General features: G+C 51.3%; 196 protein-coding genes, 1 tRNA gene and 1 pseudogene (1 of these 198 cut by a window edge). 118 read left to right on the top strand and 80 right to left on the bottom strand.

Annotated features, from left to right (window positions below):
* Together DZC79_RS00990 and DZC79_RS00985 are read left to right on the top strand one after the other, a co-directional pair.
* A protein-coding gene (locus tag DZC79_RS00990; protein ID WP_118949679.1) for a hypothetical protein crosses the window boundary here: on the top strand, positions 1-450 show its end. It extends 1,593 nt beyond the left edge of the window; 450 of the gene's 2,043 nt are visible here — the last part of the coding sequence; its start codon lies beyond the left edge, outside the window; it ends in the stop codon at positions 448-450.
* A 3-nt stretch (positions 451-453) separates the two neighbouring features.
* A complete protein-coding gene (locus tag DZC79_RS00985; protein ID WP_118949678.1) occupies positions 454-1,761 on the top strand; it encodes a hypothetical protein in 1,308 nt (435 codons plus the stop codon).
* Here the strand turns inward: DZC79_RS00985 and DZC79_RS00980 are convergent.
* On the bottom strand, positions 1,753-2,778 hold the full coding sequence (locus DZC79_RS00980) for a helix-turn-helix transcriptional regulator (RefSeq protein ID WP_118949677.1): 1,026 nt from the start codon (positions 2,776-2,778) through the stop codon (positions 1,753-1,755). The genes DZC79_RS00985 and DZC79_RS00980 overlap by 9 nt on opposite strands.
* 817 nt (positions 2,779-3,595) lie before the next feature.
* Here DZC79_RS00980 and DZC79_RS00975 point away from each other — a divergent pair.
* From DZC79_RS00975 to DZC79_RS00925, 12 genes are all read left to right on the top strand, one after another.
* On the top strand, positions 3,596-4,693 hold the full coding sequence (locus tag DZC79_RS00975; protein ID WP_118949676.1) for a slipin family protein: 1,098 nt from the start codon (positions 3,596-3,598) through the stop codon (positions 4,691-4,693).
* A gap of 56 nt (positions 4,694-4,749) precedes the next feature.
* Positions 4,750-5,079: a S24 family peptidase gene (locus DZC79_RS00970; RefSeq protein WP_118949675.1), complete on the top strand. Its 330-nt coding sequence runs from the start codon at positions 4,750-4,752 to the stop codon at positions 5,077-5,079.
* Positions 5,080-5,122: 43 nt separating this feature from the next.
* On the top strand, positions 5,123-5,272 hold the full coding sequence (locus DZC79_RS21035) for a hypothetical protein (RefSeq protein ID WP_157976841.1): 150 nt from the start codon (positions 5,123-5,125) through the stop codon (positions 5,270-5,272).
* A complete protein-coding gene (locus tag DZC79_RS00965; RefSeq protein WP_118949674.1) occupies positions 5,263-5,472 on the top strand; it encodes a hypothetical protein in 210 nt (69 codons plus the stop codon). The genes DZC79_RS21035 and DZC79_RS00965 overlap by 10 nt, the downstream gene beginning before the upstream one ends.
* Positions 5,453-6,229 (top strand): nucleotidyltransferase domain-containing protein, encoded by a 777-nt coding sequence (locus DZC79_RS00960; protein WP_118949673.1) that lies wholly within the window; start codon positions 5,453-5,455, stop codon positions 6,227-6,229. The genes DZC79_RS00965 and DZC79_RS00960 overlap by 20 nt, the downstream gene beginning before the upstream one ends.
* Positions 6,204-7,256: a DNA polymerase beta superfamily protein gene (locus tag DZC79_RS00955; RefSeq protein ID WP_118949672.1), complete on the top strand. Its 1,053-nt coding sequence runs from the start codon at positions 6,204-6,206 to the stop codon at positions 7,254-7,256. The genes DZC79_RS00960 and DZC79_RS00955 overlap by 26 nt, the downstream gene beginning before the upstream one ends.
* Positions 7,257-7,280: 24 nt before the next feature.
* Positions 7,281-7,457: a phosphatase domain-containing protein gene (locus tag DZC79_RS00950; RefSeq protein WP_157976840.1), complete on the top strand. Its 177-nt coding sequence runs from the start codon at positions 7,281-7,283 to the stop codon at positions 7,455-7,457.
* 555 nt (positions 7,458-8,012) lie between these two features.
* Positions 8,013-9,323 carry a methyltransferase domain-containing protein gene (locus tag DZC79_RS00945; RefSeq protein ID WP_118949670.1) on the top strand — a complete coding sequence of 437 codons (1,311 nt, stop codon included), beginning with the start codon at positions 8,013-8,015 and terminating at the stop codon, positions 9,321-9,323.
* A gap of 2 nt (positions 9,324-9,325) precedes the next feature.
* Entirely contained in the window at positions 9,326-10,531 is a 1,206-nt protein-coding gene (locus DZC79_RS00940; protein WP_118949669.1) for a hypothetical protein, read from the top strand.
* Between the two features lie 11 nt (positions 10,532-10,542).
* On the top strand, positions 10,543-11,457 hold the full coding sequence (locus DZC79_RS00935; protein WP_118949668.1) for a phosphatase domain-containing protein: 915 nt from the start codon (positions 10,543-10,545) through the stop codon (positions 11,455-11,457).
* Between the two features lie 249 nt (positions 11,458-11,706).
* Entirely contained in the window at positions 11,707-12,009 is a 303-nt protein-coding gene (locus tag DZC79_RS00930; RefSeq protein ID WP_157976839.1) for a hypothetical protein, read from the top strand.
* 44 nt (positions 12,010-12,053) lie between these two features.
* Positions 12,054-12,362: a hypothetical protein gene (locus tag DZC79_RS00925; protein WP_118949666.1), complete on the top strand. Its 309-nt coding sequence runs from the start codon at positions 12,054-12,056 to the stop codon at positions 12,360-12,362.
* Between the two features lie 3 nt (positions 12,363-12,365).
* On the opposite strand, the gene prs is transcribed toward DZC79_RS00925, so the two are convergent.
* Genes prs through DZC79_RS00895 form a run of 7 tightly spaced genes read right to left on the bottom strand, consistent with a single transcriptional unit; the run spans position 12,366 to position 16,880 of the window.
* The gene (prs, locus tag DZC79_RS00920; protein WP_157976838.1) at positions 12,366-13,211 is read right to left on the bottom strand and encodes a ribose-phosphate diphosphokinase; all 846 of its coding nucleotides are present in this window, start codon (positions 13,209-13,211) and stop codon (positions 12,366-12,368) included.
* A gap of 40 nt (positions 13,212-13,251) precedes the next feature.
* Positions 13,252-13,983: a metallophosphoesterase family protein gene (locus tag DZC79_RS00915; protein WP_118949664.1), complete on the bottom strand. Its 732-nt coding sequence runs from the start codon at positions 13,981-13,983 to the stop codon at positions 13,252-13,254.
* 7 nt (positions 13,984-13,990) lie between these two features.
* On the bottom strand, positions 13,991-14,272 hold the full coding sequence (locus DZC79_RS00910) for a 2OG-Fe(II) oxygenase (protein WP_118949663.1): 282 nt from the start codon (positions 14,270-14,272) through the stop codon (positions 13,991-13,993).
* An 11-nt stretch (positions 14,273-14,283) separates the two neighbouring features.
* Positions 14,284-14,436, bottom strand: a complete 153-nt coding sequence (locus DZC79_RS00905; RefSeq protein WP_198666717.1) for a macro domain-containing protein — start codon at positions 14,434-14,436, stop codon at positions 14,284-14,286.
* Between the two features lie 36 nt (positions 14,437-14,472).
* On the bottom strand, positions 14,473-14,646 hold the full coding sequence (locus DZC79_RS21030) for a hypothetical protein (RefSeq protein WP_157976837.1): 174 nt from the start codon (positions 14,644-14,646) through the stop codon (positions 14,473-14,475).
* Positions 14,647-14,688: 42 nt separating this feature from the next.
* A complete protein-coding gene (locus tag DZC79_RS00900) occupies positions 14,689-16,194 on the bottom strand; it encodes a nicotinate phosphoribosyltransferase (RefSeq protein ID WP_198666716.1) in 1,506 nt (501 codons plus the stop codon).
* The gene (locus DZC79_RS00895) at positions 16,194-16,880 is read right to left on the bottom strand and encodes an NUDIX hydrolase (RefSeq protein WP_118949662.1); all 687 of its coding nucleotides are present in this window, start codon (positions 16,878-16,880) and stop codon (positions 16,194-16,196) included. The genes DZC79_RS00900 and DZC79_RS00895 overlap by 1 nt, the downstream gene beginning before the upstream one ends.
* 306 nt (positions 16,881-17,186) lie before the next feature.
* On the opposite strand from DZC79_RS00895, the gene DZC79_RS00890 reads away from it, so the two are divergent.
* Entirely contained in the window at positions 17,187-17,885 is a 699-nt protein-coding gene (locus DZC79_RS00890) for an outer membrane beta-barrel protein (RefSeq protein ID WP_118949661.1), read from the top strand.
* Between the two features lie 88 nt (positions 17,886-17,973).
* On the opposite strand, the gene DZC79_RS00885 is transcribed toward DZC79_RS00890, so the two are convergent.
* The 4 genes from DZC79_RS00885 to DZC79_RS00870 form a co-directional block, all read right to left on the bottom strand.
* Complete coding sequence (locus tag DZC79_RS00885) at positions 17,974-19,347, bottom strand: di-heme oxidoreductase family protein (RefSeq protein WP_118949660.1); 1,374 nt, start codon at positions 19,345-19,347, stop codon at positions 17,974-17,976.
* A gap of 82 nt (positions 19,348-19,429) precedes the next feature.
* On the bottom strand, positions 19,430-20,545 hold the full coding sequence (locus DZC79_RS00880; RefSeq protein ID WP_118949659.1) for an imelysin family protein: 1,116 nt from the start codon (positions 20,543-20,545) through the stop codon (positions 19,430-19,432).
* Positions 20,546-20,591: 46 nt separating this feature from the next.
* Positions 20,592-21,023, bottom strand: a complete 432-nt coding sequence (locus tag DZC79_RS00875) for a QcrA and Rieske domain-containing protein (protein ID WP_198666715.1) — start codon at positions 21,021-21,023, stop codon at positions 20,592-20,594.
* An 11-nt stretch (positions 21,024-21,034) separates the two neighbouring features.
* On the bottom strand, positions 21,035-22,315 hold the full coding sequence (locus tag DZC79_RS00870; RefSeq protein WP_118949658.1) for a hypothetical protein: 1,281 nt from the start codon (positions 22,313-22,315) through the stop codon (positions 21,035-21,037).
* A gap of 222 nt (positions 22,316-22,537) precedes the next feature.
* Here DZC79_RS00870 and DZC79_RS00865 point away from each other — a divergent pair, with 222 nt between their 5' ends.
* The 9 genes from DZC79_RS00865 (at position 22,538) to prmA (ending at position 34,973) form a co-directional block, all read left to right on the top strand.
* Positions 22,538-23,200: a hypothetical protein gene (locus DZC79_RS00865; RefSeq protein ID WP_118949657.1), complete on the top strand. Its 663-nt coding sequence runs from the start codon at positions 22,538-22,540 to the stop codon at positions 23,198-23,200.
* Between the two features lie 156 nt (positions 23,201-23,356).
* Positions 23,357-23,785 carry a GPW/gp25 family protein gene (locus DZC79_RS00860; protein ID WP_118949656.1) on the top strand — a complete coding sequence of 143 codons (429 nt, stop codon included), beginning with the start codon at positions 23,357-23,359 and terminating at the stop codon, positions 23,783-23,785.
* A 67-nt stretch (positions 23,786-23,852) separates the two neighbouring features.
* Positions 23,853-25,676 (top strand): type VI secretion system baseplate subunit TssF, encoded by a 1,824-nt coding sequence (locus tag DZC79_RS00855; protein ID WP_118949655.1) that lies wholly within the window; start codon positions 23,853-23,855, stop codon positions 25,674-25,676.
* Positions 25,677-25,707: 31 nt separating this feature from the next.
* The gene (locus tag DZC79_RS00850) at positions 25,708-26,370 is read left to right on the top strand and encodes a peptidylprolyl isomerase (protein WP_118949654.1); all 663 of its coding nucleotides are present in this window, start codon (positions 25,708-25,710) and stop codon (positions 26,368-26,370) included.
* A gap of 52 nt (positions 26,371-26,422) precedes the next feature.
* On the top strand, positions 26,423-27,196 hold the full coding sequence (locus tag DZC79_RS00845) for a TIGR02757 family protein (RefSeq protein WP_232831725.1): 774 nt from the start codon (positions 26,423-26,425) through the stop codon (positions 27,194-27,196).
* 233 nt (positions 27,197-27,429) lie between these two features.
* Positions 27,430-30,354 (top strand): choice-of-anchor L domain-containing protein, encoded by a 2,925-nt coding sequence (locus DZC79_RS00840; protein WP_118949653.1) that lies wholly within the window; start codon positions 27,430-27,432, stop codon positions 30,352-30,354.
* 247 nt (positions 30,355-30,601) lie between these two features.
* Positions 30,602-31,657, top strand: a complete 1,056-nt coding sequence (locus DZC79_RS00835) for a PorP/SprF family type IX secretion system membrane protein (protein WP_118949652.1) — start codon at positions 30,602-30,604, stop codon at positions 31,655-31,657.
* Positions 31,658-31,854: 197 nt separating this feature from the next.
* Entirely contained in the window at positions 31,855-34,035 is a 2,181-nt protein-coding gene (locus DZC79_RS00830) for an OmpA family protein (protein ID WP_118949651.1), read from the top strand.
* Between the two features lie 122 nt (positions 34,036-34,157).
* Positions 34,158-34,973 (top strand): 50S ribosomal protein L11 methyltransferase, encoded by an 816-nt coding sequence (gene prmA, locus DZC79_RS00825; protein ID WP_118949650.1) that lies wholly within the window; start codon positions 34,158-34,160, stop codon positions 34,971-34,973.
* 109 nt (positions 34,974-35,082) lie between these two features.
* Here the strand turns inward: prmA and rnc are convergent, their stop codons facing one another.
* The 5 genes from rnc to DZC79_RS00800 form a co-directional block, all read right to left on the bottom strand.
* Positions 35,083-35,817, bottom strand: a complete 735-nt coding sequence (gene rnc / locus DZC79_RS00820; protein WP_232831724.1) for a ribonuclease III — start codon at positions 35,815-35,817, stop codon at positions 35,083-35,085.
* Between the two features lie 5 nt (positions 35,818-35,822).
* The gene (gene fabF, locus DZC79_RS00815) at positions 35,823-37,082 is read right to left on the bottom strand and encodes a beta-ketoacyl-ACP synthase II (protein ID WP_118949649.1); all 1,260 of its coding nucleotides are present in this window, start codon (positions 37,080-37,082) and stop codon (positions 35,823-35,825) included.
* A gap of 42 nt (positions 37,083-37,124) precedes the next feature.
* Entirely contained in the window at positions 37,125-37,361 is a 237-nt protein-coding gene (locus tag DZC79_RS00810) for an acyl carrier protein (RefSeq protein ID WP_106520856.1), read from the bottom strand.
* Positions 37,362-37,535: 174 nt separating this feature from the next.
* A complete protein-coding gene (gene fumC / locus DZC79_RS00805) occupies positions 37,536-38,930 on the bottom strand; it encodes a class II fumarate hydratase (protein WP_118949648.1) in 1,395 nt (464 codons plus the stop codon).
* An 87-nt stretch (positions 38,931-39,017) separates the two neighbouring features.
* A complete protein-coding gene (locus DZC79_RS00800) occupies positions 39,018-39,734 on the bottom strand; it encodes a DUF3575 domain-containing protein (RefSeq protein WP_118949647.1) in 717 nt (238 codons plus the stop codon).
* 152 nt (positions 39,735-39,886) lie between these two features.
* Here DZC79_RS00800 and dusB point away from each other — a divergent pair, with 152 nt between their 5' ends.
* The gene (gene dusB / locus DZC79_RS00795; protein ID WP_118949646.1) at positions 39,887-40,882 is read left to right on the top strand and encodes a tRNA dihydrouridine synthase DusB; all 996 of its coding nucleotides are present in this window, start codon (positions 39,887-39,889) and stop codon (positions 40,880-40,882) included.
* Positions 40,883-40,931: 49 nt separating this feature from the next.
* Here dusB and trpS read toward each other — a convergent pair whose 3' ends face one another.
* The 3 genes from trpS to DZC79_RS00780 all read right to left on the bottom strand — a co-directional run bounded on the left by trpS (position 40,932) and on the right by DZC79_RS00780 (position 44,635).
* The gene (gene trpS, locus DZC79_RS00790) at positions 40,932-41,933 is read right to left on the bottom strand and encodes a tryptophan--tRNA ligase (protein ID WP_118949645.1); all 1,002 of its coding nucleotides are present in this window, start codon (positions 41,931-41,933) and stop codon (positions 40,932-40,934) included.
* An 88-nt stretch (positions 41,934-42,021) separates the two neighbouring features.
* A complete protein-coding gene (locus DZC79_RS00785; RefSeq protein WP_118949644.1) occupies positions 42,022-44,052 on the bottom strand; it encodes a hypothetical protein in 2,031 nt (676 codons plus the stop codon).
* Between the two features lie 295 nt (positions 44,053-44,347).
* Complete coding sequence (locus DZC79_RS00780) at positions 44,348-44,635, bottom strand: hypothetical protein (protein WP_157976836.1); 288 nt, start codon at positions 44,633-44,635, stop codon at positions 44,348-44,350.
* A gap of 387 nt (positions 44,636-45,022) precedes the next feature.
* On the opposite strand from DZC79_RS00780, the gene DZC79_RS00775 reads away from it, so the two are divergent.
* The 3 genes from DZC79_RS00775 (at position 45,023) to DZC79_RS00765 (ending at position 50,458) form a co-directional block, all read left to right on the top strand.
* Complete coding sequence (locus DZC79_RS00775) at positions 45,023-45,325, top strand: hypothetical protein (protein ID WP_118949642.1); 303 nt, start codon at positions 45,023-45,025, stop codon at positions 45,323-45,325.
* Between the two features lie 120 nt (positions 45,326-45,445).
* Positions 45,446-48,271, top strand: a complete 2,826-nt coding sequence (gene uvrA, locus DZC79_RS00770) for an excinuclease ABC subunit UvrA (protein WP_118949641.1) — start codon at positions 45,446-45,448, stop codon at positions 48,269-48,271.
* A gap of 246 nt (positions 48,272-48,517) precedes the next feature.
* Entirely contained in the window at positions 48,518-50,458 is a 1,941-nt protein-coding gene (locus tag DZC79_RS00765; protein WP_118949640.1) for a tetratricopeptide repeat-containing sensor histidine kinase, read from the top strand.
* Positions 50,459-50,465: 7 nt separating this feature from the next.
* Here the strand turns inward: DZC79_RS00765 and pafA are convergent, their stop codons facing one another.
* Complete coding sequence (gene pafA / locus DZC79_RS00760; RefSeq protein WP_118949639.1) at positions 50,466-52,103, bottom strand: alkaline phosphatase PafA; 1,638 nt, start codon at positions 52,101-52,103, stop codon at positions 50,466-50,468.
* Positions 52,104-52,388: 285 nt separating this feature from the next.
* On the opposite strand from pafA, the gene DZC79_RS00755 reads away from it, so the two are divergent.
* Entirely contained in the window at positions 52,389-54,791 is a 2,403-nt protein-coding gene (locus DZC79_RS00755; protein ID WP_118949638.1) for an alpha-ketoacid dehydrogenase subunit alpha/beta, read from the top strand.
* A 70-nt stretch (positions 54,792-54,861) separates the two neighbouring features.
* Here DZC79_RS00755 and DZC79_RS00750 read toward each other — a convergent pair whose 3' ends face one another.
* From DZC79_RS00750 to DZC79_RS00740, 3 genes are all read right to left on the bottom strand, one after another.
* Entirely contained in the window at positions 54,862-55,158 is a 297-nt protein-coding gene (locus DZC79_RS00750) for a DUF2752 domain-containing protein (RefSeq protein WP_118949637.1), read from the bottom strand.
* A gap of 78 nt (positions 55,159-55,236) precedes the next feature.
* On the bottom strand, positions 55,237-55,593 hold the full coding sequence (locus DZC79_RS00745; RefSeq protein WP_118949636.1) for a CCC motif membrane protein: 357 nt from the start codon (positions 55,591-55,593) through the stop codon (positions 55,237-55,239).
* Positions 55,594-55,712: 119 nt separating this feature from the next.
* Positions 55,713-56,624 carry a T9SS type A sorting domain-containing protein gene (locus DZC79_RS00740; protein ID WP_157976835.1) on the bottom strand — a complete coding sequence of 304 codons (912 nt, stop codon included), beginning with the start codon at positions 56,622-56,624 and terminating at the stop codon, positions 55,713-55,715.
* Positions 56,625-56,741: 117 nt separating this feature from the next.
* Between DZC79_RS00740 and DZC79_RS00735 the strand changes: the two genes are divergently transcribed.
* Positions 56,742-57,536 carry a thymidylate synthase gene (locus DZC79_RS00735; RefSeq protein ID WP_118949634.1) on the top strand — a complete coding sequence of 265 codons (795 nt, stop codon included), beginning with the start codon at positions 56,742-56,744 and terminating at the stop codon, positions 57,534-57,536.
* A 141-nt stretch (positions 57,537-57,677) separates the two neighbouring features.
* Entirely contained in the window at positions 57,678-59,459 is a 1,782-nt protein-coding gene (gene argS / locus DZC79_RS00730; RefSeq protein ID WP_118949633.1) for an arginine--tRNA ligase, read from the top strand.
* Positions 59,460-59,530: 71 nt separating this feature from the next.
* Here the strand turns inward: argS and DZC79_RS00725 are convergent, their stop codons facing one another.
* Positions 59,531-61,726 (bottom strand): T9SS type B sorting domain-containing protein, encoded by a 2,196-nt coding sequence (locus DZC79_RS00725; protein ID WP_118949632.1) that lies wholly within the window; start codon positions 61,724-61,726, stop codon positions 59,531-59,533.
* A 393-nt stretch (positions 61,727-62,119) separates the two neighbouring features.
* Here DZC79_RS00725 and DZC79_RS00720 point away from each other — a divergent pair, with 393 nt between their 5' ends.
* The 5 genes from DZC79_RS00720 to DZC79_RS00700 all read left to right on the top strand — a co-directional run bounded on the left by DZC79_RS00720 (position 62,120) and on the right by DZC79_RS00700 (position 67,774).
* Positions 62,120-63,742 carry a DUF349 domain-containing protein gene (locus DZC79_RS00720; protein WP_118949631.1) on the top strand — a complete coding sequence of 541 codons (1,623 nt, stop codon included), beginning with the start codon at positions 62,120-62,122 and terminating at the stop codon, positions 63,740-63,742.
* A 151-nt stretch (positions 63,743-63,893) separates the two neighbouring features.
* Positions 63,894-64,478: a MarC family protein gene (locus tag DZC79_RS00715; RefSeq protein WP_118949630.1), complete on the top strand. Its 585-nt coding sequence runs from the start codon at positions 63,894-63,896 to the stop codon at positions 64,476-64,478.
* Positions 64,479-64,597: 119 nt separating this feature from the next.
* Positions 64,598-65,068 carry an FKBP-type peptidyl-prolyl cis-trans isomerase gene (locus tag DZC79_RS00710; protein ID WP_157976834.1) on the top strand — a complete coding sequence of 157 codons (471 nt, stop codon included), beginning with the start codon at positions 64,598-64,600 and terminating at the stop codon, positions 65,066-65,068.
* Between the two features lie 216 nt (positions 65,069-65,284).
* The gene (locus DZC79_RS00705; protein ID WP_118949628.1) at positions 65,285-66,835 is read left to right on the top strand and encodes a PSP1 domain-containing protein; all 1,551 of its coding nucleotides are present in this window, start codon (positions 65,285-65,287) and stop codon (positions 66,833-66,835) included.
* Between the two features lie 6 nt (positions 66,836-66,841).
* The gene (locus DZC79_RS00700) at positions 66,842-67,774 is read left to right on the top strand and encodes a class I SAM-dependent methyltransferase (RefSeq protein WP_118949627.1); all 933 of its coding nucleotides are present in this window, start codon (positions 66,842-66,844) and stop codon (positions 67,772-67,774) included.
* A 100-nt stretch (positions 67,775-67,874) separates the two neighbouring features.
* On the opposite strand, the gene DZC79_RS00695 is transcribed toward DZC79_RS00700, so the two are convergent.
* On the bottom strand, positions 67,875-68,210 hold the full coding sequence (locus tag DZC79_RS00695) for a tRNA-binding protein (protein WP_118949626.1): 336 nt from the start codon (positions 68,208-68,210) through the stop codon (positions 67,875-67,877).
* A gap of 81 nt (positions 68,211-68,291) precedes the next feature.
* On the opposite strand from DZC79_RS00695, the gene DZC79_RS00690 reads away from it, so the two are divergent.
* The 3 genes from DZC79_RS00690 to DZC79_RS00680 all read left to right on the top strand — a co-directional run bounded on the left by DZC79_RS00690 (position 68,292) and on the right by DZC79_RS00680 (position 72,447).
* Entirely contained in the window at positions 68,292-69,455 is a 1,164-nt protein-coding gene (locus DZC79_RS00690; protein ID WP_118949625.1) for an amidohydrolase family protein, read from the top strand.
* Between the two features lie 171 nt (positions 69,456-69,626).
* A complete protein-coding gene (locus tag DZC79_RS00685; protein WP_118949624.1) occupies positions 69,627-71,189 on the top strand; it encodes an HAL/PAL/TAL family ammonia-lyase in 1,563 nt (520 codons plus the stop codon).
* Between the two features lie 97 nt (positions 71,190-71,286).
* Positions 71,287-72,447, top strand: coding sequence for a DUF3298 and DUF4163 domain-containing protein (locus tag DZC79_RS00680; RefSeq protein ID WP_118949623.1), 1,161 nt, complete (start codon positions 71,287-71,289; stop codon positions 72,445-72,447).
* A gap of 1 nt (position 72,448) precedes the next feature.
* On the opposite strand, the gene DZC79_RS00675 is transcribed toward DZC79_RS00680, so the two are convergent.
* The 4 genes from DZC79_RS00675 to DZC79_RS00660 form a co-directional block, all read right to left on the bottom strand.
* Positions 72,449-73,321, bottom strand: coding sequence for an OmpA family protein (locus DZC79_RS00675; protein WP_118949622.1), 873 nt, complete (start codon positions 73,319-73,321; stop codon positions 72,449-72,451).
* Positions 73,322-73,414: 93 nt separating this feature from the next.
* A complete protein-coding gene (locus DZC79_RS00670; RefSeq protein ID WP_118949621.1) occupies positions 73,415-73,732 on the bottom strand; it encodes an HTH domain-containing protein in 318 nt (105 codons plus the stop codon).
* A gap of 153 nt (positions 73,733-73,885) precedes the next feature.
* Positions 73,886-74,710 carry a glutamate racemase gene (murI, locus tag DZC79_RS00665; protein WP_118949620.1) on the bottom strand — a complete coding sequence of 275 codons (825 nt, stop codon included), beginning with the start codon at positions 74,708-74,710 and terminating at the stop codon, positions 73,886-73,888.
* A gap of 70 nt (positions 74,711-74,780) precedes the next feature.
* Positions 74,781-78,512, bottom strand: coding sequence for a DEAD/DEAH box helicase (locus tag DZC79_RS00660; protein ID WP_232831723.1), 3,732 nt, complete (start codon positions 78,510-78,512; stop codon positions 74,781-74,783).
* Between the two features lie 195 nt (positions 78,513-78,707).
* Here DZC79_RS00660 and DZC79_RS00655 point away from each other — a divergent pair, with 195 nt between their 5' ends.
* The 5 genes from DZC79_RS00655 to DZC79_RS00635 all read left to right on the top strand — a co-directional run bounded on the left by DZC79_RS00655 (position 78,708) and on the right by DZC79_RS00635 (position 90,047).
* On the top strand, positions 78,708-80,369 hold the full coding sequence (locus tag DZC79_RS00655) for a DNA polymerase/3'-5' exonuclease PolX (protein ID WP_118949618.1): 1,662 nt from the start codon (positions 78,708-78,710) through the stop codon (positions 80,367-80,369).
* Positions 80,370-80,674: 305 nt separating this feature from the next.
* Complete coding sequence (locus tag DZC79_RS00650) at positions 80,675-83,833, top strand: TonB-dependent receptor (RefSeq protein WP_118949617.1); 3,159 nt, start codon at positions 80,675-80,677, stop codon at positions 83,831-83,833.
* Between the two features lie 27 nt (positions 83,834-83,860).
* A complete protein-coding gene (locus tag DZC79_RS00645) occupies positions 83,861-85,222 on the top strand; it encodes an alkaline phosphatase family protein (protein ID WP_118949616.1) in 1,362 nt (453 codons plus the stop codon).
* Between the two features lie 183 nt (positions 85,223-85,405).
* Positions 85,406-88,792: a transcription-repair coupling factor gene (gene mfd / locus DZC79_RS00640; protein ID WP_118949615.1), complete on the top strand. Its 3,387-nt coding sequence runs from the start codon at positions 85,406-85,408 to the stop codon at positions 88,790-88,792.
* Between the two features lie 178 nt (positions 88,793-88,970).
* Positions 88,971-90,047: a hypothetical protein gene (locus tag DZC79_RS00635; protein WP_118949614.1), complete on the top strand. Its 1,077-nt coding sequence runs from the start codon at positions 88,971-88,973 to the stop codon at positions 90,045-90,047.
* A gap of 669 nt (positions 90,048-90,716) precedes the next feature.
* Here DZC79_RS00635 and gltX read toward each other — a convergent pair.
* The 7 genes from gltX to DZC79_RS00595 all read right to left on the bottom strand — a co-directional run bounded on the left by gltX (position 90,717) and on the right by DZC79_RS00595 (position 104,945).
* Complete coding sequence (gene gltX, locus DZC79_RS00625) at positions 90,717-92,249, bottom strand: glutamate--tRNA ligase (protein WP_118949612.1); 1,533 nt, start codon at positions 92,247-92,249, stop codon at positions 90,717-90,719.
* Between the two features lie 77 nt (positions 92,250-92,326).
* Positions 92,327-92,926, bottom strand: coding sequence for a fasciclin domain-containing protein (locus tag DZC79_RS00620; RefSeq protein ID WP_118949611.1), 600 nt, complete (start codon positions 92,924-92,926; stop codon positions 92,327-92,329).
* A gap of 162 nt (positions 92,927-93,088) precedes the next feature.
* Positions 93,089-100,513, bottom strand: a complete 7,425-nt coding sequence (gene sov, locus DZC79_RS00615; protein ID WP_157976833.1) for a T9SS outer membrane translocon Sov/SprA — start codon at positions 100,511-100,513, stop codon at positions 93,089-93,091.
* A 181-nt stretch (positions 100,514-100,694) separates the two neighbouring features.
* Positions 100,695-101,279 (bottom strand): Holliday junction branch migration protein RuvA, encoded by a 585-nt coding sequence (gene ruvA, locus DZC79_RS00610; protein WP_118949609.1) that lies wholly within the window; start codon positions 101,277-101,279, stop codon positions 100,695-100,697.
* Positions 101,280-101,429: 150 nt separating this feature from the next.
* Positions 101,430-102,461, bottom strand: coding sequence for a hypothetical protein (locus tag DZC79_RS00605; protein ID WP_157976832.1), 1,032 nt, complete (start codon positions 102,459-102,461; stop codon positions 101,430-101,432).
* 197 nt (positions 102,462-102,658) lie between these two features.
* Positions 102,659-104,116 (bottom strand): TlpA family protein disulfide reductase, encoded by a 1,458-nt coding sequence (locus DZC79_RS00600; RefSeq protein ID WP_118949607.1) that lies wholly within the window; start codon positions 104,114-104,116, stop codon positions 102,659-102,661.
* 34 nt (positions 104,117-104,150) lie between these two features.
* Complete coding sequence (locus DZC79_RS00595; protein WP_118949606.1) at positions 104,151-104,945, bottom strand: OmpA/MotB family protein; 795 nt, start codon at positions 104,943-104,945, stop codon at positions 104,151-104,153.
* Between the two features lie 254 nt (positions 104,946-105,199).
* On the opposite strand from DZC79_RS00595, the gene DZC79_RS00590 reads away from it, so the two are divergent.
* The 5 genes from DZC79_RS00590 to DZC79_RS00570 all read left to right on the top strand — a co-directional run bounded on the left by DZC79_RS00590 (position 105,200) and on the right by DZC79_RS00570 (position 113,088).
* Positions 105,200-106,615 carry a hypothetical protein gene (locus DZC79_RS00590; protein WP_157976831.1) on the top strand — a complete coding sequence of 472 codons (1,416 nt, stop codon included), beginning with the start codon at positions 105,200-105,202 and terminating at the stop codon, positions 106,613-106,615.
* A gap of 79 nt (positions 106,616-106,694) precedes the next feature.
* Positions 106,695-107,864 (top strand): glycosyltransferase family 9 protein, encoded by a 1,170-nt coding sequence (locus DZC79_RS00585; protein WP_118949604.1) that lies wholly within the window; start codon positions 106,695-106,697, stop codon positions 107,862-107,864.
* Positions 107,839-109,164 carry a hypothetical protein gene (locus DZC79_RS00580; protein ID WP_118949603.1) on the top strand — a complete coding sequence of 442 codons (1,326 nt, stop codon included), beginning with the start codon at positions 107,839-107,841 and terminating at the stop codon, positions 109,162-109,164. Before DZC79_RS00585 ends, DZC79_RS00580 begins: the two co-directional genes overlap by 26 nt.
* Before the next feature lie 66 nt (positions 109,165-109,230).
* Positions 109,231-110,619 (top strand): hypothetical protein, encoded by a 1,389-nt coding sequence (locus DZC79_RS00575; RefSeq protein WP_157976830.1) that lies wholly within the window; start codon positions 109,231-109,233, stop codon positions 110,617-110,619.
* Positions 110,620-110,769: 150 nt separating this feature from the next.
* Positions 110,770-113,088: a glycosyltransferase family protein gene (locus DZC79_RS00570; RefSeq protein WP_118949601.1), complete on the top strand. Its 2,319-nt coding sequence runs from the start codon at positions 110,770-110,772 to the stop codon at positions 113,086-113,088.
* A 14-nt stretch (positions 113,089-113,102) separates the two neighbouring features.
* On the opposite strand, the gene DZC79_RS00565 is transcribed toward DZC79_RS00570, so the two are convergent.
* From DZC79_RS00565 to DZC79_RS00530, 7 genes are all read right to left on the bottom strand, one after another.
* Positions 113,103-114,134, bottom strand: coding sequence for an NAD(P)/FAD-dependent oxidoreductase (locus DZC79_RS00565; protein WP_118949600.1), 1,032 nt, complete (start codon positions 114,132-114,134; stop codon positions 113,103-113,105).
* 774 nt (positions 114,135-114,908) lie between these two features.
* Positions 114,909-114,985: transfer RNA gene (locus DZC79_RS00555), tRNA-Met, on the bottom strand.
* Positions 114,986-115,018: 33 nt separating this feature from the next.
* Positions 115,019-115,522 carry a hypothetical protein gene (locus DZC79_RS00550; protein WP_118949598.1) on the bottom strand — a complete coding sequence of 168 codons (504 nt, stop codon included), beginning with the start codon at positions 115,520-115,522 and terminating at the stop codon, positions 115,019-115,021.
* A gap of 12 nt (positions 115,523-115,534) precedes the next feature.
* Entirely contained in the window at positions 115,535-117,166 is a 1,632-nt protein-coding gene (locus tag DZC79_RS00545) for an ABC transporter substrate-binding protein (RefSeq protein WP_118949597.1), read from the bottom strand.
* 66 nt (positions 117,167-117,232) lie between these two features.
* Positions 117,233-117,970: a T9SS type A sorting domain-containing protein gene (locus DZC79_RS00540; protein ID WP_157976829.1), complete on the bottom strand. Its 738-nt coding sequence runs from the start codon at positions 117,968-117,970 to the stop codon at positions 117,233-117,235.
* Between the two features lie 96 nt (positions 117,971-118,066).
* On the bottom strand, positions 118,067-118,834 hold the full coding sequence (locus DZC79_RS00535; RefSeq protein ID WP_118949595.1) for a T9SS type A sorting domain-containing protein: 768 nt from the start codon (positions 118,832-118,834) through the stop codon (positions 118,067-118,069).
* A gap of 245 nt (positions 118,835-119,079) precedes the next feature.
* The gene (locus tag DZC79_RS00530; RefSeq protein WP_118949594.1) at positions 119,080-119,847 is read right to left on the bottom strand and encodes a T9SS type A sorting domain-containing protein; all 768 of its coding nucleotides are present in this window, start codon (positions 119,845-119,847) and stop codon (positions 119,080-119,082) included.
* Positions 119,848-120,179: 332 nt separating this feature from the next.
* Here DZC79_RS00530 and DZC79_RS00525 point away from each other — a divergent pair, with 332 nt between their 5' ends.
* The 3 genes from DZC79_RS00525 to DZC79_RS00515 all read left to right on the top strand — a co-directional run bounded on the left by DZC79_RS00525 (position 120,180) and on the right by DZC79_RS00515 (position 124,633).
* Positions 120,180-122,297, top strand: a complete 2,118-nt coding sequence (locus DZC79_RS00525; protein ID WP_198666714.1) for a peptidylprolyl isomerase — start codon at positions 120,180-120,182, stop codon at positions 122,295-122,297.
* 129 nt (positions 122,298-122,426) lie between these two features.
* The gene (locus DZC79_RS00520; RefSeq protein WP_232831722.1) at positions 122,427-123,512 is read left to right on the top strand and encodes a glycosyltransferase family 4 protein; all 1,086 of its coding nucleotides are present in this window, start codon (positions 122,427-122,429) and stop codon (positions 123,510-123,512) included.
* Positions 123,512-124,633: a glycosyltransferase family 4 protein gene (locus DZC79_RS00515; protein ID WP_118949592.1), complete on the top strand. Its 1,122-nt coding sequence runs from the start codon at positions 123,512-123,514 to the stop codon at positions 124,631-124,633. Before DZC79_RS00520 ends, DZC79_RS00515 begins: the two co-directional genes overlap by 1 nt.
* On the opposite strand, the gene DZC79_RS00510 is transcribed toward DZC79_RS00515, so the two are convergent.
* From DZC79_RS00510 to DZC79_RS00480, 7 genes are all read right to left on the bottom strand, one after another.
* Positions 124,611-125,303, bottom strand: coding sequence for a cell division ATP-binding protein FtsE (locus DZC79_RS00510; RefSeq protein ID WP_118949591.1), 693 nt, complete (start codon positions 125,301-125,303; stop codon positions 124,611-124,613). The two genes, DZC79_RS00515 and DZC79_RS00510, sit on opposite strands and share 23 nt — an antisense overlap.
* Before the next feature lie 164 nt (positions 125,304-125,467).
* Positions 125,468-126,391, bottom strand: coding sequence for a DUF6263 family protein (locus tag DZC79_RS00505; RefSeq protein WP_118949590.1), 924 nt, complete (start codon positions 126,389-126,391; stop codon positions 125,468-125,470).
* 178 nt (positions 126,392-126,569) lie between these two features.
* Positions 126,570-127,643, bottom strand: coding sequence for a PKD domain-containing protein (locus DZC79_RS00500; RefSeq protein WP_118949589.1), 1,074 nt, complete (start codon positions 127,641-127,643; stop codon positions 126,570-126,572).
* Positions 127,644-127,670: 27 nt separating this feature from the next.
* Positions 127,671-128,192 carry a type VI secretion system TssO gene (gene tssO / locus DZC79_RS00495; RefSeq protein WP_118949588.1) on the bottom strand — a complete coding sequence of 174 codons (522 nt, stop codon included), beginning with the start codon at positions 128,190-128,192 and terminating at the stop codon, positions 127,671-127,673.
* Positions 128,193-128,235: 43 nt separating this feature from the next.
* Positions 128,236-129,402 (bottom strand): type VI secretion system baseplate subunit TssK, encoded by a 1,167-nt coding sequence (tssK, locus tag DZC79_RS00490; protein ID WP_118949587.1) that lies wholly within the window; start codon positions 129,400-129,402, stop codon positions 128,236-128,238.
* A gap of 31 nt (positions 129,403-129,433) precedes the next feature.
* Positions 129,434-130,321: a TssN family type VI secretion system protein gene (locus DZC79_RS00485; RefSeq protein ID WP_118949586.1), complete on the bottom strand. Its 888-nt coding sequence runs from the start codon at positions 130,319-130,321 to the stop codon at positions 129,434-129,436.
* Positions 130,322-130,342: 21 nt separating this feature from the next.
* Positions 130,343-131,248 (bottom strand): hypothetical protein, encoded by a 906-nt coding sequence (locus DZC79_RS00480; RefSeq protein ID WP_157976828.1) that lies wholly within the window; start codon positions 131,246-131,248, stop codon positions 130,343-130,345.
* Between the two features lie 153 nt (positions 131,249-131,401).
* On the opposite strand from DZC79_RS00480, the gene tssD (DZC79_RS00475) reads away from it, so the two are divergent.
* From tssD (DZC79_RS00475) to DZC79_RS00430, 10 genes are all read left to right on the top strand, one after another.
* Positions 131,402-131,788 carry a type VI secretion system tube protein TssD gene (gene tssD, locus DZC79_RS00475; RefSeq protein ID WP_118949584.1) on the top strand — a complete coding sequence of 129 codons (387 nt, stop codon included), beginning with the start codon at positions 131,402-131,404 and terminating at the stop codon, positions 131,786-131,788.
* Positions 131,789-131,893: 105 nt separating this feature from the next.
* Complete coding sequence (locus DZC79_RS00470) at positions 131,894-133,765, top strand: phage baseplate assembly protein V (RefSeq protein WP_118949583.1); 1,872 nt, start codon at positions 131,894-131,896, stop codon at positions 133,763-133,765.
* Positions 133,766-133,833: 68 nt separating this feature from the next.
* Positions 133,834-134,547, top strand: a complete 714-nt coding sequence (locus DZC79_RS00465) for a PAAR domain-containing protein (RefSeq protein WP_232831721.1) — start codon at positions 133,834-133,836, stop codon at positions 134,545-134,547.
* A gap of 9 nt (positions 134,548-134,556) precedes the next feature.
* On the top strand, positions 134,557-134,952 hold the full coding sequence (locus DZC79_RS00460; RefSeq protein WP_118949581.1) for a YrhB domain-containing protein: 396 nt from the start codon (positions 134,557-134,559) through the stop codon (positions 134,950-134,952).
* Positions 134,953-134,961: 9 nt separating this feature from the next.
* On the top strand, positions 134,962-135,786 hold the full coding sequence (locus DZC79_RS00455) for a peptidoglycan-binding domain-containing protein (protein ID WP_118949580.1): 825 nt from the start codon (positions 134,962-134,964) through the stop codon (positions 135,784-135,786).
* A 31-nt stretch (positions 135,787-135,817) separates the two neighbouring features.
* On the top strand, positions 135,818-138,301 hold the full coding sequence (locus DZC79_RS00450) for an ATP-dependent Clp protease ATP-binding subunit (RefSeq protein WP_118949579.1): 2,484 nt from the start codon (positions 135,818-135,820) through the stop codon (positions 138,299-138,301).
* 154 nt (positions 138,302-138,455) lie between these two features.
* Positions 138,456-138,908: a hypothetical protein gene (locus DZC79_RS00445; RefSeq protein ID WP_118949578.1), complete on the top strand. Its 453-nt coding sequence runs from the start codon at positions 138,456-138,458 to the stop codon at positions 138,906-138,908.
* Between the two features lie 54 nt (positions 138,909-138,962).
* Positions 138,963-139,547, top strand: coding sequence for a type VI secretion system tube protein TssD (gene tssD, locus DZC79_RS00440; protein WP_118949577.1), 585 nt, complete (start codon positions 138,963-138,965; stop codon positions 139,545-139,547).
* Between the two features lie 86 nt (positions 139,548-139,633).
* The gene (locus tag DZC79_RS00435) at positions 139,634-140,254 is read left to right on the top strand and encodes a polysaccharide deacetylase family protein (RefSeq protein WP_232831720.1); all 621 of its coding nucleotides are present in this window, start codon (positions 139,634-139,636) and stop codon (positions 140,252-140,254) included.
* A 75-nt stretch (positions 140,255-140,329) separates the two neighbouring features.
* On the top strand, positions 140,330-140,968 hold the full coding sequence (locus DZC79_RS00430; RefSeq protein ID WP_118949576.1) for a SanA/YdcF family protein: 639 nt from the start codon (positions 140,330-140,332) through the stop codon (positions 140,966-140,968).
* Between the two features lie 3 nt (positions 140,969-140,971).
* On the opposite strand, the gene dgt is transcribed toward DZC79_RS00430, so the two are convergent.
* From dgt to DZC79_RS00415, 3 genes are all read right to left on the bottom strand, one after another.
* On the bottom strand, positions 140,972-142,372 hold the full coding sequence (dgt, locus tag DZC79_RS00425) for a dGTP triphosphohydrolase (RefSeq protein ID WP_232831719.1): 1,401 nt from the start codon (positions 142,370-142,372) through the stop codon (positions 140,972-140,974).
* 82 nt (positions 142,373-142,454) lie between these two features.
* On the bottom strand, positions 142,455-143,012 hold the full coding sequence (locus DZC79_RS00420; RefSeq protein WP_118949575.1) for a GNAT family N-acetyltransferase: 558 nt from the start codon (positions 143,010-143,012) through the stop codon (positions 142,455-142,457).
* A 50-nt stretch (positions 143,013-143,062) separates the two neighbouring features.
* Positions 143,063-143,830: a phosphosulfolactate synthase gene (locus tag DZC79_RS00415; RefSeq protein ID WP_118949991.1), complete on the bottom strand. Its 768-nt coding sequence runs from the start codon at positions 143,828-143,830 to the stop codon at positions 143,063-143,065.
* 106 nt (positions 143,831-143,936) lie between these two features.
* Here DZC79_RS00415 and DZC79_RS00410 point away from each other — a divergent pair, with 106 nt between their 5' ends.
* From DZC79_RS00410 to DZC79_RS00395, 4 genes are read left to right on the top strand one after another with little or no spacing between them, the layout of a single operon-like run.
* Positions 143,937-145,220, top strand: coding sequence for a M16 family metallopeptidase (locus DZC79_RS00410; RefSeq protein WP_118949574.1), 1,284 nt, complete (start codon positions 143,937-143,939; stop codon positions 145,218-145,220).
* A 52-nt stretch (positions 145,221-145,272) separates the two neighbouring features.
* Entirely contained in the window at positions 145,273-146,226 is a 954-nt protein-coding gene (locus tag DZC79_RS00405) for an acetyl-CoA carboxylase carboxyltransferase subunit alpha (protein ID WP_118949573.1), read from the top strand.
* Positions 146,227-146,256: 30 nt separating this feature from the next.
* Positions 146,257-147,114 (top strand): 4-hydroxy-tetrahydrodipicolinate synthase, encoded by an 858-nt coding sequence (gene dapA / locus DZC79_RS00400; RefSeq protein ID WP_118949572.1) that lies wholly within the window; start codon positions 146,257-146,259, stop codon positions 147,112-147,114.
* Complete coding sequence (locus tag DZC79_RS00395; RefSeq protein ID WP_157976827.1) at positions 147,042-147,641, top strand: HAD domain-containing protein; 600 nt, start codon at positions 147,042-147,044, stop codon at positions 147,639-147,641. The genes dapA and DZC79_RS00395 overlap by 73 nt, the downstream gene beginning before the upstream one ends.
* A gap of 164 nt (positions 147,642-147,805) precedes the next feature.
* Here the strand turns inward: DZC79_RS00395 and DZC79_RS00390 are convergent, their stop codons facing one another.
* Entirely contained in the window at positions 147,806-148,510 is a 705-nt protein-coding gene (locus tag DZC79_RS00390) for an SDR family oxidoreductase (RefSeq protein WP_118949570.1), read from the bottom strand.
* Positions 148,511-148,727: 217 nt separating this feature from the next.
* On the opposite strand from DZC79_RS00390, the gene DZC79_RS00385 reads away from it, so the two are divergent.
* Positions 148,728-150,527: a BamA/TamA family outer membrane protein gene (locus DZC79_RS00385; RefSeq protein ID WP_118949569.1), complete on the top strand. Its 1,800-nt coding sequence runs from the start codon at positions 148,728-148,730 to the stop codon at positions 150,525-150,527.
* Positions 150,528-150,583: 56 nt separating this feature from the next.
* Positions 150,584-151,279 carry a Dph6-related ATP pyrophosphatase gene (locus tag DZC79_RS00380; RefSeq protein ID WP_118949568.1) on the top strand — a complete coding sequence of 232 codons (696 nt, stop codon included), beginning with the start codon at positions 150,584-150,586 and terminating at the stop codon, positions 151,277-151,279.
* A gap of 177 nt (positions 151,280-151,456) precedes the next feature.
* Here the strand turns inward: DZC79_RS00380 and DZC79_RS00375 are convergent, their stop codons facing one another.
* From DZC79_RS00375 to DZC79_RS00355, 5 genes are all read right to left on the bottom strand, one after another.
* On the bottom strand, positions 151,457-154,975 hold the full coding sequence (locus DZC79_RS00375) for a DUF7948 domain-containing protein (RefSeq protein WP_118949567.1): 3,519 nt from the start codon (positions 154,973-154,975) through the stop codon (positions 151,457-151,459).
* 878 nt (positions 154,976-155,853) lie between these two features.
* Complete coding sequence (locus tag DZC79_RS00370; RefSeq protein WP_118949566.1) at positions 155,854-156,168, bottom strand: hypothetical protein; 315 nt, start codon at positions 156,166-156,168, stop codon at positions 155,854-155,856.
* The gene (locus DZC79_RS00365; RefSeq protein ID WP_118949565.1) at positions 156,161-156,553 is read right to left on the bottom strand and encodes a hypothetical protein; all 393 of its coding nucleotides are present in this window, start codon (positions 156,551-156,553) and stop codon (positions 156,161-156,163) included. Before DZC79_RS00365 ends, DZC79_RS00370 begins: the two co-directional genes overlap by 8 nt.
* A 22-nt stretch (positions 156,554-156,575) precedes the next feature.
* Complete coding sequence (locus DZC79_RS00360; protein ID WP_157976826.1) at positions 156,576-156,947, bottom strand: hypothetical protein; 372 nt, start codon at positions 156,945-156,947, stop codon at positions 156,576-156,578.
* A complete protein-coding gene (locus tag DZC79_RS00355; protein WP_118949563.1) occupies positions 156,919-157,866 on the bottom strand; it encodes an IS1595 family transposase in 948 nt (315 codons plus the stop codon). Before DZC79_RS00355 ends, DZC79_RS00360 begins: the two co-directional genes overlap by 29 nt.
* Positions 157,867-158,156: 290 nt before the next feature.
* Here DZC79_RS00355 and DZC79_RS00350 point away from each other — a divergent pair, with 290 nt between their 5' ends.
* Both DZC79_RS00350 and DZC79_RS21025 read left to right on the top strand, forming a co-directional pair.
* Positions 158,157-158,915 carry a J domain-containing protein gene (locus tag DZC79_RS00350; RefSeq protein ID WP_118949562.1) on the top strand — a complete coding sequence of 253 codons (759 nt, stop codon included), beginning with the start codon at positions 158,157-158,159 and terminating at the stop codon, positions 158,913-158,915.
* Between the two features lie 33 nt (positions 158,916-158,948).
* A complete protein-coding gene (locus DZC79_RS21025) occupies positions 158,949-159,245 on the top strand; it encodes a hypothetical protein (protein WP_157976825.1) in 297 nt (98 codons plus the stop codon).
* Here DZC79_RS21025 and DZC79_RS21020 read toward each other — a convergent pair.
* Positions 159,208-159,381, bottom strand: a complete 174-nt coding sequence (locus tag DZC79_RS21020) for a hypothetical protein (protein ID WP_157976824.1) — start codon at positions 159,379-159,381, stop codon at positions 159,208-159,210. The two genes, DZC79_RS21025 and DZC79_RS21020, sit on opposite strands and share 38 nt — an antisense overlap.
* A gap of 568 nt (positions 159,382-159,949) precedes the next feature.
* Complete coding sequence (mnmG, locus tag DZC79_RS00340; RefSeq protein WP_118949560.1) at positions 159,950-161,818, bottom strand: tRNA uridine-5-carboxymethylaminomethyl(34) synthesis enzyme MnmG; 1,869 nt, start codon at positions 161,816-161,818, stop codon at positions 159,950-159,952.
* A gap of 313 nt (positions 161,819-162,131) precedes the next feature.
* Here mnmG and DZC79_RS00335 point away from each other — a divergent pair, with 313 nt between their 5' ends.
* The 16 genes from DZC79_RS00335 to DZC79_RS00255 all read left to right on the top strand — a co-directional run bounded on the left by DZC79_RS00335 (position 162,132) and on the right by DZC79_RS00255 (position 175,326).
* On the top strand, positions 162,132-162,518 hold the full coding sequence (locus DZC79_RS00335) for a porin family protein (RefSeq protein WP_118949559.1): 387 nt from the start codon (positions 162,132-162,134) through the stop codon (positions 162,516-162,518).
* Between the two features lie 810 nt (positions 162,519-163,328).
* Complete coding sequence (locus DZC79_RS00325; RefSeq protein ID WP_118949557.1) at positions 163,329-164,384, top strand: agmatinase family protein; 1,056 nt, start codon at positions 163,329-163,331, stop codon at positions 164,382-164,384.
* A 29-nt stretch (positions 164,385-164,413) separates the two neighbouring features.
* Positions 164,414-165,049, top strand: a complete 636-nt coding sequence (locus DZC79_RS00320; RefSeq protein WP_118949556.1) for a hypothetical protein — start codon at positions 164,414-164,416, stop codon at positions 165,047-165,049.
* 77 nt (positions 165,050-165,126) lie between these two features.
* Complete coding sequence (locus DZC79_RS00315; protein WP_118949555.1) at positions 165,127-165,516, top strand: hypothetical protein; 390 nt, start codon at positions 165,127-165,129, stop codon at positions 165,514-165,516.
* 125 nt (positions 165,517-165,641) lie between these two features.
* Entirely contained in the window at positions 165,642-166,697 is a 1,056-nt protein-coding gene (gene phaC / locus DZC79_RS00310; RefSeq protein ID WP_118949554.1) for a class III poly(R)-hydroxyalkanoic acid synthase subunit PhaC, read from the top strand.
* A 673-nt stretch (positions 166,698-167,370) separates the two neighbouring features.
* Positions 167,371-168,924, top strand: a complete 1,554-nt coding sequence (locus DZC79_RS00305) for an ABC transporter ATP-binding protein (RefSeq protein ID WP_118949553.1) — start codon at positions 167,371-167,373, stop codon at positions 168,922-168,924.
* A gap of 28 nt (positions 168,925-168,952) precedes the next feature.
* Positions 168,953-169,537, top strand: a complete 585-nt coding sequence (locus DZC79_RS00300; protein ID WP_157976823.1) for a hypothetical protein — start codon at positions 168,953-168,955, stop codon at positions 169,535-169,537.
* Positions 169,538-169,547: 10 nt separating this feature from the next.
* Positions 169,548-169,925: a VOC family protein gene (locus DZC79_RS00295; protein ID WP_118949551.1), complete on the top strand. Its 378-nt coding sequence runs from the start codon at positions 169,548-169,550 to the stop codon at positions 169,923-169,925.
* Between the two features lie 215 nt (positions 169,926-170,140).
* Complete coding sequence (locus DZC79_RS00290; RefSeq protein WP_118949550.1) at positions 170,141-170,638, top strand: DinB family protein; 498 nt, start codon at positions 170,141-170,143, stop codon at positions 170,636-170,638.
* A 149-nt stretch (positions 170,639-170,787) separates the two neighbouring features.
* A complete protein-coding gene (locus DZC79_RS00285) occupies positions 170,788-171,522 on the top strand; it encodes a hypothetical protein (protein WP_157976822.1) in 735 nt (244 codons plus the stop codon).
* Between the two features lie 37 nt (positions 171,523-171,559).
* Entirely contained in the window at positions 171,560-172,612 is a 1,053-nt protein-coding gene (locus DZC79_RS00280; RefSeq protein ID WP_118949548.1) for a winged helix DNA-binding domain-containing protein, read from the top strand.
* A gap of 59 nt (positions 172,613-172,671) precedes the next feature.
* Positions 172,672-173,259: a TetR/AcrR family transcriptional regulator gene (locus DZC79_RS00275; protein ID WP_118949547.1), complete on the top strand. Its 588-nt coding sequence runs from the start codon at positions 172,672-172,674 to the stop codon at positions 173,257-173,259.
* 125 nt (positions 173,260-173,384) lie between these two features.
* Positions 173,385-173,744, top strand: a complete 360-nt coding sequence (locus DZC79_RS00270; protein WP_118949546.1) for a VOC family protein — start codon at positions 173,385-173,387, stop codon at positions 173,742-173,744.
* A 5-nt stretch (positions 173,745-173,749) separates the two neighbouring features.
* On the top strand, positions 173,750-174,229 hold the full coding sequence (locus DZC79_RS00265) for a CYTH domain-containing protein (protein WP_118949545.1): 480 nt from the start codon (positions 173,750-173,752) through the stop codon (positions 174,227-174,229).
* Positions 174,226-174,798, top strand: coding sequence for a Crp/Fnr family transcriptional regulator (locus DZC79_RS00260; protein WP_118949544.1), 573 nt, complete (start codon positions 174,226-174,228; stop codon positions 174,796-174,798). Before DZC79_RS00265 ends, DZC79_RS00260 begins: the two co-directional genes overlap by 4 nt.
* A 75-nt stretch (positions 174,799-174,873) precedes the next feature.
* Complete coding sequence (locus tag DZC79_RS00255) at positions 174,874-175,326, top strand: carboxymuconolactone decarboxylase family protein (RefSeq protein ID WP_118949543.1); 453 nt, start codon at positions 174,874-174,876, stop codon at positions 175,324-175,326.
* Positions 175,327-175,483: 157 nt separating this feature from the next.
* Here DZC79_RS00255 and DZC79_RS00250 read toward each other — a convergent pair whose 3' ends face one another.
* Together DZC79_RS00250 and DZC79_RS00245 are read right to left on the bottom strand one after the other, a co-directional pair.
* Positions 175,484-176,128, bottom strand: a complete 645-nt coding sequence (locus DZC79_RS00250; protein ID WP_118949542.1) for a response regulator transcription factor — start codon at positions 176,126-176,128, stop codon at positions 175,484-175,486.
* Positions 176,121-176,888 carry a sensor histidine kinase gene (locus DZC79_RS00245; RefSeq protein WP_198666713.1) on the bottom strand — a complete coding sequence of 256 codons (768 nt, stop codon included), beginning with the start codon at positions 176,886-176,888 and terminating at the stop codon, positions 176,121-176,123. The genes DZC79_RS00250 and DZC79_RS00245 overlap by 8 nt, the downstream gene beginning before the upstream one ends.
* A 478-nt stretch (positions 176,889-177,366) precedes the next feature.
* On the opposite strand from DZC79_RS00245, the gene DZC79_RS00240 reads away from it, so the two are divergent.
* Complete coding sequence (locus tag DZC79_RS00240; RefSeq protein ID WP_118949540.1) at positions 177,367-178,155, top strand: HEAT repeat domain-containing protein; 789 nt, start codon at positions 177,367-177,369, stop codon at positions 178,153-178,155.
* On the opposite strand, the gene DZC79_RS00235 is transcribed toward DZC79_RS00240, so the two are convergent.
* The gene (locus tag DZC79_RS00235) at positions 178,131-178,769 is read right to left on the bottom strand and encodes a LuxR C-terminal-related transcriptional regulator (protein WP_118949539.1); all 639 of its coding nucleotides are present in this window, start codon (positions 178,767-178,769) and stop codon (positions 178,131-178,133) included. The two genes, DZC79_RS00240 and DZC79_RS00235, sit on opposite strands and share 25 nt — an antisense overlap.
* A 286-nt stretch (positions 178,770-179,055) precedes the next feature.
* Complete coding sequence (locus DZC79_RS00230; protein WP_118949538.1) at positions 179,056-179,724, bottom strand: response regulator transcription factor; 669 nt, start codon at positions 179,722-179,724, stop codon at positions 179,056-179,058.
* A gap of 445 nt (positions 179,725-180,169) precedes the next feature.
* On the opposite strand from DZC79_RS00230, the pseudogene DZC79_RS21785 reads away from it, so the two are divergent.
* A pseudogene (locus DZC79_RS21785) lies at positions 180,170-181,579 on the top strand (immunoglobulin domain-containing protein); the annotation flags it as partial.
* Positions 181,580-182,516: 937 nt separating this feature from the next.
* Positions 182,517-183,641, top strand: a complete 1,125-nt coding sequence (locus DZC79_RS00220) for a T9SS type A sorting domain-containing protein (protein ID WP_118949536.1) — start codon at positions 182,517-182,519, stop codon at positions 183,639-183,641.
* A gap of 70 nt (positions 183,642-183,711) precedes the next feature.
* On the opposite strand, the gene DZC79_RS00215 is transcribed toward DZC79_RS00220, so the two are convergent.
* Positions 183,712-185,043 carry a DEAD/DEAH box helicase gene (locus DZC79_RS00215; protein ID WP_118949535.1) on the bottom strand — a complete coding sequence of 444 codons (1,332 nt, stop codon included), beginning with the start codon at positions 185,041-185,043 and terminating at the stop codon, positions 183,712-183,714.
* 99 nt (positions 185,044-185,142) lie between these two features.
* Between DZC79_RS00215 and DZC79_RS00210 the strand changes: the two genes are divergently transcribed.
* The 10 genes from DZC79_RS00210 to DZC79_RS00165 all read left to right on the top strand — a co-directional run bounded on the left by DZC79_RS00210 (position 185,143) and on the right by DZC79_RS00165 (position 195,338).
* Complete coding sequence (locus DZC79_RS00210; protein WP_118949534.1) at positions 185,143-185,889, top strand: NYN domain-containing protein; 747 nt, start codon at positions 185,143-185,145, stop codon at positions 185,887-185,889.
* 76 nt (positions 185,890-185,965) lie between these two features.
* Positions 185,966-186,226, top strand: coding sequence for a DUF1801 domain-containing protein (locus DZC79_RS00205; RefSeq protein ID WP_198666712.1), 261 nt, complete (start codon positions 185,966-185,968; stop codon positions 186,224-186,226).
* Between the two features lie 230 nt (positions 186,227-186,456).
* Positions 186,457-186,780, top strand: a complete 324-nt coding sequence (locus DZC79_RS00200) for a hypothetical protein (RefSeq protein ID WP_118949533.1) — start codon at positions 186,457-186,459, stop codon at positions 186,778-186,780.
* 66 nt (positions 186,781-186,846) lie between these two features.
* Positions 186,847-187,875, top strand: coding sequence for a phenylalanine--tRNA ligase subunit alpha (gene pheS / locus DZC79_RS00195; RefSeq protein ID WP_198666711.1), 1,029 nt, complete (start codon positions 186,847-186,849; stop codon positions 187,873-187,875).
* Positions 187,876-187,970: 95 nt separating this feature from the next.
* The gene (locus DZC79_RS00190) at positions 187,971-188,948 is read left to right on the top strand and encodes an NAD-dependent epimerase/dehydratase family protein (protein WP_118949532.1); all 978 of its coding nucleotides are present in this window, start codon (positions 187,971-187,973) and stop codon (positions 188,946-188,948) included.
* A gap of 209 nt (positions 188,949-189,157) precedes the next feature.
* A complete protein-coding gene (locus DZC79_RS00185) occupies positions 189,158-192,025 on the top strand; it encodes a M16 family metallopeptidase (protein WP_118949531.1) in 2,868 nt (955 codons plus the stop codon).
* A gap of 117 nt (positions 192,026-192,142) precedes the next feature.
* Positions 192,143-193,309: a proline dehydrogenase family protein gene (locus DZC79_RS00180; protein WP_118949530.1), complete on the top strand. Its 1,167-nt coding sequence runs from the start codon at positions 192,143-192,145 to the stop codon at positions 193,307-193,309.
* Between the two features lie 225 nt (positions 193,310-193,534).
* Positions 193,535-194,050 (top strand): hypothetical protein, encoded by a 516-nt coding sequence (locus DZC79_RS00175; RefSeq protein ID WP_157976821.1) that lies wholly within the window; start codon positions 193,535-193,537, stop codon positions 194,048-194,050.
* Between the two features lie 20 nt (positions 194,051-194,070).
* Positions 194,071-194,898, top strand: coding sequence for a hypothetical protein (locus tag DZC79_RS00170; protein WP_118949528.1), 828 nt, complete (start codon positions 194,071-194,073; stop codon positions 194,896-194,898).
* A 146-nt stretch (positions 194,899-195,044) separates the two neighbouring features.
* A complete protein-coding gene (locus DZC79_RS00165) occupies positions 195,045-195,338 on the top strand; it encodes an HU family DNA-binding protein (protein WP_118949527.1) in 294 nt (97 codons plus the stop codon).
* 50 nt (positions 195,339-195,388) lie between these two features.
* On the opposite strand, the gene DZC79_RS00160 is transcribed toward DZC79_RS00165, so the two are convergent.
* The 4 genes from DZC79_RS00160 to DZC79_RS00140 form a co-directional block, all read right to left on the bottom strand.
* On the bottom strand, positions 195,389-195,883 hold the full coding sequence (locus DZC79_RS00160; protein WP_198666710.1) for a hypothetical protein: 495 nt from the start codon (positions 195,881-195,883) through the stop codon (positions 195,389-195,391).
* A 335-nt stretch (positions 195,884-196,218) separates the two neighbouring features.
* Positions 196,219-197,553 carry a dihydroorotase gene (locus tag DZC79_RS00150; protein ID WP_118949525.1) on the bottom strand — a complete coding sequence of 445 codons (1,335 nt, stop codon included), beginning with the start codon at positions 197,551-197,553 and terminating at the stop codon, positions 196,219-196,221.
* An 84-nt stretch (positions 197,554-197,637) separates the two neighbouring features.
* Entirely contained in the window at positions 197,638-198,564 is a 927-nt protein-coding gene (locus DZC79_RS00145; RefSeq protein WP_118949524.1) for a M48 family metallopeptidase, read from the bottom strand.
* Positions 198,565-198,617: 53 nt separating this feature from the next.
* Positions 198,618-199,181: a LemA family protein gene (locus DZC79_RS00140; protein ID WP_118949523.1), complete on the bottom strand. Its 564-nt coding sequence runs from the start codon at positions 199,179-199,181 to the stop codon at positions 198,618-198,620.
* 255 nt (positions 199,182-199,436) lie between these two features.
* Here DZC79_RS00140 and DZC79_RS00135 point away from each other — a divergent pair, with 255 nt between their 5' ends.
* The 5 genes from DZC79_RS00135 to DZC79_RS21015 all read left to right on the top strand — a co-directional run bounded on the left by DZC79_RS00135 (position 199,437) and on the right by DZC79_RS21015 (position 205,987).
* Entirely contained in the window at positions 199,437-200,390 is a 954-nt protein-coding gene (locus DZC79_RS00135) for a hypothetical protein (RefSeq protein WP_157976820.1), read from the top strand.
* A 256-nt stretch (positions 200,391-200,646) separates the two neighbouring features.
* Complete coding sequence (locus DZC79_RS00130) at positions 200,647-201,036, top strand: BlaI/MecI/CopY family transcriptional regulator (protein ID WP_118949521.1); 390 nt, start codon at positions 200,647-200,649, stop codon at positions 201,034-201,036.
* A gap of 25 nt (positions 201,037-201,061) precedes the next feature.
* On the top strand, positions 201,062-202,984 hold the full coding sequence (locus DZC79_RS00125) for a M56 family metallopeptidase (protein WP_118949520.1): 1,923 nt from the start codon (positions 201,062-201,064) through the stop codon (positions 202,982-202,984).
* An 88-nt stretch (positions 202,985-203,072) separates the two neighbouring features.
* Positions 203,073-205,520 (top strand): TonB-dependent receptor, encoded by a 2,448-nt coding sequence (locus DZC79_RS00120; protein WP_118949519.1) that lies wholly within the window; start codon positions 203,073-203,075, stop codon positions 205,518-205,520.
* A 326-nt stretch (positions 205,521-205,846) separates the two neighbouring features.
* A complete protein-coding gene (locus DZC79_RS21015; RefSeq protein ID WP_157976819.1) occupies positions 205,847-205,987 on the top strand; it encodes a hypothetical protein in 141 nt (46 codons plus the stop codon).
* Between the two features lie 160 nt (positions 205,988-206,147).
* Here the strand turns inward: DZC79_RS21015 and DZC79_RS00115 are convergent, their stop codons facing one another.
* The 3 genes from DZC79_RS00115 to DZC79_RS00105 all read right to left on the bottom strand — a co-directional run bounded on the left by DZC79_RS00115 (position 206,148) and on the right by DZC79_RS00105 (position 209,539).
* On the bottom strand, positions 206,148-207,527 hold the full coding sequence (locus DZC79_RS00115; RefSeq protein ID WP_118949518.1) for a DUF5458 family protein: 1,380 nt from the start codon (positions 207,525-207,527) through the stop codon (positions 206,148-206,150).
* Between the two features lie 213 nt (positions 207,528-207,740).
* Positions 207,741-208,448: a response regulator transcription factor gene (locus tag DZC79_RS00110; protein ID WP_118949517.1), complete on the bottom strand. Its 708-nt coding sequence runs from the start codon at positions 208,446-208,448 to the stop codon at positions 207,741-207,743.
* A 71-nt stretch (positions 208,449-208,519) separates the two neighbouring features.
* A complete protein-coding gene (locus DZC79_RS00105; RefSeq protein WP_157976818.1) occupies positions 208,520-209,539 on the bottom strand; it encodes a PorP/SprF family type IX secretion system membrane protein in 1,020 nt (339 codons plus the stop codon).
* A 200-nt stretch (positions 209,540-209,739) separates the two neighbouring features.
* On the opposite strand from DZC79_RS00105, the gene DZC79_RS00100 reads away from it, so the two are divergent.
* The 6 genes from DZC79_RS00100 to DZC79_RS00075 all read left to right on the top strand — a co-directional run bounded on the left by DZC79_RS00100 (position 209,740) and on the right by DZC79_RS00075 (position 213,841).
* On the top strand, positions 209,740-210,747 hold the full coding sequence (locus DZC79_RS00100) for an HmuY family protein (RefSeq protein ID WP_118949515.1): 1,008 nt from the start codon (positions 209,740-209,742) through the stop codon (positions 210,745-210,747).
* A 67-nt stretch (positions 210,748-210,814) separates the two neighbouring features.
* Positions 210,815-211,294: an SRPBCC family protein gene (locus DZC79_RS00095; RefSeq protein WP_118949514.1), complete on the top strand. Its 480-nt coding sequence runs from the start codon at positions 210,815-210,817 to the stop codon at positions 211,292-211,294.
* Positions 211,295-211,462: 168 nt separating this feature from the next.
* Positions 211,463-212,299 carry a translation elongation factor Ts gene (tsf, locus tag DZC79_RS00090; RefSeq protein ID WP_118949513.1) on the top strand — a complete coding sequence of 279 codons (837 nt, stop codon included), beginning with the start codon at positions 211,463-211,465 and terminating at the stop codon, positions 212,297-212,299.
* 143 nt (positions 212,300-212,442) lie between these two features.
* On the top strand, positions 212,443-212,685 hold the full coding sequence (locus DZC79_RS00085; protein WP_118949512.1) for a hypothetical protein: 243 nt from the start codon (positions 212,443-212,445) through the stop codon (positions 212,683-212,685).
* 5 nt (positions 212,686-212,690) lie between these two features.
* On the top strand, positions 212,691-213,119 hold the full coding sequence (ybeY, locus tag DZC79_RS00080; RefSeq protein ID WP_118949511.1) for an rRNA maturation RNase YbeY: 429 nt from the start codon (positions 212,691-212,693) through the stop codon (positions 213,117-213,119).
* Complete coding sequence (locus tag DZC79_RS00075) at positions 213,032-213,841, top strand: RluA family pseudouridine synthase (RefSeq protein ID WP_118949510.1); 810 nt, start codon at positions 213,032-213,034, stop codon at positions 213,839-213,841. Before ybeY ends, DZC79_RS00075 begins: the two co-directional genes overlap by 88 nt.
* A 7-nt stretch (positions 213,842-213,848) precedes the next feature.
* Here DZC79_RS00075 and DZC79_RS00070 read toward each other — a convergent pair whose 3' ends face one another.
* Both DZC79_RS00070 and DZC79_RS00065 read right to left on the bottom strand, forming a co-directional pair.
* Positions 213,849-214,526, bottom strand: a complete 678-nt coding sequence (locus DZC79_RS00070) for an SGNH/GDSL hydrolase family protein (protein ID WP_118949509.1) — start codon at positions 214,524-214,526, stop codon at positions 213,849-213,851.
* A 19-nt stretch (positions 214,527-214,545) separates the two neighbouring features.
* Positions 214,546-215,199: a DsbA family protein gene (locus tag DZC79_RS00065; RefSeq protein WP_118949508.1), complete on the bottom strand. Its 654-nt coding sequence runs from the start codon at positions 215,197-215,199 to the stop codon at positions 214,546-214,548.
* Between the two features lie 341 nt (positions 215,200-215,540).
* Between DZC79_RS00065 and rho the strand changes: the two genes are divergently transcribed.
* From rho to dnaE, 3 genes are all read left to right on the top strand, one after another.
* Positions 215,541-217,280, top strand: coding sequence for a transcription termination factor Rho (rho, locus tag DZC79_RS00060; RefSeq protein WP_118949507.1), 1,740 nt, complete (start codon positions 215,541-215,543; stop codon positions 217,278-217,280).
* A gap of 126 nt (positions 217,281-217,406) precedes the next feature.
* Positions 217,407-219,395, top strand: coding sequence for a glycosyl hydrolase family 28-related protein (locus tag DZC79_RS00055; protein ID WP_118949506.1), 1,989 nt, complete (start codon positions 217,407-217,409; stop codon positions 219,393-219,395).
* A gap of 227 nt (positions 219,396-219,622) precedes the next feature.
* Positions 219,623-223,246 carry a DNA polymerase III subunit alpha gene (gene dnaE, locus DZC79_RS00050; RefSeq protein ID WP_118949505.1) on the top strand — a complete coding sequence of 1,208 codons (3,624 nt, stop codon included), beginning with the start codon at positions 219,623-219,625 and terminating at the stop codon, positions 223,244-223,246.
* 995 nt (positions 223,247-224,241) lie between these two features.
* Here dnaE and DZC79_RS00045 read toward each other — a convergent pair.
* The 3 genes from DZC79_RS00045 to DZC79_RS00035 all read right to left on the bottom strand — a co-directional run bounded on the left by DZC79_RS00045 (position 224,242) and on the right by DZC79_RS00035 (position 226,084).
* Positions 224,242-225,009 carry a cyclase family protein gene (locus DZC79_RS00045; protein WP_118949504.1) on the bottom strand — a complete coding sequence of 256 codons (768 nt, stop codon included), beginning with the start codon at positions 225,007-225,009 and terminating at the stop codon, positions 224,242-224,244.
* 200 nt (positions 225,010-225,209) lie between these two features.
* A complete protein-coding gene (locus DZC79_RS00040) occupies positions 225,210-225,659 on the bottom strand; it encodes a DUF4274 domain-containing protein (protein ID WP_118949503.1) in 450 nt (149 codons plus the stop codon).
* A gap of 89 nt (positions 225,660-225,748) precedes the next feature.
* Positions 225,749-226,084, bottom strand: a complete 336-nt coding sequence (locus tag DZC79_RS00035; RefSeq protein WP_118949502.1) for a four-helix bundle copper-binding protein — start codon at positions 226,082-226,084, stop codon at positions 225,749-225,751.
* Between the two features lie 143 nt (positions 226,085-226,227).
* Here DZC79_RS00035 and DZC79_RS00030 point away from each other — a divergent pair, with 143 nt between their 5' ends.
* Positions 226,228-226,608, top strand: a complete 381-nt coding sequence (locus tag DZC79_RS00030) for a DoxX family protein (RefSeq protein WP_118949501.1) — start codon at positions 226,228-226,230, stop codon at positions 226,606-226,608.
* 3 nt (positions 226,609-226,611) lie between these two features.
* On the opposite strand, the gene purT is transcribed toward DZC79_RS00030, so the two are convergent.
* Positions 226,612-227,790, bottom strand: a complete 1,179-nt coding sequence (gene purT / locus DZC79_RS00025; protein ID WP_118949500.1) for a formate-dependent phosphoribosylglycinamide formyltransferase — start codon at positions 227,788-227,790, stop codon at positions 226,612-226,614.
* A gap of 239 nt (positions 227,791-228,029) precedes the next feature.
* On the opposite strand from purT, the gene DZC79_RS00020 reads away from it, so the two are divergent.
* The 4 genes from DZC79_RS00020 to DZC79_RS00005 all read left to right on the top strand — a co-directional run.
* Positions 228,030-228,404, top strand: a complete 375-nt coding sequence (locus DZC79_RS00020) for a hypothetical protein (protein ID WP_118949499.1) — start codon at positions 228,030-228,032, stop codon at positions 228,402-228,404.
* A gap of 800 nt (positions 228,405-229,204) precedes the next feature.
* On the top strand, positions 229,205-229,816 hold the full coding sequence (locus DZC79_RS00015) for a hypothetical protein (RefSeq protein ID WP_157976817.1): 612 nt from the start codon (positions 229,205-229,207) through the stop codon (positions 229,814-229,816).
* The gene (locus DZC79_RS00010; RefSeq protein WP_118949497.1) at positions 229,803-230,447 is read left to right on the top strand and encodes a hypothetical protein; all 645 of its coding nucleotides are present in this window, start codon (positions 229,803-229,805) and stop codon (positions 230,445-230,447) included. Before DZC79_RS00015 ends, DZC79_RS00010 begins: the two co-directional genes overlap by 14 nt.
* 31 nt (positions 230,448-230,478) lie before the next feature.
* The coding region (locus tag DZC79_RS00005; protein ID WP_157976816.1) for a transposase at positions 230,479-230,686 on the top strand (208 nt) is incomplete at its 3' end.

Below are 230,686 nucleotides of genomic sequence, written 5' to 3'. Positions count from 1 at the left end.
GTACATAAAGAGCGGATCACGCTGAAGAATGGTATCTACTCTTTCGATGACAAACTTACCGGCAGCTCGCCTTTCAGGTTGCATATGCTGATCAAAGACGGCATCGTCTTTTGCGGCACGGCCTACAGGGATATCCAGCAGATCGCCGCGGGTACCTACCAGGGCAATATCTCAAAAGAGCAGAAGGACTTGTTGCTGAAGAACAATATGGCCCTGTACTTTAACCCGAAAAGCATGATCGGCAAGCTGCCCCGCGATGAGTTTGGTGGATACCGCAAGCTCGAAGCGCTGAATACTTTGCTGGGCAATACCGGGCCTATGTATGCCCGCACCACCGGCATCAAAGGCAACCGCATCTCGGGCGAGCTGGTGGCCCAGGTACCCGGCAACAAAGAAAACGCCCTGAAATATTTCCTTTCTATGATCGAGTATGCGACCAAACTGGATTAAACAATGAAACGGTTCCTGTTGATCACTGCTGCCGCCGTGGTGCTCGCCGCGCTTTTCTTCTGGGGCTATATCCTGTACCAGCAACAGACCTCATACGATACCCTCATACCGGCCAACACCGCGACCCTGGTCCGGGTGGATATGTATCGTATCTACCGGAGCCTCAGCAGTTCCCTGTTCAAACGTCGCCGTTCCGAACGCCATTTTTTCAAAGGCCTTTCTGTGCCGGCCAATCTTTTTTGCTATACCTTAAAAGACGGGCCAGAGCATACCTTATTCACAACCTTACCCGTCGATGATACCACTGCCCTGACGCAATCCCTGGCCGGTATGGGCTTTAGCCGGCTGCCGGTTCCAGCCGGGAACATGACATTCGCCGCGAACAGCAGCCAGACCTGTGTCCTGGCTTATAATGAAGCACACGTAGCCTTCGCTTTTTCGCCGGCGAAAGAAGCGGTGCAGGAAACATTAGCCCGGTTGCTGAAGCAGGAAAATATGATAGCGGTTTCCCAAAGCGCCTTCAGCAAGATCAAATCGCTGGACGGTCATCTTACTTTACTATCAGAAAAAGGAAAAGGCCGGCTTGATTTCCGGAACGGATCTATCGCCGCTGAGCTGGACTGGCAAGCCGACAGCATCAAAACCTGGGAACTTCCTATGGAACGGGCTGCAACGGGAGATGCGTTAGACCTTTACTGGCTGGGCCTCGCACCGCAATGGCTGGCAGGAAAGCAATTTAAGGCAGGCGATGTCGTCATCAGCGGCGATAGCCTGCTGGCCGCTCATCCGCGGGGATTCATCCTGAAGATAGGGGAAACGGTTGTGCAGAAGGATTCTGTAGTAACCTATGATTATAATGACGATTTTGAAAAGGTCGCTACCGTATCGGTGAAAGAAAACAAGGTTCCCGGCATAAGGCTGCAGGTACTGGCAGAGGCCACGCTCTATGATTACCTGCGCCGGGCCGGTATGGTGTCGAAAGACAGTAATATACTGCAGCCTGAGGTGTTCCCCTTATATAAAATATACACTGGTACTTTAGCCGGAGGGCTTTGGGCCGGCACTTCGGCACAAGCGCCGGCGCCGGTTCCGGAATTAGCCACAGGACCTTTCCTCTTTTATCTGCAGGCCGATTTTGACCGACTGAAACAGGTGCCCGATCTGGCCTGGCTGAACCGCTATACCTCGCCCTTCAAATCGGTTTCTGCTCATGCCCGGCAGCTGCGCGACAAGCGGATCGTGCTGGACCTGAGCCTGACCTGCAGGAAACCGGATGAGTCGGCTTTGCTGCAGCTGCCGCAGCTATTCTGAATTGGGTCGCTGGTAACGTTCTGCAGCCTTCGCCAGCCGCTTCCGGATACGGGAGGCCAGGAAACGGGGGGCCAGCACCTTTATGCATTCGCCGAAGCCCAGGATCTCCCGCTCCAGCTCAAAGTTGGGCACCACATCGATACGGATGGTAATACTGTCCTCCTGCTCGGCGACTACTTTCTGCGAGGCGTGCAGCGGCTTGGTCAGCACATACGGCGCATTGTAGCGATCCACTTCCAGGATCACCTTATGCGCCCTATCGCGCTCGCTCTTGGTTACGCCCAGCAGGTCGCCGTAGTAAACTTCAAAGTCAACACCTTTATAGTCGACAAAAGGCTCATGCGGCAGCTCCTGGAATTCGATGATCCTATCCAGGGCCAGGGTCAGCAGCACGGCTCCCTTCTTCGGCTTACAGATCACGAACCAGCGGTTGCGGTATTCTTTCAACAGGTAAGGATAGTAGATGCTCTGCTGCGATTGCTGCGCTTTAAATGATTTATACTCGATCAGCAGGGAGCGGTGGTTGCGTATGGCCTGGTACAAAGGGTTGATATGCTCCAGGCCTTTCAGTTGCTTGTTGCTTTCAAACTGTATATAGTTGCGGCTCTGGTTGGTCGACTTGTACAGGTTGTTCTCCAGCCTGGCGATCATATCGCTCATCTCATCGAAATAGTTGAAGCCATTGAACTGTTTCAGCACCCCTACGATCTCTTTCATCTTATCTACATCGGCGCCGTTGATCGGCGCTTTAGTAATGCTGAAATCACGGTCTTCATAGCTGTAGTACTTGCGGTCCGTCACGACGATGGGCGCATTATAGCCCAGCTTGTCGCTGCGCATGATCTGGATATCGCCCTGAATCGTCCGGCGGCTTATACCGGTAGCGATGCCTTCGCGGTCGTACAGCACTTCCGCCACTTTTTCGATAAGGTCTTCCAGGGTCCATTTCCGGAAACGGTTGCGCAGGCAATCGTCGATGGTTTTGTACCGCAGCAGGGCCAGCTTATTGATCGCCATATATTCAATTTAGGGGATGAAGCTACAAAAGACTGCTTAAAATGCGCAATATAGCTGCGCAGTTATTTCAACAGTTGGCTATTTTGGAAAAAATATCCGTCCAATACAGCGCTGTTTCAGCTCATTGAGTCCGGATTTAAAATTTTTCTTTACTACGCAGATATGCTGCGCATAGATAAGGCCATCTTTGCTTTATCAAAACAAACCCTAGTTCTTTAAAAGATCGTTCAGGCGAAAGCCTTCAAGATATTCCCCTTGTGAGGGGAATAGCAGTCCCGCATGACGAGTATCCCGGTTGCCTGTTTCGGTACAGCAGGCAAAGTAGGAAGGGCCCTTGCCTGTTCCTATGCTGATGCAAGGCATGAGGATTGTTTCCTAACGCCGGGTCGCGGGTTCAACTCCTGCTCTCCTAACAGAGATAGCTCAGCTGGTCAGAGCACGGCTTTAGGTTGTGTATACGGGTTCGAATCCCGTTTCCTACTCTGCAGGAATAGCTAAATGGTATAGCGACAACCACCACAGAAAAAGAAGGGCGACTTTTCAAATGCCCGCCTATGGCGTGTGCCAGACTTCAGCCGGCCGGGCCTGTGCCCGGAGGTAACTTGCCCGGTAGCTCTGCAAAGACATGATGCGGCCGGTGTCGCCGGGAGCCTCCGAATTCGAAGTACTCCTTACCTGCATTACAGGGAAGGCTGCAATCGACGGGACGACGCTCCGGGAACAACCGAAAGCCAATGTCTTTCCGTTACAGGGAAAGGAAGCCTGGCAACATACCATTTATTGAAATAAGTAATAGTCCCTATAAAAACAGAGAACCATGAAAAAGATCAGGATCAATGCCAACTCGGTTGGCCTCGTATTCAGGAAAGGCGTATTGCTGCGTGTATGGAAAGAAGGTACCTATCGCCTTGGCTTCGGCGAAGAGATCGAGATCCACGACTGCGGCAAGCACGTACAGATCAGCCACGATATGGATGTATTGCTGCAGCACCCCGAGTTTGCCGCTGAGGTCACTGTAGCTGAGGTAGCGGATAATGAGCTGGTCCTGGTCTACCAGAACCAGAACTTCAAAACCCTGTTGGGTCCCGGCCGCTATTTCTACTGGAATGGTCTGAATGCCCACCGTTTCATCCGGACCAATACCAGCACACTGGATATTGACGCCGTCATCGACAGCAACCTCTTTGAAAAGGCGCCCCTGGCCGCCTATATCCGTAGCTATAAGGTGGAAGCCTTTGAAAAAGCCTTGCTGTTCATCGATGGAAAGTACAATAAAGAGCTGGCCCCCGGCCAGTACTACTTCTGGAAGAACACTACAGCGATCCAGGTGATCAAAGCCGATATGCGGCAGCAGGCTATGGACATCAACGGTCAGGAAATACTGACGCGGGATAAGACGCAGCTGCGCATCAACTTCACGATCCAGTACAAGGTAAGGGATATTCAAAAGGCGTTGTACGATAACCGGGACTACGATAAGCAGCTGTACACCCTGATGCAGCTGGCCCTCCGTGAATTCGTAGGCAGTCTGAACCTGGACGAGCTGATGGACAGCAAGGACCGGATCGCAGAAGCGGTAAGGCAGCAGTCCCTGGAAAGGGTTGCCGGACTGGGTATCGAGCTAAACTACTGCGGCGTGAAAGACATTATCCTTCCCGGCGATGTAAAAGAGATCCTGAACCAGGTGCTGATCGCGGAAAAGAAGGCCCAGGCCAACATCATCACCCGGAGGGAAGAAACCGCTTCTACGAGGAGCCTGCTGAACACGGCGAAGCTGATGGAAGACAACCAGATGCTGTACAAGCTGAAGGAAATGGAATACGTGGAAAAGATCGCGGAAAAGATCCATACGATCAGCCTTTCCGGGGGCGGACAGATCGTCGATCAGCTGAAGCAGATCTTCATTAAACAGTAAAACAGCGGCCCGGTAATGATCTTCATTCCGGGCCCGCTTTTAAAAAGTAAAATCCCATGAATAAATTTGAAAGACTAAAACAAGACCTTGAAACCAAAGGATGCGGCAGTATGAAGGCCTACGGCCAATCGATGCTGCCCCTGCTGAAAAGCGGCAGCCTGCTCACCTTTGAGAAGGCTGCTACTTACGAGATCGGAGACATTGTATTCTGCAAAGTCAGGGGTCGTTATATCGACGCCCATAAGATCATTAAGAAAGATACCAGCAAAGAATTCCTGATCGCAAACAACCATGGCTATGAAAATGGCTGGACCAGGATCATCTATGGCCGCGTGGTCACAGGAGAATACCAGAATAAGGTTATATTTGAAAGAGGAGGTAAGTGATGCTGCATACAGCAAACATATTGGTCCTGGACCTTGAAGCGACATGGAACATATCTATCACAAAGGAAAATACAGGAGCGGTGAACGGGACAGGCACTTGCGTCCGTATCTGAAACGTAAAGGCAACAAGGCCTGGCATAAGGACGCCGCGCTGCATATAGCACAGGAGCTGGAACAAACAGATTGGGTGTAGCGCCATGGCGTAAAGAGAGAAAGGCGCCGGTGATCCGGGTAAAGATCACCATGGGTGAGCGAAACCGTATCTACAGCCGCTACAGAAGCTACCATTCGGTTAAGGCATTCGACAATGTGATACGCCGCAACACGGTTGTACGTGCCTTTATATACGAACAGAATATTTTAATAGAAAAAAATGAGAACAACTATACTTGATCAATTAAAAGCAATAGAGCAGGAAAAAGGCGTTGATATATTGTTTGCCTGCGAATCGGGCAGCAGGGGCTGGGAATTCCCATCACCGGATAGTGATTATGACGTGCGGTTTATCTACAGGCGCACCTATGAGCAATACCTTTCCATCACCGGCCACGAAGACCTGTTGCGTTTCCCCATAGACAACGAGCTGGACCTGAATGGCTGGGACCTGCGGAAAGTACTGCAGCTGATCAGCCGGTCCAATACAACACCGTTCGAATGGCTGCAATCGCCTATCGTGTACCGGGAAGCGCCCGGCTTCCGCGATGAGCTGTGGTCGTTATGCCCTCTGTACTTCAGCCGGAGAAGCAATATATATCACTATCTCGGCATTACCAAAGGTGCGCTGGACACCATGGATAGCACCGGTGCCATTAAAGTAAAGAAGCTGTTCTATGTGCTGCGTCCCCTGCTGGCCGCACGCTGGAATATGGAAAAGAACAGTATTGCGCCAATGAGCATCCAGCCCCTGATGAACCTGATGCCGGAAACCCTGCAGCTGAAGGTAACCGCATTGATCGCACTGAAGGCTACCATGCCTGAAGGTTACAGCATAGCGCCGGACGAACACCTGATGGACTGGATAAGCCAAACATTTGAACAGTGCAGTCAGTTTGGTAGCACATTACCGCGGGATCAGTTCGATACCGGGCCCTTAGATAACTTTTTTATACGGAACCTGAACAACAATGACCCTGCCCGAATTAAAAGATAAAGGCCTGCTGCTGCTGGAATGTATCAGCGGCAGCAGGGCCTATGGCCTCGACACGCCGGCCTCCGATACCGACATCAAAGGTGTTTTCTACCTGCCGAAGGATCAGTTCTATGGACTGAACTATATATCCCAGGTGAACAATGAAACCAACGATGAAGTCTATTATGAGCTGGGACGCTTCGTAGCATTGCTGCTGCGCAATAACCCCAATATGCTGGAATTGCTGGCCACACCCGGAGACCTGGTGCTGTACCGGCATCCCATCATGGAAACACTGCGACCGGAACTGTTCCTGTCGCGGCTATGCCGTGATACTTTTGCCGGCTATGCGTATACACAGGTAAAGAAGGCCCGCGGCTACAACAAGAAAGTATCCAGACCCATGGCGCCGGAAAGGAAGAGCGTTCTGGATTGCTGCTTCGTAACTGAAGGGCATCAATCCCTTCCTGTAGCGGAATGGCTTCGGCAGAAAGGCTACCGGCAGGAAGATTGCGGCCTTACCGCGATCCCGCATACCAAAAGACTCTATGCCCTATTCCATCGGCCCGGCGCAGGATACAGCGGTATCGTCAGCGGTATGGACGCCAACGAGGTTCGCTTGTCTTCCATACCCAAAGGACAATGGCCGGAGACCTATCTTTACTTTAACCAGGAAAGCTACTCCGCGTATTGCCGTGAGTACCGGGAATACTGGGAATGGGTAGCTAAAAGGAACGACGCGCGCTACCAGGGCAATAAGGCACATGGGAAAGATTACGATGCCAAGAACATGATGCATACCATACGCCTGCTACAGGTAGCCGAAGAGCTGCTCCGAACCGGCGTACTGAATGTGAAGCGGCCCAACCGGGAAGCGTTGCTGGCCATCAAGCGCGGGGAATATGAATACGAAGCTTTGCTGCTGATGGCCGAAGAATTAATGGGCGCCATCAGGCAGGCGGCAAAGACCAGCCCCCTGCCGGAACAACCGGATGAACAACAAGCAACGGCGCTGCTGGTAAAGCTGCGCCAGCAATTATACACCTAGACCTGTCAACGATATATGCTGCAGATGCACATCACCGGGGACAGCAGGAAAAATGCTATTGTCAAGAAACAGCTTTTCGATGAAGCGATCCGCGACCGGTATTATATCGAGTTTGTGCTCGACGACCGTAACCAGGTGGTGGATATGTGGCGTGATGAGCTGAAGCTGCCGTCCTTCCAAGTCTACTACGGTGACTTCTGATCCTAAAAGCAAATGCTAAGGCCGGGAATGAAGTAGAATCCTTCCCGGCTTTTTTTATTGTCTGTAATGTTTCAGCGGGAAAAACAATCAAGCGGGTATCGTATTTCATTTATTTTCTCACAACGGCACAGAGATCGCGAAGCAGTTGTTCGTTTCTTCCATGAGCCCACAAAGAGACTAAGTATCGCTAGATAAAAATCCCGCAGCGCCGTGTCGCTGCAGGAAAGGCACCACCATTCTTCTTACATGCCTCAGCGCCCCGGTGAGCAATATTGTACAAAGGGTTAGAGAAAAAAAGCGATCGGGCTCCTTCATTCCACATGCTGCGCAAGCTGCACCAGGATAACCGTGGCGCGTTTACAAATGAAACCGCATCTGTTCATAAGCGTTATTGGCCTCTTGTCTTTGTGAATAAAAAAGTTTCGCTACACAGCAGGGAATCAACTATCTATCCTGTTTCCCCATTTAAGAAACGCCACCGGAGGTAAAAAATTTTCCACTGCGCAGATGCACTGCGCAGTAGCAAAAATATCTTTGTCCGGAAATAAAAACACTATGATAATCCGGATCAAAAGCCCCAACGACAACCTGCTCGATCTGTTGTTCAAGAACCCCGATACGGACTTCGGACTGTACTTCAAACCCTTGAAGAACGGTGTGGTTGCCGGCAACGTGGTTTCTGCACACGAATACGAGGTGGTGTTCCAGGATACGCAAGCCAGCTATAGCCCGGAAGAGGGCAACCCGCTGGACTTCCAGAGCCATTGCAGTCCCCTGGCCCTGCTGCATATCTGCACCGAATTGTTTGCCCATATCCTTAAGGACAAAGCGAGCTTCCGGGAGCAGGAGCTGAAATGGCTGGGCCAGACGCAGGGTGCGCTGGATACGCATCCCTGTGCGATCATGGTACCCACGCTGTATATTCATTCCAGCTGGTACCGGGACGGACAATACCTGCTGTCGCAGTATTTCCCCGGCGTAGCGGTAACGCACCGGAAAGGACGGAATTTTTCGCTCGTGATCACAGCCGCCAGCGTATTCGAGGCTTTCAACCTACTGAACCTGGTCGCCCTGCTCACGCATGTGACCAATGAATACGGGCTCTTTCAATACATCGACGATACTTTTGCTGCAAAATATGTGCGAGTGCTGACCAATATCGAACAGGTTCCCTATTTCGTTTTTTACTTGTACGCGAAGAGGGCGGTCAAATCGCTCAGGCAGTTCCAGCTGGTAAAGCCGGTGATGGAGCAATACCTTGCCGGGCAGGGTATCGTTGCCGACCTTAGCTGGTACGGCACACAGGAAGACCGCCAGTTGTTTATCACCAATCGACTGGATACAGCTACAGCGGTTATGGATGTCGGCTGCGGCGAGCTGCGCTATTATAAGCGGATGATGAATAAAGGTCTTAAGGCCACTTACTATGCGATAGATGAGGACGAACGTTTTGAGCAGCACGGTGCAGGCATCGCCCGCCGGATAGAAGCGGATAACCTGCGTTTCTTTACCTGTCTCGACAACTGCCGGCCCGAAGAGCCCGTCAATATCATTATGAGCGAGGTGATCGAGCACAATCCGCTGAACGAAGCGGCAGGCCTGATACGCAAGGTGTTGACCTATCCTTTCCGGCAGATCATTATCACAACGCCTAATGCCGACTTCAATACCTTCTACCGCGAAGATAACCGGTTCCGGCACGAGGATCATCACTTTGAGCTGAGCCAGGCAGACTTCCGGCAACTGATCAGCGATTGTGTGGAAGACAGGGTGGACATCCGGACTGAATTTGCACAGATAGGAGACAAGCTTAATGGTATACAACCGACTCAAGCCTGCATTATCAGCAGGAACAAAAATGATTAGCTATGGCAACACAAGACATCACAAAAGCTGAAGAGCTGAAGAAGCTAAGGTCCAGGATCGATTGGTTTTGCGACAACAAGGTGAATGCCTTTTCTCCAACGATTTCCCCGGCGCCGAAATCGGCGGAGCGGAATGAGATCGAAAGCATTGCCGAAGGGATCCGTTATTTCGCAGACAAGGGTATTACCCGCTTGCTGATACAGCAAAAATATATGGGCTCTTACTGCGACATCTACCTGCATAAAGCGCTTGAAGAAACCTATTTCGTGAGCCGTAACGGGCACCGGATACGGCACATCGACCTGGAAGCCGCCCAAAGCGCCTGCCGCGAGCTGCATGTAAAGTTCGACTGGGAAGGTCTGAGCCTGGTGATCATCCAGTCGGAGCTGATGCCCTGGGGTGTGCTGGGGCAGGGCCTTATCGATAACGAATTTGAAGGCTACCTGGATGCGCACCGGCAGCACGCAGGATTCCTGGAACAATCGCAGCTGTATGCCAAAATGAAGCAGGTAAAGGAAAGCGAGCCCTACCTGGCATATACCCGGGACAAGGCAAGCCTTACGGACAAACAGCTTAAAGATCGCTACCCGGCACATATACAACGCCAGTACAATGCGCTCGACCAGTTTGCAGTGCTCGACCTGGAGACCTACCGGCAAGGCATTGCTATATACGAAGAGCAGATCGGGCACTTCGGCAAAGAGCAGCCCCTGCACTTCAAGCCTTTCAATGTGCTGAAGAAGATCTACGACGATGGCCGGGAGGAGCTGCCGGACGATAACCGGAGCTACAGCCTCGTCAATGATGATGAAATGCTGGTGCTGGACCTCAGCGAAGGCATGGTGGCTGCAGAGACCGAAAGAGCTTACCGTTGGTTCGATGCGCTATCCGGCAACAAAGAGGAAGGAGTAGTGATCAAGCCGGTAAAGGCTTTCAACGAAGGGCTGCCGCCGGCGTTAAAGATCCGTAACCCTTATTATCTCACCATGATCTATGGCGTGCATTTTCTCCGGGACCTGCCACAGCATATCCGGAAGCGGAATACAGGGCGAAAACTAGAGTGCTCTATAGCCGACTGGGCTATCAACCTGGAGCTGCTAAAGGTCCCGTACCGGGAGATCGATAAAGAAAACTACCACCTGAAAAACCTGGTCTTCGACCGAATCATGGGAGAACAGGCAGAAGCCTTGCTGGATACCCGCCTGTAAAAACGATAACGATGAGCAGAACACCTCAATTGCTGATATTGGTCGGTGCGCCCGGATCGGGCAAGTCCACCTTTGCCCGCTATCACCTGCGGACCCACACCAACTGGATGCGGCTAAGCCGGGACGATTTCCGGCAGATGCATTTTACTTATTCCTTCCTGCAGGACCAGGAAGAGCGGAAGATCACGCGGATGATCGACGCTGCTATTGCCTCCCTGCTGGCGGAAAGGACCAATGTGATCCTGGACGCAACGCATACGCAGAAGAAATACCTGGATGAATATATTGACAAGTTCAACACCGTCGCCGATATCCATTTCAAAGTATTCGAAGCGCCTGAAGCGGTTTTGTACCAGCGCTGCGAAGACCGGTACCGCGAGACGGGCAAGCGCATCCCAAGGCAGGCGATACAAAAACATATGGCCAATCTTGAAGCGCTGAAGAAAGTATTTTCGTTCGACCCGGTGCTGAAAAGGAGTAGGGAAAATCATTACCGGGATCAGGACCAAAGCCTGCCTAAAGCGCTGATATGCGATCTCGACGGCACGCTGGCATTGCTGAACGGAAGGGATCCTTACAATGCCGCTTCCTGCGAAGACGACCTGCTGAACCTGCCGGTGGCCAACCTCCTGGTACAATACCGGCAGCTGGGCTACCGCATCCTGCTGGTATCCGGGAGGGAAGCGGTGTACAAAGTGCCGACCATGCGATTCCTCGAACGGCACGGCATTCCCTTCGATGAGCTGCTGATGCGTCGGGAGAACGATAGCCGGAAAGATGCCCTGATTAAAAAAGAGCTCTTTAACCGCTCTATTGCAGGCCGGTACTTCGTTGAATTTGTACTGGACGACCGGAACCAGGTCGTAGACATGTGGCGGGAAGAGCTCAATCTACCCTGCTTCCAGGTTTTCTACGGCGATTTCTGATCGCTTTTTTATCGACATAAAGTATAAGGGAGCAGCCGGCGAGGCTGCTCCCTTCGTTGTAGATCTCCTGAAACCCGCCAGGGAAAAGGGCTTTCGACGAAAACCATCTTTTTGTCGACGAAGCGGTTTTCGTCGAAAGTCGAATAGTTCAGGCTGTAGGTCTAATAGTGGGAAAGAAGGCTCCGGGGCGATAGTATGTTTGCATCAGAAATCGAAACAAACAACACAAACCTTCAAAAAACAAATCTTATGAAAACGCTTCTCCGTAAAACCGCAATCGCTGCTGCCCTCCTGATGACCCTTACCGCTTCAGCCGTTCAAGCCCAGGATAATGTTCCGGTTTATCTCAAAGCCGCTAATCCTTCTATCGGCATCACGGTTGCCAATGCTACCGGCGCCAGCTTTGCGATCAAAGACCAGAAAGGCAATATCGTGCTGCAGGGTACTGTAAAAAATGACAAGACCTTCTTTATCCCTACCGGCAAGCTGAATAAAGGCACCTACCGCTTTGTTATGGGTAACCTGGTACTGCAGGAGTTCATCATCAAATAACCACTTTTCTTTCTATCATTTCCCTGCCAATAAAAACAAATCTTATGAAAACGCTTCTTCGCAAAACCGCTATCGTTACCGCACTTATCTGCGCCACTACCCTCTCCGCTTTCAGCGCCGGCGCTCGGGAACAAAAGCTGGTCTACAGCAAAGCCCGCCACAGCACTATCGGCATTACTGTCGGCAATGCCACCGGGGCTGCTTATATGATCAAGGATAAAAATGGTAATACCGTACTCACCGGAAAGATCAAGGACAGGAAGACCTTCTTTGTTTCTACCGCCAAATTGGGCAAAGGCAGCTACCGCTTTGTTATCGGCAACCTTGTGCTGCAGGAATTCGAGATCAGGTAAGCCTTAAGCCATAAGATAAGGGGTTACCGGAAGGCAGTGTACCTCCGGTACCACACGATAAGAATCTGTGGTATAGATCGCATCGACGCCGTTAATGGTCGTTCCTTTGCTGAAGATGCCATGGCTGACGATCAGGATCACTTTACCGGCTCCTTTTTCCTTAAGCAGGGCAGCCGTGCCGGCAAAGGTGCCACCACCATCGCAGATATCGTCGATAATAAAGCAGGTATTCCCATCCAGGTGTTCTGTGGTCGTTTTAAAGCTGGTGAGCGCCCCTGTTTTAAGGTCCCGTTCTTTCATACATTCCACCACCCTTTCGGTACCCAGGTATTGCGCCAGCTTATGGATCTTTTTCAGCGCCCCGGCATCGGGCGACACCAGGTACCACGCCTCTTCGCCATTGGCCGCAAAGTAATGCTGCAGCACATCCCGGACGTATTGATGATTGGTTACCGCATAAGACCTTTCGATAAGCGCCGTCGTTACTTCCGAATGCGGATCAAAGATCCTGAGCCGGCGAAAGCCGGCGGAATTGAGCATTGCCGCCACTACTTTTAAAGAAAAGGGCTCTCCTTCCAGCATAACACGGTCCATACGTGCGGCCATCAGGTAAGTCACCGCGGCTTCGACCTGCTCAAACTCCAGGTAGTCCAGGGTGTTCTTGACCAGCAGCAACAGCAGCAGGTCTGCAGGATGATTAACCCGGCAGAGGATACGCAGCGGCGCCTTCCGGTCCAGGCCCGCACAGCTATCCATATCCAGCTTAATATGAGGTTGCCCGTCGGGAAAGACCATGGTCTTATAGCGGATATCCGACTGCAGCGGATCGATCAGGTTGAGTGTATTCATATGGTATTGCCTCCTGGCTGTAAAAATACAGCGGTCTTTTTTATTTATTCCTGCCTTTCTCCTCCGAATACAGCTCTTGCACCACATCGCTTTGCCATGTGGTGCGGCTATCGATGTCCATCGCTGAGATGCGCCCGGTAAAGGCCGCGCCGGTATCGAGGTTCCACACGTTGCAGGCCTTCATTGGTGTCGTTACATCATAATTCAGCGTCGGCGTATGCCCGATATAAATCTCTTCAAACAGTAACAAGCGTTTGGGATAAAGCTTGCTGTCCTTCTTTATCCGCGTATCCATTGTTAGCGCCATTTCCCACAGGGTGCGATCCCAGGAATAATTGCTTTTGTAAGGCTCATGGTCGGGACCGTGCATAGAAGAAAAGCCGGCATGAATGAACAGCCGGTTCTTTTCATCGACATAATAGTTACGCATACGGTTGAAGAAAGACAAGTGTTCCAGCCGCTCCGCCGCTGTTAAACGGGCATAGCTTTCTACCGTCAGCCGGCCACCATGAAACAACCAGGTGTCGTTGGGCAGCTGATCGGCCAGCCAGTCTTCACACCAGGCGTCATGATTGCCTTTGATAAAAATGCAGGCATACCGCTGCTCCAGGGCCATCAGGTAACGGATCACTTCTGCCGACTGCGACCAGCCGTCGACATAATCGCCCAGGAAGATCAGGCTGTCTTCCGGCTGTAGTGCTATTTGCGCCATGAGCTGCTCCAGGGCTTTCAACGCGCCGTGGATATCGCCGATAACAATAGTGCGCTTCATTTTCTGCTCAGCTTCTTTGTTTAAACATTACATCCGACCGCAGCACATATTTGTTGCCCGACTGCAGCCTTGCGCCTTCATGCTTGAGGCTGTGCTCGAAGATAAGCGCCAGTCCCTTTTTCGGCGCTACGTACTCACCAGACTCAAAGCGGGTCTGCCCGCCTTCATAATCGTCGTTCAGGTATACCATAAACGTATAGTAGCTAAACTCTGTTTCGTTGCGCCGGTAGCTGCCATCACGATGCATCCTGAACCGCTGGCCGGGACTGTATTTATAGAAGCGGAACATTTCGTTCAACCCTATCGCATAGCTGCTCCCGAGATGGCTTTCCCGCCTTTGCGGTGAATGGCGCCGTCCACGCCGCCGCCAACCAACAAAGAGCTGTTCGCAGCATTGACGATCGCATCTACCGCCATAGTAGTAATATCTCCATTGATCAGTACTATGTTCATAACTTTACTTTTCCGATAATTGGTCTCTCACGGCCATCAGGGCAAAGCCCAGCAGGTTCTGGCATAGCGGTTGCCGTCCACCTCGGAAGGCGCGATCCACCATTGGCTGAAGCAGCTTGTCGTAACGCCTCCGCCCTTTGCCGGCTGATGTCCCCCCAGAAGAAGAGGAACTTCAGGCGTTCCTGCCTCCGGTATGCTCCTATCAGCCATTCTTTATGATACTTGTTCATGGTTCGTGTTTATTGTCCGGCCCTACAGCTCAGGCACTGCTTCCGGTTGTTGTATCTGTTGTTTCAATCGTTCCCTGATCTCCGCCAGGGTTTGCACTGCGGTGAGCTTACCATCTTTAAATACGGTCTTCAGCTCACCTTGTTGTTCTTCTTCCCAGCTGCACTGATCTTTCAGCTCCAGCCTGCCTGTGGCTGCATTGCGAAAGACTTGCATCAGCCCTTTTGCCGATTTCTTGGTACCGTCATCGGTCTTGGGATCTTTGAAAATATCGCGACCTCTCCCTTCCACTTCACCATAAGTCGCTTTCATGGCGAAGCCGAACGTATCGCGGGTCACGTATTCATAAGTATAAGAACCAATACCCAGCACCACGTTATAGCTGGCAAAACCTTTACGCTTCAGGCCTTCCAGTATCGCATCCTGCCTTTCGGTAGTAATGCTGTCGCCGTAAATAAGACCGATGTGCGGATCCAGCAGCTTATAGCCTTTTTCGGTAACGCTACCGCCGAAGATCTCCCAAAGGCAAAGCACGGCGCCTTTGTATTCAGGGCTTCCGGGTATAGCATCTTCATCACCCACAATGATCTTTACCGGGTCGCCGCTGTCGGGCCTGATCACTACTTTGCCTTCACGCGCCAGTATCTTATCTTTCAGCTGCGGGAGGAATCCTGTGATCACCTGCCAGAAATCCCAGGTATCGCTTACAATAGAAACGATGCCCGCGGGATATACCCTGGTGATCAGCCGCTCAAAGGTCCCGATCTCCCCATCCTGGCTGCCCATGCACATCACGCTGTGTTCCGTAGCCGGCACAGAACTTCCGATCAGCTCCTGCTCACAGTTCGCATCATAATAGGCTTCCAGGAAGTCGATCGCCGGTATGGTGTCCGTACCCGCAAAGGACAACAGGTGGCCGGCGCCGCTCATCAATGCATCTTCCACTCCGCTCATGCCCCTGAAGGAGAAGTCGTGCCCCTGCCAGGGAATGAAGCTACGGTCTGATCCCACTGTTTCTTCCGCATAGCGCGTAAAGGTCTTCAGGTATTGGAAGGCCGTAGTCGCAGAGGTGCAGGGTTTCCAGATGATCGCGCTTATCAGGGTTTCCAGCATATTGGTCAGCCAGAAGAATTCGGGCAGCGTGTTTTTGATGGTCAGCACCGGGACACGCATGGGCACCAGGCTACCTTCGGCCAGTGCCTTTATTTCCAACGGCAGGTAACCAAGATCGTGCAGGGCAACGATATGATCATAACTTACGGCATCTTTGCCCAGGTAGTTGTCCATGCGCCGGGCATAAGCTTTCAGCACCGTTTCCTTTGGTTGGCTGAAGAAGGCTTCGTCAAACTGGCGAACCAGGTATTCCCGGATAAAGTACTGCAGCCCGAAGAACACGATCTCCTGTGTCTCAGGGTTACGGGAACGGCGCGGCGTCATATTGGAATACACCAGGGTGGTACCATCAGGATACTGGAACTTGTGGCCAACCTTATAGCCGTCTTTCAGCAAAATGGGCATTATCGTTTTCATCAGGAAGGGATGTTAAGTTGAAAATTATTTTGTTTCAGATGCTTATTAAAACGGTACAGGTCGGGATGGCGATTCTTCAGGCCTTCTCTCTTCGTTCCGGTAGCGACGATGTATTCTGAGTCCAGTATCTTTCGCCGGAAATTGCGGCGGTCGATAGCGATACCCAGGATCGTCTCGTACAGCTCATGCAGCTCGGTCATGGTAAAGGTATCGTCCAGCAGCTCGAAGCCAACCGGGTGATACAGTATCTTCGACTTGAGCCTTTGCAGGGCCTGGCCGAAGATACGCTTATGGTCGAAGCCCAGGCGCGGTACCTTTTCTACCGGGAACCATTGTACATCATTGGCCATGCTGCCGGCCACAACGGCCAGCCGGTGCGGGTTGATGAGCGCGTAGTACGCCACCGAGATCACCCTGCCGCGCGGATCGCGCCCCGGCTCATCGAAGGTGTACAGCTGTTCCAGGTATAGCTTGTCGATACCCAGCTTGGTCTTCAGGATACGGGTGCATACTTCCAGCAGCGTTTCTTCCATTTGTAAAAATCCACCTGGTAAAGTCCACCCGTTCTTAAAGGGCTCGTCCTTACGATTGAGCAGCAATACCGACAGTTCCTGCTGGTGATAGCCAAACACCACTAGGTCTACTGCCAGGGAGGGATTCTTATAGCTGCTGAACTGTTTTGCCATTTTTAGTTTGCGTTATTATGACGCAAAGTAAAAGTAAAAGAAGCATTCGCACCAAATTTCCGGCGAGTTTTAACAATTTAGCCGGCCATAATGCGGCGCAGCGACGGAAATGGCCATGCCCTCAGCTTCTTTTTCCTTTGTGCCGGTTCTGTTATCGATACTAAGCCGGCGCCAACCTACGTTATTCCTTTATTCCTGAAAACTGATCCTATGAAGATTGTTCCCCATAACCCACCGGCTATATTCTTAACAGATAATACAAGCGACTCCCCTGCCGTTAATTTGCTAATCCCCTAAATAAACAAGATGAAAAAACTACGCTATCTGGCCGCAGCACTATGTCTGCCTGCCTTAACCCATGCACAGAACGGCTTTTATCTCTCTGCTTCGGGTGGGGCCGGTATTACCAATGCCAGCAAACCGGAACCTCCGGGTATTATTCTTGAAGATAAGAGCGCTTTTATGCACTATAGCGCCAGGCTCAACGCGGGCTATCAAATGAACCGCTGGCGCTTCCAGACGGGGATACAATACTTCACCAGCGGCTTTAAACGGGACCTGGTGTTCGGGAATGATTTTAACCCGGCTACTCCGGATATCGTAAACCCCTCCGGCGATCAGCGCGTGACGTTCCATCACATCGGGATACCGGTGCAGGTGGGTTATGCGTTGCCGCTGGGCAATAGACTGAAGCTGGTACCGACACTGGGACTGCTGACAACTTACAACATCAGCGCGTCTATGCGTACAAGAGAAGGTAGCATCAAGCATACCAGCAGCTTGACCGGGGCCGATTTTTCTTCACAATACAATCGTATCTCATTTTGGGGCACGGCCGCGGTCCACCTGGAATACAGGCTGAGCAACAAGGTGAGCCTGTTCGGCGGTCCATCGGCCAACTATATGATCGGCAACCTGGCGAAGCCATCGGTGAATTCCGGTTTTAGCTACTCACAAAGGAACTACACCATCGGCTTCGAGCTCGGGATCAAGCTAGAGCTGTAATTTTCCGGCATACGGGGATAAAAAGAAGCCCGCCCTGCTGCCTTGCCCATAACAGAGCGAGGAGCAGGGCGGGTTTCAGGTATCGCTATTATAAAGATTGCAGAAACTTCAGCAGGGCATCACGGTCGGCTTTGGACAAACGGACGAAGGCGTCCCTGGAACGCTGCGCTTCACCGCCATGCCAGAGAATGGCTTCGGTAAAGTTACGGGCACGACCGTCGTGCAGGTAGAAAGGTGTACCATTGGTCTTGGCAAAAAGGCCGATACCCCATAAAGGCGGTGTGCGCCATTCGTTGCCATCAGCCAGGTAGTCGGGGCGCCCGTCGGCCAGGTCGGCGCCGAGATCGTGCAGCAGCAGGTCGGTGTATGGATGGATGCGCTGGTTGCTCAGCACCGGCTGGCGTACATCAACACCTGTATACAGGGTAGGGATATGGCAACCCGAGCAATTGAGCTGTACAAAGAGCTTCTCACCTCGGAGCGCTTCGGGATCCTCCACATTACGTCGTGCCGGCACGCCCAGGGTCTGTACATAAAAAGTAGTGGCCTGCAGCATGCTGTCGGCCAGCTCGGGATCATCGGCAAGGTCGTCGTTCTGCTCCTGTCCGTAAGAAGATTCGCGGGGGAAGAGATAGCTGGTGATGCCGATATCCTGATGGTAGGCCGAGGCCACCTGTACCATCAGGTTGGGGTTGTTGGCTTTTAGCCCGAAGCGGCCCAGCACGCGCTTTCCGCTGATGGGGTCGTGCACATAATTGGGTCGCCCGCTGATGCCGTCGCCATTGGCATCGCTCTCATCGGCAAAGGATAACAAGGTTTCATCTGGTATCAGCTCCAGCAAGCCCAGGCCGAATACCGGAGGCGCCAGGCGCACCGAAAGCATATAGCCTGCAGGCAGGCTGGTATAGGGATTGTTCATCGTATACACCGGCTTACGCAGCGATACGCTTTCCCCGTCGGCAAAGGTGAAAAGGATCTCGGTATAGTCGATCTTCATTTTAGCCTCTGCATTTTTACCGCTTATGGCTTTATCCTGCAGCTGACCACCGAAGCCGGGGGCAGCCAGCGGCCCGCCGAAGGCATCGGTTCCCGGTATGCTGATACGCGTCAGCAGGGAGGAAGTAATGAGGCCCATTGTGGGCGTACCCTTACCATCATTGTGGTGGCAGCTGACACAGGACACGTTATTATAAACCGGCCCCAACCCCGAAAATAAGGGCGCCGGCGCCGAAACAAAAGTCTGGCCGAACAAGGCATCGCCCAGCTCATGCATAAATGCATCATAGCCGCTCAGGCCGGGAATAGCGGAGCCGAAGGCCTGCGAATTGGACAGGAATATGGTAGCGGCGCCACCCGAGAGGCGGGGATCGTATTGCTCTTCCGGAAACTCCTCCGCTTTACGGCATAAGGTGCCGGTGATCACGATTAACACCAATACCGCCAGTACACTTAACTTCTTCATTTCTGAGCCAAAAATCCCGGCAGCACTGGAAATGCGCTGCCAGGATGATGATAAAAACAACGATTGTACGCCGCGGGCAGCATTAATCGTTTACGTATTGCCGGATATAAGGCACCAGCTTATCGTCCAGGGTTCCTTTTAGCGATTGCAGTGCGGTAAGGGTATTCTGTACTTGGTTACGCTGTATATAGATTGCCTGCTCAAATGTAGTGGTAATACCATCGAAGGAGCCGATCGCCACTTCAAACTTCTGCTTGATCTCCTGGTCCAGGGAAGCATTATTGGCTTTTACCAGGTCGCTCAGGCTCTTTCCGCTACCCGCACCATAAGTACAGAGGTAAACATTGCGCGCCCCGATGATATTGTTCCGGAAATCGGCAATAGAGTTATGGGAGTAAGGCGACTCGGATACCGTGCTATCGGCCTGGGCCGGGTTGTTGGGCTGGAAGGGCTCTACCATTTTGCTTTCGCCTACCTCGCTGCAGATGTCGATCAGCGCATTGGCCAGGGCTTCCAGGGCATCGCGTTTGTTCTCATAACGACTACCGGCGCCGGGGTTCATCAGCTCTTTGCCGAAGTAAGTAGCGCCGGGCAGCCAGCTGGCCTGCAGCTTGCTGACGTTATTCAAAACGTCAGCGGCCAGCGCGGTCATATACTCTTTCTCCCTGGCGGTCAGCTCTGAAGCTTGTTTGTTGCCGCCTGCGCCCCACAGCATATATTCCAAGGGGTGAAAGCCTCTCAGGGTAAGCTCGGCTTCTTCTTCGGGATTGTCCAGACCGGCCAGGTATTCTACGGTAAGCGCCTGGTTGCCGGCCAGCAGGTCGTTCATACGGGTCTTATCCGTTGGCCAGGTGTCCATGTAGGGATCGTAATTATCGTCTTCTACGGGACCGATAAGGAAGCCTTCGCTCTGTTCCCAGATCACGCGCACGGCTTTCCAGGCATTGCGTGCCGCTTCTAAATTGGCTGGTGTAGGATTGGCCGAAAGGGTGGTCACAGCATTGTTCAGATCGGAAGCTTTGGCTTTGAAGTCGGCGTAGAGCGGATTGCCCACAACGTTGACAAAGTCGCTCAGCACCTGGGTCTTAAGCTGGTTAAAATCTTCGACCGGCTGCGGATCAGAATCAGATTTACATCCGGTTTGGGTCGTAGCCAGCAGGGCTAGACCGGCAAGGCCGAGTACTGCATATTTTTTCATAAGGAAGATCTGTATGGGTGTTGTCAAAAAAATAAATCCTTTGTTTTTACAGGGTCACTACCAGGCGATCCCCGTCAATTGCTGTCGGCAGCAGCACCATTGGCTTTGAGGCAGGCCCCTTCTCCACTTTGCCGTCGGCGCTGAACTTACTGCCGTGCAGGGTACAGTAATAGCCGCTGCCGGCCTTGGTCAGCGGATGCCTGGCATGCGTACACATCAATAACATTGCCGAATAGGTACCATCGTCCTTTCTCTGCAGGGCAATGTCGTAGTTATAATTATTGACCCGGAGCAGCTGGAAATTGTGCCCCTCAAACTGTGCCAGGGGAACACTCACCTTGCCATCGGACGGCGCCGCTTTCAGCACGCTGAGCCCTGTACTCCCGCAGGACTCGAGGAACGATGTGCCCAGCAGCGCACCCAGGCTCATTGCCGCACAGGCGCCGCAGGATTGTTTCAGAAAGTTTCTCCGGTCCATAAATATGATCATTAAAAGGAGTAACCGATACCGATATTCAGGAAAGTATTGTTCTCTGCATAAGGCCTGATTACCGGTGGCGGATTAACAAGCAAGGCCTTGTTGAACGGGCCGGTATTGGCCAGCCTTACATCGGCCTTGATCGTAATATTGGGGATAGGCATGAAGTTAAGTCCGGCGATCAGGTGCGATTGCTTCAGCGTACCATCGTAGATACCGTTGCTGGGGATCGTAGCGTTCAGGTCCAGCTTCTCATAGCGGGCAAAGGCAATGAGCTGCTTATTCTCAAATTTTTCATTTTTGATCGTTTCAAAAAGATTGTAGCCTAGCTCGGCATAAACGCCATACATCGCCGAGGGTGTATTGTTGGCATAGCTGCGGTTGATATCACCCGCTTTAGGATAGGAGATATAGCTACCGAGTATCTTGGCGCTGAAGCCATGGGCGGCATACTGTACATCGGCCTCGCCCAGGTAAATGGGCGCCGCCAGCATGCCCGAGGTCATGTGCAGGCTGTCGGCTTCATAGCTGCTGATACCGATGGTCCCTCCGGCGTAACCAGCCACCTGCACCTGGAAGTCGCCCACAAAGGCTTTTATGGAAGCAGTAGCAGCGAGATTGTTGCCGCTGGAACGCTGCCCGCCGCCCTTTCCATCTCCGATACCGGTACCGTGTGTAAAGGAAGAGGCATCGAGGCCGTTCACCACAGCGATGCTGTAGGCAACAGGAAGGGTGCTCATTTGCCCGTAGAAGCCTACGCCTAGCTCCCGCCAGGTAGAAGGAATCACCAGCTGCTCGACCAGGGGGCGCTCTACGCCATTAAAGTTGGTAGGCAGGTGATTTTCGTTGAGGATACCGATACGGGGAATAAAGAGACCGGCGACAAAATATTGCCGCGGATTGATGCTGAACTTAAGATAGGCCTGCTCCATACCGATCTCGCCCTTGGGCTTGCCGCCTTCAATACGGGCGTCGGCGATCTCCAGTTCGGAGAAGAAAGCGATACGGTTGTTGAACTGGTGGCCGACAAACAGGACCACCCGGTCAAGATTCATGGTCGAGGTCTTGTACTGGAAGCTGCGCTGGTAGGAGGCCTGTCCATAGCCGGAGATCACGGTTTGCGCATGATCGGCATTACCACCGGTAAGCAGGTCTTCGCCCGTGTTGGCGATCAATCGCTGGGCCGGAGTCATACCACTCCTGATCTTTTCTTTCTGTTCCGCATCCTGCTGTGCTGCAGCGGTGTAGCCCAACTGCAGGAGGCTCATTCCCAGCAGTAATTTTTTAAACATTGACCCAGGCATTCTGAAAATTTTCGGGCGCAAAGGAACTAAACTTTGCCAATAAAACGGCAGCTAAGGGTAGAAATGACAATAGTATTACAAAATCATAGCCGGGGTCTCGCCGGGGACCGTTACCGGTTCGCCGAATTTTCTCCCGTATTTACCGAAACATTATATTTAAATGAAGTCGCCTTCGTTTAGCTTTGCCCTATCATTCAAAAAAAGAAAACAATGACAAAACGTTTCCTACTTTCCCTGGCACTGGTAATGGGCTTTGCCGGCACCGTCCTGGCCCAGGATTACAAACAGACACTGGGTACTTCTGTAAAGGCATTCTTCGAAGGGAAGGACCAAGCCGAAAAAATCAACCAGAGCAACCGCCTGGGACTTATTGCCAAAAAGTTCAATACCGAGTGGTCTGCATCTTACTATGCCGCCCTGTCCAGGATCATGCTGAACTATGACGAGAAAGATGCTGCCAAAAAGGATGCTTACCTGGATGAAGCCGAGGACTTCCTGGCTACGGCTACTTCCCTGGCCGACAAAAATGATAAAGGCCAGCAGTCTGAGTTGTATGCCATCACGGCAATGCTGGCTAATGCCCGCCTGGGTGTAGATCCGAAGAAGCGTTGGCAGAAATACGGCAAGATCTTCGAAAGCAACCTGGAAAAAGCAAAGGAATATAACCCGGAAAATCCGCGTATTTATTTCCTGAAAGCGACCAGCATATTCTTTACACCTAAGATGTTCGGTGGCGGTAAAAAGAAATCGCTCGAATATTTCGAAAAAGCCGAAGGCTTTTTTGCCAAGGAATCTCATGACGACATCACCAAACCTTTCTGGGGTAAGGAAGCCAATGACGAGTTCATGAAACAGGCCAAAACAGACGACTAAGCACTACTGCTATCATTTTTATCGACGCCGCCCGGTCTTCCGGGCGGCTTTTTAGTCATATGCTCCTGGTACCGGTAACGCGCAGAATACGTATTTTTACCGATACCAGGGCCTGGGCTTTCTGCTATCTTTGTAGTACCGAAAGCCCTTCTCTCCATGCCCGAATACCTGAAGCTCCCCCTGAAATTCGAACCTTTCTTCGAAAAGCGGCGGCTGGATACCTGCACGCTGCAGCAATCCATTGTCCGCAATCTTCACCTGCTGATCACGACCACGGTAGGCGAGAACAAGCAGAACGCAGCCTATGGCTCCGCCTTCTGGGACCATGACTACGACATCCACCTTTCCAATGATGCCCGCAGGGAAATGGTGATCGATTCGCTGCAGCAGCAGATCGCGGCCTATGAGAAAAGACTGGTTGCGGTAGTGGTCGAAGTTAATGTAAGACAAACGCCGGTAAACGAATCGGGCGGCGTACGGCTCCGGCGGCGTATCGAGATCGTGATACAGGGCAGCCTGGCCCGCAGCAACGAACCCTTCCGCTTTGCTACCGGCTTCTTCATAGGGCCGATGGCCTTCGACTGAGCATAGCACGCCAACCGCTCATCCCCGGATATATTTTCTGACCGCTTCTAAACTACGCCCAATCGTTATGCTGAAAAAAGAACAGATCAGAGACCGCATGCTGAAAACGGCCGCAAGGCTATGGGAAATTCCCGAAGGGGAGATCGAATCGAACTTCGACCCCCTGATCCTGCTGCTGCTTGAAACCTGTGCGGGGGAGCTGGAGCAGATCGGCGCCGGCATCAATGCAACGCAAAGCCGCCTTATCGACCGCCTGGCCGAGCTGATCCTTCCCGAAGCGATGATCAATGCGCAGCCCGGCTCCTGTATTATGCAGGCACAGCCGGTAGAAGCCAGGGCCATCCTCGATGAGACCACCAGGTTCTATACCACGCAGCGCCTACAACAGGCGGGCACGGCGGCCTACAACAGGGACTTCTATTTTACCCCCGTCGGCAGCTTCCGGCTGCTCAAAGCCGGCCTCAGCTACATGAAAGCCGGTAACAAATACTTTCGCTTTACACCCAACGGTCAGAAAGAGCTGGTTGGGGACAGCGGCCAGGGCGGCTACTCCGACGAGCTGTGGCTGGCTCTTACGCCGGATAAGGGTCTGAACAGCTTTAAGGGCCTGCAGCTTTTTTTTGATCTTAAAGGACACAGCGAGGCGCCTCTTTTCTATAATAGCCTGCATCATACAAAAGCCTTTGCTGAAGGGCAGGAGCTGGCGCTCGAAAGCGGCTACTATAAAGGCGCCCAGTTTGAGCTGAACCTGGAAGAGGTATTGTCTTCGGGTTACAACTACAGCCGTAAAGTGCACCGGCAGGTTGCGGGGATCTATGCCCGCCAGTTCCTCAATCTGCCGCAGGACCTGAAGCCTGTTCCCGGCGCCATCCCCGACAGCTGGATGGATATGCCGGAAAAAAACCTGCAGGCCTTGCAGGCCGAAGGGGCAGTATTTATCCGGATCACGTTGGGACGCATGTTCCGGCAGGAGACCCTGGACCGCCTGCATTGCAGCATCAACGCCTTCCCGGTAATCAACAGGTCGCTCAATACGCTTAACTACCGCACCGACAATTGGGTGAACATCATTCCCATACCCATCGAAGGCAGCTTTCTAGACCTGCACAGCATTACCGGCTCTTCGGGCGGACGTTACCAGATCAACAGCTCGGCCGACGGCCGGCAGGTAGAAGAGGGAGAAGCTATCGTACGCGCCGGCGGTGTAGGGAAGACCAATGCCAGGGAGGTACGCGAGATCATCGGCAGCCTGATGGAGGCAATACGGGACGAAAGCGCTTACTTCAGCCGCATGAGCAATGAATTTGTGCTGGCGCGGCTGCGGGAGATCACCCGTATCCTGGCGCGGCTCGAAGACCAGATGCAGGTCGCCAGGGATAAAAAAGAAGCCCTGCATTACCTGCTGCTGAAGCCCCGGGCCTCGGGCGAATCGGTAACCGTAAGCTACTGGACTACCAACGGGACCGAAGCGCATGCCGTAAGGACGGGTACCGCGCTTACAGCTTTCAACCACACACTTACACCTTCGCGCGGGGCTTTTACCCTGACCAATGTAACAGGCGGCAAATCGACGGTCACCGATTCGGAGAAAAAATACATCCTCAAGCGCCAGCTTTCTTCCGGGGGAAAGATCGTGAGCGCGGAAGACGTCAAGCTGCTGAGCTACCAGCTACTGGGCGATAAGCTTAAAAAAATAGAGGTGCGCAAAGGGGTGCAGCCGGGAACCGGCCATCAGCAGGGATTCCGGCGTACCATTGATATTTTTCTTACATTAGCGCCCCGGCAAAATGATTCGGAACAAGACGAGGTCAGCTATATTTGCCGGGAACTGGAATATTATCTCAGCCTGCATGCCTCGCCGGTATACCCTTTCAGACTGGTGCTGCAATGAGGCGATCACCTCAAACGGAACCGACGATCCAATGAAGAAAAACCTGCTTTCCCTTTGCCTGGTACTGTTGTGCTGCAATGCTTTTGCACAAAAATACCGTGCCGTGATCACAACCGCCTACGGTAAGATCGAGCTCTTTTTGTATGATAACACACCCAAGCACCGGGACAATTTTGTGAAGCTGGCCAAACAACATTTTTATGATGGCACGTTATTTCACCGCGTAATCCCCGACTTTATGATCCAGGGCGGCGATCCTGATTCCAAAACGGCAAAGCCCGGCACTGCACTGGGAGAGGGTGATGTGGGCTACCGCGTTCCGGCCGAGATCAAACCCGAAAATATCCATAAGCGCGGGGTGCTGGCGGCAGCACGAGACAACAACCCGGACAAGTCCTCTTCGGGCTGCCAGTTCTATATCACTGTAGGTAAAAAATTTAATGAGGCCGACCTGGATAACCTGGCCAAACGTACCGGCCAGCATTATACACCGGAACAACGTGAGCTGTACCGCACCATAGGCGGCACGCCGCACCTGGACGGCAACTATACCGTATACGGCGAAGTGACCAGCGGTATGGATATCGTGGATAAGATCGTAAAGCAGCCGCGTAATGGTATGGACCGGCCTAACGAGGATCAGAAAATATTGAAAATCAGGGTTAAGAAGAAGTTCCTTTTCTTTTGGGTATAAAATTGCTATCAGAAAATCCGGGAGCTTTCCCGGATTCTCTTTATTTGCCAGGATGATGAACACTGCAGCGCTCAAACAAATGCTGGACCGTAAGGTAGCCGAATACGACCAGGCTTCTTTCATTGCCAAAGATCCGGTAAGCATTCCCCACCGCTTCAGCCGGCAGCAGGATATCGAGATCGCCGGTTTTTTCGCGGCCCTGTTTGCCTGGGGTAACCGGACATCCATTATCAACAGCTGCAACCGCCTGCTACGAGCGATGGATGATGCGCCTTACGATTTTGTGCGCAACCATACGGATACCGATCTGAAACCGCTGCTGTCCTTTGTGCACCGCACGTTCAACGCAACCGACCTGTTCTGGCTCCTGCATGTTCTTCAACAGCATTTCCGGAGTTACGACACATTAGAGATAGCTTTTTCACAATTTATCAACTCCTTTTCCCCAGACATTACACCGGCGCTTACGGGATTTCACGATTACGTATTTGCTGAGCCGCAGGCGCCCCAGCGTACCCGCAAGCACATTTCGACGCCGGCCAAGCAGTCGGCCTGCAAGCGGCTCAATATGTACCTGCGCTGGATGGTACGCAGTGAAAGCGCCGTCGATTTCGGTATCTGGAAACAGATCAGCCCTGCGCAGCTGGTGTGCCCGCTGGATGTGCATGTCGCACGTGTAGCCCGCCGGCTAAACCTGCTGACCCGCAAACAGGACGACTGGAAAGCGGCACAGGAGCTTACTGCCGGTTTGCGCGCCTTGGATGCGGCCGACCCTGTACGCTACGACTATGCCTTATTTGGTCTCGGCGTTATCGAAAAATTCTAAAGTGTGGCCAGCGAACCTTGTTCCTGAAAATATTTCTCTATCTTGTAGCTCCAAAGACAAGGTTTTTGGCGGAAAACCATTTAAAACGGCTCCGGGGTCAGGCATATCGCATATAAATTAGACTTTTTTCCCAACGTTTGCCTGTTATCGGGTCGTCTCTGAACTTGGAGTCGCCGCGTCGGTCGTACCGACCGGACCGTTATCCGCTTAACCAAACAGTAAAAAAGCAATTTATGTATACAGCTTTACGACGTTCTATTCTCTTTCTTTGCTTGCTTCTTATCCCTGGTTTTGCTATTTATGCCCAGCTGGTTGTTGTCGACAACCAAACCGCAACGCAGCTGGTAGAGCGGCTCACCGGCTCCGGCGTTACCGTGCTGAACCCTACCCTCACCTGCCCCGGCTTGTCCAATGCCGTCTTTAACGGAACCAGCAACCTTGGTATCGACAGCGGTATTATCCTTACCTCCGGAAGAGCGATGACCTCGCCCGCCGGTATCGGTGTGAATGGCCCCAATACCGGCGGCCCCGGTCCCGACTTTGATAATGGCGCTCCGGGTGATCCTGCCCTGAACAATATTCTTGCCGGCCTCCAGAGCAACAATGCCTGTGTATTGGAATTCGACTTCGTTCCTGCCGGCGACTCTGTGAAATTCGATTATGTCTTCGCTTCCTCTGAATACCAAACTTATTCCTGCTCCCAGTGGAACGATATGTTTGCGTTCCTGATTAGCGGCCCGGGCTTTACCACGCCTTACAATATGGCCCTGGTGCCGGGCACTACGGTTCCGGTTTGCGTCAACTCTACCACCAGCATTATTCCGAACGGCGGGGTCAATCCGTGCAACAGCAACAATTGCACACCCTGTACCAGCATGGCGGCGGGTTCGCCCTTCTCGGCATTCTATATCAATAACACAGGAGGAGCCAGCATAACGTACCGCGGGTTTACCACTCCCTTCACGGCCAAGGCAGAAGTTTCGCCCTGCGATACCTATCACCTGAAGCTGGCGATTGCCGACGGCTCGGCCGGCGGCAACGACGTGATCCTGGATTCGGGTGTATTCCTGAAAGCAGGCAGCCTCAGCTCAACTTCGCTTAAGGTACAAACCTTCGGCGGCGGCGGCCTTGAGCGGCCCTTTACCAATACCGTACGCGGCTGTCCGCCCGGCCTGGTGCGCGTGAGCCGCAACGGCAGCCTGGGACAGGCAATTACCATCCCGCTCAGCATTACGGGTACTGCCGTTAACGGCGTAGATTACAATACCCTGCCCAGCAGCGTTACCATGCCCGCCGGCGACAGTGTGGTCAACCTGTTTGTGAATGGTATTCCCATGAATCCCGCGGTGGGACCCAAATCGGTGATCATCTCGATCCTGTCTCCTTATACTTGCTCCTCTACCAACGAGCCGATCGTATTGTCGAGCGATACGATCATGATCTACGATTCCGTCTATGTAAAGATAATAACACCCGATACGGCAATATGCCGTGGCAGGTCGGTAAACCTGACCGTAGATGCAGATACGGCGCTTGACTTTCTCTGGAGTCCGGCGGCAACAGTAAGCGATCCCCTGGCCCAGAACGTTACGGTAACACCTACTGATCCGACTACCTATATTGTGCAAGTAACGCTGCCAGTGGGCGGATCGGGCTGCGCTCCATCCACGGCGCAGATAAAGATCGACGTCAAAGATACGCCCAGGGTGGATCTCGGACCGGATAAAGCCACCTGCGGAGACGCTGTGCAGCTCTATGCCAGCACCTCGCCACCTAATCCAGATGAACGGTTTTCCTGGACGCCGGTGACGGGACTCAGCGATCCTGAGATCCGTAACCCGATGGCGACACCGCCCACGACTACCGATTATGCGGTAAAAGTGAATCCCGGAGCAATAGGCTGCGACGGCTACGACACTATCAGGGTACGCCTGCTGCCCGACCACATCACGGTGCTGAACAACGATACCGCGGTATGCGCCGGCACGGTCATACCTTTAAGGGCCGACGGGGACACCGCCTTTAGCTACAACTGGACGCCGGAGCCGGATATTGCCGATCCGCTGGCACCGAATACAACCTTGCTTGCACGCACCAGCGGCTATTATACCCTTACGGCTTCGTACCCAGGTTGTATCGATATGCCCGATAGCTTCTATGTAGAGGTACAGCCGGTACCCGATGTCAATATCGGCCCAGACAAAGTCATCTGTTCCTATGATACAATCCAGCTGTATGCAGCGGTGATGCCGACCAATTATCCCAATTACAGTTACCACTGGTCGCCGGGAGCCGGCCTCACCGATTCAACAGCACAGCTTCCCGTATTCAGCGGTGATGCTTCGGTACCTGAGCTTACCGTGAAAGTGACCACACCCCTGGGCTGCGAAGGCAGCGACACCATGGTGGTAACGGTATTTGCCGGGGATTTCTTAACTGTAGTGCCTGATACCGGCGCCTGCCCTCCGGTAAGCATACCGCTGCTTGCCGACGGTGCGACCAACTATACCTGGTCGCCTGACGACGGGCTGGATCACGCTGATATCGCTAATCCTGTTGCGTCGCCTGTAAGCCCCACGCAATACACGGTGCTGGGCGCTAAAGTCTATGGCAACCATACCTGCTACGACACCCAGATGGTAATGGTGAATGTTTATCCTCAGGCTTCCGTGACCCTGCCCGACAGCGTGCAGTTATGGCCCGGCGAAAGCTACCAGCTCGACCCTGCCGGCAATTGCCTTTACTTCCAGTGGTTCCCGCCCTCAGGACTAAGCGCCGACAATATTTCAAACCCGGTGGCCCAGCCTGAAGTGAGGACCCGTTATTTTGTGACCGCCCGTACCGAGTACGGATGTATCATAAAAGATTCCATCGATGTGCTGGTCAATACCGAATCGCTGCTCGATGTTCCCAATGCCTTCACGCCGACCAGCGGCGATTTCACGATCGTACGCCGCGGCATTGCCCATCTCAAATACTTCCGTATATTCAACCGTTGGGGTAATAAAGTATTTGAGACTTCGAACATCGATCAGGGTTGGAATGGACGGTTCAACGACAAGGAACAACCGATGGGTGTGTATATCTATAGTATCGAAGCGACCACCAACACGGGCAAACCCTTTAGAAAAGACGGCAATGTAACGCTGATCCGGTAGGTATAGACGGCTACCGGCCGGATCGCTGAAAGCCTTATTGAGGAAGCGCTTTGAGCGGATTAGACAATCATTATGATTAAAATATAAACATAACCGGAGTTCTATGAAATGATTTGGAGGGTAATAAAAAAAATATTTTGATAATTTTATGGATAATCAAATTTTTTTTGCACTTTTATCTCCCAAAAATTTCTATTAAGAAAATCTCACGGAAATAACTTTTGATAAACAGCTTAACAAACAAATTATGAAGTGTAGAATTACGATTGCGGGCGTTGGCCTGATTGCAGCAGCAATGCTCAACACAGGAAGCGCTCAAGCTCAGGATGTCCACTTTACACAATTCGATGCTTCGCCACTTTTGCTGAACCCTGCAAATACCGGAGCCTTTAACGGCGAAGTACGCGCATCGGCTATTTATCGCGATCAGTGGCGTAGCGTGGTGGGCGCAGCTGCATTCAAAACCTATGCCGTTTCCGTAGATATGCCTATCATCCGTGACATTTCCGTTGACGATTACCTGGCCGGCGGTTTATCTTTATACAACGACCGTGCAGGCGACGGGAACCTGAACAACTTTTCCGCCCTGCTTTCGGTAGCTTACCACAAGTTCCTGGGACAGGACGCCAAGAAGGTGCTGACCGTGGGCTTACAGGGTGGCTATACGCAAAAAAATCTTGATCTGAGCAGGTTGTATTTCGGCGACGAGTTCCAGGAGGGCATGCTCAACCCGGGCACTTCTGCTGAATTCGGCTGGCTGACAACCAAGACCAGCAATTATGTGATCAATGCCGGCATCAACTACGCACAGGCGGTGAGCGAGAAGTTCTCCTTCACGATCGGCGTGGGTGCCAATAATATCAACCAGCCGCTTGAGTCGTTCGATCGCCGTGAGGCTTCCCGCGATGTAGGCCTGGGCATGCGTTATACCGGCCAGCTCGGCGCGATCATTGGCGTGGGCGACCGCTTTACGCTGAAACCCGCAGTCCTGGTGCAATCGCAGCAAAAAGCGATGGAGATCATTGCCGGTAACGAATTCAACCTGAAAGTAGGTAATGAATATGACCTGCCCACTGCTCCGGCAGTATTCGCTGGCGCCTGGTACCGCCACGAAGATGCGATCATGGTTACTGCCGGTCTTGAATGGAAAGGCTTCCGTGTAGGTGTGGCTTATGACTACAACACTTCCGATCTGAAGAATGCATCGGATGGTAACGGTGGTTTTGAGATCTCCCTTCGCTACATCGCTCCCAGCCCGCTGGCCTTTGCCCGCAAGCTTCTCTACCCCTGCGGACGTTTCTAATTTCTTACTGTAAGGCTCTTTAAAATTCTATTTGTTTCCTACATAATTGGGTGGTAAAACAGAACATAACTAATTCACAGGAGCCTGCCAGATAATTTTAAAAAAAATTTGGCAGGTTCTTCGTTTTTTATAAATCAATTTCTACTTTTATAGCCCAGGTTTTTAATTTAATATCATTTAATCAACGTTGCACGCACATGAGACGCAAATCGTTACTCTATCTATTTTCAGCCATTATCCTGGCAGCCGTTGTACAGAACGATGCTTTGGCGCAAAAAGATAAATACCGCAATAAAGCAAACGATCCTGTAACCCAACTGGGTTATGAGAAGAAATTGCGTTGGGCAGACGGGCTTTTTAAATCGGGCAGCTATTACAATGCCGCAGATTACTACGCCCAGCTGCTGCAGGAGCAACCACGTAATCCCTACCTGAACTATCAGGCAGCGGAATGCGCGTGGTTCATGCGTGACTATGTTCCGGCGGCAGATTACTACGGTAAAGTATATTCCTTGGCTTCCGCCTTATATCCTGAAGCTATTTACAAACAAGCCCAGATGCTGAAAATGCAGGGCAAATACGAAGAAGCGATCAACCGTTTCCAGAAATTCATTACCGATAACCCCAAATCCTTCAAGAAGCTGAAGAAAAGGGCGCAGCGCGAGATCGACGGCTGTAAAATGGCGATGAACTCTGTAAATAATCCCATTCCGGCCAATGTAAAGAACCTGGGCCCCAATGTAAATACCGCATATACTGAGCTGTCGCCTTATCCCCTGGGAGATACTGCGCTGCTTTTTGCAACGATGAAATCCAACAACCAGGTAGAAGTAGGTAAGGAAAAACGTGCCGACTATGTGTCCCGCTTCATGGTTTCCCATAAATTCAAGCGCCACGAAGAACGCGACACTTTCCAATGGCCCCTTGCCTTCCTTGATGGTCGCTTCAACGATGCCAAATATCATACCGGTAACGGCTGCTTCAGCCCCGGAGGCGATCGTTTTTATTTTACCCGTTGCCTGGAAAATGACAAGAATGAAATGACCTGCCGTATCTTCTGCTCTACCTTTGAAAAAGAGAAATGGGGAGAGCCCGTGCTGCTGGGCAATGGCATTAATGAAGGTGAATTTTCCAATACACAGCCCTTCATCGCTAAAGTGGGTAAAAAAGAAGTGCTCTTCTTCTCTTCTAACCGTACCTTACAAAGCCGCGGTGGATACGATATCTGGTATTCTGTATTTGACCCACGCCAGAAGACCTACCGTCGCCCCCAGAATGCCGGTAAGCAAATCAACACCGAGGGCAACGAAGCGTCTCCTTATTATGACAGCCGCGTAAACAAGCTGTACTTTTCATCCGATGGCTGGGTAACTATGGGTGGCTTCGATATTTACTCCGCCGATGGTGGTCCATCCCGCTATACCAACCTGACCAACCTGGGCTATCCTATCAATACTTCAGCTGATGAGCTGTACTATATCAATGACCCTGCAGGCAAACCCGATGCTTATGTAGTAAGTAACCGTATCGGTTCTATAGCCTTGAAAAACCCGACCTGCTGCGACGATATCTGGCGTGTCCAATACGAGCCTAAGATCTATGCTATGGGTAAGGTGCTTGATCAGAAATCACAGAAACCCGTACCGCAGTCAGTAGTGAAAATGGTGGATGAGGCCGGAAACCTGAAAACCTATAACTCCGAGGACGGACAATTCCAGTTCCTGACTGCCAGGGGCCACAATTATGTGCTGACTGCCGATAAAGCCGGCTATCTTTCTACCAAAGCTACTGTAAGCACAGAAGGCATCAGGCGCCAGGATCCGGATGATACCGTATTCGTAACCATTTATGTGGACAGCTTCGCAATCAATAAAGATTACGAAATGGCCAATATCCTGTACGATTATGATAAAGCAAGCCTGCGTCCTGAGTCTGCCGCTTCACTGGAAAAGCTGACCGAGCTGATGAAGAACAATCCTTCCCTGGATGTGAAGATCTTCTCTTATACCGACAGCAAGGGTACTGATGCATACAATGTAAATCTTTCCCAGCAAAGGGCCGAGTCTGTGGTGAACTACCTGGTTCGTAACGGTATTGACCGCAGCAGGCTTTCTGCACAAGGCATGGGAGAAAAAAATCCTGTAGCGCCCAATACAGATGCCAAAGGAAAAGATAATCCTGATGGCCGCCAGCAAAACCGTCGCACTACTTTCCGCATCATGACCGACGTGCCTACCCGCCGTACGATCTATGACAGTACCAAGCCTGGTAACATAGGCGAACAGGAGAAAAACCTGCAGCAGGGCGAAGGCACTGAAGAGCAGGAGCCTTCAGATGCCGATTCACAATTCGGCAATCCCGGCAGCCGTGTGAATTAATCAACAACTTAATTACCGATAGCGAAGAGCGCCCTGTACTGCGGGGCGCTCTTTTATTTCAGCTCAGGCCTGCGTTTACAGCAATTGTTGGAAAGCCTTGCTGCGATGCTTACTTTTGCGCCATGAATCATATCAAGCTTTCCTTCCCGGTAACCGACCAGGACCGCAGAGAGACATTAATGGCCCTGCTGTCGGCGCTGGACTTTACCGGCTTTGAGGAAACAGACGCGTTGCTGATCGCTTATGCCGACGAAGCGCACTATGACCAACCGGCGGTAGAAGAGATTGCCGAAAACCTGCAGCTTAGCTTCGACGCAGAACAGGTAGCCCAGCGCAACTGGAACGAGGAATGGGAAAAGAACTTTCAGCCGGTGATCATTGATGGCTTCTGCAGCGTACGCGCCGACTTCCATCCCCGCCCGGAGCATGTTGCCTATGATATTGTCATTACCCCGAAAATGTCGTTCGGCACGGGACATCATGCCACCACAGCCCTTATGATGACCTTCATGCGGGAGCTGGATATGAAAGGTAAGGAAGTGTTCGACTTTGGTACCGGCACCGGTATACTGGCGATACTGGCTGAAATGCTGGGCGCCGAAAGCGTGCTGGCCATCGATAATGATGAATGGTCTTTTGAGAATGCGCAGGAAAATTGTACCCGTAACCATGCGACCAGGGTTGACGTACGACTGGCTGATACGCTGCCGGCATCGGCGACTTTTGATATCATCCTGGCCAATATCAACCGGCATATCCTGCTGGCCTATATGGATCGCATGGCAGCCTTGCTGCGCCCTGGCGGCATATTGCTGCTGAGTGGTATTTTACCGGAGGATACAGCGGTTATAGCGGAGGCAGCAAAGGCCCAGGGATTCACTTATCAGAAAGAGCAAGCCGACAGGAACTGGGCATGTATGCAGTATTGCAAGGCCTAGCCAATAGATCGCGGCCAGCAGAACGGCAGCTCTGCCGGCTGTTTCCCCGCCTTATCGAAAGGGTACGTACTTAGAGGGATTGAAAATTACCAGGGAAGAAAGGGACACATCAATTGTCTTTATCCAGGTGCTCGGCTTCTACTTTTTCGATGGCTTTTTGCGCCGCCATTTGCCCCGCTTCTTTTTTGGTATAGCCGGATGCGGTCATGAAGGGCTCACCATCTACTTCGATCGCTACGGTAAATACTTTACGGCCGGCCTCGATCTTTTCGCTCAAGGTAACAAAGTCCAGGTGCTTTCCGCTCCGCTGCGCCCAGGTGTACAGCTTGTTCTTAAAGTTGTACTCTGTTATTTCCAGCTCCTCGATATCAATGTAAGTAGCCAGCATGCGCTTCAGGATGAACCGGCGGGTCTTTTCAAAGCCGGCATCGAGATAAATAGCGCCAACCAGCGCTTCCAGGGCATTGCCGAAGATATGGCTGCGGCGCAGCATCTTATCGTTCTTGTTGAAACGTACGATTTTCTGCAGGCCCATCCGCAGCGCGATCTCGTTGAGCGAGGCCCGGCTTACGATCTTGGACCGCATTTCGGTAAGATAGCCTTCGTGGCGGGTGGGATATTTTTTAAACAGGTATTCGCCTACGATAGAGCCGATGAAAGCGTCGCCCAGGTATTCCAGGCGCTCGTTATTATTGGCGACCACATCGCTCTGGGACCTGTGGGTAATAGCGGAGATGTAATATTGCAGGTATCCCGGCTTAAAGCCCAGAATATTCTTGAGCGCTTTCTGAAGTGCTTTGTCTTCTTCTGAAAAACGGGTGAAAATATTTTTCGAAAGGCTCAATGCTGCTACGCTTCGATTTTTTTGAAGATCACGGATGCATTATGGCCGCCAAAACCGAATGTATTACTGATCGCAGCATTTACGGTACGTTGCTGCGCTTTGCTGAAAGTAAGATTCAATCTCGGGTCAAATGCCGGATCGTCGGTGAAATGGTTGATGGTCGGGGGAACAATGTTGTTCTTTACCGCCAGGATGGTAGCTACAGCCTCGATAGCGCCGGCAGCACCCAGCAGGTGGCCGGTCATCGACTTGGTAGAGCTGATGTTCATGTTATAGGCGTGCTCGCCGAATACCTTCTGGATGGCAGTAATCTCGGCGATATCCCCTATTGGTGTAGACGTACCATGCACATTGATATAATCGATGTCTGTCGTCTTCAGCTGCGCATCTTCCAGGGCATAGTTCATCACGTTGATCACGCCCAGGCCTTCCGGATGCGGCGCGGTAAGGTGGTAAGCATCGGCGCTCATACCACCGCCTACTATTTCGCAGATGATATTGGCTCCGCGACGTTTGGCATACTCGTACTCTTCCAGGATAACACAGGCGCCACCTTCTCCCAGCACAAAGCCATCCCGGTCGAGATCGAAGGGGCGGCTGGCGGTTTTAGGATCGTCGTTCCGCTCGGAGAGCGCTTTCATTGCATTGAAGCCGCCGATGCCCGACTGGGTAACTACAGCTTCAGATCCTCCGGCAACAATCGCGTCAGCCTTTCCCAAACGGATATAGGTGAGCGCATCGATCATGCCGTGAGTGGAAGAGGCGCAGGCGCTTACCGTGGCAAAGTTGGGACCGCGAAAGCCGTACTTCATGGAAATATGGCCGGAAGCAATGTCGAGGATCAGCTTGGGAATGAAGAAGGGGTTGAACCTCGGTGTGCCGTCGCCGGCATTGTAATTGGTCATTTCTTCGATAAAGGTGATCATGCCACCGATACCGGAAGACCAGATAACGCCGATACGATCCTTATCGAGGGAAGGATCGTCCAGCTTAGCCTGCTGAATGGCTTCTGTAGCAGCCACCATAGCAATCTGCGAAAAGCGGTCGAGCCTTTTAGACTCTTTTTTTTCCATGTAGTTATCTACATTGAAATTCTTCAATTCGCAGGCAAACTTGGTCTTAAATTTCTCAGCATCAAACTGTTTAATGAAGTCGGCGCCCGAAACGCCATTGATGAGCGCGTTCCAGTATTCACTTACGGTATTACCAATGGGAGTTAGGGCGCCGAGTCCCGTTACAACTACTCGTTTTAACGTTACGTTCATTTAAACTAATTAGATTACTGAGATGCTTAATCGGGGGGATAATTACTTCACGTGTTCTTCCAGATAGGCAATAGCCTGACCTACGCTACCGATATTTTCTGCCTGATCATCGGGAATAGAGATGTTGAATTCTTTTTCGAATTCCATCATCAGCTCTACTGTATCCAATGAATCCGCTCCAAGATCGTTGGTGAAACTAGCTTCAGGAGTTACTTCTGATTCGTCAACGCCTAATTTGTCAACGATGATTTTCTTTACGCGATTAGCAATTTCGGACATAATGTTTGCAATTTAAGTTAATGGTGCAAAAATATACTTTTTAGTAAAACAAAGAAATGTTTTTTAGCGGATAACGAATAAAACAGAGCCCCCTCCGCCGGCGGCGGCCTGTCCTTTAATGAAAAACAACTAATAGCAGGAAATCCTTCCTGGCAGCGGCTTAGCTGCAATGTGTCACATGCCGACCATGTCTTTCGGCACTACCCATTGATCGAACTCTTCGGCGGTAAGATAGCCCAGCTCTACAGCGGTCTGTTTAAGGGTCTTACCTTGCTTGTGCGCGGTCTGTGCAATCTCGGCAGCTTTGTAATAACCGATCTTGGTATTCAATGCAGTAACCAGCATCAGCGAGTTGTTCACATGGGCTTCGATATTCTTCTCTATCGGCTCGATGCCTGCAGCGCATTTATCGTTAAATGAAACACAGCCGTCGCCGATCAGGCGGGCGCTGTGCAGGAAATTGTAGATCATTACCGGCTTAAACACATTCAGCTCAAAATGACCGCTGGCGCCACCTACGCTGATGGCTACGTCATTGCCCATTACCTGGGCAGCGATCATCGTCAGGGCCTCGCACTGGGTAGGATTCACCTTACCAGGCATGATTGAGGAACCCGGCTCATTGTCCGGGATGTGGATCTCACCGATACCGGCACGGGGGCCCGAGCTCAGCATGCGCACGTCATTGGCGATCTTCATCAGGCTTACCGCTACGGTCTTCAACGCGCCATGGGCTTCAACGATCGCGTCATGTGCCGCCAGGGACTCAAACTTATTCTCTGCTGTAACAAAAGGCAGGCCGGTAAGTTCAGCGATCTTTTTTGCCACTGCTTCGGCATATCCTTTGGGCGTGTTGATGCCGGTGCCCACGGCAGTGCCGCCCAGGGCCAGCTCGCTCAGGTGTGGCAGCGAATTGTGGATTGCCCGCAGGCCGTGATCCAGCTGGGACACATACCCGCTGATCTCCTGGCCCAGGGTAAGCGGCGTCGCGTCCATAAAGTGGGTGCGGCCGATCTTTACCACATGCATGTACGCTTTGGCTTTGGCATCGAGCGTATCGCGCAGCTTCTTGATGCCGGGGATCGTTACTTCGACCAGCATTTTATAGGCAGCAATGTGCATCGCGGTAGGGAAGGTATCGTTGGACGACTGCGATTTATTCACATCGTCGTTGGGATGGACGAATTTGTCTTTATCGGTAAGCTGACCGCCGTTGAGCACATGGGCGCGATAGGCGATCACCTCGTTCACATTCATATTGGATTGGGTACCGGAGCCGGTTTGCCATACCACCAGGGGAAATTCTTTATCCAGCTTATGATCCAGGATCTCGTCGCAGGCCTTACCGATAAGGGCCGATTTTTCGGCGGGCAATACACCCAGGTCGGTGTTGGTCAGCGCAGCCGCCTTCTTCAGATAGGCAAAGGCCTGGATAATCTCTTTGGGCATCCGGTTGATGTCCTGGGCGATCTTAAAGTTATCGACAGAACGCTGTGTTTGTGCGCCGTAATAGGCATCCACAGGAACCTGCACTTCACCCATGGTGTCTTTTTCAATACGAAAGGACATAATATCAGATTTTGAGGTTAGCTGACGGGCAAACGGAAGCCGCCCGATTTTCCATTTCGGGCGCAAAGATATTGAAGATTTCCTTTGTTAAAACAAGTAAGCGATTTTAATCGCAAAAGGCAGGTGCAGGTTAAGGTCCCTGTCGCCGATACGGTCTTCGTTGGGGGGTACCAGTGAAGAAAAATGGCTTTCCATCCGCGGAACGAGGGTCCGGGTATTGATATCCGTTTCCATTCTTACCATACGCAGCCCCAGCCCGATATGGCCTTCCAGCAGCAAATGCTCCGACAGCTTCCGGACATACCCCAGGAATACGCCGGCGCCATAGCTGTACTTCTCACCTCTAATATGATCATAAGTATATATGGCGCCATCCATATAGTGCAGGTCACCGTTATTCAGCTCCAGGTTTTGATAGCGGTAAAACAGCTCGGCACCGTAATACAAGCGGCATCGCTCTCTCAGGCGAAAATACTGCCGGACCTCTGCGCGGAACCTGATGTCGCTGTTCAGTGTCTTGTGCTGTTTGCCCATGGTATTGCCCAGCACATAGAATATAGGAAGGCCGATGTCGAAGCCCAGTCCGAATTTTTCGCCAAAATAATATTCGAATCCTACAGGAAAAAGCGCGCCATAAGGATCGGCCCAGGAGCTGGGCGTTATTTTCAACGCGGCACAGTTGCTCAGCGTCCAGCGCTCGCCGCGGTACCCTTTACGGGCATTGCCCGCCGGGTGCTTCGGCTGTGCAGAGAGTAAATGCGGCAAGAGCAACAACGATAGCACAAGGGTGACAGGACGGGCCATTCGTTATTATTTGCCAACAAGATAGAACACCGCAATAACGAATACGAACATAACGGCGCATAAAATATTGACCATCAAAGACGGTCGACCGGGAGGCCTTGGAGAAGCAATAAAATTTTAATTTGTAACTTTGCAGCCCTCAAACAAAGGGTATGGTGAAGATTGGTAAAATAGAACTGCCGGATTTCCCGCTGCTGCTGGCGCCCATGGAAGATGTAAGCGATCCGCCTTTCCGTGCCGTGTGTAAAGAGCAGGGCGTGGACCTGATGTATACAGAATTCATCTCCTCAGAAGGCCTCATCCGGGATGCAATCAAAAGCCGGCAGAAACTGGACATCTTCGACTATGAACGCCCCATAGGTATCCAGATCTTTGGTGGTGACGAAGAAGCCATGGAAATGGCCGCCCGTATCGTGGATGCTACCCAGCCCGACCTGATCGATATCAACTATGGCTGCCCGGTGAAAAAAGTTGTCTGTAAGGGTGCCGGAGCCGGTATCCTGAAAGACGTACCCAAAATGATCAAGCTCACGGAAGCCGTAGTGAAATCCACCAGCTTGCCCGTGACGGTAAAAACCCGCCTGGGCTGGGACGAGGAATCCAAGAATATCGAAGAGGTGGCCGAGCGCCTACAGGACATTGGCATACAGGCTTTATCCATACATGGCCGCACCCGCGTACAGATGTATAAAGGTGAAGCCGACTGGACACTTATTGCCAGGGTAAAAGAGAACCCCCGTATTCATATTCCCATCTTCGGTAACGGCGACGTGGATACACCGGAAAAAGCCCTGGAGTACAAGAACCGTTATGGGGTAGATGGTATTATGATCGGCCGGGCGGCTATCGGCTATCCCTGGATCTTCAGGGAGATCAAGCATTATGTGAAGACAGGTGAGCACCTGGCTCTGCCAACGGTTGAAGAAAGGATCGATATCTGTCGCCGGCATCTGCTGCGTTCGGTAGCATGGAAAGGTGAAAAGCTGGGCCTGTTGGAAATGCGCCGCCACTATGCGTCTTACCTTAAAGGCCTGCCCAATGTAAAGGAATACCGCATGAAGCTGGTAAACAGCGATAGCCTGGCGGAGATAGAAACAATCCTGGCACGCCTGCAGGAAGAGCAGCTTTCTCTCCTTCAACTCTTATAGCGTTTGAAACGCTATAAGAGTTGAAGGAGAGACGAAAGAAGAAAATAGATTAATAATAATGGATCCCTATCGCTTTCCTTGCCATCGCTATGGTTTTCGAAGCGCTTTCGCGTGCCTTCTCGGCGCCGTTCTTCAGTATCCTTCGTAGCTGATCTTCATCCTGCTGCAGATCGGCAGCTCTTTCCCTGATCGGCCGGACAAAGGCGGCCATATCTTCAGCCAGCTGCTTTTTCATATCGCCATAGCGAATCGAACAGTTATTGTAAGCACCCAGGAAGGTATCGTAAGTAGATGCGGCCGATACCAGTTGCATCAGCTGAAAGATATTCCGGATATAATCGGGCATTTCGCTATTAGGTTCCGTAGGACCGGAATCAGTCTTGGCTTTCATAATCTTTTTACGGATCGTATCCTCATCATCGTTCAGATAGATGGTTGCATTAACGTTCTCGCTTTTGCTCATCTTGCCGTTACCGTCGAGGCTCATGATCTTTACGGTATTTTCATCGAAGCGGAACACGTGCGGCTCGGCAAATACTTCGCCATAGCGGCTGTTGAAGCGCTGTGCAAAATTGCGCGCCATCTCCAGGTGCTGCTCCTGGTCTTTACCCACCGGCACTTTCACGGCATTGTGAATAAGAATATCGGCAGCCATCAGTACAGGGTATGTAAGCAGGCCGGCATTAACGTTGTCGGGATTCAGCCGTACTTTATCCTTGAAAGTGGGGACCTTTTCCAGCTCACCTTTATAGGAAAGCATGTTGAGCATCAGGTATAGCTCGGGAATTTCAGGAATATCGCTTTGCGCATACAAAGCCACTTTATCAGGATCAAGACCACTGGCGATATTCTCTGCCGCTACGCGGAAAACATTGGCCTTAAGATCCTTCGGATCGGGATGCGTGGTAAGGGAGTGATAATCTGCTACGAAAAAATAGCAGTTGTAATCTTCCTGCATCTTCACATAATTATGAATAGCGCCGAAGTAATTGCCCAGATGTAAATAGCCGGTGGAGCGGATGCCGCTGACCACGATCTCTTTGTTTGCCATAAGGCTGCAAAATTAAGGAATGCCCTCTAATTTTTATCCCACACCAGGGTATCACAGGATGATCAGCTTCCGCAGCAGCGCAGCAAGGCTAGCTCCCGAAGACATCACTCTCTTTCCGCTCTCCTTTCGGCGGATAGATGAAATCCTGCGGAAACTTTACCAGGTATTTCCAGATCAGCTTTCCTGCCAGAGGTAGCCGGGACAATGCAACACCACGGGAGCGTACAGCAACATAAAAGGCCAGCGAGAAGCTGATGAGGAAATTAAAGAAGCCGATACCGATCACACCTATGGTGGTCCATATCCAGTCGTAAGCGCTGAGATGGTTCTCCAGGCCATCCACACCGAAAGCAAAATAAGCAGTAGAGATCGTGATGTGGCGTATATCGAAAGGGATACCAAAAAACTCGCCAACCAGCTTGGCATAGCCCAGCATAAAGCCCAATGCAACATTACCCATAATACCGCCGAGGTTATGGATCACGAAATCGGAGACACCATTCAGCGTGCTTCCTTTAAAGAGCCGCCGCAGTCCCTGGTGCTCCTTAATGCGTATACCCAGGTTGCCATAGATCACCTTATTGTCCACATAGCCGGTGATAATGCCGCTGGAGAACAGGCAGATACCGGTAATGCCGGCATATAACCAGGCCAGGCTGGTCAATGGGTTCTGATCCCGTAAAGACTGGAGCGCTTCCTGTTTATCATGCAATAAAGGGGTTCCGGTCAGGAATTCCCAACCCACCGACAACAGGTAGGCCAAGGGAAATACGACAACAAGGTTGCCTGCAAAAGAAGCAAACTGGCTGCGCCATACTTTACCGAAGGTGAGTGCAAGCCCCTGGAAGGATACCCCGCCCTTGCGTGTGTCGAGCGAGCCGGCAAGGGCCGAAGCTGTCATCGTCGGCTGCTTGGTCGCCAGCGAAGCACCGGTCAGAAACAAGGCCACAAAAGCGATGGCATAGTTGAAGCCGTAAAAGAAATACTGCCAGAACATCGGCATATGCACTTTATGCAGCAATGCTTTGACCAGCGCGGCAAAAGCGATGATCACACCGCCCGCAGCAGCCGAGTAAAAAAATCCGGTATACTCCGATCGCGTAGTCGTAATGTAGTGCTCTCCTGAAGCGCTTTTATGCTCGGCGATCTGGTAAGCCAGCATATCGGCATTTTTCCGGTAGAGATCGGAAATGCTGTAGCGCTTATTGATGCTTTCGATCACATCTTCAAACAAGACCACGGAATTGCGCAGGGTATGCTCCGGTAGAGCGCCCGGTGTAAGGAAGCGGACAATAATGAACATCCGCTTTAGCTGCTGCGCCGTACGCAGCAGCAGGTACGACTGTCCCAGGCTGGTCCCGTGCTTACCGGTCTGCGCTCTTATATTACCGATGATCTCCTCGCAGGCATTCAGCTGATCGATCACATCCTGCGCGCTGGATTGCAGGTAAGCTTCCGATCCCGTTCCCGATTTCACCAGATGCGTAAAGGCCAGCAGCTTCCTGTTCTGTTCAATAAAGGGAGTAATAACCTCCGTTTCCGATTTCAAAGCCTGGCTCAGCTCGTCTTCCAACCCCAGATATGATACCCGGTAAGATAATATGGTAAGGGTATTGACAAGATACTGCCGGAAAGGCGTATCTGCTTTTTCCAGCCCCCCGGCAGCGATCTGGAAGAAACGGATCCAAAGCTCATCGGGGATCTCACGCACCCATTTATAGTCCCTTTTTTTGTAGAAAGCACGCTCCAGCAAATAGTTCATGCTGCGCTTCTCAGGCAGTGGCGGTAAGATGCGGTGCCGCAGCTGCCGGAACATTTCGGAAAAGAAAGTGCCGGAAGAAAGGATGCCTACATTGGTAAAAATACTTTGACTGTCGCGGGTATTGAACAGGTAAACAAACATCTGCTGCAGGGCTGGCACGAGCTGCCGGTCCTGGGCCAATAGCGCCAGCAATGCTTCAAGCGGTGCAGCAGCCGGCTGGTTACGCCCGGGACGAAGCGCGGCGATCAGCTCGATAAATAAAGTGCTGTACCGGTTGGTGTCGGTGGTGCTCTTTATTTCCTGTACCAAAACCTGCATATCGTAGCTCCGGCTTTTTCTCCTCAGCGTAGACATCATGCTGCAAAGTAAAGATTTTGAAATAAAATGCCCTCCAAAGCATAGCCTGCACCTCCAGGCTTATCCCACCTTGACTCTGTAGGGGAAATATGAACTGATTGCGTTTCCTTTTCACAATAAAGCCATTTGGCTTACCATAAGCCTGGCCCAACAGCAAAAAGCCCGGCTTGCACACCAGACTCTTCCCATTTTTACCCTTTGAATTACTTAAATGAATAGCTGGCACTGGCAGATAAGGGCGTACCCGTGCTTACAATTTCTTTTACCAGCTGATCGTCCACCCAAATTTGCAATTTTATGCCGGAAGATCCGCTCCCCCCTGTTCCGGTAGCTGGAGGTTAACCACACCAACCGACCACGGGATGTACTGCTCTTCGGTGGCACTAAACCTGTTGTCGATAAAATAAGAGGTATTCATGTCGCCCATCTCATTGGTATAGGCGATCTTAGTCAATCTGGCGCCAAAAGAGGCTTCTGCCTTAAACTTTACTTTATGGGTTTCTAAAGTTTTTTCGCACGATGCCAGGATGGCCAGTACGAATACAGGTAATACAGCCAGAAAAAGTTGTCTTAAATGTTTCATTCTATCCGTTTTGATAGAAATCGCCAACAATATCGTACCATTAATAACATACAAAATCAGTTTATTATTATTATAAAATATATAACTATACATATATACATTTTTGTCCGTTACGGCTAAACGCGCTATTTGTCCTGTTATTGCAATTTACATCGGCGCCGGAGCCAGGCCCGGGCATTGCTTTCAGTAAGACTATACTGCGCGTGTGTATCCTAGCACGATAAGTCAGCGTAAAAGAGTTTCTGAGATAGATTGGTTTATTGGCTAATCTATATGGAATCATGAACACCGGGAATATTTATAGGCTTCTTTAAAGAATTGTGATTTTGCGTACCTTTTATAGCGTTACGGGTATTCTTTCAATAATTTTAAGCCTCTAACGAAACTATGGCAGAAGAAAATCCAAAATCCCCGCACATTCTCAATGCCTCTTCCAACCTATTGGGGCTTTGCTTCGTTGTTCTTACCTCGCTGAAGCTGCTGCGGGTATCGCAACGGACACTGATCGACGAGTTTACCAGCGGCGCCACTTTGCTCTTTATGGCCAGCTGCATCCTTTCCTTCCTTTCGATAAGGGGCAGCCTGAAGCGAAGCCAGCACCTGGAAAATGTTGCGGATATCATCTTTCTCTGCGGCCTGGGCCTTCTTTTTCTCACCGCATTGCTGTTTTCGCTGAACGTTATCTCCTGAGCGGACATTATCGATTTCCCCTATTTGTGAATTGGGCAGATTCGCTGCGGATAACGTAAATTCGCAATCCTGAAGCAGCAGCCTGCACGGCTGACTGCGCCACATTTCCCAACAATCTTTATGTCCGACAATATAGAAGTTTACGGCGCGCGTGTACACAACCTGAAGAACATCGACGCCCATATACCCAAAAACAAGCTCGTGGTGATTACCGGCCTCAGCGGTAGCGGCAAATCATCCCTGGCCTTCGATACGATCTACGCCGAAGGCCAGCGCCGCTATATGGAAAGCTTTTCGGCCTATGCCCGGCAATTTATGGGCGACCTGGAGCGGCCCGATGTGGATAAGATCACAGGCCTGTCGCCGGTGATCTCCATCGAGCAGAAGACCACCAATCGTAACCCCCGCTCTACGGTAGGTACTGTTACTGAGGTGTACGATTTCATGCGCCTGCTCTTTGCCCGTATCGGTATCGCCTACAGCTACGAGAACGGTAAAGAGATGCAGCGTTTCTCCGAAGAAGAAATCGCCGCACATATCAGGGAAACCCTGAACAAAAAGAAGATCGTGCTGCTGGCGCCTATTGTACGCGGCCGTAAAGGCCACTACCGCGAGCTGTTTGAGCAGCTACGCAAGCAGGGCTATGTAAGGGTGCGTATCGACGGTAAGATCGAAGAGCTGAAAGAGAAGATGCAGGTCGACCGCTATAAGATACACGATATCGAGCTGGTGATCGATCGCCTCGAAGTAACGGATGCCGACATGCCCCGGATGAGCCAGAGCCTACAAAAGGCGCTGCAGCTGGGCAAAGGATTACTGTTTGTCCAAGATCACGAAAGCGGGAAGCTGCACCAGTACAGCAAGCACCTTATGGACGCCGAAAGCGGCCTCTCATACGAAGACCCTTCGCCCAACACGTTCTCCTTCAACTCGCCTTACGGCGCCTGCCCTTCCTGCAAAGGCCTGGGCGTAGTGCACCGTATCAGCATGGAAGAGGTATTGCCCGACAAGAGCAAGACGATTATAGAAGGCGGCATTGCTCCGCTAGGCGAAAAGAGGGAAGCCGGCAGCTGGCAGCAGGCCGAAGCCTTTGCCAAAAAGAACAAGGTACCGCTGAACAAAGCGATCAAAGACCTTTCGGAGCAGCAGCTTAACCTGCTCCTGTACGGCAACGCGGAAGGGATTATCACCTACCAGCAGGATGAAAATGCAGAATACAGCTATCTGCTCGACGGCGCCGAATTTGAAGGGGTGCTGAACATGATGATGCGCTGGTTTGCCGAATCGACTTCCGACTATGTGCGCGACTGGGCCGAGCAGTTCATGGTGCTGGACGACTGTCCCGAATGCGGGGGTACGCGTCTGAAAAAGGAAAGCTTATGGTTTAAGGTAGCCGGGCACAACATTGCTGAATACGCTACTCTGTCCTTATCCGGGCTCTTTGATGCTTTTAAGGATATCGAGAAAAAGCTGAGCAAAAAACACCAGGTGATCGCCAAAGACATACTGGTAGAGATACGGGACCGCTTAAGCTTCCTGCTTGAAGTAGGCCTGCATTATCTTTCGCTCAACCGTCCTACGCGCACGCTCAGCGGCGGCGAAAGCCAGCGTATACGCCTCGCCACCCAGATCGGCTCACAGCTGGTGGGCATCACTTACATCCTCGACGAGCCTTCCATTGGCCTGCACCAGAGGGATAACCACCGCCTCATCAACGCGCTCAAAAACCTGCGCGACGGCGGCAACTCCGTGCTGGTGGTGGAGCACGATAAAGACATTATGCTGGCCGCCGATTACCTGATCGATATGGGCCCGGCAGCAGGCTTCCACGGCGGGCGAATTGTTTCGGAAGGTACTCCTAAAGAGGTGCTGAAAAGCGACAGTGTCACCGCGCGTTACCTTAACAACAAAGACCGCATTGCGATACCTGAGCAGCGCCGCAAAGGCAACGGGAAGAAGCTCGTGCTGAAAGGCGCTACGGGCAACAATCTTAAAAATGTAAGCATCACTTTACCACTGGGTACCTTTACCTGCATCACCGGGGTGTCGGGCAGCGGCAAAAGCACGCTCATCAACGAGACGCTCTATCCCATTCTTTCCAGGCATTGCTTTCCCGCGTCTAAAATGCAGCCCATGCCTTACAAAAAAATCGAAGGCCTGGAGCATGTCGACAAGGTGATCGAGATCGATCAAAGCCCCATCGGGCGGACACCCAGGAGCAACCCCGCCACCTATTGCGGCTTCTTTACCGATATCCGCCAGCTGATGGCGCAGGTACCTGAAGCCAAGATCAGGGGCTACAACGCCGGGCGCTTCTCTTTCAATGTAAAGGGCGGGCGCTGCGAAACCTGCCAGGGCGGCGGGATGAAAGTGATCGAAATGAATTTCCTGCCCGATGTATATGTGCCCTGCGAAAAATGTAACGGCCGCCGCTACAACAGGGAAACCCTCGAAATACGGTACAAAGGCAAGTCCATCTCCGATATCCTGAATATGACAGTTGAGGAAGCCACCGAATTCTTCATCAATATTCCTTCGCTGCACCGGAAGATCAGGACACTGAACGAAGTCGGCCTCGGCTATATTACACTGGGACAAAGCGCTGTAACCCTGAGCGGTGGCGAGGCCCAAAGGGTCAAGCTGGCGACTGAGCTTTCCAAAAAAGATACCGGCCAAACCATTTACATCCTGGACGAGCCGACCACCGGCCTGCACTTTGAAGACATCAAGCACCTGCTGGCGGTATTGAACCGGCTGGTGGAGCGCGGCAACACCGTGCTGGTGATCGAGCACAACCTGGACATGGTCAAGGTTGCCGATTATGTGATCGACCTCGGCCCCGAAGGCGGCAGCGGCGGCGGTACCATACTCTGCACCGGCACGCCCGAAGATGTTGCCCGTTGTGAAGGCAGCCATACAGGTGAATACCTGAAGCTGGAATTGTAGAAAAGCAAAGAATAACAAAAAGCGTCTGCCATCAGGCAGACGCTTTTTGTTATTCTTTGCGCTCCGAAGCCATTTCTCAGGACCATTTTATATTAAAGCAGGATCAACCTTCGGATTCCGTATTTTTATATTGTTGCATTGCAATAGTACTACGGGAATAAACAGGGGTATTATAGGTGCGTTGTTGCCTTATCACCAAGTCCCGGCGCCGGATCATTATGGCACACTATTCCTTAAAACGATACAATGAAACATCATACCCTGAAACTACTGTCCCTGCTGGCCTTTCTTTTTTATCTGCTCCCCGCAGCCGCGCAGGTAAAGCGGAATGTCGCAGCGATGGATACGGCTATGCTAACGGCTATGCTGGACACCGTATGGCTCGAAACGGTCAATGTTCCCGACAGCGGGCTGGTAGAGCTGGCACAGTATGAAGTGCGCAGCCGGACACTCGGTTTTTCCTATGGCCTGGGCAAAACCAGAATGTACCAAGCGCTGCTGCTGAACCGGATGAGCCATTACGATACGGCGATCGGCCTGCTGTCGGCGGCGATGACCGAATTTGACAGAACGGCCAGGGGACAAGAGGAGATGCCCCGCTTGCTGAGCCAGACCGGCAATATCTATCTTAGCAAGGGCGCCTATGAGGAAGGACTGAAATTCCAGCTCAAGGCGCTGGATATCGCCGCACGCGATTATCCCGATATGAATGTGGATTATATCTACAGCAATGTAGCGGCCATACTGGCAACCATCGGCCGGCCGCCGGCTACCATACGGCACTACCTGGAGCAGGCCGAGCAGATGGCATTCCGGTACCGGAACTTTTACCTGATGAGTACCCTGGAAAACAATAAAGGCACAAGCTATGCCCAAACCGGTCAGCATGACAGCAGCCTGCTTTGTTTCCGGCGTGCGGTTATGTTTAGCCGGTCGTCCTGCCGCATCGACAATGAGTGTGTCGCGCTGATCAATATCGGCGATTATTTTCTCAAGACCGGAGCCCCCGACAGCGCCTTGCACTACCTGTACGAGGCCAGGGAAAAAGCAGCTTATCTGTCCATGGCCGCGCGCGAGCGGCTCAACATCTCGTTAGCTATGGCTTATATGGAAATGGGCTGGCCGCAAAAAGCTCGCCCGCTTGTCCTGCAGAGCTATCAAAACGCCCTGGACAAAAGGGACAGCGTAGCTCTTAGGGAAGCCTATCGGGACCTGTCGCGCCTGTATGCGGATCTGAACGATTTCAAAAAAGGCTATCAGTTTGCCTGGGACTACATCGTGCTTGACCACAAACTGGAAGGCCGCGCAACGGTTGACAATATTAACCAGCTAGAGTTGGATTACCGCACTGCGGAGAAAGAAAAGGAGCTGATCAGCAAACGGCTGATGATTGCCCGGCAGGAGAAAGCCCTGGCTTCGCGAAATACCTGGCTGGCGATCTTCATAGGCGGAATCGCCGGGCTTTGCCTGCTGCTCCTGCTGTTCAGAAGCCGTTACCGTTCACGGCAGAAGCTACTGCAAGCCCGGCTGCACGATATGGAACAGATCGCACAGATCGAGAACCTTAAAGCCACGATACAAGGTGAAGCGCAGGAACGCATCCGTATTGCCCGCGAGCTGCATGACGGCCTGGGCGCTATGACCTCGGCAGCCCGGATCAACCTGGGTCTGCTGAAACACCAGGATGCAGCATCGGCACAGGTGGTGCAAAGCACCGCACAGCTGCTCGATGAGATTAGCGCAGACCTGCGGTTTACCGCGCACAACATGATGCCGCAGGCCCTGATAGAAAAAGACCTTCCCAAAGCAGTGGCCACCTTCTGCGAATATGTGGGTCGTAATAAGCCTTTCACGATATCCCTGCAAGCTTTCGGCCCCTTTGAAAGGCTTCCCCAATTCTATTTGCTGGGCATCTACCGCATCATACAGGAACTGGTACATAATGCGGAAAAGCATGCCGGCGCTTCTTCCATACTGGTACAGCTATCGTACACAGACGACCTGCTTTCCGTAACCGTAGAAGACGACGGCAGGGGATTTGACCTTAGCGCAGAACCGTCGCGCAAAGGCCTGGGGCTTGACAGTATCAGGAGCCGGGTAAAAAGCCTTGGCGGCAGCCTTACGATCGATACCGCCCCCGGTAAGGGAACCTCCGTGGTAATAGATATCCATACGAAGAGCGCCTGAACGGCGCTTACCGCCGCACCTCTTCGATCACCTCACCCACGCAGGCATTAGGCGCCTGTATATGCAGCAGCGCTGCCAGTGTAGCCGAGATATCGGTCATGTGCGTCGTCCGGAAAGTCTCTCCTTTTTTGATGCCCCAGCCGTACCACAACAGGGGAATATGCACATCGTAAGGGTTCCAGCTGCCATGTGTGGTGCCGGTAGCGCCATAGCCGCTGAACCAGGCGGGATCGAGAATGATCTGTATAGTACCACAACGGTTGGGATAATAGCCGTTGGTCACCATGCTCTTCACCGGCTCGGGCACCACGCTTTTCTCGGGATGCTCCAGGTCGATCACATTGGTAACACCATCCTGCACCCGGAACCAGCTGATGATCTCAGCCCTTACAGCTTCACGGTCCAGGTGGTGTGTCGCGATGGCTTGCTCATTAAGGTATACCTGGTAATTCATCAGCGAACTGACCAGGGAAGTGTCTCCATATTTCTTTTCCAGGAAACGGTTCAGCTCCTTGTTGACCTTAGCCAGCGGCAGCGATTTGCCAGGCATATGATGGTCGTTGAGGAAAGTAGGATTATGTGCCCCGCCATGGTCTGCGGTGAGGAACAGCGTGTAATTGCCTTTGCCTACTTTGGTATCCAGGTAGCTAAGCAGCAGCTCAAGCTCATGGTCAAAGCGGAGATAAGTATCTTCAATCTCTATGGAGTTGGGCGCATATTGATGCCCTACATAGTCGGTGCTGGAAAAGCTTACCGCGAGGAAGTCGGTCGTGCCCTGCTGACCCAGGCGTTCGCCATCGATGCAGGCCTGCGCCATCAGCCGGGTAATAGTATTGCCGTAAGGCGTGGAGCGGATCGCGTCCTTGCTTTTGCCAATAGCCAACGAGGTCTTATGGGGGAAAACCGGGCGGCTTTCGCCTTTGGCTGCCCCTTCATAGCTATTGTCGTCGGCCGTGCTTTGCACATAGGAAGCGATAGGATACAGCGTATTCCAGTCCAGCTTCATGAGGCTGTCGCAGATATTTCTTTGGTTAAAATCCTGCACCCATTTCGGCAGTTGCTGCAGGTAAAAGCTGCTGCTGATAAAGTTACCATTTTCACCATCGTACCAGTAGGCAGCATTGGCGGCATGCCCGGCCGGCAGTATCGCACCGCGGTCCTTGATCGAGACACCGAAAGTGCGGGAACGGAAATTGGTCGCCAGCCTGAGCTCATCGGTAATGGTGGAAGCCAGCAGGTTGCGGGGGCTCATCAGTCCTGCTTTGCCGCCGCCTACGCTGGTCACGGTCGTATCTTCGGTGCAGTACCATTCGCGGTTGCTGCGGATATCGACCCATTCATTAGCTACAATGCCATGCAGCGCGGGCACAGCGCCGGTATAGATGCAGGTATGGCCCGGCGCCGTAAAGGAAGGTAGGTAGCTGATCTTCGTATTCTGGCAATTGAAGCCTTCATTCATCAGCCGTTTGAAGCCGGCGTTCCCATAACGGTCGTAAAAACGGTAAAGATAATCCCAGCGCATCTGGTCCACGACCACGCCGACCACCAGCTTCGGGCGGCTCAGGGTACGGGCGGGAGCGGTTTGTGCAAAAGAGGGCTGTGCGGCAGCCAGGAGCATCGCGGTGAAGGCAAACAGTTTCTTCATACTAAAATATTGGTCTGTCCGGGAAGTCGTCGGGATAAGGACAGGGGGGTGTTCCCGGATTTTATTGCAAAGAAAACCAATTAATGTTACGTTTTTGTTTCCTGATCCCTTTGAAGACTATGTTCCAGGTATTTAGCTGTCCGGAGCATCAAAATATTCTGCAGTAGTTAACAGCCCGGGGCTTTGCCGGTTCTGGTTCAGAGCAGCACTTTAGTCGTTCCGCATACGGCCTCATTTGGGCTTATCCCCTGTAAATGTTACCTTTGTTTAATAAATGATGTAAGTATGGATGCTACCCAAAACAATGTAGTTGCTAACGGGAAACTATCTTTCGAGGAATTTAAAGAGGAGGTGCTGCAAGACTACGAACTGGCGGTGACCAGCAGGGAAGCCAGCCTGATCGGCCGGAAGGAAGTGCTGACCGGAAAAGCGAAATTCGGCATCTTTGGCGATGGTAAGGAGCTGGCGCAGATCGCGGTGGCCAAGACCTTTAAACCCGGCGATATCCGTTCGGGATATTACCGCGATCAGACATTGATGTTTGCAACCGGCATGAGCACCGTGGAGCAGTTTTTTGCTCAGCTCTATGCCAATCCCGATATCCAGGAGGAACCTGCTTCCGGCGGCCGAATGATGAACGGTCACTACGGTACGCGCTGGCTCGATGAAAAAGGCGCCTGGAAAGACCTGACCACGCAGCCCCACTCTACCAGCGATATTTCACCCACTGCCGGCCAGATGGTGCGTGCGTTGGGTATTGCCTACGCCTCCAAGCTCTATCGCAATGCCGACAGCCTGAAAACCGGCTTTGAGCAGTTTTCTCATAATGGTAACGAAGTAAGCTTTTGTACCATAGGCGATGCCTCTACCAGCGAAGGCCCTTTCTGGGAAACCCTGAATGCGGCCGGTGTGCTGAAAGTGCCGCTCGCCGTGTGCGTATGGGACGATGGCTACGGTATTTCGGTACCCCGCGCTTACCAAACGACCAAGAACTCGATCTCCGAAGCCTTGTCGGGCCTGCAATATGACGAGAAGCTGGATAGCGGCGTAGAGATCTATCGCGTAAAAGGCTGGGACTATGCCGCCCTTGTCGATACTTTCCAGAAAGGGATTGCCCGTGTACGGGAGCACCACATCCCCGCCCTCTTCCATATCCAGGAGGTGACACAGCCGCAGGGCCACTCCACTTCCGGCTCGCACGAGCGCTACAAGAGCCGTGAGCGCCTCGAATGGGAAAAGGAAATGGACTGCGTGAAAAAGCTGCGTGAGTTTATCCTGGAAAATGCCATTGCCAATGAAGAAGAGCTGGTTGCTGTAGAAGAAAAAGCCAAAGACTATGCCCGTACCTGCAAGCAGGATGCCTGGAACAAGTTCCTGGCGCCCATTAAAGAGCAGATACAGCAGCTGAGCACCCTGGGCCAGCAGCTGGTATACGAGGGCGGCAGCAATGCGCAGCAGATCGCAGCGCTGATCCAGGAGCTGAGCGCCATTAAGGAGCCCATCCGCAAAGATGTGCTGCGCACCACCCAACGGATACTCAAGCTGTCGGGCGGCAACAGCCAGGCTTCGCGTAGCCTTCGCAACTATTACGACCAGCTGAAGGCCGATGCCGCCGATAAGTTCAACTCGGGCCTGCACTCCACATCGGCCCAGGCCGTAAGCAAGGTAAAGGTGGTAGCGCCGCAGTTTTCGGCCGACAGCCCCCAACTCAACGGCTTCGAAATCCTCAACAAATTCTTTGATCATACCTTCAGCACCAATCCTGCGGTATTTGCCTTCGGTGAAGACGTGGGCAAGATCGGTGATGTCAACCAGGGTTTTGCCGGCCTGCAGGAAAAGCACGGAGAGCTGCGCATCTCCGATACCGGTATCCGCGAAGCGACTATCGTGGGCCAGGGACTGGGCATGGCCATGCGCGGTCTGCGGCCCATTACCGAGATCCAGTATCTCGATTACCTCCTCTATGGCGTGCAGACCCTCAGCGACGATGTGGCCACCATGCACTACCGTACCCGCGGTGGGCAGAAGTGTCCGCTTATTATCCGTACGCGCGGCCACAGGCTGGAAGGTATCTGGCATAGCGGCTCGCCCATGGGCATGATCATCAATGCGCTCAGGGGTATCAATATCTGTGTACCTCGCAATATGGTGCAGGCTGCCGGTATGTACAATACCCTGCTGCAAAGCGATGAGCCTGCCGTAGTGGTGGAGTGCCTTAACGGCTACCGCCTTAAGGAGAAAATGCCCGACAACCTGTTTGACTTTACCGTACCCTTCGGCGTACCGGAGATATTGCAGGAAGGAGAGGACATTACCATTGTTTCTTACGGCTCTACCCTCCGCGTGATCCAGGAAGCGATCGAGTTGTACCTGGCACCCCAGGGCATCAGCTGCGAGCTGATCGATGTGCAGACCCTGCTGCCTTTCGATACCACGCACCGCATTGTGGAATCCCTGAAAAAGACCAACCGCATCCTGTTCGTAGACGAAGATGTGCCCGGCGGCGCTTCTGCCTATATGTTCCAGCAGGTGATGGAGCTCCAGGGCGGCTATCGCTGGCTCGATGTGGCGCCGCGCACCATTGCTGCGAAAGCCCACCGCCCGGCTTATGCTACCGACGGCGATTATTTCTCCAAGCCCAATGCCGAAGATATTGCCGCGGTGATCGAAGAGATGATGGCAGAGTAAAACATACCATAAGGAAATCATACAAAACGGCCGGTCCCGTGGACCGGCCGTTTTGTATGACACAGCAGGGTCAATGGATCAGCTTCCATATATAGCTGAGCATGACCAGGACAATTGTGCCCAGGTAGCTGTATTTGACATAAGCAGCGCCGTGGGTCAGCTTGAACCGGAGATGCACTGCCGTAAGCCCCAGCGTAAACAATACAGGAAGCAAGGCGGGGTACAGGATAAAGCTTTCTTTGAAATGGCCTTGCAGCAACGCGACAAAAGCCCGCTGCATACCGCACCCGGGACAATCCATACCGGTAAGGCTCTTGTAGGGGCAAGGCAGCAGGTGATGTTCCAGCCAATGGATGATCCCGGCCATAAAAAAGAATTAAACAGCGAAGGTAAAGAAACAAGCGCCATCCGCAGGGGATGGCGCTTGCACCTGTTCTGCCCGGACCTAGTGCCGGTACATATCCCAGGGCATAGAAGACAGGGACGCACCGTAAATGATCAGGCAAACGATCAGGAAAAGAATATATAGCGCCGACAGGCTCAGGCCGACAATACCACAGATGCGGCCGGCATTCATGTTTTTGTAGGACGAGGGTGTGTACAGATCGGGATTTGACTGGTAAAGTTTTTTTGCTTTACTGCCCAGCACCAGGGCGATGATGCCGCAAATGGTACCGATAATACCATAGCAGAAGCAGCCGACGATAGAAATAATACCAAGAACGAGAACGGCCGTGGCATTGGGCAGTTCCTGTCTGGGATGATCAAATATCTCGCTGGAGGGCTTGTTGATGTTTTCCATATTGGGGTATAGCTTTTGGCACGAAAGATAATAAACCTCTCCTTCCCGCGAAAGGAAAATATACCAAAAGATTATTAAATTGTTGATAACCTGCTAAAAACCATGATGGATACTGCCGGTCACCTGACGATTATTTTCCGGTTGAACAGCAGCAGGCCGCTTTCCCTCACCTGGATCAGGTACAGGCCGGGGGCAAGACCATCCAGGTTAATGGAGCCGGTCTGGCTGAAGGCGATCTCCCTTAGCCTGGTGCCGGTAGGGCTAAGCAAAATGCCATCCATCTGCGGCCCGTTGTAACCTTTATAACGAATATGAACCTGGCCGGAGGCGGGATTGGGCATGATGTCGAAGCCATCGTGGCCCCTCCGCAGCCCGTGAAACGACATAGGAGGGTCGGAACAGGCGCTGTAAGCGGAAAACGGCACGGCACCCTGGTTCCGGAAACAAACAAGACGGGTAGCCCACTCACCCAGCCCATCCGGAATAAATATGGGCCCGGTATCCGTTCCTATACCTTCTGTCACCAGATAACGGGTGGGCCAGGGATAGTGGGGAAAATAGGCATTCATTTGAAGGGTCCTGTGATAGACACCATTGATGAGGACCGAGTCTACCGCTTGTACCACATGGTAGCTCAGGCTGTCACCTGCCATCGCCACATAAGGCATGGCCAGCGTATCCCCTTCGCCCATATTGTAATCAAGATAAAGAAAAGGGGCAGTATCGCTAGGCAAAAGGCGTGTGGGCTGCAGCCCGGTCAAAGGCTTGATATATACTTTGCGTGCCTGCGTATCGTCCCGTACCCATACACCGTTCTCGTAATCCAGCAGCTGATAGGTGTGGCCATCCAGCACTGCCGAGGTATCTTCAAACCGGTAATCGTGCACGATGGTGGTTCCCGGAGGCCCGTCGGGTGCTGCGGTAAAGCTGGTCCGCCATTTATTTGTCGTGTCGGAAAAATAGATCTTTTGCGCCTGTGCAGTGTATTGCAGCAGCAAAAGATACAAAAGTGGAATACTTAATGTTTTCATAGGATAGATTGTGGCCTAAATATACGAACAACTCCCCATTCTTTCTTTACACAAGCCGTGAATAACAAATTTCCTCAACCTGCCCGAGGTTATTTAATTTTGACCTTATTTTCGCCCATGCAACAATACCTGGACCTGCTGCAACATATACTCGACACCGGCACCGAAAAAAACGACCGCACCGGCACCGGTACCATCAGCTGCTTCGGTTACCAGATGCGCTTTGACCTGCAAAAAGGCTTTCCGCTGGTAACTACCAAGAAGCTGCATCTCAAATCTATTATCTATGAGCTGCTCTGGTTCCTGAAAGGCGATACCAATATCGGTTATCTTAAGGAGCACCAGGTAAAGATATGGGACGAATGGGCCGATGCCAACGGCGATCTGGGCCCGGTATATGGCAAACAATGGCGCAGCTGGGAAGGCGCCGACGGCAAGGTATACGACCAGATCAGCGATGTGCTGCGCCAGCTGAAGACCAATCCCGACAGCCGGCGCATGATCGTGAATGCCTGGAACGTGGCCGATCTGCCGCATATGGCCCTCAGTCCCTGCCATGCGCTGTTCCAGTTCTATGTAGCCAATGGAAAGCTCAGCTGCCAGCTGTACCAGCGCAGCGCCGATGTATTCCTGGGCGTGCCTTTCAACATCGCTTCCTATGCACTGCTGACGATGATGATGGCCCAGGTATGTGGCCTGGAATATGGTGAGTTCATCCATACCTTCGGCGATGTGCACCTGTACAGCAATCATATCGAGCAGGCGCGCCTGCAGCTGACACGTACGCCTTTTGCCCTGCCGCAAATGAAACTGAACCCGGAGGTCCGCGATCTGTTTGCCTTTACCTACGAAGATTTTACCCTGGAGCATTACGAAAGCCATCCGCACATCAAAGCGCCTGTAGCGGTGTAATTCTTTAACGAAAGAAATATACGGGAGCATTTATTCAGAAAATGCTCCCCGTTTTTATTCGGCCGAAGCTCCTTTACCCGCCCGAAAAACAATCGTACCTTTGCTGCCCCTGATATCAAGCTTTAAATTATTTCAGTAAATATGTTGTCTATTGTAGCCCAGATCAAGATCGCAGCCGCTCAGGCCATCAACCACCTGTATCCCGGGGCAGAGGTCAGCGATGAATCAATACTTGTTAACGAGACCAAGCCGGAATTTGCAGGCGATTATACCGTGGTCCTCTTTCCCTTTGTCAAAAGCCTGCGGCAAAACCCGGCCGTGCTGGGCAAGGCCATCGGTGAATATTTGCTGGCCAGCTATCCCTTGTTTACGGCACACGAAACCGTGGCGGGCTTTCTCAACCTGACAGTCGCCGACCACGAGCTGGCTGCTTTTCTCAACCATTTTTACAACGACAAGCAATACGGACAGAAGGAAAGCAACGGGCAAAAGGTGATGATCGAGTACTCCTCGCCCAATACCAACAAGCCTTTGCACTTCGGCCACCTGCGCAATAACTTCCTGGGCTGGTCGGTAGCCGAGATCCTTAAAGCCAACGGCTACGAAGTGGTCAAGGCTAACCTGGTCAACGACCGCGGCATACACATCTGCAAATCGATGATCGCCTGGATGCGCTATGCCGGTGGCGCTACTCCTGAAAGCACCGGGATTAAGGGCGATCACCTGGTAGGCGACTACTACGTCAAGTTCAACGACGTGTATAAGCAGGAGATCGATATCCTGATAGCGCAAGGTATGGAAAAAGAGAGGGCAGAAAAAGAAGCGCCCATTATGCTGGAAGCCCAGGAGCTGCTGCGCAAATGGGAAGCCGGCGATCCCGAAGTCTACGCTCTGTGGCAAAAAATGAACGGCTGGGTATACCAGGGCTTTGACATTACCTACAAGAAGCTGGGCATCGACTTTGACAAGATGTATTATGAGAGCGATACCTACCTGTTGGGTAAAGCCATCGTGGAAGAAGGGCTACAGAAGGGTATCCTGTTCAAAAAAGAGAACGGATCGGTATGGATCGACCTGACGGCCGACGGCCTGGATGAAAAGCTGCTGCTACGCGCCGACGGCACTTCGGTATACATGACCCAGGACCTGGGCACCGCCCGTCTCAAATACAGCGACTTTCATATGGACCGCTCGGCCTACGTGATCGCCGACGAGCAGAACTATCACATGCAGGTACTGAAGCTCATTCTACAGAAGCTGGGAGAGCCTTGCGCCGACGGTATTTATCACTTATCTTATGGTATGGTTGAACTGCCTTCGGGCCGTATGAAAAGCCGCGAAGGTACCGTAGTAGATGCCGACGATATGATTGATGAGATGGTGGCGCTGGCCAAGGAACAAACCGAAGAATTGGGTAAAACCAAAGACTTCACCACAGAAGAGCTGGAGGACCTGTATAAGGCCATCGGCCTGGGCGCGTTGAAATTCTACCTGCTGCGCGTGGAGCCGAAGAAGAAAATGATCTTTAATCCGAAAGAATCGATCGACCTGCATGGCTTTACAGCTACATCTATACAGTACGCTCACGTGCGCATTTGTTCGGTACTGAGAAAAAATGAAATTGCTTATGGACAGTTCACACTTGGTGAAGGCTTGGCTTCTTTGGAAAAATCACTTCTGCTGAAAATAGAACAGTATCCATCTATCTTGGAACAGGCAGCGAAAGAATATAACCCATCGCTGATCTGTAATTATACTTTTCAGTTGGCACAGTTATTTAATTCCTTCTTCGCAGTGCATAGTATTAATCAGGCTGAGAGCGAAGAAAAAAGACAACTGCGCCTGATGATAGCCACCATGATCGGCAATGTCATTCAGCATGCCATGAGCCTGCTGGGCATTGAGGTGCCGCAAAAAATGTAAGGGCAGCGTTCAATGAGGCTGTATATAAAACGCGCGCTATCCGGGGATAGCACGCGTTCTGCTTTGAGTGCTTAGCGGATCAGCGACAGGGATTCCTTCTTTTCATACAGCTTGCCATCGGCACAGGTATAGCGGATCAGGTACATATAAGTATCGGTGGCCGCTTTGGAGCCATCCTCATAATTGCCGTTCCAGCCTTTGGGTATATTGGTGTTGTTGTACACCAGCTTGCCCCAGCGGTCAAATACCTGCATGGATAACAGCAGCTGACCATTTTGCAGCTCGGGTTTGAAATAGTCGTTCCTGCCATCACCGTTAGGAGAGAAAGCATTGGGTGTAAAGACTTCACAGCAGGGCTTTGTCCTTACCAGGGCGGTATCGGTATCATAGCATCCATACCGGTTGTAAACAGTGAGGATAACGTGAGTAGGCTCGATAAAAATACCTGTTACCTCCGACGTTTCCGAACCGCCGGTTTGGCGGAAGGCCTTGGCCGGCTCCCAGCGGAATTCATCAACACCTGTAGTTACGGCCGAGAGCTTCAGGGTATCGTACGCACAGATGATCTCGTCGCCCAGCGGCTTGATCGTTGCTTCGGGCTGCGGATAGATCACCACCTTAAGGTTCAGGGAAGTATCCGTACAGCCTTTATTGGTCATTGCAGTGAGCCAGTAGGTGCCCGCAGTCGTCACCGTATAGCTGGGCCCTGTTTCACCGGGTAACGCAGCATTATCGCGGAACCACTGGTAGGTTGTATTGGGATCGGGCCGCACAACAGCCAGTATACTGGAAGAGCCTTCGCATATACCCACTTCATGCGCCCCGTTGCCGTTGTTCAGCACCACATCGGGCAGGGGGTTGACCTGAAGGTTCAGGTAATAGATGCTGTCGCAACCCTTAACGGTCTTAAAGGTAGTGTCGTACAGCCCGGTCTCATAGTAGTACCGGCCGTAGAAGAGATGCGTATTGCCATTGCAGATCTCGACCACATCGTTCCGGCCGAAGTGATACACGGGATTTACGCGTATGGTATAGGCTACGGTTTGTGTAACGCTGATGGGACAGCCATCATCCTTAAGGTTTACATAAAATACATAATCTCCCGGCGCCACGCCGCCGATATCCCAGCTGAATTTCATCAGGGGCGATGGGCTGCCGTCGCCGGTTACATTGACAGTAGCGCCGGCAGGTAGATTGTTGGTGGTAATGGTAACGTTATCGCCTTCCGGATCGGTAGCCTGTATGTCGAACGTTACGTTACCGGCGGTGCCCTCGCAGGCATTGATCGTGCTCGGATCGGAAGGATCGGCGTTGGCGTTGGTGAGGTTGATCACGGGGCCGCCAGGACCCTGGTTGGGACAATTGGTAAGAATGATGAATGCCATTTCCCTCATACTGGAGCCCACGATATTGCCCCCTCTCGATTCCGTCACTTTATTGACCACAACACTATTGACCGCTGCATTGGGATTGAAGTTCATCTGCCCGCTTACCGGGTTGAAGCTGAAAGAGCCGGGAGCTGCGGGCACAGGGTTGGTCGCGCTGTAAGGCGGGTAATACACGATATCGGAGGGTGGCGGCGCGTTGATGATGAGCGATTCTTTGGCCGGTACCAGGCTGAAGGCCAGCCCGTCGCCATCGGGATCGACTGCGCCCAGGTTATAGGTTTGCAAGTGGTTAATACAGAAGAAAGGCGTAGGTACGGAGGTGAATGTGCTGGTCGAATTCTGGCCTGCCGTATTGTTCAGCGTAGCTTCCAGGTACATCAGCGAACTGCCGGCCTGCACATTGGCATTGGTGATCAGCGGTGTACGGCCTGCATTGGAGCCCAGGGTCACCGAGCCTTCAAACTCGAACCGCCAGTTGCTGGCTGTGCCGTTCAGGGTAAACTCCCCTTCATATACATACAGCTTGATACCCGGTATGGGATTGTTGATATTGGTACAGGTGGTGCTGTTTACTTCATCGGGACATACCGGTGTGATCTCCACATCGCTGAGTGTGGCATTATACACAAGGTTGACACCATTCACAAAGCTGGTGTTATTGTAAAGGGCTACATAAGGGTTGGCGCCGATCAGCTGGGGCAGGGCTGCGCTGGTAGAGCTGCAGTCGGCAAAGAACTTAAGCGTTACTTTATAAGTATGGCTGGTACCGCTCGTCGATATATAGGTATAGCCGATTTCGCCACCCAGGAGGTGGCTGGCATTTGCCTTCGTCGTTGCCCAGAAGAGCAACGGCAAAAAGAAGGTAAAGATCTGTTTCATAGTTTGTGTTTGGTTTTTGAAGCATAATTCATGTATATAGGAGATAAATTTTATAGGATAGACTTTGCTTTTGCTTCTAAAAGCAGGGAAGTGATAATTTTATAACATTTCTTTTGCACTCTATCCGAAAAGGATTTCTATTTTTCGTTGTCATAAAAGGTCCTGAACGTAGGTGAAATGCCTTAAAAGCTGTGCTACCGGAACAAAAGATATTTTAAAAATTCATTTTTTTCCGTAATGAATCTTCTTTAAATTCGCATACCATATCAGAAAAAGTTTGCAATTATTGCTGCACTGGACATCTTATGGCTAACATAGTTTTCTGAACGTTTTATTAGGACCAATTGAACGAACGATAAGCATCACACACCGAAACAGGAAAAACTATCTATTATGACTACACAGCAGCCGGATCAGCAGGCAGCCAACCGGATCACCCCTGAAATGTGGCATGAGCTGGACTTTGCAGGCAAAGCATTTTGCTCACTTAATGATGAACAGGAATTAATATTGAACGCAACGGCTTACAGTCCCGAACGCAGGCTTTCGGTCCTTACATCTGAAAACTATGCCACAGTAGCAACGGCGCTGGCCGAAAAATTCAGGGAAGTTGAAAGCAAGGTCCAGGAGCTGAATACCGAATGGGAGCAGCAGGAAGATAAGCTGAAGCTGAGCGGGAAGATCGCCCGCCTTAAAGATTATATTCAAAGGGCCAACGCTATAGGCGACTATGCCCCCATCTATAACGACCTTCATGAGAAGGAAAAAGAAGTACAACAGCTCTACGACACGCATTATGCCGAAAAGCTGAAGCTGGCGGAAAGGGCAGAAGCGCTGCAGGATTCGGAAGACTGGAAAGCTACAACTGAAGCCATGAGAGCGATTGTGGAGGAATGGAAAGCAGCTAACCCCGCCGACAAAGGCCGCAGCGAAAAGCTGTGGGAACGCATTGAAAAAGCCCGCAACCACTTTTACGAGCGGAAACGGCAGCACCATGAAGATGTGGAGCAGGATATGATGCAGAACCTCGACCTTAAGCTCGAGATATGCGAAACCGCAGAACAGCACGCACATTCGGAAGACTGGAGAAAATCGTCGGATATTATGAAAGAGCTGATGGACAAATGGAAGACCATCGGCCGCGTCGCTTCCGCCGAAAAGAACGAAGAGCTGTGGAACCGTTTTATCCAATCGCGGAATATCTTCTTCGACCGGAAGAAGCAGCATTTTGAATCGATCCAGACCGAACAAGAGGGTAATTATGCACAGAAGCTGGCCCTAGTCGAAAATGCAGAACGCCTGAGCGACAGTACCGACTGGAAGGAAACCACCGTTCAGCTTGCACACATCATGGACGAATGGAAAACCATCGGCAAGGTACCTTTTGAGAAAGCAGATGAGCTCTGGAACCGCCTTCAGGCGGCAAGAGATAAATTTTTCTCGGCCAAACGGCAAAGCGCCGAAGAATTTAAGGTAAGCCTGGAAGATAATTATGCGCAGAAGCTGGCGCTGCTGAACCGCGCGGAACAGCTGAAGCATTCGGAGAACTGGAAGGAAGCAACCGAAGAGATGAACGACCTGATGCAGGAATGGAAAAAGATAGGCCATATCCCGCGCGAATACGGCGACGAAATATGGGAGCGTTTCATTGCTGCACGTCATCACTTTTTCGACCGTAAAGATGCCGATCGCGACAAACGCAAAGCCCGTTTCCAGAACCAGCTCGACAGCCGCTTCCAGCAAACCCGGCAATTCCTCGAAAAGATCAGGACGGAGCTGGAAGAGGAAGAAAGCAAGCTGGCCGATTTTCGTGAATCGCTCAGCAACACTACCGGCAGCGGCGGCAAAGAGGACGAGCTGCGCAAACACCTGGAAAACCTGATCCACCAGATTGAAAAGAAACTGCCCGCCCGCAGGGATAAGATAGCCGAAGTAACCCGGCAATATGAAGAATTACAGCAAAGGCGTACCGAAGCCCGCCCCGAAAGGAACAAACCGGTAGGCGAATCGGAATAAAGCCTCCCGGGTCGTAAAAAAAGCCAGGCACAAAGGGCTGTCCCGCCAGGGCAGCCCTTTGCCGATTCCATGCAGCAGGAAACTGAGCAAGGTTAAGGGCTAAAGATTATCTTTGTAAGGCATACCATTTTTCCCCCTTAACACAGCGCTTATGTACGGCATCGAAAACATCATGCTTTCCGAGATCATCACCGTATCCATCACGCTTTTTGCCGTGATCGATATCCTCGGCTCCATCCCGGTGCTTATTGGCCTGAAAAAAAAGATGGGGGAGATCAACAGCCTTCAGGCGACGCTGGTATCGGGCGGACTGATGCTGCTGTTCTTTTTTGCAGGCGGGCAAATGCTGCATTTCATGGGTCTCGACGTCGCTTCCTTTGCCATTGCCGGTTCTTTTATCATTTTCTTCCTGGGCATGGAGATGATCCTGGGCATTGAGTTTTTCAAAAGCGAAGGCGGCGGCAAAACCGGCAGCGTGGTCCCCATCGCCTTTCCGCTGATCGCCGGATCGGGCACACTGACCACCGTCATGTCGCTCAAAGCCAGCTACCACCATTACAACATCCTCATCGGCATCCTGATCAACCTCCTGATCGTATTCTTCTGCCTCAAAGCCCTCAATTTCATCGAAAAGCTGCTCGGCCCTTCCGGTATCATGGTGGTGCGCAAGTTCTTCGGGGTAATCCTCATCGCCATCGCCGTCAAGATCTTCAAGCAGAACATAGGTCTCAAATAGGCTGGTCACACGATCGGTTTACCGCAGGTTAATTGGGGTACGACCCATTTTGTCCGGTCATTCTTCCGTCTATGTTGGTGAAAAGTGATAACTTCGCCTTCTTCTATAAAAAACACATAATGAAAAATATTATTTTATTCGCAGCATTGGTAGGCGCTATCTTCTTGACGGGCTGCAGCAAAAAAGATTCCGGCTGCGAAGCAATTACCGATACTGCCCCCGCTTCCGAAGTGGCTGCATTGGAGCAATTCATTACTTCCAATAAGGTTGAGGCAGCCAAAGATGCCAGGGGGTTTTACTACAGGATCGAAAATCCGGGCAACGCCAAACATCCCAATCCTTGCTCGCAGGTTATTGTCAATTACAAAGGCACGCTGACTACCGGTGTCGCATTTGACCAGGCAAACAATATAACCTTCTCGCTTACAGGTCTCATCAAGGGCTGGCAGGCAGGTATTCCCCTGATTGGCGAGGGTGGCCGCGTCGTGCTGTACCTTCCCCCTTCTTTTGGCTATGGTTCCAGCCAGGTAAGTGGTATTCCCGCAAATTCCATTCTCATATTTACTATCGACCTGACAAAAGTTTATTAATCTACCCGATTAAAGATTATCTTTGTCAGGAAAAAATCTGTTTTTACACAATCATTTCGTGTAAAGGAAGGGGCGTATCCGGTCCAGCCGCTAATAATACTTTGCCTGTCAGTGTCGCATCTACGGCACTGTTGCTTTCTCCGGGGAGACGCCGGCAAAGGCCAAAGGCTGGTCCCCGTCGCTTACCTTGGCACGTCGATATAAATTTTTTGCTACATGGGATGTGGAAGTTGCGGAACGGGTTCCGCCAACGGCAAACCTTCAGGCTGCCAGAGCAATGGCGGCTGCAGTACGGGTGGCTGTAATCGTTTAAACGTATTTAATTGGCTGTCTGATCTTCCTTTCAGCGATATCGGCAAGCCATTTCCGATCATAGAAGTTTCTTTCAATAACGGTAGCCGCAAGGATTTCTACCGCAACAATACCAGCCACATCTTAGAAAAGGGCTCCTGGGTAGCTGTAGAAGGCGCCGGGGGATTCGATGTCGGCCAGATCAGCCTCACCGGCGAGCTGGTAAAGCTCCAGATGAAAAAGTATGGTGTTTCCGAATCGGCAGAGATCAAGCGCGTGCTGCGCCCTGCCGGCGACAGAGACATAGAGCTGCACCAGAATGCCAAGCGTCGCGAAAGAGATACCCTGGTCCGTTCCCGTGCTATTGCCAAGGAGCTGAACCTGGAAATGAAGATCGCAGAGGCTGAATACCAGGCTGATGGTAAAAAAGTATCCTTTTTCTATACCGCCGATTCCCGCGTCGACTTTCGCGAGCTGATCAAGGTGTATGCCGCCGAGTTCAGGGCTAAGGTCGAAATGCGCCAGATCGGCGCCCGTCAGGAAAGTGGCAAGGTAGGCGGCATTGGCTCCTGCGGCAGGGAATTGTGCTGCAGTTCCTGGCTGAGCGATTTTAAAACGGTGAATACCACCGCCGCCCGCTACCAGAATCTCTCCATCAATCAAACCAAATTGTCGGGCCAGTGCGGGCGGCTGAAATGCTGCCTCAACTACGAGCTGGATACCTATATGGATGCGCTCCACTCCTTCCCCGAAGGCGCAGAGCAGATCGAAATGGCTGCGGGAAGGGCTTTCCTGCAAAAAAAGGATATCTTCCGCAACCTGATGTGGTATAGCTTTGCCGGCAGCAGTAAACAATACCCGCTCACCATTGAAAGGGTCCAGGAGATTCTTGCGCTCAATGCCGAAGGCCAGAAGCCGGAAGACATGGAGGCGGTAGAGATACAGGTACGCCATAAAGGTTCCGAAAAGACCGTGGATATGGGCTTTGTAAACGATGTAGGCCAGCTGACCCTAAGCTCGCTGTCCAAGTCGGCCAAAAAGAAGCAGCAAGCCAAGCAACGCCAGCAACAGCAAGGCAAGCCCGGACAACAAACCAAGCCCGGCGCGGCCCAGGGACAAGGCAAACCCCAGCAACAAAAACAAGGACCCGGACAAGGGCAAAAACCCGCTCAAGGCCCCAGGCAGCAGCAGGGCGACAACAAGCCCCGCGAGCAGAAGCCCAACAACAAAGGCCAACAACAAGGGCAACCCCAGCAAAATAAGCAGCCGCAGCAGAATAGAGGCCAGCAAAAGCAAGCTCAGCAGCAGCAAAAGCAGGGTGGACAGCCCGGCGCTGGCAGGGAACAACAACCCAGGCAGCAGCAAGCTAGTGAAGGAGCGCAACCCCGGGAGCCACGGCAGCAGCAGCAAAAAAAACGGCCGAACAAACCGCCCCAGGAGAAAAAAGACCAGGACGGCCCTAATCCCGCTCAATAGCCCGGTATGCAATCGTTTGCCAATCGTTTGCAGAAAGTCGATCGCCATATTACCAAATGGGCGAAGCGGCAAGGCATTACCTGCTACCGTATCTATGACCTGGATATGCCGGAATTCCCTTTCTGCATAGACCGTTATGAAGACTACCTGCATGTGGCAGAGTACAAAACCCATCACGGTCTGCCAGAAGACGAGCTGGAATCCTGGCTACAGCAATGCCTGCAAACGATCTCCGCCACGCTGCATACAGCCCAGGAAAAAATATTTCTGAAAGAACGCCGAAGGCTGTCACGCCGCACCGAGCAATACGAAAAAGTGTCGGAAGAAAGCTATAAGCTGGTGGTACAGGAACAGGGATTGAAGTTCCTGGTCAACCTCACCGATTACCTGGACACCGGTCTGTTCCTCGATCACCGCCCGCTGCGTAAGACCTTCCGGGAAGAGGCTGCGGGTAAACGCGTGCTCAATCTTTTTGCCTATACCGGAGCCTTCAGTGTATATGCCGCAGCAGGTGGCGCGGCGCAGGTGACCACCGTCGATCTTTCCAATACCTACCTGCAATGGGCCCGTGAAAATATGGCGCTCAACGGTCTGCTTGACGAGGACCGGCACAGCTTTGTCGCCAGCGACACCATGGACTTCCTGAAAAGCCCGGCAGCCGGTGCATACGATCTCGTTTTTGTGGATCCGCCGGCTTTCAGCAACAGCAAAAAAATGAAAGGGACCTGGGATACGCAACGCGACCACCCTACCCTGCTTCACCTCATCCTGCAGCAGATGAGCCCGGGCGGCATTCTTTATTTTTCCAACAACCTGCGCCAATTTGAACCTCAGTTCGGACGGCTATCAGCCGCCAGCATTAAAGACATTTCAATGCAGACCATTCCCGAAGATTTCCGCAACAAGAAGATACACCACTGTTACCGGATCGTGCGGTGATCCGATCATCACGTAAAAAACACGGATTGTTCCGGTCCTGTATGATCGTAGTGACAGGTATGTCTAATCAATGCGACAACGTTGACGCTATCGAAATGGACTAGGCTATCTTGGTACCATTCGGGACCGTGCGTTCCACGGCTGTCAGCACAATATCGCCGTGCTCGTCTGCGAAGCCGGTGACCAGGCATTGCGACATGAAATCGGCGATCTGCTTTTCCGGAAAATTGATCACCGCCACTACCTGCCGGCCCATCAGGGTTTCAGGTGTATAATGCTTGGTGATCTGCGCGCTGCTCATCCGGATCCCGTAAGGTCCGAAATCGATCTTCATTTTATAGGCAGGCTTACGGGCCTTGGGAAATTCAAATACATCGATTACTGTACCCACTCTCAGCTCTACTTTCTCAAAATCATTCCAATTGATTGTTTCCATACTGCTAAAATACGGTGCGCAGAAATAACCTTTGGCATTGTTTTGAAAGTTACCAAAATTTGCACACCACAATTACTGCTTATGTTTTATTTCGGAGCCGACCGCATACACAACGGCTACCAATGGCTGGAGCCCGGCACTGTTATCTCTACTGATGAGCACGGAACCATTGTTGCCGTTCTGGCGCCCGGTATGGTACCGGCAGACGCTGACGTACGGCACTTTGAAGGCATCCTCTGCCCCGGCTTTGTCAACGTGCATTGCCATCTGGAGCTGTCCCATATGAAAGGGGCCATCCCGGAGGGAACCCGGCTGGTGCCTTTCCTACAATCGGTAATGACCGGTAGAGGCCTTTCTTCTGCAGAGGAAAAAGCAGCGGCAATACAACAAGCGATTGCCGAAAGCCGGCAGAATGGTATTGTAGCAGTGGGCGACATTGCCAACGCCACCGATACCCTGCTCCATCGCCAGGACTCGGGGCTGCATATCCACACCTTTATCGAAAGCATAGGCTTTACCGAAACCAGTGCCGCCGACCGCTTTGCCTGGCCTCTGAAGGTATATGAGCAATTCGCGGCGCAGCAAAGCACCAGAACATTGCTGCGTCAATCGATCGTGCCGCATGCGCCTTATTCCGTATCGGCGGCATTATTCCGCCTTATTAACGCGCACGCTCCGGGTGGGCTGCTATCGGTGCACAACGAAGAGACGGCCGCCGAGAACGAGCTGTATCGGCATAAGGAAGGTGAAATGTTTGACCTCTACCGCACCCTTAATATTGATGCCGGCTTCTTCCAGCCGTCAGGCCAGACGTCGCTGCAGACTTATCTTCCGCAGCTGCCCGACCGCCACCCGGTAATCCTGGTGCACAATACCTTCATGGAAGAAGAGGATCTGGTCTTCCTGAAAACTTCCGGTAAAACGGTTTACCTATGTCTTTGCCCCAATGCCAACTGGTATATCGAAAGGCGTATGCCGCCGGCGCAGCTGTTCCTCGACAGCGGTGTGCCGGTATGCCTGGGCACCGATAGCCTGGCCTCCAACCATGAATTGAGCATCTGGGCAGAGATCCAGACCCTACAGCAACATTTTCCCGCGCTGCCCCTGGAAACCCTTCTGCGCTGGGGAACGGCCAATGGAGCGCAAGCCCTGCAAATGGATACGGTAGCCGGTAGCTTCGCCCCCGGCAAACGGCCAGGTATCGTACATATCGACAGCCGCGACCGGATAGCTATGGTGCAGTAGACTGCCTGTTTTCCGGCATGGTATTTGATCCGTCTTCATAAAGACTGCGCCGGGATATGGATAATGCTGCCGGCGGCGGCCCTGCGGAAAATAATACCTGCCCGAACAATGGCTTTTATTATTTTTGCTCCGAATTTATTTTTCCCTAAAAATCTCTTTTATACCGCATACATGGCAATCATCGGCAATCGCATCCTGGAGTTGGAAAATCTGGAACAGATCGTGCTGCAAAAGGAACACATAAGCCTTGATCCCAAGGCGCTTGAGGAGGTGGAGAACTGTTTCGCTTTTCTTACCGGATTTTCCAAAGACAAGCTGATCTACGGTATCAATACCGGCTTTGGACCGATGGCACAGTACCGGATCGAGGACGATGCCCGGATACAGCTGCAGCTTAACCTTATCCGCAGCCACAGCAGCGGTATGGGCCAGCTGCTGAGCCCTTTGCAATCGCGCGCGACTATGCTGGCCCGGCTCAATACAATGATGCGGGCTTATTCCGGCATTCATCCCCAGGTGGTGCAGCTGATGACCGAACTGATCAACAACGAAGCCTATCCCTGCATCTACCAGCATGGCGGCGTGGGCGCCAGCGGCGACCTGGTCCAGCTCGCGCACCTTGCCCTGGGCCTTATCGGTGAGGGCAGCTTCCAGTTCCGGGGCGCAGTGGTAAAGGCATCGGTTGTTTATGAAACCCTTCAGCTACGGCCATTGCAGGTGCATATCCGCGAAGGCCTGGCGATGCTCAACGGTACCTCTTCCATGACCGGCATCGGCGCGATCAATGTGATACATGCCCGCAAGCTGATGACCGGACAGATCCTGTTTTCCCTTATGGTGAACGAGATCATGGAGGCTTACGACGATCATTTTTCAGAAGAGCTCAATGCCGTCAAGCTACACAAGGGTCAGCAGACCGTAGCCGCGGCCATGCGGGTGATTTCCCATAAGAGCGGGCTGATGCGTAAGCGCCACGAGCATTTGTACGACAAGAAGGTGACTGAAAGTGTGCTGGAAGATAAAGTGCAGGAGTATTATTCCCTGCGCTGCGTGCCGCAGATATTAGGTCCCGTATACGATACTATAGAATATACGGCGCAGATCATTACCCAGGAATTGAACTCTGTGAACGATAATCCTGTTATAGACTATAAGAACGCCAATATTTTTCATGGAGGCAATTTCCATGGCGATTATGTAGCCCTCGAGATGGACAAGCTGAAGATCGCGGTTACCAAGCTCGCGATGCTGGCCGACAGGCAACTCAACTTCCTGCTCAATCCCAGCCTCAACAAAAAGCTGCCTGCATTTATCAATGCCGGCGTGCTGGGGCTGAATTTCGGCGTACAGGGTATGCAGTATCCTGCAGTATCCAATGTGGCGGAGAACCAGACACTGAGCAATCCCACCTATATCCACAGTATCCCCAACAACAACGACAACCAGGATATTGTGAGTATGGGCACCAATGCTGCGCTGCTTTGCGCCAGGGTGATCGAAAACACATTCGAAGTGCTGTCGGTGCATGCGCTGGCAATCATACAGGCCATCAGCTACAGGGATATCGCCGATCGCCTGTCGCCGGCAACCCGCTGGATGTATGATGAGCTGAGCGCGCTGGCCCCCGCCTTCGTGGAAGATGCCCCCTCCTACGAGCGGCTGCAACGGATCAAGCAATGGCTGATGGAAACAGAAGTGGGCGAAAAGATGAAGAAGCTGCTCGGTTTCGAATAAAACAGTTGATTATTCTATCCTAAACTTACAGCTCTTTTAAAAACCTTACAGCGATACCCTTTCAGGCCCTGTAAGGTTTTTTTAAAACAACCAGCTCATGAGAACCATACCGATCCTTTTATTACCCGTCTTTGCTCTCTTGTTTTCAGCCTGCGGTAGTAACCAGAAGGAACAGAAACAACAGCAGGCTGCTTCCCAGGTTGCTACTTACGATTCTGTGCTGGCGCCTAACTTTTATAAGCGGCTTGAAGGAACTATCGCCGGCCAGCCGGTGGTGATGCACCTCCAGTGCGCCAACGGCGCCGTACAAGGTATGTACTATTACCTCAAGCATGGCACCTGGCTGATGGTGCACGGTAACCTGGATCCGGCGCAGCCCAATAATCTCCGGCTCAGCGAGACCCGCTTCAGCGATGGAGAGACCATCGCCCTCATCGATTGCCGGTATGGGCAGGGCGCCCTGAAAGGCAGCTGGAGAAGCCCCGATGGTAGCAAGAACTACCTTATCGAGCTTAAAGAAGCTTATCCCGAAGGCGCTTATACCTTTACATCGGTAAGCATCAGCGACTCGCTGGCAGCCTTTGAGCCCGCGGACAGTTCGCCCATGGCACGCGTCAGCAATACCTTTGTTGTTCCCCTGAAGAACGATGCCGATGGCCAATGGCTGGAGGCCCGGATCAAACAGGCCTTACACATAGACTCCTCCCTGCTTTCGCTGGATCTATATACGGCGGTACGCAAAATGAATGGCCGGTACCTGAAAGCTTACCGCGACGAAGTTAAAGACATGAACCGCGAGGATGTCTCGGCGATCATGAACTACGAGGACATGCTGAATGTTTCGATTTGCTACAATGAAAACGGCTACCTTATCCTGGATTCGGATGGCTATTCTTACAGCGGCGGGGCGCATGGCAATGGCGGCAGCAGCTTTTATTGCCTCGACGTACGTAACAGGAAGGAGCTGGCCCTGGAAGATGTGATTACCGCCGATTCTGGCCGGCTACAGCCGATCGTGGAAAGGGCTTTCCGCAAGCAGCAAGGCTTACAGCCTGGCGATTCGCTCAATACCATTCTTTTTGAGAATCACCTGGCCACAACGACCAATTTCTATTTCACCAATAAAGGCCTGGGCTTTTATTATTTCCCCTACGAGGTTGCTGCCTATGCGGTAGGACCCATTCACGTGTTTGTAGACTTTGCCGAGCTTAAGGCTTTCCTGAAGCCCGACTTTGCCGCACGCCTGGGCATACGCTAGTTTATTTTTCGATGATCCTTACCTCTACCCTCCGGTTGACCTGGCCTTCAGCGGAGGTGCTGTCCTGTTCTGTTATCGGACGGGTTCTGCCGAAGCCCTGATAAGAGAGCCTCGCGGCATCGATCCCCCGGTCTAGCAGGTGCTTATAGATCGCATAGGCGCGCTGTACCGACAGCTGCCAGGTAGGCGTATCTTCGAAATAGCCATCGGGATAGACACAGCAGCATACATGTCCCTCTAACCGGATTTTCAGCCGGGGATTGCCGGAAAGGACCTGGTAGAGATGCTCCACTTCGGCATAAGACCCCGGCAATACATCGGCCCGGCCCGGGTAAAAGCCGATATGCTGCAGCCGGATCACATCATTGACCTTTGCTGTGCTCAGATCTATTGCCGAAAATTGAGGTGCTGTTTCTTCCGTAGCAATGGGGGTGCCCTGTGCCGGCGATGGTTTGACGGTGATCGGCGAAGCAGGCGCCGGTTTATTCTTTTTCCGGATAAATACATCGGACCGGCGATTTTGGGGATTACCTTCTGCGCCACCATGTCCCGGGATCTGCCCCAGGCCGGTACATGCCAGCACCTGCTTTTCCGGAACACCTTTTTTCAGCAAATAATTTTTGATGCGCAGCGCCCGCTTGTCGGAAAGGTGTTGGTTGGTTCGCTCGCTGCCCAGGTAATCGGCATAGCTGTAGATGAGCAATGTGCGGCCCTCATGATGACGGGCGAGGGAATCCAGGAGCTGCTTCCCGGCAACCTCCGGCTCAGAAGCGCCGATGGCATAGCGAATGTGAAGGGTATCGAAATATTGACCATACCCCCTTTGCAGGATGGCTGATGACAGGAGAAGAAGCAGAACGAAAAACCGTTGCATAAACAGAAGGCTTTGCTTTCTGCAAAATACAAAAAATAGCAACCGGCGCAGGTACGACTGTCCGTTATGAAGCGGCTGTTTTAGGGAATGATGTCAGAAGATAAAGTGCGCACGCTTCCGCAACTTCCGATAACTAAAAGCATAAGGAAGGCCTCCTTTAACCTTATTCATCGTCTCTCCGTCGATGAGGATATTGAATACGATGGAGACATCCCGGGTATAGCAATAGCTTTGTCTTAAAGCGTCGTAGATGACCGGCAGGTTGTAGTCTTTCAACCGCTCGATCTTATGGTAAACGCTCCTTTCGGAGCAGCGGAGCTTGCGGGCCAGTTCGGCGGGGGTACCAGTGCTTTTCCTCCTGATGAGATCATGTAACCTCATCAGCTCAGTATTCAGAAATGATGCTTTCATCTGATATCAATCTTTAGTACAAGAATCGTATCGATATAGTCATGCGTTGGTTCGGAGCACTACCGTGCTCGTTCTTTAAAGATCGGCCAATTGACTTTCCGGCCGCCTTCCAAGTTTATAAGAGGTAGCAAAAAGTTTATGAACGGAGAATGTTCATTTCAGCTCAAGATGAATATGTTGCGCCTTCACCTCCTCGCCGAAGAACTGTGTGGCATGCTCTTCAAAATCGGCTACGGAATCGGTAGTGAAGAAGGTTTTACGGCCACCGGTCGATAGGGAAGCTGCCAGTTCCGGATGCCGGCGGAGATAGTCGGCCAGGCTATCGGCGACAATGGGTCCCTGCGCGATAAGCGATACGCCGGCGGGCAGGTATTTGCGGATACGGTCTTCCAGCAGGGGATAATGGGTGCAAGCCAGCAGCACCGTATCAATATCCGTTGCCTGTGCAAAAAGCTGCTCCAGGTCTTTCTGGATATAATAATCGACGCCATCGTTCCTGTAGTCGCCATTTTCGATAAAAGGAACCCATAACGGACAGGCCTGCTGATATACCCTGATATCGGGATAGAAATTGCGGATCTCAGTAACATAGGAGCCCGAGCTCACCGTGCCCTTGGTGCCCAGTACGCCCACGCTTCTTGTTTTCGTAAAACGGCCGATCACCTCCGCCGAGGGACGGATAACACCCAGCACCCGTTTCTGGCTACCCAGCGCCGGGAGGTCCTTCTGCTGAATAGTACGCAGGGCCTTGGCCGAAGCTGTATTGCAGGCCAGGATCACCAGTTCGCAGCCCTGGCTGAAAAACCAGTGCACACACTCCAGCGTATATTCGTACACCGTTTCAAAAGAGCGGTTCCCGTAAGGCGCCCGGGCATTATCGCCGAGGTAAAGGTAATCGTATTGCGGCAGCTTCCCGGCAATAGCCCGGAACACCGTAAGGCCGCCATATCCCGAATCAAAAATCCCAATAGGACACATGAAGATGGTAACGATTGAATGAACAATATGCGCCGGCAACTGCTGCTGCCCGCGGCGCCCGGGCCTGCCGTCAGCTCAGCAGGTAAGCCACATCTTCGCGGGTCAGCTTTTTCATAAAGCCATTGTCATCGGCGATCAGCTCTTTCACCAGGCTCAGCTTGCGTTCCTGTAGCAGCATGATCTTCTCTTCGATGGTGTCTTTACAGATCAGTCGGTAAGCAAATATATTCTTGGTCTGTCCTATACGGTGCGTACGGTCGATGGCCTGCTGCTCTACCGCCGGGTTCCACCAGGGATCCACGATATACACATAGTCTGCAGCCGTAAGGTTCAGACCCACGCCACCTGCCTTCAGCGAGATCAGGAATACACGGCAGTCTTCATCCTGCTGGAAGCGCTGTATCGCCTTTTCCCTTTCCGTAGAGGAAGTGCCGCCGTCAAAATAAACATAGGGAATGTTCTGCTTCTCCAATTCATCTTTGATCAGTCCCAGCATACCCAGGAACTGTGAAAAGACAAGCGCTTTATGGTTGCCGGTATTTTCGGTCAGCTCACGCACCAGCTCATCTATCTTTACCGAATGGTTCTCGAATTGCTCATCCTCGTTGAGGATAGCCGGGGAATCGCAGATCTGGCGCAGCTTCATGAGGCCGGTAAGGATGCTGAGCTGCGAACGCTCCATACCCTTCTCTTCAATCTCGCCCAGGATCTTGCTGCGGAAGCTGTTGCGGTAAGCATCATATATTTTACGCTGCTTGGGCCCCATCTCGCAGAAGAGCACCATCTCCGTCTTCTCGGGCAGATCGGGCGCTACCTGCTCCTTGGTACGGCGCAACAGGAAAGGATGGATCAGCTTGCGCAAATGCGTCTTGGCTTCTTCTTCCTGGAGCTTATCGATCGGCGTCGCAAATTCATTCCGGAAGAACTCCATGGAACCCAGCATGCCGGGATTGAGGAAGTTCATCTGCGCAAAGAGATCGAAGGTATTGTTCTGTACCGGCGTACCGCTCAGCGCCAGCCTGTTCTTGCTTTGCAGCAGCAGGGAAGCCTTAGCCACCTGCGACATCGGGTTTTTGATCGCCTGCGATTCGTCGAGCACCACATAGTCAAACTGCATCTGCGACAGCATCTTGATATCGCTGCGCAAAGTGCCGTAGGTCGTGATAATCAGGTTCACGTCTGCAAACTCTTCGGACTTGCTGCGGCGTTGCGCACCGTGATGGATCAGGTACTTGATGTCGGGTGTGAATTTCCGTATCTCATTCTCCCAGTTGTAGATCAGCGTGGTAGGGCAAGCCACCAGGTACATGGCCCTGGGATGCTCGTTGAGATAATGCTGTAAGAAAGTAAGCGTCTGCAGGGTTTTACCCAAACCCATGTCATCGGCCAGGATGCCGCCCCAGCCGATATCGCTGAGGAAAGCCATCCATTGGAAGCCCGCCTGCTGGTAGGGGCGCAGGGTAGCCGTTACATTGGCAGGAATATCGAAGGCTTGCTTTTTTTCAAAGTCGAAGTCCAGCAGCCGTTCTCGCTTTTCCGCCAGCTCGGCCAGCACTTCGGTCTCGCTGATCTGGTCGCTGAGCCCTTCGATGGCAGAGAAATGGAATTTCTTCAGCCGCAGCTTATTGCTTCCGTTCACCGCGCCCAGCTTCACCATCAACGCGTATTTTTCCATCCAGTCTTCCGACAGCAGGCCGATGCTGCCATCGCTCAGCGTTACAAAATTCTGCTTCTTGCCCAGGGCTTTCTTCACTTCGGCAATGCTGATGCTTTCTTCTCCGAATTTGAGCTCCACATCGGCGTCGAACCAGTCGATGCCGCTGCTGATCTGCAGCTGTGTCCGCGGCTTGTTCGGATTGATGCGCAACTGCTTCAGGCTTTCGTAGCCGACGATCTCTACATTGGCTTCGGCCAGCTTGTCGACAAAGCCGAAGTACCAGTTGCCTTTCAGCGCTTCGTTGGCCGGCAGCAAGAAGGAGTGTGCTTTACGGCTTTCCTGCATCAGCGGATGCAGGTGACGCAGCAGGGTAAGAAAGGTTTGCTCCGAAGCCTCGTTCCGTTCGTGCACGATCACCTTGCCGTTCCTTGCCGTAACGGCCGGCGTATAATCCAGCCATTGCTTTTCCACACCTTCGTAGTCAAAAATAGGTTTGAATACCATCATCTTGTCGGTCTCGCGCAGGTAAAGCTTCAGTGTCGGCTCAATCTCGGTAATGTTCTCCTTCAGGCTTTCATCGAACACGATCGCGGTATTGCCCGACAAAGGCAGCAGGTCCTTCTCCAGGTATTCGGGCCAGTCGGCGGCAGCGATCCTGACATTACCACCATTGCTGAACTGCTCCATGATGGTTACCACATCAATATTAGCCGCCGCATGAAAAGCACTCCCGATGCGGATCAGCGCGCTGTTGAGCACAGTAATATCGTCGTAGCCGTAAACCTCTTCGTCGATCTGCAGGCGCAGCTCCAGCATCACTTCACCATCAGCAGGCTTGACGAAGATCTCGGTCTGGAATACACGCGGCGAGAAGGTTGCTTTTTCAAGATGAGCGGTAACAAAATATTTGCCTTCCGGCAGGAAGTATACGAAGGGATAGCTGGAAAAGTGCTCGAGCAGCCTTTGGTACCGGGGCAGGTAAAAATCCCATACCTGGCGGCGCAGCTCATCCTTTGGAACATCCATCAGCTCCTTCGGCAGACTGTCCCAGAATTCGCCGAAGGGCGTATCCCGCTTGATCGATTTGAACAGCTCATCTGCACTCTGTTTGCGCAATGCCGTTACCAGCAGCTTATCGCGCTCCTGCAGGCCGGCGGGAGAAATATATTGGTTGGCCTCCAGCTTTTCGATCGTGCCGGTAAAGCCTTCGTTATGCCCATCGGGCTCCCCGGTCAGCAGGTCAAAGCTGGTATAGGGAAAGTACTCGCTCTTGCTGCCGCCGATCAATACACCCATTCTTCTTTTCTGGGGTATCGCTTCTTCGGCCACAGCAGCCTCCTTCTCTTCTTTATACTTCGATACCGGGGCGGCCGGCTGCATCGACAGCTTTTTTATGGAGGGGTCAAGCACTCTAAGGAAAGGCTTTCCGTCATGGTAGGCAAATTCAAACTTGCCCGTCAGGTCGTCTTTAAGACTATAGCCGTACAGGTTGAGGAGCTTGTCTTTCTGTGTATCCCAGTTGCGCAGCGTCCCGAAGTAATGACCGCCGTGCCGGTTAAGGATATCGAGAAATACCGATGCTTTGTGAATGCACAAAGGATGTGTGGCTTCTCCGCAGCTGCAGGAAGTATCGAAATAACGTTCTTCGTTTTGCCGGATCAGCACAGGATAGACAGTACCTTCTTCAGTAACTTCTGCTTTGACGGCATCGTTCTTGGCTTCCAGTATTTTTACCCGCTTTGCCCCGACCAACGCTTCCGCTTTTTCAAAAAGAGCGGCCGAAGAGAACAGCTTCAGGAAGTGCGTGGTAATCTGGCGCATCCTGATAGTGGTATGCGTTTGATCGTATTGCAGCTTTACGTTCTCGAAATAGCCGCTCTGCAACAGGTCGTTCAGCTGGAACAGGGCCGCCGCCTCATGACGGCATACACTGCCCATATTGTACGGACACTGGCAACGCAGGGAAATATTTTTGGGCTGCAGGTAATTCTGTACGGTTACCTTGTAATAGTTGCTGTACACATCATTGCGCACCCGGAAGACCACCTGCTCTATAAGGGTATCGTTCTCAAGCATCTGCACACCCGAAGTATGGAAAATACGCTTTCCCCTCCGGATCACCTCGTCGGTGGCATTATGGTACACATGTTTAATTAAATCTGGTAAGGACATTTTCTGATCACGCCTTTGAAAAAGGCAAGCGGCAAAATTATCGAAAAAGCGGGAGAAAAGGAACGCCCCGGACGATAAAGATCGTCATACCCGGTATTGCTATCCCCTATCCGGTTGATTTTTAAAGCCGGAAAATCCGGGCGATAAAATAAATTTTAGCTTTGCTCCATGACCAACCAGGAGATCGCCGATATTTTCGACCTGCTGTCCAAGCTGATGGACATTCACGGGGAAAACAGCTTTAAAACCAAAACATACAGTACGGCGGCTTACCGTATCGAAAAGCTGCCGGGTGCGCTGGAAAGTATGGCGCCTGCCAGCATGGGTTCTGTACAGGGTATCGGTGAGGCCGTAAGCAAAAAGATACAGGAGATCTTAAGTACCGGTAAGCTGGGATTGCTGGAAGAATACCTCGACAAAACACCTCCGGGTGTGGTCGAGATGCTGTCGATAAAAGGTATCGGTCCCAAGAAGATCGCGGTGTTGTGGAAAGAGCTGGGCGCCGAATCCATAGGCGAGCTGGAATACGCATGCAACGAAAATCGCCTGATCACGCTGAAGGGCTTCGGCGCCAAGACGCAGGAGAGCATCCTGAAGAGCATTGCTTTTATGCGCAACAATATGGGTTTCTATCTCTGGGCCGAAGCCGAAGCTTTTGCCCTGCAGGTGAAAGCCCAGCTGCTGCAGCTGTACCCACGGCACAAGATCGAGCTTACCGGCGATTTCCGCAGACAGATACTGGCCCTGGCTTCCATAGCTTTCGTGACCGATCTCGGCGATGCCGAGCTCAGGAAAGCCTTCGATCACAATCCCGACACCACTTTTGAAGCCAACGAGCAGACCCTTTTTGTAACGGTACCCAATGCGCCCACCCTCCATTTTTACTTTGCAGCGGCGGAAGATTTTTATAAAATCCTGTTCACAACCACTGCAGCGCCGGCCTTTGCCGATGCCTTCGCCACCGCTTATACCTTTCCGGCACATGCTGCCAGCGAGGCGGAAATTTTCAGCTACAACGCGCTGCAATATGTCGAGCCGGCCTTGCGAGAGACAGCAGCCATACTGGAAACTGCCGGTGCGCACCAGCTGCCGAAGCTGATACAGCCGGGCGATATCAAAGGCATCATCCACAGCCACTCTACCTGGAGCGATGGCGTGCACACCCTGGAACAGATGGCCACCGCCGCAAGGGACAAGGGCTATGAATACCTGGTGATCAGCGACCACAGCCAGGCAGCTTTCTATGCTAACGGACTGTCTCCCGAACGCATAGTGATGCAGCATGCCGAGATCGATGCCCTCAACGAAAAGCTGGCGCCGTTCCGCATTTTTAAAAGTATTGAAGCCGACATCCTACATGACGGCTCACTGGACTATACACCCGAAGTGCTTGCCTCATTCGACCTGGTGATCGCCTCGGTGCACAGCAATCTGAAGATGAGCGAGGAGAAGGCTATGCAGCGCCTGCTTGCTGCCGTAGCCAATCCCTTTACCACTATACTGGGGCATCCTACAGGCCGGCTGCTGCTGTCGCGTGAAGGCTATCTGGTCGACCATCGCCGCATGATCGACACCTGTGTAGCGCACAACGTGGTGATCGAGATCAATGCGCATCCCAGGCGCCTCGACCTCGACTGGAGCTGGATACCTTATGCACTCCAGCAGGGCGCGATGTTGTCTATAGATCCCGATGCGCACTCAATAGGTGGCATGGACCTGGTCAAATACGGCGTGTATGCTGCGCAGAAAGGAGGCCTTACGGCAAGCCGCAATCTGAGTTCTATGTCCCTCGCCGATTTTGAAGCCTTCCTGGCACAACGAAAACAATAAGCTTCGGCATCCCGCTTTATCAACCTGCAGATCACCTTGGTGGCCTGCAGGTTTTTTGTTTACGATTTGTTCATCTGCGGGCAGCTGTAATGTCTCACATATGAATTCAGCATGACCTTAGCGTTAAATCCGTCGGGTACATGCGCAAAAGCTTTTCCGGTAGCGGGTTTTACATCAGGAATAAAAATGTTCTTCGCGGCTTAACCTCCGGGTAAGCAGAACATAACAACGACGACATACGGAAGTAACTTTCACCACAGACTTTTGCGGCGCTTTTAACCAATCATTAAAAAAACCAGCAAAGTATGAGAACTTTTACCAAGCATGTTTTGGGCGTTATCGCTATGTCCCTGCTCGGCTTATCGGCGTCGGCGCAAGCCATCCTCGCCGGTATCTCGGGCAAGGTAACCGATCCGGAGGGCGAACCATTGCCCGGTGCTGCCGTCAGCATCCGGAACGAATCCACAGGCTTTACTGCCAAAACCATTTCCAACGCCGACGGCGCCTTCCTGGTAAAGGAGCTGCCGCTGGGCACACCGTATTCCGTTACTGTTGAAGCCATGGGCTTTGGCGCCCAGCGGCAAACCGACTTCTCCCTCAACCAGGGCGATCAGCTCCAGGTAAGCTTCAAGCTGGAAAACAAATCGCAGGAGCTGCAGGATGTCGTGATCACTGTAGGTTCTCCCCGCAACAAGATCGAGAACATCGGCGCTGCCACAGAGATCTCGGCAAGGGACATTGCCAAGCTGCCGGTGAACGGACGTAACTTCACTTCGCTTACCGACCTTTCCCCGCTGAGCACAGGTACCAGCCTTGGCGGACAGCTGCCTTCCGCCACCAATTTTACCATTGACGGTATGGCGGCCAGGGGCACTATTTCCGGCGGACAGCCTACCGGCGCTTATTCTATTTCTATGGAGGCCGTACGCGAGTTCCAGGTGGTGACCAACCAGTATGATGTTACTTACGGCAATGCCGGCGGCGGCACCATCAGCGCGGTAACCAAATCGGGCACCAATACCTTGTCGGGCAGCGCCTTTGTATATGGCCGTACCGACTGGCTTTCCAGCCCCTATGGCCTCAATGGTGAAAAGCGTAACCAGAAATTTTCGACTTACCAATATGGCTTCTCCTTAAGCGGTCCCATCATCAGGGACAAGGCCCACTTCTTCCTGGTATGGGATCACCAGACCGACTCCAGGCCGCTGTACATTGCCAATATCCAGTCGGCAGCCGACGAAAAACGCTTTAACGTGACGCAGGCTACCGAAGAGCAGTTCCTCAATATCGCGCGCAGCAAATACGGCGTCGCCGCTTCACCCCAGTTCGGCCAGTTCGGCAAAAAGAAAAACACCCATGCGCTCTTTGGCCGCATCGACTGGCAGCTGAGCGAGAAAAGCCTGCTGACCCTACGCGACAACTTCATCTACGACATGGACAACCAGTCGGACGGTGACAACACAGCGATCAACCTGTATGAAGTGTACAGCACCCGCAAGAGCATCAACAACAGCCTTATGGCCTCACTGCGTACCGCTATCGACGGGCATTTCACCAATGAGCTGAAGGTGCAGCACTACTGGGAATACAATAAGCTCTATGCCAACTCCCAGCTTCCGGCCGACAATATTCCCCGCGCCATCGTTCAGAACATTACCTCCGTGGCCGAGGATCAGACCAACCTCACAACTGCTATCCAGCTGGGCGGCCAGCGCTACGGCGGCGACTATTTCAACAACCACGTGATCCAGCTTACCGATAACCTGTTCTATAATACCGGTCACCTGCACTTCACGTTCGGCGCCGGCCTTACCTTCACCAACCAGAACTCGATCTACGGCAGCGAAACCAACGGCCGCTTTTATTTCACCGGTCTCGACAACTTCAACAACCTTACACCTTACCGCTATGCCCGCGACATTTACTTAACAAACGAAAAGAATATCCGCTTCAATATCCTGGTGCCTAGCCTGTATGCACAGGTACAAACCAACCTCTTCCCCGGCTTTGATGTTACTGCCGGTGTGCGTATGGACTATACCCGCTACCTGGAAAGCGCCAACTACAATCCTATCGTAGACCAGACCCTGGGACTGAATACGGCCAACAAGCTGACCACCCTACAGGTGCAGCCCCGCGTGCAGGCCACCTGGGATGTACGGCAAAACGGCCAGGATATTATCCGCTTAGGCGGCGGTATCATGGGCTCTGCGCTCAATCCCTATTGCATGATCAACAATATGCTGTTCGACGGCTCGCATATCGTTGGGGTAGACCTTACCGGGAACGCCGTGCCTACGCCTAACTTCCCCGGCTACCGCCAGAATCCTGCATCTGCTCCGGGTATGGACCTGCTGCAAAACCCCAATATCCCCAAGCTGGCAACCATCAACATGAACGGCAAGGATGCTAAAGTACCGGTGGTGTACAAAGCCAACCTTTCCTACTCCCACTTCTTCACCAAAGATTTCCGCATGAGTGTAAGCGGCTACCTGTCGATGGCCCGGAACAACTACACCTATGTAGACCGCAACATGGTTGACGAGCCTTACTTCCGTATTGCAGCAGAAGATAACCGCGGCGTGTATGTGCCGGCATCCACCATCAACGTATCCAATGGTAATGCCGACTGGACCAAGAGCCGGAAGACCGACCAGGTAGGTCGCGTGCTGGAGCTGCAGAGCACCGGAAAGGTAAACCAGATGGCCTTTGTAGTAGACGGCGACTACCGCTACTTCAAAGATGGAGAAATTGCTTTCTCCTATACCTGGAACCAGACCAAGGACAATACTTCCTATAATGGTAACGTGGCCAACACCGCTACCCTGGTGCAATACGTGAAAGACGATCCGCGCGACCTCAGCCGCATGAGTTATTCCGACAACCAGTTCCGCCACAAAGTGGTGGTGTACGGTACGGCGCCCACCTTCTGGGGTATCAGCGCCGGCATCCGCTTCTCGGGCCTCAGCGGTACCCGCTACTCGCTCAATGTGAACGGCAATATGAACGGCGACTTCGTAGCGACCAACGACCTGGCCTATGTCTATGATCCCAACAGCCCCTCCACCCCCCAATACCTGAAGGATGGTATCAATGCGATCCTGAACAACCCGAACGTAGAGCAGAGCGCCAAGAACTATATCCGCAAGTCTTTCGGTAAGATCGCTGAAAGGAACGGTGGTGAAAACCCTTTCTACGGTGTGTTCGATATTCGCCTGGCCAAAAAGTTCCCGGTGTACCACAAGCACAACGTAGAGGTGTCTGTCGATCTTTTCAACGTAGCCAACTTCCTGAACAAATCCTGGGGTGTCTATCATAACGTAGCGACGACCAACCTGTATACGATCAAAGGATTCGACCCTGCCACCAATACTTACAAGTATGCCGTCAACACCAATGCCGGCGTATCGCCTTTAAGCGGAAACCCTTACCAGGTACAGCTCGGCCTGCGTTATGGTTTCTGATCTACTCATCTGATAATTTAGTCCTCAATGAAAAGCAATCTTCTCAAGACTTTCCTCGGCGCAGCCTGCCTGCTGGCAGCCGCTCCTGCAATACAGGCCCAGAGCGGCCCTGCCCGGTACGTGGTGCTGGTTACCATCGACGGCTTCCGTCCCGAATTTTACCTGGACAGCAGCTACGGTATGTTTACCGTACGCGATATGATGCGCCGTGGCGTGGCCGCCAGGGGCGCCGACCCTGTATTTCCTTCGGTAACCTATCCCGATCATACGACATTGGTTACCGGCGTTACACCGGCGAAGCACGGCATCTATTACAACACTCCTTTCGAGGCCCAGGGACAGACCGGCAAATGGATGTGGGATTATAACCTCATCAAGACGGAAACCCTGTGGACGGCTATGCACAAAGCCGGCAAAAAGACAGCTTGCGTACGCTGGCCGGTGACCTACAATGCGCCCATCGACTATCGCATACCCGAATACTGGAACTATAAGGATGTGTCGGACGCAAGGCCTTATACCGCTAAGGCAACCCAACCGCTTTCCCTGTGGAAGGAAGTGCAGGAGCATGCGACCGGGCTGCTGGAAGCCGACGATATCGGATCGGAGCATAATGAGCTGGTATCTGATGAGAACATGGCCCGCATTACCGGCTACCTGCTGCGCCGCTACAAGCCCAACTTTACGGCAGTACACCTGGCCTGCACCGATCATTACGAGCACCAGGAAGGCCGAGAGGCCTATATGGTAAGGGCCTCGGTAGCCGGCGCCGACCGCTGCATCAAGACGATCATCGAGTCGCTAAACCGCGCAGGCATCGCCGACAGCACCCTGCTGATCGTTACCGGTGACCATGGCTTTGAGAATATCTACCGCTCCTTCAATCCCAATTACCTGCTGAAAGAAGCCGGCCTGATCAAAGATGTAAAGGCCAATGACTGGAAAGCCCAGTTCCACAGCTCGGGCGGCGGCGCTTTCCTGCAGCTGAAAGATCCCAATGATAAAGCTACAGTAGCTAAGGTGGAGCTGCTGCTGCAACAGCTGCCCGATTCGCTGAAGCGGTACTTTGCTATCGTCGGGAAAGATAAGCTGGAGCAGGTAGGCGCCGATCCCGGCGTGCCCCTGGCCCTTACCGGCCTTAACGGTACTTCCTTCGGCGGCAGTACAGACCACCTCATCGAGCCTTTCGACAAGGTAAGGGGCACCCATGGCTACTTTCCCGACCATCAGCAGATCAAAACAGGATTTGTCGCCTGCGGTCCCGGCCTGAAGCCCGGTGCAATGGTAGACAATATGCGCCTGCTGGATGTAACCCCGCTCGTCGTAAAGCTTACCGGCATTGCCTTTCCGCAAACCGACGGCAAGCTGACCGAAGCCTTCCTGAAGTAAGTTGAGTCCATATAGTGTTGATTAACGGAGCTGTCCTTCCGGACGGCTCCTTTTTTTACGTTTGTTCAATCGTTCTTTTCACATTTATCAATGGGCCTATAGAGAAATAAGGGTTTGTTTTTTCTTGCCCAAGCGGATGCGATCCCGCTACGGCAACGGATTTCTGCCTACCTTTGCGGGCTCATGAACCTGCAAACTTTGCTGGGATTTTATCAGAACGATATCCGCACAAAACAGATAGCGGCGGGGCTTTCATTGCCCGATCCCAAAATGCGCCTTCAGCTGCGCAACCTCAAAGGCTCATCCCTCAACTTTACTGCGACCGCCATTTGGCAGCAAAGCCACGCCAACCATGTGTTCGTGCTCAACGACAGGGAGGAAGCCGCTTACTTCCACAACGATCTTGAAAACCTGACCCAGGCCCTGGACATCTGCTATTTTCCCGACTCCTTCAAGAAGAGCGGCGACTATCGCAACCTCAACAGCAGCCATGTGATGCTGCGAACCGAAGCCCTGGCGCATCTTTCTTCCCGCGATCAGAAAGCGTTGAGAAAAAAGGTGCTGGTCACTTATCCTGAGGCGCTTTTTGAGAAAGTGGTCAAGGCCACTTCGCTTTCGTCCAATATGATCCATATCAAGACCAGCGAGCAGCTGAAGGTGGACGAGCTCATCAAACGCTTTGTAGACCTGGGCTTCAGGCGGGAAGACTTTGTGTACGAGCCGGGACAGTTTGCCATGCGCGGCGGCATTCTCGATATCTATTCCTTCGGCAACGAACATCCTTACCGTATCGAGCTGTTCGGTAACGAGGTGGACAGCATCCGTATCTTTAACCCGGAGACCCAGCTGTCGGAGCGTAAGCTGCTGCAGGTATCGATACTACCCAATATCGAAACCAGATTTGAATCGGAAGAAAAGATCTCCCTGCTTGATTACCTGCCGGCTGATACGGTATTCTGGTTCAAGGACCTGGCCTTCGCGATGGAGAAGCTGGACAAGCTGGAAGCTGACCTGCCCGAAAAGCTGCCTGCTGGCGGCTTAGCCTCTATTGAGCAGGAAGAGCAACTGATCCGGCAGCTGACAGCGGCAGACTTTGAAGAGACGGAAACCTGGAAGCGCAAGCTGCTCGACCGGCACCTGATCGAGTGGACCGAAACGGAGCCGGACCAGGATGCCGGCAACGATAGCCAGTCCAATGCTGATTTCCACACGGACAACCAACCGGTATTCAACCGCAATTTCGAGCTGCTGATCGCCAACCTGAAGCGGCAGGCAGAGGCCGGCTATACCCCCTATATCTTTGCCGAAAATGCGAAGCAGCTGGAGCGGCTACGAACCATATTTGAAGATTCAGGCGCCCAGATCAGCTTTGTACCCATACCTGTTTCTTTAAGTAAGGGCTTTGTTGATCACGACCACAAGGTGCTGGCCTATACCGACCACCAGATCTTCCAGCGCTATCATAAGTATAAAGTAAAGCAGGCCTACAGCAAGGGCAAGGCGATAACGCTGAAAGCCCTAAGGGAGCTGCAGCCCGGCGATTTCGTTACCCATATCGATCATGGTGTGGGCGTATACAGCGGTCTGCAGAAGATCGAGGTGAACGGCAACCTGCAGGAAGCCGTACGCATCCTGTACCGCGATAATGACGTATTGTACGTCAACATCAACTCGCTGCACAAGATCAGCAAATACACCGGCAAGGAAGGTACTGTACCCAAGGTGAACAAGCTGGGCAGCGACGCCTGGGAAAAGCTGAAGAACAAGACGAAGAAGCAGGTGAAAGATATCGCCGCCGATCTCATCAAGCTTTACGCCAAACGAAAGGCCTCGCCCGGCTTTGCACACTCGCCCGACAGCTACCTGCAGACCGAGCTGGAAGCTTCGTTCTTCTACGAGGATACACCCGACCAGAGCAAGGCTTCGGCCGATGTGAAAAGGGATATGGAAGCGGCTTCGCCCATGGACCGCCTGGTATGCGGCGATGTGGGCTTTGGTAAAACGGAGATCGCGGTGCGCGCCGCCTTCAAGACGGTAGGCGACAGCAAGCAGGCGGCCGTGCTGGTGCCCACCACCATTCTGGCTTACCAGCATTACCAAACCTTTAAAGAACGGCTCAGGGATTTCCCCGCTACAGTAGATTTCATCAACCGCTTCAAGTCGGCCAAAGAAAAAAGAGAGACGTTGAAACGGCTGGAGGAAGGGAAGATCGATATCATAATCGGCACTCATGCTTTGCTGGGTAAGGAAGTGAAGTTTAAAGACCTGGGGCTGCTCATTATCGATGAGGAGCAAAAATTCGGGGTAAGCGCCAAGGAGAAGCTGCGGGAAAGGAAGGCCAGTGTGGATACCTTGACCCTTACTGCCACACCGATACCGCGCACCCTGCAGTTCTCGTTGATGAATGCCCGCGATCTCAGCATTATGAATACGCCGCCGCCCAATCGCCAGCCGGTGCATACCGAAGTGATGGGCTTCGACGAGATCGCGATACGCGACGCCCTGTATTATGAGACCGAACGCGGCGGACAGGTGTACTTCGTGCACAACCGAGTGCAAAGCCTGCCTGCCATGGCAGAGAAACTGCGCGAGCTCTGCCCCGACCTGGAAATAGAAGTAGCGCACGGACAAATGGAAGGTGCAAAGCTGGAAAAGACCTTGCTCGACTTTATGAGCAATAAGTTCGATGTGCTGTGCTGTACGAATATTGTAGAGAGCGGGGTCGACATTTCCAATGCCAACACGATCATCATCAACAACGCGCACCAGTTTGGTCTCAGCGACCTGCACCAGCTGCGGGGCCGCGTAGGCCGGAGCAATAAAAAAGCTTTCTGCTACCTGGTGGCCCCTTCGCTGGTAACCCTGCCCGACGACAGCCGCAAGCGCCTGCAAACGCTGGAACAGTTCAACGAGCTGGGCAGCGGCTTCCAGATCGCTATGCGCGATCTCGATATCCGCGGTGCGGGCAATATCCTGGGTGGCGAGCAAAGCGGCTTCATCGCCGAGATCGGTTTCGAGATGTACCAGAAGATACTGGCAGAGGCAATCCACGAGCTGAAGAGCACCGACTTCAAGGAGATCTTTGCCGAGGAAATGGAACGCAAACATGATTATGTAACCGACTGCACCATCGATACCGATCTCGAGATCCTGATTCCCGACACTTATATCGAGAACATTACCGAACGGCTTTCGCTCTATACCCAGCTCGACGATATTGAAGAAGACCTGGAGCTGCAGCTGTTCGAGGAAGATCTTGTCGACCGTTTCGGTCCTGTTCCGCCCCAGGTGAAGGACCTGTTCACGACCTTGCGCTGCCGTAAAATGGCAAAAGAGCTGGGCTTTGAAAAGCTGATCCTTAAGAACGAGCAGATGCGGCTTTACTTTATCAGCAACCCCGACTCGCCCTACTTCGAGAGCGATACCTTCAATAATATCATGCAGTATATTCAAACTCAGGTGAATAATGCAAGGCTGAAACAAGTGGGCAAAAACTTCATGCTTATTGTGGACCGTATCAAAACCATGAGCGATGTGGAATGGTTTTTGAAAGGCATGATTATAGAGTAATTCTATAAATTTCCAGTTTTTTTGCTAAAAAATATCTAATACTGATAAACCGGGGGAGGAATACAAAATATTGTGTTCCTTCTTAATTATAAATAGTCGTCAAATATATCTGACGAAAAAATATAATAAATGTAAAAAGCTGCATAACTTTCCCTTGAACCAATCCATACAATTTCTTATGTGCAGAATCAAAAGCCGCGGCTTTTTTGCTGTGTGCCTGGCGCTTCTGGTCGCTGTAGGGCCTATGGCTTCAGCCAAGATCAAGATGATGCGGATCACACCTGCCAAGGAAAAAATCCAGATCAATCATTTCCGTATTACACGCACTATCGATGAACGCCTGGACAAGTCGAACAACATCGGTTACCTGAGCACCGGCGCGCACAATTACTTTCTGAAAGCCGAGTTCCGCCAAAGCCTGGAAGAAGAGTTTACCCAATTTCTGAATGAAAGCACCGTACAAAATGGTTTGGCAGAAGAAGTAGAGCTCCATGTCTATGATTATCTCCTGTACGAAAAATCTTCGTTCAAAGGCGCCGAGATAGCCCTCAATACCCACTATACGCTCTTCAATAAAGCAGGACACCGCCTGATGGATTATGTCATTACCGATACCCGTAACACCGGTATGTTCATGTCGGTAAATGCCGGTGAGCTGATGTGCCGCAACCTGACCAACTACCTGTCGGAAATGGATCAGAAGATCGGACCTTTTCTGGCTATGTACAAAGGCAACCAACCTATCAAGGTATCTTACATCTTTGTGAAAGAACCACAGCAGAAGAACCTCCTGCCTTACAATCCGCAGCGTCCGCTGAATATTTTCCATTTTGTGGCCAAGGCGCCCGAACAGGGTACCGAGCCCTCATCGGCCGAATGCGGGTTGATGATCAACTACCAGATCCGCCATATCGATGGCCAAGCCGAGGCTTTTATCGAGCTGCTGCCTTACTTCGACCAGGCGCGCTCCTGGCTGCGTCAGGGACAGGATGTGAAGAAGCGGCTTGCCTACGAGCAGACCTATTTTAAAATATCAGCCTTTGTTACAAATGAATTAATCAAGGAATTACAAGAAAAAAGTTTTACCTTCAACTCATTGAAACCGGACATCGATGCGCTTCGTGAAAAATACGTAAGCCGCATGAAAACCCTACAGCAGGAATATATTGCAGAAACCGAATATGGCGACAATATGGCTTCTATGGAAAAATGGAGCCGTAAGGTGGCTTTCTACCCGGCTTATGCACCCCGGTAATTACGTCTTCTTCTTCTTTTGTTTATACAGGGCTGCTTCTCTCTAAGCGGCCTTCTTTTTTGCCTGTTACCAAACAGGCCGTTCGTCGCGCATGCTATCTTATTCCGTAGGAGCAAAGCCTATCTCTACGCAAAGCGGATCAAACGGAAAAGTTGGGGGATACAATATTGGTATGTCCTGATGAAAATCCGGGGCATCGGTTCAGACACAGCGGATGGAACGCTTCGGTACTTATGGATGAGCTTGTCCCGCATCTGCATGGCCAGGACGGTCGGGACGTGCAACGGCCTGAACGGCGGCTGGATGCATATTCTTCTCACAACTGGTTTTGCTCCTACGGAGCAATTTATTGTTTGTTCATATTGTCGCTACAAACATTCGGCTCCTACGGAGCCTATAGCACAGATAGCTATAGGATCATCTGCCATCCTGTCCTATAAGATCGGGAAAGGCTGAGTATAAGCAGTGCAGGCCGGACTGCGTTATCTTGTCCTTTTGTAATGATTAAGTCCTCATAGCCTCTTTCCGTACACCCTGTAATCCCAGGATCCAAAGCCATGCCGTTCAGGCCGCTATGCGTCCCGACCGGCATGGTCAAGATAAAGCCTGCGGAAGCATATCTTCCTGCAGGCTTTATCAATTTCTTATTATTACTCTCTGGCCGGTTGTTCAAGGCTGGCTCAGTTGCACCAGCGCAGCCTCGATACGTTGCTGTGTGGCTGTGCTGCCGATCATCGCTACGATATCGAATACGCCGGGCCCAAACTTGCCGCCTACCAGCATGATGCGCAGGGGCAGCATCAGGTCTCCTTTTTTGATCCCTTTAGCGGCCGCCAGCTCTGTGAACGAGGCTTCGAGGGCTTCATGATCCAGCACGGCACCATCGAGGGAAGCCGACCAGTCCTGGAAGAACGCTGTTTTTTCAGGGCTCCATTTTCCTTTAACGGCTTCAAGATCGGGCCGGGCCGGCGCCTCGAAGAAAAAGCGTCCCTGAGTGACGAAGTCAGACAAAAGGTGGCAACGTTCTTTGATCAATGCCACGACCTGTGCGAGGTGTTCCGGTTCTGTAGCAATATTTTCTTTTTCAAAGAAAGGTGCTACCAATGCCGCCAGGCGGTTGTTATCGGCACGAAGGATATGCTGCTGGTTGAACCATTTCGCTTTTTCATAATCGAACTTGGCTCCGCCTTTGTGCACCCTTTCCATAGAGAACAGCTCGCACAGCTCTTCCAGGCTGAATACTTCCTGCTCCGTTCCGGGGTTCCAGCCAAGCATCGCCAGCAGGTTTACAAAGGCTTCAGGGAGGAACCCTCTTTCTTTAAAGCCGGTAGTCACCTCTCCTGTTTTCGGATCTGTCCAGTCCATAGCAAATACAGGAAAGCCTAAACGGTCGCCGTCGCGCTTGCTCAGCTTACCATTGCCATCCGGCTTCAGGATCAGCGGCAGGTGCGCCCATTGGGGCATGTGCGCCTCCCAGCCCAGGTACTGCCACAGCAGGATATGGACGGGTGCGCTGGGCAACCACTCCTCTCCGCGGAAAGCATGTGTGATCTTCATCAGGTAATCGTCCACCACCACAGCCAGGTGATAGGTAGGCATACCGTCGGCTTTCAGCAGCACCTTATCGTCCACCACATTAGTCTCGTGGCGGATGTCGCCGCGGATCATATCGTGAAAATGGATAGTCTCGTTCTCGGGTACTTTGATCCGCACGACATAGGGCGTGCCTTCCAGGATCAGGCGGCGGGTCTCTTCCTCACCCAGGGTAAGGGAGTTCCGCATCATGCCCCTGGTACGGTGATCGTATTGCGGCGAGGGGTTTTCGGGTGTTTTCAGATCATGGCGCATCTTTTCCAGCTCTTCGGGTGTATCAAAGGCATAGTAGGCGTGGCCGCTTTCGAGCAGCTGCTCGGCATAGTCGCGGTAGATGGCTTTGCGCTCGCTTTGCCGGTAGGGTGCATAAGGCCCTTCCTTCCGGACACTTTCATCGGGCGTTAACCCGCACCAGTCAAGGCAATCGAAAATATACTCCTCGGCGCCGGGAACAAAACGTCCCTGGTCAGTATCCTCTATACGCAGCACGAAGGTACCGTTGTGTTTACGGGCAAAAAGGTAATTGAACAGTACCGTACGAACGCCTCCGAGGTGCAGACCGCCGGTAGGACTGGGCGCAAAGCGCACACGAACATGATTTGAATTCATGCCGCGAAAATAGGGAGAAATGCTGAATGGCCGGAAGAGATTTGCAGGAGCGGGAACACGGGCCAGCCGGGAGACTGCTATGGTTTCAATACGCCTTCAGTAGTAAATAAAGTCCCGTTGCTGCTGCGGATATCAGCAGTGCTGATGCGGGCATGATTGATCCACCATTCCCCTCCTTTATGGACCAGGCTGACCGGCGTGCCCGACAAGGTATGCAACGGGTTGTGGCTGCGTAACTGATCAAGGGTGAAGCTACCGGTGATGAGGTGATTGCGGATCAGCAGCAGCAGCTCGGCCTTATGAGCAGGTTGCAGCAGGCTATCCACCGTGCCTGAGGGCATTTCGTTGAAGGCTTCGTTGGAAGGGGCAAAAAGCGTATAACGGCCGGTGTTCTTCAGGCTTTGACCAATGCCAGACGCCTTCAGCAGCAAAGTAAAGGTGGTATGGTCTTTCGACCGGGCTATATTATCGGTCAGGTCTCTCCCGGGCGCCATGGTAGCTTCTCCTACTTCGACGCCGTTCTCTGCAGGCTCGGGCGTAGCGCTTCCTATCGAAGTGGTCATCAAGATGATGGTAGAATCTATATGCCGTTGCCCCGAAGTGGCAGAGGCATTACAGGCAATCATTCCGGCGCACACCAATGTAACCAGCGTGAACAGCAGGATCCATTCTTTCATTACTAGTAATTGTGAGTGGTAGTAAAAGCGGCTGCCTATGCGCCGCTGGTGAAAGAACAGCTCCTGCCGGGGAATAGTTTTGGTGCAAGCGTTAATATTGATCCAATATCGATAAATACTCTGCTGCTTTACAGACAACAGAGTATAATAATCTTCCGGAAATTATTGCGGGGCAAACAGGAAGCGGAGGGTAATACCGGCCCTTGTGGTGGTGATAGGATAGGAGGTCGACATTACCGGTATGCTCTGCCGCCTGTCGTAGAACAAGCGTAGCTGCAGGTTATCGTTGACAATATAATCGATGGTGGGCGATATCGTGATCACCTTTTGCCCATGAGTAGGTATATTGGTATTCTGGGCCAGGTAGCTGTTGGTTGTGATATCATCGCGGTACCCGATCGACATATTGATATTGATATCGTTCTTCAACCGGCGCGTGCCGAAGACTGTGAAAGGCAGGTTCATGCCTTTGATCCTGGCGCCGCCGCCCACCACGAGCTCAGTCGATTTGGTCTCGCTTACCTGGTAGTCGACCAGGCTAAGGCTCAGCATCCTTGACTTGTTGAACTTAAAGGTCACATTGACGCCATTCCTGAATGCTGCGTCGATACCCAGGAAGGGCCCCAGGTTCTCGCTTATGGTAATGTTGGGCACCTGGAAGAACGGCACGTAGCTATGCGAGTTGGAATCGATGAACGAAGGGAAGCCCATCGACAGGATGTCCTGGTAATAGAAAGTGCTCAGGAAGCTGTTCATCGACAGGTTGCCGGTATAGGTATGGCTCAGGTTGAAATTCGTAAAATATTCAGCAAAGAACGGCAGCTTCGTCAGGCCATTGTACACCAATTTCCAGTTGGGCATCGGGATATAATTCTTGAAAGGATTGGACCTGATGCCCGGGCTGTTGCTTTCGACAAGCGGTATCGTATTGGCGTCGCGACCGGTATAGGCCGCCAGGAAAGCAGGTATCAGCACGTCCTGGGAATACTGCGTATATCCCTTGGTGTAGTTGGGATCCTGGGGATCCAGCTGACCCGCCGTATAAGGATTGATCGCGCCCAGCCTCCTGGAGATAATCTCCCGGTTGTTCATGAAATCCTGGTAGGGCTGGGACAGGCTGTTGGCGCTAGAGGGAGAGAACATGGTCTTGATCCCGATAAAGCTGATGTTGAATGTACCCATGCTATAGGGAGTATAATGCTGATAGCCAAGCGGGCCATTGGCTATATCATCATTGTATTTAAATGTCTCCGAGTAGTTCTTGCTAAACTGCTTGCTCCAGGTAAGGTCGATGCGCAGGTCGGGGAAGGGCTCGAAAGTAGCTTGCAGACTATAGTTCTGAGTGTAAGTTTGCTGCAGCTGGCCGTTAAAGAACGGATCCTTCGATATACGGTCTAGCGCCGCCTGCCGGTCAAACCAGGCGCGATCGGGTTGCGCGCCGAAGGCAAAGTCGTACCAGTTATTGCCCGACCGGCTGTTCACACCCAGGAATTGGGTACTGTCCATGAAGCCCGGTAAAATAGTCCCGGAGTTCTCCGAATAGTTCACGGTTACCCGCTTCAGCATGGTTACGAGACGGCCGGTTATACGAACGGCTTCGGGTATTTCGGGCACAATATTCCGCCTCTTGGCGCGCCAGGCTGCCAGTTCCTTGCGGAAACGTTTCCTCTCTGCTTTTTTCAGGGCATGATAAGTAGAGTCCAGCTGCCGCTTGCTCATGGTATCGGCGCCGGGTATCTTGCTCTTTTCTATCTTTTTCTTTTTCGGACGCGGCGGCAGCTCCTGCTGCGGTTTACGCTTGGGCTCTTCCTTTTGCTTAACAGCATTATTGCTGTTCTGTGCATTGATACCATCGCCTTTAGCTCCGCCCAGGGACTGCAAAGCGGGATTCTTGGGACCCAGCTTGTCGGCGGTATTACGGCTGACCGGCTTAGGCGTATTGATCGCTTTCAGCCACCTTGATTTATTATACAGCTGGCTAAAGGTAAGCTCACCATTGATCTGCTTTTGCTGCGTATTGGCAATGATATTTCCCTGCTCATAGGCCAGGCGCGAAGCCGCGGTCCAGTTATAGGTGGAAGCATAGGACGCAGTCGCCCTTGTCCAATCCAGGAACGGGAACTTCTGAGTCGGCAGCGTATACGTCACATTTAAGGTCTGCGAGAAATAGGTATTTCGTCCAAACTTGGAAATGGCACTCCACAGGGAGTCGCGTTTCTGCTTGCTGTCGATACGGCCGTAAGGCTCATCAATACGGGACTGGTTGTTGGCTGTATAGTTGAAAGAGAGCGAACGGGTAAGCTCCCAGCGCAGGTTATAGGTTCTGTCCCAGGTAAAGTTCTTATAAAAGGTTGAAGGGATCCTGTAAGGGCCGTCGTCGATATTACGCACCTGCGTTTCACCCACCAGCCGGTGCATGTCGGTACGGAAGGAGAAATTGCTGGGCAGCAGGTTAAAGTTAAAATCCTTGATGGGCAGCAGCCATTTGGATTTTGACTTGATCATTCTTTTGAAAGGCTCGATAAAGGCCGATTTTATGGTATAGTTATACCCCAGGCCCAGCCTTTGTTCTACGAGCTCGTCTTTTTCGAGCAGGGGGCTGCGCTTGAAGCTCCGGTTGTAGGAGTAGCTTCCGTCAAAATTCTTCAGGCTCCAGGGCATGGGTGTCTTACCCTGTTTTTCGGGGTTGCCCAGGTAGCGGATGTTGGCTAGGTTAAAGCTGGTTACAGAAGTAAAATCCTGCGCCGCCTTACGCATCGAATCCCGTGCACGGGCATCGGTTGCCCCATCCAGTTTATTGCCCAGCAGCACATCCTTATCATAAGGATCATATTTGGGATTGCTGATCGTTTGGCTATACCCTGCATATACCGGCAGCTGCAGGCCGAAAGACCTGGGCAGCAGCTTTCCCACATTCAGGTTGGTGGAAGCATCGTAGGAATAAAAATTATCGCGCGAGCGCTGATCGACTTTCTGATCTATGTTACCATAGCCGACAGTATGCATACTCCCTCCCAGGTGTACATTACCCAGGTCGGCCAGCTGGATATTGGCCTGGCCCGAGGCGGCATAGCCCGGCTGCTCATCGGGTTCAACCATTCTCAGCTCATCGAACCAGATTTCGGCGCATTTGCGCTGACCGTCGTCCAGCGGCGTCTGTAGCGTTTTCTTTGGATTGGCGGTACCGAGCATAATATTCTTGACATCGCCAAAGTTGGGATTACCCACCACGATCATGGTATTACCCTGCTCGTCGACTGCACGGTAAGGCTGGAAAGAAGGCTGGCCCGAGTTGTTCCGCTGTGTTTTCAGGTCGGTAAGCTTGCTCATCAGCAGCTCCAGCTTATTGCCTGCCAGCCATATCTGCTCTGCGTTCCTTCCCACGCTTGGCGGCGTGATCTTAAGCGGAATCTGGTATTCGTAATAATTGTTGATAAAGTCGCTGCCGATACGGATGAATGCGACGAGGTCGCCGTCATTCAGTATAGCCTGGTTCGGAACCGATTCGGCATGAATGAACATCCGCAGGGTTTTGTACTGCCGCATATCCATTCTCAGCTCCTTAAATACAGCGCGTGCATCACCATCCTTAAGCCCGCACACCTGCAACGACAGGGATTGCTCATCCTGCTGTATCGTTTGCCCGCCGCCGAGGCCGGAAGGAGTTACCTGACGCTCTACGCCCGGCGGAATAACATAGGGTATCGGTTTACGGTCCGAGTTCTGTTCCACGCTTACGGAGGTGAGCGCAAAGCTGGTGGTCTGCAGGTCTTCCTGCGGTATATTTTCACCCGGCGAGGTTAGCGAGAACAGGTAGCGGCGCCATTGGTTCCGGTCGAGCTGCAGCTGCGCAAAACGGAGGTATGCCGTATCCTGGAAGCCGGACAGGAACATACGGATAAAGCGTATGGAACGGAAGTCGCTGATACCGCCTACTGCATGATCATATTCGCGGATCGGCACTTTAAACTGGTACCAGACCTCCCGCTGTATACGGCCGTTGGGCAGCTTGATATCCGATTCCTTGCGGTCCACGATAAAGTTGCGGCCGACCTGCATGTTCGGCGTATTGGAGGCTTCAAGCCGGATGCGGTACTGGTAATAGGCCTCGGTCTCGTTCAGCGAATTGTCCCGGTTAATGTCCTCCGATTCGGGAATAGCCGATCCCGATGTGGTAAAATTTGAATTGAGGTTGTTTACCGGCGAATTACCTTGCGGACTGTTGAAGTCGATATAGCGCAGCAGGGCCTCCCCATGCCGCCCGGTCATCTGGTCATAGTCGCTGCCCCTGAAATGATGGAAATCGTCAGAAGCCGGGTCAGCAGATAACTTCTGAAGAGCAGCCGGGGCCAAACCGGTAATCGCCGGATCATTAAGAAAAGGTCCGAAGATTCTTTTCTCTTCATCATTGTCCAGCTCATCATAACCCACGTCCTGCACCCTCCGGGCATCCTGGTCGTTATCGAAGGAGCGGGTGATCTGCTGCTGGAAGCGGGGCACATAACCCCACTGCGTCGCGTCCAGCTTGCTCGGATCCTTGGGATAGGGAATACCGTTCTCAAAAGACAAGCGGGAATCCTTAAGCACATCTTCCGAAACATTACCCAGGTTAATATAAAGATCACCCGAATTGGTGGGCTTGTAGATGAAAGGGTCGAGCATCCAGAAAGTGATGTATTCCACATTGGAAGCCTCGAAGTCGCTTGAGTTGTTGTCCAGCGCACGTTGGATACCTCCCCAGCGATTTTGAGGACTGGACAGGGTACCATCGTTATTGATTTCGGTCGTCCGGAAGTTATAAGGGCCGCGGGTGCTGGGATAGTAACCCAGGTCGAAGGTCTGCAGACCGTTCTGACCGGTCAGCAGCGTTTTCTGTGGAAATACATCCTGCTGCAGCACCAGCCGCCAATAGTCCTGGAGAGAGGTATCGGACTTGATGTTGCCCGGCGTACCAAAGCTTCCGTCGATCAGCGTGGGTTCGAGCATGTACCACGACAGCTTGGCGCGGTTATTGTTGCTGCTCCAGTCTGTCGTGTTGATCGCCTCGGGAAACAAGGTTCGGTTAAGGCCGTCTTTGGCGCCCACCGGCGTGCTTGCCAGCGTCCAGCTGGTTATGGGGAAACGAAGGTCTATGGAGTTGTTAGCGCCCTCAAAATCGTCGATCTGCACAGAGCCTTCGGGATCGAGTGAATTGATAAACCGCTGGTGTCCCGGAAAAATACCGGCTACCTCACCGGTCAATGCGATCAGGGAAGGAGCTGAAGTGCTGAAGATCGGCAATTTGTCCAGTGCGCGGGTAAGCCAGGGGAACTCGCTCTGGTAGTTGGCGTCGAGGCCGACCACCGTATTCTTGATGGGGTCGTCGCCATAGGTCACTTTTTGTGTAAACGGCCGTTCGGTCAGGCGCATAATGGTACCCCCTATCGTCAGCTTCTCGCTGGAGAAGTAATCGAAGCGGGCGCCCCAGAAATTCTGCTGCACCAGGCCGAAGGTGGCATTGTCTTCGTAAGAGATGCTGATCGGCATCCCGGAAGCCAGGATACCCTGGTTCAGTATCTTAACGCTGCCCCGGCTGTAGTCGACCTGGTAATCCACGTTTTCAGCAAGACGCTGCCCGCCAGCGGTAACCGTAACAGATCCCTGGGGAATGTTGTAGCCGCCCAGGCTCACCTCCGATCCGGAAGCGCCTTTATAATTACCCCTGATGAGGAAGCGGTTGTTCTGCTGGAACTGGCGCGCGATCGTCTTGGTCGAATCATACAGCAGCTGGTAGGTGTACCGCCGCTCCAACTTGGGGTCGCCGCCAAAAGCAGGTTTCAGATCGGATCCGAATGGCTGCAGCGTAGGAAAGATGATCTTTCCCATCTGTGAATTGACCGTAATCCCCTCCACATAGTCGAATACCCCATCGGGAGCCGGGTCGTTCTGTACATTGAGCCTGTCCAGGTTCAGCAGGGTGATCAGCGGCACACCGGCAGAAGGCCCTTCGGGTATATAACGCTTTTCGCCGCCCCCCGGATCCTGGTACATCACATTGAGGCGGAAATCTTCCTTGCTGATGTTGGCGCCACCGAGGGAATAGACGTTCTTCATCATCAGGTTCCATATCGGCAACCTGGGTGTCGCGGCAACGCCTTTCAGCATTTTAAGGAACATCACCTTGGTATTGGAAGAATCGGGGGAAAGCGATTCCGAGAATTCACCTACCTGGTAAGGCTTTCCGTTGTAGGTGTACATGTAAGCAACGCCTACAATATCGTCGGCGTTGATCTGCGTATTAAGCGAAATATAGCCTAGCTGGGGATGAAAAGTAAATTCGGAAGGGCTCAGCTGCCTCATGGTCGCAATGGTATAGTCCCTGCCCTGGGCAGAATCGAGACCGATAGAGACCAGGCTCCGTGCGGCGCCGCTACCCTGTACCCTCAGGCTGGGGTTCTGGTTCAGCAGGTCGTATAAGCGGTTGACACGGTTGTCGGGAATGCCTGTGGCATAAGTGGGCGCTGAAGGATTTTCCAGCACCTTGGCATAGGGATGCGCTTCGCCCAGATCCATGAAGTTGATCATGTTCCGCACATTCTGCGTAGCGCCGGTGCGGTTGGTGATCCACACTTCCACCCTCGTCAGCACTACCTGCGATTTGATCTTGGGAAACTCGGTCAGCGAAGCATTATAGTTGTTGAAAAAATACTGGCCCAGGAGGAAGTTGCGGTTCTCTTCATAGTCGTCGACCTTGATCTCGAAGCTCTGGGTTTGCGCGCCGCCCTGGAGGTTGATGCTCTTGCGCTGGGATTTCTGCTGAGACAGCACGCCGGTAACAAACAGCTTGCCAAACTGGAGCTGGGTCTTGAGGCCGAACAGGGAAAGCGGCCCGGTAAGCAGGCTGCTCTTTAAGGGAAAGCTGACATTGCCGGCCTCCAGCTTTTTGATGATCTCATCTTCCTTACCGGTATATTCCAGCTTTTGCGTATTCTGTTCACCAAAGGTGGGCAGGGTATTGTTGCTGATGTTAAGCTTGAGCTTATCCCCGATCTGCGCCAGCAGGTTCACGTTCATCTGCATGTCAAAGTCGAAGATCCCGTACTTCTGCGCACGTTGTGTCAGGTTGGGGTTCTTCATGTTTTGCCAGTTGCCGCCGAAAGTAAGGTCCAGGTTTCCCTGTGGCTTGATGGTGATCTTATCGCTGCCAAACAACCGGTTGAAAATGCCCTCTTTAGTCAGTGCCGGCAGCTTGGGCTTTTGGTTGAACATGCTGAGCGCGTCCAGCCGCTGGCGCCAGTAATCGGTTTCATCCTGATCGGCCTTCAACTTACGGTACTCGTCGGCCTCCATATAAGTAGGATTCTTAATATCCTTACCACCGACCTGCTCGTTGAGGTAAAAGCGATCTTCTTCCGGATTGTATTCGACATTCTTCTCCACATTGGAAGGGTCGTTGAGGTCGATCGAAGGCTGTTTCTTTTCGGGAGTACCGAGCTGCTCGCCGGGATCTATAGGAAAACGGAGCTCGGGTGTATCGGTTGGTGGCGGCGGGGGCGGGGGATCAAAATAAGGATCTTCAAAACCGCGAGCAGTAAATACCTGAGCCAATGCTATTATAATAATAACAACTGCTAAAAGTTTGTAGCCAAATTGGGTATGCTGCTTCTGTGCCAATGCTCTTCCTAAAGTACGCTTTTATTTGATTTAGATCATGCCGTTATGCTGAAAGCAAAAATATGCGGAACACTTCCGTAGTTTTTGGATAACTATTGAAATGCCTCTGCACTGACTATAGATTCTTAAGGGCTGATTTGATCCATTCTTCCACACTTATATCTTCGCTTCCAGCCAGAGTCTTCGCTTTCCTGACGGCAGTTTCTGCCATGGCTTTACTGATGCCCAGACCCAGTAAAGCATTTAACGCGTCATTTTCCTTCGTATTGTGCGGCAAGATATTAAATTCTCCTGTTACCACCTCGGGAAGCTTGCCTTTCAGCTCCAGTATGATCCGCTGCGCTGTTTTGGCGCCTATTCCTTTTACTTTTTCCAGGGCCTTGCTGTCGCCGTTCAGGACAATAGCATTCAGATCGCCCGCAGTAAGCGACGAGAGGAGTATACGCGCAGTTGCGGCGCCTACGCCCGATACCGACAGCAGGCGCTGAAAGGCGCTGCGCTCGGTCTCGGTGGCAAAACCGTAAAGTACCCAGGCATCTTCACGAAGCTGAAGATGCGTGTACAGGCGGCAGGAATCTTTACCCGAAATGGCTTCGTAGGTGTTCAATGTCAGCTGCACTTCATAGCCTACGCCGCCCACATCGAGGTAGGTTTGCGTAGGCATAAGGTTAACGAGCTTTCCTTCTAAATAACCGAACATAGATTGGTAATGGCCCGGATAGCGGCTTTCCTCTTCCTATCCGGGAATGGGTGCAAATAAAATAGAAAAACGCTGCTAAGAAGCAACAGCGTTTTTGAATGAGGTAAAATTAGCGCTAAAAGTGTTGTAAAGCACTCGCTTTGCGTTAAATTAATAAGTGTTCCACCAGGGGCTGGCACGCTTCTTGATTTTCCAGAAGAACATAATGGAGAGCGTGGAAAATTTGTCTTTGTTGTTGGGGTCTCCGCGAAGCTCGCCGGGCTGATGCTTATAGCCGGGAATGATCTCGTTGGAGCGGTCGGCCATTTTCTGGGCCAAGGCGCTTTTGCCGGGCTGGTTCAGATAGGCGATCTCCTGGTGCAGGGGGTCGATATATGTTCCGCTTACATCGTCAAGGTAGTCGGTAAAGGTATAGCGCAGCTGGTATTCGAGACCAAGGCCCAGGCCTTTGCCAATATCAAAACGAACGCCTATACCGCCCACGGCTGCATAAGAGAACAGGCTGTAGCCTTTGGGAAAAGTATAACCCGGTGCATTGAAATTCTCACCTTCTGTACGCAGCGGCTGCAGATCCACCTCTTTCTCGACACCGCTTTCCAGGTCTTTATAAGTGCCGCGGGGGTTGAAATAAAACCCGGACACACCGAGCAACAGATAGGGCTGTACCCTGGATTTGGACAGCTTACCGAATTCCCAGTTACTGATCCGCAGCGGGCTGAACTCGAAGAGGAAATTGCTTTCCCAGATATTCGTCTTGATATCGAGGTTACGAATGTACCGCTGATAAGCGTCATCTTTGATATTGGTGGCCTTCATGGCCTTCTCTTCATTCCACTTGTCGGTAGCATACAGCGAGCCATAATTGATACCCAGACGAAAAGAAATACCGGGCACATGGGTATAACGGACGAACATGCCGCCCATAAAACGCATATTCCCGAAGATATCGTCCTTGTATACAGAATTGTTGTAGTGATCAATAACAGACTTTGTTCCTACATCGCCCCAAATGTCGGCCTGGCCCAGGTTAAAGCCAATAGAAAATCCACGCTGCTCAATATAAGGGATATCGGGATTGCCCCAGTCGTATTCATGTTGCGCACTCGAACGGGTGGTGGCCATGGTCACCAAACCAACCGTCATCAAACCGGCAAATAAAATACCTTGTAATGATTTCCGCATGATGGAACAAAAATTTGAGCGTTGAAAGTAAAAAAAAACTTATTCCCTTGTATGCTTTTTCCCGTTTTTTTCTTGCATACTGTACAAAAGAGGCCACAACAGGATTGTTCCCCCTCAAAACCTTGCCCCACCTGCATACAAATACTGAGGCAAGATAAAAAGATAAATTAAAAATTGCAATTTTTTTGACAGGAGGATCAAAGCAATCCTTCGATCAGTCTGATCAGCTCATCCGACTGGCTGGGCCGTGGTGTTTTGGCTACGGCAAAATTGCCTTTCCGGTCGATAAGGAAATAGGAAGGTACGCTCCCGATCTCGTAGAGGCGGGAGATCTCCCCGGTCCAACCCGGAGTACGGGTATGGAGACCCGAGATGCTCAGGGCTTCGATCCCTTTTTTCCAGGCCTCCTCCTTCTCGTCGATGGATACATAAAGGAACACAACGTCTTTTCCCTGGAAATGCTCTTTTATCTTTTTGGCATGGGGCATTTCCCCTTTGCAGGGCCCGCACCAGCTGGCCCAGAAATCCATGTAGACCACTTTGCCTTTCAGATCGGAGAGCTTCATGTCTTTGCCATCGATTGTTTTAAAGCTGAAATCGATTGCGGGATGTCCCGGGTCGAATTTCTGGAGGTCGGCGATCATTTTATCCAGCACCTTATTGTTGGCGCTTTTCGGATATTGCTGCTTGTAGAGATTTACCCTGGCCTGCAGCGAATCGATGGGCCAGCCTTTGGTCTCGCTGGTAAGGATACGGCCTGCGGCAAACTCCCCGGTTTTACGGGGCGTAGCTTTATAAAGGAGCTGAAGCACACTGTCTGTTTGCCGGAAAGCCTGGCTCAGGTCGGTCTTGCCCGTTTGAGGATCGGTGTTCATGGCATTCACATAGCCGTTGGCCGACAATATGGCGCTATAATAGCTCTGGGCATAGGTCTGGTAAAAAGCCACATCAAGATAGTCGTCGTTAAACAGCTTAGGCGCTTTACGGGTAACGGCATACAGCTCCGGCGGAACACTCTGGATATTATTGCTCTGCAGCCGGATCATCTCATGTATTACAGGATAATGCAGCATGGCATCGTGGCGGGAGTACTCCAGGAAACGGGTTAAATATTCCGAAAATTCTTTCGTTACCTGTTTTTTGTCCTGCGCAGCATGCAGTTGGGCCAGCTCATTATTCTTTATCGAGTCGAGGGCTGGAATATAAGCATCGGGATCGCGTTGCGCTGTTTCCTGCAGCTTGCGGTAATAAGCCATTACCCCGCCGCTGCGCCGTGTCCAGTCGACAAAGTAACGCGGGATATCGGCATCCTTTCCCTCAAAGCGTGCTGTGCTGTCCAGGTTGCTGCCGCCTGCGGTAAACGTAAGGGTACTTCCTTCCTTCGCAAAGAAATCGAGGCGGTTGGGTCCGTTGACGATGATGATCCAGTTGTATTTCTGTGTCGCAGGAATCGACACCTGGAACTTCTCTTCCTTCGACAGGTCCAGCGTCTGCTGCTGGTTTTCGGGTACAATGCTGTTGACGCTGGCATTAGCCACAAGCAACTTGCTGCCGGCAGCATCGGTAATGGTACCGGTAATGGTGATCGGTTTTTGCGCGGTTGCAGTAAATGCGGCAACCAATCCCAGCAAGAGGGATGCAGCTGATCTTTTCATTGATTACTATTTATCCTTTGCGGTTGATGATAGGCTATTTGGTCTGCGCCCCTTCGATCAGCTGCATCAGCTGATCCAGCTTGGGCGCCAGTATGATCTCGGTTCTCCTGTTGCGGGCGCGGCCTTCGGGCGTGGCATTGTCGGCTACGGGCTCGTACTGGCTGCGGCCGCTGGCCGTAATACGCACAGGGTCGAGGTGATAGGTATTGGTCAGCAGGCGAACGATAGCGGTAGAACGCGCTACGCTCAATGCCCAGTTATCTTCAAATTTCAGGCGGATGGGAATGGAATCGGTATGCCCTTCGATATTTACATTGATGTCTTTATTCTCGTCCAGCGCCTGCGCTACCTTTTCCAATGCGGCCTTGCCTTCCGCATTGACGACGGCGCTGCCCGAGGGAAACAGCAGCTTCTCCGAAAGGCTGACATATACCTTCCCGTTCTTGGTAAATACGGATAGCTGATCGGAGCTGAAGCCGCCCAGCGCATTAGCCATTTTGGCCCGCAGGGATTCGGTTTGCGCTTTCTGCCTGTCGATGAGATCCTGGAGCTGCCTCAGCCTTTCCTGCTGATCGGCCAGCTCTTTCTGGTTTTCATTAATGCGTTTGTCTTTTTCGTCCAATTGATTGGCGGCGGAGGCATTGGCCTCTTCCATCAGCTGCAGGCGGCTTTTGGCATTTTCCAGGTCTTCGCTCAGTTCGCTCACCCGTTTTCGGGAGTTGGCCAGGGCCAGCTGTGATTCATTGAATTTTTTATTGGAAACGCAGGAGCTCAGCGCCACTACGCTTAGCATAACCCCGCCGGCAAGTGCAGAAAAGGATCGTGTCATAGCAATTCAGTTTAAGGACCGCATAAAAGTAAGAAAGGGATTCCAAACTAGAAATTATTTGAAGCAGCCCCGTTGTTTAAAGGGGCAAAAATGATGTTCTGAGGCCGACCTTTTCTTCAAAAAAGAGCAACCTGCCTCCCATTTATCTCTTTATAAAAACCGTCTTTATATAATAAACGATCGCTTTCGTAAAATATCGAAGTCAAAAATATTACCATACGAAATTCTCCATGAAAATCCCCCATCCCCTGTTTTTGAAATACACGGTCCTGACCCTGTTTATCCTGCTGCTGGCCGGCTCATTAATCTATTACCAGGAACGTATGCTCTTCTGCGACGCTTCGCATATGACGCTGCGGATACTCAATACCGGTCAGCTGCTGATCGGGGAATATCGTTACGGCAGCTTTATCACCCACCTGGTGCCTTTCTTCGGTAACAAATTGCACTGGTCGCTTCCAACTATTGTCCTATGGTATTCGCTTAGTTTCAACCTCTTTTACCTGGCAGTATGTCTGCTGCTGCTGTTCGTATTCCGAAACCCGGCGCTGGGCCTGCTTATGGCGTTTTATTATACCTTGTTTGCCGGCGATACCTATTTCTGGACGAATAACGAGATCCACCAGGCCATCGCCTGGATGTTCCTGCTCTTTGGCCTGGTGCTGCATTTCAGGCAGCGGCGGTATGCCTTTGGGTGGCACGTTCTTCTGTTCCTGCCGCTGGCCTTTCTCAGCTTATTCACACATCCGCTGATGCTGATCGTAGTTCCCTTTCTCTGGACCTTCTTTATTACCGACGCCTGCAGCAATCCTTATCGCAGTAAAGAAGCTGTTGTGCTGAGCATGGCGCTGATGCTTATTATTGTGGCCAAATACCGGGTAATACAGTACAGCGGCTACGATGCACCAAGGGCAAGGCATGCGACCCATTTTTCACTGGCAGATATCGGGACAGGCATCCGGTCCGAGATGTCACTCACCTTCTTCAGGCGCCTGTTGACGCATTATTACTTTGTGCCGTTCTTGTTTTTTGCCGGCCTATACACTGCGGTAAAGCACCGGCGCTACCGGAAGCTGGCGATGGTCCTGGCTTTCAGCCTGGCCTATTACCAGGCAATGGCGCTTACGTTTAAGGATTTTGTTCCTTTCTATATGGAGAGCGAATGGATGCCGTTCACGCTTATCGGTGCTGCCCTGTTCGTGTTTGAAACCGCTCCGCGCATGCAGCCGCGAAACCTGCTGCTGCTCACGATCTTTATTTTGGGTACGCGACTGGTTTATATGGGTGCCGCGGCCGAAAAATTTACCGCCCGGAAAGAGTGGCTATTCGGGGTATTGCAAAAAATGAAACAGCAAGACCTGCATAAGGGTTATCTATATCGTGACGAGGCACTGAAGGCGCTGCTGATCGCCGATTGGGCGCTGCCGGCCGAAAGTCTTCTTGCATCGGCGCTGAAGGGCGATCATCCCAACCTTACCTTTTGTGTGGACACCCGGGAAAATATGAACAAGCGGGTTACCGGTAACCGGAAGGAGATCATTGACAGCTTCGGCCCCCTGTCCGGCAACGAGCTCAACAGGTTTTATTTCGCCATCGATACCACTTCGGGGTATAGTCTTGTGCTGCCTGCGGTGGAAAAGGAAACGGCCGGCATCAATAAGCATCCCTGAGAAAGGCTGGTGCCAGCAATCTTTGGCGTTGCTCTCCGAAAAATCTATTTTTACCCTTTCAAACACAGAAGGAGCCGAGTTGAACCTCAAGCAGAAACAATTTCTTGACACTTACATAGGACTGCCCCTTGTTTATCTACATATAGCCCTGGCGCGGCTATTGGGGTTTATTTTAAGGCGGAATCACCATGTTGAACAAGCTCCGAATGAGATCTGCATCATTAAGCTGCTGGGCTTCGGCAGCGTCATTATGGCTTCAGACGCGCTTTACAGCCTTAAAGTGAAGTACCCGGACGCCCGGCTGACCATTATTTGTTCCAAAAGCATCGAGGAGGGCATCCGCTCCATCCGGCTGTTTGAAACGGTCTACGTGATCGACGACCGTAACTTTTTCCGGCTGGTGTGCTCCTCGCTGGCCACGGTAGCCCGGCTGCAAAGGCGGCGGCGCCTCTGGATCGCCGACCTGGAAGTTTATTCCAAGCTTACCGGCATCCTGTCAGCATGGACCCTGGCCCTCAACCGTTTTGGCTTTTACTTCAACCAGGTACCCTTCCGCTACAACCTGTACACGCATCATGTCTATTTCAATACGGTGATCAATGTGGAAGACAATTATGAGGAAATGGTGCGGGCTATGGGCGTCACGGCTATTACACCTTATACAATTAAAGGCTTTCCGCCGCGGCAGCAGGGGAAAGCCTACACTTATATTGCGCTCAACAATACCTGCAGCGAGCTGGCACGCGAGCGGCGCCTTACGGATGCCCAGCTGCAGGCACTCTGTAGCGAGCTGCTGCGCCTTACGCCTTATAAGATAGCGCTGCTCGGGGCGCCTTCCGACAGGGAAGCCAACGAACAGTTCCTCGATAGCCATAACTTTGACCGGGCGCAGATAACGAATATTGCCGGCCAATACGAATTTGAAGCCTATTACCGTTTCCTTTACGAAGAGTGCGCGCTTATGGTTACCATCGATTCGGCCCCGTTGCATATCGCCAATAAGCTTAATATACCCAACCTGTCCATTTGGGGCCCGACCTCCCCGCAAAGCCGGATCGACCTCAACACAGCTAACGAATACCTGTATCTCGGTGTTAACTGCTCGCCCTGCGCGCATTTCGTGGATAAACTTCCCTGCGGCGGCGACAATTTTTGCATCAAGAACATTACAACAGCACCTATCATCAACAAAATACAAAAACTGCTTTTACTGTATTCCGGCCATGACACCGACAAGACCTTTTTATAAACGCCCGGCATTCTGGCTGATCTTCCTGTTTGTGTACGCCGTTATCGGTACCCGGTATGCAAAGGTTGGTATTCACGACCCCGGCTTTGGCCGCTCCTGGTATTACGGCGACGCCTCCAGCGAGGGCAATGTCGAAAGCGCGGCCAGGTTCTATATGGAGAAGGGCTTTGGTCCCAATGCCGGCCTGCCTACTTATGCCTATACCGACTCCCTGCCGGAGAACGATTATGTATACACGCATTATCCGCCCATGGCCGAATGGCTGGGCGGGCTTACTGCCCGCCTGTCGGGCCACTATACCGACCAGGCCATCAGCCTGCTGCCGCTGCTGCTTTCCGTGGCGCTGTTCTTCATGATCTATTCCATACTGGCACGCTGGCTCAACAACGATCCCGCAGCCTTTATCGGGGCTTCGGTGCTGGTGCTGTCCAATTACTTTATTTCCTGGGCCGATGATGCGCACCAGCACCTGTATATCGAATTTTTCCGCTGGTCTTTTGTTTACCTGTGGTGGGCCTACCTCACCGAAAAACGTTCTGCGGCAGTGATTCTGGTGCTGGCCTTCTGCTATGCGATGATGTGCCTGCTGTCCTACGAACCTTATGTATATATTGCCATCATCGTGGTCGGCTTTCCCCTGGCTCTAAAGCAAAAGTGGTTCCGCTGGGAGGTCGCCGTGCTGCTTATTGTACCGGTGCTGGCCTTCGGTTTGCGGCTTTATCTCAATGCGGCCTATCTTGGCGGCTTCGATGCTATGCTCGCCGATATGAAGGGGGCTTTGCTGAACCGGACCGGCGCCGAGGCTGCGGCCAGCGAGCTTGCCCGCAAAATGGATTTTAAAGATTATTTCTTCCTGCTGCCCAAAACGCGGCTGCATCGCCTGGGGCACTTCTACATTTTCCCCTCGCTGGTGCTGATCCTGCTGGGCATACTGGGCGCCCTGCAATTGCGGAAGCGTAACAAGGTATTTTTCAGGGTGGCTATCGTGATCTACCTTGCGGCCATCAGCTGGTCTTTCGTGATGCCCCAGCATGCACTCATCCATATTTTTACCCTGCGGCATATCGCTGTTTTCGTCGGCATTGTTAGCGGCTTCGGGCTTATCCGGTACCGTGCTATCCTGCTGCAGCACTGGCAGGGCCGCCGCTACCTTTACCTTACAGGCCACCTGGTGCTTATTGCCTATACGGTATTCTATGCGGCGGTCAATACCGTATATTTTGTGTACCTGAAATACGGGTTCCTGTATCCGCACCTGGGAAGGGACCACTATGAGCTGTTTGACCGCTTCCTGATGTAACAGCCGGTGATCTTTTGTATTTTCTCCGGCTTTACCGAAATCCTCATATCCCGAAAATGATTCACCATGAATCTGAGCCATGAAAAACAGACGCGGCTACACACGCTCGTGTCCTATTTATCCGGATGCCTTTGCCTGATGCTTCCGGCGATGTACAACAGCTATCCGCTGGTAACGCCCGATACCGGCGGGTATATCGAAAACGCCTGGCGGCTGCATGTTCCCATCGACAGACCGATCAGCTACGCCATCCTGCTCAGGATAGCGACGCTTTCGGGCCTTACGCTCTGGGGCATTATCGTGGCGCAAACCCTTCTGCTGGTCCATTTCCTGCGCAGGGTAACCCAAAAGATCCTGGGGGCACAATACAGCAACCGCCTGTTTTTTCTCATTACTCTGCTGCTGGGTACCTGTACCAGCGCGGGATGGGTCAACAGCCAGGTCATGCCCGATATCTTTTCGGCCATACTGCTGCTCGCTCTTGTGGATTACTACCTCAGCCCTACTCATAAGAAAAGCGTGAAGGTGTATTATTTTATCGTGCTCTGGTTCATTATCCAGCAGCACAATTCGCATCTGCTCATCGTGCTTGCGCTTTGCATCCTGGCCCGGCTGTATTCCGTGTTCAGCAGGCAGCGCTGGTTCCTGAAGAAAACGGCATTCCTGTTTGTCATCACCTTATTTTCCTATCTCTCCATCAGTTTCTTCAACCTCTGGGAAGGTAACCGTTTCCGGCCCAGCGCTTCCACCCATATCTTCATGATGTCGCGCATGGCAGAGAATGGTATTCTCGACCAGTTCCTTAAGCAGTATTGTCCCACCGAACACTACTCCCTCTGCGCCTACCAGGGATGCACCGGCGACCGGCAGTGGGATTTTATGTGGAGCAGCGGCCAGCTGGTGGATTCGGGAGGCTGCGAAGTGGGTTGGACAACGATGGAGAAAGAATACAGCCTTATCGTGCGGCGGTCGCTGACGCGGCCCAAATACCTGGGCCTCCAGCTCTACGAAGCCCTGGAGGCCGGCATACGCCAGCTGCCCCAGGTCTCGGTCTCCTTCCAGCGCCAGGGCGACGATTCCTTTCCTTATAAAATGGTGCAGGAACACTTTCCGCGGGAGATCAAGGAATATCGCACCTCGCTGCAGCAATGCGATGCGCCGCTTTCTTCGAGAATGGGCTTCTTCAATGGCATCATCTTTGTGTTCCTCCTGCTTACAGCGGCGGCTACGCTCTATACCTATCCCGGCCGACAGTCCCGGGCAGCGCTGCGCAACTGGAATTTTATGCTGGCGATGCTGCTGGCGGGGATCCTTGCTAATGCCTTTTTTACCGCGACTTTTTCCACAGTCCTGGATCGCCTGCAAACAAGAATATTCTGGCTGCTGCCTTTTGCCTGTATGCTTTTCCTGGTACAGATCCTGGCTCCCGGCCGGGATAAAGAAGCCGGCGCCTGATGTCCTCCTGCACGTTGAATAAGGGTGGTGCAGCACCCCTGAATCCCCGGCAGGTAATCCTTTTATTGCGCAGATACTTCTATTTTTGTCAACCCGGGTACGCCCCATTATCAGCAATGATGGTTTCGTTTTACCCGGCAGATCAAACCTATGATGCAACAGTCCAAGAAGGAACTACTTTTCCTGTTCCTGCTGAATCTTATTTTTTGTCTTTGCTATTTTTATCCGATCATCGGCCGGCTGAACACGATCATGATGTCGGCATCGGGAGATGGCATCAAGAACTATTTCAACTATCTCTACTTCATCCAATACGATTACGGCAGCCATTTTACCGGGATGAACTATCCTTTCGGGGAGCACATCATCTTTACCGATAATATGCCGGCACTGGCCTGGCCCCTGGCCAAGCTCCGGAACTGGTTCCCCGGTATTGTTCATTACGGGCTTTTCCTGATGCACCTGACCTTTATCGTCTCTTATTTCCTCTGTTCCCTTTTCATTTACCGTATCCTCTCGCTCTACCGGGTAAGGGGGTGGTGGGCGGTGGCTGCGGCTATATTCATCGCGTATTTTTCGCCCCAGTTCTTCCGGCTTTTCGGCCACTTCGGCCTCGGTCTTTGCTGTTTCTTTCCGATGATCCTGTACTGGATTATGCAATATGAGCGGCAACGAAAAGGCAGATATCTCGTGTACATCACGCTTCATTCGCTCTTGTTTACCTTGCTCCACGTATACTACCTGGCCTTCAGCCTCATCCTTATCCTCGGGTATTGCTTCGCCTACCTGGTATCGGTACACCGCCCGCTGAAACGGAAGCTGGCGTATTGCTTTCGCCTGAGCATGGCTGTAGGCGCAGCTATTGCCCTGTTTAAATTGTACCTGTTCCTTACTGATCCTGTGACCGACCGGCCCGCCTACCCTTCCGGTTACCTTACTTCAGGAGCCACTTTTATGGATATAGCAACGAGCTATTATAACTTCATCGGCTCTTCCGCCTTCGCCTGGATCTTCGGCGGCTCCGCCCACAATACGGAAGGCTATTGCTATCTCGGTTTCGTTTCGTTGCTGGTCCTGCTTTTCCTTATCTACCGGCTGCTGAGGAGCCTCGTCGTTCGCATCGTACGGCGACGCAAGGTAGCGGCACACCCCGTGCGCAGCTTCCGTACCTGGCTCATTACAGCACTGGTCGTATTCATGTTTGCCATGGGCATACCCTTTATCTGGGGTATGGACTTCCTGGCCGATTATGTTTCGGTATTCCGCCAGTTCCGCACCCTGGGCCGTTTCTCCTGGATTACCTATTATATTTTAATGATCTACGCCGCGATATTCCTCTACCGCTGGTTTAGCAGGATGCAGCGCAGGGGATTCCGGAAAACCTATCTTGCCCTTACGGCGGTCGTTTGCATCATATGGCTGATTGAATGGAACGGCTACGGGCAGACAATAAGGGAAGAATGTAACCTGGCAGCGGGACATTATACCCGCTTCCGCTTGGAGGGCGATACCACCTGGACGACATGGCTGCAGGAGAAAGGCTTCTCTGTGGACAGCTTTCAGGGCACCATTGGTCTGCCCTATACGCATATCGGATCGGAAAAAGTAGGCATGCAGGAAGATTATTCTGCGGTCATTTATACAGGTGCGCAGATCGCCTGCCAAACCGGCCTTAGGATGACCGACGTCATGATGTCGCGCACCTCATGGTCGCAAAGCTTTGCCAACCTGCGCCTCTGCGACGGACCACTTTCCGGCAAACCGATCGCGGACCAGTTCGGCGACAAACCTTTTCTTTTATTCGTGCAGGACCGTATCTCGCTGATCATGGGTGAACGCCACCTGGTACAGCAGGCATCCTTTATCGGGCACAGGGAAGGCGTCGACCTTTACCGGCTCGACCTGAAAGCCATGGAGCAGCATGACCAGCTATACCGCGATTCGCTACGCGACCTGGCCATGATACAAACACAAACCGAAGGGCTGATCGGAGGGCCGGGCTTTAGCTACCACAATGCTTTTGACAACAGTCCTTATGAAAAGCCATTTGCCGGTAAAGGTGCATTTCCCGCTACACCCGCAGAAGAGCAGCTGCTGGCTTCGGTACCGGTAAGTCATCCCACCACCGACTCTCTCTTTACAATATCGGCCTGGTTCCATTGCTACGATAATTCCATTATGCCGGCAGTGCTGTACCGGCAATTCGACAAGAACAACCAGCAGATCGCCGAAGACAGCTATCCCGTCAGCAGCACCACTTTCGTTACCCATATGTGGTTTAAAGCCGATAAGGAATTCAAGCTACTGCCACAAACAACGCGAATGGCCATTTATGTGCTGCGTGGCCCTAAAAGCTACAAGGCCATGGACAACCTGCTGATCTATCCCAGCCGTGCTGTTTACTTCGATCGCAGCGGCCCGGTGCTGATGCTGAACAACCGGCCCATCGACGACCCCTTGCGGCCCTGATCCATCCCGGTACCTTATGAGGGATCAGCAAGCCATTTACTAGGTGGAATATAACCTGCGGCTGCTGGTATCTCATAGCCCGGCTGCAGCAGTTGCCTGGCCAGCTGTTCCGTCCAGTAAGGACCGGCCGAGAAACCTCTTGTCCCCAGGCCATTGAGCAAAAATACGCGGGGATATGCCAGATGGGCGCCCAGCAAGGGCACCTGGCCTGCCGTCGTGGGCCGCTCGGCTACGATATGATCCTGCAGCGCAAAAGGAATCCGGAGCCAGGTATCCAGCGCAGCCAGGGCCTCATCGCGCCAGGCTTTATCCGGAGCTAGGTCGCTGAAGTTCCAGGTATAATTGCTACCGCACCAGAAAAGCCCGTCGCTGCGGGGTACCAGTCGTAAGCCTTTATGGTAAATGGCGCCGGCGGGTAAGCCGGGAATATCCAGCAGCAGGGCTTCTCCGCGGTTGGCGGTAAAGGGCAGCGCCTTCAGCAGGGGATTGGTCCTGGCCGCCGCACCTTCGCAAAAGACGACAGCGCCCGCTTCAATATCGCTGTAGTGTACTTCGCTGCCGGAAAAGGAACAGCGGCCGATATCAAAACTTTCTTCACGTAAGGCTCCCTGTTGCAATAGGTAACTAGCCAAGCCATCCAGCAAGGCTGCAGCATCGACCAGCCAGGTATCGGGCAGGCAATCCAATGGGCCGCTGAGGTGAAAATAGGGTTCGAGCTGCTGCGGCGACACTTGCTGCAGATGAGGCAAAGCGGGTTCTCCCGGCGTGTGGAAGAGATAGAGGGGCAAAGAAGAGATCAGCTTTTTTTGCAGCAGTTGCTCCAATTGCCGGTAAGTGTCCAGCGCCACAGGCAGGAAGTGCATTGCGCCTGGCGCCGCTTTCCATTGTTTGCCACTCAGCGGATTGATCACGGCGCCGGCCACGCGGCTGGCCCTTCCCCCATAGCCGTCGTCAAGCACCATCACGCTTTTCCCCGCCTGCAACAGTCGATAGCTGAGCAGGCTGCCGGCAATACCCTGGCCCACGATAAGGAAATCCACCTTCATGGATCAAAGAAACGGAAAAGGGATCAATTACCTAGGGAAAACGCGGATCCGGCTTTACGCTCCTGATCATGCTGACCACAAAAAGAGTCATCAAAGCTTACTCCGATCACCAGTCTGTATATACCTTGTATCCGTTTATTCAGCAGTAACTTCCTGCAATATTATACCTTGTACATATGGCTGTTATTTTACGGCCAGGCATTTATTTCGGAGCAGAACGGAACAGTAGGAAAGTGCTTGCTTCAACCTGAACGTGGATCAAGCGGAAAATCCGGGGAATTACAGGAAGTATATGGAATGGAGGTTATGAGGCTTCAATCATTACGAAAGGACAAGATAGCGCAGCCCGGGGCAGCACCAGCCCTTCCCGATCCTATAGGACAGGAAAGGTTTGCAAATGATCCTATAGCTATCCGCGTTACGAACGTTTGTAGCGCTAGTAAGAACAAACATAAATTGCTCCGTAGGAGCAAAACCAGGGTTTGCTGAGGAGAATATGTATTCAGCCGCCGTTCAGGTCGCTACGCGTCCCGACCGGCCTGCCTGTGCAGCTGTGGTACAAACTCACCCATAAGTATTGCCGCGTTCCATTCTCTGGGTTCTGAACCGATGCCCGATTTTCATCAGGACATACCTATTGTTTCCCCAGGTTTTACGCTTGATCCGCGAACATCACACATTACGATCCTTTTACGGATATCGGAAGGCATTATCATGGAAATGCTTACCTGAGCCAATAAAAAAAGGCCGCAATATATGCAGCCTTTTGAGATCTGGTAGCGAGAACGGGAGTTGAACCCGTCACCTCAGGGTTATGAATCCTGCGCTCTAACCAACTGAGCTATCTCGCCATTGGGGCGGCAAAGGTAATTAATGTTTTTTATTTAAACAAAAAATCCCCACTCATCTTCATAATCATCCTTTTCAAAGGTCTGTATCCATTTGCGGAACAGCAGCCTGAAGCTGTCGATATCGGCGCGCACCACCGCCGCATGCCCGGCTTCGATAAAACCCATGTCGGCCATGGCCAATATTTGAGAAGCCACAAACTGGGCGCTTTTGCGGATCACTGCTGCGTTCTCCATCTTCAGCACGTAAAAACCGGCCGTATCGGCGCTTCTCACTTTGACGGCAACCTGGCGCGCCTCATCCATTACCATATTCTTCTGGCTGTGCAGGAAGGCTTCGGAGGTACCGGTATGCGGCGAGGTATAGGAAAACAAACCATTCAGGCCGGCCATCACTTCGCGCCATTGGTTGTACAAGGCCTTACAGGCTTCGCGGCCAATGTTGTCGTTCCAGGTCGCACCATCTTCTTCTTCCATCTTCCGGAACCGCTCATCGTCCCACTCGGGAAGGCTGCTCGGGTTGTCCCAGATATTTTCCATCTTCTTGTTTATTTAGTCTGTCTTTTTTACCCTGCGCAGATCTATAATGTTCAGCGCATTGCTTTGGAGACCGGTTATATTCTTTTGTGTGAAATGAAGCATTTCATCATAATACAAAGGTACGACCGGCGCTTCACTTCCCACCAGGCTGTCCATTCGGGCATACAGGGCATACCGTTGCGTATCGCTGGCGGCCTGCAGGCTCTGCCGGTACCATCGGTCAAAGGTCGGATTGCGGAAGCGTGTATAGTTGGGCGGCGCAGGGAATTCGCTGTAGAAGCAGGCGAGGAAGGTTTCGGCATCGGGATAGTCGGCCACCCAGCCCGCCTTAAAAAAAGGCAGCTGCGACCGCGTCATCATCTGCCGCAGCAGGCCCATCAGCATCACCTGCACCTGGGTGCGTATGCCTACTTCGCCCAGCTGGCTGGCCACGAAGTTGCAGATGTCCACATAGACGTCGGGTACGGTAAGGGTAATGACCGGCAGGCCTTCGCCGTTGGGAAATCCGGCCTCGCTCAGCAGGGCCAGGGCTTTGGCAGGATCATAACGATACCCTTCAAATGCCGCATACCCCAGGCCGGGCATTGCCAGGGGCACGAATCCCCGTGTAGCCGGCACGCCCACCCCATTCCGGAAATAGGTCACAATCTTCTCTCTGTCTATCGCGTAGTTAATGGCCTGGCGTATTTTCTTCAGCTTTACAGGATTGTTCTTCACTGCAGGGTTGGTGCTGTCGATCACGAAAGCCAGGTATTCGGTATACAGGTAAGGCTGCTTTTCAAGCCGGATACGGCCGGCAAATTCAGGCCGCAGGGTCCCTTTGCGTGTCAGCACCATATCTTTCATCGAGCCATCGATGCCATTGATAAAGTCAATTTTTTTCTGGTTGAACAAAAGAAATTCCATGGCCCTGGTATCGTTGAACGATACCTGCACGGCATCGAGATAAGGCAGGCGGGCGCCAGCTTCGTCCCGTTCCCAGTAATGCAGGTTGCGGTGCAGCACCAGCATATTCCCCTCGTCCCAGTAGCGAAACTGAAAGGGTCCTGTACCGCAGGGATGGTTGCGGAAATCCTTACCCCACTTCGCCACCACTTCATGAGGCACTACCGAACAATATTGCATCGTGAGGATCTGGGGCAGGGGCCGGAAAGGCTCCCTCAGATGGATCAGCACCGTGGTATCGTCGGGGGCTTCGAAAGGATTTTGTGCTCTTACCCTGCCGTTGAAGATCCAGGCGCCTGCCGAAGCAGTGGCCGGGTCAACCAGGCGGTTAAAGCTGTACACCACATCGGCCGCGGTCATCCGGCGGCCACGCCCGCCCGGGAACGCGTCGTTGTCATGAAAATAAACATCCCGGCGCAAATGAAAGGTATAATCGAGACCGTCGGGGCTGAGCGTCCAGTGGGTAGCCAGCGAAGGCACGGTATTCAGACCGCTGTCCACTTCGAGCAGGGTATTGTACAGGAAATGAGTACCCCACATAATGGCCAGGCTTTTGGCAAAGGCAGGATCGAGCGTTTCCATTCCGCTGATTTGGTTATAGCGGAAGATCATTTTTTTGCCGGCCTCATGCTTGCTGCAGGACAACAGCGATAAGGCCATAAGCAATGGAAACAGCAGGGGGGCTTTAGCTCTTTTCATTTGTGCTGCAAGATAAGGGAAAACAAAAAGGCGCCTTGGAGGCGCCTTAAAATTGAAAGAACATCCTTATTGTTTAATGAACCGGCCTGTTGTACGCGTCTTCCCGCTCTGCAGCTCCACCAGGTACATACCGGGATGCAGGACCGAAATGTCAAGCGACAATTTCTCTTTACCGGAAACCGCTTCCCCCGGCGCTTTTGCAATGAGCCGCCGGCCCGAAAGATCGAAAACACTTATTGCCGGTTTGTCCTTAGCCGCGCCGGCCCAGGCGATGTCTATGCTGTTGCTGGCGGGATTGGGATAAAGCACAAGATGCCCGCTACCGGCATTTACCTCTTCTATACCGCTGGTAGGAAGGGCTTTGAAGGTTACCGAATTACAACTGTTGTTATTGGTGGTTATCGTTGTATCGACAAAAGAGCCGGCGTTATCGGGACGGCTGATGACGGTTACACAATAGTCCTCAGTAACATCCTCGGGATTGCTGGTTACATTACTGCTGGTGGTAAGGATCACGGTAGAATTTCCGCCGGAGGGTATCGCTTCCTGTAAAGAGAAAGGTCTATAGGAGGTAAGAGGCATCGAAGGAAAATTATACCAAACGGTGTCGCCGACTACCAGGTCTTGAGGGCCGTTGTTGACGATCCTCACGGTAATGTTGAACGAGGCATAGGCATTGATCACTGCTCCTGCGGCCGGCGACATGAGGGTAATGCCCATATCGCAATTCTTTTGCTGTGCCTGCAGGGTGTTCAGGCCGGCAAACATCAGCAATGCTGTACAAAATAAATTTCCGGGCTTCATATAACTAAAATAGTACGTTGTTTCTTTGCAAATTAAACAAAAAAGCATTGATATGCTTTCGTATCAATGCTTTTAATGTTAAATCTTCATGGCAGATCAGCGCCTGATGTTCAGCTTGCCAACCGCACGCCTTTCACCACTGCTCCATTCTACAAAGTAAAGCCCCGCTTTCAGCTGGCGCAGGTCGAGGCTCAGCGTGGTGCTGGTGCCCAACGGCAGCTTGCCATAGTCTTTACGCGCTACTTCACGTCCGGTAAGGTCCTTCACCGATACCACTACATTTTCAGCGCGGTCGGGCTTCATATCGAATCTTACCTCATCGGTAGCGGGGTTGGGATACAAGGCCAGGGGCTCGTTACTGGCGCTACCCCACTCCAGGATACCGCTTTGCTGACGTTTCTTTAAAGTTACCGTATTGCAGGAGGTGTCGTTGGTGGCTACGTTGTCCATGTAGGTAATCGTGAGCGGCCGGCCACTAATGGTAATATCGGCCTGCTTACGCAGAGCAGAGCAGATATTGATCGTGAGATCAGCTGCTTTCAGGGTATCGATCGTATGTGCAATCCGGAACGCCTTTGTAGTTGAAAATGACTGGCCGCTGGCAACAGCGCCTGTGGGAATAAAAGGTATCAGATTGGTTGTGCCGACAAGGCCCATGACAATGGTGTCTGTAGTCGCCAGTGCTGCGCTGCCGTTATTTGTGATCTTTACATCAAAATAGCAGGTATCCTTATAGTTGAGGGTGGTGGAATACCCGGCGGAAGGGGTTACTGTCAGGCTCAGATTGCATTGCTTCTGTGCGAAAGAAGCAGTTGTGCACAGTACAGCTGCCGCTGTAGTCAACATGAGTTTAATTTTTTTCATAGTATCTTTTTAAGTTTAAGGGCTAATTTAGACAAAAAACTATATAAAGCAATACAAATGCTCTGTCCGCTGACTTTCAGCAAAAAATCACTGGTCCTAGCTCCCTAAGCCCGACACGCAACGCTATCCCGGCAAAAAGCAGGACTGGCGCTAAGCCGCGGCATAACAGATCTGTATTTCTTTATACAGCAGAACGGCTAATCCTGTTACAGGGTAGCCGCTCCCGGTTTGAAACAGATACCATATCATTTTACGTTGAGCTTACCCACCGCCCTACGCGCACCATTTTGCCATTCCACGAGATAAAGCCCGGGCCGCAGACCGCGGATATCCAACGAAGCTTCTGTCACAGCGCTGTTCCGCAGTATACCCATATCCACGCGTCGTACTTCCCTGCCGGTAATATCTTTTACCGACACCAGGACCGGGGCGGTAGGGTCGGGCTTAAGGCTGAAGCGTACTTCATCGCGGGCGGGATTGGGGTACAGCTGCAGGGGCTCTGCCGCCGCATTGTCCCATTCGAAGATGCTGCTGGTCGGGCGCTTCTTAAGCGTAACCGAGAAACAGGCTGTATCGTTGGCTGCCACATTGTCTTCATAAGTTTCGGTAACCGGGCGGGGCGGGTTGCCGATCATAATATCCGATTGTTTCATCAGCACAAAGCAGGCGCCGACAACCTTATCTGCAGCCCTCAAGGTGTCGACATCGTGATCAGCATAGGTCTTCTTAATCAGGGTAAATGATCCCCCACTGGGAATGGGACCCGGGGGCACAATCAGTGTAATGGATGTTGTGCCGACCATCCCGAGAAAGAGGCTGTCGGTTACGGCCAGGGCGTCAGGGCCATTATTGGTGACTTTTACATCGAAAAAGCAGGATTCGCCGTAGTTTAAAGTAGTGGAGTATCCCGCTGAAGGAGTCATCGAGATACCGAGGTTACATTCTTTGTGCGCAAAGCCGGTAAAAGAAGCCAGCATAGCAGCAAGGGCCAGGTACAGTTTTGTTCTTTTCATAGAGTTTCTTTTTATGTTTAGATACCGCCAAATTATAGGCCTGTAGCGACATTCAGGGTCTTTTGGGCAAGTAATCACAAGCCGGTAGCCAAAATAGTGCTATGCTGGTAGCCTTTTGCTCACGACAATTTGGTAGGCGTAGCCGTCGGACGAAAAAACGGGATGCGCTGCACAGAGCTGCCCTCTTTTATTTGGTCCTTTCTCGCCTTGGTTCAGGAATAAAGGACATTATTTTTCCATATAATTTCGCGGATAGAAGCGGGAAAGGATTTGTTTTTCCGATTTTTCCATTACATTTGCGCACTTTCGATAATTGTGTACTTCATTTTACTATGGCAGTAATTCAGAAAATACGGGATAAATATGCGAAGCTGGCGGGCGGTGTAATCGTGGTCGCCCTGGTGGGTTTCATCTTGATGGACTATGGCAAAGGCGGGGGCTCCCGGTCTACGACCATAGGCAAGATCAATGGTGAAAAGATCGACGCCCGGGAATACGATGCTGCTGTAAAGCAAAGGGAAGAGGAAATGAAACGCCAGAATCCCAATGCTCCGGTTGATGAAAATACACAGGCACAGCTGCGCGACCAGGTATGGAACGAAATGGTGAATGAGCGCCTGCTGAATGAGGTGAGCGAAAAGCTGGGTATTACCGTAGGCCCGGCCGAGCTGAAAGATATGATCACCGGGCCTAATCCCGATCCGAATGTAAAGCAGCTGTTCACCAATCCGCAGACCGGCGTGTTCAACCCCCAGGAAGCAGCGGCCCGTATTCAGCAGATCAAGCGCAGCCCCGACACGAAAGCACAATGGGAGGCCTTCGAGGCCGGCCTGGTGAAGAGCCGTTATGCTGCCAAATTCAATACACTGGTTGCCGGTTCGATCTATATCCCGAAGTTCATGCTGGATGACCAGAACGCAGGCCGCAATACCCTTGCCAAAATCAACTATGTAAAATTGCCGTATACCCTGGTACCCGATGATCAGGCGAAAGTAAGCGACGACGATATCAAAAAGTACATGGAAGCGCACAAAGCCATGTTCGAAATAAAAGAACCTTCCCGCAGCATCGATTTTGTAAGCTTCACTATTCAACCTTCAGCCGAAGACTCCGCGCGCACATTTGCAGAGCTGGAAAAGCTGAAAGCTGAATTTGCTACTGCAACCAATGATACCGATTTCGTAAACCGCAACTCACAAAGCCAGATCCCCATTGCTTACTTCTCCAAACAGCAGCTGCAGAGCATTCCGAATGTGGACGAGCTGATGAGCGCTCCGGTAAACAGCATTGTGGGACCCTTCTATGATGGCAGCAACTACATGCTCGCCAAGATCGAGGACCGGAAATCGCTCCCCGATTCCGTAAAATGCCGTCACATACTTGTAGCTACCCGCCAGCTGGGTCAGGGAAGCCGATTCTTCTCCGATACTGCCGCTAAAGTCCGCATCGATAGCGTTGTCGCCATGCTGAAAGCCGGCGCCAGGTTCGATTCGCTGGCCGTTACTTATTCCGACGACGCCGGCAGCAAGGATAAAGGTGGCGAATATGATTTCCCGTTGGCACAAAAAGGAGGCCTGGCCAAAGAATTCGGAGACTTTGTTTTTGAACAGGGCCATACCGGCGAGTCGAAGATCGTGAAGACCGAGCTGGGCTATCACTATATCGAGATCTTGCGCCAGGGTGCTCCCGAAGCGTCTACCAAAATCGCCTTTGTAGCGAAAGAACTGAACATCAGCGATAAAACGCAGAATGATATTTCCGCCAAAGCAACGGGGTTTGCCAGCCAGGCCAGCTCCGGCTTCGACAAGGCAGTTAAAGCCAATCATTACAGCGCGATCCCCGCCGGCGGCCTCAATAAGAACAGCTATGTGGTGAACGGCCTGGGTGCTTCACGCGATCTGGTTAAGTGGGCTTATGATGCCAAAGTAGGCGATGTCTCTACTGTGTATACCGTAGGTGATAAATATGTAGTGGCCAAGCTAAGCGGCATCATGGATGCCGGACTGGCGCCGATCAATGCCCAAACCCGGCCGATACTGGAAGGCTATGTGAAGAAAGTAAAGAAAGCCGAGATCCTGAAACAAAAAGCTAAAGGCAAAACAACGCTGGAAGCTATTGCACAGGGAGAGAACCAACAGGTAGGTACAGCCGATTCCCTGAACTTTTCCCGAAGCTTTATTCCCAATGTAGGCAATGAACCGAAAGTGGTCGGCTATTCTTTCTGCAAGACCTTTAAGGAAAATACACTTTCGCCTGCGATCAGCGGCCAGGATGGCGTATACTTCATCAATGTGCTGGGTCGTACCACAATTCCCGATCAGCAGCCGCGTAACCTGGCTGTAGAGCGCCAGATGCTGGAGTACGGGATAAAGAGCAATGCAGCCAATATGGTGGTTAACGGGCTGCGTGAGAAAGCCGAAGTTGAAGATACCCGCTCCAAAATTTATTGATCTTATTGAAGCGATAATATTGTCGAAAAAGGGGCCTCATCGCCCCTTTTTTCATTGAAAACCCATTTTTCATTCAGCCGTTCCGGCCATCCCTAATACTTCCGGCCCCTGGAAAAGAAAAGAATCATATTGACCGTAATCAATGACCTGAATTATGATCAGCGCATGATCAGGATCTGCCGGTCGCTTGCAGCAGCGGGATATGATGTCGAGCTCACGGGCCGGTCGCACCGTGGCAGCAAGCCCTTGCAGGAGCAGCCCTTCCGGCAGAAGCGTTTAGCCATCGGTCCGGAACACGGCAAGATGATGTATTTTCTTTACTGGCTCCGTTTGTTCTGGTACCTGTTGTTCCGCAAGGCCGATGCGCTTTGCGCCATCGACCTGGATACCATACTGCCAGTCTATTTCGTTTCCTGTATCCGGGGGATCAGGCGGGTGTATGATGCGCACGAGCTGTTCACAGAAATGCAGGAAGTGGTAACCCGCCCGAGGGAAAAGAAGCTATGGGACCGTATCGAGCGGTTTACCGTTCCCCGTTTTCCTGTGGGCTACACAATAGGCGAATGCTATGCCGCTTATTTCCGGGAAAAGTACCAGGTACAGTACGAGGTCGTACGCAATGCTACCGTACTGCGTCCTTTCAGCATTCCGGAAAAAAAGGAAAAATTCATTTTGTACCAGGGAGCGGTCAATATCGGCCGTTGCTTCGAATACCTTATCCCGGCTATGCAGCACGTGGATGCTCCCCTGATCATCTGCGGCGACGGCAATTTTTTTAAGGAAGCCGTCGCCTTAGTTAAACAATACGGGCTGGAAGACAAGGTCAGCTTCAGGGGCTATGTACCGCCGGATCAGCTACGCGAGTACACACGGAACGCCTGGGCGGGCATTACTTTATTTGAAGCAATAGGCCCCAGCAACCGGCTGTCAATGGCCAACCGTTTTTTCGACTATATGCATAGTGGTGTACCGCAGCTCTGCATGGCTTACCCCGAATACGAAAAAGTAAACACGCGTTTCGAGCTGGCCTGTCTTATCGAAACACCGACGGCCGATAATATAGCGGAAGCCCTTAACCGGCTGATTCATGATGAAGCTTACCATCAACGGCTGGAACAAAATGCCATGAAGGCCAGGGAAGTTTATTGCTGGCAGGAGGAAGAAAAACGGCTAAAGAAAGTATACGAACAGCTTTTCAGTACACATAGACAATAATGATCCGGCTGCATATCATATCGCCCGATGTCCCTTATCCTCCCGATTACGGGGGCATGGTCGATGTATTCTTCAAGGTAAAAAACCTGCATGAGGCCGGCGTGCTTATTTACCTGCATTGCTTTGAATACGGCCGGGGCCGGCCGCAGGCGCTGGAACAATATTGCGAAAAGGTATTTTACTATCCGCGTAAGACAGGGTTGCCGGGACTTTCGCTGAGGCTGCCTTATATGATGTATTCGCGCAGGGACGAACAGCTGCTGCACAATCTTCAAAGTATTGATGCACCCATCCTCTTTGAAGGTGTACATACGGCGTATTACCTGTCGCATCCCTCGCTGGCAGGGCGTTTCAAGCTGATGCGGAACCAAAACCTGGAGCAGGAATACTTTGCCCTCCTGGGCCAACGGACAAAAAACCTGCTGAAAAAACTATACTACCGGGTGGAAGCATCGCTGCTCAAAACACAGGAAAGCCGGTTGGATGCTGCGGATGTATTCCTCACCGTAGCGGAGCACGACTACCGTTTCTTTAAAAAGGCTTATCCCGAAAAGCAACATGATTATGTGCCGTCATTTCAGCCTTATCATGATATCGATGTATTGCCGGGCATGGGCAGCTATGCCTTATATCACGGTAACCTGGGGCATCTCGAAAATATCGAAGCAGCCTTATTCCTGCTGGAAAACGTTTGCCCACACAGCACGGTACCTTTTATCTTCGCCGGTAGGGACCCGCACGAGAAACTGAAAGCAGCCTGCGCTGACTTGCCGCATTGCCGGCTGATCGCCAACCCCGACCAGGAGACGATGGCCCGGCTGGTAGCAGAAGCGCAGGTGCATGTATTGCCCACCTTCCAGGCAACGGGACTTAAATTAAAATTGCTGCATGCCTTGTTCCATGGCAGGCATGTGATCGTCAACCGGGAAATGGTGGAAGGCACCGGGCTTGCGGAAGTATGTCACGTAGCCGGTACGCCGGCTACATTCATAGAACAGCTGGAAACACGCTTTAGCCAGCCTTTTGACCAGGAAAATATTAATGCACGAAGAGCTTTGCTGCTGCAGCGTTACAACAACCGGCAGAATGCCTTACGCATTATGACATACCTGCAGCCGTAATCTCTGTTACGGCGCCCTGCTCTATGCGTACAACTCTTGCAGGGTATTTCTGCAGAATGCTGTAATCGTGTGTTGCCATCACCACGGCAGTATGATAATCGCGGCAGATGGTGAACAGCAGCTGCATGATCTTATCTGTAGTTTCCGGATCCAGGTTACCGGTAGGTTCGTCCGCCAGGATCAGCTTGGGATTATTGAGCAGGGCGCGGGCAATATCGACCCTTTGCTGCTCGCCGCCGCTCATTTCATAGGTCATCTTATAGCCTTTGGCCCGCAAGCCGACCTTATCCAGCACATTCTCGATCTTCTCCTTGATCAGCGCCTTATCGCTCCAGCCGGTGGCCTTTAGTACAAATTCAAGATTGTCGTGCACATTCCTGTCGGTAAGCAGCTGAAAATCCTGGAAGACGATGCCCAGGTTACGACGCAGCAGGGGCACGGTTTTCCAGCTCAGCTCCTTCAGGTTGAAGCCGGCTACATTGCCTTCACCTTCTTTGAGCTGCAGATCGCCGTACAGGGTTTTCAGCAGGCTTGATTTACCGGTACCGGTTTTGCCGATCAGGTATACGAATTCGCCTTTACGTACTTCCAGGTCCACGCCACTCAACACAATGCTTTTACCCTGGTATATCTGTGCGCCTTTAAGCAATACCGGAACTTCTTCGGACATCGATTTTGATTTTGATCGTTACAAAAATAGGCCATTGACCGCAAAGATACCAGCGCGATTTTTCGGACTGCAGCATCGGGCAATACAACCAGCCATGGGTCACCTATGAAAAAGGGGTTATGCCCGCAACGGATCATAACCCCTTTTTATCCCTCTGCAGGAAATTACATCTTTTTGCTGCTGATAACCACATCCCCGTTGATATTCATCGGTATGGTCTGACCACCGCCCGATATGCGGCCCTCGATATTCTGAGTGGTCTTACCGGAAAGGATCTGCCCCGTGGCAATATCCAGCTCCATAGTCCCTTCCTGCTTGCCGTTCATCTGTATCTGCATCGGCACACCTGCGGCGGCGCTCATATCGGTAGCCGGCAGGTTCATGGCCGAAGCTACCGCTACTGTAGCTTTACCGCTGTTTATCGACTTCAGCGTGTAGGTATTTTCCATATTCACGTTCAGCCCCTGGAAGCCCATGCTCATCACCGATTTTTTGCCCCAGGATTCACCTACTTTCACAGGCTTGCCGGGATAGAGGTCGAAAGAATTCTGCATCATCATCCGGATGGCGGTATCGCTGAACTGGCCTTCCATAGCCGAACGGGTGTTATCGTCGGTCGCACCGCTCAGCGACTTGATCAGCTCGCCCAGGCCCTCTACAGCAGCGATATCGCCGTTGGGCGCCACCTTAATGCCAAAGGACTTACCGATAAGACTGTTCATAAAAGCCATATCGGCCGGGCTTTTTTCGGGTACTTTGGAATCGTACTGAACCGGGCCCATCGGTGTCGTCAGGCTCATGGTTATATGATCGTAGGTGATCTTCAGCTTTTTGTTTTCTCCTTCCTCTCCCTCATAGGCATAGACCATTTCCATCGTCATCGACTGGTCCATGGTTGTATTCATGGAGTTGATCTTCTGGTTGACCTGCGTAGTATAAAGGTATTTTTCTCCCGGTTTGAAATTGATCTTAAGCGTGATGGGATTACCATTACCTGAATTTTCGCTCCCCGATTTACAGGAGAACAATAGCAGCAGGGAAAGGCAGCATAACCACCAAAGCCCCGCCGTTTTTTTGAATGTACTCATTGATCTGATTTTGGTGAAGGAACAAAGATAGCTTTTTACCAGACAACGAATGTTAGCGGCAACATAATCCCGCTGCCCGTTTGGATGCAAAACGGCCGCCATAGCGCTTCTCAGGGGTCTTTATTGAGGGAAAGGAACAGCAGGTTACGGCAGATTTGTTGCTGCGGGGCGCCAGCATCTATTTGTATTCTACGTCCAGCCTGAAGATGCAGTTGCTGCCGACTTCACGATTGGCATGCACCGACTTTATCTTCCGCTTGCCGGAGAAGACCTTGAGCACACCCTTTTTCCCTTTCAGCGCTTCACCGAAGAGGTTAAGGTTGGCATAAATGGTACCGTTCCCTTTCACCTTACCGCCGGGACACATATACTGGGCAAGACTTTCCATTGTTTCCTTACCGTCGATCACGTCCTGCAGCTGGTTCTTCAGTATAGGATCGGGTATCAGCTCTATCTTCTTCTCCACCGGCGCGGGTGTGGCGACAGGATTGTTTTCTGCTGCCTCGGCGCCGGCTGCCGGGCCTTCTCCGGGCGGCGCCGGTAGCGGCAGGGGCGGCAGCTCGTCTGCGTTGGGGCCTTTGACATCGACCGGGTTCATCGATATGACAATGGCTTTACGATATACTTTGGCTTCATCATTATCCAGCTTCAGCTTCAGCACATAGCTGCCCGGCTCAGTAAAGCTGTAAGATACTTTGTTACCTGCTTTCGGTGGAAAGGCGGCGTTGTTTTCAATCGTCCATTCATAAGCGCCGGCAACAGCCTCCGTCTGGTAAATGGCCAGCTCGCCGGCTGCGGCAAAGTCTTTACCAATAATGACGCCGGGCGCCGCTACTGCAGCGGAGCTCGCCTCGGGCGTAGCCAGTGCCAGGGAACTGATGCGCACATTGACCGATTGCAGGCAACGCCCGTTGACGGTCGCCGTCACCAGGAAATTACCTTCCGAATGGTAGCTATGCGTTACTTTGCTTCCCCGTGCAATAGTGCTGCCGTCGCCGAAGTTCCAGGTAACCTCTTGCTGATGCTTCATCCCGGCCTGGAAAATAATACTCTCGCCTACGAAATAGTGATGCATATAAGGATGATCTACCACGCCTTTAAGGCTTAACCGTACATCATAGCAGGGTTCGGTCGTCGCCATGCGGAAGCCGAGCAGGCCTGCCGACAGGATCACGGTAAGGATAAGCGTGAGCCATACCCTGTTGTCCATGCCCATCCGGTTGCGGCTGTAGATGCGTGAAAGCTGCGGCATAAGGTACTGGTCTTTTTTTATGGGCTGTTAACGCTTTACACTCATATTGTACTGTGTCAGCAGCTGTGTATAGGTGTTCTTGCAATCATCATATTTGGCTTTCCATTGCGCCAGCTGGTTCTCAAACTCGGCGGCCTGGGCATCTTTATCTCCGGAGGCCCTGATCCTTTTCTTATCGTCCTTGATCTCAAAATACGTTTTGATGATCTCCTGGTAGAGCCGCTTTTCCGAAACAGAGTCTTTCTCTACTATGGCTGTGAGCTGCTGCAGCCGGGAATCGATCTGGCCGTCTACCAGCTCGGCCTGCACGCCGGGCTTGTTCACCGAATCGAGCAGGCTTTTCGCCTCGCCCAGCCGGGCAAAGAAAGTGCGGCCAAAGTCCCTTTCCTTCTCTATGTTAGCCAGCTGCTCCTGCAGCTTTTGATTTTGCTGAAAGGGTACCTGTATCCCGAAGTAAACCGCCACCACGATAATACCCGTGGTAATGAGATACAGGATCATAAAACGTGCAAAGGCCTTTTTGCGTTCCGGGGCATTCTGCGGTATCATGGTCGTTTATTTTTAGGGAGATAAAGGAAGCGTTACGGTCGCTCTAGCCAAAAAAGCGCCGGCGGGGTTTAGGCTGATCGTTGTTTCCTGCCTGTTGGTACTGGTGCTCCTCTTTTACAAAGATGCCGGACTCCTTACGTTTGCCGATGAACTCAAGGTTGCTCAGAGATTCAAACAACCTGCCGGTAACTTTGGCAAAGCGGATCACCGGCATAATATTGCTGTTAATATCGTTGTGCTCGTACCGCAGGCCGGCAAGGCCGCTCAGCATCTGTTCCAGCTCGCCGGGATTCAGCTCGCACCATTCGCTCAGGTAGCTCATCAGCTCCTCTTTGCCTGATCCGATACGCAGGTCGATTGTATTCTTCATGACCCGGGCCAGGCTTACAATGGTGCTGAACATTCTGGCAGGCGGCTCATACACCTGGTTCCAGCGCAGCTCCGTAATGGCCTGCCCGATAAAAAGCATAATGCGGTCGCAGAGGAACAAGGCCAGCTCCGAAAGATCGTTCTGCTGGCTTTTCCTGAAGATCTTCTGCACGATCTGGGCGCATCGCAGCTCCAGGCCGGCCAGGAACTGGTCCAGTTCGGCATGTAGTCCCATAAGGTCGGGCGAAGATTGTACCGACAGACAGGGCGGTATATACTCTTCTTCCACCTTCACCATATCGCCGTTCACGATCACCTTGCCGATAATAAGCGCAAAAGGATTGCGGGCATATTGCGCATACTGGCTCTCGGGCACCACCTGCACCTGATAGGCGGCCTGTACCAGCGGATAACGGGGCGGATGCTCATCCGCTTCAGGGCTGCCCGAGGGCACCCGCTGGAAAGGCTGTACCGTCAGCACGATCCAGTACACCGCTTCGGCGCCGGCAGCAGCAAAAGAAAAAGTGGTGGTCAGTCCTTCTTCAGTATTACGGGAAGGCAGACCGGGGATCTGTATGCGCAGGCCGCCGGGCGTAACCGCCTGCAGGCCCAGCACTGACACTTTCAAAGTGTTCTGGTTGTCCAGCGACAGCTTTACATTAAAGGTATCTTCCCCGGCAGCGGAAGCCGGGATCACTCCATAACGTTGCGGCGAAAGGCAGAGCGTGGCGGTATCGCCAAGGGCATCCTGCCAGGCATTGTCCTGGGCGATGAAATGATCTTTATTGATCTTCATGCCGTCCATCCAGTTAACGGGAAAATATTTTCTCTGGCTTCTCATGATTCCTCTATAAGAGCTGTACAGCCCTGGTTTATGAAATAGGTATGATCTCCTCCTCTTTAATTGCTGCCCGCTCGCAAATGATCACCGTGTTTTCACGAATGCCAGCCTGCTGCACGGTGAGCGTAGCGTCGAGTATGCGCGAACGCTGGTACCATCTGGGCTTGGTACGGAAATACCATTCCTGCGCCCTGCCCTTCGCATCGGTAAACTGGATGGGCGTTTCGCTCTGCATCTCGTTATAGTCATTGATAAAATGATAATACAGCTCGCCCAGCACCATCTGCTCCGGCGCTTTGGCACGGAAAAAAGTTCTCTGCCTGTCGCTTTCCTTTTTCGCGATCTCGAAGCCGATCACATAAAGCCGCTCCCCTTCTTTCTCATCGGGCAGATCGATCGCCTGCAGCAGGGGATACTGCCAGGTAGCGAATACCGTGGGCGGGATATCATAAGCCGCCAGGAAGGTCTGGTTCATGAGGAAAGGGATGATGAAGAACAGCAGGCTGAGCAGCATAGGATAAAAAAGAAAAGACTTATCCTTTAAAAAATACTGCAGCGCTGCAAAAGCCGCAATACTGAACAGGACGATCGTCAGACCGAACAGCAGCTCGGCATAGAACAGCTTGCTGCGCGATTCCCCGGGCTGACTGAAGAATTTCCGGTGGGTCAGCAGCACGTGGACCACACCGAAGAGAAAATAGACGCCCGACAAGATCCAGAACACAAGGAAAAGATTGTTGCTGATAAAGGTGGCGGCAAAAGCCGCGGCAGAAGCCAGCAGGGAAGAAAGCCCGCCATATAGTAAAGGCTTCCTGCCCTGAGCGGAAAAACCCGAGGAAACTTGTTTGACCACGGCAAACAAGGCCAGCGAGCCCACCAGGAAAGGAATAAAGTAAAGCAGGAATGATTTCAGGGCCATGATATTGTCTGTTCTTCAGATTTACAGGTAGAAGCCGTAACCCAGCACCGGCTCGGCGGCGTCCTCCTCCTGTCCGTCGCAATGATATTCGTATTGCACTTCCACTTCCAATGGTATAAAAAGCGATTCAAAACGTTCCAGGAAAAGGCCGTAAGGCTTACCGGAAGTGTATAAGGCCATATCCTGCAGTGCCACACCTTCTATGCTGAAGATCCATTGCTCATAGGGCTCCTCAAAGTGATGGCCGCATACAGTATCGACACCAAGCACCACTGCATCATCGCCGAGAAGGAAGCCTTCTGCCGGTACATCCTGCTCGCCTTCTATGTGTGTCGTCCCGGTTACCGGCAGGCCGAGCATCATCGACAAGGCCCTGGCCGTAAGCTGCAGGTCGCCTTTGATCTGCCGTATCCAGGGCATGATGAGCACGAGCACCGAGGCCGGGCCTTCGGGCAATTGCGCATCGATGTTCCAAAAGCGGTAAAACTCCTTGTCCAGCTTGCCTTTCAGCATGCCGAACTGCAGCTGTCTTTCTTCTGCTTCTGTGAGCACTGCATAGCGGAACAATTCCTGTTCTATGGGCTGAAAGAACTTTCGGGCCAGGCGTTCCTCGTCGCGGTAGCGCCGGTATTCACCGGTCATCGCCCGCAGGTTATTGGTATTGCCGCCGCCGCGGGTCTGGTGAAAAAGACCTTCGGGTAAACGATCGTAAAGCCCGTCACGGTTGATCTCGATCACCAGCGCACCGCCGCTTTCTTTAGGCGCGCGCACACGCTCCACATCATTGCGGTAGCTCTTACGGAAAGAGCCCGCCATGCGGATAATGATCTCATCAAAAGGGATACCGTTCTCCATCATCTCTGCGCACAAAGCTTCGGCCCGCAACAGCTGGTATTGTTCAATACGGTATGGGCTTTCAGCAGGCATGGGGAACGGTTACAGATGAGGTTTTTTCCTGATAGAACAAAAGTAGATAAAAGTTCTTTTTTAAAAATACGTATTAAAACGTATTGTTTCCGCTTAGGCGAGCTTCTACTTTTGCTATTACAAATTTATTCATCTAACCGAAAATTTTTAACCATGAGCTTCAAAGCAAAACTGAGCGTGGCCGGAAAAGACTACAATGTACTTAACGCCAGCTACGACCTTCACCAGGAAGTGGATGCCACAGGGCGGCCTTCTTCCGTTACCCGCGGAGGCAAGATCTATGTTACTGTGGAAAGCACACAGGAAACCGACCTGTTCGAATGGATGTGCAACAACTTCGAGCGTAAGGATGGCAGCATCGTCTTTCTGAAAAGGGATTCAGACGCTACCATGAAGGAGCTTAAGTTTAAAGAAGGCTACCTTATCAAGTTTGAAGAAGTATATGCTTCCGATAATAAAAATCCTATGATCGTAAGCTTCGGCATCTCTGCCAAAGAGATTACTATGGGCAACGGCAAGCACATCAACGAATGGGTGTAGCTGTTGTTGATCCCCGCCTCCCGGTGGCCGCACAGCATCGTTGAACAATCAGTATGCTGTGCGTCTTCGCGGAATGTACTTTGTTCTCTCCAAAACCGATAAGTCATGAGTGATTCCAGCACGCTGGCCCAGGTGTCGATACATATCGAAGGCGTCAGCGATCCTGTTGCGTATGCTTCACTGGTCATCAACCAGCAGCTGGCCGATGTCAACGATTTTTCTTTCAACTGGCGGCAGGAGGAAGGGACGCCTACGCTCTCGGGCTATGTCGCTTTCAACCAGGCGCACCTCTCTGCCGAAGTCACGATCGATATCAACAACGATTTTACGTTTAAAGGGATCATTTATGCGATCAATTGTGTAGAGCAGGATTCCAACGGCATCACGTATGAGATCTCGGGTAAAGGCTTATTTGTAAAGCTGGCCGAGATACCCGAATCCAACTCGTATTACCACAAAGACCTGAGGCATATTTTCAATGCGCTCAATATTACGCAGGGCACGACCCTGCAGCTGAACCCGCGCAATAGCGACGAGCTGTTCTATACCGTGCAGTACAACCAGAGCGCCTTTGACTTTTACCGGATGATTGCGGCACGCTACGGCGAGTGGCTTTATTACAATGGCCAGGAGCTGGTACTGGGCGACCCGGGCGGTCAGGCGCTCGATATCTCCGATACGGAGATAGAAGGTCTGTCCTTCCGTTCCCGTGTAGAGCATTCGCCTATCAATGCCGTAGGCTACGACACGTTCCGCGGCGAGGAGATCCGCAGTAGCGAGCAAGCCAGCCAACCGGCGGGCACCGGCTTTGTTGCTGCCAATATGCGCGCCGGTACTACAATAGAAGCGCCGGCCAGTTATGCGCAATACACCTATATCGGCGCCGCCACCGAAAGCCTGCTTACGGCGCAAAGCCTGCTGCAGCAACAGGGAAGGGCAGCATCATCCGCGCTGGTCACCGGCTACACCTTCAACAGCCGCCTTAAGCTGGCTGGAAAGATCAACCTGACAGATAACAACGGCAACAGCTTCGGGGAGTACATCATTACTGAGCTGCATCATTACTCTTCCGGGCACGACAACTATCACAACTACTTTTCCGCCATACCGGCCGAAGCCAGCGTGCCACCCTATACCAATCCCCAGTTGCATGCCTTCTGCCCGGCCCAGATGGCCCGGGTGGTCAATAACGAAGATGAGGACGGGCAGGACAGGGTCAAGGTTCGCTTTCCCTGGCAGGCCAGCAGCGAAACCACGCCCTGGCTTAAGGTGGTGGTACCCCATGCCGGGCAAGGCTACGGCTTCCGCTTCCTTCCCGAAGTAGATGATGTGGTCTATGTCGATTTCCTCAACAACGATCCCGAACGGCCCTTCATCATGGGCTGCGTTTATACCGATAGCCGCCGCTCAGATGCCTCGCATAACGGCAATCACGAAAAGATCATCGGCACACGCAGCGGCCGCCGGCTCGAGATCAACGACAACAACGGCATCCTCAAGCTAACGGATACACGCAACAATCAAAGACCCAATAATATCATCGCGCTGATCAATAAAGACAACAGCACCACCGCCACCATGCAGTCGTTCAAGAACGACAGCGATGCTTCGGTCATCTCCCTGGACAAGGACAAAGGCTGCATGCTGGCTGTGATGAAAGGCGATGTGAGCGTGCTTTACCTGGAGCTCGACGCCCAGGGCGATAAAGTAACGCTGTACAGCAAGAAAGAGATCGAGATCAAGGCCGACAGCAGCATCAGCCTCAGCGCGGCAAACATCAATATCAATGCCAGCCAGGAACTAAAGCTGAAAGGCAATGCCAAAGGCACTAAGATCGAAGGCCAAAAGATCGAGATCGAGGCCATCACCGACTTCAGCGCCAAGGGCGTGAACGCCAAGGTTGAAGGCAGCGCCAAACTCGAGCTGAAAGGCGGCGCCATGGTCGACATCGGCGCAGCCATTGTAAAAGTGAACTGATAACCTATTCATCTCAATCCCACATGCCCTTTGCTTCCCGGATAGGAACCGATACACACATATGTCCCATGTCTGACGGGCCCAAACCCCATGTGGGCGGGCCGATCATAGGACCCGGCGCCGCTACGGTGCAGTTCGGCGGCGTGCCAGCGGCAAAGGTAACAGACAGCTGTACCTGCGCCAGCGCTCCGGCAACCATTGTCAAAGGCTCTACCGGTGTGTTCCTCTGCAATATGCCTGCGGCAAGGCAGGGCGACATTACCGCACATGGCGGCGCCATTGCTACGGGGCTGGCCACGGTGAACATAGGCGAGATCAATATGGCGCTGATGACGCCTGCTAATATTGCGATCATTCTCGGTGTGATCAACTCGGCCAATTCGGTAACGAACTGCGCCGATATCACGACATCGGTCATTGCGCTTTTTCGCGGCAATGGCCCGCTGATAGCGCCTAACGGCGGTGGCCAGACGGATGAAGAGATCAATACCAACAATAATGTTACTATAGGTCCCTATAATCAATCCATTGCCGGCATCTTTGCCCAGGTGCAGGCGGGTGGACCAGGAACGGTGCAGGTGATGACGATCGACTACCCCCCTCCCGGCGGCGGCGGGCATGTGGTGGCCGTAGCCAATGTGAACGGGCAGGTAGGCATAATGGAAGGCCAGGACTGGAACGACGGCGCACAGCCGCATGGCTTTATCACCGATCCGGCAGTGGCCAACGCCCGCTACAATCCTTCTGGCGGTACCACTTTCGCCACAGCAACCGTACCTTAATGAACGCTTATGAAACTTCGCCTGACCCTATATGTATTGCTTATCCTGCACGGCCTGACCTGCGCCCGCTGCAGCTACGGGCAGCAAACCGGGAGGGCCAAATATAAAAGGATGATCACTTTTGAAGCCGCACAGCAGAAAGCTATCGACACGGTAGCCCAATTGATGCACCATGATAAAGATGTTGTGCTCTGGGCCAAAGAGACGATTACCCGGCCTTACGGCTGGTACTTCATCTTTACCACGAAAAAATATATAGAAAGCCGTAGTCCGCACGATATTAAATTCGGCGTACCGCATGTGTTCGTATCGAAAGACGGTAAGCTGGAAGTGGTGCCGACATCGATACCCTTGCAATCCTTTATCGATCATAAAGACCAGCAGGCCGGCCAACAGGAAAAATAAAACAATATCATGAGCTATCCCCTGCTACGCAAAGGTGACCGGCTGCCTGCCGTAGGTGTACTGCAAAAGCTGCTCAACCTTAACGGTGCGGGCCTCACGGTCAGCGGTCGCTTCGATGCGGCCACCCGCACTGCGGTAACGCAGTTCCAGGAAGCCAACCGCATCTATTCCGCAAATGGTTCTGTAAGCCGGGAAACCTGGACCCGCCTCATGTCCGGCGGCCATGCCACCCTGCAGCTGCCTGTGATCGACTGTGTGGATGTGTGGGATATGTCGCTCTACGAATATGAAGCTGCCGACATCGCCGCTTCAGGTGGCAGCCCCATTCTTATCGGCGGTATGTGCAATGGTGTGGAGCAAGCCGTGGACGAGATCCTCAGAAGGGCCGGCAGCAATGTATTCCTGCTGCGCTTCCATGGCCACGGCGCACCGGGCTTTGCCGGGGTATCAGTAGGGCATGGTGCATTCAGCAGAGGCGAGCGGGCAAGCATCGATGTGTCTAATATGGAAGCCTTGATGCCAGTACTGTCGCGGCTCAGGAGCATCTTCGGCCGCTATGGCTGCGTGCAGTTCATGCATTGTGCTACCGGCGCGAGCATCAGAGGGCAACAGCTGCTGGAATTCATTGCCGATACGCTTGAAGTACCCGCTACCGGTGCGCAGCTTGAGCAGCTGGGGGGTGGTATGGATACCTTTGCATACGAAGGGCCAACCACAACGGCCATACCCGGCGGCGCCTCCCTGGAAGCCTGGGCCGGCAGCCTGCCCAATTTCCCCGATATGTACCGCGTACGACCTATTGCTCCCGCCGATCCGCATGCCATGATGCATTAAGTCTGTTTTCTTTACTCTAAATCCTTGTCCCATGTCTATCCTGCAATCCTATTCGTTTTCGGAGAAAGCCAGACAGGCGCTGCACATTGCCGCGCAGATTGCTCGCGAGAATATGCATGGCCGCTATGCCGCGGCGCACCTGTTGAAAGCGTTGCTGCACAAAGATCTTCCCTTGCTGAAATTCCTGGAGCAGAAAGGCGTCGATGTTTATTACCTGGAGGAATGGGCGGAGATCAGGATCGAACAATATCCACGCGACGGCAGGATAACGCCGGAACCGGAAGCAGACAGCGATCTGGAACCCTTGTTCAGCGAGGCCGACCATCTGAACCTGAAGCTGCACTATACGGCGCTAGAGCCGCAATGCCTGCTGATCGCGCTGGCAACGCCTGGTGTTTCTTTTGCCCATGAGCAATTGAAAAGTTTTCCGCTGAACGCTGCGCAGCTGCTGCAATGGTACGAAAGCGGCGCCGCCGGTGCAAACGGTAACGGTATGCTTCCCGCCGGCTTCGCCGGCGAACGCAAGCCCGGCGCAGGAACGGAAGCACTCAGTAAATACGGGATCGATAAGCTGGCGCAAGCCCGCAGCGGAACACTGCTGCCGGTGATCGGCCGCGATAAAGAAATAAGACAGATCTGCGAGATCATCAGCCGCAAAAGCAAGTCCAACGTTATTCTTACCGGGGAACCGGGTGTAGGCAAAACCGCCCTGCTCGATGGCTTTGCGCTGGCAGTAGCAGAAGGCCGCGTGCCACAGCATCTGCGCGCAGTAGCGATCTATGAGCTGGACAACGGAGCGCTGATGGCCGGCGCTTCCTATAAGGGAGAGATCGAAGACCGCCTGCGGAAAATGATCCGCGAACTGTATGCGCAGGAAAGGCCCATCCTCTTCATCGATGAGATCCATACCCTTATCGACCGGAACAATCCCAACGGCGGCGCAGCGGGCATCCTGAAAGCAGAGCTGGCCAAGGGCTTGCTGACAGTGATCGGAACGACCACTGTGGAGGAATACCGCAAAAGCATAGAGAAGGAGGAGACTTTCAGCCGTCGCTTTGAAGTGATCAAAGTCAATGAGCCTGATACAGCAACGGCCGAACGCATGCTGCGTAACCAGGCCGCCCGTTATGAAACGCATCACCGCCTGAAGATCGGCGAGCCGGTCTTCGGTGAAACGATACGGCTGGCCAGGCGGTTCATCAAAGACCGCAGGCTGCCCGACTCCGCCCTCGACCTCATGGACCGTACTCTGGCTGTATGCCGCATGATGGCGGATACATCCGTACAGGATGTATCCGAGCTGAAGCAAAGGCTGCAGGCTGCGGGCGCCGCACCTGGCGAAGAACAGCTCCGCTGGCTGTACCACGAGGTGCAAACCGGGCTGAGTCCCGTACTGCTCGCCCGCCATAATGAAGAAAGGGAGTTTGACAAGATGCTGGAATGCGCCGAGATGCACCAATACCTCGACGGCTTGCTGTGTAACCTGGAAACCATAGCTACCCTGGAGAAAACAGAGATCGACAACACCGACCTGAGCGCCGTGGTCGCTAATGTGACAGGCATTCCTATAGGGAAGATACAGACGAAGGAACAGCAGCGCCTGGTGAATATGGAAAGCCACCTGCAGCAACGCGTCATCGGGCAAGACCATGCGCTGAAGACGGTTTCGGAGGCCATACTGGAATCCCGTTCGGGATTGAACAAAGCCGGGCAGCCCATTGCCTCGTTCTTCTTCCTGGGCCCTACCGGCACCGGGAAAACAGAGCTGGCCAAGGCTTTGGCCGAGTTCCTGTTCCAGGATGAGCATTCGATCATCCGCTTCGATATGTCTGAGTTTAAAGAAGAACATTCTGCGGCGCTGCTCTACGGCGCCCCCCCGGGCTATGTTGGCTATGAAGAAGGTGGTATGCTGGTCAATAAGATCCGCCAGCAGCCTTATGCCATCGTCCTGTTCGACGAGATCGAGAAAGCACATCCTTCCGTCTTCGATATTTTCCTGCAGATCCTTGATGAAGGTAAAATGCATGACCGGCTGGGCAAGGAGGGCGACTTCTCCAATGCGGTGATCCTGTTTACTTCCAACATCGGCGCCGAGCAGATCATCAGCAGTTTTGGCGAAGGCCATATTCCGCGCTCCGATGAGCTGATGGAGATCATGACGCGCTTTTTCCGTCCTGAGTTCCTCGCCAGGGTTACCGAGATCATTCCGTTTGCCCCGGTGAGCATCGATAACGTAGTCCGCATTTTCAATATCCACCTGGAGCCCCTGCTACGGCAGCTCGAAGCGATGGGCATTACCCTTAAGGTTTTACCGGAAGCCGCCGACCACCTCGCGCACTTGGGCTTCACACCGCGCTATGGGGTACGCCCGCTGAAAGGCGCGATCAGGACGGCTTTGCGCAAGCCGCTGAGCCGCATGATCATCAATGGCGACATTAAAAAAGGCGATACGGTCACGGTAGGCGTTATTGAAAAAGAGCAGGGGCGGGAGCTGGACTGGCAGATAAATAGCTGATCCAATGTTATGGCATGAAGCGGGATTAAATGGACAAAAGCCAGTCCTGGCCATAATTACGTCTTTTTACGTATTTCCCGTTGCCGGTACAGGATGTATTTTTGTAAGAGAACCGGTGACCCGATTTTCTTCAACCTGACAAAACGAATATCCCATGATGGACAATAACTACGGCATTGGCGGCAACGAGGTGAAGACCGACGCCAGCGAGGCCTTTGCCGATATTCCCCAGAACCGCACGCTGATCGCCGAAAAGCTGACCAAGGATGCACCGGTAAAGCCGGAAGTTGTACATGGATTGCAGACGGTAGAGCAAGTCTTTGCGCATTACAAGCCCGAGCTGAACGTAGATTTTGAAGATACGGAAGGCACTACCCGGAAGGAAACCCTGCGCTTCGCCAACCTCGGCGACTTCGGCACCAGGGGCATTACCGCACAGAGCGAATTCCTCAAAGACAATGCTGCGCAGAAAGAAGAATACCTGAAGATCATCAAGCAGCTTAAGTCCAACAAGATCCTGAAATCGGCCCTTGCCGATCCTGAGGCTAAGCAGGCTCTGCTGGATGCCATTAAAAGCATGATCGCAGAGCTGCAACACAATAAATAACCGGCACAGCGACGTCCTCCTGCGACCTGCTGCCCTTATCTAAAAAGTATCCTCATGTCCTTCAAAGCCAAAATGATCATCGGGGAGAATGAGTATAACATTCTCAACTTTGAATACGAGATGTCGCAGTCGATCGACCGCAACGGTGTGCCCCGTGCCAATGTGATCGGCAACCTGATGATCCTTACCCTGGAAGCGACGGCCCGCAATTCGGAGATCACCGAATGGGCCACGGACAACAATATGAAAAAGAACGGCCGCATCGAGTTCTATCGTCGCGACGGAGATGCCGCGGGGAAAAAGATCAACTTCAACGATGCTTACCTGATCTACCATAAAGACATATTCGATGCCGCCGGACCGGTCCCCATGAAAACCATCCTGCATATCTCGGGCATGCGTGTCACCGTAGATGACAGCTACAGCATTACCAGCTCGGGCTTCGACTGGAAGAAGGCAGGCGTAGCCTTTGCCAAGGCCGCGGGCTCTGCCGCGCTGGGCTTTGCCGCAGGCGCCGCGAAGACCGGCGCAGCCGATGCGCTGGGCAAAGATTCCTCCGAAAACAAATATGCCGGCGAAGGTATCGAAGGCGCCAACAAGCTGGGCGACGGTGCGATCTCCAGCTTTATACCCGACTAATGACCCATTAGCTGACCTGTACCCAAAAACGTCCGGAAACAAAAACCCGGGCGTTTTTTATCGGCGATGGGTTACCTTTGGTCATCATGTACCTTCTGCAAACACCCAAGCTGCTGCGTGCCCTGGCGCCCTCCTATGCCGAATGGAGCCTGCCGGCGCAGACGCAGGACCCGGCAGTATACCTGACTTTCGACGATGGCCCTCACCCCACGGCTACGCCCTTTGCCCTGGATCAGCTCGCTCATTATGAAGCTAAGGGTACCTTTTTCTGCATTGGTAAGAACGTGGTGGAGTACCCGCAGATCTATGCTCGTATCCTGCAGGAAGGCCACAGCACAGGCAACCATACGCACAACCATCTTAAAGGTTGGACCACGCAAACCAAAGCCTATATTGAAAACACGCTGCAGGCCGCACAATTCATCAACAGTAAGCTGTTCCGCCCGCCCTACGGTCGTATCAAGCGCATGCAGGCTGCGCAACTGCACGAGATGGGCTACCGCCTGATCATGTGGAGCCTGCTGAGCGCCGACTTCGATACGGCGCTGGAGCCGAAACGCTGCCTGGAGAACGTGGTCTTCCACCTGAAGCCAGGCGATATCGTGGTGTTCCACGACAGCCAGAAGGCCTGGGACCGCATGAGCTACGCCCTTCCGCGGGTGCTCGAGCATTGCAAAAAGAACAAATGGCGGGTAGCCGCGCTGTAAGCTTCCGATTTAGGACGGATTTAAGAAAGAGGAATCCGGTACAATGAGTAATTTCGGTTGTATATCCTCTTTACCATGCGCAGAAAAACCATATTCGGGATCGCCGGAGGCGTTCTCGTGCTTACCGCGGCAACGGTCTTCGCCACCGACCGCTGGGTGACCGGATCTACCCGGAAGCAGCTCTACAGCGACGTTCAACAGGTTCCACACAACAAGGTCGGCCTGCTGCTAGGCACGACTAAATTCCTTAAGGGCGGCTGGATCAACTACTATTATCAATATCGCATTGATGCTGCCGTGGCCTTGTTCCAGGCAGGAAAAATCGATTTCATCCTCATCAGCGGCGACAACGGCACCGAGCATTACAACGAGCCGGAAACCATGCAGGCCGACCTGATCGCCAGGGGTATTCCTAAAGAGAAAATCTTCCTGGATTATGCCGGCTTCCGCACACTGGACAGCATCCTGCGCTGCAGGGAAGTCTTCGGTGAAAGTAAGGTCACAGTGATCTCACAACCCTTCCACAACCAGCGGGCTATATTCATAGCCAATCATAAAGAGGTTGCGGCTATCGGCTTCAATGCCCGCGATGTGAACCGCTACGGCGGCTTGCGCACACAAGCAAGGGAAAAGCTGGCGCGGGTAAAAATGTTGCTGGACCTGCTTTTTGACAAGCAGGCAAAATTCTATGGCGAAAAAATAAAGATACAGTAAGGGCTACAGCGCGGTAACGCTGATACCGGTCATCTTACGGTAGAGATCGATCGCATACAGGTCCGTCATGCCCGAGAGATAGTCCACCACCGATTGCAGGTTAGCGTATAACGCGCCTTCGTCCTTACTGATGGGGAACTGCTGCGAGATGAGCTGCAGCAGCTTGAACGATTTTGTGCGGCCGGGCTGCAACACTGCGCCCACAAACTCTTTCAGCAAGGCGCCGATGATATGATAGCCGGCAATCTCGATCTCCACCACGGGCTTGTAATTGTATACATTACGGTAGGAATAGGTATTGACCTCTTCGAGCAGGGCCAGGTAAGCGGGCGGCAGCAGGTCCATAAGCGAATGTTCCAGGGTACCGCTCAGCAATTGCTCCTCATGCTGCATAAAAAGGCCGGCCAGCTGCTGCACCATCAGCCCTATCCATACGGCGCGGATGTACTGCACTTTCTGGTTGGGATCGTTGATCCGCTGCACCTGCGCGCTTACCGTTTCAAAATTATTGTAGCCGGTCTCCTCTTTAAAGAAGGGCAGGAAAAGGTCTTGTATCTTTTCGAGGGAAGTAATACCCAGGCGATGCGCATCCTCCAGGTCGATCACGCGGTAGCAGATATCATCTGCCGCTTCGGTAAGAAAGACATAAGGGTGCCGCGCATACACCTGTTCCGCACCTTCATGCTTCAGGATACCGAGGTTGGCCGCTATCGCTTCATAGGTGTTGCGCTCGGAGTCGAAGAAGCCCGATTTCTTGCGGCTGATCAGTCCCGAGGCTTTGTTAAAGCCTTCCAGGGAAGAGCAGGGATATTTGACAATAGCGGCCAGCGTGGTATGCGTAAGGTTATAGCCCCCCGATACCGGCTCGTTGAAATTATGGGTAAGAATACGGAAGGCATTGCTGTTGCCTTCGAATTTATGAAAATCGCGAAGCTGGTTGGGGCTCAGCTGCTCTTCCAGCAAGCGGGCGGCAGGACTTTCCAGCTCAGTGAAATAAGAACGGATGGCATCTTCGCCGGAATGACCGAAAGGCGGATTGCCGATATCATGCGCCAGGCAGGCGGCAGAGATCACCGTAGCCAGCTCGTAACGGTAAAACTCGCGGAAAGCTTCGCCGGCTTCTTTGTATTTATCCGACAGTCTTACGCCAACTTCCTTTCCCAGGGAACGGCCTACAGAAGCCACTTCCAGGCTATGGGTAAGCCGGTTGTGCACAAATACGGGACCGGGCAGGGGAAAGACCTGCGTTTTGTTTTGCAGCCTGCGGAAGGCCGATGAAAAGACAATGCGATCGTAGTCGCGCAGGAAAGAAGTACGGAGACGGTCGGGATTCACTACTTTATCCGGAGCATCGCCGCTGCGTCTTGCGCTGAAAAGCCGTGCCCAATCCATGGTCTGTTGCATGGGGGCGAAGGTAAGCAACAGGGGGCAATTTACCGACCGCCGATCAAGTTTTATGCGATGCGTGCAAGCGTGATCCTGCTGCTTATGGCCTACGAATGAGCGTATAAACGGCCATATCGGAAAAAGTGTCGTTGAACCGGATGCGGTCTTTGAAATGTGCCTCCTTGCTGAAGCCCAGGTGTTCGAGCAAGGCGATAGCGCCGCGGTTGGCGGGCGCCACTTTGGCTTCGATGCTGTGCAGTCCCATCGCTTCCCAGCCGAATTGAAGAATGGCGGTTACCGCTTCCAGGGCCATGTGCGTGCCCCATTGCGCCACGGCCAGCTCGCCGCCGATCTCCGCCCGCAGGTTGGGATAATCGATGCTGTTGAAACCACAGGTACCGATCATCGCCCCGTTTGCTTTCAGCACACCGGCCCAGCCGATACCCTGCTGCTGCTCAAACGCTGCCATGGTACGGGCAATGAGGGCTTCGGCCTGATCGAGGGTTTCCATGGCGCTGCGTGCAATGAACTGGTTCACCCGGCCGCTGGCGCGCATGGCCCATATCTCTCGGGCGTCTGCGGACCCAATACCGCGCAGCAGCAGCCTCCTCGTTTCCAGCACAGGAAAATGGCTGAAGACGGCTCTGTTGATTTCCATAGCTTCAGAATATAAAAAAGGAGCTGCGTGTAATGAGCAGCTCTCTTGGTTTATTTCTTATCCAGGTAGAGATCGAAGGTATCGCCCCTGAGGCCGATACGCATGGCTTCCAGCGGAATGATCTCGTTGGGCGCGATGTTGCCCAGGTTCACATTGCAACCCAGCAGCTCGAGAAAGTACAGCTGCTGCGCCTTTTGCGGCGCTTCCCAGATGATCTTCTCGGCGGGGATCTTGGTCAGAATCTCCTGCACCAGGCCTTCGCGCACTTCGCCCGTACCGCGATAGATGCCGATATTGCCGGCTTCGCGGGCCTCGGCGATCACATAAGAGGAGCCGGCATTGAGCTCGGCCGACATCTGCTCGATCCACTTATAAGGCGGCATCACATGAGAAGCGTCTTTGGAACCGACTTCTGACAATACGGTGAACCCTTCTTTAACGAGGCGCTCGATATACCCGCATTTTTCTTCATGGGGAATAGATACCGACCCGTCGGAGACCTCTACCAGCTTTACGCCGAAGTCTTTCATGGAAGCGATGTAATCGTCCAGCTGTCTGCGCACGAGGAAAGCCTCGAACAGGGTGCCGCCGAAATATACCGGTATGTTGTGCCTACCGTATATTTCCAGCTTTTCCTTCAGGTTGTTGGTGACATAAGCAGTGCCGAATCCCAGCTTGACCATATCGGTGTAAGGATCGGCAACGGAGAGAAAATTGTTGACATCGGCAATACCCATGCCTTTATCCATAACCATAGTGAGCCCGAAGGAACGTGGTGCTGCTGTTCGTTCCGGGATCTGTTGCAGGGTAAAATTCATAAAGTTTCTTGCTTGTTTAATAACCGGCGCTGGGTTTATTGAAAACATGTGAGAGCAAAAATAAGGGATAATCATTTTATTACGTCCGTTAGCTTAATTTCGCCTCATGACAGACAGAAAACAAAGTCCGCCGGTGCTGGATGCTGTTCATTTCCATTACCAGCTGCAGCCCCTTCACCAGGAAAGCTTCCCCAACCAGATCCCGCTTTACTGGCTCAATGCCGGTACACAGGAGGTGGTGCAGGTGGAATGGGTATTTGAAGCGGGGCTGTGGCAGGAGCCGCAAACGGCGGTAGCGCAGGCAACAGCAGCCTTGTTGAAGAACGGAACGACCCGGCGCAGTGCGCTCGAGATCAACGAAGCGATCGAATTTTACGGCGCTTCGCTGAAGGTGACGGCCAATAACGATTATACTATAGTTACCCTACATACGCTTACGCGGCACCTGCCGGCCCTGCTGCCCGTGATCCGGGAGGTGCTTACCGAAGCGTCCTTCGCAGCGGGCGAGGTGGAAACCTATGTGCGCAATGCACAACAGCGGCTGGGCATCAGTCTGCGGCAATGCGATTTTGTGGCCAACCGCAATATCGATGCTTATCTCTTTGGAAAAAACCATCCCTACGGCCGCTTTACCGAGGTAGCCGATCTGCAGGCCCTGGATACCGCTACACTGCTGGATTTCCACCGCAAGCATTATCAATCGGGCAACTGCCGCATCTTCATGGCTGGAAAAATTGACAAAAGTCATGTGGCTATGGTTGCAGCCGAGTTCGGCAAAGAGCAATGGGGCGATACCGGGGCGTTGCCGGCAAAGGACCATGCAACAAGCCCGGCAACCGAAAAACACTACCGTATTATTAACGACGAAAACGGGGTACAGGGTGCAGTACGCGTTGCCAGGGGCTTCCCCACGCGTCAGCATCCCGATTTTTCACCCATGCTGGTGCTCAATACCTTGTTCGGCGGCTATTTCGGCTCGCGGCTTATGGCCAATATCCGGGAAGAGAAGGGCTTTACTTATGGCATTTATTCGCAGATCTATAATTATAAAAGGGCCGGCGCTTTGCTGATCGCTACAGAAGCGGGAAGGGATGTTTGCGAGCAGACAGTGACTGAAGTGTATAAAGAAATGGACCTGCTGTGCCAGGAACGCGTAGATGAAGAAGAGCTGCTGCTGGTAAAAAATTACCTGCTGGGCAATATCCTCGGCGATCTCGACGGCCCCTTCTCCCTGATGCAGCGCTGGAAGAACATTATTCTCAACGACCTGCCGGCCGATCATTTCGACCGCAATATCGAAATTTACAAGACCATCGGCCCCGACCACCTCCGGGACCTGGCGCAGCAGTACCTGAACCGGTCCGGTTACTATGAGCTGGTAGTCGTTTAAATCCATTTGCCGTGAAAAGGTTACCTTTACCGCCTCATTTTAATAACGCAATATGCAGTTTTTAGATTTTGAAAAACCCTTGGAGGATCTCAACAACCAGCTGGAGAAGATCAAAGCCATCGCAGAGAAGAACCATGTGGACATGTCGGCTTCTGTAAAAGAGCTGGAAGCCTCGCTGGAGCAGACCCGCAAGCATATCTACGAAAACCTGACACCCTGGCAAAGGGTGCAGCTGAGCCGCCATCCCGAGCGGCCTTATACCAATTATTATATCAGCCGCGTCTGCAATAAGTTTACCGAGCTGTTCGGCGACCGCAATGTGGCCGACGACAAAGCTATCGTAGGGGGCTTTGCCGAGATCGACGGCGAGCCGGTAATGATCATCGGGCATCAGAAAGGGACCAATACGAAAATGCGCCAGCTGCGCAATTTCGGTATGGCCAACCCCGAAGGATATCGTAAGGCCCTGCGCCTGATGAAGCTGGCCGAAAAATTTGACCGTCCTATCGTTACGTTAATCGACACGCCGGGGGCCTACCCCGGACTGGAAGCCGAAGAGCGAGGACAGGGTGAGGCTATTGCCCGCAACCTGTTTGAAATGGTGAACCTGCGCGTACCGGTTATCTGCATCATCATCGGCGAAGGCGCCAGCGGCGGCGCCCTGGGTATCGGCATCGGCGACCGTGTGGTGATGCTGGAAAATACCTGGTACACCGTGATCTCTCCCGAAAACTGCTCTACCATTCTCTGGCGCAGCTGGGACTTCAAGGTACAGGCCGCCGAGCAATTGCACCTGACCTCCAGGGATATGTCCGGCTTCGGATTGGTAGACGGCGTATTGCCCGAACCGGTGGGCGGCGCGCACAGCCAGCCTGAGGCAATGGCTGCAAGCCTGAAGGAGTATGTGCTGAAGACGCTGACCGAGCTGAAAAAGATCAATCCCGACAAGCGCATCGAGCAAAGGATTGAGAAGTTTTCCAAAATGGGCTTCTACGAAGAAGTATAAAACAGATAACCACGATACAACCGCTGAACAATGTTTGAAGGTACCGGCGTCGCCCTTGTAACGCCATTCACAATAGACAATGCTGTAGACTACCCTGCGTTGGGCAGGATCATCGACGCGGTAACTGAAGGTGGCGTAGACTTTCTCGTTGCTTTAGGCACCACGGCCGAAACGCCGACCCTGACCAAAGAGGAGAAAAAGGAAGTGCTGCATTTCATTCTGGATCATAATGCCGGCAAGCTGCCCGTAGTGGTAGGCATCGGCGATTACAATACACAGGGCTTGCTGGACACGCTTGCCGAATACCCGATGGAACGGATCGCCGGCATCCTCAGCGTGGCGCCTTATTACAACAAGCCTTCGCAGGAAGGCCTGTACCAGCATTTCAAAACGCTGGCCCTGGCTACGGACAAGCCTATCATCCTGTACAATGTACCCGGCAGAACAGTGAGCAATATCCACCCCGATACGGTGCTGCGCCTGGCAAAAGACTTTAAGAACATTGTCGCCATCAAGGAGGCCAGCGGCAATATGGCACAATGCATGGACCTGGTAGCCCGTGCGCCGGAGCACTTTACCGTGCTCAGCGGCGACGACAACCTGATCCTGGCCCAGGCGGCCATCGGCATGAAGGGCGTGATCTCGGTGGCTGCCAACAGCTATGCCGCTCCTTTCTGCGCTATGGTCAAACATGCGCTCCGCAATGAAATGACAGAAGCACGACGCCTGCATTACGAGCTGCTGGACCGTATCAACCTGCTGTTTGCCGAAGGTAACCCTACGGGCGTAAAGTTTGCCCTGCACCTGCAGGGTCTTTGCGAAAACGTGCTGCGTTTGCCCCTGGTGCCCGCCAGCGAAAGCTTACAACAACAATTCAGGAAGGCCTGACCTTAAATTTTTCATACAGAAAAGCATCCCGGACAACCGGGATGCTTTTTGTTTTTAAGAACATGAAACCATATCTCTTATTGGACATCGACGGCGTACTGGTAATCGTTCCTTCCTGGCAAAGGCCGGAATTGCTGGAGGATGGGTTTATGGCTTTTCAAAAAAAGGCCGCAGCAAATCTTGTCCGCCTGCTATCGCTTGCAGCAATGCAGCCGGTATTGGTTTCCAGTCACAGGCATCATTACACCGCTGAGGAATGGCGCCTGCTGTTTGCTAACCGGGAGATTTATCTCCCTTCAATCGTCTTGATCGAAACCGGAGCTTTTCCGGGAATTCCTTCCCGGAAAATGGAAATCGAAACCTGGGCAAACAAAAATCCCGGCGCCAATTTCATGCTCATTGATGACGACAGCAGCCTGCAGGCGCTGCACCCGGCACTAAAATCGCGTTGGGTGCAAACCCTTCCCCTGAAAGGTTTTGACGATGAAGCGTTCGGAAAAGCGATGAGATTACTGGACCTTGCTTAATATCGTTGTGGCGAAAAAAAAGAGGCTATCTAAAATTGGTAATTTTTGCCATTTTAAGGGTAATCGAAATACAACAAAATGACGTCTCAAGCCTGTTACATTTCGACTTCGCTCAATGTGACAGGCTTGAGACCTTTTAGGAGAGCCTCTTTCCTGTATTTGTTTTATAGATCGCCCAGCTGCGGACGCAACACGATATGCTCTACGGTAGCCTGTGCCGAAAGGCAATAAGCGCTCCAAAGGATGTCGGCTATATCTTCGGCCTTCATGATCCGGTCGGGAGCAACGCCGCTGCCGCTCCAGCTGTTACTCCATACGGCGCCGGGACTAATGGCGGTTACCTTAATACCTTCGTCACGCAGCTCGTAGCGCAGGTTTTCGCTGAAGCCGAGCAAAGCGTATTTGGTAATGCTGTAAGCGCCGCCATTGGGATAGGCCCGCAAGGCGGCTACGGAGCAGAGGTTAAAGATGTGCCCGGCGTGGTACTGCTTCATGGATGGAAGCAGGGCGCGGGTAAGATGGTAAGCGCTGTATACATTGGTGGCCATCAGGCCTTCGAGCTGGTCATCGGGCTCGGTGGCCAGGGCGCCAGGGAAGTACAGGCCTGCATTGTTGACCAGGATGTCGACCTGGCGGAAATTGTTCAGGATATTGCGGGCAAAGTCCTTAACCTGCGCTTTATCGCGCACGTCGACATTCTGCATAAAAACTTTCCTTTCGGGGTATTGCCGTTCCCACTCGTCGTGAAGGTCGCGCAGGTTATTGGTGGAGCGGGCGCATACCGCCACGTCGAAGCCTTCGCTCAATAGCTTTTCTGCTATGGCTCTCCCGATACCCTTGGTGGCGCCGGTAATAACTGCTGTTGGCATACGTTTATATTTTTGAAGGGCTTATTTTTTATGCCTGCAAAAGTAACTTTTAAGGATATTGTTTGTTGTCTTGACTTTTAAGTAAATGTATTGGTCACTGGTTAAAAACAGCGCCATTTTCAAAAAATAACTTTTCCTTTCATTTGATCCGCTTTGCTTATATTGCCTTTTGATGCGCATTGGTTTCCGACATATATTGTTGTTGCTTTTAGTATGTATGAGCGTTCATAATTCCCTGGCACAAACGGGAGACCCCGGCCAGAAAAAACGGTCGTTCGTCGGGAACATTATTTATGGTATCCGCACCAGCTTCGGAAAGGACACAACAGGTAGAAGAGAAAGCGTGACCATATTGAATACAGATGCCCTGCTGCCCTATGAAGGAAAGATCATCCGCAGCATCCGCACCGACCAGCTGGGTTTTGAAAAGAGCATCTCCGACTCGGCCGGCAATTTCATCTATTTCGGCACCAGGGTGCTGAACGCCGTTCACGCTACGTCGAGAGACCAGACCATACGCCGCAACCTGTACCTGCAAACCGGCACGCGTTTCAATCCCTACCTGGCTGCTGATAATGAAAGGTACTTGCGTACGATCGGTTTTATACAGGACAGCCGTATTATTATTGACAGCAGCAGCACCACCGACTCGGTCGATATTATCGTCATCACCAAAGATCTCTTTGCCTACAGCCCTTCCATTGGCGGCCTCAGTCCCTTGCGGCAACGGGTGGGCCTCAGCAATATCAACCTGCTGGGTACGGGACAAAAGGTCTCCTTCACTTACCTGCACGATACGCGGCGTAAGCCGGCCAGCGGTATCGATGCGGGATATAGCTACAATAATATCGGGGGGTCCTTTATCAATGCGGGCTTCAACTTCAGCAAGATCACCCGCAATATCTACGACCGGCGGGAAGATGAAGAAAATTTCCTGCTGCAGCTGGACCGGCCGCTGGTATCGCAATACAAGCGGCTGGCTGGCGGCCTCATCGTCGGCAAAGGCCGGTCGATGAACCTGTATCCCAATTACTACGGCGGCGATTATTACCGCTATGAATATGGTGTGGGCGATGTGTGGGCCGGCTACAACCTGGGCGCCCGGAAATACCTGAACGATCAGAAGCTGCATGTGAAGAAGTTCATAGGTCTCCGCTATTTCAATTACCATTTCTTCGAAACACCTTACCAGGTCAACGATAAGGTATTTGATCAGCGGTTCAATTCGCGGCAGGGTGTGCTGGCCAGCCTCACGCTGTTCCGGCAATACTATTACAAGACCCGTTACATCTATGGTTTCGGCGTTACGGAAGATATCCCGGCAGGTTTCAATGTGTCGATCACGGCGGGCTGGTACAAGCAGCTTGACCTGTCGCGGCCTTACCTGGGCCTTGATGCTTACCGTTACATCGTAACCCGCAAAAGGGATATCGCCGGCCTGTTCGTGCGCAGCGGCCTGTTCGTTAACCAAGGCAATATCGAAGATGCAAGCCTGATGTTCGGCGGCAGCTTTTTTACCCGGGTGCTGTACGCTGGAAACAAAAGAGTACGGCAGTACTTCAGGGGCAGCTACTCGGCCATCATCAACCGGGTAGCGCTCAACCCGCTCCGCATCAACAATACCCTGGGCGTACGCAATTTTAATTCCGACCTGGCCTCGGGCAATTGCCGGCTGGCGCTGCGCTGCGAAACCTTTGTCTTCCTCGAGGAAAAATACTTCGGCTTCCGGCTCGCGCCCTTCGCTTCTGGCGACCTGGTGTACCTGGGCCGTAACCAGAGCGCTACGGACGAATCGGGCATTTTTTACGGGCTGGGCGGCGGCATCCGCGCGCGAAACGAGAACCTTGTCTTCGGCACCTTCGAGTTGCGCGGGATCATTATTCCCAGGAAAGGCACGGGCGACAACCGTTTCAAGATCAGTGTGGCGGTCAACCTGCAATTCCGCTACAACAGCAGCTATGTGAGCAAACCCGATATTGCAGAGCTGAATGGCGATGTAACGGGCGATATCTACTAATTCAAGGCGGGACTTATCTTCGCAGCATTTCCCGTCCAGATTAAACATGATGACCAATGCAGAATATTGTGCTCAACTGGAGCAGCGGTAAGGATGCCGCACTGGCTTTATATGAGCTGCAGCAAAGCAATACATACAGGGTACAATTGCTGCTGACCAGCCTGTCCGAAGCCTATGGCAGGATCAGCATGCATGGGGTAAGAGAGGAAGTGCTTGAACGGCAGGCGATGCACCTGCAGCTGCCGCTGCAAAAGATCTACCTACCCGAAAACGCAGATATGGATACTTATAACCGGATCATGGGTACAGCCGTAGCGGCTATCAGAGATGCGGGTATAGATACGCTGGCTTTCGGCGATATCTTTCTTGAAGACCTGCGTGTGTACCGGGAAAAGCAGCTGGCTGCAGCGGGCATGAAGGCGGTATTCCCGCTGTGGAAAAGGGATACGGCAGCCCTGGTGAAATCGGTAGAGGATGCGGGCATCCGGGCGATGATTGTTTGTGTAAACGATCGCTACCTCGACCAGAGCTTCCTGGGCCGCTATATCGATCGCAGCCTGCTGGCTGATCTGCCGCCTGGCGTTGATCCCTGTGGGGAAAACGGAGAATACCATACGCTGGTGATCGATGCGCCTTATTTTTCCGGAGGTCTCATACCGGTAAAGACGGGGGAAACTGTCTTCCGGGAATATCCCCTGGACGAGCACAGCAAGCAGGGCTTCTATTTCCTGGATGTCCTGCCCGGGGATTAAAAGCTTACAGCCGTCGCTATCAGCAGATGATCTGATGATATGGCGAACATAGTCGGAATCCGGTAAAGATCTTATCGGCAGCGAAGTCGAAATGCAACAAAATAAGGTCTCAAGCCTGTCTGTATTTCAATGTGACGGGCCTGAGACCTTTCAGGACAGCTTTTTTGCTGACAACATTTATCGTATCAGCGATACATCGCCCTTAAAATTGTAATTACCATACCCGATGGTATAAGACACATAATAATAGTACACACCGGCGTCGGCAGGCTTATTGTTATAAGTGCCATCCCAGCCTTTCTCGATATCTTCAGTATAGAAAACCTTGTTGCCCCAACGGTTGTAGACACTGAAGTTGAGCAATTTTACGTGCTTGATATTGGGATACAGCCTGAAGACGTCGTTCAGCCCATCGCCGTTAGGAGAAAAGGCATTCGGCATGTTTACAAAAGCAACATGTACCGTAACGCTGTCGGTAACCATACAACCCATTGCTGTGCGGCCTGTAAGATAATACGTCGTTGTTTTCAAAGGTTTCACTTCCGGCCTTAATGTAGTAGAGGGGTAGACATCGGGATGCCAGTAGAAATGGCCGGGCGCATGTCCATCCAGTTGTACCGGCTCGCCATACTTTACTGCAATATCCCTGCCTGCATCCACATCAAAATTTTCCAGCAGGGCTACAGTAGCATATGCAGTGTTATGACAATTGTTAGCGTCAGTTACGGAGACGGAATAGATGCTGTTTTTGGCGGGCCAGACCAATGCTGTATTGTCATTGGCCGCAATATTATAATCCGAATCCCAGGTATAGTTGCTGGAACCGGCAGCTTTCAGCAAAATCGTATCGCCGGGACAGATCAGCGTGTCGTTGGGTGAAATCGTCAGATTAGCAGCATCCGAAAGCGTGATATGCATCGATTCGGAAGAAGAGTCGCATTGACCCGGACCGTTGGCCGCGAACAACCAGATGTCTGTGCTGACGGCGGGGTCCACTACTGCCGTGGGAGCATTGATACCGGAAGAGATAATAGCCGCCGGCGGCGCCCAGCGGTAAGTGCTTTGCGTGGTAGCATTGCTTACCCTGGCGGTAATGCTGATGGGCTGGTTAGTGCAAAGGAAGGTATCGTTGAGCGTGATCAGCGGCTTATTGCCCGGTAACGCCACGATGTGCAGTATCGCCGTATCGCCACCTTTACATCCCTGGCTGGCGGGATCGTTTGACGTGGCGACCAGCTTCACATAGTAATCTCCGGCGGGAAAGGTATGCGTGGGGGAAACAACACTGGTTGTAGGGCTTCCATCGCCAAAATCCCATACGTAGTCTGCAGCAACGGTCGAATTATTGACGAAGCTCAGCTCCAATGGCGCGCAGCCGGTATCCTTTCCACCATTGGTTGCCGGGTCAATGGAAAAATCTGCGCGCACACCGGCAAGCTGGAAATCGATCTTAAAGCTGAAGGCATCGCTGCTGCCGTTACCATTTTGCTTCTGAGCGGACCAGCTTCCCGGGGTACCGGGATTGTTATCCACTTCGGCGCAAATGGATTGATAGAGGATGCCCTGGGGATCGAAGTGCGCCGTGCCCTGGTGCTGGTGATCAATATTTCCTCCTGTATTGGTTGAGCCAAAATAGGTAGCATACATCAGGTTGTCAAGATCGCCGCTCAGGGCAGCGCACCAGTAGTTTCTCGGCGCAGACACCAGGGCATTGGACGTAACCGGCATACCAGAAGGAAGGCTGAAGGACCCATAGGCGCCAATGCAGCTTAGGTATACCGTTCCGCAGAAATCAACCAGGAAGGCAGTAGGCAAACAGGTTTCATTGCTGAAGCCCGTCCGGACAGATGCCAGCGAAGTGGTCAGGGTACTGTTGAGCTTATGAATGAAAAGCTTTCCGTTTGGAATGCTGTAAGTACCTGCCGACACAGGGTAATTACCCGCTGTTCCACCCAATAAGTAGATATCGTTGTTCCTGTTGCTCTGTATTTTGCAGGTATAGTCCTCGTCACTGGTACCTAAATAGGTTGAAGCAATTAGCGTGCCTGTAGCGGGGTTAAGGATACCGGCGTAGCCGTCTGAAGCGCCTCCGTTAAACGTTGGATGTACGGCGCCGGGCGTAGTAGGCAAGGTTGGGCTGGACGTAAGCCCGCAGAATGCGATATTTCCATTCTGCATTACCGTAATTCCCCTCAGCATATCCAATCCGGTTCCTCCATAATACGAGCTGTACAGCAGACTACTTAATGTGGCGTTCATGCAGAAGATAACACCGTCCGCAGCGCCACCCTGGTTTGTTGACTGAAATGCGTTGGCCGTCACCGGAAAGTCTGCCGACTCGGCAGTGCTTGCTACCCATACTTTGCCCGAATTATCGATCTGCACATCTATTGAATTCATAACATGGTCACCGATCGCGGGCCCGAATGTGCCGACATAACTGCCTAAGCCCATCGTTTGCCCGGCTTCCATACCGCTACCACCGATATAAGTGCTGCTTAAAAGTACGGATCCGTCTGCGCTGAACTTGGTAATGGCGATATCATCTCCCCCGTTGAACGTAGGATCGTATGCCCCGGCTGTGACCGGGTAGCCTGTTGCACTGACGCTGGCCGCGATGATCAGCTCGTTTTGGGCTGTGGTTACGGACGAATTGGTGCTCATCGCAACACCGTCTCCTCCGATATAGGTGGAATAAACCAATGTGCTCCCATCGGGACTGTATTTATTAATGGCATTGAAGACACCCATTGTTCCCGCGGGTACGGCGGCCATATAAGCGCCCGCCGTAGTGGGCCAACCGGTAGCATTAACAGCATCGGTAATGACAAACAAGCTTCCTGCAGCATCATAGGTGGTGCTCATACAGGAAAAGAAGCCCCCGGTTGTACCTGAATAGGTGCTGTACTCCAGTACCGGATCTATGATCAACGGCAGGGACTTGTCATAATTATCCAGGATCCGGAAACTTACAATGTTTCCATCGACAGCATACTTCGAGGCTACCGGCTTCTGCTTACCGTTTACCCACTGAAAAGTGAAAGGCGCCAGCTCCCGTATTTCATTTACACTTGTTTTGATCAGCAAATGCCCTTCTCTTGTCAAGACCGGCTTTACACCTTCGTAAGCAAGCTGTATGACTGAAGGATCCGCCCCCGGCTTCACCCTGAAATCATATTTCAGATCTGGCCCCTTTCCGTATACAGACAGATCTATGCCATCGTAAACATTACTTCTGTACACCTGTCCATATACGCCCACTTTTCCCGCCCATTTCGAAGGATCCGCACCGATGAAATAATTGTGGTAATAAGGAAGTTTCCGTGAAGGCGTACTTTCAAAGCCGGCATTTGCATGCAGGAAATTCACTTTGTAGGCATGATGGGCAAGCGCCTGATCATTGATTGATTTTCCTTCATGCCGCAGGCCCGCTATTTTCTCAAACCGGGACTGATCATAATAATCGTAGACAAAGCCGGCATCGGTAAGGAATACGGTGCCACTGTTCAGTGCCGCCTTATACCGGATCTGATGGTCCCACTGGCCCTTGTTCTCTATGAATTTTAACCCTTCATCCTTGTGGCTATCTATTGCCTTCAGTTTATCCTGCGCAAATAAGTTGATTGAAATACAAATGCAGCCCGCTACAATTCCTGATTTCTTCCCTATCGTCTGCCAATATTTAATATTCCTCATTATCCCAAAATTTTAGTGTTAAAAAAGTCGCCTGATTACAAAACCTGCATTTTTTCATATGAGACTGTTTTTATTATTTCCAAGGTTGGGAAGGATATTTGGTATTTTTAAAATCTGAGTATACAGGTATAGGAAAATTGGTTCATATTTATTTTAGCTTGCAGAGCCTTGAGGCTATTGAACATCCCAGCAGGAGCCGTTTTTATAGCCTTTACAGGGGTCAAAGAAACTGTTGTCAATGCATAGATAGTCACTATAAAAAATATACGCATAAAATGTGTGTGTTTATGCACCAGGAAGTATTTGGTAAATGGTTGCTGGGATAAATCTGGAATTTGCAGGATATCCCAAATGAGCTACACTATTGCAGGCGTAGCCGGAATATCTTCTTTTGCCAGCATTAGGGCAAAGGATTTGAAGGATAAGCAGGGGAAACAACCGGACCAGAATATCAATTTGTCCAGACCCAAAACGTTAATTATTTGGAACCAAGGGGTCAGCAGCAAGATAATTTTCCCATAAACCAACCGCGCTGCCTTTTATAGATCCAATACTGAGTTGTGGTTCATTATATTGTAAATAATACAATATAAAAGTATTTTAAATATTAAAAAGAGAAATTTTAATCAAAAAATCCGGAAGTATTCCTCCGATTTACACAGTTGCCTTCTTGGCTATCGATGATCTTCTATCGCTTTTCAGCGATCCGGACAATGTGATACATGTTGTATTCAATAAGGCTCTTTTGAATTACAGATCATAGTTAACTTTCGATCGATTTAAAAGATAAAAACGGCACTAATCCGAAATGATACACAATAATTTATTTTAATATGATATTTAATGTAAAAAAATAAGCTACTCAATTGAATAGCTTATTAATACTTTATCTTCTTTTCTTCTGAAGACTTAAATTTATCTTTTAGCCAATTGTTGAAATCTCCATTTGTTCTTGCTCTAGCAACCCATGTGAAATCAGCTATTTCCACAATTATAAACTCATATCCAGCTAATATATCTCTTAATTTCAACCTCAATGAATCCGGATTGTCCTTGTTTGAAATAGTAGTTAAAAGCCAAGTGTTATCAAAATGATGTGCCCACCCATAATTATTTGATTTGAAGAAATCAATCAATTTAAGGGTAACATCTTTATTTTCTATACTTGTGGACAGGATAAACCTTTTAGACATCTACTGTTGAGTTACTTTCTGAGATTTGAATTGGTGTCTGTTCATTTACTCCTCTTGTATCATCTCCATAAATTCCTCTCTCAATTAATAATTTGTCAGTAACAAATTTCTCACTTCTTATTAGGTCAGGATTTTTAATTAAACAAAAAAGATAACAGCCTAAAAACAGTAGAATAACAGCAAATGCTAGACATAACATCGTGATTGGTATCCATATAGGCACCTTCCCAACTGCAAACATTAATGAGCCGCCACCAATAAGTACAGCTATAAGCGAAGTTAGAGGCATAAGAACAGTACTCTTATGACCTGACTTAGTTATATTTTGTAAGTATTGCTGAATATCCACTTTCAGACGTTTTAACAAATATAGAACTTTTCTCATGGTATCAAAAATAAAAGCCTCCTTATTTGGGAGGCTTAATTGTTAGTAAATGTTGAATTAATTTATCGAAGTCTATTCCTTCTTTCTCTGGAGGACTATATTGTTCTTCAAATTGTTTCCAAGTATCACATTTTTGTAGAGCTTCAATAAGAAGGACTGTTTGCTCTAATACTGCTGGTTTTGAAAGCCCCGGTGGTAATTCTATTGAGGTGATTTTATCCGTTTTAATGATCTCTAATAAATCCTGGTCACTTAATTGTTGATAAATGTACTTCTCGAATATTTCAGGAAGATTAGCATCCTCTTTCAACCTCAGAATTTCTTTTACTACCAATTGGTAAATTTCTTCCTGCATAATTGCAAAGTTAATAGTTAAACCTTGTTTTGTTTTCATACACTACCTGTTGGTAACTTAATCTTCCCTCACAGTTCCTTAGTACCATATCAAAGCGTTCTTGTGTTGACATATCCTTGGTATTGAATCTGAAGGAGATTTCGTTACAGTATCTTTGTATGTGTTTTCTCGATATATGATTATTATACGTACCATTGATTGTTCGTTTTAATACACTCCAATAATTCTCTATTTTATTGGTTGTGAATCCATTATCATTCATATACTCTTTCTTACCATGATCTACTGTTTCATGCCAATAACTCTCCGATATCCCCTTATAGGATTTCCATTCATCTGAAACTACAGTACTGTCTTTTCGCACATATTCATATACCAAGGGTTGTAGCGTGTGTTTTTTAACATCCGGAATAGCCACTGTTCTTACCTTACCATCTGCACTAATCGCTCCCCAAACAGCTATCTTATCAGGGCATTCTTTATCCAGCTCCTTGGAATAATCAAACTTCTTATCTCTGTGCCTATTCTTGTTTTTCCCGCCAACATAGCACTCATCAACAGCTATAATTCCGTCTAATTTAGAGATGAACAATGGTTGTTCAAAAGAATCTCTCAATCTATGTAACATATGCCATGCTGTCTCTTGCTTAACATCCAAATCTTTTGCCAACTGATGTGAACTGGTTCCCTTCTTATTATTTGACAGCTGAAATAGAGCTATGAACCACTTAGTCAATGGTACATTACTATCCTGGAAGATAGTTCCAACTTTACAAGAAAATCGCTTACCTGTGTTTCTACATTTAAATTTTCCGCCCTTTAATCTATAAACTTTACTCTCTGGATCAAATGGTGATTTTACACCATCAGGCCACCTCAATTCCACTAAATATTCCTCACATGCTCTCTCGTCTGGAAACGCCCTCAATAAATCTAATAAACTCTTGAACTGCTTCATAATAGAGCTGACATTGAATTTACGAGTGAAGGATAGTATAAGTTTTCTTAAATTTGACCAAAATAATGATGCCTATAGAGTAATCACAACCTATATACAACCTAATTAACTTAGTTAATACCTCTTGTCTCGAGAACGTCCAAAATTCACACAAAACAGAGAGTGTATAGACCAAGTGCTCACATGCGTGGTACTTACTATACTCCTGTTTTAAAGCTTTGGACGGCTATCGAGGCAGAGTTAGAAAAGGCCACGTAATTTTTAACCATAACCCTCGTAAACGTCCAAAAATGAAAATCAAGAATTATTATCAGATTCTTGGAGTAAGTAGGGATGCTACTCTCGAAGAAATTAAAGCAGCTTACAAAAAACTTTCAAAGAAATTCCATCCTGACCTAAATCTAGGAGACAAATACTTTGAAGAGAGATTCAAGGAAATTCAGGAAGCATATAAGATACTTAGCGATCCATCTGAGAGATTAAAGTTTGACAAGTATTATGATTTGTGCTTTAAAATCCCTGAAACACCACTTCCTCCTCCACAACCAACTCAACCAGTAAGGAAAAGTAATTCTTGGATGGGATGGCTTATTGGGTTAATAGTAGTGGTAATGCTTTTAGCTACTTTCATGAGACAAGCTACACACGAGGTTGTCGAAAGAGATAAACAAAGTGCTTATCAAGCCCAAATCAATTCTACACCTGCTATCACACCTAATCTAGAACCTGCTCCTACTCCTCTTCCTTCTGAACCTGTTGAACATGATCCGTGTATATTCGGAGCTGTGTATTATTCCTACTATAGTGCTTCTCAAGGGAAAACTATTAATAGTGTTGATCCAAGTGAAACATTACCAGATACTCTTACGAGAGAGCAACAAGAACAGTTATTAGTGAAGCTTAGTAAAGATTGCGGACCAGTAGGAGCGAATGTTTACATTAATGAAAAAAGAATATTTCATGCCCGAAATCGAGAAGAAGCTAGATTTCTAAAGATAAAATTGCTTGAAGATTTAGTAAAGAATGAATCTCCTAGTCCAAAATATTAACTAATTTTATTAACCAATTAAACTATAAATGTTATGACCAAAAAAGATCGAAAAAGGATAATATCCTCTAAATTAGATAGAGTATCTCAATCTAATGACGAAAGTGAAGTATCTCAATTGTTAGGGGACGTAATTGTAGATATTTATTCAGCAGAATATCCAATTAAACAATTACCATTTATATCCAATACAGTAAATACTTTCATAAGAGATTTTGTTACAGATTTCGGTAATCGGCAAACAAATTCTCCAACAGATTCTGAATATCTAGCAATGTCAAAAGCTGGTTTAATTACCTTAATTGATATATCTCTTTTGCCAAACGAATAAGCTCTATTTTTTCATTTTTTATTTTATCGGGTATATTACTTTCTAATTGAGCTTCTAGTATTGCGATTATCTTTTTCACTGCTTTTAATTCAAAACCTTCTTTTTGAGGATCTTTTTCATTTTCAGGAGTAGACATAAAATAAAAATTTTAGCCTCTCTTATTATTATGGATCGGCTTATTTAATCATTTGGTTTACGTTTAATCAATCCACATACTTTTAAGTGACAAAAAAGACTACTCGAATTGGGTAGTCTTTACTTTTTAGTTTTATATTACAATTTATTCTTGTGTATCATTTCGGGTTAGTGCCATAAAAACCACTGCTTTCGCAATGGTTTTTAAATAGGTAGTCATAATCATAGAGTACGGTAGGCGGCCCCTGTACCAGATCTTTATCATTACTTGATTATCCACTATTTGATAGCAAAATACCAGATAGCAATAATAATACACAAAATCGCAACCCTGCCCATGGCCCATTTTGCATAACCGTTCTTGATAAAATATCCTTTCTTGCGCCTGGAAATGTAATCAGCCGAACTGGCGCCAATGAAGATGATCAATAGCGAATAAATGATAAAGTTGCTTCCCATGATTGTAGTTGTTAATGCCTGAAAGTACAAAACTTCAGGACGCTTTCTATTGCATTATTACAAAAGAAGTCACCAAAGGGTAACTCCTTTAAATCGAAAATGTCCCCGAACTATCGTCCCATATACACGAGCAGGATCTGCACATCGCTGGGATTGACTCCCGAAATACGGCTGGCCTGGCCCAGGGTATGCGGCCTTATCTTGCTCAGCTTTTGCCGGGCCTCAGTACTGAGGGCCTGTATCTTTTCATAATTGAACGCATCGGGAATTTTCAGGTCTTCCATATTGCTCATCCGGGCGACCATTTCTTTTTCCTTTTCTATGTAAGTTTCATACTTTACCTGGATCTCGGCCTGCTCTAATTCTTCTTTTTTGAAACGACTGAGCTTTTCCTGTACCGATGGCAGGTACAGCACCATTTCTTCCAGCGAAATGTCGGGCCTTAGCAGTATTTTCTGCAATTTTTGACGCTCTTTTAGGGTAGAAACGCCTTTTTTTTCCAAAAGCGGGTTCACTTCTTCCGGTTCAACACCTGATTGCTGTAAAATATCCCGGATCTCCCTCACTGCGTTCTTTTTTTCAGCAACACGCTGCATCCGCTCTTCTCCTGCGAGTCCCATAGCATAGCTGATCTCTGTCAGCCGCATATCGGCATTATCCTGGCGCATCAGCGTCCGGAATTCAGCACGGCTGGTAAACATACGATAAGGCTCATCGGTACCTTTATGGATCAGGTCGTCGATAAGCACTCCGATATAAGCATCATTTCTTTTTAAAACAAAAGGCTCCAGGTCTTTCACGTTCCGGTGGGCATTGATCCCTGCGATCAGGCCCTGGCAGGCCGCTTCCTCGTAACCGGTGGTACCATTGATCTGGCCCGCAAAAAACAGGTTGCGCACCAGCTTGGTCTCAAGGGTAAACTTAAGCTGGGTAGGCGGAAAATAATCATATTCGATGGCATAGCCCGGCCGGAAAAATTTACATTGCTCAAAGCCCGGAACTTTGGTCAGCGCTTTATACTGCACGTCCTCAGGCAGCGAGGTGCTGAAGCCGTTCACATAAATCTCTACGGTATTCCAACCTTCCGGCTCCACAAACAGCTGGTGCCGGTCTTTATCGGCAAAGCGGTTGATCTTGTCTTCGATGCTGGGACAATAGCGGGGACCACTGCCTTGTATCCTTCCCTGGTACATAGGTGAACGATCAAAGCCCGTTTTCAGGATATCATGCACTTCCTGTGAAGTATAGGTGATCCAGCAATGGCGTTGCTGCGCCGGGGCGATGCGTTCTATATTACTGTACGAAAAGCCGACGATTTCATCATCTCCCGGCTGCAGCTCCATTTTAGTATAATCGAGGCTGCGGCCGTCGATACGGGGCGGGGTGCCCGTCTTCAGACGGTCGCTTTCAAAGCCCATACTTACCAGCTGTTCTGTAATGCCGCTGGCGCCTTTTTCACCCATACGGCCGCCTCCGAATTGCTTTTCCCCCACATGGATCACACCATTCAGAAAGGTACCATTGGTGAGCACTACAGCTTTAGCTTTTATCTCCTGTCCCATACCGGTGACCACACCTTTTACTGCGCCATCGGAAACCAGCAGGCCTTTTACCATATCCTGCCAGAAATCCAGGTTGGGCGTCTGCTCCAGCAATTCTCTCCAGGTTTGAGCAAACAGCATACGGTCGTTTTGTGTACGCGGACTCCACATGGCAGGTCCCTTGCTTTTATTCAGCATCCGGAACTGTATCATGCTTTTATCGCTCACGATACCGCTGTAGCCACCCATAGCATCGATCTCCCGCACAATTTGTCCTTTGCCGATACCACCCATGGCCGGGTTACAGCTCATCTGGGCAATGGTTTGCATATTCATGGTAACCAGGAGGGTCTTGCTGCCCATGTTGGCAGCCGCGGCTGCGGCTTCACACCCGGCATGTCCGGCGCCCACTACGATAACATCATATTCAGGAAACATCTTCTTATCATCACTCCTTATTTATATAGAGCGGCTGCAAAGGTACAAAAGATAATGCATGTGACCGGTCTGTACCGGAAGCCCCGATCGTATCGCCAAGCCTGTCCTTTATCCTTAAAAAAACAGTCCAATAAACAGATCGGTAAACGCGGCCCATAATTTACCTGCGAAACGGTCCAACAATGAGTTATTTGAAAAGGGATACACTTATTTCTTTTTGGACACATTCAATCATTGGTACTTGGTGTTGTCCGGGACCAGTTGTATCTTAAGAACCGGAGCCTTTACTTTTCACTTCTTTAAATCAATATCCATGAAAAAATGCCTGATCCTATTGTCTTTATTGGGCCTTCACTTATCTCTTCATGCACAAAGCAAAAAATGGTCGGCCGGTTATCGCCTTGGCCTGGTACATGAAGAAGCATTCAGGAATAGTTCTAATGCTGCCAGCAATATCAGCAATCAGGTCTTTGTCGGCTATCGAATATTGAAGCGCCTGGAACTGGAAGCCGGTTTGCAGCACAACCCGACAAGCTACAGTAACGGAGGAACAGACGAAATGTTCCGCATCCGGCCCGATTATACTTTCAACAATTTCAAGGCCAAGGTATTCAGGCTTTCACTGGATGCCAAGTTTTCTTTTTTCAACCAAAGACCTACGTCTGTTTATGCTTTAGCTGGCCTGAGCGGGGCTGTATGATAACCGGTCATTATGAGGACAAGGCTGGTGGTCCGGGCGGTGAATTACTAACCAGAAAGGCTGATATTCCTATTCAGTTCAAACCTTTAGCTTCTATATTTGCGGGCTTTGGAGTCAATTACCAGATTTGTCTGAGGGTAAAAATGAATGAACAGGTATCTGGACAGGCCTCCAATGTAGATATAGCGATCGAAGGCAATGGCGCATATCTCTATAATCCCAATCTCAACACCCAATTGGGTATCAGCTATTCCCTTTGATCTTAAGTTTCACGTGGAACCATATAGTTCTTTCCTACAGTTTACATGGTTCCACGTGAAACATCACTTCCAACACGCGAACCTTCCATTTATACAAATAAAGGAGAACAAAATCCTCCTCATACTTTGTGGAAACAAATTATTTTTTCATACTCTCTGTTGATTAATTGCCGTACTTTCCACCGCAAGCGCTCCACGTGGAACGTATTGTAATCCACATTTTAAGTTACCATCTCGAAAACCATATCGGTCCGACCTAATGTTTCACGTGGAACATTCCACTACGCTGCACATAGTATGTCCTTTATCCCAGGCGAAACGGTATTGCCATTGGACATTACCTCAAGCAGCACCTGCTAACGGAAGCTACTTCTTTTGATTTCATAGAAAAGTAGCTGCACATAATTAAGTCCCACAGTTTCAAATAAGCCCTCTTGACCCTTATCCGGCTTTTCCATATATAGAACAGTTATAGACTATAGAGCCCGTTGATAGGGATACCTTATATATTTTACCTATCTTTGCGGCGCATAACCAAAGAAATCATTCGATGCCTCTGACTTCAGCAGCTCTGGATAATTTCGATCCGAATTCCCCGGGTCTCGTATCCAACAATATCTTCGGCCTTCCTTTCTCCGAAGAAGATTCGCAACTCATTATTATACCTGTTCCCTGGGAAGTGACCGTCAGCTACCGTCCCGGTACCTCCAGGGGACCCGAACAAATATTCGACGCCAGCATGCAGGTCGATCTCTACGATTCGGACTATGTCGACACCTGGAAGAAAGGTTACTACATGCTGCCCTACGACAAGAACATCCGCAACAAAAGCGATTATCTCCGCAGCTGTGCCGAGCTTATTATCGGCTGCCTTTCCGAAGGCAATCCCCTTAACTGCAGCAAGCAGCTCCTTTCCAAGCTACAGGAAGTGAACGAAGGCGGAAAGATGATGCACGACTGGATTCATGATCTCGCCGCTAAATACCTGGCCGAAGGCAAAAAGGTAGCGCTCCTGGGCGGCGACCACAGCACGCCCCTGGGCTATATCAAAGCCCTGAGTGAAAAACATGAATCTTTCGGCATCCTGCAAATTGATGCGCACGCCGATCTCCGCAAAGCTTATGAAGGGTTCACCTATTCACACGCTTCCATCATGTACAATGTGCTCGAGCAGATTCCCCAGGTGAGCAAGCTCGTACAGGTTGGCATCCGCGATTATTGCGATGAAGAGCTGGAGATCATTCATGAATCGCCCGACCGCATCAGGACCTTCTTCGACAAAGACATCAAAGAACGCCAGTATGAAGGCGGCCATTGGAAAAACATTGTGGACGAGGTGATCGACGCCCTGCCCCAAAAGGTTTACATCAGCTTCGATATCGATGGGCTCGATCCCAAGCTCTGCCCCAATACCGGTACACCAGTACCCGGCGGCTTCGAGCTGGAACAGATCTTCTACCTCTTCCGGAAGGTTAAGGAAGCCGGAAAAGAAGTGATCGGCTTTGACCTGAATGAAGTTTCATCCGGCTCGCATGGTCACGATTGCATCGACCCCATTGTAGGCGCCCGTGCCCTGTATAAACTGTGTAACGTTCTTGCCAGCTAATTCACCTGGCGTAGCTTATTCTTCTTCTTATGTATCAAATACTCCTGGAAGGTAAACAGGTTAAGAAAAATCAGGTAACCGGCATGCATCTCATGGCCGGTTTCCTGCTTTTGGTTATGGGCCTGTTCACCTGGATGGTGCCCAACGCAGTAAAGCAGGAAGAATTCAACTTCCTCAATAAAACAGGCCTGCTCTATGCCGCGGCAGGTCTGGCCCTACTGGTCATCTGCATCTTCTTCAATAAAAAAGTGATCCAAAGCCCGGCCAACTTTGCGCTGAGGCTGATCGAGATCCTCCTCTTCATTCCTATACTTATTTATTCCCTCAGCCAGAAATGGTACCTTCCCGCCGCCTATTCCAGCGCAGGTTTGCTGGGCATTATTCTTGCCTACTATTGGGAAAAAAACGGTAAAAAAGCAAGGCAGGCCCTATTTAACGATAAAGGCGTATTTATTGCCGGCCTGGGCCGTAAAAGCGAAATGGCCTGGCAGGATATAAAAAAAGTGATGCTGAGGCATCGTGTGCTCACTATAGATTGCAAAGACAACAAACTATTCCAGATCAATGTCGAATCCAGGCAGGAAGAATTGAGCCGCGAAGCCTTTGAAACCTACTGCAAAATACAGATCGAAGCGAAAAAGCACTTGTATAAAGCCGATTGGTAATCATATTATTATATTAAATAATATTTATATTCCGGCACGTTTTTTGCTAAAGGGAAGGATATACCTTCCCTTTCTTCATGAAATATACCTTCTTACTATTTACGCTCTTTTGTTCATGGCAGCAAAGCCGTGCCGCCAATGCCGATACCCTGCAGCTTAGCGGCTACACCTGGAAACTACTGCAACAGGTATACACCAGCCGTGATGCTTCGGGAACAGCTATTCACAAGATCAAAGGCCAGGCCGGCGATTATATCCGCTTTGAAAAAAACGGCAAAGCGATTGTCCGCTATAAAGGCAATTGCGATACACTTGACTATAGCATAACCGAAGGCAATTTTATTCACCTCGGAAACGAAGCGGCCTACAAGATCGCAATTACCGCACCAGGCAGGATAAGCCTTTCACAGAGAACAGATGAAAGCACCGACGGTTACAACAGCATATCGCTGGAACTGAAACGCTAAGGCGCAGGGCTAACAAATTGTTAGCTCTTCTCCTGTCAATACCAATTCCGCTAATTTTGCAGCATCTCATGAAAAATGATTAACTTTCCTAAGTTGACCATATTATAAAAAACGAACAAACATCTATGACATTCAATCCCTCCGGTCTTTTTGAAGAACTGACCTCCACCACGCAAAAACTGGCAAAAGGCTATGAAACCTTAAAAAACATCAGGGAAGTGTCCGTCGCGACAACACCAAAAGAGCTGGTGTGGCAAAAGGATAAGGTAAAGCTTTATCACTACCTGCGTGAAACGCCTGCTAAAAGCAAGATACCCGTGCTTGTATCATTTGCCATGCTGAACCGTCACGATGTGCTCGACCTGCAACCTGACCGCAGCCTGATGAAAAAGCTGCTCGAAGAAGGATTGGATATCTATATTATGGACTGGGGCTATCCCACCCAGGCCGATAAATACCTAACCATGGAAGACTATATCGACGGCTATATGAACGACGCGGTCGACTTTATCCGCAGGAAACATAAAGTGCCTAAGATCCACAAGCAGGGTATTTGCCAGGCAGGCACCTATTCCATGATCTATGCCAGCCGTTATCCCCAGAAGCTGCAGAGCCTCACTACTTATGTAGCCCCTTTCGATTTTGGTGAAAATGAAAATATGCTCTACAAATGGGCCAAGTACATCGACGTAGATGCTATGGTCGATAGTGTGGGCACAATATCGGGCGAAATGATCGATTCCGCCTTTAGTATGCTGAAGCCTTCCATGAATATCAGCAAATACATCGGCGTTATGGATTCACTCGAAGATGAAGACAAGCTGCTCAACTTCCTGCGCATGGAGCATTGGAAATCAGATCTGCCCGCTATTGCCGGCGAAATGTACCGCAAATACATCAAAGATCTCTTCCGCGACAACCTGCTGATCAAAGGTGAGCTTAGCCTGGGCGGAGAAAAGGTAAACCTCAAGAACATGAATGTTCCTTACCTCAATGTTTATGCGACAGGCGACAACATTATCCCCAACGACAGCACCAAGGCTGTAATGTCCAGGATCGGCTCCAAAGACAAGCAGGAAATTCCCTTTCCCGGCGGCCATATCGGCGTGTTCGTAGGCACCAAATCACAAAAGGACCTTGCACCAGCTGTTGCCCGCTGGACCATTGAAAGAAGCAAATAAACAGGTTATCCACAATCACCTGGGTAATCCTATGCTGATAAAAACTGAAATGGAAGAAGAGCTGCCCACACCTGGTGAGCAGCTCTTCTTTTCCTCCCCCACTTTAAAAAGCCTTCTATCTTACAATAGATAAGCTTATCCCGGTAAACCACCTGCTTTTGCACACCGCAATGTGTATTAAGCAATTGTTACGCCATGTTTTCTTTACCACTCTTTTTTCCATTTATTTACCCACAAATACGCCTGAAAAGTTGTTGGAAACCGGTTAAACCCTTCTTAAAACCTCCTCAATAAAAACTAAAAATAAATTTGGCTCGTATGGTTAAAGATTTCTTCACTTTAAATTCATCTTCTCTTTACAGGATATTCAACTTTCACAAGGCAAAAGGTTATCCCTCCTGTTTTCGATCCACAACAAGGAATAACTTTGAAAATACCAGTAAAATCAAGGCTTTCGTCAAATAAACACTTGTGGAAAAAACGGGGAATACCATTCTTCCTGAAAAATCCAATGTGCACAGAAAAAAGTTTCCACCATATTCACAGCCCTAATAGTAGTCATCCTTTTTTTAAAAAAATAAATTATTAAAATTAAGGCTGTGGATTACCACCCAAAACAGAGCCGCTGGCCAGGTCCTATGTTTCCAGGCCAAAAGGTTTTACTTTTGGATCCATGATCGCCACCCCGCAAAAAAACTGCCTCACTGTCAACCGGCTCAGCATCCGCTTTGAAGGCCCGCAGCCTTTCGACGCCGTGCAGGAAGTTTCCTTTTCGCTGGCTCCCGGTAAAACGCTGGCGCTTATCGGTCAGAGCGGTTCCGGCAAATCGGTTACTTCCCTGGCCCTGATGGGGCTCCTGCCCGCTAACGCCCGTATCAGCGGCAGCCTGCAGCTGGAAGGCGCCGGCGAGCTGACCACACTGCAGGCAAAGGACTGGCCGTTGGTACGCGGAAAGGCAGTAGGTATGGTCTTCCAGGAGCCGATGACTGCGCTTAACCCTGTCAAGACTGTTGGCTACCAGCTGATCGAATCCATAAGGGCGCACCAGGACTTATCTACAAAGGAAGCCCGTCGCCTGGCTTTATCCTGGTTTGAAAAAGTAAAGCTGCCCGATCCCGCGCGTTTGTTACGACGTTATCCACATCAGCTCTCCGGAGGGCAGAAACAAAGAGTGATGATTGCCATGGCGATGTGCAACCACCCTGCCCTGCTCATCGCCGATGAGCCCACTACAGCATTGGATGTAACCGTCCAGAAAGAGATCATACAGCTCATGCGATCGCTGCAGCAGGAGTACGGCACGGCTATCCTGTTCATCACTCATGACCTTGCCCTGGCGCGTGCCCTGGCCGACGACTATCTTGTGCTGGAAAAAGGAAAAGTGGTTTCCGTTTTTCCACAGGTGAACGAGCATACCCATGCGCCGGAATCTACGGGTAAAGGCGAGCCCTTGCTGGCCGTAAAAGAGCTGTGCATACGTTATCCGGAAAAAACCAGCTGGCTGGGGAAAACCATCAGCAGCTTTACCGCTGTCGACCAGGTCAGCTTCGATCTTTATCCCGGCGAGACGCTGGGTCTTGTGGGAGAATCCGGTTGTGGAAAAAGTACACTCAGCCGCAGCATCCTGGGCCTTCAGCCGGCAACAGAAGGTCATATTTATTTTGAGGGACAGGATATTACCCAATTTGATGCGGCACAATGGCGCCGGCTCCGCAAAGATATCCAGATCATTTTCCAGGATCCTTATGCTTCGCTGAACCAGCGGATCAGAGTAGGTGATGCCCTGGCCGAACCTTTGCTCGTACATGGCATTACGGATAGAAAACATGTGGATAATTATGTGCAAGACCTGTTGGAAAAGGTAAAATTGCCGGCCGCTTCGCGGCACAAATACCCACATGAGTTTTCGGGCGGCCAGCGCCAGCGTATCTGTATTGCCCGTGCCCTGGCTGTACAGCCAAGATTGATTATCTGCGATGAAAGTGTGTCGGCGCTGGATGTAACGATACAGGAACAGATATTGGAGTTGCTGGCTTCGCTGCAGCAGCAGATGGCGCTTACTTACCTGTTCATTACACACGACCTTACCGTAGTGAAAAGGATCAGCAACCGTGTGATCGTAATGGAGAAAGGAAAGATTGTAGAGCAGGGAGCGACGCAAAAAATACTGGAACACCCCGCCCAACCTTATACAAGAAGATTGCTGGATGCTGTGCCTGGACTGTAAATAGCGGATCTATTTTTAAGCATATCCCATGGTTTTCCACATTAATAAGCTTGTAACCATTTGCCTGCTACTCCTTGCCGCGGAAATGGCCTTTGGCCAGGCACAGGAAATGTTCCTCATCCAGGGAGAGAAAAAGATCGCGCTCAACAACGAGGAGTCGGTGAAGCTGAAAAAGGAGCCCTTCACCATACGGTTTCACAGCCCGCGGTATAGCGAAGACACTGCTAATGCGTTGCAGGTGGCTGCTTTTAGGGATAAAGCTTGGCTGGATAAAGCCTATCCCGGCATAGCCTTGTCCGCAGTACCTTACCTGAGCCCCGGAAGTGGCATGGCCGCGTACCCCGAAGGTTATCCCTACATTATGCTCAATCCTGAAGGGCATCATTATCTTTATTATTTTGATGAACGGGATAAACGCGTTGATATTGCCGGCCAGCAGGGCGATTGGCTTACCCTCGATTGGACTGTAGAAGCATTCCTCATTGATGGCGAGCGCAAGCTGTTCAGGGATGCCGGTGTTGCTGAATTTTACCTGGTGCTCTTTTTCGATGCCAACCACAACCGGCGTATCGACGAAGGCGAACTGAAAAAACTATCGCTCACCTTTCTCTAAATATTTCGCTATGACTGCAGCAAAAGTGATCGGTATAGCGCCCCAGCTGGTGGCGCCCGATGTGGTTCAAACCGCCGAATATTATCGCGACAAGCTGGGTTTCAGCATTATTGACTATTTCCTCGACCCCCCGGTCTATGCCATGGTCCACCGCGACGGCTTCCAGATCCACTTTGCCAAAGCGAGCGAAGGACAATTCAAGACTAATGCGCAGTTCAATCCCATGAGCGCCGATCTCATTATCTGGATACCGGATATCGATGATTACTATGCTGAAGTCAAAGCCCGTGACGCCGATATCGTCGAAGATATTGTGCAGCGTGTTTATGGCAGCCGCGAGTTCCGTATCCGCGATTGTAACGGCTATATCATTACCGTAGCAGATTAATGGATAGTATAAGGTGAGGCTGTATTCCAGAAAATTTTTTCTTTAAGGAACGAACATTCGTTTATGATAAAGAAGTCAAGTTTTAAAAACTTGACTTCTTTATAAGTTGGCGCCGGATAAATAGATTAAAAAAAATTTTTCCGGTGGAAAAGCGACTGACATAGGGTTGTCAGTGAGGCCCGCTTACTTTGTATTATCAAATAAAAAAACGAAAAATGGAAAACAACACAGTAAGCACACCGGCAATTATCATTACTCCAGAAGAGATGCTGCAACACTGGCAGGGCCATCGCGGTCTTACCCGCAAAGTGATCGAAGCCTTTCCTGAAGACCAGCTCTTTACCTTTTCTATTGGCGGTATGCGCACTTTTTCCGCTATGGTGCATGAACTGGTCGATATCGCTGCAGGCGGCGTAAGAGGTATTGCTACCGGGGAATGGAAAACGCTGATGCACGGAGAAGAGGACGCTTTTCCGAAAGATAAAGCCGGCGTATTAAAGCTGTGGGACCAGGTAACGGAGATTATCGAAGAGTATTGGCCGCAGATAAAGCCTGGGCGCTTTCATGAAGTGGATAAGGCCTTTGGTCAATACGAGAACACCGTATATGCTTCTCTGCTTTATTTCATAGACAATGAGATCCATCACCGTGGTGAAGGTTATGTATACCTGCGCGCCCTGGGTATCCAGCCGCCTTTCTTCTGGGAGCGCTGATCTATTGCAATATATCGCTTGTGCTTCCGTTTCTATAATACAATCAACATATTGTTATCATGAAATGGAAAGCATTGATCTTTGTTTTGCTATCAGGTATATCAGCCGGTTGCAGTAAAAATCCGGTTGATATACCCACTATTGGCTCTATGGATTCAACTGTGGGCAGCGTACCGGTTCCGTTTGATTATGATGGCCTGATGGGAACGAAAGCAAGTTATCTTTATCCGGCATACATCAGCCCGGTAACCGGTGTGTTGATTACCGACCGGGAACGGAGGATATTACGGGATAGTACGCAAGTTATCGTTATCGATAATAAAGTATGGAACACGGCAACTTTCTTGGGTAGCAACGGGCGCATCGGCGCCTATGGTGGAGACGTACGGCTCAATAATATTGCCCTTACATACGATCCGCCCCATGCTTTCTACATGAACAGCGATCCTGCACTGTGGATTGCCACCGGAACCAATACCTGGTCTGCTACAGGAAATGCTCATGTACCAGCCATTAGCCAGGTACCCGATACCACCTTTCCGCAATTTACGGGTAGCCTGCCTGACACAATAACGATCAGCGGCAACTTTACATTTACCTTCGACAACAGTAACCTGCACCATGCTGATGCGGCTTACCTTATTGTCTACGATAGTAACATGAGATTGACGCATACCAACCTTGCCGGGCCTTCCGGAGGAACAGTCTCCTACGATTTTGGCAACAGGCCGCCCATCAACTCCTGGCTCTGGATCGGCAACCAACGTTATTATGGCGTATGGATGGAAGTTGTCTGCTATAATTACGAGATCCATACTTTCAGTGGAAAATCATTTGCCTTTGTCGGGCAAAGCCGGCTATTGAAAAATGTAGTGGTTCGGTAAATCCTTATCTTAGGTCCCGGAAAAACCCGGCTTACTCATGACTGCAAAAACACTTTTGCATTACCGGCTGCAGTGCCAGCATATCTTGCAACCCTTAGCCGGAACACCGCAGGAACTGGTATCCTGGATGGGTGCGGTACAGGCACAGGACTATGCCATGTGCAAATGGGCAGTGGGGCTCCGGCTGCAATCAGCTACAGACGCGCTCATCGAAGAAGCATTGGATTCCGGCGCCCTGGTGCGCACGCATGTGCTGCGTCCCACCTGGCATCTGGCAGCGCCTGCCGATATCCGCTGGATGCTGCAGCTTACCGCGCCCCGCATACACACCTATGCACAAACCTACTATCGCCAGCAGGAACTGGACCAGAAGATCTTCAGCAAAGCGCATAAAGTGATGGAACGTATCCTGAGTGGCAAAAGCCAGGACAGACCGGCGATAAAAGCAGCTCTTGAAAAAGCCGGAATCAGGACCGATGATCTGCGGCTCGGGAACATATTGCTGCACGCAGAATTAGAAGGGCTGATCTGTAATGGTCCGCGTATAGGAAAGCAGATTGGCTATGCTTTGCTGGAAGAACGTGTTCCCGCTGTTGCTCCTATCAGCAATGAAGAAGCGCTGGCTCAGCTTACACGGCGCTATTATCAGAGCCATGGTCCCGCTACGGCAAAGGACTATTCCTGGTGGAGCGGGCTGAGCCTTTCCCAGGCCAGGAAGGGTATAGAGATGACAGCAAAAGAGATGGAGCGCGTAAGCCTTGGTGGACAAGACTTCTGGCTGATCCCGAAATCTTTATCCGCTGCCGCTAATGCCGTTTACCTGTTACCCAATTACGACGAGTACACCGTTGCTTATGCCGACCGTACGCTGATGATGACGCCTGAGGGAAACGAGATGATTGCCCGCCAGGGCAATCCCTTATTCAGCAACACGCTTATTGCCGGCGGTAAAGTTGAAGGTACCTGGAAACGCAGCCTCAAAAAAGATTCGGTAGCGGTAGCTGTCGAGCCCTTTGGCGCCCTTTCGGAAACCCGCCGCAAGCAGGTAGATACTGCCATAAGGAAATACAGCCGCTTTCTTTATACATAAGATGTGAGAGCGAAGATCAAAATTTTTTAAAAGAACGAATATTCGTTTATCTTTGCGACATGAGAGCTAAAGATGAAAATAAAGAAGCCGCCATCAGGGAGCAGGCCATTGCCATGATCGTGGCCGAAGGCTTTCACGGGCTGAGCATGCAGAAGCTGGCGAAAGCGGCGGAACTGTCCCCTTCTACCATTTACATCTACTACGACAGCAGGGAAGACCTGCTGAATAAACTTTTCTTTTATGTAGAGGAAGTCTTTAACCGCGAGACGCTAAAAGGATTCGATGCCCGGATGCACTTTGAAGAAGGCCTGTGGATACAATGGAAAAACCGTTACCGCTATTCGAAGGAATATCCTTTGTATTTTCTCTTTGCAGAGCAGTTTCGCAACTCGCCCCTCATCAGGCATAAGGATATTCGCGAGAACCGTTTTCGCAGCGCGATGCAGGAGTTCGTATACCACGCGGTGCAGCGGGGAGAAGTAGCCGATCTGACGCCCGAAGTGTTCTGGGCCATGGCATACGGGCCTTTCTATACCCTGCTTAAATTCCATATGGATCAGAGCAGCATGTCCGGCAAACCCTTTGCCCTTACCGATCATAAGCTGAAGCAGGCTTTTCGCCTGGTACTGAAGGCACTGGAGCCCTGATAACATACACATCGCATGAAAACCAGCTAAAGTGCGGCATCATGATCCGGTATAATACGGATCCCTTGCTGTGGAATAGCTGCTGAAATTTTGAATGCAAAAAGAACGAACGTTCGTTTATTATTATGACACTGAATCATCTCAGTCTGCCGGTGCCGGATGTGGCGCAAACGGCAGCATTTATGAACCGCTATTTTGCCTTTGAGCTCCTGCAGATGAAGGGCGATAAGATTGCTGTACTGCAGGGAGCGGGTAGCTTTATCCTTGTGCTTACTACCTTAAGCGATGATGAAGGACCCTATCCCGCCGATTTTCATTTCGGCTTCATACTCGACGATACCGCAGCGGTTACCGCCCTTTACGAACGCCTGGTCGCCGACGGCGCCGCTGTCGCCCGGCCACCGGCACGTATCCGGAACAGCTTTGCCTTTTATTTTCATATCCCGGGCGATATAATGGCGGAGATTAGTTGTAATTTGCCCTGAATCTTATGGCAACAGAGATCGAAAGAAAATTCCTCGTTGATATGGACCTTTGGATGGCTTTACCCAAGCCGGAGGGTGAGCTGCTGCTGCAGGGCTATATCTGCACCGATCCCGAAAGGACGGTGCGGATAAGGATTGCAGGACAAAGAGCCTGGCTCACCGTGAAGGGGATTACCACAGGCGCTTCGCGTACAGAAATCGAATGCGGGATTCCTGTTGGTACTGCTGGCGAGCTGCTCAGCGGATTTGCACAGAACCGGATCAGCAAAATAAGGTATAAGGTGCCACATGGCGGCCGTACCTGGGAGGTAGATGTCTTTCTTGAGGAGAACGAAGGCCTGATTGTAGCCGAGCTGGAGCTGGAATCGGAGGATGCTTCATTTGCGTTGCCGGAATGGGTAAGAGCAGAGGTGACCGGGGAGCGACGCTATTACAATGCCGTACTGTCCCGGCATCCCTTTAAAGACTGGACTGCAGAAAAATGATGGAAGCTCTGTTTCAACATATGGAGCGGTATATCGATCTGACTGCGGCTGACAAGGATGTGCTCTCCGAGACCTTGCGACTTCGTATCGTTAAAAGGAAAGAGCACCTGCTGGAAGAAGGCCGGTTTTGCCATAGCAATTATTTTATTTGCAAAGGCTGTTGCCGCCTTTATTATGTCAATGACAAAGGTGTGGAACAGACGGTGCAGTTCGGTATCGATAACTGGTGGATCACCGACCTTGTGGCCTATACCAGCGAAAAGCTCTCGCAGTTTTACCTGCAGGCGACAGAAGCCGGTGCCCTGGTGGTATGGGACAGGCGCGGAGAGGAAAAATTATTTCGCCGGATACCTGCGCTGGAACGCTATTTCCGCCTTATCCTCTTAAGGGCCGCGGCTGCCGAGCAACAGCGCAGCCGTTACTTTTCCGACCTTTCCGGAGAAGAACGGTATCATCATTTCAACCGCTCGTTCCCTGAATTTGTGCAGCGTGTACCACAATATATGCTCGCCTCCTACCTGGGCTTTACCCCCGAATTCCTTAGCAAGATCCGCGCAGGCAAAACCTGATTCCTTTCTTGAAATAGATTAAGTTTTTAAAGCAGAGGCGCTTCGACCTTTGCGCTGTAAAAACCAATGCGATCTATGAAAGAAAGAATCAAAATCCCCGCTGTGCTTCCGGAAGGCTATAAAGCCATGGCTGTTTTCGCCGCTTACCTGAAGCAAACCAGCCTGAAACCTTTGCACCAGGAGCTGATCAAAATCCGGGCTTCGCAGATCAACGGCTGCGCTTATTGCATCGGCATGCACAGCCGCGATGCCCGCAGGCTGGGCGAAACGGAGCAGCGTATCTATGCGCTGAACGCCTGGCGCGAAACACCATTTTTTACAGAAGAAGAAAAAGCCATTCTTGCGCTTACCGAAGAGATAACGCTGATCCAGCAAAAAGTATCGGATGCTACCTATGAAAAAGCGCTGGAAGTGCTTGGTGCGCAATACCTGGCGGAAGTCATCATCGCGGCTACGGTGATTAATGCCTGGAACCGGATAGGGATCAGCACCGGAATGATGCCCGCGCCGGAAGTGCCGGTACAGTAAACCCGCAATTTTATGAAATAGCGCGAAATGCATAGCCTTGCTTCCATGATGGAAGGCTATGTAGCATCGGCCCGTATTGCAGAAAAGCTGGGCATACAGCTCGTCGGCCGTTTTGTGGAATAAGGGAAGCCCTGGCGTTGGTACACGCTTGCCACTGCTAATCGGTGACCACGCCGGTGCGGAGCGCGTAGATAGCGAGCGCTGTTCTGCTCTTCAGCCTGAGCTTGAGGAAGAGCGCGTCACGATAGCCGTGCACAGTATGAAGACTTACCTTCATCAGGTCGGCGATCTCTTTATAGGAAAGGTCGGAGCAGCAATACTTCAGGAATTCGGTTTCGCGGTCGGTGATATTGATCGTTTGCCAGTTGTTCGATTTTCTCAGCGAATTGATCAGCATCAGCTCGGTATGGAAATAACCTTCGGTGTGGAGGGTTTGCAGGGCGTTGGACAATTCATCAGGATCGGCGCCTTTATGCAGGAAACCTTTGGCGCCGGAACGCAGCATACGGACGATGCTGAATTCATTGTCGAACATGGAAAGAGCCATTACTTTTATTGCCGGGTAAAGCTGTCTCAGCTGCGCAGTGGTCTCATAGCCGTTGAGCTCGGGCATATTGATATCGAGAATGCAGATGTCGGGAACCTGGGTGCTGGTTTGTAGCAGTTCGAGCAGCTCGCGGCCGTTCCGTGCCTGCAGCACCACGTCATAAGCGCCCAGTGTTTTGATCAGCTCGGCAAGGCCATTCCGCATGATGGTATGATCGTCGGCTATGGCAATGGTGATCTTTGATTGTTTACTCATGTTTCAGTTTGCAGGTGAGCACCAGGGTTGTGCCTTCACCGGGTTGGGTTATGATGTCGAGGCTGCCGTTAAGCAACCTTATGCGTTCCTCGATATGCTGCAAGCCGTATCCCCTATCCCGGCAAAGCTCAGGATCCATACCCCTGCCATTGTCGGCGATCATCAGGCTCAGCACGCCCGAAGCAAAGCAGATATGGATATTGACCGCGGTAGCCGCAGCGTGCTTGTGCACATTAACGACCGACTCCTGTATCATGCGGAACAGCAGCAGGTCTTCTTCCGCCTTCAGTTCCGGCCATTGCCCGCTATAGGTAAAGGTACAGTGAAGGTGGTAAATTAAAGACACAAATGCCAGTTCTTTTTCTACAGCATCAAGCAGACCGATCTTCTCAATGGTTGCCGGGTCGAGCAGGTGGCCCAGGTTCCGCAGGTCCCTGATCGATTTTCCCATACCCGAAACCACCTCTGAAAACGTATCGGCTTCCTCCTTGGTATCGATACGTTCCGAAAGTGCCGCCAGCTTCATCCGGACACCGGTGAGCACTTGCCCTATATTGTCTTTGATCTCTGTATTGACATGATGCAGCGCCTGTTCCTGTACCTCGAGGCGGCTACGCAGCAGTTCCTGCTCATAATGCTGTTCGTTGTTCCGGGGTGTCCCTGCCTGGTTTTGCAGGCGCTCCTTTTTCCGGCGCCGGCCAGAGCGCAGCAATAGCAAAGCCAACAGCAATACGCATCCTGACAGCAGCAGGATGATCATGTACATCATTTTACCATACTCATTTACGTCCGCAAAGTAGGCTGGCCAAACGGAATTTCAAACCCCACTTTGGTACCCCCTTTAAAATGGGGATTGCTTATGTGGAGCGGATTTCAGACTTTTGATTTCCTGTTTTGATCGGATGATCTGGTTAAAATGGATTGGTTCAAAAGTAAGTACGCCCCTGATTCTCTGTTATTGCATCGGAGGTTAGCGACAAAGAAAGGGTCCGGGTCCCAACGCCCGGCGTCGCAAACCCTATCAGCGGCGAAAAAGAACGCCGGTTCGCTCTGGACCGGCGTTTATTTTTTCAGGTTATCCCGGCATTGCTTTGTTGTTATAGGTGCGCCATGTAAATACTGCCCCGGACAGGAAGCCAATGCAATGCGCCACAAAGATGTGTCTCTTGAAAAGATAGCGGCGGCTGCACTTTATTTTCCATTGATCCTTTTATTTTTGCAGCGTAATTCCCCATCCTATGGCTTTTTACGACCTGGAGAAGAAAGAACGCGCCGCGCTGGCAGCCGATATCAGCCACGAGCTGCACGAAGCCTTTCTTTACAGAAACCTGGTGCCGGTTGTGCTCTACTTTTCCGACAACGATACCTATATCCGTAAAGCAGCCTATACCGCAACAGGAAGAATCTACTTCGCTGCTGCGGACCTGCAGCATACTCTTCCAGGCCTGCTTGCCGGTCTCCTGGAGCATCCCCATGATAAAGTACGGCAGACGGTGATCAATGCAGCCGGGGAGATCGGAAAAAAAGAATTCGGGCAGATGCGTCCTTTTTTCGATAAGGGCTTGCTGGATCCGGCGCATATCGTGCGCAACGCGGTCATCGGCTCGGTGAAGAAAATGGGGCAGGTAAACCCGGCTCCTGTGCTGGCCTGGGCCAGGGAATACCTGCATCATCCCGACAAAGAGATCCGGCGGGAGATCTGTCACGGCATCGAGCTGAGGGGAAGAACCCACCCAGAGGACATATTGCCCCTGCTGGAAGAATTGCAATGGGATACTACCGCACGCGTAAGCAATACGTTGGTGCATGTGATCGGGCAGATCGCTTATAAAAAAGGCTGCCTTGAAAAAGTGGCCCTGGCTTTGCTCGACTGGGAAAACCGGAAGCTGGTACAAAAAGCGCTGGCAGAAATCCTATCGGTGCATCACCGTTACCGCAACTTTGCCGCTATGTCGACACAGGATGCCCGCGCTTATCTTGCCGCCTGCTTCGACGGGCTCATTCAGCTGTCCGACAAGGAGGAATAGATACCATTTTGCACAGCATAAACAATAAGGTCGGCCGTTCGGCTGAGGTTGAGCTTGCGCAGGATATTGCGCTGGTGATATTGCACGGCGTGCGGGCTGACGCCCATTTCCTGTGCGATATCCTTGATCGTGTGGCCGGCGCAAAGCTCCCTCATGATACTTTTTTCCTTATTGGTGAGCGATGGGCCGTTTTGTTCTTCCCGGTAAACAGCATTAAGAAAATGCGCTCGTAAGCTGCGGCTGATAAACCGTCTGCCGGCCTGAATCGTGTAGATGGCTTCGAGCAACTCGTCTGTATCCGCATTTTTCGAAACGAAAGCATCGGCGCCTGCGGTCAGCGCCTGCTTTATGGCGGGGAGGTTGGTTATACCCGATACCACAGCGATATGTACCTGATCTTTCAGCTTGCTGCGCAGCATCCCGATTACCTGCAGGCCGCTCATCCTCGGCTCGTTCATATCGCAGATAACAATGTCGATGCCGGAAAGATAAGGCTCCAGGGCAAAGCAAAGCTCATCGCTGATGTACACTTTCTCTATATCGGGCCGGGCCAGCAACCGGTGTCTTAATGCATCGGAAAACAAACGATGCCCGTCGATCAACAGAATGTTCATTAGACCAGAATTTTAATAAAACGCCACCGGCTTTTTGCAAGAGGAGCTGCGGGAAGCTGTACCGTAGCTGTGCAAGAAAAGATGAAGCAAAAGTCCGTAATGGCGCTGGTTGTGCTAATATTTTATGCTGATAATCGACAAAGGCCGGGTTTAATTTATCCGGGCTATCGATAAAGCGCGTGTCGGAGAGAAAATACCGGGAAAAACACAGGCTGGGAAAAATAATCCCGGGAATACTTGTGGTATATCCCGGGGATAGTAAATGTATGGGAATTGCTTTGTAAAATTATTGTGTGAGCTCTAAATCATTGATGTTAACCAAACCGTTTTTAATAGCGTATAATACCAGACCGATAATATTTTTCACCGACATTTTCTCAATGATCTTCTGCCGGTGAAAATCCACTGTCTTTTCACTGATAAATAAAAGATGCCCGATCTCTTTCGCTGTTTTCTGCAGGCAAACCAGCTTAATGATATCCATTTCGCGGTCTGAAAAGCCTGGTATCTTCAGTAAGGCCTTCACTTCAGGATTGCCGCGCGCAAAACGGTTAATGATCACCTCAACAGCTTCTTTAGAGTAGAACTCTTCATTTGCGGCGACCTTCTCTACTGCCTGTATCACTTCTTCCATTTCGCCCGATTTAAAGATGAGGCCTTTCGAGCCGGCTTTCAGCATTTCCATGACCTCGTTATCATCGTCGAAGTGAGAGAGAGCAATCACTTTAATGGAAGGGTTTTGTTTCAGGATCTGGTTGGTTGCGTCTATCCCGTTGGTTTTGGGGACATCGGTATCCATGATCACAATGTGTGGATTGAGCTCACGGGCCAGGGCTATGGCATCTTCGCCGGTGCCCGCTTCGCCTATGATCCTGAATTGGCTTTTCTGACTTAAAAATTCTTTTAATCCGAGCCGGAAGATCGGATGGTCGTCGACAATAAGAATCTCAATCATTATATTATTTTTTAGTGCTATGGATATGATTTATACTAGCGACTATACTTTATGCTCTTCCGGCTTCCTGATAATCACCAGGTTGGTTTTCAGATGGCTTAAAGTATGCGCCTGGAATTATAATATGACAATTGGATACTTTTAAAAACATAGAGCCTGAAAATGAAACTCAATTATGTTATAATTATTGCAATATAAAGCAAAATATTTGAATTGTAACTAGTATTTCTACTAGTACTTGTATAGTATTTCTATGTAATTGTCATTAAAATTAGTGGTTAGCTCTAATTTAATTTAGTATAACTAATAATCCTCATTTAAGGAAACCAGCAGAACTTTGCTATGTATTCCGATAGGATGTAATGTTTTAGGCACGAGCCAAAACCCTATAGAGATATTATTTCCTCATCTTTTTTACCTAACCAAAGTAAAACACAGACTGGCAATGAAAAAGAAAACTCTACACTTCAGGGATAAACTGCTGTTCACTTCAGTGTTGGTTTCCCTGCTTACCCTCTCCATCTCCGCAAAAGCGCAGCTTACGCGGAATTATGCGACAAATGCGATAGCACACAGTACGGGTGGCGGCATTATTCCTACAACTTTTGATGTTCCCGATTTTGCAAATGCTTCTGATGGCGTACCGGCTACTTTTGCCACGCTCCAGGCCGAAACCATACTGTTGGGTCTCGGGTCTCAAAAAAGCAGCTATGTTGAAATCGGTTTTTCGGGAGATGTACCGGAGGGCGCTACTGTATATGTCGCCATACAGGACGACGCCCAGGGCTTGCTGTCTGTACTGGCCGGAGGCTCGCTTGGTAACCTGGTTACCGGATTGCTGGGCAACCGCCATATAGAAGTGGATGTCAAAAATAATGCCGGAACCACCCTGGTTAGCTACAACTCGGACGGTACCCGTGTATTTACCCAGGGCCGCTTCAATTTTGTTAAGGATGCTACCGGCCAGACATACCTTACTTTCAAGGCCAGCGCCGGCCTTGCCTACCGCCGGCTCCGCATATCGGTGGTTACCGGTGGCCTGGTGGCTTCCAGCTATACCCTTAAAGTGCAGGATGCTTTTTACTTGAGCGGTGCTTATGATCCCTGCAATCCTTTCGTAACGACATCATATGATGCTACCGGTCTTTCCCTGGGCTTGCTGACGGGCCCCGACGGTCTGCCGGTAAAGAACCCTCAATACGCCATTGATGCCGATACGACTACTGCTTCTACTTTCGGATATGGTACGGCCACAGTAGCTATAGGTTCTACCTTCAGCCAGAGCTTTCATTTCTCCAACCTGTCCAAGCCCGGAGACCAGGTAAAGTTCCGGTTAAGGTTCCCGGCAACCTTGCTTTCTGCCAATGTGCTCAATACTATGACCGTTGACGCCTATCGCCACGATACGCTTCTCAGCTCCTCCAGCCTGAGCAGTGTATTGAGCGCACAGCTGCTGGCCCTGATCTCCCTGAACCTGGGCAGCAATATTCCCGCTGAATTCCAGCTGAAGGTGGATACTACTGCAGCGCAGAATATGCAGTACGACGAAATACGCCTTACTTATGTACAGCTGGCCAATATTTCAGTGGCCCAGTTTATCGAGCTGTACAGCGTGGACCGCGTACCGCCAGCCCCTATAGTACCCGTACCGCCGGTTACCAGCTGTCCCGGCACTTCCATGCGCCTTGCGATCAGCAACGTGAAGCCGGCTACCAGCTATAAATGGTATAACGATGCCGGTACTGTGGTAAGCACCGATACCTTTTACAATATGACGGTTCCCGCCAACAATGTTACTGTTAGCTTCTATGTGACCTCATCTACTTGTCCCGGGGTAGAATCGGCCCGTATGCCGGTTTCTGTAACCGGTACCAACGGGAACTGCGTTTCCTTCAGCCCTATCGCTTACCTGCAGGGAACCTTCGATGGCAACCGTAACAGGGACGTAACTGCAGCCTGGGCAACTGTGCTGGCGGCTAATGCTACCACACAGCCTTATAGCGTTGCGCCGTTCCTTTACCCCGGAACCGAATCTGTATCGGCAGCTGTATTTACCGCTACTGCGGCCAATACCGATATTGTAGACTGGGTGCTGCTCGAGCTGAAAGATACTGCAAACAACCTGGTCGACCGCAAAGTCGGATTTATGCTGGAAAACGGCAACATCACTAACCTGGATAAGACCCAGCCTATAGTGATGAAGGCGCTGGCAGGATCGTACTACCTCACGATCAGGCATCGCAATCACCTTGCGCTGAGCAGCAACCTTACGCCCTATGTTCCGGGAGATAACCTGTTCGACTTTACTTCCGCAACCGACGCAACACTTTTTGGCGATGCTAACGCTTTCGTTACGCTCAACGGCTATACAGCTATGCGCGGCGGCAATGCCAACAGCAATTCCAATACCCGGTTCAACGGAGCGACCAATGACCGCGATGTTATTCTCCAATTCCTAAGCGGAAATGAAGCATCGACCATTTTCAGTGTGTACACGCCGGCCGATGTAAACCTGGACGGTATCGTACGTTTCAACGGCGCCCAAAACGACCGCGATGCTCTGTTGCTCAACCTGGGGGGAAGCGAATACATTACCATCTTCGAGCAGAAGAAATAACCTCTTCACCGGCGAAGGGTAACAGATCACCTGTTTTCATATGCTGTTGCACATCACTATATAACAAGGAATCCGGGACGTTTCAGGAAGAAACGCCCCGGATCATCTTGCCATAATTAACTAACTACTTTTTGACCACCAACCATAATTGCTTTAACCATCTAATGTCTCCTTTATGAAAAGAATATCTTTATTATCTGCACTTGCCCTGATGCCCTTTTTTGCCGATGCACAAGGTATCCAGGGGACACTGATTTATGGCGCGACGCCTAACTCTGTGATCGTAAGGATCAAGAACAACACGGCTGCTGCGATCTCCGGCAACCTTGTCAGCATGCGTTTTGGTATCAGGATTCCCGACCAGGGAGCTGGTAATCCTACCTTAACGGCAACCAGCCTGATGACAACACCCGGCAGCATTACTTATCCACCTCCATATACCGAAAACAGCTTCCATTATTATGACGTTTCTGCCGTGATCAATGGAGGTAATCCCGTAAACATCCCTGTTGGCGGAGAGCTGAACGCATTTAATGTAACCTTTGCCAATGGCTTGGGCTCTTCTACTGTTGAGCTGGTTGGCCGGCTGTTCGACGGCACACCGGGTTCCGCCGGAGCTAACGACGCTACGGAATTCTATGTGTCTATAGATGGCGCTAACTCAACCGATCAAACTACCCGCTTTTACAATAACGGCTCGACCTCCGTCGGCTTGTCCAACTCTCCGACGATAAGCGTGGTGGGCCTTGGCGGTGTAGTACTGCCGGTTAGCTTTACGCATATTGAAGCGCAAAGGGAAGGCGCCAATGCCCTGGTAACCTGGGGTACCGCTTCCGAGATCAACAACCAGGGTTTTGATATCGAGCGCAGCGCCGACGGCAAAACCTTCACCAGGATTGGTTATCAGCGCAGCCTGGCTATTGGCGGCAACAGCAACGATAAGCTGGAATACAGCTTTACCGATACCAAACCGCTGCCTGGTCTGAATCAATACCGCCTGAAGCAACTGGATAAAGACGGAAAAACTACCTACAGCAAGATCGTCCAGGTGATCTTCGATGGCGCCGGCAATGTGAAAGTATTTCCCAATCCGGCCGGCACCAGCAAAGTAAACGTGGAAGCCACCGGCGTACAAAGCATTGAAGTGTACACCTTAACCGGCCAAAGGCTGAATGTTCCGGTAACCTACGGCACAACAAGCCATGAGCTGAATGTATCTTCCCTGGCCAACGGAAGCTATACCATACGCATTAATACCGCTACAGGCGCAGCCACTGAAAAGCTGGTTGTACGTCATTAATTACGATACACCTGCCCGCATTACCATTCAAAAGAAGGGGACAGCTGAAAAGCTGTCCCCTTTTGTTTTGCTATTTGGCTACTTCGATCTTCGCCTTTTTGCCCTTGATGCGTTCGTCTTTGAGAAGATGCAGCGCATGGCTGACCTTTACCTTGCGCACTGCGACGAAAGCGCTGAAATCCTTGACTTCGATCAGCCCGATATCTTCTTTTTTCAGCTCAGCCTTTTGCGACAGGAAGCCCACGATATCGATCTTGTTCACTTTATTCTTTTTGCCCAAAGGGATATACAGCGTGGTCCACTTCGGTTTTTCCGGCAGCTCATAAGGTCCCTGCAGTTTGATCTCCTCAGTTTCCTCAACGGGAATATAGGCAGGTAGCTTTTCTTCGGGAGAAAGCAGGAGTATGGCGGTACCGCTGGCTTCCATCCTGGCCGTACGGCCGTTGCGGTGCGTGTACACTTCTTCGGTCAATGGCAGGTGGTAGTGGACGATATAGCGGATATTGGGAATATCGAGGCCTCTTGCTGCAAGGTCGGTAGTGACCAGGATATTGGCCGAGCCGTTACGGAATTTGCACAGCGCCGTATCCCTGTCGCGCTGTTCCATGGCCCCATGATAATATTCGTTGATGATGCCATTTTGCCACAGCAGATCGCTGGTGCGTTCCACCGACTCCCGGTGGTTGCAGAAGATAATGGTAGGGCGGTTGCCCAGGTAGCAGACCAGGTTGAAGAGGGTATCGAGCTTGTCCCGGTCTTCCGAATGGACCACTTTTATGGCGAGCGCATTATCCCGCTCTTCCTGCTCTGCCAGGAAATTCAGCTCCTGTGCGGCCTCCAGCCCCACAAAGCCGGGTATATCCACGGCTGCTGTAGCCGAGGTCAGTATCCGTTTATCCAGCTCAGGTAAAGCGGCGACGATCTCCGACATTTCCTCGTGGAAGCCCAGCTCCAGCGATTTGTCAAATTCATCCAGCACCAGTGTGCTGATGGCGCCGGTCTTGATGTTCTCCCTGCGGATATGATCGGCAATACGGCCCGGTGTACCCACAATTACTGCGGGCGGCTGAATCAAATTGTTCTCTTCGATCTCCCTTTTATGACCGCCATAGCAGCAGGTGATCTTGTAACCAGTGCCCATTTGCTTGAATACCTTCTCGATCTGCATAGCCAGCTCCCGCGAAGGTGCGATGATTATGGCCTGCGTCATTTTGCCTGTGGGGTCGAGGCGATCCAGGATCGGCAGCAGGAAGGCCAGCGTTTTTCCTGAACCTGTTGCTGAGAGCAGAATCACATCCCGGTGCTGTGTATTGGCTTCGATCGAAGCTATCTGCATTTCGTTGAGGGCTTCAATATTGAGGTTGGCCAGGATTTGCTCCTGGTCGTAGTTCTTATGCGACATTGCTGCAAAAGTACGAAAGAAAGAGAGCCTTCGGCCTGCTCTGTTTTTTGCCTAATTTTGTTCAGGCAGCTTTACTGCCATTTTTTAAAAACAACACCTATGGACAATGAGCTGAAACTCGCCGTTCTGATCGATGCCGATAATGTGCCTTATTCCAATATCAAAGGCATGCTGGAAGAAATAGCCAAATACGGTACGCCTACATTCAAACGGATCTATGGCGACTGGACCAAGCCTACGCTCAGCGGCTGGAAATCGGCGCTGCTCGAAAACGCCGTTATCCCTATACAGCAATACGCTTATACCACGGGCAAGAATGCTACCGATGCTGCGTTGATTATCGACGCCATGGATATCCTGTATACCGGCAATGTAGACGGCTTTTGCATTATATCCAGCGACAGCGATTTTACGCGGCTGGCCACACGGCTCCGCGAAGCCGGCAAGCAGGTTTTCGGCATGGGCGAGAAAAAAACGCCAAAGCCTTTTATTGCTTCCTGCAATAAGTTTATCTATATCGAAATACTGCCCAAAGAAGCCGCGGAGCCGGAACCCACCAAGCCGGTGAAAAGGGCCAAAAAGGAAAAGGGAAGAAGTCCTGCAGCCGGTACCAAAGCCCTGAATAAGCTTATCGTAAGCAGTGTGCAGGATCTGGCCGAAGAAGATGGCTGGGTATTCCTCGGCGCATTGGGCAGCCTTATCCTGAAGAAGCAGCCCGATTTCGATCCCCGTAATTTCGGGCATAAAAAGCTGCTCGACCTGATCAAAAGCATACCGGGCATCGAAGTAGAAGAACGGCTGACGGGGAAGAATCATACCCCTCATTTTTACGTTCGTGCCCGTTAGTCCATCTCTGGACGCTTATGCCGGCTGATGGTAAGAGCTGGCTTGCCCGTCTCCGGTATTAACTTTAAGCATCCCTATGTTCCGCCCTATAGACCAGTATTTCGAAAACCTGGATGAGCCCGCCAGGAGCTGTATGCAGGCGCTGCGTGTCGCTTTGCTGCGCTTCGATCCGTATATAGCCGAAGCCTGGAAGTATCGTATGCCCTTCTATACCTATAAGGGAAAGATGTTCTGCTATCTCTGGACCAGGAAGGATTCAGGGCAGCCATACCTGGGTATCGTGCGGGGCATACATTGCCGCACCCCGAGCTGCTGCAGGAGGAACGGAAGAAAATGAAGATATTGTTGCTGGCCCATGGCAGGATCTTCCGCTGGAAAAGATATACAGGATACTGGCGGCTGCGCGTCTCCTGTATTGATTTTTGCGGAGAAAAATGAACTAAATTTGCGGGTTTATTGATTTGCTGTAGCGCTATAAATTTATCTTTTTAAAATTTAAACAAAAGGGCTTTCCGATCATTATTCTTTTAGACGCCCGTTGCCAGGCGTTTGACAAATTAGGAGTTCATGCTGTCCCGCGAAGAGAAATATATTTATGAATGGGAAACAAGGCGCAGCAGGGGAAGATGGCGCTATGTAGTGCTTACCGCCCTGGTATGGGGTACTATTGTTCCGGTCCTGGTCGCCGCTTTCAAGCTGGCGTTTAAGGGATTGCTTTCCTTCTCCACGCTCTCCGATGCCGTAAGCAGCAGCAGTTTTTTATTCACCTGGCTCAAATTCATTGCTGGCTTCTTTTTCTTCGCTTTGCTGATGTGGCATATGGCACGAAAAAAATACCAGGAGCTGAAGCGCAAGCAGGTGGCCCGCCAGGAGTTCCGTATCCCCAATTAAACTACCTTGGTGCTATTTTGGCCCGGTCTTTCTCTTATCCCGCCGGAAGCTTATCTTTGCCCCCTTATGGAATCGTTGAAAACGCGTATCGAGGCGTTAACCCAGGAGATCAAGGGCATTGTTCCGGCCACGAAAGAAGAGCTGGAGGCTTACCGTATCAAATTCTTAGGTACTAAGGGCCTTGTGAAAGAGGTGATGACAGGGATGAAAGACGTACCCGCCGATCAGAAAAAGGAAGCGGGACAATTGCTCAATGCCTTTAAGCAGCTGGCAGAAGGCCATTACGAAAGCTTCAGCCATTTGCAGGAAGATCAGGCAGGCGGCACGCAGGCCGCCGATCTGTCCCTGCCGGGAACAGATATACCGCTGGGCACCCGCCATCCGCTCCGGATCGTGGAAAATAAGATCATAGAGATCTTCGGCAAGCTCGGTTTCGGCGTTGCGGAAGGGCCTGAGATCGAAGACGACTGGCACAACTTCACTTCGCTGAATATGCCTGCCGATCATACAGCCAGGGATATGCAGGATACTTTTTACGTAGCTCAGAATCCCGACTGGCTGCTCCGCACCCATACCTCTTCCGTTCAGGCCAGGGTATTGGAAGAAGGTAAGCTTCCGGTAAGAGTGATCTGCCCCGGCCGTGTTTACCGCAACGAAACGATCAGCGCCCGGGCGCATTGCTTCTTTCACCAGTGTGAAGGACTGTATATTGATGAGCATGTTTCCTTCGCCGACCTGAAGCAAACCCTTTATGCCTTTGTTACCGAAATGTTCGGCGAGGGGACCCGGGTACGGTTCCGTCCTTCTTATTTCCCTTTTACGGAGCCCAGCGCCGAAATGGACATCAGCTGTACCGTCTGCGGCGGCAGTGGCTGCAGCCTGTGCAAGCATACCGGCTGGGTAGAGATACTGGGCTGCGGCATGGTACATCCCGACCTGCTCCGCAATTTTAATATCGATCCGGAAAAGTATAGCGGCTTTGCTTTTGGTATGGGTGTGGAACGGATCACGCAGATCCGTTACCAGGTCAACGACCTGCGCCTGTACTCACAGAACGATGTACGGTTCCTGCGGCAATTCCAGGCAAATACTTAAATGCATACGGGTCGTCGATAACCATTCGACGACCCGTTTTTACGAAATAGATCACAAACTTTACCGGGCTCCGGTACACAGCAAACAGACCTTTCTTGATACTTGTTACAGGCGCCAGCGGGTTTTTAGGCCAGCATTTACTCCAGGTATTGGCACAGCAGCCGGTACCCGTAAGGGGGCTTTATCACAGCCGGAAGCCAGACTTCGGCTTTGCACATCTGGACTGGATGTCCTGCGACCTGCTCGATGTCTTCGCCGTGGAAGAGGCTTTGCGTGATGTGACACATGTGTATCACTGTGCCGCTATCGTGTCGTTCGACCCGGCAAAAAGCGGGCGGATGATACAGGAAAATGCAGCCGGTACAGCCAACCTGGTGAATGCCGCCCTGGAAGCCGGCATACAGAAGCTGGTCCACGTGAGCTCGGTAGCCGCCCTGGGCCGCGCAGCCGCTGTGAACGGCGAGCCCGCACTGATTTCGGAAGATACGCACTGGGAGGAGCGCAAGAATAACTCCGCTTATGCTGAAAGCAAATACCTGGCTGAAATGGAAGTCTGGCGCGCCATGGCCGAAGGCCTGAATGCGGTGATCCTGAATCCCGGCATTATCCTGGGAGAGGGCGACTGGTCCAAAGGCTCGGCCCGCCTGGTGCAGATCGTGTACGACGAATTTCCCTGGTTTACCCGCGGCGTCAATTCCTGGGTCGATGTAAAAGATGTGGCAGCAGCCATGGTAAGGCTTATGAACAGCGGCATCAGCGAAGAGCGGTTCATTATCAGCAACGGCAATTTTTCCTATAAAGAAATATTTACCGGCCTGGCCAGAGCGCTTAAACGGAAACCGCCTTTTAAAGAAGCGACTCCCTGGATGTCGGAGATCGTATGGCGCGCCGAAGTGCTGAAAAGCAGGCTGGCCGGGAAAGAGATCACGATAAGCAAAGCCTCGGCACGTACCGCGCAAACCCGCTACTATTACGACAACGGAAAGTTCCTCCGTCAATTTCCCGATTTTCAATACCGCGACCTGGAAGATACTTTTGAAAGGATAGCAGCGGCTTTCCGGAAACGGCATTAGCATCGCCAATACCAGCCTGTCTTCCGGAAACCGGTATTTCCAAAAAATGACCCTGTAAGGGTTATAATAGCATGCCTGGTCTTTAATATCTTTACGGGGTTTATATCAGGACGGGCAACCGGATTTTGAGCTTAACATTAATTAGCAGAAAAATAATTGCCTGCGATCCCGATATTCTAATTTTGCATTTATTCATTAACTCCCTTTTTATGCTTAGAAAAACCTTTTCCAGTGTGGCTTTGGCCTGTTTCATCGCAGGCACTACCCTTAGCCCCCTGGTAACCCTGGCCCAGACGAAAACGGATGCCAAGTTGCCTGTTGATCCCAAAGTGAAGATGGGCAAGCTGCCCAACGGCCTTACCTATTACATACGCCCCAACAGCAAGCCGGAAAAGAAGGTAGAGCTTCGCCTGGTGGTTGATGCGGGTTCTATACTGGAGAACGACGATCAGCAAGGTCTGGCGCACTTCATGGAGCACATGAACTTCAACGGAACGAAAAACTACCCTAAAAATAAGCTGGTCGACTTCCTGCAATCGATCGGTGTGGAATTCGGTGCGGACCTGAATGCCGAGACCGGCTTTGACCATACGGTGTACATCCTGCCCATCCCCACCGACAAGCCCGGCAACCTCGAAAGCGGTTTCCAGGTAATAGAAGACTGGGCGCACAATGCTAACCTTACCGAACAGGACATTAATGAAGAGCGTGGCATCGTGCTGGAAGAAAGCCGCTCGGGCAAAGGCGCCGAGGATCGCATGGCAAAGAAATTCCTGCCCAAGCTGTTTGCCGGCTCACAATATGCCAATCGTCTGCCTATCGGTAAAGATGATATTCTTAAAACCTTTAAGCCGGAAACGATCCGTTCTTTCTACCGTGACTGGTACCGCCCCAACCTGATGGCCGTTGCCGTAGTAGGCGATATTACGGTAGACCAGGCCGAAGCGCTGATCAAAAAGCATTTCGCCGGGTTGAAGAATCCCGCACAGCCCAGGCCGCGTAAAGATTACGGCCTGCCTGCCTATACGCAGTCTGCCGCCATGGTAATTACCGACAAAGAGGCCACTAACTATCGTTTTCAGCTGGTATTCTCTTCGCATAAAGTTAAGAAGCAAGTGACCATAGGCGATTACCGTGAAGATATCGTAAAGAACCTGTTCACTTCCATGCTGAACCGCAGGTACCAGGAGCTGACCCAAAGCGCCAACCCTCCTTTTGCCATTGCCGGTGCAGATATGGAAAACTTTATCCGTAACGAAGAAAGCTTCGGTATGATCGCGATCCCGACCGGCAGTATGGAAACGGCAGTGAATACTTCGATTGCCGAGCTGGTTAAAGCAAGGGACTTCGGCTTTACCGCCTCCGAGCTGGAGATCGTTAAAAAGCAGATGCTCAGCAATGTCGAAAAACAATACAATGAAAGGAATACTACCGAATCGGGGCGTCTGATAGATGAATATGTGCGCAACTTCACTGATCAGGAACCCATTCCCGGCATTGAAAATGAGTACCGTTACTACCAGGACCTGCTCCCCGGCATTACGATAGAGGAGGTGAATGCCCAGTCCAAAAAATGGCTGTCTAAAGAGAACACCGGCGAATATTTCACCTTCATTACCGGCCCCGATAGCAAGCAGATGAAGCTGCCTACCGACATGGAGCTGAAAGAGATGGTGGATGCTGCGCTGTCGCAGAAAGTAACTGCCAATGCTGAGAAGGTGGTGGCCAAGCAATTGCTGGACAAAGAGCCTGTTGCCGGAAAGATCACAGGTGAAGTTGCCGATAAAGAATTGGGCGTTACCACCTATACCCTGAGCAATGGCGTGAAAGTAACAGTGAAGAAGACCGATTTCAAAAGCGACGAGATCGTAATGACTGCCGTGAAAAAAGGCGGCAGCAGCAATTACGGCCCCGAAGACAAATCCAACACCCAGTTCCTGTCCCAGGTGATCGAATCCATGGGCTATGGACAATTCACACCTACTGCACTTACTGATTTCCTTTCCGGAAAGACCCTGGAGCTGACCCCTGCCATGGGTGAAGTTTCTTCCGAGCTGAAAGGCAAATCTTCTGTGAAGGACCTGGAATCATTGATGCAGCTCACTTATCTGCAGCTTACCGAGCCCCGCAAAGATGATGGTCTCTTTACCGGCTTCCTCAGCACCATGAAGATGCAGGTGCAGTTCCTGGGTAGCAATCCCCAGGTCGCCTTTATCGACAGCGTGATCAAATTCGTATACCATAACGATCCCCGCCGCCCGATAGCAGTACCTACAGCTGCCGACCTGGAAAAGATCAATGCCGACCGTTGTCTCGATATCTACAAAAATGAATTCAGCAATGCCGACGGTTTTCATTTCTTCATCGTGGGCAACGTAGATGAAAATACACTGAAGCCTCTACTGGAAAAATACATTGCGAGCCTGCCGGCTAAAGGCACCAGGCCTGCGTTCAAGGATAACGGCCTTCGCCCTATTGCCGGCAGCAACCGCCTGGACTTCAAAAAAGGCCAGGAACAAAAAAGTCTTGTAATGACGATGTACAATGCCGAGGCGCCTTATACCGAAAGCCTCGATCTGCAGGCCGATATGGTGGGACAAATACTGACCATCAAAGTGCTGGAGCAGATCAGGGAGCAGATGGGCGCAATGTATAGTGGTGGTATGAACGGCGACATGTCCCGCTTCCCTTATCCTCACTTTACCATACAGGGCGGTTTCCCCTGCGGTCCCGAAAATGTGGAGCCCATCGTGAAAAAAGCAGATGAAGAAATAAACGATATCCGTACCAAAGGCCCCGAGCAGAAAGACCTGGATAAAGTAAAGCTGGCCATTACGGAGAAGCGTAAGGAAAGCCTGAAGACAAACGGCTACTGGAACGATCAGCTGGAAAGGATCCTGTTCTGGGATTTCAGCAAGGATTTCTTCCTTAACTACGATAAAGAGCTGGCCAAAGTGACTGCTGCCGACATCAAAGGCACGGCTGGTAAGATGTTTAGCGGAAGCAGCCTCGTAGGTGTGCTGTACCCTGAAAAGATTGAACCCGCTAAAGACACCAAAGCGAAGGGCGGAAAATAAAATGCCTCCTGCCAGAGTAAAAAGAAGTTCTGCGGCCTTTGGCCGCAGAACTTCTTTTTTGGCTAAAAACTATCCAATCCATCCTATCTTTGCCAACAATTTTTTCTTTTCTATTCTATGCCATTATCCTTCGATAATACAGAGATCGCCTTCCGTTACCGGAGCGATAAGGAACTGAAGCGGGCTCATTTCCTCTTTTCCTCCATGAGCTCACCCTTTCTCTCCAAAACAGGAATGAGGCTGACGCAGCTGGCTATGAGCTGGAACCTGCCGATAAAAAGCATGATCAAGAAAACGATCTTCCAGCAGTTTTGCGGAGGAGAGACGATCGAAGAGGCCGCGCAGACCTCGGCCATACTGGGCCGCTATAATGTAGGCGTGGCGCTGGATTACAGTGTGGAAGGCAAGGAAGAAGAAGCCGAATTTGACCACGCGGTTCCCGAATTCGTCAAAGCGATCGAATACGCGGCCACCCAGAAGAATATACCCTTTATTCCCATAAAAATTACCGGCTTTGCCCGTTTCGGCCTGCTGGAAAAGATACATGAAGGCGCAGCCTTATCGGCCGCCGAGCAGGAAGAATGGAAGCGGGTGCAGGACCGCATCGACCGCATCTGTGCCACCGCCGCGCGCTGCCGCAATATGATCCTGATCGATGCCGAAGAAAGCTGGATACAACAGCCGGTAGACGATCTTGCCGATGCCATGATGGAGAAATATAACAAGGGCTCGATCGTGATCTTCAATACCTTCCAGATGTACCGCCACGACCGGCTTATCTTCCTTGAAGCCTCCCACCGGAAAGCAATGGCCCGTGGCTATATCCTCGGCGCCAAGCTGGTACGCGGCGCCTATATGGAAAAGGAGCGTGCCCGGGCCGAAGAAAAAGGCTATCCTTCACCCATACAGCCCGACAAGGCCAGTACCGACCGCGATTACGACCTCGGTGTAGCCTATTGCCTGGACCACCTGGACAGCATTGCCCTGTTTATCGGAACACACAATGAGCAGAGCTGCTACAAGGCAACGGAGATCATCCGGCAGAAAGGCTTGCAGCCCGGCAACAACCATATTTATCTCTCGCAGCTCTATGGCATGAGCGACAACATTACCTTCAACCTGGCCGATGCCGGCTACAATGTTTCCAAATACCTGCCCTACGGCCCCGTGAAAGATGTGATCCCTTACCTGATGCGCCGCGCGCAGGAAAACACTTCAGTAGCCGGCCAGACGGGTCGGGAGCTGGGCCTGATCAAAAAAGAAATGAGCAGAAGAGGACTGTGAGCACAGCGTAGATTATAGGAAGTACGGCAGGTCAATGACGACCTGCCGTTTTTTTATGGGTGGGTTCAAGTCTCATCTCGAAGGTCAATGTTCATCATACTCCGTCCTGTATACCCTTAAAGTATCGCAGCGATCATTTGACAAAAGATGTGTGGAAAATAGTTAATCGTAAAAAGTTAAAAATATTGAAAAAAGAATTATTTTGGCGGCGTAAAATATTCAAATATGAAAATTTCATTAATCGCAACTGCGAGCCTGGTCACCCTTTTGAGCGTGGGCGCCTGCAACAAGCAATATGATGTTAAGGTAGAAGAGAGTCAGACTAATGGAGTACCCGGCAGCGGCAATGGCGCCGGTGTAGGCTTTAACTGGAAAGGCTCGGCGCCCATGTCGGCCAAAATAGATGGTAAACCCTGGCTGGCCGAACAAATCAAGGTTGCCGATGCAGCCGGGCTTTATTATAATGTGCTTGGCCAAACGGATGATGTGATCATATCGGTGTCCATTCCGGCCAACGCCAAAGCGGGGCAGGTATTTGCCATGCCCGCACCTTCCGGCGCGAGCTTGGTGATCCCCGCAGTCGTTACCATGGGCGCATCGGGTAGCTTAAAAGTTACTATGAATACAGCCACGACGCTCGAAGGCTATTTCTATTCCACCTTAAAATCGACACCAGGCATTCCCGGTTCTCCGGACACCACTATTAAGGTTTCAGAAGGCTATTTTAAAGTCAATAAATAATCGAAAAAGAACAGGCTACTATGAACAAATTTGTTACTAAGCTTTTATATACTGCGCTGCCGGCAGTGCTCCTTACGGCAATGTCTGCAAGCACTCAGGCGCAATCCATCAGGCCCCGCGACGTACAGAATTACCTGAACCGCAGAGCCGACGGACGCGATGTTTCCCTGTTTCACCGCATGGAGCTCTGCTACAGTATGACCTCTGGCGGCGGCGGCCTTACCATCAGCGACCGCTTCAGAGATCCGTCCAACCCCGAGATCATTGCCGGTAACGGCCGTTCGATGACCTTCAATTACAGGGCGGCCAGCGGCTATGCCGGAGTCTATTTCCCGCTTTCCTATTTCAGCCGCACCAGTATGCTGGCATTGAGCACAGGCATATATGGTGTAGGCAGTGTTTGGAACCTGGGTAATACTTCGCTCGATCCTGCAGTCAGCACTACTTACGATGCCAAAGATATTTTTATCGGTGTGCCGATAGGCGTGGATATTATCCTCGGTGGCGAAGCCAGTCTGAATAAAGTGGATAAGGTAACTGTGAGGGCCGGCGCCGGCGTTATGCCCTACTTTGCCACCGGCCAGCTCGCCGATGGTTCGCAGAACTACGGTAAGCTGGGGCTTAAGCCTTATGTAAAGGCAGAGTTCGGCTTTTTTGCCGGTGTGGAATGGAAGGTGAAAGGCATGGTAATCGCGGGCTCCAGGACGATCTACGACTACAGCACAGGCGACCAGTACCTGCGCGATTCCGACTATTACTATAAGTTCAACTTCAAAATAAGGCCCACTTATACCATCGGCATCGCGGTGTTCCCCTTCTCTTTTGGATGGGACAACGACAAGTGGTAAAGGCCTTTCAGCCGGTCGAAGGCCTCAAAGCCGCTACAGGATTGGCTTGGAGAAAACATAATTTTCCACATTTTCCAAAAATTCCATTGTTGTTTCAATGAACTTTTGTAACATCGCTTTTCAATTATAAAAACTTAATCAGAATTATGAACAAAGCTGAATTAATCGAGCAAATTGCTAAAGATGCCGGCCTTACTAAAGTTCAGGCTAATGAAGTATTGAACTCTTTCACCAACGCTGTAGTCGCTTCTCTGAAAAAAGGCGAGAACGTTACGCTGGTTGGCTTCGGTACTTTCTCCGTATCTCAACGCTCTGCCCGTAACGGTCGCAACCCTCAAACTGGTGAGGTGATTAAGATCAAAGCCAGGAAGCTGCCTAAGTTCAAAGCAGGTAAAGACTTCGCTGCCAAGATCGCTGCCGCAAAAACACCCAAAAAATAATTTCTTCGCTCAAAACGAAGCGAAAAGCGGGGACCATGGTCCCCGCTTTTTTATTGAGCCGGAGCGGCGGGCCGGTCGGGACGCATAGCGGCCTGAACGGCCCGCTGTTGTAAGGCCTGCAGGATATAAGCCTGCCAACCGACCTGTTGCTCCTCCAGTACAATAACCCTGAACCCATGCCGCAAGCCTTCCCTGGCCACACCTTCCGAATCGTCGATATGCACATCAATCCCGGATGCAGGCGGGTATTTGGAATGCAAACGGCTATTCTGGCCCAGCCTGTGTTCATGTGTTTTCTGATTGATGATCGTATGCAGCAGTATGCCGTGTACAAGGAAGGTCCACCATATTTTACGGCGGCAGCGCAGGGAAGTTGTATAGATAACGATGCGGTATCCCTCGCGTTGCAAGGTCTTCCACAGCGCTATTGTACCTTGCCGTAAGGGCTCTGCGCCGCTAAGCCTTCGCAGCAGCGTCCGGCTTTCGGTCGGGAACCTTTTTATGCCTGGTATTAAAGTATCGTCGAGATCAAAGGAAATGGTCATGGTGTGGATGCTGCAAACCTATAACTGCTTCCGGGCTGCTTTTATTGTAGCAATCCGCCGAGCCATCTACCCCGAAGCCTTTGCCAGAATGAGTTGTTATCCCCTAACGCAGTTCGTTGTATGCGCAGTGAAGAACCTTGATCATTCAAGAGCAATCCGGTTCCTTCGGTTGCTGTGTACTCAAGGCGACGGAGCAGGTGCCTTTAACCGTTTGTAGACTTTGCTGCGCTTGTGCAGTGAAGAATCCCCGTCATACAAGCGCAAGCACAATATCAGTGACCCTAAAAATAAAGCCCGGCAGCGCCGGGCTTTATACTTCTTGTTATAGCAAAAGATCAGGCCTGGAACTGCAGGCGCATACCTCTTGTGCTATCATTCACTTTACCGTTTTCAAAGACCACGTTGCCGCTTACGATCGTATGGCTTACCGTAGCCGGGAAGGTATTGCCCTCCAGCGGCGACCAGCCGCAGTGGTACAGGATATTGTTCTTCTCCACCGTGTAGCTGGTGTTGGGATCTACCAGCACCAGGTCGGCCCAGTAGCCTTCGCGCAGGTAGCCACGCTCTTCGATGCGGAAACATTCGGCCGGCGCATGGCACATCTTTTCCACTACCTTCTCCAGGCTGATGCGGCCTTCCTTTACATAGTGCAGCATCATCTGCAGGGAATGCTGCACCAGCGGCAGACCCGAGGGCGCTTTGCCATAAGGCAGCTGCTTTTCTTCCCGGGTATGTGGTGCATGATCGGTAGCAATAATGTCGAGGCGGTCGTCGAGCAGGGCCTTCCACAGAGCTTCTTTATGATGCGGCGCTTTGATGGCTGGATTGCATTGGATAAGGGTGCCCAGCCTTGCATAGTCGTCGGCCGTAAAATGCAGATGGTGCACGCATACCTCGCAGGTGATGCGCTTGTCCTTCAGCGGGAACATATTGGTAAACAGCTGCAGCTCTCTTTCTGTAGAAATGTGCAGGATGTGCAGCCGCGTATTGTGCTGCTTGGCCAGCTGCACCGCAGAGAAGGACGATTCAAAGCAGGCCTCTTCGTTGCGGATGAGCGGGTGGAAAGAAGCGTTATCGGCATCGGCATACAGCTCCTTATTGGCTTTGATAATGCGCTCATCTTCGCAATGCGTGGCGATCAGCAGCTCGGTATCGCCAAAGATCTTGTTGAGGGTAACATAATTGTCGACCAGCATATTGCCCGTGCTGGAACCCATAAAGATCTTAATGCCGCAGACATCGCGCTTTTTCGCATTAGTCTTCAGCACCTCTTCCACATTATCATTGGCCACGCCCATGAAGAAGGAATAGTTGGCTACCGAAGTGGCTGCAGCACGGTCGTATTTCTGCTCCAGCAGTTCCTGCGTGGTGGCGGGAGGATTGGTATTGGGCATCTCCATAAACGAGGTGGTTCCGCCGGCCACTGCGGCCCGGGCTTCGGAGCCGATGGTCGCTTTATGGGTAAGGCCCGGTTCGCGGAAATGTACCTGGTCGTCGATCACGCCGGGCATCAGCCATTTGCCGGTAGCGTCTATCTCGTGTACGGCGCCGCCGGGGTCGATCTGCGCGGCTATCTTTTCTATTCTTCCGTTCTTTACCAGCAGGTCGGCTTGCCATTGCCGGCCTTCATTGATCAGGGTCGCATTTTTGATCAGCAGGGGTTGCGCCATTTTTCTCGGGAATTTAGGCGCAAAGGTAGGTGATGCCCGCCATTTTTATAGAACAGGAAGGCTGTAATATGCGGAGAACCATGTTCAGAAGGCTTCCAGCACCTGTATTCTTTTTTCGATAGGCGGGTGCGTAGCAAAGAGCTGGTACAACGAAAAGGAGCTTTTGTTTTCAGGCGAAGGATGGTCGATAAAGAGCTGCGCCACGTCCTGATTCTCTACGGCTTCGATATAAGGGTCCTGCGAGATCTTACGCAATGCGCTGGCCAGGGCCTGGGGATTGCGCGTCATCTCTGCTGCACCGGCATCGGCCATATACTCGCGGCGCCGGCTGATACCAAAACGCAGCAGCAACGAAATGAGATAAGCGATAGCCGTGATGACGATAGCGGCAAGCATAATAACACCGCTGTTGTCCTTGTCCCTGCCGCGCCTTCCGCCCGAAAAGAAAAAGCTGCGCATGGCGATCTGGCTGAGGAAGGCGAAGATGCCGACAAATACAATGGAGATAATGAGCAGGCGCACATCTCGGTTGCGGATATGCGACAGCTCGTGGGCGATGACCCCTTCCAGCTCGGCATCGTCGAGCCGGGCAATAATGCCCCTGGAAAGCGTTACCGCATAAGTGTTTTCGTTGATGCCGCTGGCATAGGCATTGAGCGAATCGTCCTCGATTACGTATATCTTTGGCATCTTCATCCCTTGTGAGATACAGAGATTCTCCACCAGGTTGTAGACCCTCGTGTTTTCCCGGCGTTCAAGCGGCTCGGCTCCCGTGGCCATACGGATCAGCGCGCTATGGGAAAAATAAGCAATAACAAACCAGATGGCCGTGCCACCCAATACCAAAGGCAAGGCAGTGACGAAAGCAGGATTGACCATGCTTTTATCCCGGTTGATCACGTAGAGGAATACATAGACCATGCCGAGCAGCAGCAGGGGAAAGGCTGCCAGCAGCAGGAAAGTATTGCGGTTGTTGCGGCTGATCTGGGTTTGTATACCAACGTAGGCCATAAATAAAAAGACAAACCGGCAGGGATCGCTCCCGCCGGTCGAAGTAAATAAGCTTAGAAATTGATCTGTGGCGGTGCTTCCATCGAAGTGCGCTGCTCAGCGCTCAGCTCGTACATCGGCTGGCGGCTGAAGCCGAAGCCACGGGCCATGATATTGCCGGGAAAGGATTCCACGGCGTTGTTGAGCTCACGCGTAGCGCCATTGAAGTAGCGGCGGGCTGCTGCCAGCTTATTCTCGATATCGGAGATCTCTTCCTGCAGCTGGAGGAAATTGGTATTGGCCTTCAGGTCGGGATAAGCCTCTACGCTTACGCGAAGTCCCTGCAGCGCCTGGGTGAGCTGGGTGTCGGCCTGTATCTTGTCGTTGATGCTGCCGGCGCTCATGACAGCCGAACGGGCCTGGGTGATACGTTCCAGCAGGTCTTTTTCATGTGCAGCATAGCCTTTCACCGTGCTTACCAGCTGCGGAATAAGGTCGTTGCGCTGGCGCAGCTGCACATCGATATCGGCAAAAGCATTTTCGCGGTTGTTGCGGTATCGCACCAGCTTATTGTACAGCCCGATGAGCCAGAACACAAGGAGGACGATGAGGACAACGATAATGATGGTTGCAGCCATAACATAAAGTTTTTAGTATTACGAAAATAGCATTTTTTTAGGCTTACAAGGCCGCGCCCGCTTTGGTAAAACGGTGTTTTAACGTGCTTTGGCAGCAGGTAGAGATGTTGTGCATTGCGTTCTAACAGTATTTTAGGAATTGGGTAATGGGAAAAGCCAATGCAACCCTGTTTTTTTGCGTCTATGAACATGGCTGTAGCTTTGTGCACGACGCTATCCCCCATCGCCGGTAATGCACTAAAACATTGAACCTGTATGTTGAAAAGAAACTTATTGAAATGCGCGCTGCTCTTCGGCTCCCTGCTGGTCCTTTTTTCTGCCTGTAAAAAAGAAGATATCGTCCTGAACAATGGCAACCAGCTGCGCTATCTCTTCCTGCACCTCCAGACCGCACCGCAAAGCTTTACCGTAAATGCCGGTACTGACCAGACTATTGAAGGCACCCAGGGCACTTTAATAAAATTCAATCCGCAATCCTTTAAAGACGGGCAGGGAAATATTATTTCCAGCGGTACCATCAATATCGAGCTGACCGAAATGTATAAGCCCGGCGATATGATCGCCAACCGGGTAACCACAACCACCGTTCAGCAAAGAAGGCTGCAAAGCGGTGGCTCGGTAAAGATCGTGGCCACCATGAACGGCCGTGATGTCTTTACCAATGGCTATACCCTGGGGTTCAGGCAGCCCGGCTTCTCTACTGAACCGATGTCCTTATTCCTGGGTGTAGAAAAGGTCGACTCTACAGGTACCCGGGTGCAATGGTCCGATGAGCAGCAGCAAACGGTAATGGAGACGACCAAGATTTCTACCAAAATTTACTACCTGTTCGATACCTGCACGGTCTTCAACTGGATCAATTGCGATTATTTTTATTCGGCTCCTGATCCCAAGACGAAGGTAAGGGTAACCATGCCCGACAACAGCTACGACCTGGGCAATACACAGGTATATGCTATTTTTCCCGCGATAAATTCGGTAAGCTCCCTGGATGACTATGATGCCGGAACCCATTCTTTTAATCTCGGAAACGACAACTATATGCTGCCGGTAGGCGCCACCATTCATATCGTGGTGCTCTCTGCCAAAGATGGCAGCTATTTTGTGGATGTACGGAAAAACGTTACCGTCAGCTCCGGCCTGAATATTGCCGCAACGCCGGTGGCGAGCTCCATAGAAAGTATCCAGGCTGCCCTGAGCGGTCTTTAATATAGCGATATCCGGTATGGATTCAAGTAAAAAAGCGCGGTGGCCTCCACCGCGCTTTTCGTTTTCTGTGCTACGGTATCGATCATTTCCACTATCGGGATGGGATTTCCTCCCGCATATCGCGCCCGCAGACAAAAGCCGGATAGTCAAGGCCTTCAGGCACAGCATTATTGCTCCTCCTCTGCAGGGAAGGGGAAAAATTTCGAAAAAATGAACTAATATTTTTTTCGTACGAAAAATTTCCTACCTTTGGATCATGAATACCGAACATAACGATAAGAAGTCGGAACCGACTAAGGCAGAGCTGGAGATCCTGAAAGTGATCTGGGAGCATGGTACTTCTACCGTTCGCTTTGTAAATGATAAGCTGAACGAGCAGCGGGAGGTCAACTATACCACAACGCTGAAGCTGATGCAGATCATGGTGGACAAGGGCATCCTGAAGCGCGACGAGAGCAGCATGAAGCATACCTATAGCCTGGCAGAGGAAGAACAGGAAACAACGGCGCACCTGCTGGAGAAATTTGTGGATAATGTGTACAGGGGATCGGCCAGCAAGCTTGTCATGCAATTGCTCGGTCATAAGAAGACGTCTAAACAAGAATTACAGGAGATCAAGGACCTGCTGAAACAGCTTGAAGATTAATTCCATTACAATATAACCGTCGACTATGAATATCCCTATTTTCCCGCACCCGCTGGTACAGGCGCTTTACCTTACCCTCGCGCATTCGCTATGGCAGGGCCTGCTGCTCGCAGCCGTTACCGGCCTTATTATCCTTGGTACCCGCCGTGCACCGGCCGTACGACGCTACAACCTGCTCACTGCAGCCTTGCTGCTGTTCGTTGCAGGCTCCGTTATTACCTTTATAGGCTCCTGGTCGCCACAGGAAACGGAAACAGCTACCACTGCCGTACTCACCTATGCTGAGGCCGGCCCCGGCGCCTCGACGGTGGCTGCTTCCGGCAACCCCGGCTGGGTCCAGGGTCTTATCGGTTTCTGTAACCGGAATGCAGGGAACATCGTCTTGTTCTGGCTGGCGGTAGTCGGTCTCCGCAGCCTGACCCTTATTGCCGGCGTTCGCAGCTTGCGTCGTCTGCGCCTTAGCGCCGACTTCAGCGCGGAACCGGTATGGGCTGAAGTGGTACGTGATCTGGCTGCCCGCACAGGTGTGCGGCAGGCGGTACGCCTTGCCGAATCAGCTGCTATAAAAGTGCCTATGGCGATGGGCCATCTCAAACCGCTGATCCTTTTGCCGGTGGGACTGATGACAGCCTTACCCATGGCCGAGATCGAAGCGATACTGCTGCACGAGCTGGCGCATATCCGTCGCAGGGATTACCTGGTCAACCTGCTGCAACGCTTTACCGAAACCTTGTTCTTCTTTAACCCGGCGGTATGGTGGCTCTCTTCGCTGATGCGCGCGGAAAGAGAACATTGCTGCGATGATATCACGCTGACCCAGGTCGGCAATAAAAAACATTACATCAATGCGCTGGTATCCTGCCAGGAATATGTGCTGCAGGCGCCGTCCTGTGCAGTTGCCCTGAGTGGTGGTAAAAATAATCTGCTTCACCGGGTGAAGCGGATGATCAACCACAAAAATCCTTCGCTGAACCTGATGGAAAAATCCCTGTTGACCATTTGCCTGCTGGGAAGCGGCTTGCTGATGATGGCCTTCTCCGGCAATCCGGCTGAAGATACAGCTGCATCACTGGGAAAGGAGGCTCTTGCCGCAACAGTTACCAGGCAAACCCAATCGGAATCTGTAACCAGTACCAGCAACGAACATCGTAATTGTACGATTGGTCGGAACGCCGGTGCCGACAAGCAACCGCAAGATGAGGATATCAGCGTTATAGATCCGGTGCAGGTAGCTGTTCCCTGTAATGTTGCGGATGTTGTCATCCCCCATCCGGCAGTGCGTGCAGCGGTAGTGCCTGAAGCGGCAGTTCCCCAAAATGCCGTGCCCGCGCCGGCAATTGCTGTGCATGCAACGGTGTACAATGCCTATATGGATCAGCAGCAGGATGAGGACCGCCGGAAAGCAGAGCTTGCGCAGCAAAAAGCCGAAGAAGCCCGTCGTCAGGCCGACCAGGCCCGCCGCCGCGCCGACGAAGCGCGTCAGCAGGCTGATGAGGCACGTCTCCGTGCCGATGACGCGCGCCACAAAGCCGAAGAAGCTGCTCGCCGCAATGCTGAAGAAGCGCGTCGTCATGCGGAGGAATCCCGCCGCCAGGCAGAGGACGTAGCCCGTCGTAACGCAGATGAGGCACGCCACCGCGCCGATGAAGCGCGTCGCCAGGCGGATGAGGCACGCCGTCGTGCCGATGAAGATCGTCGCCAGGCCAACGAGCAGCGCCGCCAGAGCGAATCTGCCTCCAATGTGATCCTGAACGGGCTGATCAAGGATGGCATTATCGGCAAGAACGATAGCAAGACTTCATTCAAGCTAAGCGGAAAAGAGTTCATCGTAAACGGTGTAAAGCAGCCTCAGCCCATATTCCAGCGGTATCGCGATACCTATCTTAAAACCAGCGGCAAAACCGGTAGCGGTAGCTGGTCGGTACAATACAAGCACAGCAAAGATTAACCTGACCTGGCCAATAAAGGCGCTGGCACTACCATCTCATCTTGTTCTTCTGGGGTATGTCAATCTGCTCCTGATAAAATCATTTTCCATGCGCTTTACGATGATGTGCGGTCTGCTGTTCGCGACTTTGCTGACAGCGGCCTTTAAACCCGCCTGTGCCCAAACGGCGCTGCGCCTGACGGGCCAGGTGCTTACCACCGGCCAAAAGCCCGCCGACGCTGCGTCTGTAGCCCTGGTAAAAGATACCGACTCGTCGGTAGTTCGCATGACCCTTGCTGACGAAGGCGGTCGCTTTGCCCTCGATGTGCCGGCTGCCGGCAGCTATCGCGTGTGGATATCCATGACCGGCGTTCCAGCCTACTGGAGCGATAAGCTGCAGATCGACACCCAGCCGCTGAACCTGGCGCCCATCATCCTCGAAACAGCGGTACAGCAATTACAGGAAGTCAGCATTACCGCCAACAAACCTTTTATTGAACGGAAAATAGACCGCACGGTAGTCAATGTAGATGCTCTGCCGGGCAGTGCCGGCAGCACTGCGCTCGATGTGCTCGAAAAATCGCCGGGTATCCGTGTAGATCAGAATGGAGGCATCAGCCTTCGCGGCAAGGAAGGCCTCGTGATCTATATCGACGACAGGCCGTCTTATCTGTCAGGGCAGGATCTGCAGCAATATCTGCGCTCCCTGCCGGCGTCCAGCCTCGATCAGCTCGAGATCATGACGAACCCGCCCGCCCGCTATGATGCGGCTGGCAGCGCCGGCGTGCTCAATATCAAAACGAAAAAAAGCAAAAGCAGGGGGTTTAACGGTAACCTCAACCTGGCCTATACCCAAAGCCGCTTTGCCCAAACGAACAACAGTCTTGTCCTTAATTACCGAGAAGGGAAGCTGAACCTTTTTGCCAACCTGAGCTACGGTGTGCAACAGGGATATAACGACCTCGATATTTACCGGCGTTACAAAAACAGCGATGAAAGCACCCGTTCCTATTTTGTGCAAAACACCTACATCCGCCGCCGTAACTATTCCGGCAATGCCAGGATCGGCGCCGACCTGGACCTGGATAAAAGTAATACCCTGGGCATCCTGCTCACCGGATCGATAGCAGATAACCGGCAAAGCAACGACAACACCAGCAATATGCTCGACGCTGCCGGCCGGCCCGACTCGCTGATCAAAGCCCTGAATACAGAGACGGGCGCCTTTCGAAACGGAGGCGTGAACCTGAACTACCGGCACAAGTTTGCACAGGAAGGCCGGCAGCTTACAGCCGACCTTGACTATATCGCCTACAGCGACCGCAACGAGCAGACCTTCGACAACCACAGTTTCCTCTCCGACGGCAGCCCACGCGGCAGCGAGTTGCTGCAGGGCACGCTGCCAGCTGATATCGGTATCATGTCGGTAAAGACAGACTATACGCAACCTATCAAAGGATACACACTTTCGGCCGGCGCAAAAGCCAGCTATACCCGCACCGACAACCTGGCCGACTATCGCTACACCACCGCTGCCGGCAACATACCCGACTACGACAAGAGCAATCATTTTATCTATAGGGAAAGCATCGGATCAGCCTACGCCAACCTGGCGAAGGCATTCGGAAAGCTGTCGCTGCAGGCGGGTCTGCGGCTCGAGCACACGCAATCGGACGGGCACCAGCTGGGCAATGCAGTCAAACCTGATTCCGCCTTTAAAAGGACTTATACCAATCTCTTCCCAACGTTCTATGCCTCTTATAAGATTGATAGCGCCGGCAATCATGTGGTTAATCTTAATTACGGCCGCCGGATCAACAGGCCCTATTACCAGGATCTGAACCCCTTCCTTTCGCCCTTCGATAAGTTTACCTACTATGTAGGCAATCCTTTCCTTAAGCCTTCGTTTACCAATAGCATCGAGCTTTCCTATGTGTTCCGCAACCGTATCGTCCTGGGATTAAGCTATAGCGATACCCGCGACGATGTGAATGAAACCATAGAGATCAACGATGGCATTTACTACAGCCGCCCAGGCAACATCGGCCGTAACACGACGCAAACCTTGTCGGTAGATGCCACGCAGGAAATATTTTCCTGGCTCGAATACCATGGCTACACGGAAGTGGCCAACATACATTCCCGCAGCGACTTCTATACCGGAAGGCTTGATGCGAAAGGAACCTATTGGTTCCTGCAATCCAATGTACGCATCCGGCTGGGCAAAGATTGGGTCGCCTACCTGGGCGGCCGTTATATTACCAATGTGACCAATGCACAGTTTGTTACCGGCGCCAACGGGCAGCTTTACGGCGGCCTGCAAAAGAATTTCGGCGAAAAGATCACGCTCAAAGCCAATCTCAACGACATCTTCCATACTGCGATCAATAAAGGAACCATCAACAACCTTGCGGCTACAGATGCCACTTACCACAACCGTTACGATTCCCGGCAGTTTACCCTGTCTTTCAGCTACCGCTTCGGTAAAGCAATGGCCAATGAGCGCCAGGCGAAAGAGAGCGGCGCCGAGAGTGAAAAGAGTCGTGTAAAGCAATAAAGCACGCCAATATATGAGGCTGCTTTGCTTAACTCAACGGCGTACACCTTCATGATTCATCTTATGTCTGCTGCAGTAAGTTGTAAAGAGCACTGCTGAAAGGGATCCTGGTTACCTGAAAAAGGTTCTTTTTCCGGGACAAAATGGCCCGTCAGGGGGCTGATTTGAGGTTTCTTGCTCAAATGATCTGCTGTATTCAGGTAAATACCCTCACTCCATCAGGGCAAAAGCCACTAGTCAAGAAAACAATACCACTCGTAAAACAGAAGGGGATTTTTGTTAAAGGGGATGCTACATTTGGGATGAAACAATAAAAATAGGATCCCATGAAACTGTTCCATTTGCCCAAGATCGCGCTGACGGCCACTAAGGTGCCCTCAGTCTATGGCGTGTACACCATTGTAAAAGGAAATTTGCAGCTGTTCGGTTTGAATATTAAAATGCAGACGACGGTAAGATTCAATTAAGGATGATGATTGTGACCATTGCGACGTTGTTTTCCATTAACTAAGACGAGCGTGTTTTTGTTTGGTTGTTTTAGTATCCATATAAAGGCTGTCCTGGCGACGGCCTTTTTTCATGCACTGGTGTTACACATTTTACTATAAAATAAAAGAAGAATACTACTTACTGCTGGTCATAACTGGTATCCCATTCGGTACCATCATCCCCTTTCTGACCATCCATTTTGATCATGAAATTCTTGGCAGGGAAATAGGGTTTCATGTGAATATCCAGGTGAATGCGGTCTTTCTGGTGCGGATCCTGTTCGAAACGGCGGATCGTAAAATCTTCAATCAGCTTATCGGGGCCGGTAATGCTGTCGAGAAATTTGACGATCTGGCTCATCAGGTCTTTGCGGGTATTGGCATTGAAATTTTCAAAGGCCCTGCGGTTGAGAAAATCCATCAGCACTTTGGTTACATAGTCGAACACGCGCACAACAGAATAAGTTTGCAGGCCAAGGTTGTCGCCGTTGAATAAGGTCTTGGCCGAGAATGCCATTACTTTACCATACTCCTTTACCATCGGCACCAGACCCATCTTTTCGAGGTTGGCAATCTCGCTTTTTTTCAGTTCGAACTTCACGCCGTCGACCTCGTTCATACTGCCAAATTTTTTGCCCGCAGTCACCTGGCTCATTAGCGTCCGGTAGATCTTGCCGGCCAGCGCACCGGAAGGCGGCACATATAAGTCTTCCTCTTCACCCAGCTCGTCGAACTTGCCGCGGCCTACCAGCCAGTTGCAGCTCATCATTACGTTGGAGCGGTATTTATCGCCACCGGTAAGGTTGGCCAGCTCAAACATTTCCATCACATCATCGGGCGCATCCAGGTGCTCAAAGTCGGTCACCAGCATCACCTTGTTCTCATGCGCCATTTTGGCCCATTTCTCCACCACTTTATTGCTGCCCAGGTAACCCGGCACTACCATAATGCTGTAGTTATTGCGCAGGTCCAGGCGATCGTAATTCTTCTTCAGCTCTTCGCTTACATGATCGATAAAGCGGGTATTGTCGAGGTCTTTCAGCTGCTCGGCCTCACAGTTGATGAAGGATACATTTTTAAGCTTATCGCCTTCGGTATTTTTAAAGAAGAGCGCGACATTCCGGTAAGACCGTTCGAGATCGCGCGAAGCTTCCACGGCACGCGACAGGTTCTTCTCCAGAACCTTCTGGCTTTGTTCCGCCCGTTCTTCGCTCAGGTGTACCATTTCCGAGATCTCATTACCTGATTCCAGCACCTGCGCCCATACTGAGAGTGCTTTCTGCAAAGTTTCCCGCTCGCTTTTCTTTTGCGACTCGGTAAGGAAGATATTGCGCCGGGCCTTCCGGTCAGGGTTCAGATTTTGCGCTCCGTCGATCGAGGATTCTATCAGGTCGAAGCCGCCGAACCGGGCAAGCTTGTCCACTCCGGATTTCAGCAGCTCCAGCGGGTTTCTGATCGCTTCGCGCTCCTGTACCGGTGCTTGTTCTCCCGAGGCTTGTTGTTGCAGTTCTTCGCTCATGGCGTTTCTTTTTATAGGTTTAAATGCTGGCAAATAATACTGCAAAATACAATGAATGCCGGGGCGGGACAATACGTAAAAAGACGTAATTATCTGGCGAAACGTTTTACCAGCAACGGTTTTAGCGCGGGGAAGGGCTGGTCGCCCGGAAAACAAAACAGCCGGTATGTCGAAACATACCGGCTGTGTATCTTAAAAATGTGTACCTGCTGCTCAGGACTCTCCCTGTACCAGGAGACGGAAACCGTTGCCGTGTATATTCACGATGCTCACGCTCTCGTCGTCGCTCAGGTATTTGCGGAGCTTGGCAATATAAACATCCATGCTGCGCCCGTTGAAATAAGTATCACTACCCCAGATCCGCTTCAGCGCCTGGTCGCGCGGCAGCAGGTCGTTCTTGAATTCGCAAAGCATCTGCAGCAGGGCGTTTTCCTTTGGAGACAAGGTGTACTGCTTGTCGTCGATGGAAAGGATGCGCAGTTTGCTGTTGAATTTGAATTTGCCGAACTCGAACTCGATCTGGGAAGGATTCTTCTCCTGGATCTCCTGGTTGCGTTTCAGTATGGCCTTAATCTTGAGCAGCAGTACTTCGCTGTCGAAAGGCTTGGAAATATAATCGTCGGCACCCAGTTTATAACCATTGATCACATCTTCTTTCATGCTGCGCGCCGAAAGGAAGAAAAGGGGAACATCGGGATCTGCATTCCTGATCTCCTCTGCCAGCGTGAAGCCGTCCATGTTAGGCATCATCACGTCTAGCAGACAAAGATCGAATTTTTCCCTGCGAAAAGCCGCCAAGCCCAGGATACCATCGCGGCACAACTCAACAATATAATCGTGCAGCTCGAGGTAATTTTTTAATACCTGTCCCAGGTTGGTATCATCCTCTACAAGTAAAATTTTTGCTTTTTCAGCTTCCATAAATTTCTTTTAAAGTGCTCAAATTTAAATACCTACAACAAACGAGAGTCAATATGGCATTGAATGTTTTGTTAAAACCGGGGGCAATTGTATGCATTCCGGTTGTGTGAGCCGGCATTGTACAGGCCCTGGTAGACAAGCGAAATTTCAAATGCGCCGTAACCTCCCGTAGCTGAGCTCATGCCGGAAGTCGTGATGTCGACAGAGGTGGTCAGCCTGATCTTGCTCCATTCAAAGCCCACTACAGGGATAATCGCATCATTGAGCCGGTGATATAGACCCAGGATAAAAATGCTGGGCCGGTGTTCTTTCGGGGTTACGTTGTAGCTGAACTGAGCGCCGAAAACGGATTCGGAAGCGCCCTTCTGGTAAGTATAATAGCCCGAAATATCGGCAATCAGGGCATCGCTCACCCGGAACAGCAGGTCTAGGTTGCCGGTAGGCCGCATGCCCAGCTTATTGTTCATTTTATAAAAGCTTTCCCTGGGTTGATTAATGTGTAACAGTCCTGCGCCCAGCTTGACATAAACATTCTCGTTGGGAAAAAAAGCATAATTGACGCCGGCCGAGATATCCGCATAGGAAGTTTTCTGGAAAGAATAAGCCTCGCCGTTAGCCGACTTGGGATTGAAGGTGAAGCCGTCCCATTGTGTATCGAAAGTGAGCTTGCCGAAGTCGACGCTCCGCTGCACATAGGCTGCGCCCAGGCCCACAGAGATCATATTATAATCGCCCAGCTGGAGGTGATAGGCTGCCGACACCTGGAATTTGGTCAGCGACAGGTTGCCGTTGCCGGCCACATCGCTGAAGAAGGCCCCGCCTACGCCCAGCCAGTTGGTGCTGTTAGCATTGCGCAGCAACTGGCAATCGCCGAAAGCCGAGATGGTACGGAAAGGAGCCGGCACATTGCCCCATTGGCTGCGGTAATTGGCCCCCACCCTGAAATCGCTTTCCGGCATAAGCGCCGTATTGGCCGGGCTCAGCAGCAAGGGCGTATTGTAATATTGGGAAAAATGCAGGCCCTGGGCAAACAGGGGCGCTGTATTCCCGGCAACGATCAGTAAGCAAGAAAGGAGTAAAGATTTTCGCATCCGGTTTTCCTGGTTGGTATCTGCTGATTCGGCTCTCGGCAAATCTCCTGCTAAAGTTAATATATTTTATCCAGCAGCCCTTAATTAAATATCAGACAGTATTTTTTAGAGGAAGGTGGGTATAGAAAGGCCGTCCGGAAAGGTTTTTCCTTACAATTTCATGACAAATCTATGCCCGGCCTGTCCGAATTTTGCGGACTATGAGGCGAATACTATCCCTGACATTCACCGCTATGCTTGCCGCGGGCACACTGACTTCCTGTATGAAAGAAGAAAAGCCCTACGCGATTCCCAAAGCTCCGGAAGGTGGTGATTTTCCTGTTGAGCAGAAACAGGTAAGCATTGGTGAAAACTATGAAACCCAGGTGTATTTCAGCCTCCAGACCGGTGTGGTTTCCACTTCCAGCTTCAAAAGCTGGGATGTGAGCTTCACTACCGGAGCGGATAAAGACGAGCTGTGGATGAACGGCGGAAAGCTGGTGCTGGTTTATCCTACCGGCAACAGCAATTATGCCGCAGTAACAGCATTGGGTTCCATTCCGGCGCAGGGCTGGAAATACGACAACCCCTCGGGGCTCAGCGGCCAGAGCGGCCTCGGGATCCTGGGTGGCAATAACCACCTGAACGAGGTGCTGATCGTCGACGACGGCCAGAAAAATTATTATAAGCTGCAGATCCTGGATATTTCCGCCACACAATATAAAATAAAAGCCGGACTGCTGGCCGACGCGCAGGGTACCAGCTATACCCTCGATAAGAATACCGATTACAACTTTACTTTCTTTTCGTTCACAGAGGGCATTGTAAGGCCGGAACCACCTAAAAAGACCTGGGATATCCTCTTTACCCGTTACAGGCACATTTATTACAAATATAATCCTGATGGCAGCGATTTCCCTTACCTGGTAAACGGCGTGCTTACCAATCCTTACCTAGTGCAGAGCGGTGGCGACAGCACCAAAGCCTACGATTTTTACAGTTTCAACCTGGAAAATGCAAAAGCCTTTACCCTGGCGCCTAATCGTGATGTTATCGGCTACAACTGGAAGGATATCGATATCAATTCGGGCCGCTATACCGTACGGCCAAAGCAGATCTACGTGATCAAAGATCAGCAGGAGAGCCTCTGGAAGCTGCACTTTACCGGCTTTTACGATGGCGATGGTAAAAAGGGCAACCCCAGCTTTGAATACCAGCGCATACAATAACCCGGTACAGATATTTTAGCATACCCTTTCCTTTTATTTGAGGAAAGGGTTTTTTATTTTGTGGTTTATGGCCTGTATCCTGATGCATACCCTCATCCATGCCACGCCCGAACGGTGTTTTGATCTCTCACGCGATGCTGCCGTTCACCTGCTGTCGACTGATCACACCCACGAGCGGGTGGTTGCCGGCCGCAGCAGCGGATTGTTTGAGCTGGGCGATGCTGTCACCTGGGAGGCGGTACACCTGGGCATCCGGCAGCAGCTGGAAGTAAGGATATCCCGCTTCGACCGGCCTCATTTCTTTGAAGATACCATGGTCAGGGGCGCTTTTCGCAGCATGCGGCACGAGCATCATTTCCGGCGGGACGGCAACAGCACCATCATGACCGATATTTTCGACTATACGGTGCCGGCGGGCCCTTTAGGCCGGCTTTTCGATGAGCTTTGCCTGAAAAGCTATATGACCCGCCTGCTGGAGAAGCGTAACCGGGTAATTAAAGCGATTGCGGAGAAGGACAGGGTTACTTTCCAGGCAAGCCGCTATTGACAGGAAAAATGTTGTTGTAAGCCCCCGGGCGGAAGAAAAATAATATTTTGCTAAAGCGGCGAAAAAGCAAATATTAGGCAATTTCCTATCAAATCCTTACCTTTGCGCTCATTTTTGCGTTTCTCCGGAAACCGGAAACAGTAAATAACTCCATAAATTTTATACAAGATGAGCGTTACTATATCTGCTGCAGATGTAAACAAACTGCGCCAAATTACCGGCGCCGGTATGATGGACTGTCGTAAAGCTTTGGCTGAAAGCGGCGGCGATTTTGAAAAAGCGATCGATTACCTGCGCCTGAAAGGCCAGAAGGTAGCTGCCAACCGCAGCGACCGTGATGCTAAAGAAGGTGTGGCTATTGCTAAAGCTAACCCCGATGGCAATTACGGTATCATCGTTCAGTTGTCTGCCGAAACCGATTTCGTATCTAAAAACCAGGAGTTTGTTGACTTCGCAAACGATATTGCTGAAGCCGCGCTGCATAATATGCCTAACGATATCGAGGCCCTGAAAGCGCTGTCCCTGGGCGGCGCTACCATCAACGACAAGCTGCTGGAAATGGTGGCCAAGATCGGTGAGAAAATTGACGTGGTACGTTACGAGCAGGTAAATGCCGACGCCGTAGTACCTTATATCCACGGCAACTACCGCATTGGTGTGCTGGTAGGACTGAACAAGCCCGAAAGCGAAAAAGTAATCGCCGCAGGCCGTGACGTAGCCATGCAGATCGCTGCAATGAATCCCCTGGGTATCGACGCCGACAGCGTTGCGCCTGAAGTGGTTGAACGTGAAAAAGCAATCGCTGTTGAGCAGATCGTTGCTGAAGGCAAGCCCGCTGATATGGCTGAAAAGATCGCAGCCGGTAAGCTGAATAAATTCTTTAAAGACAATACCCTGTTGAACCAGCCTTTCGTAAAGGATAACGGCGTATCTGTAGCCGACTACCTGAAAGGCGTGGAAGCCGGCCTGACGGTTACCGCTTTCCGCCGTGCGGCCATCGGTTAATTGCAGACCAGACTGATAACAAAGATCCCGCTGTTTTTATGGCGGGATTTTTTGTAAACCTCAACCGGGTAAAAACGGAGATGCTGCGGGAATTTTTGTGCAATTTTGCAGCATACCGATCATACCTGAAAAATTGATACGCTATGCGTCCGGAGCCGGGAAGAAACGAACGACCGAATTTTTATAAGACCAGGGGCATGACCGGCCTGTTTATGGGCCTGCTGTATTGCTGCCTGGCGATCTTCTTTGCTTTTTACAAAAGGGAAGATACAATCAGCTTTATCGGCAACAATGCCGTCCTGGCCTATATACTGCTGGGGCTTATGTTTGCCTACGGCCTTTTCCGCGTCTACCGCGGCATCCGGATGATACAAGGTAAATACTGACTACTATGGCGATCCACTATTATGAGCAGGAAGTCCGCTCGGGCCTTAAAGACAAGCGGCGCCTGTCTGCTTTTATCAACGAGCTCGTAAAGGAACACCTGGAGGTAAAACAGGTCAATCTCGGCTATATCTTCTGCAGCGACGATGACCTGCTGGAAAAAAACCGGCAGTTTCTCAACCACGATACCCTTACCGATATCATTACCTTCGACCTGTCGGAACAGCCGGCAGCGCTGGACGGGGAGATTTATATCAGCGTGGACCGGGTGCGGGAAAATGCTGTAAAATTCGGACATCCCTATAATACCGAGCTGCACCGGGTCATTTTTCATGGTGTGCTGCACCTTTGCGGCTACAAAGACAAAAAGAAAGAGGACAAAGCGTTGATGACCGATATGGAAAACCTTTGCCTGCAAAAATACCTGAACAATTAATGAAGCTGGATATCGTATACGAAGACGATAATATCGTTGCCCTGAGCAAGCCCAGCGGGCTGCTCAGCATTCCCGACCGCTACAACCAGAGCATTCCCTGCCTTTACCATGAAGCCGCACTGAAGTACGAGCAGCTGTTTGTGGTGCATCGCCTCGATAAAGATACCAGCGGCCTTATCGTATTTGCCAAAACGGAAGAGAGCCATCGCTACATGTCGCAGCTGTTCGAGGGGCGCAACGTGGAGAAATATTATCTGGCCATTGTCAATGGCAGGCCCATAAAGACTTCGGGCAGCATCGTTGCGCCTATAGCCGAACATCCGAACCATAAAGGCCGGATGAGCATCCAGAAGAAGGGACGTTTTGCCCACACCGACTATGAGCTGGTGGAAACCTGGAACGGCTACTCCCTGCTGAAGCTTCGCATCCATACCGGCCGCACGCACCAGATACGAGTGCATATGCAGCACCTGGGTACGCCTGTTGTGGGCGATCCTTTTTATGGCAACGGGGCGCCCCTGCTCCTGTCTTCGGTAAAAAAGAAATTCAGGCTGGCCGAAAATGCGGAAGAGGAGCGGCCCCTCATCAGCCGCCTGGCGCTGCATGCTTCCGAATTGATCTTTACAGATATGAAGGGTAAGAAGCAGGATATTATTGCTCCTCTACCTAAAGATATGAGCGTATCCATCAAGCAGCTGACCAAGTGGGGGAAAGAACGCTAGGCCCTCTTTAAAAGAATCTCCCGATCTTTTCCCATATCCGGTCCTTGATCATCCGCATCCCTTTATCGGAGGGATGCTCGGCTACGCCTTTATCCCCGAACAGGCCACGGGCTGTATTGGAGGCGTCTTCGAGCAGATCGTCGTTGCGCACAAAAATATAGCCTTTCTTGTCGGCATATTCCTTCAACATTCTGTCGGTATTGGGCCGGGCCCAAAAGCTGCCGACCACAACCTTTATCGCATGGTCCCGGGGATCGATATGCCGTATCGCCCGGTCGTAGTTGCCGATGAACCCGCCGGACATTACTGTTGTATCATTCACATTTTCGCCGAACCGCAGGATCAGCATGTCCGGCGTTTTAAAGGAATCCAGCTTGCTGAAATCATAGTCACCCAGCTGCCATTCCAGGCCCACAAGCGAAGTGCCGTTCACCGATACTGTTTTGTCGCGTGCATGGATCTCTGCGGCGAGCCGGTGTACATAGTCGCTATCCGCAGCAGATGCCGCCATGCCCCAGTTGCCCAGCCAGCCCAATTGCGGAGCGGGGCCATGTTTGGTGATACTGTTGCCCAGGATCAGCACCGTTTTTATGGCGCCCTTTTTCTTCCAGTTGGGATGTGACGGGCCGCAGGAAGCCAGCACCAGGAAAAGGCCCAGCGTCAGCAGCGTTACGTTTTTATTCATGAATATAGGTTGCGCTCGGTTAATTGGAAGCCTTCAGCTCGTTCAGTATGTTGCTGAGCCTGCCGGATACGGTATCGTAGTCGGTATAGCCCTTGGCTACCAGGTAAAATTTGGAGTCGGAAGCCTGGAGCAGCAGCTGGGGAAAGCTGGTCACCTGCAGCTGCTTTACCAGGGCAAAATCGTAGTAAGCCCGCTCCCGGAACTGTTCGCTGTGCAAGTCCCGGTAAAAAGTTTCGGCATCGATATCATATTGAGGCAGCAGGTGGCGGTAAGCTTCATCGTCGGTAAGGTCGCGGCCTTCGAAGTGCAGCGCGTACTGGATATCCGAAGCAAAGGCAACCGCTTTGGCGGGCTGGTGTTCTTTGATAATGCTCAGCGCGATTGCGGGCTTTTCCGAATGAGGAAACCAGTCGCTTTGCTCCGGGTTAAAAATATGCCAGAGGTAGTCTTCGCCAAACCGGATGCCGGTATATTCTTCAACCGTTTTATAGGCCTCGCGGATATAAGGAGCGGTGAGACCGATGGGCTGCGGCGTCTCCGGAAGGATCATGCCGCCGCTGAGCACCGTTACGGGAAATACTTCGCCGAAGCGGGCTTCAATTTCCCTGATCACGGGGCTAAAGCCGTAGCACCAGCCGCAATAGGCATCGTAGCAATAAATAAGATTCATCATTAATAAACAGGTAGGATGCAAAAATACGGAACCTCGTATTCAGATAGCCTATCTACCTTAATTACAGCGACTAGCAGAGTATAAGGCCTTTAAGCGGAAATTAACGAAAGGAACAAAAAAAATTTTCCGGAATTAAAAAACATGTTGTAAAATTGCAGGGCAATACCACTAATACTCCGCCCTTTTAGCTGGTACGCGACAAATTCCCGCTTACTGTTTCCCCTCAAAAGAATAAGCAAGCTGTAGATTTTTTCAAATTTCTATTAGTATTAAATCAATTCACACATATTTTGGAACCTTCGATTCCAACCTACACTAAGATTAGTAAATCCCCAATTTGAATGGCTTACGACATTTTGCAATTGAACGACATGCTCGTTCCTGAGTTACTGGATATTGCCGAAACGCTGGGCGTCTCCGACGCAAAGAAGATCGGGAAACAGGAGCTGGTATATCGTATCCTCGACAAGCAGGCGCTGAAGGCCTCGGAAGGCGCGCCTGCTGAAGAGCCGAAGAAAAAGAGAGGCCGCAAACCTAAAGAGCAGGAAGCGAAGCCCGCCGCAGAAATCCCCACCCCATCCGCAACCGAAGAGGAGACTGCTCCCGACACTACCCCAGCTAAAGAGGAAAAGCCCATAAAGGCCAAAAGGGAGCGAAAGCCGGTTACGCACCGCCAGGAGAGAGTTGCTTTGTTGCACACAACACCAGCAAAAGAAGAAAAGAAACATCCCGAAGACGCCACTTATTTCGACGATACGGAAGAGAACGAAGTTACCCCCCCCTCCACTCCCCCCACCCAAGAACCGGTAGCGGTTGCAGAAGAACAACCCAAACAGCCGGAAGCAGCTGAAGAAGAGAAGAAAGAGCCCCCGGTTGAATTTCTGCGGGAACAGCAGCAAAACCGCCAGCAGCAGCATCAGAACCGCCACCAGAAAGCGCAGAACGAATCCCACTTCAATATAGAGTTTGATGGCATTATCCCCGGAGAAGGTGTGCTGGAAATGATGCCCGACGGCTATGGCTTCCTGCGCAGCAGCGATTATAACTACCTCAGCTCTCCCGACGATATTTACGTTTCTCCTTCACAGATCAAATTATTCGGACTGAAGACCGGCGATACCGTTACCGGTAATGTGCGTCCGCCCAAAGAAGGCGAAAAATATTTCGCCCTGCTGAAAGTGGAGACCATCAACGGCCGGCTTCCGGAAGAGATCCGCGACCGCGTTCCTTTCGACTACCTTACTCCGCTTTTTCCCAACGAAAAGCTGAACCTGAATACGACTGCGAGCAATTACAGCACAAGGATCATGGACCTGTTCACGCCTATAGGCAAAGGGCAGCGCGGACTGATTGTGGCCCAGCCCAAGACCGGTAAGACCATGCTGCTGAAAGAAGTGGCCAATGCCATTGCCGCCAACCATCCTGAGTGCTACCTGATGATCGTGCTGATCGATGAACGTCCTGAGGAAGTAACCGATATGCAGCGCAGCGTGAACGCCGAAGTGATCGCTTCTACCTTCGACGAGCCGGCCGACAAGCACGTGAAGGTATCGCAGATCGCTCTGCAGAAAGCCAAGCGCCTGGTAGAAGTGGGACACGATGTGGTGATCCTGCTGGATTCCATTACCCGCCTGGCCCGCGCGCACAATACCGTAGCACCCGCCAGCGGCAAGGTGCTGAGCGGTGGTGTGGAAGCCAATGCCATGCAGAAACCCAAGCAATTCTTCGGCGCCGCCCGTAAGATCGAGAACGGCGGTTCGCTCACCATCCTGGCTACAGCCCTTATTGATACCGGCTCCCGTATGGACGAGGTGATCTTTGAAGAGTTCAAAGGTACCGGTAACATGGAGCTGCAGCTCGACCGCAAGCTGGCCAACAAGCGTATTTTCCCTGCTATCGATATCACCTCTTCTTCTACCCGCCGCGACGACCTGCTGCTGGATAGAGAGACCCTCAATAAAATGTGGATTCTGCGCAATCATATCGGCGGCATGAACACCGACGAAGCGATGAATTTCCTGACCCAGCAAATGAAAGGAACCAAGAGCAACGAAGAGTTCCTGGCGACGATGAATAAATAAGAACGGTTTACACCTATGTACAGAAGCGGCTGTCTCAAAATTTTGAGACAGCCGCTTTGCTATGTCCCTGCGCCATGTATTGGCAGCAGCGCCATTTACCTTTACCGTAAATAAAAACTTATCATTATGACAATCACAAACATCAGTCAGCTAAAGACGACTGCACCTTCGGGTAGCGACACAGCAACCGTATTGGGTTATTATACCCCCGGCGATGGCGGCGGCGGCACCTTCTACTGGGACGCGCTTTCCACGGAGAGCGACGATACGGGCACTATTTTTGAGACCACGGCATCTGCCACCGGCCGCTGGAAAAGGCTGTACTCCACACCGCTGAATGTACAATGGTTCGGCGCCAAAGGCAATGGCATCGCCGACGATACCGCTGCGATCCAGGCCGCTATTGGTTTTGGCGGCATATTGGGCTATAAGGGAACAGTTAACAATACCACATATAGAGTTGCCGGCTTCAGCGTGTTTTTCCCTGCCACGAAAAATGGCTACAGGATCACGAATACACTGAAAGTACCGCCCTACTGCTCTTTGCTCGGGGAAGCAGGCGGCGGTTATTTTTTTGGCGGTAGCAATAAAGTTGCCCAGTCTACGTTGGTCGCTGATTTTAGTGCAAACCTGGCCTGGGTTATCGACACGGATAATTTTGATAAAACAGGAAGCCCGATTGCGCCCAATGCTATTACAACGGCTACCCTTTTTGACAAGGGAGAAGTAAGCGGTAACTATGGTGTTGAGATAAACAAATTGAACATTATCGTAAAAAGCAACAAACGCTTATTCGGAGGGATACGCTTAGCCGTTGCGCAATATTCCCGTATCAGCGATTGCTATGTTTATGGAACCGATATCGGTTACCTGTGCTGCGGATGTGCTGGTGATACTAAAATCAACTCCCGTTCCGAAACCTATAAGGCAGGAGTGCTCGCGCTGTATGAAAATAACAATGTCAGCGTCAACGGTTATTATGACCGCATTGCCGGAACAACGACTCCTCTGCCGGAGACCCAGACCTTCTTTAACAGTCTGAATATCTTCTTCGCCGGAACAGACCTTCCCGATTACACCAACAGTACATTTGGTTATATAGGACTGTATAACTACGGCTCTGTTTCACAATCGCTTATTGTACAGCACTGGGATATCGGTGCGGCCATCTGCAATTCCGAGTATACTTGCGAATGTCTCTATGCAGAAGGCTGTGGCGAATCTATTGTCAGCTATACCTGCGATGCTGTATTTAATGAAGTGGTCGGCTCAAATAATGGTGCGACATTGCGAGCCGGCGCAAACACTAAAATGTATTTTAATGGTGTGAGACAGGACAGCACACCCGCTTTCTTTAATAATATCTCCCGCTGGTATACCGAGATATCCGTACCGGGTACGGTTGCGGCCTATGCCAATCATAGAAATCTGGTTCACCGCGTACCGAAGCACACCGTATACTTGTCCAGCACAGGCAGCGACAGCCAGCATGGATACACGGAAGCTTATCCGGTAAAGACACTGGAAGCGGCCCTGCTGAGGGCGACCGTTGCACAGTATAATTTCAGCGATAGTGTTCAGCCTCCGGCCGCCAATGTCGCTCCGGTAATGATCTATATCCTCGATAATACCACTTATGACCTGAATACCGATGTTTCCCTGTACAATGCCAAACTTTTAGTAACGAGTGCAGTGAAGCCAACGATAAACTTTGCCACAGGGGTACTCCGGATGTCCGACAGCAGTATTCACTTCAACAATATCAAGATCAATAAAACGCCAGATACCAAGGGGAATGGGGAAGACGGATTCCTATGGTCAACCACGGGACAGAATAAAGCTACTTTTTCAAGCTGCGAGCTGAATATCTCACCCGGAAGGTCTGCCGTTTATCTGAATTATAGTGGAGCGTCTATGATGGATCTCAGCCTTTACAATACCCAGGTGAAAGGTGATGCGACTACCCGTATCGTCCAGGGAAATTATCTCAATAATTCCCCTCACTACCTGACCTACTTGATCGGCTACTTATGCTCGTTAGCGAACGGCATCGAGACCCGCGGAGATAAAGGCATACAGGTACCGGCAAGCTGGATCATCAAATCCAATGCATAGCGCTGTCCTTACAGCTAAAGCGTATAGTTAAAAAATGAAATAAACCAGGCGGCCGTAGGGCCGCCTGGTTGCATAGATAAGGCTTTCAGCAGGATAGCTTGCATCCGGCGCCGGTATTTCCTGTGGAAAAATCACCATCTGAAGGCCCGCCTTTTTTCGTTACTTTGTAGTTTGGAAAAATACCCTGGTGAGGCCTTCGGTCGACCGGCAATTACGCTTCAAGAAACATGCAATTTTCCCATTTACATAACCATACCCAGTTTTCGCTGCTCGACGGCGCATCCTCTATAGGACGCTTGTTTAAGAAAGCAGAAAAAGACAATATGCCTGCCGTGGCCATTACCGACCACGGCAATATGTTCGGAGCCTTCGAGTTTGTGGCCCAGGCCTGGAAGAATACCAAAGTAGTAGGTACCACACCCGAGGGTAAAGAGATCAAAGAACCCGTAGTAAAGCCTATCGTAGGTTGCGAAGTGTACCTGGTCGAGAACCGGCATAAGCGCCAGTTTACCCGCGAAGAAGGCCGGGACAAGCGTTATCATCAGCTGTTCCTGGCCAAGAATGAGACCGGCTACCGCAACCTGGTTAAGCTTTGCTCCCTGGGCTTTATGGAGGGCCTGTACGGCAAGTATCCCCGTATCGATAAAGAGCTGGTGCTGCAATACCACGAAGGCCTCATTGCGACCACCTGCTGTATCGGTGCTTCGGTGCCCCAGGCCATCTTGCGCAAATCGGAAGAAGAAGCGGAACAGGAATTCAAATGGTGGCTCGACCTCTTTGGCGAAGACTACTATGTTGAGCTGCAGCGCCATGACATTCCCGAGCAGATCAGGGTGAATGAAGTGCTGCTGAAGTTTGCGAAAAAATACAATGTGCCCGTCATCGCTTCCAACGATTCGCATTATGTGGACCAGGAAGATGCGAACGCGCACGACATTCTGCTGTGCATCAACACCGGCGAAAAGCAGAGCACCGAGAAGGCCAAGGATTTTGATGATGAAGAAGGCGGCAAGAAGAATACCCGCTTTGCTTTCTACAACGACCAGTTTTATTTTAAGACAACCGACGAGATGAGCCGGCTGTTCCACGATCTTCCGCAGTCGATTGACAATACGCAGATGATCGTGGACAAGATCAAGCCCCTGAAGCTGGAGCGCGAGATCCTGCTGCCCCACTTCAAGGTGCCTGCCGAATTTAACGACAACCAGGATGCTTACCTGGAACACCTTACCTGGGAAGGCGCACACAAGCGCTACCAGAACATTACCCCCGAAATCGAAGAGCGGCTCAACTTTGAGCTCTTTACCATACGCACCATGGGTTTTGCCGGCTACTTCCTTATCGTATCCGACTTTATCCAGGCAGGGCGCGACCTGGGCGTATTCATTGGCCCTGGCCGTGGTTCGGCTGCAGGCTCGGCAGTTGCTTACTGTATCGGCATTACCAATATCGATCCCATTAAGTACAACCTGCTGTTCGAAAGGTTCCTTAACCCTGACCGTAAGTCGATGCCCGATATCGATACCGACTTCGACGATGTGGGCCGCCAGAAAGTGATCGACTACGTGGTGGATAAATATGGCAAGAACCAGGTGGCGCATATCGTTACTTATGGTACTATGGCCGCCAAGTCCAGCATCAAGGACGTAGCGCGCGTCCTGGACCTGCCCCTGCCCGATGCCAATGCCCTGGCTAAGCTGGTACCCGATAAGCCGGGTATTTCGCTCAAGCGTATCTTAAGAGCGCCGATCGACTCGTCGACAGCTGATGACAAGAGCCTGAAAGATAAAGAAGGCCTGCAGGAAGAAGACCTGGTGAACGTGCGCCGCCTGCGCGAAATACTGGAGGACACCGGCATACAGGGCAACGTGATCCGCGATGCGGAAAAGCTGGAAGGCTCGGTGCGCAATACCGGTATCCATGCCGCGGGCATCATCATTGCGCCTAAGGACCTTTCGGAATTGATACCGGTAAGCGCCGTGAAAGACGTGAACCTGCTGATCACCCAGTTTGAAGGGAACGTGATCGAGAATGCAGGGGTAATCAAGATGGACTTCCTGGGTCTGAAGACCCTGTCTATTATTAAAGATGCCCTCGACCTCATCAAACGCAATCATGGTATTGATATCGAGATCGACGACGTTCCCCTCGAAGATCCCGAGACTTACGAACTGTACCAGCGCGGCGATACCAACGCTACGTTCCAGTTTGAAAGCCCGGGTATGCAGAAGCACCTGCGCGATCTGAAGCCCGATAAGTTTGCCGACCTCATTGCCATGAACGCCTTGTACCGGCCCGGGCCGCTGGCGTACATCCCCAACTTTATCGCCCGTAAGCACGGCCGTGAAGAGATCACCTACGATCTGCCGGAGATGGAAGAATACTTAGCCGATACTTATGGAATTACCGTATACCAGGAACAGGTGATGCTGCTGTCGCAGAAGCTGGCCGGTTTTTCCAAGGGCGACGCCGACGTGCTGCGTAAGGCCATGGGTAAAAAGCAGATCGCCGTACTGAACAAGATGAAGGTACAGTTTATGGAAGGGGCGCAGGCCAAGGGTCACCCCGCCGATAAGCTGGATAAAATATGGACCGACTGGGAAGCCTTTGCCCAGTACGCCTTCAACAAGTCCCACTCTACCTGCTATGCCTTCGTGGCCTACCAGACGGCCTATCTCAAAGCGCATTACCCGCCCGAGTATATGGCAGCCGTAATGAACAATGCCAACAGCATTGAAAAGATCACCTTCTTTATGGAGGAATGCCAGCGGATGGGCCTTAAGGTGTTGGGTCCCGATATCAACGAATCACTAAAAGGTTTCTCGGTAAACAAAGAAGGTATTGTCCGCTTCGGGCTGGGCGCCATCAAAGGCGTGGGTGAAGCCGCAGTAGAAGATATCATTGCCGAGCGAGAGCAGAACGGTGTTTATAAGTCGATATTCGACATGATCACCCGCGTAAACCAGCGCACTGTCAATAAGAAATCATTGGAAAGCCTGGTGAATGCCGGCGCCTTCGATTGCTTTCCGGAACATCACCGCGCACAATACTTTCATGCGCCGGCACTTGACCCGGTAAGTGGCCTGGAGCGTATTATCCGTTTCGGCAGCCAGGTGCAGGCAGCTACCTCTATGGCCGTGAACAGCCTCTTCGGCGATGCGGAAATGCCCGATGTTAAGCCTCCCGAGCTGCCCAAATGCGAGCCCTGGACGCTGCACGACCTTCTGGAAAAAGAAAAAGAAACCATCGGCATCTACCTCAGCGGCCATCCGCTCGACGGCTTCCGCTTTGAAATGCAGCATTACAATATCGTACCCATCAACGAGCTGGAAAACTTTAAAGGGCGCCAGGTGCGCATAGCCGGCTTTGTATCAGGTCCCTATCATGGTATTTCCAAAAAAGGCGATAAATACGGCCGCATGGTGCTGAACGATTACAGCGGCAGCCTGGAAATGAACTTCTGGAAAGAGAACTATGTACATTACGGCGATTACCTGCAGGAGTCGCAGAAGCTGATGATCACCGGCACTTACGAGGAAAGCCGTTTCCGGCCGGGACAAATGGAATTCAAGATCGGCGGCGTGATGCTGCTGGGCGATGTGAAATCGAAATACACCAAGCGTTTGTCGATGTCGCTGCCGCTCCAAAAGCTGGATATGGATTTTGTGCAGTTCCTGCAAAGGAATATACAGCAGTATCCCGGCAATTGCGAGGTGAATATTCTTGTTACCGACGAGCAGCAGGACCGTAAGACCGGCCTGCGCTCCAGCAACGGCAAGCTGCTGGTGAACGACGACCTGATCGAATACCTGCAAACAGCCGATATCCTGTATAAGGTGGAGGTGAGCTAGCAGCTGGTTGGCCTGTTGTCGCCTACCTGTCGTTGCTCTCGCAGCGCAGTAGGAAAACCCTTCGCTTCGCGAAGGGTTTTCCTACTGCGCTTTGGGTGACGGTGTGTTATTAAAGAGCTTCAGTTATGGAAATGGGTGTTGTTTTAGCATTCTAAAATTTTTGTCCTGCTGAGCGGAGTCGGAGCATGGCAAAAATTTGGGGTATTGCGTTGCTTTTTCACCCTTCGACTTCGCTCAGGGTGATAGTGCGTAGATGTGCCGCTGCACATTCAATTCACTGTTCAAAACGATCTTTAAGGGGGTACTCATAATTTTAATAGTGTAACCCGTGCAAGAGCCTTTTACATTAGTTATTTTAAATTTGAAGTATGGAACCTCTTACCTGTTTAATCCTTTTCGCACTGTTAAGCAATGTCACTTATGCTCAAAGTATTGATAGCATAAGAAACAGAAACCGGATTATTGACCATAGGCTGACCGAAAGCAATTTGGAAAAAGAGCGCGAGGGGAGAATACCAGCAGGTCAAGGGAAATGGGGACATTATAAAGGAGTATGAGATCAGCAATAAATCTCCTTCCAATGCCGAGGTCGAGAAGGTAAGGATCGTGGAATCGAAAAACAAAGACAAGTATAAAGATCTGGGCGAACGATAGCAGGAAAAGATTTCCAGAACAGGTAGTCTTTTTCTTAAAGGTTGTTTATATCCTACCGGCCGGTTGTTGCGCACCTTTCCCGCAGCGACGCAGCAGGAAAGAAGAGCGGTTTGATGTGATAAGGCAAGAAGAAGATCGCTACATGCCGGTCGGGACGCGCAGCGGCCTGAACCGCGAAAGGTTGCCGTGTATCTATCGTGTTTCCCGCTGCATCACTGCGTCATGGCGAGAAAAATAACCGGTTTGTTTTGTGGAAATGCTATAGCGCGCCTATGCGCCAGCGAGGGCTGGCCATGCAGGCCGCTACGCGGCCAACTTGCTCTGAACGACGAAAAGAAGTGCTACTCCCCTATCAACGCCACAACCCTTGCCGGCGCGGCCGAAGCACCCACGATCTTGAGTGGGAATACACATACCTTGAAACCCTTTGCCGGCAAGGCGCCCAGGTTGACCAATTGCTCCATGTGGCAATACTCTTCCTTTTGCCCTACCAGGTGCGCCTCCCAGAAGAGCTCTTTATTGCTGGTCTTTTTGGCCTGTTCGATCATATAAGTTAGCGGCAAATCCCAGCCCCACTGGTCGATACCCATCATCTTAATACCTTGTGCAATGAGCCACTGCGTGGCCTCCTTACTCATGCCTGTCCCCTTTTTGGGAAAATCGCGGGTACCGTTATACTGGTCGCGCCCGGTACGGATCAGCACGATCATGCCGGGCTGCAGCGTCACTTCGATCTGTAGCAGGGCTTGCTGTACATCGGTAACGGTAATAGGATCGAAGTCGGCTTTGTACGTCAGGTCAAGTACTATGCCGTCGCCATAGCACCAGTCCAGGGGCACTTCATCGATGGCCTTTGCTTTTTTTCCATTTACAGTAGGGCTGTAATGCCAGGGTGCATCGAGATGTGTAGTGGCATGTACACCCATTTTTTTGATAGTGTCATCGGCCCAGCCGCCGAAGCCCGAAGGGAACAGCTTGAAGGGAAGGCCTACCAGGCGAATAAGCCAGCGGGACTTGCGGTGTGGCTTATGCTTTATCTTAACACGCATAAACCAGGGATCGTTGGCATTAAAACGGATGGGCTTGGAAAGATCGACGATATTGGGCATAAGGAAGCGACGTTTGATAATCGAAAGCAGGATGTAAAAATATTCCGCTTTTGATAAAAAATATACAATCCTCCGGGTAATCGCAAAAAACAGAACAATATCGATTTCAGCCTTTGGGCTAAATTACGAGAAGGTATACACAGGCCCCGGATCCTATCAAAACAACTGAGGATTTTTACCGATGATGTGTAATAAGCTCTTTACAGCACGGGCTGCAACAAGGCGTCGGCATATAGTTTCTGCGCTCTTTGTGTCTTCAGCGCGCGCAGCTCATGTACTGCACTGCCTTCGGGAAACAGGTGCTCTCCATAGAAGCCGGTGTCAAACTTGTTGCTGCCTTCTTTGTACCGGCCTTTGAGCAGGCCGTCAACCAGCGTTTTGCAAAAAGCCAGCTGGTATTCATCATCAGTATCGCTTTCTCCTTTGTAGTATTGCCGCGCCTCGTCGGATTGCCAGAAGAGATAGAGGGCAAGGCCCAGGTCGCAGCAGGAATGAGTAATTACCGCAAGAGGTATTTCAAAGCCTTCGCTCCAGTCGTATTGCTGCATCAGCTTCATGAGGGAAGCGGCGCTTTTGTGCTGTCGTATTTCGGCGATCTTTTTCTGCAGGTCGGTCTCAAACATTATCGCAGCCATATCTGTAACGCTCATGATTTATGATGCGAAAATACGACGGCATGGCGAAGCCATAAATCCCGGTATTCCGGGAGATTGCGCCGGGAGCAGGTTTTTCCTTTAGCCTAGCGGTTGTTCATTTTGCGGCATTCATCGGCACAAGCCTTGCAGGCTTGGGCACATTCGCGGCAATGCTCGTGGTCGTGCTTGCTGCACTCCGCTGCGCAGGCATCGCAGATATCGGCGCAAATGATGCATAGCCGGGATGCATGGCTGCTGCCGAGGCTCATCGGCTGTGCCGCTGCAGTACAGATGGCTGCGCATTCCATATCCAATTGAATGCAGCCACCCATCATGGCAATATCTTTTTCGCCGGTGCAGGACGAAGCGCAGTGGTGGCAAAGCGCCGCGCAACGCAGGCAGGCTTCTATACAGTCCTGGTATTGATGGTATCCGTTCATGACAGTTGGTTTTTATAAAGAACAAGCCGCACCCCCAATGGTTCGGCGGTTTGCGCAGGTAATCCTCTGAAAAAATCCCGGTTTACCGTTAGTGCTTTTTATATAAGGCATCTGTATATTTGACGAAGCACAAACCTCCTGCCATGAACACTTTTCTTCTACGCCTGGCCGTTGCCATCATTCTTTTAGCGCACAGCATACCGGGTATGTTTGACGGCGGTGTCAACGGGTTTGGCCGCGGGTACCTGGACCAGGAAGGTTTTGCACCCCTGGGCGTGCCCCTGGCCTGGGCCATCAAGCTATCGCATGTGGCCTGCGCCATCTGCCTTCTTTGGGGCAAATGGATCAAACCGGCAGCCATTGTTACCATCTTCATCCTGGTGGCGGGTATCATCATGGTCCACGGCCGTGAAGGCTGGTTTGTAGTCGGTGGCGGCAGGAATGGCATGGAGTTCAATTTTCTCCTGATCATCGTGCTGATCGCCATTATGTATCCCAATGGCTGGAAACGCCGGCGATACTGATCCTTATTCTTTCGCAGCGGGCTTCACGATTACAAGGGCAGCGAGATCGATTGCTCTCTGCTTGATGGCGTCTACATCGGCCCCGGGGCTATCGTAGGTAAGCACGACGCCCATGCGGCGGTAAGGTCGGGCTATGGGTTTGCCAAAAAGGCGGATATCGGCCCTGGGCTGGCTTAATACCTGCTCCACACCGCTGAATTCGGGATCGCTTCCTTCTTCATGGGCCAGTATTACAGCACTGGCGCCGTTGCGCTCGTGGCTGATCTCTGCGATAGGCAATCCCAGCACTGCGCGGGCATGCAGCTCAAACTCGGAAAGGTTCTGAGTACCTGCCAGGGTTACCATGCCGGTATCGTGTGGCCTGGGCGAAAGTTCGGAAAAATAAACGCCATCATCTGCCAGGAAGAACTCAACCCCCCAGATACCGGCGCCACCAAGCGCCCGGGTAATTTTGCCGGCCATATCCTGTGCCGTTGCCAGGTCGGCAGGGTTGGTCGCTGCCGGCTGCCAGCTTTCCTGGTAGTCGCCGCGCTCCTGCCGGTGACCGATGGGCAGGCAGAAGAGCGTAGGACCTGCCTGCTGGGTAACGGTGAGCAACGTGATCTCTGAGTGAAAGGACACAAAAGCTTCTACGATCACTTCGTCCTGGTCGCCGCGCTTGCCGCTCTGCGCATAGGCCCATGCTTTGTCTATATCGGCTTCGGTGCGGATAACCGATTGTCCTTTGCCCGATGAAGACATCAGGGGCTTCACCACACAAGGCATACCTACTGCCTGAACGGCCTCGTGCAAGGCTGCTGCGCTGGTGGCATAGCGGTATTCTGCTGTGCGGAGCCCCAGCTCTTTGGCTGCCAGGTCTCGTATGGCTTTGCGGTTCATGGTAAAATTGGCGGCCTTGGCACTGGGCACTACACGGATGCCCTGCTGCTCATAGTCGTAAAAACGTTCGGTGCGGATCGCTTCGATCTCGGGAACAATAATGTCGGGGCGATGCTTGGCTACAATGCGGTCCAGTTCGGCGCCGTCGAGCATATTGATTACCTCGCGCTCGTCGGCCACCTGCTGCGCAGGGGCATCGTTGTACGAGTCTACGGCTATAATGTGCTGGCCCAAGCGCTGGGCAGCAATGACAAATTCTTTTCCCAGCTCACCGGAGCCGAGCAGCATGATCTTTTGAGGCATAATTCATTTGAAAAGAGGGCAAAACTAAGGCTTCCCGCTGCCTTTTCCTGCTGTAAGCGCAAATTTCCTTTGGTTTAACCACCCAGGCACTAATGCAATATTTTTTGTTTTCATTTATCTTTTATTGGGAAATCTTTAAACTTTCGAAGGCCGTTCCGGTCAAACCCGTCGTAAACCGGCCGCGAATGAACGAATTGTATCCTTTTGTCCGAACCTATAACAGAATCGCAAAAAAGATAATGAAGATCCTGCAGCCTTACGAAAAGCATTTGCAGGTACTGGTCAAGCAGGAAGATTCGCTATGCCTTTATACGCCAGATGTCCCCGGAAGAGAAGGTGCCCTTTTCGCTGCGGTGCAGATACTGAGCTCTGGCGTATCTTTTACTGTGTACAATCCGGGGAATCAATACAATATTTTCGACTGCCTGCCCGACAGGATGCGGTCGTTTTACCGGGGGGAAAACCGCTTTGTGCTGACACGTATCAGCCCCGGCCTGATCGCCGATATCAACGATTTGCTGCTGGCGTTGTTTGGTATGCACAGTATCGGGAAATATTTCCACCAGCACGAGCTCAGGAAGAACCATCCCGGGCTGCTTGCCGAACATGCTTAACCAATGCCCTGTATAAACACGAAGAAGAGAGAAACCGGCCCCGCGCCGGTTTTTCCGTTATTACAGCGTGGGATAAAGGAAATGTCTGGTGCCCTCCCCCCCAAGCCGGTTAGCGGGAAGTTATTTCCCGCCCGGCCGTTGCCCGTTCTGGCATTGTTTTTGTAACTTTAGTAGCATAAGCCTTTTATTCACCTTTTAATCACGAATTGCGATGCAGGAGATTCAAGTTATTGCGTTAAAAAGGAGGTTTCGTGCAGCCCTTATCGGCATTGCCAGCGGCCTTATCCTCCTGGGAATGATTGCCCTCTGTGTTTATCAATGCTATGGATCATAGCGATGGCGCGGAAGGTACCAATCCGTTCTTTTTCTTTTTCCAAAATTCAATATACGGGCCGCGCATTGCACGGTCCGTCCGCTTGATCCCTAACTTTTCCATTTGATCCCATCAACAAAGTGACCTAAAACAACAAAACCCGCTCTCAGAGCGGGTTTTCATTTGCTTGTAGAACCGGATGGTCAATGTTCGAACTTTTTGGTGGAAGATTTAGCTGAAATTCATAGGCTATTGCAATTCTCTATTTCCGAGAAAAGTATTTGCTACTTTCTTATGTGATTCAAGCCAATGTGAGTAGTTTAGCAATAAATAAAGAACAATGCCGGATTCTAAGAGCTACCAATTTTCTGAATGTATTATTTATATAATCAAATTTCACAACTTATCTCTCTCCTACAACAAGGTACTAAATAAGATCAGCAGTTCTAGTCTAAGTAAATCTATTATCGAACATACGCATGAGGCAATGCTACTCAAACAAATTACTGAGTGGGAACTGTTTTGTGTAAATATTATGTCTTTCGCAATTGCACAAGATACTACCAAGCTTTCAAAGTATTTGAACATTAAATTGCCAAGGAAAATTACAATTGATAATGCTCATGCTATTATTAACGGGCTGAACATGTTTTCTATTCATAGTGCCTCGGAATTGAAAAAGATTACGTCTAAAATTATTGTTTCAAGATTTAATCCATTTCAGCAGTTCCTCAAGCCGATGTTGATGCCTATTGATGAAGCAATTCTTATTAGAAACTACATTGCCCATAAAAGTAGAGCATCAAAGAATAAACTAATGATGCATTACCGCAAGAGCTGCCAACTAATAAGCTTTGTTGAGCCAGGAGAATACCTCGCACGTGAAAAGGAGACTGTTTTAGGGCCATTTGTATGTTCGCAGTGGTATGCCTGGATTTTTATGAATATGGCTATTCTATCATGGCGATTATTAGATCGATCTACATACAACATCGCATTTATGGATGAGAAATCATCAGACGGCACAATGTTGGGTATGGTCCGCATGAATCATCTTTTTGAAGAAATGAGCAAAAAATACAACATTGACAGCTATTGATATGGTCGACAAGAAAACTATAGCCTTTCAGCCTTTTATGAAATTCATCATTGAGTTTCATAATAACCTTACTTTTTACAGGAGTATTCTCAAAAAGGAATTCCCAAAATTAACGAGCCTAGAGAATGAAGAAATAAGTTTGTTGGAGGAATCATATCTTATTAAGATTGCTGCAGAATGGGAAACGTTCACACACAATATTATCTCTTATTGCATCGCAATGGATACAAATGTGATCTCTAAACATTTGGAACTTAATTTACCTGTAAGAATGTCTTTTGATAATGCTTATTCGGTTTTGAATGGACTACAATATAAAACCATTACCAGCTCAAACGAATTAAGAAGCTTAGCCAAAAAGGTGCTAGCCGATAAATACAATCCCTTTATTCAATTGGATCGGACCAACCTTAATAAAATTGACGACTTGTATGCTATAAGAAACTATATAGCCCATAAAAGCCAAAGATCAAAGGAACGATTGCTCACAATGTATCGGAACAGATATAATATAACCGATTTCATTACTCCTGGATTATTCTTGATAGAGATTATGGATGCTTCCTTGGGTATTAGTCGCAGAGATTTATTATATGGTGCTGTAACCCCTCCTAAAATTCGGACTATTTAAAAGTATGATTTTTTACCTTTAAATAGTCAATATGAAAAAGTCCCAATTTAGCGAAGCGCAGATCACGCATGCGCTCAAAGAGTATGAAAACGGCCGTAAGTCTGAAGACATCTGTCGAGAGCTTGGCATAGCCAAGGTTACCTTTTATGCCTGGAAGAAGAAATATTCGGGTATGGATAGTGATCAGCTCAAAAGGCTCAAAGAGCTGGAAGAAGAGAACCGCAAGCTGAAGCAGATGT

Source organism: Taibaiella helva, assembly GCF_003545695.1.
Taxonomy (GTDB): Bacteria; Bacteroidota; Bacteroidia; order Chitinophagales; family Chitinophagaceae; genus Taibaiella; species Taibaiella helva.
This window is presented reverse-complemented; position numbering and strand designations above follow the sequence as displayed.

What these genes read in the sequence shown, in the direction of transcription:
- DZC79_RS00435 (WP_232831720.1), top strand. Translation starts at nt 139,634, where the DNA reads ATGTACCTTCTGCAAACACCCAAGCTGCTGCGTGCCCTGGCGCCCTCC.
- DZC79_RS00415 (WP_118949991.1), bottom strand. Translation starts at nt 143,830, where the DNA reads ATGAATTTTACCCTGCAACAGATCCCGGAACGAACAGCAGCACCACGT.
- DZC79_RS00120 (WP_118949519.1), top strand. Translation starts at nt 203,073, where the DNA reads ATGCGCTTTACGATGATGTGCGGTCTGCTGTTCGCGACTTTGCTGACA.
- DZC79_RS00135 (WP_157976820.1), top strand. Translation starts at nt 199,437, where the DNA reads ATGTTGAAAAGAAACTTATTGAAATGCGCGCTGCTCTTCGGCTCCCTG.
- DZC79_RS00850 (WP_118949654.1), top strand. Translation starts at nt 25,708, where the DNA reads ATGAAGAAAAACCTGCTTTCCCTTTGCCTGGTACTGTTGTGCTGCAAT.
- tsf (WP_118949513.1), top strand. Translation starts at nt 211,463, where the DNA reads ATGAGCGTTACTATATCTGCTGCAGATGTAAACAAACTGCGCCAAATT.
- DZC79_RS00525 (WP_198666714.1), top strand. Translation starts at nt 120,180, where the DNA reads ATGGCAGTAATTCAGAAAATACGGGATAAATATGCGAAGCTGGCGGGC.
- prmA (WP_118949650.1), top strand. Translation starts at nt 34,158, where the DNA reads ATGAATCATATCAAGCTTTCCTTCCCGGTAACCGACCAGGACCGCAGA.
- tssD (WP_118949577.1), top strand. Translation starts at nt 138,963, where the DNA reads ATGTCCTTCAAAGCCAAAATGATCATCGGGGAGAATGAGTATAACATT.
- DZC79_RS00055 (WP_118949506.1), top strand. Translation starts at nt 217,407, where the DNA reads ATGACAATCACAAACATCAGTCAGCTAAAGACGACTGCACCTTCGGGT.
- DZC79_RS00930 (WP_157976839.1), top strand. Translation starts at nt 11,707, where the DNA reads ATGAAAACGCTTCTCCGTAAAACCGCAATCGCTGCTGCCCTCCTGATG.
- DZC79_RS00230 (WP_118949538.1), bottom strand. Translation starts at nt 179,724, where the DNA reads ATGATTGAGATTCTTATTGTCGACGACCATCCGATCTTCCGGCTCGGA.
- DZC79_RS00215 (WP_118949535.1), bottom strand. Translation starts at nt 185,043, where the DNA reads ATGTCGCATAAGAACTACGACCAGGAGCAAATCCTGGCCAACCTCAAT.
- DZC79_RS00455 (WP_118949580.1), top strand. Translation starts at nt 134,962, where the DNA reads ATGAGCTATCCCCTGCTACGCAAAGGTGACCGGCTGCCTGCCGTAGGT.
- DZC79_RS00750 (WP_118949637.1), bottom strand. Translation starts at nt 55,158, where the DNA reads ATGGCCGGGATCATCCATTGGCTGGAACATCACCTGCTGCCTTGCCCC.
- DZC79_RS00430 (WP_118949576.1), top strand. Translation starts at nt 140,330, where the DNA reads ATGCGCAGAAAAACCATATTCGGGATCGCCGGAGGCGTTCTCGTGCTT.
- DZC79_RS00485 (WP_118949586.1), bottom strand. Translation starts at nt 130,321, where the DNA reads ATGGCCCTGAAATCATTCCTGCTTTACTTTATTCCTTTCCTGGTGGGC.
- DZC79_RS00810 (WP_106520856.1), bottom strand. Translation starts at nt 37,361, where the DNA reads ATGTCCGAAATTGCTAATCGCGTAAAGAAAATCATCGTTGACAAATTA.
- DZC79_RS21020 (WP_157976824.1), bottom strand. Translation starts at nt 159,381, where the DNA reads ATGTCTACTCCTGAAAATGAAAAAGATCCTCAAAAAGAAGGTTTTGAA.
- tssD (WP_118949584.1), top strand. Translation starts at nt 131,402, where the DNA reads ATGAGCTTCAAAGCAAAACTGAGCGTGGCCGGAAAAGACTACAATGTA.
- DZC79_RS00290 (WP_118949550.1), top strand. Translation starts at nt 170,141, where the DNA reads ATGGAAAACAACACAGTAAGCACACCGGCAATTATCATTACTCCAGAA.
- DZC79_RS00895 (WP_118949662.1), bottom strand. Translation starts at nt 16,880, where the DNA reads ATGGCAAAACAGTTCAGCAGCTATAAGAATCCCTCCCTGGCAGTAGAC.
- DZC79_RS00845 (WP_232831725.1), top strand. Translation starts at nt 26,423, where the DNA reads ATGATGAACACTGCAGCGCTCAAACAAATGCTGGACCGTAAGGTAGCC.
- DZC79_RS00165 (WP_118949527.1), top strand. Translation starts at nt 195,045, where the DNA reads ATGAACAAAGCTGAATTAATCGAGCAAATTGCTAAAGATGCCGGCCTT.
- DZC79_RS00645 (WP_118949616.1), top strand. Translation starts at nt 83,861, where the DNA reads ATGAAAAGCAATCTTCTCAAGACTTTCCTCGGCGCAGCCTGCCTGCTG.
- DZC79_RS00735 (WP_118949634.1), top strand. Translation starts at nt 56,742, where the DNA reads ATGCAACAATACCTGGACCTGCTGCAACATATACTCGACACCGGCACC.
- DZC79_RS00085 (WP_118949512.1), top strand. Translation starts at nt 212,443, where the DNA reads ATGCGTCCGGAGCCGGGAAGAAACGAACGACCGAATTTTTATAAGACC.
- murI (WP_118949620.1), bottom strand. Translation starts at nt 74,710, where the DNA reads ATGTGTCCTATTGGGATTTTTGATTCGGGATATGGCGGCCTTACGGTG.
- DZC79_RS00505 (WP_118949590.1), bottom strand. Translation starts at nt 126,391, where the DNA reads ATGAGTACATTCAAAAAAACGGCGGGGCTTTGGTGGTTATGCTGCCTT.
- DZC79_RS00785 (WP_118949644.1), bottom strand. Translation starts at nt 44,052, where the DNA reads ATGATGTCTACGCTGAGGAGAAAAAGCCGGAGCTACGATATGCAGGTT.
- DZC79_RS00130 (WP_118949521.1), top strand. Translation starts at nt 200,647, where the DNA reads ATGAATACCGAACATAACGATAAGAAGTCGGAACCGACTAAGGCAGAG.
- DZC79_RS00245 (WP_198666713.1), bottom strand. Translation starts at nt 176,888, where the DNA reads ATGATCATCCTGCTGCTGTCAGGATGCGTATTGCTGTTGGCTTTGCTA.
- DZC79_RS00780 (WP_157976836.1), bottom strand. Translation starts at nt 44,635, where the DNA reads ATGAAACATTTAAGACAACTTTTTCTGGCTGTATTACCTGTATTCGTA.
- DZC79_RS00885 (WP_118949660.1), bottom strand. Translation starts at nt 19,347, where the DNA reads ATGAAGAAGTTAAGTGTACTGGCGGTATTGGTGTTAATCGTGATCACC.
- DZC79_RS00210 (WP_118949534.1), top strand. Translation starts at nt 185,143, where the DNA reads ATGGACAATGAGCTGAAACTCGCCGTTCTGATCGATGCCGATAATGTG.
- DZC79_RS00620 (WP_118949611.1), bottom strand. Translation starts at nt 92,926, where the DNA reads ATGAAAGAATGGATCCTGCTGTTCACGCTGGTTACATTGGTGTGCGCC.
- DZC79_RS00320 (WP_118949556.1), top strand. Translation starts at nt 164,414, where the DNA reads ATGTATCAAATACTCCTGGAAGGTAAACAGGTTAAGAAAAATCAGGTA.
- DZC79_RS00720 (WP_118949631.1), top strand. Translation starts at nt 62,120, where the DNA reads ATGACTACACAGCAGCCGGATCAGCAGGCAGCCAACCGGATCACCCCT.
- DZC79_RS00740 (WP_157976835.1), bottom strand. Translation starts at nt 56,624, where the DNA reads ATGAAAACATTAAGTATTCCACTTTTGTATCTTTTGCTGCTGCAATAC.
- DZC79_RS00955 (WP_118949672.1), top strand. Translation starts at nt 6,204, where the DNA reads ATGACCCTGCCCGAATTAAAAGATAAAGGCCTGCTGCTGCTGGAATGT.
- DZC79_RS00100 (WP_118949515.1), top strand. Translation starts at nt 209,740, where the DNA reads ATGAGGCGAATACTATCCCTGACATTCACCGCTATGCTTGCCGCGGGC.
- DZC79_RS00065 (WP_118949508.1), bottom strand. Translation starts at nt 215,199, where the DNA reads ATGATGAATCTTATTTATTGCTACGATGCCTATTGCGGCTGGTGCTAC.
- DZC79_RS00265 (WP_118949545.1), top strand. Translation starts at nt 173,750, where the DNA reads ATGGCAACAGAGATCGAAAGAAAATTCCTCGTTGATATGGACCTTTGG.
- DZC79_RS21035 (WP_157976841.1), top strand. Translation starts at nt 5,123, where the DNA reads ATGGAACATATCTATCACAAAGGAAAATACAGGAGCGGTGAACGGGAC.
- DZC79_RS00355 (WP_118949563.1), bottom strand. Translation starts at nt 157,866, where the DNA reads ATGAAGCAGTTCAAGAGTTTATTAGATTTATTGAGGGCGTTTCCAGAC.
- ybeY (WP_118949511.1), top strand. Translation starts at nt 212,691, where the DNA reads ATGGCGATCCACTATTATGAGCAGGAAGTCCGCTCGGGCCTTAAAGAC.
- DZC79_RS00675 (WP_118949622.1), bottom strand. Translation starts at nt 73,321, where the DNA reads ATGCAACGGTTTTTCGTTCTGCTTCTTCTCCTGTCATCAGCCATCCTG.
- DZC79_RS00835 (WP_118949652.1), top strand. Translation starts at nt 30,602, where the DNA reads ATGAAGTGTAGAATTACGATTGCGGGCGTTGGCCTGATTGCAGCAGCA.
- DZC79_RS00970 (WP_118949675.1), top strand. Translation starts at nt 4,750, where the DNA reads ATGAATAAATTTGAAAGACTAAAACAAGACCTTGAAACCAAAGGATGC.
- DZC79_RS00385 (WP_118949569.1), top strand. Translation starts at nt 148,728, where the DNA reads ATGAGCGTTCATAATTCCCTGGCACAAACGGGAGACCCCGGCCAGAAA.
- DZC79_RS00685 (WP_118949624.1), top strand. Translation starts at nt 69,627, where the DNA reads ATGGCAATCATCGGCAATCGCATCCTGGAGTTGGAAAATCTGGAACAG.
- DZC79_RS00800 (WP_118949647.1), bottom strand. Translation starts at nt 39,734, where the DNA reads ATGGCCCGTCCTGTCACCCTTGTGCTATCGTTGTTGCTCTTGCCGCAT.
- DZC79_RS00350 (WP_118949562.1), top strand. Translation starts at nt 158,157, where the DNA reads ATGAAAATCAAGAATTATTATCAGATTCTTGGAGTAAGTAGGGATGCT.
- DZC79_RS00980 (WP_118949677.1), bottom strand. Translation starts at nt 2,778, where the DNA reads ATGGCGATCAATAAGCTGGCCCTGCTGCGGTACAAAACCATCGACGAT.
- gltX (WP_118949612.1), bottom strand. Translation starts at nt 92,249, where the DNA reads ATGAATTCAAATCATGTTCGTGTGCGCTTTGCGCCCAGTCCTACCGGC.
- DZC79_RS00280 (WP_118949548.1), top strand. Translation starts at nt 171,560, where the DNA reads ATGACTGCAAAAACACTTTTGCATTACCGGCTGCAGTGCCAGCATATC.
- DZC79_RS00540 (WP_157976829.1), bottom strand. Translation starts at nt 117,970, where the DNA reads ATGAAGCCCGGAAATTTATTTTGTACAGCATTGCTGATGTTTGCCGGC.
- uvrA (WP_118949641.1), top strand. Translation starts at nt 45,446, where the DNA reads ATGTCCGACAATATAGAAGTTTACGGCGCGCGTGTACACAACCTGAAG.
- DZC79_RS00315 (WP_118949555.1), top strand. Translation starts at nt 165,127, where the DNA reads ATGAAATATACCTTCTTACTATTTACGCTCTTTTGTTCATGGCAGCAA.
- DZC79_RS00570 (WP_118949601.1), top strand. Translation starts at nt 110,770, where the DNA reads ATGATGCAACAGTCCAAGAAGGAACTACTTTTCCTGTTCCTGCTGAAT.
- DZC79_RS00935 (WP_118949668.1), top strand. Translation starts at nt 10,543, where the DNA reads ATGAGCAGAACACCTCAATTGCTGATATTGGTCGGTGCGCCCGGATCG.
- DZC79_RS00765 (WP_118949640.1), top strand. Translation starts at nt 48,518, where the DNA reads ATGAAACATCATACCCTGAAACTACTGTCCCTGCTGGCCTTTCTTTTT.
- DZC79_RS00710 (WP_157976834.1), top strand. Translation starts at nt 64,598, where the DNA reads ATGAAAAATATTATTTTATTCGCAGCATTGGTAGGCGCTATCTTCTTG.
- DZC79_RS00890 (WP_118949661.1), top strand. Translation starts at nt 17,187, where the DNA reads ATGAAAAAACTACGCTATCTGGCCGCAGCACTATGTCTGCCTGCCTTA.
- DZC79_RS00180 (WP_118949530.1), top strand. Translation starts at nt 192,143, where the DNA reads ATGCCATTATCCTTCGATAATACAGAGATCGCCTTCCGTTACCGGAGC.
- DZC79_RS00775 (WP_118949642.1), top strand. Translation starts at nt 45,023, where the DNA reads ATGGCAGAAGAAAATCCAAAATCCCCGCACATTCTCAATGCCTCTTCC.
- DZC79_RS00635 (WP_118949614.1), top strand. Translation starts at nt 88,971, where the DNA reads ATGTGCAGAATCAAAAGCCGCGGCTTTTTTGCTGTGTGCCTGGCGCTT.
- DZC79_RS00545 (WP_118949597.1), bottom strand. Translation starts at nt 117,166, where the DNA reads ATGAAAAGAGCTAAAGCCCCCCTGCTGTTTCCATTGCTTATGGCCTTA.
- DZC79_RS00745 (WP_118949636.1), bottom strand. Translation starts at nt 55,593, where the DNA reads ATGGAAAACATCAACAAGCCCTCCAGCGAGATATTTGATCATCCCAGA.
- DZC79_RS00865 (WP_118949657.1), top strand. Translation starts at nt 22,538, where the DNA reads ATGACAAAACGTTTCCTACTTTCCCTGGCACTGGTAATGGGCTTTGCC.
- DZC79_RS00145 (WP_118949524.1), bottom strand. Translation starts at nt 198,564, where the DNA reads ATGGCCTACGTTGGTATACAAACCCAGATCAGCCGCAACAACCGCAAT.
- DZC79_RS00855 (WP_118949655.1), top strand. Translation starts at nt 23,853, where the DNA reads ATGCTGAAAAAAGAACAGATCAGAGACCGCATGCTGAAAACGGCCGCA.
- DZC79_RS21015 (WP_157976819.1), top strand. Translation starts at nt 205,847, where the DNA reads ATGAAACTGTTCCATTTGCCCAAGATCGCGCTGACGGCCACTAAGGTG.
- DZC79_RS00875 (WP_198666715.1), bottom strand. Translation starts at nt 21,023, where the DNA reads ATGGACCGGAGAAACTTTCTGAAACAATCCTGCGGCGCCTGTGCGGCA.
- dnaE (WP_118949505.1), top strand. Translation starts at nt 219,623, where the DNA reads ATGCAATTTTCCCATTTACATAACCATACCCAGTTTTCGCTGCTCGAC.
- DZC79_RS00655 (WP_118949618.1), top strand. Translation starts at nt 78,708, where the DNA reads ATGACCAACCAGGAGATCGCCGATATTTTCGACCTGCTGTCCAAGCTG.
- DZC79_RS00950 (WP_157976840.1), top strand. Translation starts at nt 7,281, where the DNA reads ATGCACATCACCGGGGACAGCAGGAAAAATGCTATTGTCAAGAAACAG.
- DZC79_RS00380 (WP_118949568.1), top strand. Translation starts at nt 150,584, where the DNA reads ATGCAGAATATTGTGCTCAACTGGAGCAGCGGTAAGGATGCCGCACTG.
- DZC79_RS00900 (WP_198666716.1), bottom strand. Translation starts at nt 16,194, where the DNA reads ATGAAAACGATAATGCCCATTTTGCTGAAAGACGGCTATAAGGTTGGC.
- phaC (WP_118949554.1), top strand. Translation starts at nt 165,642, where the DNA reads ATGACATTCAATCCCTCCGGTCTTTTTGAAGAACTGACCTCCACCACG.
- DZC79_RS00725 (WP_118949632.1), bottom strand. Translation starts at nt 61,726, where the DNA reads ATGAAACAGATCTTTACCTTCTTTTTGCCGTTGCTCTTCTGGGCAACG.
- mfd (WP_118949615.1), top strand. Translation starts at nt 85,406, where the DNA reads ATGAACCTGCAAACTTTGCTGGGATTTTATCAGAACGATATCCGCACA.
- DZC79_RS00185 (WP_118949531.1), top strand. Translation starts at nt 189,158, where the DNA reads ATGCTTAGAAAAACCTTTTCCAGTGTGGCTTTGGCCTGTTTCATCGCA.
- DZC79_RS00905 (WP_198666717.1), bottom strand. Translation starts at nt 14,436, where the DNA reads ATGAACATAGTACTGATCAATGGAGATATTACTACTATGGCGGTAGAT.
- prs (WP_157976838.1), bottom strand. Translation starts at nt 13,211, where the DNA reads ATGAATACACTCAACCTGATCGATCCGCTGCAGTCGGATATCCGCTAT.
- DZC79_RS00690 (WP_118949625.1), top strand. Translation starts at nt 68,292, where the DNA reads ATGTTTTATTTCGGAGCCGACCGCATACACAACGGCTACCAATGGCTG.
- DZC79_RS00115 (WP_118949518.1), bottom strand. Translation starts at nt 207,527, where the DNA reads ATGAGCGAAGAACTGCAACAACAAGCCTCGGGAGAACAAGCACCGGTA.
- DZC79_RS00830 (WP_118949651.1), top strand. Translation starts at nt 31,855, where the DNA reads ATGAGACGCAAATCGTTACTCTATCTATTTTCAGCCATTATCCTGGCA.
- DZC79_RS00325 (WP_118949557.1), top strand. Translation starts at nt 163,329, where the DNA reads ATGCCTCTGACTTCAGCAGCTCTGGATAATTTCGATCCGAATTCCCCG.
- DZC79_RS00715 (WP_118949630.1), top strand. Translation starts at nt 63,894, where the DNA reads ATGTACGGCATCGAAAACATCATGCTTTCCGAGATCATCACCGTATCC.
- DZC79_RS00705 (WP_118949628.1), top strand. Translation starts at nt 65,285, where the DNA reads ATGGGATGTGGAAGTTGCGGAACGGGTTCCGCCAACGGCAAACCTTCA.
- DZC79_RS00305 (WP_118949553.1), top strand. Translation starts at nt 167,371, where the DNA reads ATGATCGCCACCCCGCAAAAAAACTGCCTCACTGTCAACCGGCTCAGC.
- dusB (WP_118949646.1), top strand. Translation starts at nt 39,887, where the DNA reads ATGGTGAAGATTGGTAAAATAGAACTGCCGGATTTCCCGCTGCTGCTG.
- DZC79_RS00170 (WP_118949528.1), top strand. Translation starts at nt 194,071, where the DNA reads ATGAACAAATTTGTTACTAAGCTTTTATATACTGCGCTGCCGGCAGTG.
- DZC79_RS00015 (WP_157976817.1), top strand. Translation starts at nt 229,205, where the DNA reads ATGCTACTCAAACAAATTACTGAGTGGGAACTGTTTTGTGTAAATATT.
- rho (WP_118949507.1), top strand. Translation starts at nt 215,541, where the DNA reads ATGGCTTACGACATTTTGCAATTGAACGACATGCTCGTTCCTGAGTTA.
- DZC79_RS00840 (WP_118949653.1), top strand. Translation starts at nt 27,430, where the DNA reads ATGTATACAGCTTTACGACGTTCTATTCTCTTTCTTTGCTTGCTTCTT.
- DZC79_RS00365 (WP_118949565.1), bottom strand. Translation starts at nt 156,553, where the DNA reads ATGAGAAAAGTTCTATATTTGTTAAAACGTCTGAAAGTGGATATTCAG.
- DZC79_RS00605 (WP_157976832.1), bottom strand. Translation starts at nt 102,461, where the DNA reads ATGCGGAAATCATTACAAGGTATTTTATTTGCCGGTTTGATGACGGTT.
- DZC79_RS00600 (WP_118949607.1), bottom strand. Translation starts at nt 104,116, where the DNA reads ATGAAAAGATCAGCTGCATCCCTCTTGCTGGGATTGGTTGCCGCATTT.
- DZC79_RS00045 (WP_118949504.1), bottom strand. Translation starts at nt 225,009, where the DNA reads ATGCCCAATATCGTCGATCTTTCCAAGCCCATCCGTTTTAATGCCAAC.
- DZC79_RS00515 (WP_118949592.1), top strand. Translation starts at nt 123,512, where the DNA reads ATGATCCGGCTGCATATCATATCGCCCGATGTCCCTTATCCTCCCGAT.
- DZC79_RS00580 (WP_118949603.1), top strand. Translation starts at nt 107,839, where the DNA reads ATGACACCGACAAGACCTTTTTATAAACGCCCGGCATTCTGGCTGATC.
- DZC79_RS00985 (WP_118949678.1), top strand. Translation starts at nt 454, where the DNA reads ATGAAACGGTTCCTGTTGATCACTGCTGCCGCCGTGGTGCTCGCCGCG.
- DZC79_RS00910 (WP_118949663.1), bottom strand. Translation starts at nt 14,272, where the DNA reads ATGTTCCGCTTCTATAAATACAGTCCCGGCCAGCGGTTCAGGATGCAT.
- DZC79_RS00270 (WP_118949546.1), top strand. Translation starts at nt 173,385, where the DNA reads ATGACACTGAATCATCTCAGTCTGCCGGTGCCGGATGTGGCGCAAACG.
- DZC79_RS00405 (WP_118949573.1), top strand. Translation starts at nt 145,273, where the DNA reads ATGCAGTTTTTAGATTTTGAAAAACCCTTGGAGGATCTCAACAACCAG.
- DZC79_RS00360 (WP_157976826.1), bottom strand. Translation starts at nt 156,947, where the DNA reads ATGAAAACAAAACAAGGTTTAACTATTAACTTTGCAATTATGCAGGAA.
- dapA (WP_118949572.1), top strand. Translation starts at nt 146,257, where the DNA reads ATGTTTGAAGGTACCGGCGTCGCCCTTGTAACGCCATTCACAATAGAC.
- DZC79_RS00250 (WP_118949542.1), bottom strand. Translation starts at nt 176,128, where the DNA reads ATGAGTAAACAATCAAAGATCACCATTGCCATAGCCGACGATCATACC.
- DZC79_RS00235 (WP_118949539.1), bottom strand. Translation starts at nt 178,769, where the DNA reads ATGAACATTCTGTTGATCGACGGGCATCGTTTGTTTTCCGATGCATTA.
- DZC79_RS00465 (WP_232831721.1), top strand. Translation starts at nt 133,834, where the DNA reads ATGTCTGACGGGCCCAAACCCCATGTGGGCGGGCCGATCATAGGACCC.
- DZC79_RS00880 (WP_118949659.1), bottom strand. Translation starts at nt 20,545, where the DNA reads ATGAAAAAATATGCAGTACTCGGCCTTGCCGGTCTAGCCCTGCTGGCT.
- DZC79_RS00860 (WP_118949656.1), top strand. Translation starts at nt 23,357, where the DNA reads ATGCCCGAATACCTGAAGCTCCCCCTGAAATTCGAACCTTTCTTCGAA.
- DZC79_RS00460 (WP_118949581.1), top strand. Translation starts at nt 134,557, where the DNA reads ATGAAACTTCGCCTGACCCTATATGTATTGCTTATCCTGCACGGCCTG.
- DZC79_RS00110 (WP_118949517.1), bottom strand. Translation starts at nt 208,448, where the DNA reads ATGGAAGCTGAAAAAGCAAAAATTTTACTTGTAGAGGATGATACCAAC.
- DZC79_RS00160 (WP_198666710.1), bottom strand. Translation starts at nt 195,883, where the DNA reads ATGACCATTTCCTTTGATCTCGACGATACTTTAATACCAGGCATAAAA.
- DZC79_RS00530 (WP_118949594.1), bottom strand. Translation starts at nt 119,847, where the DNA reads ATGAAAAGAACAAAACTGTACCTGGCCCTTGCTGCTATGCTGGCTTCT.
- DZC79_RS00755 (WP_118949638.1), top strand. Translation starts at nt 52,389, where the DNA reads ATGGATGCTACCCAAAACAATGTAGTTGCTAACGGGAAACTATCTTTC.
- DZC79_RS00335 (WP_118949559.1), top strand. Translation starts at nt 162,132, where the DNA reads ATGAAAAAATGCCTGATCCTATTGTCTTTATTGGGCCTTCACTTATCT.
- DZC79_RS00480 (WP_157976828.1), bottom strand. Translation starts at nt 131,248, where the DNA reads ATGCCTGCTGAAAGCCCATACCGTATTGAACAATACCAGCTGTTGCGG.
- DZC79_RS00680 (WP_118949623.1), top strand. Translation starts at nt 71,287, where the DNA reads ATGAGAACCATACCGATCCTTTTATTACCCGTCTTTGCTCTCTTGTTT.
- DZC79_RS00275 (WP_118949547.1), top strand. Translation starts at nt 172,672, where the DNA reads ATGAGAGCTAAAGATGAAAATAAAGAAGCCGCCATCAGGGAGCAGGCC.
- DZC79_RS00175 (WP_157976821.1), top strand. Translation starts at nt 193,535, where the DNA reads ATGAAAATTTCATTAATCGCAACTGCGAGCCTGGTCACCCTTTTGAGC.
- tssK (WP_118949587.1), bottom strand. Translation starts at nt 129,402, where the DNA reads ATGAGAAGCCAGAGAAAATATTTTCCCGTTAACTGGATGGACGGCATG.
- mnmG (WP_118949560.1), bottom strand. Translation starts at nt 161,818, where the DNA reads ATGTTTCCTGAATATGATGTTATCGTAGTGGGCGCCGGACATGCCGGG.
- DZC79_RS00105 (WP_157976818.1), bottom strand. Translation starts at nt 209,539, where the DNA reads ATGCGAAAATCTTTACTCCTTTCTTGCTTACTGATCGTTGCCGGGAAT.
- DZC79_RS00470 (WP_118949583.1), top strand. Translation starts at nt 131,894, where the DNA reads ATGAGTGATTCCAGCACGCTGGCCCAGGTGTCGATACATATCGAAGGC.
- DZC79_RS00915 (WP_118949664.1), bottom strand. Translation starts at nt 13,983, where the DNA reads ATGAAGCGCACTATTGTTATCGGCGATATCCACGGCGCGTTGAAAGCC.
- DZC79_RS00220 (WP_118949536.1), top strand. Translation starts at nt 182,517, where the DNA reads ATGAAAAGAATATCTTTATTATCTGCACTTGCCCTGATGCCCTTTTTT.
- DZC79_RS00535 (WP_118949595.1), bottom strand. Translation starts at nt 118,834, where the DNA reads ATGAAAAAAATTAAACTCATGTTGACTACAGCGGCAGCTGTACTGTGC.
- DZC79_RS00140 (WP_118949523.1), bottom strand. Translation starts at nt 199,181, where the DNA reads ATGGCTGCAACCATCATTATCGTTGTCCTCATCGTCCTCCTTGTGTTC.
- DZC79_RS00240 (WP_118949540.1), top strand. Translation starts at nt 177,367, where the DNA reads ATGGCTTTTTACGACCTGGAGAAGAAAGAACGCGCCGCGCTGGCAGCC.
- DZC79_RS00200 (WP_118949533.1), top strand. Translation starts at nt 186,457, where the DNA reads ATGCTGTCCCGCGAAGAGAAATATATTTATGAATGGGAAACAAGGCGC.
- DZC79_RS00150 (WP_118949525.1), bottom strand. Translation starts at nt 197,553, where the DNA reads ATGGCGCAACCCCTGCTGATCAAAAATGCGACCCTGATCAATGAAGGC.
- DZC79_RS00925 (WP_118949666.1), top strand. Translation starts at nt 12,054, where the DNA reads ATGAAAACGCTTCTTCGCAAAACCGCTATCGTTACCGCACTTATCTGC.
- DZC79_RS00125 (WP_118949520.1), top strand. Translation starts at nt 201,062, where the DNA reads ATGAATATCCCTATTTTCCCGCACCCGCTGGTACAGGCGCTTTACCTT.
- dgt (WP_232831719.1), bottom strand. Translation starts at nt 142,372, where the DNA reads ATGCAACAGACCATGGATTGGGCACGGCTTTTCAGCGCAAGACGCAGC.
- DZC79_RS00450 (WP_118949579.1), top strand. Translation starts at nt 135,818, where the DNA reads ATGTCTATCCTGCAATCCTATTCGTTTTCGGAGAAAGCCAGACAGGCG.
- DZC79_RS00975 (WP_118949676.1), top strand. Translation starts at nt 3,596, where the DNA reads ATGAAAAAGATCAGGATCAATGCCAACTCGGTTGGCCTCGTATTCAGG.
- DZC79_RS00370 (WP_118949566.1), bottom strand. Translation starts at nt 156,168, where the DNA reads ATGTCTAAAAGGTTTATCCTGTCCACAAGTATAGAAAATAAAGATGTT.
- DZC79_RS00040 (WP_118949503.1), bottom strand. Translation starts at nt 225,659, where the DNA reads ATGAGCGTTACAGATATGGCTGCGATAATGTTTGAGACCGACCTGCAG.
- DZC79_RS00695 (WP_118949626.1), bottom strand. Translation starts at nt 68,210, where the DNA reads ATGGAAACAATCAATTGGAATGATTTTGAGAAAGTAGAGCTGAGAGTG.
- DZC79_RS00500 (WP_118949589.1), bottom strand. Translation starts at nt 127,643, where the DNA reads ATGCCGCAGCTTTCACGCATCTACAGCCGCAACCGGATGGGCATGGAC.
- DZC79_RS00390 (WP_118949570.1), bottom strand. Translation starts at nt 148,510, where the DNA reads ATGCCAACAGCAGTTATTACCGGCGCCACCAAGGGTATCGGGAGAGCC.
- pafA (WP_118949639.1), bottom strand. Translation starts at nt 52,103, where the DNA reads ATGAAGAAACTGTTTGCCTTCACCGCGATGCTCCTGGCTGCCGCACAG.
- DZC79_RS00030 (WP_118949501.1), top strand. Translation starts at nt 226,228, where the DNA reads ATGAACACTTTTCTTCTACGCCTGGCCGTTGCCATCATTCTTTTAGCG.
- DZC79_RS00300 (WP_157976823.1), top strand. Translation starts at nt 168,953, where the DNA reads ATGGTTTTCCACATTAATAAGCTTGTAACCATTTGCCTGCTACTCCTT.
- DZC79_RS00960 (WP_118949673.1), top strand. Translation starts at nt 5,453, where the DNA reads ATGAGAACAACTATACTTGATCAATTAAAAGCAATAGAGCAGGAAAAA.
- tssO (WP_118949588.1), bottom strand. Translation starts at nt 128,192, where the DNA reads ATGATACCGCAGAATGCCCCGGAACGCAAAAAGGCCTTTGCACGTTTT.
- pheS (WP_198666711.1), top strand. Translation starts at nt 186,847, where the DNA reads ATGGAATCGTTGAAAACGCGTATCGAGGCGTTAACCCAGGAGATCAAG.
- DZC79_RS00035 (WP_118949502.1), bottom strand. Translation starts at nt 226,084, where the DNA reads ATGAACGGATACCATCAATACCAGGACTGTATAGAAGCCTGCCTGCGT.
- DZC79_RS00255 (WP_118949543.1), top strand. Translation starts at nt 174,874, where the DNA reads ATGAAAGAAAGAATCAAAATCCCCGCTGTGCTTCCGGAAGGCTATAAA.
- DZC79_RS00445 (WP_118949578.1), top strand. Translation starts at nt 138,456, where the DNA reads ATGATGGACAATAACTACGGCATTGGCGGCAACGAGGTGAAGACCGAC.
- DZC79_RS00420 (WP_118949575.1), bottom strand. Translation starts at nt 143,012, where the DNA reads ATGGAAATCAACAGAGCCGTCTTCAGCCATTTTCCTGTGCTGGAAACG.
- DZC79_RS00945 (WP_118949670.1), top strand. Translation starts at nt 8,013, where the DNA reads ATGATAATCCGGATCAAAAGCCCCAACGACAACCTGCTCGATCTGTTG.
- DZC79_RS21030 (WP_157976837.1), bottom strand. Translation starts at nt 14,646, where the DNA reads ATGGCTGATAGGAGCATACCGGAGGCAGGAACGCCTGAAGTTCCTCTT.
- DZC79_RS21025 (WP_157976825.1), top strand. Translation starts at nt 158,949, where the DNA reads ATGACCAAAAAAGATCGAAAAAGGATAATATCCTCTAAATTAGATAGA.
- DZC79_RS00205 (WP_198666712.1), top strand. Translation starts at nt 185,966, where the DNA reads ATGTTCCGCCCTATAGACCAGTATTTCGAAAACCTGGATGAGCCCGCC.
- DZC79_RS00260 (WP_118949544.1), top strand. Translation starts at nt 174,226, where the DNA reads ATGATGGAAGCTCTGTTTCAACATATGGAGCGGTATATCGATCTGACT.
- ruvA (WP_118949609.1), bottom strand. Translation starts at nt 101,279, where the DNA reads ATGTTCGGTTATTTAGAAGGAAAGCTCGTTAACCTTATGCCTACGCAA.
- DZC79_RS00670 (WP_118949621.1), bottom strand. Translation starts at nt 73,732, where the DNA reads ATGAAAGCATCATTTCTGAATACTGAGCTGATGAGGTTACATGATCTC.
- DZC79_RS00565 (WP_118949600.1), bottom strand. Translation starts at nt 114,134, where the DNA reads ATGAAGGTGGATTTCCTTATCGTGGGCCAGGGTATTGCCGGCAGCCTG.
- trpS (WP_118949645.1), bottom strand. Translation starts at nt 41,933, where the DNA reads ATGGCAAACAAAGAGATCGTGGTCAGCGGCATCCGCTCCACCGGCTAT.
- DZC79_RS00295 (WP_118949551.1), top strand. Translation starts at nt 169,548, where the DNA reads ATGACTGCAGCAAAAGTGATCGGTATAGCGCCCCAGCTGGTGGCGCCC.
- DZC79_RS00650 (WP_118949617.1), top strand. Translation starts at nt 80,675, where the DNA reads ATGAGAACTTTTACCAAGCATGTTTTGGGCGTTATCGCTATGTCCCTG.
- DZC79_RS00575 (WP_157976830.1), top strand. Translation starts at nt 109,231, where the DNA reads ATGAATCTGAGCCATGAAAAACAGACGCGGCTACACACGCTCGTGTCC.
- DZC79_RS00285 (WP_157976822.1), top strand. Translation starts at nt 170,788, where the DNA reads ATGGATTCAACTGTGGGCAGCGTACCGGTTCCGTTTGATTATGATGGC.
- fumC (WP_118949648.1), bottom strand. Translation starts at nt 38,930, where the DNA reads ATGTCCTTTCGTATTGAAAAAGACACCATGGGTGAAGTGCAGGTTCCT.
- purT (WP_118949500.1), bottom strand. Translation starts at nt 227,790, where the DNA reads ATGCCTCAAAAGATCATGCTGCTCGGCTCCGGTGAGCTGGGAAAAGAA.
- DZC79_RS00940 (WP_118949669.1), top strand. Translation starts at nt 9,326, where the DNA reads ATGGCAACACAAGACATCACAAAAGCTGAAGAGCTGAAGAAGCTAAGG.
- DZC79_RS00410 (WP_118949574.1), top strand. Translation starts at nt 143,937, where the DNA reads ATGACAGACAGAAAACAAAGTCCGCCGGTGCTGGATGCTGTTCATTTC.
- DZC79_RS00700 (WP_118949627.1), top strand. Translation starts at nt 66,842, where the DNA reads ATGCAATCGTTTGCCAATCGTTTGCAGAAAGTCGATCGCCATATTACC.
- DZC79_RS00550 (WP_118949598.1), bottom strand. Translation starts at nt 115,522, where the DNA reads ATGGAAAATATCTGGGACAACCCGAGCAGCCTTCCCGAGTGGGACGAT.
- fabF (WP_118949649.1), bottom strand. Translation starts at nt 37,082, where the DNA reads ATGAACGTAACGTTAAAACGAGTAGTTGTAACGGGACTCGGCGCCCTA.
- DZC79_RS00020 (WP_118949499.1), top strand. Translation starts at nt 228,030, where the DNA reads ATGAAGATCCTGCAGCCTTACGAAAAGCATTTGCAGGTACTGGTCAAG.
- DZC79_RS00375 (WP_118949567.1), bottom strand. Translation starts at nt 154,975, where the DNA reads ATGAGGAATATTAAATATTGGCAGACGATAGGGAAGAAATCAGGAATT.
- DZC79_RS00870 (WP_118949658.1), bottom strand. Translation starts at nt 22,315, where the DNA reads ATGTTTAAAAAATTACTGCTGGGAATGAGCCTCCTGCAGTTGGGCTAC.
- DZC79_RS00510 (WP_118949591.1), bottom strand. Translation starts at nt 125,303, where the DNA reads ATGTCCGAAGAAGTTCCGGTATTGCTTAAAGGCGCACAGATATACCAG.
- DZC79_RS00595 (WP_118949606.1), bottom strand. Translation starts at nt 104,945, where the DNA reads ATGACACGATCCTTTTCTGCACTTGCCGGCGGGGTTATGCTAAGCGTA.
- DZC79_RS00070 (WP_118949509.1), bottom strand. Translation starts at nt 214,526, where the DNA reads ATGAATAAAAACGTAACGCTGCTGACGCTGGGCCTTTTCCTGGTGCTG.
- argS (WP_118949633.1), top strand. Translation starts at nt 57,678, where the DNA reads ATGTTGTCTATTGTAGCCCAGATCAAGATCGCAGCCGCTCAGGCCATC.
- DZC79_RS00095 (WP_118949514.1), top strand. Translation starts at nt 210,815, where the DNA reads ATGGCCTGTATCCTGATGCATACCCTCATCCATGCCACGCCCGAACGG.